This is a genomic window from Paraburkholderia sp. JHI869, assembly GCF_038900775.1.
Taxonomy (GTDB): domain Bacteria; phylum Pseudomonadota; class Gammaproteobacteria; order Burkholderiales; family Burkholderiaceae; genus Paraburkholderia.
On sequence record NZ_JAYMSC010000006.1, the window covers coordinates 57,672 to 287,657 of the forward strand.

At 64.7% G+C, this 229,986-nt stretch carries 200 protein-coding genes, 3 tRNA genes and 1 riboswitch (2 of these 204 running past the window's edge); of the genes, 82 read left to right on the forward strand and 121 right to left on the reverse strand.

Annotated features, from left to right (window positions below):
• Positions 1-406: the 3' portion of a peptidylprolyl isomerase gene (locus VSR72_RS13080; protein WP_342952777.1), read on the forward strand. The gene continues 89 nt to the left of window position 1, outside the view; only the last 406 of its 495 coding nucleotides appear in the window; the start codon falls outside the window, past its left edge; its stop codon occupies positions 404-406.
• 33 nt (positions 407-439) lie between these two features.
• A complete protein-coding gene (locus VSR72_RS13085; RefSeq protein ID WP_342952778.1) occupies positions 440-1,237 on the forward strand; it encodes a UDP-2,3-diacylglucosamine diphosphatase in 798 nt (265 codons plus the stop codon).
• 50 nt (positions 1,238-1,287) lie between these two features.
• Here the strand turns inward: VSR72_RS13085 and cysE are convergent, their stop codons facing one another.
• Positions 1,288-2,115: a serine O-acetyltransferase gene (gene cysE, locus VSR72_RS13090; RefSeq protein ID WP_342952779.1), complete on the reverse strand. Its 828-nt coding sequence runs from the start codon at positions 2,113-2,115 to the stop codon at positions 1,288-1,290.
• Between the two features lie 207 nt (positions 2,116-2,322).
• Positions 2,323-3,129: an RNA methyltransferase gene (locus tag VSR72_RS13095; protein WP_342952973.1), complete on the reverse strand. Its 807-nt coding sequence runs from the start codon at positions 3,127-3,129 to the stop codon at positions 2,323-2,325.
• 537 nt (positions 3,130-3,666) lie between these two features.
• Here VSR72_RS13095 and VSR72_RS13100 point away from each other — a divergent pair.
• The 4 genes from VSR72_RS13100 (at position 3,667) to VSR72_RS13115 (ending at position 10,116) form a co-directional block, all read left to right on the forward strand.
• Positions 3,667-4,467 (forward strand): inositol monophosphatase family protein, encoded by an 801-nt coding sequence (locus tag VSR72_RS13100; RefSeq protein WP_342952780.1) that lies wholly within the window; start codon positions 3,667-3,669, stop codon positions 4,465-4,467.
• Between the two features lie 110 nt (positions 4,468-4,577).
• On the forward strand, positions 4,578-5,876 hold the full coding sequence (gene lplT / locus VSR72_RS13105) for a lysophospholipid transporter LplT (RefSeq protein ID WP_342952781.1): 1,299 nt from the start codon (positions 4,578-4,580) through the stop codon (positions 5,874-5,876).
• A gap of 96 nt (positions 5,877-5,972) precedes the next feature.
• Entirely contained in the window at positions 5,973-8,660 is a 2,688-nt protein-coding gene (mutS, locus tag VSR72_RS13110; RefSeq protein ID WP_342952782.1) for a DNA mismatch repair protein MutS, read from the forward strand.
• A gap of 100 nt (positions 8,661-8,760) precedes the next feature.
• Positions 8,761-10,116: a hypothetical protein gene (locus VSR72_RS13115; protein WP_342952783.1), complete on the forward strand. Its 1,356-nt coding sequence runs from the start codon at positions 8,761-8,763 to the stop codon at positions 10,114-10,116.
• 7 nt (positions 10,117-10,123) lie between these two features.
• On the opposite strand, the gene VSR72_RS13120 is transcribed toward VSR72_RS13115, so the two are convergent.
• Positions 10,124-10,669, reverse strand: coding sequence for a peptidylprolyl isomerase (locus tag VSR72_RS13120; protein WP_342952784.1), 546 nt, complete (start codon positions 10,667-10,669; stop codon positions 10,124-10,126).
• A gap of 32 nt (positions 10,670-10,701) precedes the next feature.
• Here VSR72_RS13120 and VSR72_RS13125 point away from each other — a divergent pair, with 32 nt between their 5' ends.
• A complete protein-coding gene (locus VSR72_RS13125) occupies positions 10,702-11,934 on the forward strand; it encodes a cupin domain-containing protein (protein ID WP_342952785.1) in 1,233 nt (410 codons plus the stop codon).
• A gap of 232 nt (positions 11,935-12,166) precedes the next feature.
• On the forward strand, positions 12,167-12,442 hold the full coding sequence (locus tag VSR72_RS13130; RefSeq protein WP_112172866.1) for a hypothetical protein: 276 nt from the start codon (positions 12,167-12,169) through the stop codon (positions 12,440-12,442).
• Between the two features lie 167 nt (positions 12,443-12,609).
• On the opposite strand, the gene VSR72_RS13135 is transcribed toward VSR72_RS13130, so the two are convergent.
• From VSR72_RS13135 to VSR72_RS13145, 3 genes are all read right to left on the reverse strand, one after another.
• Complete coding sequence (locus VSR72_RS13135) at positions 12,610-14,886, reverse strand: ATP-dependent DNA helicase (protein ID WP_342952786.1); 2,277 nt, start codon at positions 14,884-14,886, stop codon at positions 12,610-12,612.
• Positions 14,887-14,962: 76 nt separating this feature from the next.
• Positions 14,963-15,196, reverse strand: coding sequence for a DUF465 domain-containing protein (locus VSR72_RS13140; protein ID WP_028204122.1), 234 nt, complete (start codon positions 15,194-15,196; stop codon positions 14,963-14,965).
• Positions 15,197-15,283: 87 nt separating this feature from the next.
• On the reverse strand, positions 15,284-16,243 hold the full coding sequence (locus tag VSR72_RS13145) for a colicin transporter (RefSeq protein ID WP_342952974.1): 960 nt from the start codon (positions 16,241-16,243) through the stop codon (positions 15,284-15,286).
• Between the two features lie 243 nt (positions 16,244-16,486).
• On the opposite strand from VSR72_RS13145, the gene VSR72_RS13150 reads away from it, so the two are divergent.
• On the forward strand, positions 16,487-18,838 hold the full coding sequence (locus VSR72_RS13150; protein ID WP_342952787.1) for a Tex family protein: 2,352 nt from the start codon (positions 16,487-16,489) through the stop codon (positions 18,836-18,838).
• A gap of 106 nt (positions 18,839-18,944) precedes the next feature.
• On the opposite strand, the gene VSR72_RS13155 is transcribed toward VSR72_RS13150, so the two are convergent.
• The 17 genes from VSR72_RS13155 to ndk all read right to left on the reverse strand — a co-directional run bounded on the left by VSR72_RS13155 (position 18,945) and on the right by ndk (position 38,552).
• Positions 18,945-20,831: a potassium transporter Kup gene (locus VSR72_RS13155; protein ID WP_342952788.1), complete on the reverse strand. Its 1,887-nt coding sequence runs from the start codon at positions 20,829-20,831 to the stop codon at positions 18,945-18,947.
• 262 nt (positions 20,832-21,093) lie between these two features.
• Positions 21,094-21,663 carry a phosphoribosyltransferase gene (locus VSR72_RS13160; RefSeq protein ID WP_201697216.1) on the reverse strand — a complete coding sequence of 190 codons (570 nt, stop codon included), beginning with the start codon at positions 21,661-21,663 and terminating at the stop codon, positions 21,094-21,096.
• Positions 21,664-21,686: 23 nt separating this feature from the next.
• A complete protein-coding gene (locus VSR72_RS13165) occupies positions 21,687-23,033 on the reverse strand; it encodes an adenylosuccinate synthase (protein WP_342952789.1) in 1,347 nt (448 codons plus the stop codon).
• Between the two features lie 168 nt (positions 23,034-23,201).
• Entirely contained in the window at positions 23,202-24,353 is a 1,152-nt protein-coding gene (locus tag VSR72_RS13170; RefSeq protein WP_342952790.1) for an ATP phosphoribosyltransferase regulatory subunit, read from the reverse strand.
• A 122-nt stretch (positions 24,354-24,475) separates the two neighbouring features.
• Positions 24,476-24,667 (reverse strand): DUF2065 domain-containing protein, encoded by a 192-nt coding sequence (locus tag VSR72_RS13175; protein ID WP_028210024.1) that lies wholly within the window; start codon positions 24,665-24,667, stop codon positions 24,476-24,478.
• 47 nt (positions 24,668-24,714) lie between these two features.
• The gene (locus VSR72_RS13180; RefSeq protein WP_342952791.1) at positions 24,715-25,629 is read right to left on the reverse strand and encodes a protease modulator HflC; all 915 of its coding nucleotides are present in this window, start codon (positions 25,627-25,629) and stop codon (positions 24,715-24,717) included.
• 12 nt (positions 25,630-25,641) lie between these two features.
• Positions 25,642-27,120 (reverse strand): FtsH protease activity modulator HflK, encoded by a 1,479-nt coding sequence (gene hflK / locus VSR72_RS13185; protein WP_342952792.1) that lies wholly within the window; start codon positions 27,118-27,120, stop codon positions 25,642-25,644.
• A gap of 98 nt (positions 27,121-27,218) precedes the next feature.
• Entirely contained in the window at positions 27,219-28,403 is a 1,185-nt protein-coding gene (gene hflX / locus VSR72_RS13190) for a GTPase HflX (protein ID WP_342952793.1), read from the reverse strand.
• A gap of 59 nt (positions 28,404-28,462) precedes the next feature.
• The gene (gene hfq / locus VSR72_RS13195) at positions 28,463-28,699 is read right to left on the reverse strand and encodes an RNA chaperone Hfq (RefSeq protein ID WP_027793540.1); all 237 of its coding nucleotides are present in this window, start codon (positions 28,697-28,699) and stop codon (positions 28,463-28,465) included.
• A 162-nt stretch (positions 28,700-28,861) separates the two neighbouring features.
• Positions 28,862-30,199, reverse strand: a complete 1,338-nt coding sequence (der, locus tag VSR72_RS13200) for a ribosome biogenesis GTPase Der (protein WP_342952794.1) — start codon at positions 30,197-30,199, stop codon at positions 28,862-28,864.
• Between the two features lie 433 nt (positions 30,200-30,632).
• Positions 30,633-31,778, reverse strand: coding sequence for an outer membrane protein assembly factor BamB (gene bamB / locus VSR72_RS13205; protein WP_342952795.1), 1,146 nt, complete (start codon positions 31,776-31,778; stop codon positions 30,633-30,635).
• Between the two features lie 96 nt (positions 31,779-31,874).
• Positions 31,875-32,504 (reverse strand): tetratricopeptide repeat protein, encoded by a 630-nt coding sequence (locus VSR72_RS13210; protein ID WP_342952796.1) that lies wholly within the window; start codon positions 32,502-32,504, stop codon positions 31,875-31,877.
• A 79-nt stretch (positions 32,505-32,583) separates the two neighbouring features.
• Positions 32,584-33,921, reverse strand: coding sequence for a histidine--tRNA ligase (hisS, locus tag VSR72_RS13215; RefSeq protein WP_342952797.1), 1,338 nt, complete (start codon positions 33,919-33,921; stop codon positions 32,584-32,586).
• Positions 33,922-33,995: 74 nt separating this feature from the next.
• The gene (gene ispG / locus VSR72_RS13220) at positions 33,996-35,303 is read right to left on the reverse strand and encodes a flavodoxin-dependent (E)-4-hydroxy-3-methylbut-2-enyl-diphosphate synthase (RefSeq protein WP_342952975.1); all 1,308 of its coding nucleotides are present in this window, start codon (positions 35,301-35,303) and stop codon (positions 33,996-33,998) included.
• Positions 35,304-35,438: 135 nt separating this feature from the next.
• Positions 35,439-36,614, reverse strand: coding sequence for a RodZ domain-containing protein (locus VSR72_RS13225; protein WP_342952798.1), 1,176 nt, complete (start codon positions 36,612-36,614; stop codon positions 35,439-35,441).
• Between the two features lie 201 nt (positions 36,615-36,815).
• Complete coding sequence (rlmN, locus tag VSR72_RS13230) at positions 36,816-37,979, reverse strand: 23S rRNA (adenine(2503)-C(2))-methyltransferase RlmN (protein ID WP_342952799.1); 1,164 nt, start codon at positions 37,977-37,979, stop codon at positions 36,816-36,818.
• A gap of 147 nt (positions 37,980-38,126) precedes the next feature.
• Positions 38,127-38,552, reverse strand: coding sequence for a nucleoside-diphosphate kinase (ndk, locus tag VSR72_RS13235; protein WP_133181406.1), 426 nt, complete (start codon positions 38,550-38,552; stop codon positions 38,127-38,129).
• A 292-nt stretch (positions 38,553-38,844) separates the two neighbouring features.
• Between ndk and VSR72_RS13240 the strand changes: the two genes are divergently transcribed.
• On the forward strand, positions 38,845-39,543 hold the full coding sequence (locus VSR72_RS13240; RefSeq protein ID WP_342952800.1) for a Bax inhibitor-1/YccA family protein: 699 nt from the start codon (positions 38,845-38,847) through the stop codon (positions 39,541-39,543).
• Between the two features lie 93 nt (positions 39,544-39,636).
• Here VSR72_RS13240 and VSR72_RS13245 read toward each other — a convergent pair whose 3' ends face one another.
• The 10 genes from VSR72_RS13245 to VSR72_RS13290 all read right to left on the reverse strand — a co-directional run bounded on the left by VSR72_RS13245 (position 39,637) and on the right by VSR72_RS13290 (position 48,808).
• Positions 39,637-40,413, reverse strand: coding sequence for an MBL fold metallo-hydrolase (locus tag VSR72_RS13245; RefSeq protein WP_342952801.1), 777 nt, complete (start codon positions 40,411-40,413; stop codon positions 39,637-39,639).
• Between the two features lie 11 nt (positions 40,414-40,424).
• Positions 40,425-41,564 carry an outer membrane protein assembly factor BamC gene (bamC, locus tag VSR72_RS13250; protein ID WP_342952802.1) on the reverse strand — a complete coding sequence of 380 codons (1,140 nt, stop codon included), beginning with the start codon at positions 41,562-41,564 and terminating at the stop codon, positions 40,425-40,427.
• A 136-nt stretch (positions 41,565-41,700) separates the two neighbouring features.
• Positions 41,701-42,606 carry a 4-hydroxy-tetrahydrodipicolinate synthase gene (gene dapA / locus VSR72_RS13255; protein ID WP_342952803.1) on the reverse strand — a complete coding sequence of 302 codons (906 nt, stop codon included), beginning with the start codon at positions 42,604-42,606 and terminating at the stop codon, positions 41,701-41,703.
• Positions 42,607-42,650: 44 nt separating this feature from the next.
• Positions 42,651-43,283 carry a methyltransferase domain-containing protein gene (locus VSR72_RS13260; protein ID WP_342952804.1) on the reverse strand — a complete coding sequence of 211 codons (633 nt, stop codon included), beginning with the start codon at positions 43,281-43,283 and terminating at the stop codon, positions 42,651-42,653.
• Between the two features lie 8 nt (positions 43,284-43,291).
• Complete coding sequence (locus tag VSR72_RS13265; RefSeq protein WP_254315177.1) at positions 43,292-44,494, reverse strand: tryptophan--tRNA ligase; 1,203 nt, start codon at positions 44,492-44,494, stop codon at positions 43,292-43,294.
• 4 nt (positions 44,495-44,498) lie between these two features.
• Complete coding sequence (locus tag VSR72_RS13270; RefSeq protein ID WP_342952805.1) at positions 44,499-45,164, reverse strand: site-2 protease family protein; 666 nt, start codon at positions 45,162-45,164, stop codon at positions 44,499-44,501.
• Between the two features lie 72 nt (positions 45,165-45,236).
• Entirely contained in the window at positions 45,237-45,875 is a 639-nt protein-coding gene (locus VSR72_RS13275; protein ID WP_254352833.1) for an L-threonylcarbamoyladenylate synthase, read from the reverse strand.
• Positions 45,876-46,039: 164 nt separating this feature from the next.
• Positions 46,040-46,870: a 3',5'-nucleoside bisphosphate phosphatase gene (locus tag VSR72_RS13280; protein WP_342952806.1), complete on the reverse strand. Its 831-nt coding sequence runs from the start codon at positions 46,868-46,870 to the stop codon at positions 46,040-46,042.
• A gap of 108 nt (positions 46,871-46,978) precedes the next feature.
• Positions 46,979-47,872, reverse strand: a complete 894-nt coding sequence (locus VSR72_RS13285) for an alpha/beta hydrolase (protein WP_342952807.1) — start codon at positions 47,870-47,872, stop codon at positions 46,979-46,981.
• A 60-nt stretch (positions 47,873-47,932) separates the two neighbouring features.
• A complete protein-coding gene (locus VSR72_RS13290; protein WP_342952808.1) occupies positions 47,933-48,808 on the reverse strand; it encodes a ferritin-like domain-containing protein in 876 nt (291 codons plus the stop codon).
• A 222-nt stretch (positions 48,809-49,030) separates the two neighbouring features.
• On the opposite strand from VSR72_RS13290, the gene VSR72_RS13295 reads away from it, so the two are divergent.
• From VSR72_RS13295 to VSR72_RS13305, 3 genes are all read left to right on the forward strand, one after another.
• Positions 49,031-49,555 carry a gamma carbonic anhydrase family protein gene (locus VSR72_RS13295; RefSeq protein ID WP_342952809.1) on the forward strand — a complete coding sequence of 175 codons (525 nt, stop codon included), beginning with the start codon at positions 49,031-49,033 and terminating at the stop codon, positions 49,553-49,555.
• A gap of 66 nt (positions 49,556-49,621) precedes the next feature.
• On the forward strand, positions 49,622-50,584 hold the full coding sequence (hslO, locus tag VSR72_RS13300; protein WP_342952810.1) for an Hsp33 family molecular chaperone HslO: 963 nt from the start codon (positions 49,622-49,624) through the stop codon (positions 50,582-50,584).
• 211 nt (positions 50,585-50,795) lie between these two features.
• Positions 50,796-51,161, forward strand: a complete 366-nt coding sequence (locus VSR72_RS13305; protein WP_342952976.1) for a hypothetical protein — start codon at positions 50,796-50,798, stop codon at positions 51,159-51,161.
• A gap of 99 nt (positions 51,162-51,260) precedes the next feature.
• On the opposite strand, the gene ftsB is transcribed toward VSR72_RS13305, so the two are convergent.
• The 9 genes from ftsB to VSR72_RS13350 form a co-directional block, all read right to left on the reverse strand.
• Positions 51,261-51,683, reverse strand: coding sequence for a cell division protein FtsB (ftsB, locus tag VSR72_RS13310; protein WP_342952811.1), 423 nt, complete (start codon positions 51,681-51,683; stop codon positions 51,261-51,263).
• Between the two features lie 101 nt (positions 51,684-51,784).
• Complete coding sequence (gene eno, locus VSR72_RS13315) at positions 51,785-53,068, reverse strand: phosphopyruvate hydratase (protein WP_064268981.1); 1,284 nt, start codon at positions 53,066-53,068, stop codon at positions 51,785-51,787.
• 332 nt (positions 53,069-53,400) lie between these two features.
• On the reverse strand, positions 53,401-54,255 hold the full coding sequence (kdsA, locus tag VSR72_RS13320; protein ID WP_201697241.1) for a 3-deoxy-8-phosphooctulonate synthase: 855 nt from the start codon (positions 54,253-54,255) through the stop codon (positions 53,401-53,403).
• Positions 54,252-55,913, reverse strand: a complete 1,662-nt coding sequence (locus tag VSR72_RS13325) for a CTP synthase (protein WP_069265538.1) — start codon at positions 55,911-55,913, stop codon at positions 54,252-54,254. Before VSR72_RS13325 ends, kdsA begins: the two co-directional genes overlap by 4 nt.
• A gap of 139 nt (positions 55,914-56,052) precedes the next feature.
• Positions 56,053-56,856 (reverse strand): alpha/beta hydrolase, encoded by an 804-nt coding sequence (locus VSR72_RS13330; protein ID WP_342952812.1) that lies wholly within the window; start codon positions 56,854-56,856, stop codon positions 56,053-56,055.
• Between the two features lie 76 nt (positions 56,857-56,932).
• Positions 56,933-59,569: a ComEC/Rec2 family competence protein gene (locus VSR72_RS13335; RefSeq protein WP_342952813.1), complete on the reverse strand. Its 2,637-nt coding sequence runs from the start codon at positions 59,567-59,569 to the stop codon at positions 56,933-56,935.
• A gap of 90 nt (positions 59,570-59,659) precedes the next feature.
• A complete protein-coding gene (locus tag VSR72_RS13340; RefSeq protein WP_342952814.1) occupies positions 59,660-60,448 on the reverse strand; it encodes a TatD family hydrolase in 789 nt (262 codons plus the stop codon).
• Positions 60,449-60,469: 21 nt separating this feature from the next.
• Positions 60,470-61,201: a lipoprotein-releasing ABC transporter ATP-binding protein LolD gene (gene lolD / locus VSR72_RS13345; protein WP_342952815.1), complete on the reverse strand. Its 732-nt coding sequence runs from the start codon at positions 61,199-61,201 to the stop codon at positions 60,470-60,472.
• Complete coding sequence (locus VSR72_RS13350; protein WP_342952816.1) at positions 61,194-62,447, reverse strand: lipoprotein-releasing ABC transporter permease subunit; 1,254 nt, start codon at positions 62,445-62,447, stop codon at positions 61,194-61,196. Before VSR72_RS13350 ends, lolD begins: the two co-directional genes overlap by 8 nt.
• A gap of 261 nt (positions 62,448-62,708) precedes the next feature.
• On the opposite strand from VSR72_RS13350, the gene VSR72_RS13355 reads away from it, so the two are divergent.
• From VSR72_RS13355 to VSR72_RS13375, 5 genes are all read left to right on the forward strand, one after another.
• Positions 62,709-63,836 (forward strand): regulator, encoded by a 1,128-nt coding sequence (locus VSR72_RS13355; RefSeq protein ID WP_342952817.1) that lies wholly within the window; start codon positions 62,709-62,711, stop codon positions 63,834-63,836.
• A gap of 33 nt (positions 63,837-63,869) precedes the next feature.
• Positions 63,870-65,576 carry a single-stranded-DNA-specific exonuclease RecJ gene (gene recJ / locus VSR72_RS13360; protein ID WP_342952818.1) on the forward strand — a complete coding sequence of 569 codons (1,707 nt, stop codon included), beginning with the start codon at positions 63,870-63,872 and terminating at the stop codon, positions 65,574-65,576.
• A gap of 107 nt (positions 65,577-65,683) precedes the next feature.
• Positions 65,684-66,788, forward strand: a protein-coding gene (gene prfB, locus VSR72_RS13365) for a peptide chain release factor 2 (protein ID WP_201697250.1) whose coding sequence is annotated in 2 segments (ribosomal slippage) — positions 65,684-65,764 and positions 65,766-66,788 — 1,104 coding nt in all. Because the reading frame shifts where the segments join, the coding sequence is not laid out codon by codon here.
• Positions 66,789-66,993: 205 nt separating this feature from the next.
• The gene (gene lysS / locus VSR72_RS13370; RefSeq protein ID WP_342952819.1) at positions 66,994-68,529 is read left to right on the forward strand and encodes a lysine--tRNA ligase; all 1,536 of its coding nucleotides are present in this window, start codon (positions 66,994-66,996) and stop codon (positions 68,527-68,529) included.
• Positions 68,530-68,836: 307 nt separating this feature from the next.
• Complete coding sequence (locus VSR72_RS13375) at positions 68,837-69,574, forward strand: glycine zipper 2TM domain-containing protein (RefSeq protein WP_342952820.1); 738 nt, start codon at positions 68,837-68,839, stop codon at positions 69,572-69,574.
• A gap of 90 nt (positions 69,575-69,664) precedes the next feature.
• Here VSR72_RS13375 and iscX read toward each other — a convergent pair whose 3' ends face one another.
• The 12 genes from iscX to VSR72_RS13435 all read right to left on the reverse strand — a co-directional run bounded on the left by iscX (position 69,665) and on the right by VSR72_RS13435 (position 79,194).
• Positions 69,665-69,862, reverse strand: coding sequence for a Fe-S cluster assembly protein IscX (gene iscX, locus VSR72_RS13380; protein ID WP_342952821.1), 198 nt, complete (start codon positions 69,860-69,862; stop codon positions 69,665-69,667).
• A 30-nt stretch (positions 69,863-69,892) separates the two neighbouring features.
• Positions 69,893-70,234, reverse strand: a complete 342-nt coding sequence (gene fdx / locus VSR72_RS13385; RefSeq protein WP_028204169.1) for an ISC system 2Fe-2S type ferredoxin — start codon at positions 70,232-70,234, stop codon at positions 69,893-69,895.
• Between the two features lie 172 nt (positions 70,235-70,406).
• Positions 70,407-72,278: a Fe-S protein assembly chaperone HscA gene (hscA, locus tag VSR72_RS13390; protein WP_342952822.1), complete on the reverse strand. Its 1,872-nt coding sequence runs from the start codon at positions 72,276-72,278 to the stop codon at positions 70,407-70,409.
• 50 nt (positions 72,279-72,328) lie between these two features.
• The gene (gene hscB / locus VSR72_RS13395) at positions 72,329-72,877 is read right to left on the reverse strand and encodes a Fe-S protein assembly co-chaperone HscB (protein WP_342952823.1); all 549 of its coding nucleotides are present in this window, start codon (positions 72,875-72,877) and stop codon (positions 72,329-72,331) included.
• A 104-nt stretch (positions 72,878-72,981) separates the two neighbouring features.
• Positions 72,982-73,305 (reverse strand): iron-sulfur cluster assembly protein IscA, encoded by a 324-nt coding sequence (iscA, locus tag VSR72_RS13400; protein WP_342952824.1) that lies wholly within the window; start codon positions 73,303-73,305, stop codon positions 72,982-72,984.
• A gap of 149 nt (positions 73,306-73,454) precedes the next feature.
• The gene (gene iscU, locus VSR72_RS13405; protein WP_324140424.1) at positions 73,455-73,859 is read right to left on the reverse strand and encodes a Fe-S cluster assembly scaffold IscU; all 405 of its coding nucleotides are present in this window, start codon (positions 73,857-73,859) and stop codon (positions 73,455-73,457) included.
• 113 nt (positions 73,860-73,972) lie between these two features.
• A complete protein-coding gene (locus tag VSR72_RS13410; protein WP_342952825.1) occupies positions 73,973-75,196 on the reverse strand; it encodes an IscS subfamily cysteine desulfurase in 1,224 nt (407 codons plus the stop codon).
• Between the two features lie 80 nt (positions 75,197-75,276).
• Positions 75,277-75,810 (reverse strand): Fe-S cluster assembly transcriptional regulator IscR, encoded by a 534-nt coding sequence (gene iscR, locus VSR72_RS13415; RefSeq protein WP_342952826.1) that lies wholly within the window; start codon positions 75,808-75,810, stop codon positions 75,277-75,279.
• 154 nt (positions 75,811-75,964) lie between these two features.
• Complete coding sequence (locus VSR72_RS13420; RefSeq protein ID WP_342952827.1) at positions 75,965-76,447, reverse strand: low molecular weight protein-tyrosine-phosphatase; 483 nt, start codon at positions 76,445-76,447, stop codon at positions 75,965-75,967.
• Between the two features lie 108 nt (positions 76,448-76,555).
• The gene (locus VSR72_RS13425) at positions 76,556-76,786 is read right to left on the reverse strand and encodes a hypothetical protein (RefSeq protein ID WP_201697257.1); all 231 of its coding nucleotides are present in this window, start codon (positions 76,784-76,786) and stop codon (positions 76,556-76,558) included.
• Positions 76,787-76,945: 159 nt separating this feature from the next.
• Positions 76,946-78,382: a lactate utilization protein B gene (locus tag VSR72_RS13430; protein ID WP_342952828.1), complete on the reverse strand. Its 1,437-nt coding sequence runs from the start codon at positions 78,380-78,382 to the stop codon at positions 76,946-76,948.
• Between the two features lie 89 nt (positions 78,383-78,471).
• Positions 78,472-79,194 (reverse strand): (Fe-S)-binding protein, encoded by a 723-nt coding sequence (locus VSR72_RS13435; RefSeq protein WP_342952829.1) that lies wholly within the window; start codon positions 79,192-79,194, stop codon positions 78,472-78,474.
• A gap of 190 nt (positions 79,195-79,384) precedes the next feature.
• Here VSR72_RS13435 and VSR72_RS13440 point away from each other — a divergent pair, with 190 nt between their 5' ends.
• Positions 79,385-80,185 (forward strand): IclR family transcriptional regulator, encoded by an 801-nt coding sequence (locus VSR72_RS13440; RefSeq protein WP_342952830.1) that lies wholly within the window; start codon positions 79,385-79,387, stop codon positions 80,183-80,185.
• Positions 80,186-80,253: 68 nt separating this feature from the next.
• On the opposite strand, the gene VSR72_RS13445 is transcribed toward VSR72_RS13440, so the two are convergent.
• From VSR72_RS13445 to pbpG, 3 genes are all read right to left on the reverse strand, one after another.
• Positions 80,254-80,778: a DNA-binding protein gene (locus VSR72_RS13445; protein WP_342952831.1), complete on the reverse strand. Its 525-nt coding sequence runs from the start codon at positions 80,776-80,778 to the stop codon at positions 80,254-80,256.
• A 3-nt stretch (positions 80,779-80,781) separates the two neighbouring features.
• Complete coding sequence (locus VSR72_RS13450) at positions 80,782-81,069, reverse strand: hypothetical protein (RefSeq protein WP_342952832.1); 288 nt, start codon at positions 81,067-81,069, stop codon at positions 80,782-80,784.
• 241 nt (positions 81,070-81,310) lie between these two features.
• Positions 81,311-82,492 carry a D-alanyl-D-alanine endopeptidase gene (gene pbpG / locus VSR72_RS13455; protein ID WP_342952833.1) on the reverse strand — a complete coding sequence of 394 codons (1,182 nt, stop codon included), beginning with the start codon at positions 82,490-82,492 and terminating at the stop codon, positions 81,311-81,313.
• A 714-nt stretch (positions 82,493-83,206) separates the two neighbouring features.
• Between pbpG and VSR72_RS13460 the strand changes: the two genes are divergently transcribed.
• Positions 83,207-83,779 (forward strand): phasin family protein, encoded by a 573-nt coding sequence (locus VSR72_RS13460; RefSeq protein WP_158757564.1) that lies wholly within the window; start codon positions 83,207-83,209, stop codon positions 83,777-83,779.
• A 241-nt stretch (positions 83,780-84,020) separates the two neighbouring features.
• On the opposite strand, the gene lpdA is transcribed toward VSR72_RS13460, so the two are convergent.
• The 3 genes from lpdA to aceE all read right to left on the reverse strand — a co-directional run bounded on the left by lpdA (position 84,021) and on the right by aceE (position 90,341).
• The gene (lpdA, locus tag VSR72_RS13465; protein WP_342952834.1) at positions 84,021-85,790 is read right to left on the reverse strand and encodes a dihydrolipoyl dehydrogenase; all 1,770 of its coding nucleotides are present in this window, start codon (positions 85,788-85,790) and stop codon (positions 84,021-84,023) included.
• A gap of 99 nt (positions 85,791-85,889) precedes the next feature.
• The gene (gene aceF / locus VSR72_RS13470; RefSeq protein ID WP_342952835.1) at positions 85,890-87,566 is read right to left on the reverse strand and encodes a dihydrolipoyllysine-residue acetyltransferase; all 1,677 of its coding nucleotides are present in this window, start codon (positions 87,564-87,566) and stop codon (positions 85,890-85,892) included.
• A gap of 78 nt (positions 87,567-87,644) precedes the next feature.
• A complete protein-coding gene (gene aceE / locus VSR72_RS13475) occupies positions 87,645-90,341 on the reverse strand; it encodes a pyruvate dehydrogenase (acetyl-transferring), homodimeric type (protein WP_342952836.1) in 2,697 nt (898 codons plus the stop codon).
• A 295-nt stretch (positions 90,342-90,636) separates the two neighbouring features.
• Between aceE and fixL the strand changes: the two genes are divergently transcribed.
• From fixL to VSR72_RS13495, 4 genes are all read left to right on the forward strand, one after another.
• On the forward strand, positions 90,637-93,147 hold the full coding sequence (fixL, locus tag VSR72_RS13480; RefSeq protein WP_342952837.1) for an oxygen sensor histidine kinase FixL: 2,511 nt from the start codon (positions 90,637-90,639) through the stop codon (positions 93,145-93,147).
• Positions 93,144-93,791, forward strand: a complete 648-nt coding sequence (gene fixJ, locus VSR72_RS13485) for an oxygen response regulator transcription factor FixJ (RefSeq protein WP_112176807.1) — start codon at positions 93,144-93,146, stop codon at positions 93,789-93,791. The genes fixL and fixJ overlap by 4 nt, the downstream gene beginning before the upstream one ends.
• A 246-nt stretch (positions 93,792-94,037) precedes the next feature.
• A complete protein-coding gene (gene folD / locus VSR72_RS13490; protein ID WP_342952838.1) occupies positions 94,038-94,892 on the forward strand; it encodes a bifunctional methylenetetrahydrofolate dehydrogenase/methenyltetrahydrofolate cyclohydrolase FolD in 855 nt (284 codons plus the stop codon).
• 250 nt (positions 94,893-95,142) lie between these two features.
• Positions 95,143-97,242 (forward strand): M3 family metallopeptidase, encoded by a 2,100-nt coding sequence (locus VSR72_RS13495; RefSeq protein ID WP_342952839.1) that lies wholly within the window; start codon positions 95,143-95,145, stop codon positions 97,240-97,242.
• An 83-nt stretch (positions 97,243-97,325) separates the two neighbouring features.
• Here the strand turns inward: VSR72_RS13495 and VSR72_RS13500 are convergent, their stop codons facing one another.
• Entirely contained in the window at positions 97,326-98,612 is a 1,287-nt protein-coding gene (locus tag VSR72_RS13500) for an amidohydrolase family protein (RefSeq protein WP_342952840.1), read from the reverse strand.
• Positions 98,613-98,888: 276 nt separating this feature from the next.
• Between VSR72_RS13500 and VSR72_RS13505 the strand changes: the two genes are divergently transcribed.
• On the forward strand, positions 98,889-99,596 hold the full coding sequence (locus tag VSR72_RS13505; protein ID WP_342952841.1) for an aspartate/glutamate racemase family protein: 708 nt from the start codon (positions 98,889-98,891) through the stop codon (positions 99,594-99,596).
• On the opposite strand, the gene VSR72_RS13510 is transcribed toward VSR72_RS13505, so the two are convergent.
• Positions 99,593-99,853 carry a hypothetical protein gene (locus tag VSR72_RS13510; protein WP_342952842.1) on the reverse strand — a complete coding sequence of 87 codons (261 nt, stop codon included), beginning with the start codon at positions 99,851-99,853 and terminating at the stop codon, positions 99,593-99,595. The genes VSR72_RS13505 and VSR72_RS13510 overlap by 4 nt on opposite strands.
• Before the next feature lie 580 nt (positions 99,854-100,433).
• Here VSR72_RS13510 and VSR72_RS13515 point away from each other — a divergent pair.
• The 10 genes from VSR72_RS13515 to VSR72_RS13560 all read left to right on the forward strand — a co-directional run bounded on the left by VSR72_RS13515 (position 100,434) and on the right by VSR72_RS13560 (position 107,719).
• On the forward strand, positions 100,434-101,741 hold the full coding sequence (locus tag VSR72_RS13515; protein WP_342952843.1) for a site-specific integrase: 1,308 nt from the start codon (positions 100,434-100,436) through the stop codon (positions 101,739-101,741).
• 131 nt (positions 101,742-101,872) lie between these two features.
• Entirely contained in the window at positions 101,873-102,397 is a 525-nt protein-coding gene (locus VSR72_RS13520; protein ID WP_342952844.1) for a hypothetical protein, read from the forward strand.
• A 124-nt stretch (positions 102,398-102,521) separates the two neighbouring features.
• Positions 102,522-102,776 carry a hypothetical protein gene (locus tag VSR72_RS13525; RefSeq protein ID WP_342952845.1) on the forward strand — a complete coding sequence of 85 codons (255 nt, stop codon included), beginning with the start codon at positions 102,522-102,524 and terminating at the stop codon, positions 102,774-102,776.
• Positions 102,733-103,050, forward strand: coding sequence for a hypothetical protein (locus VSR72_RS13530; protein WP_342952846.1), 318 nt, complete (start codon positions 102,733-102,735; stop codon positions 103,048-103,050). The genes VSR72_RS13525 and VSR72_RS13530 overlap by 44 nt, the downstream gene beginning before the upstream one ends.
• The gene (locus VSR72_RS13535; protein ID WP_342952847.1) at positions 103,047-104,168 is read left to right on the forward strand and encodes an AAA family ATPase; all 1,122 of its coding nucleotides are present in this window, start codon (positions 103,047-103,049) and stop codon (positions 104,166-104,168) included. The genes VSR72_RS13530 and VSR72_RS13535 overlap by 4 nt, the downstream gene beginning before the upstream one ends.
• 228 nt (positions 104,169-104,396) lie before the next feature.
• Positions 104,397-104,990, forward strand: coding sequence for a hypothetical protein (locus VSR72_RS13540; protein WP_342952848.1), 594 nt, complete (start codon positions 104,397-104,399; stop codon positions 104,988-104,990).
• A 12-nt stretch (positions 104,991-105,002) separates the two neighbouring features.
• Positions 105,003-105,380 (forward strand): hypothetical protein, encoded by a 378-nt coding sequence (locus tag VSR72_RS13545; RefSeq protein WP_342952849.1) that lies wholly within the window; start codon positions 105,003-105,005, stop codon positions 105,378-105,380.
• Between the two features lie 69 nt (positions 105,381-105,449).
• Complete coding sequence (locus VSR72_RS13550; RefSeq protein ID WP_342952850.1) at positions 105,450-105,761, forward strand: hypothetical protein; 312 nt, start codon at positions 105,450-105,452, stop codon at positions 105,759-105,761.
• Between the two features lie 117 nt (positions 105,762-105,878).
• Positions 105,879-107,021: a phage major capsid protein gene (locus tag VSR72_RS13555; protein ID WP_342952851.1), complete on the forward strand. Its 1,143-nt coding sequence runs from the start codon at positions 105,879-105,881 to the stop codon at positions 107,019-107,021.
• Between the two features lie 176 nt (positions 107,022-107,197).
• A complete protein-coding gene (locus VSR72_RS13560) occupies positions 107,198-107,719 on the forward strand; it encodes a P27 family phage terminase small subunit (protein WP_342952852.1) in 522 nt (173 codons plus the stop codon).
• 226 nt (positions 107,720-107,945) lie between these two features.
• Here VSR72_RS13560 and VSR72_RS13565 read toward each other — a convergent pair.
• Positions 107,946-108,022, reverse strand: a tRNA-Met gene (locus tag VSR72_RS13565).
• A 138-nt stretch (positions 108,023-108,160) separates the two neighbouring features.
• Positions 108,161-108,703 (reverse strand): PadR family transcriptional regulator, encoded by a 543-nt coding sequence (locus VSR72_RS13570; RefSeq protein WP_342952853.1) that lies wholly within the window; start codon positions 108,701-108,703, stop codon positions 108,161-108,163.
• Positions 108,704-108,903: 200 nt separating this feature from the next.
• Here VSR72_RS13570 and VSR72_RS13575 point away from each other — a divergent pair, with 200 nt between their 5' ends.
• Positions 108,904-109,893 carry a nitronate monooxygenase family protein gene (locus VSR72_RS13575; RefSeq protein WP_342952854.1) on the forward strand — a complete coding sequence of 330 codons (990 nt, stop codon included), beginning with the start codon at positions 108,904-108,906 and terminating at the stop codon, positions 109,891-109,893.
• A gap of 64 nt (positions 109,894-109,957) precedes the next feature.
• Here the strand turns inward: VSR72_RS13575 and VSR72_RS13580 are convergent, their stop codons facing one another.
• Complete coding sequence (locus VSR72_RS13580; protein ID WP_342952855.1) at positions 109,958-110,578, reverse strand: 2-hydroxychromene-2-carboxylate isomerase; 621 nt, start codon at positions 110,576-110,578, stop codon at positions 109,958-109,960.
• A 100-nt stretch (positions 110,579-110,678) separates the two neighbouring features.
• Here VSR72_RS13580 and VSR72_RS13585 point away from each other — a divergent pair, with 100 nt between their 5' ends.
• Both VSR72_RS13585 and xth read left to right on the forward strand, forming a co-directional pair.
• Positions 110,679-111,407 carry an SDR family oxidoreductase gene (locus tag VSR72_RS13585; protein ID WP_342952856.1) on the forward strand — a complete coding sequence of 243 codons (729 nt, stop codon included), beginning with the start codon at positions 110,679-110,681 and terminating at the stop codon, positions 111,405-111,407.
• Between the two features lie 83 nt (positions 111,408-111,490).
• A complete protein-coding gene (gene xth, locus VSR72_RS13590) occupies positions 111,491-112,276 on the forward strand; it encodes an exodeoxyribonuclease III (protein ID WP_342952857.1) in 786 nt (261 codons plus the stop codon).
• 5 nt (positions 112,277-112,281) lie between these two features.
• Here xth and VSR72_RS13595 read toward each other — a convergent pair whose 3' ends face one another.
• From VSR72_RS13595 to glnA, 4 genes are all read right to left on the reverse strand, one after another.
• Positions 112,282-114,375: a prolyl oligopeptidase family serine peptidase gene (locus VSR72_RS13595; protein ID WP_342952858.1), complete on the reverse strand. Its 2,094-nt coding sequence runs from the start codon at positions 114,373-114,375 to the stop codon at positions 112,282-112,284.
• A gap of 116 nt (positions 114,376-114,491) precedes the next feature.
• Entirely contained in the window at positions 114,492-116,069 is a 1,578-nt protein-coding gene (gene ntrC, locus VSR72_RS13600) for a nitrogen regulation protein NR(I) (protein ID WP_342952859.1), read from the reverse strand.
• 78 nt (positions 116,070-116,147) lie between these two features.
• The gene (gene glnL, locus VSR72_RS13605) at positions 116,148-117,290 is read right to left on the reverse strand and encodes a nitrogen regulation protein NR(II) (RefSeq protein ID WP_342952860.1); all 1,143 of its coding nucleotides are present in this window, start codon (positions 117,288-117,290) and stop codon (positions 116,148-116,150) included.
• A 192-nt stretch (positions 117,291-117,482) separates the two neighbouring features.
• Positions 117,483-118,898, reverse strand: coding sequence for a type I glutamate--ammonia ligase (glnA, locus tag VSR72_RS13610; RefSeq protein ID WP_342952861.1), 1,416 nt, complete (start codon positions 118,896-118,898; stop codon positions 117,483-117,485).
• A gap of 475 nt (positions 118,899-119,373) precedes the next feature.
• On the opposite strand from glnA, the gene VSR72_RS13615 reads away from it, so the two are divergent.
• Positions 119,374-119,838: a rhodanese-like domain-containing protein gene (locus VSR72_RS13615; protein ID WP_133181498.1), complete on the forward strand. Its 465-nt coding sequence runs from the start codon at positions 119,374-119,376 to the stop codon at positions 119,836-119,838.
• Between the two features lie 115 nt (positions 119,839-119,953).
• On the opposite strand, the gene VSR72_RS13620 is transcribed toward VSR72_RS13615, so the two are convergent.
• From VSR72_RS13620 to hrpA, 5 genes are all read right to left on the reverse strand, one after another.
• A complete protein-coding gene (locus VSR72_RS13620; RefSeq protein WP_342952862.1) occupies positions 119,954-120,811 on the reverse strand; it encodes a molybdopterin-binding protein in 858 nt (285 codons plus the stop codon).
• A 32-nt stretch (positions 120,812-120,843) separates the two neighbouring features.
• Positions 120,844-121,677 (reverse strand): EI24 domain-containing protein, encoded by an 834-nt coding sequence (locus VSR72_RS13625; RefSeq protein WP_342952863.1) that lies wholly within the window; start codon positions 121,675-121,677, stop codon positions 120,844-120,846.
• 138 nt (positions 121,678-121,815) lie between these two features.
• Positions 121,816-122,874, reverse strand: coding sequence for a sterol desaturase family protein (locus VSR72_RS13630; protein WP_342952864.1), 1,059 nt, complete (start codon positions 122,872-122,874; stop codon positions 121,816-121,818).
• A gap of 17 nt (positions 122,875-122,891) precedes the next feature.
• Positions 122,892-123,905 carry a beta-propeller fold lactonase family protein gene (locus tag VSR72_RS13635; protein ID WP_342952865.1) on the reverse strand — a complete coding sequence of 338 codons (1,014 nt, stop codon included), beginning with the start codon at positions 123,903-123,905 and terminating at the stop codon, positions 122,892-122,894.
• A gap of 156 nt (positions 123,906-124,061) precedes the next feature.
• A complete protein-coding gene (gene hrpA / locus VSR72_RS13640; RefSeq protein ID WP_342952866.1) occupies positions 124,062-128,717 on the reverse strand; it encodes an ATP-dependent RNA helicase HrpA in 4,656 nt (1,551 codons plus the stop codon).
• A 23-nt stretch (positions 128,718-128,740) separates the two neighbouring features.
• On the opposite strand from hrpA, the gene argA reads away from it, so the two are divergent.
• The 3 genes from argA to proP all read left to right on the forward strand — a co-directional run bounded on the left by argA (position 128,741) and on the right by proP (position 132,552).
• A complete protein-coding gene (gene argA, locus VSR72_RS13645) occupies positions 128,741-130,132 on the forward strand; it encodes an amino-acid N-acetyltransferase (RefSeq protein WP_342952867.1) in 1,392 nt (463 codons plus the stop codon).
• Between the two features lie 42 nt (positions 130,133-130,174).
• Positions 130,175-130,450, forward strand: coding sequence for an oxidative damage protection protein (locus tag VSR72_RS13650; protein WP_342952868.1), 276 nt, complete (start codon positions 130,175-130,177; stop codon positions 130,448-130,450).
• A gap of 635 nt (positions 130,451-131,085) precedes the next feature.
• Positions 131,086-132,552 (forward strand): glycine betaine/L-proline transporter ProP, encoded by a 1,467-nt coding sequence (gene proP / locus VSR72_RS13655; RefSeq protein WP_342952869.1) that lies wholly within the window; start codon positions 131,086-131,088, stop codon positions 132,550-132,552.
• A gap of 74 nt (positions 132,553-132,626) precedes the next feature.
• Here the strand turns inward: proP and VSR72_RS13660 are convergent, their stop codons facing one another.
• From VSR72_RS13660 to VSR72_RS13680, 5 genes are all read right to left on the reverse strand, one after another.
• Positions 132,627-133,106, reverse strand: a complete 480-nt coding sequence (locus VSR72_RS13660; RefSeq protein WP_342952870.1) for a metallophosphoesterase family protein — start codon at positions 133,104-133,106, stop codon at positions 132,627-132,629.
• 42 nt (positions 133,107-133,148) lie between these two features.
• On the reverse strand, positions 133,149-133,523 hold the full coding sequence (locus VSR72_RS13665) for a cupin domain-containing protein (protein ID WP_342952871.1): 375 nt from the start codon (positions 133,521-133,523) through the stop codon (positions 133,149-133,151).
• Positions 133,524-133,533: 10 nt separating this feature from the next.
• On the reverse strand, positions 133,534-134,931 hold the full coding sequence (locus VSR72_RS13670) for an FAD-containing oxidoreductase (RefSeq protein ID WP_342952872.1): 1,398 nt from the start codon (positions 134,929-134,931) through the stop codon (positions 133,534-133,536).
• A gap of 368 nt (positions 134,932-135,299) precedes the next feature.
• Positions 135,300-135,509, reverse strand: a complete 210-nt coding sequence (locus tag VSR72_RS13675; protein WP_342952873.1) for a hypothetical protein — start codon at positions 135,507-135,509, stop codon at positions 135,300-135,302.
• 216 nt (positions 135,510-135,725) lie between these two features.
• On the reverse strand, positions 135,726-136,340 hold the full coding sequence (locus VSR72_RS13680) for a glutathione S-transferase (protein WP_342952874.1): 615 nt from the start codon (positions 136,338-136,340) through the stop codon (positions 135,726-135,728).
• Between the two features lie 481 nt (positions 136,341-136,821).
• Between VSR72_RS13680 and VSR72_RS13685 the strand changes: the two genes are divergently transcribed.
• The 10 genes from VSR72_RS13685 (at position 136,822) to VSR72_RS13730 (ending at position 146,713) form a co-directional block, all read left to right on the forward strand.
• A complete protein-coding gene (locus VSR72_RS13685) occupies positions 136,822-137,070 on the forward strand; it encodes a hypothetical protein (protein WP_233881256.1) in 249 nt (82 codons plus the stop codon).
• Between the two features lie 113 nt (positions 137,071-137,183).
• Positions 137,184-137,969 (forward strand): methyltransferase domain-containing protein, encoded by a 786-nt coding sequence (locus VSR72_RS13690; protein WP_342952875.1) that lies wholly within the window; start codon positions 137,184-137,186, stop codon positions 137,967-137,969.
• A gap of 86 nt (positions 137,970-138,055) precedes the next feature.
• Positions 138,056-138,328, forward strand: a complete 273-nt coding sequence (locus VSR72_RS13695; RefSeq protein WP_342952876.1) for a hypothetical protein — start codon at positions 138,056-138,058, stop codon at positions 138,326-138,328.
• A 995-nt stretch (positions 138,329-139,323) separates the two neighbouring features.
• Complete coding sequence (locus VSR72_RS13700; RefSeq protein WP_342952877.1) at positions 139,324-140,391, forward strand: LacI family DNA-binding transcriptional regulator; 1,068 nt, start codon at positions 139,324-139,326, stop codon at positions 140,389-140,391.
• A gap of 262 nt (positions 140,392-140,653) precedes the next feature.
• Positions 140,654-141,658 (forward strand): ABC transporter substrate-binding protein, encoded by a 1,005-nt coding sequence (locus tag VSR72_RS13705; RefSeq protein ID WP_342952977.1) that lies wholly within the window; start codon positions 140,654-140,656, stop codon positions 141,656-141,658.
• Between the two features lie 20 nt (positions 141,659-141,678).
• The gene (locus tag VSR72_RS13710) at positions 141,679-142,503 is read left to right on the forward strand and encodes an ABC transporter permease (RefSeq protein ID WP_342952878.1); all 825 of its coding nucleotides are present in this window, start codon (positions 141,679-141,681) and stop codon (positions 142,501-142,503) included.
• Between the two features lie 70 nt (positions 142,504-142,573).
• On the forward strand, positions 142,574-143,476 hold the full coding sequence (locus VSR72_RS13715; protein ID WP_342952978.1) for an ABC transporter permease: 903 nt from the start codon (positions 142,574-142,576) through the stop codon (positions 143,474-143,476).
• Positions 143,473-144,513, forward strand: coding sequence for an ABC transporter ATP-binding protein (locus VSR72_RS13720; RefSeq protein WP_342952879.1), 1,041 nt, complete (start codon positions 143,473-143,475; stop codon positions 144,511-144,513). Before VSR72_RS13715 ends, VSR72_RS13720 begins: the two co-directional genes overlap by 4 nt.
• A gap of 22 nt (positions 144,514-144,535) precedes the next feature.
• Positions 144,536-145,363 carry a phosphodiesterase gene (locus VSR72_RS13725; RefSeq protein WP_342952880.1) on the forward strand — a complete coding sequence of 276 codons (828 nt, stop codon included), beginning with the start codon at positions 144,536-144,538 and terminating at the stop codon, positions 145,361-145,363.
• Between the two features lie 135 nt (positions 145,364-145,498).
• Complete coding sequence (locus VSR72_RS13730) at positions 145,499-146,713, forward strand: MFS transporter (RefSeq protein WP_342952881.1); 1,215 nt, start codon at positions 145,499-145,501, stop codon at positions 146,711-146,713.
• 32 nt (positions 146,714-146,745) lie between these two features.
• Here VSR72_RS13730 and VSR72_RS13735 read toward each other — a convergent pair whose 3' ends face one another.
• Together VSR72_RS13735 and VSR72_RS13740 are read right to left on the reverse strand one after the other, a co-directional pair.
• On the reverse strand, positions 146,746-147,288 hold the full coding sequence (locus VSR72_RS13735) for a DUF892 family protein (RefSeq protein ID WP_342952882.1): 543 nt from the start codon (positions 147,286-147,288) through the stop codon (positions 146,746-146,748).
• A gap of 49 nt (positions 147,289-147,337) precedes the next feature.
• Entirely contained in the window at positions 147,338-147,499 is a 162-nt protein-coding gene (locus tag VSR72_RS13740; RefSeq protein WP_322029689.1) for a DUF1328 family protein, read from the reverse strand.
• Between the two features lie 171 nt (positions 147,500-147,670).
• Here VSR72_RS13740 and VSR72_RS13745 point away from each other — a divergent pair, with 171 nt between their 5' ends.
• On the forward strand, positions 147,671-147,808 hold the full coding sequence (locus VSR72_RS13745; RefSeq protein WP_322029688.1) for an entericidin A/B family lipoprotein: 138 nt from the start codon (positions 147,671-147,673) through the stop codon (positions 147,806-147,808).
• A 124-nt stretch (positions 147,809-147,932) separates the two neighbouring features.
• Here VSR72_RS13745 and VSR72_RS13750 read toward each other — a convergent pair whose 3' ends face one another.
• Positions 147,933-148,886, reverse strand: coding sequence for an EamA family transporter (locus tag VSR72_RS13750; RefSeq protein WP_342952883.1), 954 nt, complete (start codon positions 148,884-148,886; stop codon positions 147,933-147,935).
• A 741-nt stretch (positions 148,887-149,627) separates the two neighbouring features.
• On the opposite strand from VSR72_RS13750, the gene VSR72_RS13755 reads away from it, so the two are divergent.
• The 5 genes from VSR72_RS13755 (at position 149,628) to VSR72_RS13775 (ending at position 155,239) form a co-directional block, all read left to right on the forward strand.
• Positions 149,628-150,035, forward strand: coding sequence for a GreA/GreB family elongation factor (locus VSR72_RS13755; protein ID WP_342952884.1), 408 nt, complete (start codon positions 149,628-149,630; stop codon positions 150,033-150,035).
• Between the two features lie 84 nt (positions 150,036-150,119).
• Positions 150,120-150,249: riboswitch (TPP riboswitch) on the forward strand.
• Positions 150,250-150,352: 103 nt separating this feature from the next.
• Entirely contained in the window at positions 150,353-152,284 is a 1,932-nt protein-coding gene (gene thiC, locus VSR72_RS13760) for a phosphomethylpyrimidine synthase ThiC (protein ID WP_342952885.1), read from the forward strand.
• Between the two features lie 193 nt (positions 152,285-152,477).
• Positions 152,478-152,699: a glycine zipper 2TM domain-containing protein gene (locus VSR72_RS13765; protein ID WP_342952886.1), complete on the forward strand. Its 222-nt coding sequence runs from the start codon at positions 152,478-152,480 to the stop codon at positions 152,697-152,699.
• Between the two features lie 329 nt (positions 152,700-153,028).
• On the forward strand, positions 153,029-153,409 hold the full coding sequence (locus tag VSR72_RS13770; RefSeq protein ID WP_342952887.1) for a hypothetical protein: 381 nt from the start codon (positions 153,029-153,031) through the stop codon (positions 153,407-153,409).
• Positions 153,410-153,640: 231 nt separating this feature from the next.
• On the forward strand, positions 153,641-155,239 hold the full coding sequence (locus VSR72_RS13775; protein WP_342952888.1) for an L-lactate permease: 1,599 nt from the start codon (positions 153,641-153,643) through the stop codon (positions 155,237-155,239).
• 114 nt (positions 155,240-155,353) lie between these two features.
• Here the strand turns inward: VSR72_RS13775 and bamC (VSR72_RS13780) are convergent, their stop codons facing one another.
• Complete coding sequence (gene bamC / locus VSR72_RS13780) at positions 155,354-156,589, reverse strand: outer membrane protein assembly factor BamC (RefSeq protein WP_342952889.1); 1,236 nt, start codon at positions 156,587-156,589, stop codon at positions 155,354-155,356.
• Between the two features lie 388 nt (positions 156,590-156,977).
• On the opposite strand from bamC (VSR72_RS13780), the gene VSR72_RS13785 reads away from it, so the two are divergent.
• The gene (locus VSR72_RS13785; RefSeq protein ID WP_342952890.1) at positions 156,978-157,451 is read left to right on the forward strand and encodes a DUF2844 domain-containing protein; all 474 of its coding nucleotides are present in this window, start codon (positions 156,978-156,980) and stop codon (positions 157,449-157,451) included.
• Positions 157,448-158,743, forward strand: a complete 1,296-nt coding sequence (locus VSR72_RS13790; RefSeq protein ID WP_342952891.1) for a DUF3443 domain-containing protein — start codon at positions 157,448-157,450, stop codon at positions 158,741-158,743. The genes VSR72_RS13785 and VSR72_RS13790 overlap by 4 nt, the downstream gene beginning before the upstream one ends.
• A gap of 101 nt (positions 158,744-158,844) precedes the next feature.
• Here the strand turns inward: VSR72_RS13790 and VSR72_RS13795 are convergent, their stop codons facing one another.
• Positions 158,845-159,414: a hypothetical protein gene (locus VSR72_RS13795; protein WP_342952892.1), complete on the reverse strand. Its 570-nt coding sequence runs from the start codon at positions 159,412-159,414 to the stop codon at positions 158,845-158,847.
• Between the two features lie 120 nt (positions 159,415-159,534).
• Between VSR72_RS13795 and VSR72_RS13800 the strand changes: the two genes are divergently transcribed.
• Entirely contained in the window at positions 159,535-161,283 is a 1,749-nt protein-coding gene (locus tag VSR72_RS13800) for a VRR-NUC domain-containing protein (protein WP_342952893.1), read from the forward strand.
• Complete coding sequence (locus VSR72_RS13805; RefSeq protein WP_342952894.1) at positions 161,280-163,568, forward strand: ATP-dependent DNA helicase; 2,289 nt, start codon at positions 161,280-161,282, stop codon at positions 163,566-163,568. Before VSR72_RS13800 ends, VSR72_RS13805 begins: the two co-directional genes overlap by 4 nt.
• Positions 163,569-163,641: 73 nt before the next feature.
• Here VSR72_RS13805 and VSR72_RS13810 read toward each other — a convergent pair whose 3' ends face one another.
• From VSR72_RS13810 to xylA, 6 genes are all read right to left on the reverse strand, one after another.
• The gene (locus tag VSR72_RS13810; RefSeq protein WP_342952895.1) at positions 163,642-166,494 is read right to left on the reverse strand and encodes an AAA family ATPase; all 2,853 of its coding nucleotides are present in this window, start codon (positions 166,492-166,494) and stop codon (positions 163,642-163,644) included.
• A gap of 525 nt (positions 166,495-167,019) precedes the next feature.
• The gene (locus VSR72_RS13815; protein ID WP_342952896.1) at positions 167,020-168,219 is read right to left on the reverse strand and encodes a sugar ABC transporter permease; all 1,200 of its coding nucleotides are present in this window, start codon (positions 168,217-168,219) and stop codon (positions 167,020-167,022) included.
• Entirely contained in the window at positions 168,216-169,769 is a 1,554-nt protein-coding gene (gene xylG / locus VSR72_RS13820) for a D-xylose ABC transporter ATP-binding protein (RefSeq protein WP_342952897.1), read from the reverse strand. The genes VSR72_RS13815 and xylG overlap by 4 nt, the downstream gene beginning before the upstream one ends.
• Before the next feature lie 67 nt (positions 169,770-169,836).
• The gene (gene xylF, locus VSR72_RS13825; RefSeq protein ID WP_342952898.1) at positions 169,837-170,865 is read right to left on the reverse strand and encodes a D-xylose ABC transporter substrate-binding protein; all 1,029 of its coding nucleotides are present in this window, start codon (positions 170,863-170,865) and stop codon (positions 169,837-169,839) included.
• Positions 170,866-171,061: 196 nt separating this feature from the next.
• Positions 171,062-172,552, reverse strand: a complete 1,491-nt coding sequence (xylB, locus tag VSR72_RS13830) for a xylulokinase (protein ID WP_342952899.1) — start codon at positions 172,550-172,552, stop codon at positions 171,062-171,064.
• A gap of 113 nt (positions 172,553-172,665) precedes the next feature.
• Positions 172,666-173,988: a xylose isomerase gene (gene xylA, locus VSR72_RS13835; RefSeq protein WP_342952900.1), complete on the reverse strand. Its 1,323-nt coding sequence runs from the start codon at positions 173,986-173,988 to the stop codon at positions 172,666-172,668.
• Between the two features lie 309 nt (positions 173,989-174,297).
• Between xylA and VSR72_RS13840 the strand changes: the two genes are divergently transcribed.
• Together VSR72_RS13840 and VSR72_RS13845 are read left to right on the forward strand one after the other, a co-directional pair.
• Entirely contained in the window at positions 174,298-175,509 is a 1,212-nt protein-coding gene (locus VSR72_RS13840; RefSeq protein WP_342952901.1) for a DNA-binding transcriptional regulator, read from the forward strand.
• 58 nt (positions 175,510-175,567) lie between these two features.
• The gene (locus tag VSR72_RS13845) at positions 175,568-176,668 is read left to right on the forward strand and encodes an aldose epimerase family protein (protein ID WP_342952902.1); all 1,101 of its coding nucleotides are present in this window, start codon (positions 175,568-175,570) and stop codon (positions 176,666-176,668) included.
• 16 nt (positions 176,669-176,684) lie between these two features.
• Here VSR72_RS13845 and VSR72_RS13850 read toward each other — a convergent pair whose 3' ends face one another.
• From VSR72_RS13850 to VSR72_RS13860, 3 genes are all read right to left on the reverse strand, one after another.
• Positions 176,685-177,545 (reverse strand): 3-hydroxybutyryl-CoA dehydrogenase, encoded by an 861-nt coding sequence (locus VSR72_RS13850; RefSeq protein WP_342952903.1) that lies wholly within the window; start codon positions 177,543-177,545, stop codon positions 176,685-176,687.
• Positions 177,546-177,732: 187 nt separating this feature from the next.
• Positions 177,733-178,053, reverse strand: a complete 321-nt coding sequence (locus VSR72_RS13855; RefSeq protein ID WP_342952904.1) for a DUF190 domain-containing protein — start codon at positions 178,051-178,053, stop codon at positions 177,733-177,735.
• Between the two features lie 116 nt (positions 178,054-178,169).
• Entirely contained in the window at positions 178,170-178,739 is a 570-nt protein-coding gene (locus VSR72_RS13860; RefSeq protein ID WP_342952905.1) for an acyloxyacyl hydrolase, read from the reverse strand.
• Between the two features lie 638 nt (positions 178,740-179,377).
• Between VSR72_RS13860 and VSR72_RS13865 the strand changes: the two genes are divergently transcribed.
• Entirely contained in the window at positions 179,378-180,772 is a 1,395-nt protein-coding gene (locus VSR72_RS13865) for an MFS transporter (protein ID WP_342952906.1), read from the forward strand.
• 103 nt (positions 180,773-180,875) lie between these two features.
• Here VSR72_RS13865 and VSR72_RS13870 read toward each other — a convergent pair whose 3' ends face one another.
• From VSR72_RS13870 to VSR72_RS13945, 16 genes are all read right to left on the reverse strand, one after another.
• Positions 180,876-181,814, reverse strand: coding sequence for a DMT family transporter (locus tag VSR72_RS13870; protein ID WP_342952907.1), 939 nt, complete (start codon positions 181,812-181,814; stop codon positions 180,876-180,878).
• Between the two features lie 232 nt (positions 181,815-182,046).
• Positions 182,047-182,123, reverse strand: a tRNA-Pro gene (locus VSR72_RS13875).
• A 92-nt stretch (positions 182,124-182,215) separates the two neighbouring features.
• Positions 182,216-182,614 carry a MerR family transcriptional regulator gene (locus VSR72_RS13880; protein ID WP_342952908.1) on the reverse strand — a complete coding sequence of 133 codons (399 nt, stop codon included), beginning with the start codon at positions 182,612-182,614 and terminating at the stop codon, positions 182,216-182,218.
• Between the two features lie 125 nt (positions 182,615-182,739).
• Positions 182,740-183,150 carry an integration host factor subunit alpha gene (locus VSR72_RS13885; RefSeq protein ID WP_028216809.1) on the reverse strand — a complete coding sequence of 137 codons (411 nt, stop codon included), beginning with the start codon at positions 183,148-183,150 and terminating at the stop codon, positions 182,740-182,742.
• 91 nt (positions 183,151-183,241) lie between these two features.
• Positions 183,242-185,698 (reverse strand): phenylalanine--tRNA ligase subunit beta, encoded by a 2,457-nt coding sequence (pheT, locus tag VSR72_RS13890; protein WP_342952909.1) that lies wholly within the window; start codon positions 185,696-185,698, stop codon positions 183,242-183,244.
• Positions 185,699-185,807: 109 nt separating this feature from the next.
• Positions 185,808-186,821: a phenylalanine--tRNA ligase subunit alpha gene (gene pheS / locus VSR72_RS13895; protein ID WP_342952910.1), complete on the reverse strand. Its 1,014-nt coding sequence runs from the start codon at positions 186,819-186,821 to the stop codon at positions 185,808-185,810.
• 233 nt (positions 186,822-187,054) lie between these two features.
• Positions 187,055-187,414, reverse strand: a complete 360-nt coding sequence (gene rplT, locus VSR72_RS13900; protein WP_004192938.1) for a 50S ribosomal protein L20 — start codon at positions 187,412-187,414, stop codon at positions 187,055-187,057.
• A 30-nt stretch (positions 187,415-187,444) separates the two neighbouring features.
• Positions 187,445-187,642: a 50S ribosomal protein L35 gene (gene rpmI, locus VSR72_RS13905; RefSeq protein ID WP_004191477.1), complete on the reverse strand. Its 198-nt coding sequence runs from the start codon at positions 187,640-187,642 to the stop codon at positions 187,445-187,447.
• Between the two features lie 293 nt (positions 187,643-187,935).
• Positions 187,936-188,457: a translation initiation factor IF-3 gene (gene infC / locus VSR72_RS13910; RefSeq protein ID WP_084068824.1), complete on the reverse strand. Its 522-nt coding sequence runs from the start codon at positions 188,455-188,457 to the stop codon at positions 187,936-187,938.
• A gap of 50 nt (positions 188,458-188,507) precedes the next feature.
• Positions 188,508-190,415: a threonine--tRNA ligase gene (gene thrS, locus VSR72_RS13915; RefSeq protein ID WP_342952911.1), complete on the reverse strand. Its 1,908-nt coding sequence runs from the start codon at positions 190,413-190,415 to the stop codon at positions 188,508-188,510.
• 279 nt (positions 190,416-190,694) lie between these two features.
• Positions 190,695-190,771, reverse strand: a tRNA-Val gene (locus VSR72_RS13920).
• Between the two features lie 74 nt (positions 190,772-190,845).
• Positions 190,846-193,095, reverse strand: coding sequence for a bifunctional (p)ppGpp synthetase/guanosine-3',5'-bis(diphosphate) 3'-pyrophosphohydrolase (locus VSR72_RS13925; RefSeq protein WP_342952912.1), 2,250 nt, complete (start codon positions 193,093-193,095; stop codon positions 190,846-190,848).
• Between the two features lie 88 nt (positions 193,096-193,183).
• The gene (locus VSR72_RS13930; protein WP_321925124.1) at positions 193,184-193,537 is read right to left on the reverse strand and encodes a RidA family protein; all 354 of its coding nucleotides are present in this window, start codon (positions 193,535-193,537) and stop codon (positions 193,184-193,186) included.
• Positions 193,538-193,633: 96 nt separating this feature from the next.
• Positions 193,634-194,527 (reverse strand): alpha/beta hydrolase, encoded by an 894-nt coding sequence (locus tag VSR72_RS13935; protein ID WP_342952913.1) that lies wholly within the window; start codon positions 194,525-194,527, stop codon positions 193,634-193,636.
• A 289-nt stretch (positions 194,528-194,816) separates the two neighbouring features.
• Complete coding sequence (locus VSR72_RS13940; RefSeq protein ID WP_324141618.1) at positions 194,817-195,458, reverse strand: CoA transferase subunit B; 642 nt, start codon at positions 195,456-195,458, stop codon at positions 194,817-194,819.
• Positions 195,459-195,473: 15 nt separating this feature from the next.
• Entirely contained in the window at positions 195,474-196,178 is a 705-nt protein-coding gene (locus VSR72_RS13945; protein ID WP_342952914.1) for a CoA transferase subunit A, read from the reverse strand.
• A gap of 257 nt (positions 196,179-196,435) precedes the next feature.
• Between VSR72_RS13945 and VSR72_RS13950 the strand changes: the two genes are divergently transcribed.
• The gene (locus VSR72_RS13950; protein WP_342952915.1) at positions 196,436-197,008 is read left to right on the forward strand and encodes a LuxR C-terminal-related transcriptional regulator; all 573 of its coding nucleotides are present in this window, start codon (positions 196,436-196,438) and stop codon (positions 197,006-197,008) included.
• Positions 197,009-197,014: 6 nt separating this feature from the next.
• Here VSR72_RS13950 and VSR72_RS13955 read toward each other — a convergent pair whose 3' ends face one another.
• Positions 197,015-197,455 carry a thioesterase family protein gene (locus VSR72_RS13955; protein ID WP_028204259.1) on the reverse strand — a complete coding sequence of 147 codons (441 nt, stop codon included), beginning with the start codon at positions 197,453-197,455 and terminating at the stop codon, positions 197,015-197,017.
• A 64-nt stretch (positions 197,456-197,519) separates the two neighbouring features.
• A complete protein-coding gene (locus VSR72_RS13960) occupies positions 197,520-198,299 on the reverse strand; it encodes an SDR family oxidoreductase (RefSeq protein WP_342952916.1) in 780 nt (259 codons plus the stop codon).
• Positions 198,300-198,475: 176 nt separating this feature from the next.
• On the opposite strand from VSR72_RS13960, the gene VSR72_RS13965 reads away from it, so the two are divergent.
• Positions 198,476-200,149, forward strand: coding sequence for an electron transfer flavoprotein-ubiquinone oxidoreductase (locus VSR72_RS13965; protein ID WP_342952917.1), 1,674 nt, complete (start codon positions 198,476-198,478; stop codon positions 200,147-200,149).
• Positions 200,150-200,244: 95 nt separating this feature from the next.
• On the opposite strand, the gene aroC is transcribed toward VSR72_RS13965, so the two are convergent.
• From aroC to VSR72_RS13980, 3 genes are all read right to left on the reverse strand, one after another.
• Positions 200,245-201,345 carry a chorismate synthase gene (gene aroC / locus VSR72_RS13970; RefSeq protein ID WP_342952918.1) on the reverse strand — a complete coding sequence of 367 codons (1,101 nt, stop codon included), beginning with the start codon at positions 201,343-201,345 and terminating at the stop codon, positions 200,245-200,247.
• A 137-nt stretch (positions 201,346-201,482) separates the two neighbouring features.
• Positions 201,483-203,462, reverse strand: coding sequence for an MFS transporter (locus tag VSR72_RS13975; protein ID WP_342952919.1), 1,980 nt, complete (start codon positions 203,460-203,462; stop codon positions 201,483-201,485).
• Between the two features lie 104 nt (positions 203,463-203,566).
• On the reverse strand, positions 203,567-204,022 hold the full coding sequence (locus VSR72_RS13980; RefSeq protein ID WP_342952920.1) for a CBS domain-containing protein: 456 nt from the start codon (positions 204,020-204,022) through the stop codon (positions 203,567-203,569).
• A gap of 295 nt (positions 204,023-204,317) precedes the next feature.
• Between VSR72_RS13980 and VSR72_RS13985 the strand changes: the two genes are divergently transcribed.
• The 3 genes from VSR72_RS13985 (at position 204,318) to VSR72_RS13995 (ending at position 206,935) form a co-directional block, all read left to right on the forward strand.
• Positions 204,318-205,652: an O-acetylhomoserine aminocarboxypropyltransferase gene (locus VSR72_RS13985; protein WP_342952979.1), complete on the forward strand. Its 1,335-nt coding sequence runs from the start codon at positions 204,318-204,320 to the stop codon at positions 205,650-205,652.
• A complete protein-coding gene (locus VSR72_RS13990; RefSeq protein WP_342952921.1) occupies positions 205,649-206,488 on the forward strand; it encodes an alpha/beta hydrolase in 840 nt (279 codons plus the stop codon). The genes VSR72_RS13985 and VSR72_RS13990 overlap by 4 nt, the downstream gene beginning before the upstream one ends.
• A gap of 126 nt (positions 206,489-206,614) precedes the next feature.
• Positions 206,615-206,935: a DUF962 domain-containing protein gene (locus VSR72_RS13995; RefSeq protein ID WP_342952922.1), complete on the forward strand. Its 321-nt coding sequence runs from the start codon at positions 206,615-206,617 to the stop codon at positions 206,933-206,935.
• Positions 206,936-206,981: 46 nt separating this feature from the next.
• Here VSR72_RS13995 and VSR72_RS14000 read toward each other — a convergent pair whose 3' ends face one another.
• Positions 206,982-208,283: a YihY family inner membrane protein gene (locus VSR72_RS14000; protein WP_342952923.1), complete on the reverse strand. Its 1,302-nt coding sequence runs from the start codon at positions 208,281-208,283 to the stop codon at positions 206,982-206,984.
• Between the two features lie 194 nt (positions 208,284-208,477).
• Between VSR72_RS14000 and wrbA the strand changes: the two genes are divergently transcribed.
• The 4 genes from wrbA to VSR72_RS14020 all read left to right on the forward strand — a co-directional run bounded on the left by wrbA (position 208,478) and on the right by VSR72_RS14020 (position 211,944).
• A complete protein-coding gene (gene wrbA / locus VSR72_RS14005; RefSeq protein WP_342952924.1) occupies positions 208,478-209,095 on the forward strand; it encodes an NAD(P)H:quinone oxidoreductase in 618 nt (205 codons plus the stop codon).
• Between the two features lie 68 nt (positions 209,096-209,163).
• The gene (locus VSR72_RS14010; RefSeq protein ID WP_342952980.1) at positions 209,164-209,508 is read left to right on the forward strand and encodes a DUF2069 domain-containing protein; all 345 of its coding nucleotides are present in this window, start codon (positions 209,164-209,166) and stop codon (positions 209,506-209,508) included.
• Between the two features lie 162 nt (positions 209,509-209,670).
• On the forward strand, positions 209,671-211,107 hold the full coding sequence (locus VSR72_RS14015; protein ID WP_342952925.1) for an FAD-binding oxidoreductase: 1,437 nt from the start codon (positions 209,671-209,673) through the stop codon (positions 211,105-211,107).
• 27 nt (positions 211,108-211,134) lie between these two features.
• A complete protein-coding gene (locus VSR72_RS14020) occupies positions 211,135-211,944 on the forward strand; it encodes a metallophosphoesterase (protein ID WP_342952926.1) in 810 nt (269 codons plus the stop codon).
• Positions 211,945-211,965: 21 nt separating this feature from the next.
• Here the strand turns inward: VSR72_RS14020 and VSR72_RS14025 are convergent, their stop codons facing one another.
• Both VSR72_RS14025 and VSR72_RS14030 read right to left on the reverse strand, forming a co-directional pair.
• Positions 211,966-212,109: a hypothetical protein gene (locus VSR72_RS14025; protein ID WP_199272076.1), complete on the reverse strand. Its 144-nt coding sequence runs from the start codon at positions 212,107-212,109 to the stop codon at positions 211,966-211,968.
• A gap of 162 nt (positions 212,110-212,271) precedes the next feature.
• Positions 212,272-213,210 carry a LysR family transcriptional regulator gene (locus VSR72_RS14030; protein ID WP_342952927.1) on the reverse strand — a complete coding sequence of 313 codons (939 nt, stop codon included), beginning with the start codon at positions 213,208-213,210 and terminating at the stop codon, positions 212,272-212,274.
• A gap of 156 nt (positions 213,211-213,366) precedes the next feature.
• Here VSR72_RS14030 and VSR72_RS14035 point away from each other — a divergent pair, with 156 nt between their 5' ends.
• The 6 genes from VSR72_RS14035 to VSR72_RS14060 all read left to right on the forward strand — a co-directional run bounded on the left by VSR72_RS14035 (position 213,367) and on the right by VSR72_RS14060 (position 221,339).
• A complete protein-coding gene (locus VSR72_RS14035; RefSeq protein ID WP_342952928.1) occupies positions 213,367-214,995 on the forward strand; it encodes an efflux transporter outer membrane subunit in 1,629 nt (542 codons plus the stop codon).
• 11 nt (positions 214,996-215,006) lie between these two features.
• Positions 215,007-217,253, forward strand: coding sequence for an FUSC family protein (locus VSR72_RS14040; RefSeq protein WP_342952929.1), 2,247 nt, complete (start codon positions 215,007-215,009; stop codon positions 217,251-217,253).
• Positions 217,243-217,443 (forward strand): DUF1656 domain-containing protein, encoded by a 201-nt coding sequence (locus VSR72_RS14045; RefSeq protein ID WP_028208049.1) that lies wholly within the window; start codon positions 217,243-217,245, stop codon positions 217,441-217,443. The genes VSR72_RS14040 and VSR72_RS14045 overlap by 11 nt, the downstream gene beginning before the upstream one ends.
• Before the next feature lie 40 nt (positions 217,444-217,483).
• On the forward strand, positions 217,484-218,347 hold the full coding sequence (locus VSR72_RS14050) for an HlyD family secretion protein (protein WP_028208048.1): 864 nt from the start codon (positions 217,484-217,486) through the stop codon (positions 218,345-218,347).
• 271 nt (positions 218,348-218,618) lie between these two features.
• Positions 218,619-219,257 (forward strand): hydrogenase maturation protease, encoded by a 639-nt coding sequence (locus VSR72_RS14055; protein WP_342952930.1) that lies wholly within the window; start codon positions 218,619-218,621, stop codon positions 219,255-219,257.
• A gap of 189 nt (positions 219,258-219,446) precedes the next feature.
• On the forward strand, positions 219,447-221,339 hold the full coding sequence (locus tag VSR72_RS14060) for a propionate--CoA ligase (RefSeq protein ID WP_342952931.1): 1,893 nt from the start codon (positions 219,447-219,449) through the stop codon (positions 221,337-221,339).
• A gap of 22 nt (positions 221,340-221,361) precedes the next feature.
• Here VSR72_RS14060 and VSR72_RS14065 read toward each other — a convergent pair whose 3' ends face one another.
• Together VSR72_RS14065 and VSR72_RS14070 are read right to left on the reverse strand one after the other, a co-directional pair.
• Positions 221,362-222,180, reverse strand: coding sequence for a 5'-methylthioadenosine/adenosylhomocysteine nucleosidase (locus VSR72_RS14065; protein ID WP_342952932.1), 819 nt, complete (start codon positions 222,178-222,180; stop codon positions 221,362-221,364).
• 52 nt (positions 222,181-222,232) lie between these two features.
• Positions 222,233-224,614 (reverse strand): UvrD-helicase domain-containing protein, encoded by a 2,382-nt coding sequence (locus tag VSR72_RS14070; protein WP_342952933.1) that lies wholly within the window; start codon positions 224,612-224,614, stop codon positions 222,233-222,235.
• A 248-nt stretch (positions 224,615-224,862) separates the two neighbouring features.
• On the opposite strand from VSR72_RS14070, the gene VSR72_RS14075 reads away from it, so the two are divergent.
• A complete protein-coding gene (locus tag VSR72_RS14075; RefSeq protein WP_342952934.1) occupies positions 224,863-227,730 on the forward strand; it encodes a valine--tRNA ligase in 2,868 nt (955 codons plus the stop codon).
• A gap of 78 nt (positions 227,731-227,808) precedes the next feature.
• A complete protein-coding gene (gene galU, locus VSR72_RS14080) occupies positions 227,809-228,690 on the forward strand; it encodes a UTP--glucose-1-phosphate uridylyltransferase GalU (protein WP_028208043.1) in 882 nt (293 codons plus the stop codon).
• A 70-nt stretch (positions 228,691-228,760) separates the two neighbouring features.
• Here the strand turns inward: galU and VSR72_RS14085 are convergent, their stop codons facing one another.
• Together VSR72_RS14085 and VSR72_RS14090 are read right to left on the reverse strand one after the other, a co-directional pair.
• Positions 228,761-228,994, reverse strand: coding sequence for a sulfurtransferase TusA family protein (locus tag VSR72_RS14085; RefSeq protein WP_233881129.1), 234 nt, complete (start codon positions 228,992-228,994; stop codon positions 228,761-228,763).
• A gap of 112 nt (positions 228,995-229,106) precedes the next feature.
• On the reverse strand, positions 229,107-229,986 hold the 3' portion of the coding sequence (locus tag VSR72_RS14090) for a Gfo/Idh/MocA family oxidoreductase (protein ID WP_342952935.1). It continues 176 nt past the right edge of the window; only the last 880 of its 1,056 coding nucleotides appear in the window; its start codon lies off the right edge, out of view; the stop codon is at positions 229,107-229,109.

Consider the following 229,986-nt stretch of genomic DNA (forward strand, 5'->3'; position numbering starts at 1 on the left):
TGTGAAGAACGGCCACTATGACGGCACGGTGTTCCACCGCGTCATCGACGGATTCATGATCCAGGGCGGCGGCTTCGACGCCAGCATGAAGCAAAAGCCGACCGAAGCACCGGTCGAAAACGAAGCGAACAACGGCCTGAAGAACGAGCGCGGCTCGATCGCCATGGCGCGTACCAACGACCCGCATTCGGCATCGGCACAGTTCTTCATCAACGTGGCCGACAACGACTTCCTGAACCACTCGTCGCCGACGCCGCAAGGCTGGGGCTACGCCGTGTTCGGCAAGGTCGTGGAAGGTCTCGAAGTGGTCGACAAGATCAAGAAGGTCAAGACCGGCTCGAAGGGCTTCCATCAGGACGTGCCGGTTGACGACGTCGTGATCGAGAAGGCCGTCGTCGTCGAATAAGTTTCATACCACTCTCACGCACACCCTTCATCGATGCTGCAGGAAAAGGCTTTACGACACGCTGCCGCGGGCGTGCCCGGCGAGGGCAAGCGCCCGCACGCGGCTCGCCCGTTCCTGTTCATTTCCGATGTGCATCTGAATGAAGGAATTCCGCGTACGGTCGCCGCGTTCGAGCGCTTCATCCGGGTCACGGCCGATCAGGCCGACTCGGTGTTCATACTCGGCGACCTCTTCGAATACTGGATCGGTGACGACATGCTCACCGATCCGTTCCCCGCGCGCATGGCGGCGCTCATGCATACGCTCTCCGAGCGCGGCATCGCGCTCTACATCATGCACGGCAACCGCGACTTTCTGATGGGCAAGCGCTTCATGAAAGCCGCAGGTGCGATCTGGCTGCCCGACCCCATCGCGATCACCGCGTTCGGCACGCGCCTCGCCCTCTCGCATGGCGACGCGTTGTGCACCGACGATCACGGTTATCAGGTCTTTCGCAAGCTCGCGCGCAACCGGCTCGTGCAATTGCTGTTTCTCGCGTGGCCGTTTCGCTGGCGGCGCTCGATCGCCGAGCGCGCGCGCCACGCGAGCGAAAACAAGCGCAGCGGGCCGCGCCTGCCGAAGTACGACGTCACGGCAAAAGGTGTGGCGGCGCTCTTCAAGCGCGCGCGGGCGAACACCATCGTGCATGGTCACACGCACCGGCCGGCGCGCCACCAGGAGCCCGGCGGCACGCGTTGGGTCTTGCCCGACTGGGATCTCGATCACGGCAAGCCACGCGGCGGTTATCTGCGCGTGGACGCCGAAGGGTTCAGGGTCTTGCCGCTGGACTGAAGTGCAGCGCTTTTAGCGCCTCGCCTTGAGTACCTTCCTCGCGCCACGCCTCAAACGCGTGCGGGCGCCTTGTCTTCTTCTTCGCGGCTCGCCGCTTCGGCTTGCGGGCCGCCGCATTCCAGCCCTTCCGACAAACGCCGCAGTTCGGCAAGCGCCGCATCGGCGCCGTGCAGCGCCTCGAGACGCGCACCGAGCCGCTCGAGTGCGACGACGATGGCGTCGACGCGCTGCGTCTGCGTGGCTGCGTGGTCGATCAGACCGTGAATCGCGAGCGAGACCGGATCGTCGGCGTTGGGCGTGATGCCGTATGCGCAAAAGCCCTCGCGCGCCGAAGCCGGCCTGGTCTGAACCGGCGCGGTCTTCGCGGGCGCGACGACGCGCGCGGGGTTGCCCACCGCCGTCGCACCTTCCGGTACCGGCTTCACAACCACGGCGTTCGAGCCGATCTTCGCCCCGGCGCCCACGGTGAAGCCGCCGAGCACCTTCGCGCCCGCGCCGACGATCACGCCCGCGCCCAGCGTCGGGTGGCGCTTGGCGCCACGCGTGAGCGACGTGCCGCCGAGCGTCACGCCCTGGTAGATCGTGCAGTCGTCGCCGACCTCGGCCGTCTCGCCGATCACGACGCCCATGCCGTGATCGATAAACACGCGCCGGCCGATCGTGGCACCCGGATGGATCTCGATGCCCGTCAGGAATCGCGCGATCTGCGAAACGTAGCGCGCGAGCCAGCGGCGCTTCGCGCGCCAGCACGCGTGCGCGAAGCGATGCAGCACGAGCGCATGCAGACCCGGATAACAGGTCAGGACCTCCCACGCGCTGCGGGCGGCGGGATCGCGCTCGCGGATCGTGGCAATGTCTTCGCGAAGTCTCTTGAACATGGCAGTCACGCTAAAAACGTGTGAAACATGGGGAATGGCGGCCGCACGACGCCGCAGCGTGCGCGCAAGCGGCGCAGCGGCTATTGCAGCCGCGCGCATTTGCTTATGAATTTTTCGCCGGTTTTCAGCCGATTGTAGGCGCAAAGCCGATTTGAGGTCGGAAGTCCCCGTCGGCGGCAAGGTCGGACGCAGCGCCGGCGCAGAGGATCAGCGCTTCTCGCCCCGGCCTTCGCCTTTTCCCTTGAGCATGAGGATGTGCTTGGCGATGCCGCGCACGATATTGACCTCCTCGCGCTCGAGCCCTGAGCGGGCGAAGAGGCGCCGCAAGCGCGACATCAGCTTCTTCGGATTGGCGGGATCGAGGAACTCGAGCGAGATGAGCGCGTTCTCGAGGTGCACGTACATGCGCTCGATGTCGTCGCTCGTCGCGAGCGGCGAGCCGGCCGCAGGCTGCGACGCGCCGGGCGCACCGCCGGCCGCCGGCAATGCCGCAGCGGGCGCGCTCTCGCCGAGGTACGCGAGGCGCAGCTCATAGGAGAGCACCTGAACCGCCTGGGCAAGATTGAGCGAGCTATAAGCGGGATTGGCCGGAATGTGCGCAAGCGCGCTGCAGCGCTCGACGTCGTCGTTCGAGAGGCCCGTGCGCTCGTTGCCGAACACGAGCGCGATGTCGCCGCCGTGCGCCACCTGACGGCAGGCGTCCTGCACCGCCTGGCGCGGCGCAGCGGGCGGCGGCCCGTACTCGCGCGTGCGCGCCGTGAGCGCGAGCGACCATTGCACGCCCGTCAGCGCGTCGGCGAGCGTCGGCACGATGTGGGCGGCCGCGAGCACGTCGTCGGCGCCGCTCGCCATGGCCACGGCTTCCGGGTCGCAGTGGACCTGCGGCACGCGCGGCGCCACGAGCACGAGGCGCGAGAATCCCATGGTCTTCAGCGCGCGCGCCGCCGCGCCGACATTGCCGGGGTGGCTAGGCTCGACGAGCACGAAGCGGGTGGAAGTGAAACCGCCGCGCAGCGGCTCGTGAGCGTCGCCGGAAACCGGCGCCGGCGCGTGGGAAGCAGGTGAATCGGGGTGCGCCAAGATGGTTCTCTAACCGCGAAAAGGAGATTGAAAACGCTATGTTAGCGCGCCTCGCGCCGAGGCGATGGCCGCTCACGCGGTTCTCTGGCGCCTGGCGCGCAAGGCCGCCGCGTGCCGCGGTTGCACAGGCGGGCACGCTGGCCGAACGCCATATCCATAGAAATCCCGATATCCTGCCCGGGAGAAACCGTAGAACTGCCGATACTCGGGTAAAATGGCGGTTTCGCGCGCGTCGGGCGAATCGTGCAGCCGTGTTGCTGCCCGCCTGGCGCCCGGCAAGTTGCTGGCACGTTGTTGGCAAGCAGCGACGCCGCGCCCCGCTCTTATCCAATTCGTCTCCGTTGACGGGACAGGTTCCGCAGGTCCGTTTCGAGGCCCGCGCCCTGTCCAATCGTTAGACGCTTTTATCTTTTGCACCACCGGCGCGCATCACGCTTTCGCGCGAGCGCCGGACAACAAGGATCCTGGCTCATGCATCCCATGCTCAACATCGCTGTCAAGGCCGCGCGCCGCGCCGGACAGATCATCAACCGCGCGTCGCTCGACCTCGACCTCGTGCAGGTCGCGAAGAAGCAGCACAACGATTTCGTCACGGAAGTCGACAAGGCGGCCGAAGCCGCCATCATCGAAACGCTCAAGACCGCTTATCCCGACCACGCCATCCTCGCCGAGGAATCGGGCCAGTCGGAGAACGAATCCGAGTACCAGTGGATCATCGATCCGCTCGACGGCACGACCAACTTCATCCACGGCTTCCAGTACTACTGCGTCTCGATCGCGCTCGCGCACAAGGGCATCGTCACGCAGGCCGTGGTGTACGACCCGACGCGTAACGATCTCTTCACCGCCTCGCGCGGCCGCGGCGCGTTCCTGAACGACCGCCGCATCCGCGTGGGCCGCCGCGACCGTCTCGCCGACGGCCTGATCGGCACCGGCTTTCCGTTCCGCGAAAAGGACGGCCTCGACAGCTACTGCGAACTGTTCGCCGCAATGACCAACGCGTGCGCGGGCCTGCGCCGTCCGGGCGCCGCCGCGCTCGATCTGGCCAACGTCGCCGCCGGCCGCATGGACGGCTTCTTCGAGCAGGGCCTCAATCCGTGGGACGTTGCCGCAGGCGGCCTGCTCGTGACGGAAGCCGGCGGTCTCATCGGCAACTACACGGGCGATTCGGACTTCCTGCACGTGGGCGAAGTCGTCGCGGGCAACCCGAAGATCTACGCGCAGATGGTGCCGATCCTCTCGAAGTACACGCGCGTCACGAAGGCGGCGTAAGCGCCCATGCGCGTCAGGTCGAACCTGGCCCACGCATGCGCATCGAGCGGCTTCGGCCGCTTTTTTGTTTTATCTGCCGCCCCGCCGCACGAGGACCACGCACGCATCCGATGAAAAAAGGCTTCTACACGATCATCGCCGCGCAGTTCGTGTCGTCGCTCGCCGACAATGCGCTCCTCATCGCGGCGATTGCGCTGCTCACGGTAATTGCCTCGCCCGCCTGGGTGACGCCGCTGCTGCAGATCTTCTTCACGATCTCCTACGTGCTGCTCGCGCCTTTCGTGGGCGCGTTCGCCGACGCCCTGCAAAAGCGCCACGTCATGTTCGTCTCGAACGCGCTCAAGGCGGGCGGCTGTCTGCTGATGATCGCGGGCGTGCATCCGATGCTCGCGTACGGCGTGGTCGGTTTCGGCGCGGCGGCGTACTCGCCAGCAAAGTACGGAATCCTGACGGAATTGCTGCCGGCCGAAAAACTCATTGCCGCCAATGCCTGGCTCGAATCGGCCACCGTGCTCTCCACCATCGTCGGTACGATGATGGGCGGCGCGCTCGTTTCGACATACGCCGACCGTTTCGTCACGCGCCATCCGCTGCCGCTCATCCATTCGGCCGCCGACCTTGCGATGCTCGCCGTGATGAGCACGTATGTGTTCGCCGCGATCATCAACATCGGCATTCCCGACACGGGCGCACGCTACGAAAACCGGCTCAGGGAGCCGGCCCGGCTCATGGGCGATTTCACGCATAGTTTCAACGTGCTCTGGACCGACAAGCTCGCGCAGATCGCGCTCTGGGTCACGACCCTGATGTGGGGCGCCGCGGTCACGCTGCAACTGCTCGTACTCAAGTGGGCCGACGCGAATCTCGGACTCTCACTCTCGAAAGCCGCCGTGATGCAGGGCGTGACGGGACTCGGCATCGCGCTCGGCGCAGCCGCGGCAGCCGCATGGGTGTCGCTGCGCGCCTCGTTGCGTGTGCTGCCCGTGGGCGTGCTGTGCGGCGCGGTGGCGATCGGGATGGCGTTCTACAGCAAGGGCCTCTTTCCGCAGGGCGTTGGCGTGCGCTTCGGCACGTTCATCGTGCCCTTCTATCTGCTGTTCGCGTATCCGCTGATGGTGCTGCTCGGCGCGCTCGCCGGTTTTTTCATCGTGCCGATGAACGCGCTGCTCCAGCATCGCGGCGCGACGCTGCTTTCGGCGGGCCACTCGATCGCGGTGCAGAACTTCAATCAGAATCTCGCAGTGCTGCTCATGCTCGGCGCCTACGCGCTGCTGCTCATTGCGAAGATGCCGGCGCAGTGGATCATCGTCGTGTTCGGCGTGTTCGTTTCCACGATGATCTGGCTCGCCATGCGCCACAGTGCGGCAAACGCGCGCACCGTGGACATGCAGGCGCTGGTGGACGAATGATGGCAGCACCTGTGGCGGCGTTGGCCGAAAGGCTGGCTTTACATGCAATCGGCGCGCGTTAAACTCACGCCCTGAACCCCTAGCAAGACACCGAGGATGGCTACACATACCGCAGGCGCAGCCGACATCGCGCAACACACTCCCATGATGCAGCAGTATCTGCGCATCAAGGCCGACCACCCGGGCACGCTCGTGTTCTACCGGATGGGCGACTTCTACGAGCTCTTCTTCGAAGACGCCGAGAAGGCCGCGCGCCTGCTCGACCTCACGCTCACGCAGCGCGGCGCGTCGGCGGGCAATCCGATCAAGATGGCGGGCGTGCCGCATCACGCGATCGAGCAATATCTCGCGAAGCTCGTGAAGCTGGGCGAGTCGGTCGCGATCTGCGAGCAGATTGGCGATCCGGCCACGTCCAAGGGCCCGGTCGAGCGCAAGGTCGTGCGCGTGGTGACGCCCGGCACGCTGACAGACGCCGCCCTGCTCTCCGACAAGAACGACGTCTACCTGATGGCCGTCTGCCCTGGCCACAACCGCCGCGGCGTGACCGTCAACGTGGGCCTCGCGTGGCTCAATCTCGCCAGCGGCGCGCTGCGCCTCGCGGAAGTCGCGCCGGAACAGGTCGCCACGACGTTCGAGCGCATTCGGCCCGCGGAAATTCTCGTCGCGGAAATGCCGGCGGAGACCGCCGCCTGGGCGCCGCCCGCAGGATCGGGCGCGCTCACCCGCGTGCCCGCCTGGCACTTCGACGTCAGCTCGGGCAAACAACGACTGTGCGACCAGCTCGACGTGGCGAGCCTTGACGGCTTCGGCGCGCAAACGCTCGCGAGCGCGTGCGGCGCGGCGGGCGCGCTGCTGCTCTACGCGGCGGCCACGCAGGGCCAGCAGCTACGCCACGTGCGCAGCCTGAAGGTCGAAGCCGAATCGGAATACATCGGACTCGATCCGGCCACGCGCCGCAATCTCGAACTCACGGAAACGCTGCGCGGCACCGAATCGCCCACGCTCTGCTCACTGCTCGACACGTGCAGCACGGCCATGGGCAGCCGCTTGCTGCGGCACTGGCTCCATCACCCGCCGCGCGAGGCCGCGATTGCGCAAATGCGTCAGCAGGCCATCGGCGCGCTGCTCGAGGCGCCGCCGCAAGCAAGCGTCGATACGCTGCGTGGCGTCTTGCGCCAGATCGCCGACGTCGAGCGCATCACCGGGCGGCTCGCGCTGCTTTCCGCGCGCCCCCGCGATCTTTCGAGCCTGCGCGACACGTTCGCGGCCCTGCCCGCGCTGCGCGAACAGGTCGCAGCCGCTAGCGGCGCGGCCACGTCGCTCGCGCACATCGCCGAGGCGCTCGAACCGCCCGCCGAGTGCGCAGCGCTGCTGCAACGCGCGGTCGCGCCGGAACCCGCCGCCATGGTGCGAGACGGCGGCGTGATCGCACGCGGCTACGACGCAGATCTCGACGAACTGCGCGACATCTCCGAGAACTGCGGCCAGTTCCTGCTCGACCTCGAAACGCGCGAGCGCACGCGCACCGGCATCGGCAATCTGCGCGTCGAGTACAACAAGGTGCATGGCTTCTATATCGAAGTCACGCGCGGCCAGACCGACAAGGTCCCCGACGACTATCGCCGCCGTCAAACGCTCAAGAACGCCGAGCGCTATATCACGCCGGAACTCAAGACGTTCGAAGATAAGGCGCTCTCGGCGCAGGAACGCGCGCTTTCGCGCGAAAAGGCGCTCTACGACGCGCTGCTGCAATCGCTGCTGCCGTTCATACCCGACTGCCAGCGCGTGGCCGCTGCGCTCGCGGAACTCGACCTGCTGGCCGCGTTCGCGGAGCGCGCCCGCGCACTCGACTGGAACGCGCCCACGTTCACGGAAGCACCCGGCATCGAGATCGAGCAGGGCCGACATCCGGTGGTCGAAGCGCAGGTCGAGCAGTTCATCGCCAACGACTGTCTGCTTTCTGCCGAGCGCAAGCTGCTGCTCATCACCGGCCCCAACATGGGCGGTAAATCGACCTTCATGCGGCAGACCGCGCTCATCGCCCTGCTCGCTTACGTGGGCAGCTACGTGCCGGCAAAGCGCGCAAGCTTCGGGCCAATCGACCGCATCTTCACGCGCATCGGCGCCGCCGACGACCTGGCGGGCGGCCGCTCGACCTTCATGGTCGAGATGACCGAAGCCGCGGCCATTCTCAACGACGCGACGCCGCAAAGCCTCGTGCTGATGGACGAAATCGGTCGCGGTACGTCGACGTTCGACGGCCTCGCGCTCGCTTGGGCCATCGCGCGACATCTGCTCGCGCACAACGGTTGCCACACGCTCTTCGCCACGCACTACTTCGAGCTCACGCAACTGCCGGCCGAATTCGCACAGGCGGCGAACGTGCATCTTTCGGCCGTCGAGCACGGTCATGGCATCGTCTTCCTGCATGCGGTGCAGGAAGGCCCGGCGAATCAGAGCTACGGCCTGCAGGTCGCCCAGCTCGCGGGTGTGCCGGCCGCCGTGATCCGCGCCGCACGCAAGCATCTCGTGCATCTGGAGCAGCAATCGGCGGGGCAACCCACGCCGCAACTCGACCTGTTCGCCGCACCCGCCGCCGACTACGAGGACGAAGCACCGTTCGTGGAAGATCGCGCAGCGCCCGCCGTGGAGGAGGATCTTGGCGCGTCGCTCGTCGCACAGCGGCTGCGCGAACTCGATCCGAACGAATTGCGCCCGCGCGACGCGCTCGACCTGTTGTACGAACTGCATGAGCTGGCGACTGCGCCGGACGCGAAACGCTGAGCGTCGCCTCGCGACGCCGCCGCGGCCACCGCATCCGGCGGGCCGCGGCAGTCGCCGCTCGCGCTATCTGAAATTTATGCGCGGCGTGTCATGCGCGTTGATGCTGGCGTCGTCGCTGGCTTCACCGCTCGTGGCGCACGCACAGGCGCCACGCTATACCTTCGCGGTCGTCGCAAACGCGCTCACCTCCCAGTCCGAGGAAGCGTCGGCGCAGCGGCTCCTCGACGCCATCGGGCGCGATCCGCAAATTGCCTTCACCGTATACGACGGCAATCTCAAAGGTGCGCGCGAAACCTGTGCCGATCATTTATACGAGGGGCGGCACGACATCCTCGACGCGTCGCGTCCGCCACTCGTGTTCGTGCCCGGCGAACGCGACTGGGTCACTTGCGGCATGAACGGCACGGGCGCCTACGATCCCGCCGAGCGACTCGACTTCCTGCGTCAGAATTTTTTCTCCGAGTCCAACGCGCTCGGCCAAACCCCCTTGATGCTCACGCGCGAGAGCGAAGTCTCGCGCTTCCGGCCGTATCGTGAAAATGTGCGCTGGCAGCTCGGCGACACCGTGTTCATCGGACTGAACGTGCCGGACGGGAACAATCACTATCTCAATGCGGGTGGCCGCAATGGCGAGTTCGAAGACCGCGTGATCGCCAACGGCTTCTGGCTCGAACATGCGGCCGAGTATGCGAAGCGCCGCAACGCGCGTGCGATCGTCATCTTCATGCAGGGCAACGCGATGCCCGAGCATTACGAGCGCCCCGACCGCTTCGCCTGGCTGCGCTTTCGCCGCGCGCCGCGAGACGGCTATCTCGAGTTGCGCCGCAGCCTCGTGAAGCTCGCCGAGATTTTCCGTGGCCAGATCATCGTGGTGAACGCGGACGACTCGAAGCTCGCACACGGCTTTACGATCGACCAGCCGCTGCGCAACGATAAGGGCGTGAGGATGGAAAACGTCACGCGCATTGCGTTCTCCCTGCGCGATCCCATGACGCAATGGCTGCAGGTGGACGCCGACATGGCGCGCCGCACGCCGCTGCGCGTGAGCGTGCGCGATGTACCGAAACATCTGCCGCTATTGCCCACGCAGCCGTCGTCGAACCTGACAGGCGCAGGACCGTCGCCCGCGATGCCGGAAATGCCCGAAGTGTCGTCGATGCCGGACGTGACCGAGATTCCCGGCATGCCCCAATCGCCCGGCGTCGCGCCGGCGGCGCCAGGTGCACCGGGAACCGCCGTGCCCCCGGGCTTCCCGCCGGCCGGAAACGGCGCGCTGATGCCGACGTGGCCGACGCAGGGTGGCCAGAATGGACTAAATGGCAGGAATGATGCGAATGGCCAGAACGGCCTGAATGGCAACGGTGGGGGAAACAGCGGTGAAAGCAGCGGCGGTACGGGCCAGCTGCCCCAGTCGCAACCGCCCGGCGCTCCGGCGTCGGGCGGCTTCACGCATTGATCAGCGATTAGTGCAGGGTGGGTTTCGAGGCGCCTTCTTCGCCGTCGTCTTCTTCGTCTTCGTCCACGATTTCGAGGCCGTCCGCGCCATGCGCGTGCTCATGTTCGATTTCATCTTCGGTGGCTACGCGCACTTCCTTGACCGTGAGCGCGAAACGCAGCGCCATGCCTGCAAGCGGATGATTGCCGTCGAGCACGACCTTGTCTTCCGCCACGTCAGTGACCGTATAGATGAGCGTGTCGAGATCTTCGTCGCCTTCTTCTGGCGTGCCTTCGAACTGCATGCCGACTTCGAGCGGCTCGGGAAAGCGGTTGCGCGGTTCGATCTTCACGAGATCGGGATCGTATTCCCCGAAAGCGTCCTGCGGCTCAAGCTGGATCTGGGTCTCGAAGCCCGGCTCGTGGCCGTCCAGCACTTCCTCGATCTTGGGGAACGTGCCATCATAGCCGCCGTGCAGATAGACCATCGGCTCGTCGCTTTCTTCAATCAGATTGCCCTGCGCATCCGATAGCTTGTAAGCGACCGACACGACGGTGTCCTTTGCAATTTTCATTCGTTCCTCCAGATTACAGACCACATTATACGATGCCGAAGCGGTCCCCAGACCACCCGGTGGACGCGCGCAAGCAGCGCGCCTCCCTCCCCCTGGCATGCCCCGCGCCCGATGTTGCCACGCCGCTTCTGGGCGGCCTGACCCCGGCGCAGTTCATGCGCAAATACTGGCAGAAAAAGCCCCTCCTGATCCGCCAGGCGATTCCCGACATCGAAGCCCCGCTCTCGCGTGACGAGCTCTTCGCGCTCGCGGACAGCGACGATGTCGAGTCGCGCCTCATCACCCATTTTCGCCGCCGCTGGGCGCTCGAACAGGGTCCGTTCTCGCCCGACGAACTGCCCACGCCGAAGACCCGCCAGTGGACGCTCCTCGTGCAAGGCGCCGACCTGCACGACGACCGCGCGCGCGCGCTGCTCGAGCGCTTTCGTTTCGCGCCCGACGCACGGCTCGACGACCTCATGATCTCGTACGCATCGGACGGCGGCGGCGTCGGCCCGCACTTCGATTCGTATGATGTCTTCCTGTTGCAGGTTCACGGCAAGCGCCGCTGGCGCATTGGCGCCCAGCGCGACCTGTCGCTGCAGGAAGGCTTGCCGCTCAAGATTCTCGCGAACTTCGAACCTGAAGAAGAGTGGGTGCTGGAGCCCGGCGACATGCTATACCTGCCGCCGCATATCGCGCACGACGGCATCGCCGAGGGCGAATGCATGACGTGCTCGATCGGCTTTCGTTCTCCTTCCACGAATGAATTGACGAGCCAGTTTCTTTACTGGCTCGCCGAGCGCGGCGCCCACGACGACGACAGCAAGCCCACGCTTTATCGCGACCCCGATCAGCCGGCTGTTGCACATCCCGCACAACTGCCTCCGGCACTCGTAGAGCGTGTTGGCGGCGTGCTTGCTAAAGTGCGCTGGAGCGACGCCGACGTCTCCTCTTTCGTAGGCTCGTGGCTGTCTGAACCGAAAGCCAATGTTGTGTTCGACGCCCCCGAAAAACCGCTCGACGAAGCCCGTTTCGTTGCGCAAGCGGCAAAAAATGGGATAACACTCGACCGCAGGACAATCCTGCTTTACGATTCGCGGTCGTATTACCTGAATGGGGAACAGTACTTGCTCAAAGAGGCAAGAAAGTGGCTGCCGGCACTGGCCGACAGGCGCTCTATGGACGGGAAACGCTTTGTAACACTCTCACACGATTCGTGTGTGACAGCGTTGCTACACGAGTGGTATCGTGCGGGCTGGATTCGGACCGGGGTGCTTGCCTAAGCGCTTCGGACTGTTATACCGTACTAAAATAGTGCTTGTATGAGAAAGACAACGTATTGTCCCCGGATTTGTCGACGGTCGATACGAAAGTGCCTATAATTTCCGGCCAGGCCGTAGGGAAGATTCACGCTCTTGCAGTGCGTCTCCACCAGCGGCTCAGGTCGGTGTTGGGGCACATTTACCGGTATTATTTTGCGCTGTTGCTTACCTTTAACCATAAAAGGACGTGATCATGAAGAAATCCCTCCTCGTAGCATCCCTGCTGGCAGCTGTTGCACTCGCTGCGTGCAACAAGAGCAGCGACCAAGCTGCTGCGCCGGCTAGCGATGCTGCTGCCGCTTCGGCACCGGCTGCTGCTGCTTCGGATGCGGCTGCTGCTGCTTCGGGCGCTGCTGCTGCTGCGAGCGACGCTGCTGCTTCGGCTACCGCCGCTGCTTCGGACGCTGGCGCTGCTGCTTCGGACGCAGGCGCTTCGGCTCCGGCTGCTGCTTCGGGCGCAAGCCAGTAAGTTGCGTTCGTGCGACGCTCGCGCGGGACTTCGGTCCCGGTGGGCATCGCAGCGAACTGTCGTACGGTCTGCTGCTTGCGTCAAACGCGCTTCGGACATACGGCGGGCAAGCAAAAAAGCCACGAACTCACGTTCGTGGCTTTTTTGTTATGCGATGCGCATGAGGCTTAATCTGCCTCGCCCCGCTCCCCCGCCTCCTCGTTCTTCTCTTCGAAGAACGCCTGCACCACTTCGATCTCCCGGGTCCGCTTGAACGGCGGCAGGCTTTGCCAGATGCGGCGGCCATACGGCTTGTCGACGAGACGGGTGTCGCAAATCATCAACACGCCACGGTCAGTTTCCGCACGGATCAATCGGCCCGCCCCCTGCTTGAGCGTGATCACCGCCTGCGGGAGCTGGTGGACCGCGAACGGGCTCAGGCCTTTCTTTGCCAGCGCGTCGAGGCGCGCCGCCAGTACCGGATCGTCGGGCGGCGCGAACGGCAGCTTGTCGATGACCACGAGCGAGAGAGCGTCGCCGCGCACGTCCACGCCTTCCCAGAAGCTCTGGCTGCCCACGAGAATCGCATTGCCATAGGCGCGGAAGCGCTCTAGCAGTTCCGTACGGCTCGCGTCGCCCTGCACGAGCAGCGGCGTACTCCAGCCTCGTGCCTCGATCGTGTCGCGCAGCTTCTGGGCGATGCGGTCGACGGCGCGCAACGTCGTGCACAGCATGAAGACACCGCCGCCCGAAGCCTCGATCGCCGGCAGCGCCGCATCGAACACGGCGTCGGTGAACTGCGGCGACGACGGCTGCGGCATGTTGCGCGGCACGTAAAGCAGGCCTTGCGTGGGATAGTCGAACGGGCTCGGCAGCGTCATCGAGCGGCGCGAACTCAGGCCCATCTGCGCTGCGTAGTGCGTGAAGTCGCCGCGTACCGAAAGCGTGGCCGACGTGAAGACCCACGTGCGCGGCACGCCGGCGCGCTGCTTCGCAAAGATCGGCGCCACGGATAGCGGAGTTTCGTGCAGCTGCACCGTATGCGAGAACACCTCGACCCAGCGGACTTTCTCGTCCGCGTCGTCCGCCGCGTGGGCGCTTTCGTCCTGCCCATCGGCGTCGGCCTTGCGTGTGTCGCGCGCCGGCGCGGCGCCCTGCGGCACGGTCCAGCCCGCGAGGATACCCTGCAGCTCGCGCGCGCGGCGCAGGCAAGCTCCAATCGATTCGGCGCGCTCGGCCTGACCTGCGAGCGCCGTGGCAAGCGCGCCCAATTCGGTCTGCAGCGCATCGAGCGCATCGAAGAGCGGGTGATCTTCAGGCAACTGCGTGATCGACAGCCGCAGCGAATCTTCCTTGAACGCGAGGCGCACGTCGCGCGCGGCGCGCTCAAGCGCCGCACCGAGCTTGACCCACTCCACCGCATCGCGCGCGTGGCTCAGGCCTTCGGCCACGCAATCGCGCGCGAGTTCGAGGAACTGCGCAGTCGAGAGCGTTTCGCCGAAAAAGAGCGTAGCCGTTTCGGGCAGCTGATGCGCTTCGTCAAAGATGATCGTGTTCGCGCTCGGCAGCAGTTCGGCCATGCCGGTGTCGCGCAGCATGATGTCGGCGAAGAACAGGTGGTGATTCACCACCACGATATCGGCCTGCTGCGCCTCGCGGCGCGCCTGCATCACGAAGCAGTCCTTATAATGCGGACACTCCTGGCCAAGACAGTTATCGCGCGTCGATGTGACCATCGACCACACGGCCGCGGTCTCAGGCACGCTCGCAAGCTCGGCCTTGTCGCCCGAGCGCGTGATCTTCGCGAAGCGCACGATTTCCTGCAGATACGCGGTTTCCTGGCGCGACGGCAGCCGGCCATTATCGGCGGTGCGCTGCAGGTAGTAGTGACACAGATAGTTCGCGCGGCCCTTGAGCATCGCGACGCTCACAGGCACCGCGAGGGCGTCGCGCACCGTGGGTATATCGCGCGCGAAAAGCTGGTCCTGCAAGTGCTTCGTGCCCGTCGAGACGACCACCTTGCCACCCCACAGCATCGCTGGCACGAGGTACGCGTAGGTCTTGCCGGTGCCCGTGCCCGCCTCGACGATCAGCGTGTTGTCGCCGTTCTCGGCTGCGGCGCGCGCCGCTTCCTCCGCGCCAGACTGCGCCGGCGCCGGCGCGCCGCGCTCGACCCGCCGCGCCGGGCGCGACTGGAGTTCGAACATCGCCGGGTCGGGCTGGGATTGCGCGGCGGCTTCCATCGCGGCCGCGACCGCGCGCGCCATTTCGATCTGCGCTGCGCGCGGGCGATAGCCGTCGATCTCGCGGGCGAGCAAGCCGTCGGCCGCGAAGAGCTCTTCGAGCTCGGCGACGCGGCGGGCGCTCAACATGGGTGCTGCGGCAGTTTGCGCCGCACGCGCGTCGGCCTCCGGCGCGCCGCCTTCGCGCGCGGGCCGGGAACGGGAAACGGTCGTTGAATTCAAGGCAAGCGGTTCCTGCTCGGTCCGGAACGGCGCAACGCGCCGACTGCCGCGCCCCGGCGCCTGCCAGGACCCGGGATCAGGCGTGCCCGTCCGAAGTCTTCGTTGAATCGGGGTCCAGCTGCAGTTGCAACAGGAGGATGTTGTCCTTGACCTTGAGCTTGCGCTTCTTCAGCCTCTGCAGTTCGAGATCGTCATAGTCCGGGGTGTCGGACATCCTGTCTATCAGGCGGTCCAGATCGCCATGTTCCGATTCCAGCTGCAGAATGCGGTCACGAAGGACCTCGGTCTTGACTTCACGATGCTCGCGCATGCTCGCCTCCTCGACATATGCGGCGCGCGCTTGCGAAGGACGACGCGCCTGAGGTTGCAGTCCGGCTGAAAAAGCGTGCTACTCGTGCTACTGGTCCTGCTGTTCTTCCTGCTGCTGCTTTTGCTGTTGCTGCTGCTGTTGTTCTTGTTGCTGCTTTTGCTGCGCCTTCTCGGCCGCCTGTTTCTGACGCTCTTCGACGTCGGCCTTATGCTTCGCCGCGTCTTCCTGCTTCTGCGTGTAGCGCTGGGCCTTGTCGGCGCGTTCCTGAGCCTTTTGCTCGCCCTGGCGGCGCGCTTCGTCCAGCTGGTTCTGGTAGTTCGCCTGCTTCTGGTCGTACGCCGCCTGGTTCGCGTTGCGCTGCGATTGCTCGCCCTGACGCTGTGCCTCTGCCAGCGCATGCTGCCGCTGCTTGTCCTGATACGCCTGCTCGTTCGCCGCACGCTGCGGCGCCTCGGCCTGGCGCTGCGCCTGATCGAGCGCGTGTTGCTGCTGCTTCTGCTCAAACGCCTGTGCGCTAGCCGCTTCGTTGGCGGCGCGCTGCGGCGCATTGGCTTCGTCCTGCGCACGCTGCAATGCGGCCTGCTGGTCACGCTGCTGCGCGTGCGCGGCACGTTTTTCGTCGTCGAGCGCCAGTTGCTCGCGGCGGATATCGGCCTGCACGACACGCATCTTGTCGCGCGCCTTGCCGATGCAATGATTCACGAAGAACGTGCTGTAGCAGTTGTGCTGCGCGACTGCATACTGATAGTCGTTCTCCGCGCTACGACGGTCCAGCACCTGTTGCCGCGCGTCGAAATCGCTCTGCTGCGACGCCGGCGCGCCGGCCTCCCCCACCACACCAGACGCTGCAAGCGGCGCGTTGCCCAAAGCCGCTGGCTGCACCGGCGCACTTGCCGCGCCTTGCTGCTGCAGCGGCCCGGACACCCCGACCGCCTGCGCGAGGGCCGGAACGCTCGCCCCCAGACTCAACGCGATGGCACAAATTGCCCCAAGAGCGGGGAACCGCCGAGTGACGCCAACAGGCGTGCGAAACTGGGCAAGGGGCAAATCGGGGGAGAAGCGGGAGGTCGTCAACGTCTTCTATGGTCAGCGGAACATGGCTGAAATTCTAACACCCCCCGGGTTGAGCGCTCGGCCATTTATGGCAAAATGCCCCGCTCCACCGGCCGGCGGACGCACCCGGCAACGTGCCTTTCTGCACACCGGGCGCCCCGGGCGTTCGAGCCCGCACCGGCCGCCGGACCGCAAACCCGGACCGCAATCCGATCCTCGCAGGAATATCCAGACCCTATGACGGAAACCGTAGCACTCAAGATCGTCCAGCGTATCGCCACTGAACTGAGCGTGCAGCCGCGCCAGGTCGCAGCCGCCGTGCAGCTTCTCGACGAAGGCTCGACCGTTCCGTTCATCGCCCGCTACCGCAAGGAAGTCACGGGCAATCTCGACGATACGCAACTGCGTACGCTCGAAGAACGCCTGCTCTATCTGCGCGAACTCGAAGACCGCCGCGCGACGATCCTCGCGAGCATCGAGGAACAAGGCAAGCTCACCGATGAATTGCGCAGCGCCATCGAAGCCGCCGACAGCAAGCAGGTCCTGGAAGACCTCTATCTGCCGTACAAGCCCAAGCGCCGCACGCGCGCGCAGATCGCACGCGAAGCCGGCCTGCAGCCGCTCGCCGACGCGCTGCTCGCGAACCCGCTGCTCGACCCGCAAACGGAAGCGGCACAGTACGTGGACGCCGAGAAGGGCGTCGCCGACGTGAAGGCCGCGCTCGACGGCGCGCGCGACATCCTCTCCGAGCAGTTCGGCGAAACGGCCGAGCTGCTGGGCAAGCTGCGCGACTGGCTGTTCAACCAGGGCGTGGTGATGTCGAGCGTGGTCGAAGGCAAGGAAAACGAGGAAGGCGAGAAGTTCCGCGACTACTACGACTATTCCGAGACCATCAAGACCGTGCCGTCGCACCGCGCGCTCGCGCTGTTCCGCGGCCGCAACGCCGGCGTGCTGATGGTCAAGCTCGGTCTGGGCGGCGAGCTGGACGCGCAGGTGCCGCATCCGGGCGAAGCGATGATCGCGCGCCACTTCGGCATTGCGAACCAGAACCGCCCGGCCGACAAATGGCTCTCCGACGTGTGCCGCTGGTGCTGGCGCGTGAAGGTGCAGCCGCATATCGAAAACGAGCTGCTCACGAACCTGCGCGAACAGGCCGAAAACGAAGCGATCCGCGTGTTCGCGCGCAATCTCAAGGATCTGCTGCTTGCCGCGCCGGCTGGCCCGAAGGCCGTGATCGGCCTCGATCCGGGCCTGCGCACAGGCGTGAAGGTCGCCGTGGTCGACCGCACGGGCAAGCTGCTCGCCACCGACACGATCTACCCGCACGAACCGCGTCGCGACTGGGACGGCTCGCTTGCGAAGCTCGCGCGCATCGCCGCGCAGACGCAAGCGGAACTCATCAGCATCGGCAACGGCACGGCCTCGCGTGAAACCGACAAGCTCGCGAGCGAACTGATCTCGAAGCACCCGGAGCTTAAGCTGCAGAAGATCGTGGTTTCCGAAGCCGGGGCATCGGTTTATTCGGCGTCCGAACTGGCCGCGAAGGAATTCCCCGAGCTCGACGTTTCGCTGCGCGGCGCCGTATCGATTGCCCGCCGTCTGCAAGACCCGCTCGCCGAACTCGTGAAGATCGAGCCGAAGGCGATTGGCGTGGGTCAGTATCAGCACGACGTGAACCAGCGCGAACTCGCACGTTCGCTCGACGCCGTGGTCGAAGATTGCGTGAACGCCGTGGGCGTCGATGCGAACACGGCCTCCGTTGCGCTGCTCGCGCGCGTGTCGGGTCTGAACTCGACACTCGCGCGCAATATCGTCGATTTCCGCGACGCGAACGGCCCCTTCCCTTCGCGCGAGCATCTGAAGAAGGTGCCGCGTCTGGGCGACAAGACCTTCGAGCAAGCCGCCGGCTTCCTGCGCATCAACGGCGGCGACAATCCGCTCGATCGTTCGTCGGTGCACCCGGAAGCGTACCCCGTCGTCGAGCGCATGCTTGCGAAGATCAAGCGCACGATCGGCGACGTGCTCGGCAGCCGCGAAGCGCTTTCGGGCCTCGCGCCCACCGAGTTTGTGGATGAACGTTTCGGTCTGCCGACGGTGCGCGACATCCTGAGCGAGCTGGAAAAGCCGGGCCGCGATCCGCGCCCCGAGTTCAAGACGGCAACGTTCCGCGATGGCGTCGAGAAGGTGTCCGACCTCGTGCCGGGCATGCTGCTCGAAGGCGTCGTAACGAACGTCGCCGCGTTCGGCGCGTTCATCGACGTGGGCGTGCATCAGGACGGGCTCGTACACGTCTCCGCCCTGTCGACGAAGTTCATCAAGGACCCGCACGAAGTCGTGAAGGCCGGCCAGGTCGTGAAGGTGAAGGTGCTAGACGTCGACGTGAAGCGTCAGCGCATCGCACTCACGATGCGCCTGGACGACGACCCCGCGAGCGCCGGCGCGCCGCGCAGCGGCGGCAGCGCGGGACAGTCCGGCAACCGCGACAATCGCGGCGGTGGCAATCGCGATAACCGCGGCGGCCAGCGTTCGCGCGATGCGGAACCGGCAGGCGCAATGGCGGCGGCATTCGCGAAGCTCAAGCAACGCTGATGTCCGCATGACTTAACGTGGGCCGCCGCGGCTCACGTTGCATGCGCAACAAAAAAGGCACCCTCGGGTGCCTTTTTTGTTGCCGACGGAAAACGAAGCGAAGCGATCAGATCTCGATCTTCGTCCCGAGTTCGACCACGCGGTTTGCAGGAATGCTGAAGAAGTCGGTGGGCTTCGCGGCGTTCTGATGCATCCACGCAAACACGCGTTCGCGGAAGATCGACATACCCGGCAGCTGAGTGGGCACGACCGTCTCGCGCGCGAGGAAGAACGACGTGTCCATCATCTCGAACGTCATGTTGTGCGTGCGCGAAATGTCGTCGAGCACCGCCTGCACATCGGGCGTTTCGTTGAAGCCGTAGTCGGCCTTCACGAGAAAGAGGCCGCCGCCGACATCCTTCACCGTCACGCGCTCCGAGTCCGCCACATACGGAATGTCGCGAATCACGAACGTGAGGAAAATCGTGCGCTCGTGCAGCACCTTGTTGTGCTTGAGGTTGTGCAGGAGGCTCACCGGCACGAGTTCTTCGCTGCCCGTGAGGTAGATCGCCGTGCCCGAAACGCGATGCGGCGGGTGCGCGAGCAGCCCCTGCAGGAAGGGCATGAGCGGAATACCGTCGGCGGCCGTGCGGTCCTTCACGATCATGCGGCCCTTGAACCAGGTCATCAGCAGGAAGAACAGCAGCGCGCCGATGCCGAGCGGCAGCCAGCCGCCCTCCTCGACCTTCAGCAGATTCGCGCCGAAAAACCCCAGATCGACGGCCAGCAGCACGGCGATGATGCAGGCGACGAGCGCCTTGTTCCACTTCCACACCTTCGTCATGACGACGGCGACGAGCACCGTGGTGATCACCATCGTCGCGGTCACGGCGATACCGTATGCGGCGGCCAGATTGTCCGAACTCTTGAAGGCAACGACGATGCACAGAATGATGAAGAGCAGCATCCAGTTCACGACCGGCACGTAGATCTGGCCGATGGCGAGATCCGACGTATGCAGCACCTTCATGCGCGGCACGTAGCCGAGCAGAATGGCCTGGCTCGTGAGGGAGTACGCGCCCGATATCACGGCCTGCGAGGCGATCACGGTCGCCACCGTGGAGAGCACGACGAGCGGCAGCAAGGCCCAATCGGGCGCGAGCAGGAAGAACGGGTTTTCGATCGCGCGATGATCCTGCATCAAGAGCGCGCCCTGCCCGAAATAGTTGAGCACGAGCGAGGGCATCACGAGCGTGTACCAGGCGCAGCGAATCGGCTTGGCGCCGAAGTGGCCCATGTCGGCGTAGAGCGCTTCGGCGCCGGTCAGCACCAGCACGACCGAGCCGAGCACCACGTAGGCTTGCAGCATGTGCGCGCCCATGAAACTGACCGCGTAATACGGGCTGAACGCGGCGAGCACGCCGGGCGCCTGCACGATGCGCGACACGCCGAGCACGGCGATCGTGACGAACCAGAGCACCATGATCGGGCCGAACAGGCGGCCGACGAGCGCGGTGCCGTGCCGCTGGATCCAGAACAGCAGGACCAGGATCACCATGGTGAGCGGCAACACCAGATGCGAGAGCTTGGGCGCGGCGATCTCGAGACCTTCCACCGCCGACATGACCGAGATGGCCGGCGTGATGACGGCATCGCCGTAGAACATGCACGCGCCGAAGATGCCGAGCGCCGTGAGCAGCGCCGCCGACTTGCTCTTGCGGCTGAACGAGCGCATGGCGAGCGCCATGAGCGCGAGCACACCGCCCTCGCCGTTATTGTCGGCACGCATCACAAAAAGGACATATTTGACGCTCACAACGATCACGATCGCCCAGAACAGCAGCGAAATGACGCCGAGAATGGAGGTCTCGTTGAGCGGAATGCCGTGTGACGGGCTAAACGCCTCTTTCAGCGAATACAGCGGGCTCGTGCCGATGTCGCCAAACACCACGCCGATGGCCGCTACGGCGAGAGTAGGTAGCGGCTGCTTGGCCACGTGTGTGCTAGTTGTCATATACGCGGTAATCCGTTGCGAGGCGGAAAAAACGAGCGCTATTCTAAACCGGGCTGCGGCGGAAACCGAGCGGTCGTCGCGGCACTGCGACACCCCCCTTGCCCCCGCGCAGTTTAGCACCGGCCCCAGATGACGTCTGCCCGCCTGCGCCGCCGCTGGCGAATGGCGGGCGATGCGCATAAAAAAAACGGAGCCATGAAGGCTCCGTCTCTGGATCTGGCCGTCGCGGATTCGAGAACCTTTGCGGCGGCGCAATCCTGCATTACTTCTGCGCGTCCTGCGCTTGCTGCAGACCACGCTTGATCCACGCACCGAGATTGTGCGGGCGCACCGTGTCCCATTCCTCGAACGGCTGGTGAATCCACGGATTGGTCGGCAGATGCTGGACGAAATAGTCAGGCGTCACCTTCGAGCAGCCCTTGTACCAGAGCACCGCCGAGCGCACGCCGGTCACGGCCGGATAACGCTCCTTGAGGTGCTCCTGCACGCGAGCGAGCGTGACGCCCGAATCGACGAGATCGTCGACGAGCAGCACGTTGCCTTCCAGGTGACCGCGCGTCATCGTGATGTACTGCGCGATGTCGAGCTCGCCCTGCTCCGTGCCCGCAGCTTCGCGGTACGAGCTCGTTGCGAGGATAGCCAAAGGCAGATCGTAGATGCGCGAGAGCTGGTCGCCCACGCGCAAACCGCCGCGTGCGAGACACAGGATCTGGTCGAACTTCCAGCGCGACTCGTGCACCTTGAGCGCGAGCAGTTCGATCAGCCGGTGATACTCGTCCCAGCCGACCCACAGGTTCTTTTCGTCGTTGCGCGGGTCCATCATTTGAATCATTTTTGCTTCTGCCTTCTTGCTACTTAGACCTTGAACGGATGACGCAGCAGGATCGTTTCATCGCGATCCGGGCCGGTCGAAACCATGTCGATCGGCACACCGGCGACTTCCTGCACGCGCGTGAGATACGCCTGCGCGCTCTTCGGCAGCGCGTCGAACTGCGTGATGCCGATGGTGCTTTCGTTCCAGCCTTCGAACGTCTCGTAGACCGGCTCGCACGCGGCCACTTGCGAGGCGCCGCGCGGCAGAATATCCACGTCCTTGCCATCGACCTTGTAGCCGACGCAGAGCTTCACTTCGTCGAGACCGTCGAGCACGTCGAGCTTGGTGATGCACAGACCCGTCACGCCGTTGATCTGGATCGAGCGGCGCAGCGCGGCGGCGTCGAGCCAGCCGGTGCGGCGCGGGCGGCCCGTGACCGAACCGAATTCCTTGCCGACCTTCGCGAGCGTGAGGCCCACTTCTTCCTGGCGATCGGCGTTATCGGCGTCGTACAGTTCGCTCGGGAACGGGCCCGAACCGACGCGCGTGCAATACGCCTTGGTGATGCCGAGCACGTAGTTGAGCTTTTGCGGACCGACGCCCGCACCTGCCGAAGCCGCACCCGCAACGCAGTTGCTCGACGTGACGAACGGATAGGTACCGTGGTCGATGTCGAGCAGCGTGCCTTGCGCGCCTTCGAACAGGAGGTTGCCGCCTTCGTTGTTCACGTCATACAGACGACGCGAAACGTCCGTCACCATCGGCTTCAGACGATCGGCGTACGAGAGCATCGTGTCGAGCGTTTGCTGATAGTCGACGGCCGGCGCACCCAGGTACTGCGTGAGCACGAAGTTGTGGTAGTCGAGGTTCTCGCGCAGGCGCGCGGCGAAATTCTCCGGCTCGAACAGGTCCTGCACGCGCAGGCCGCGGCGTGCCACCTTGTCTTCGTAGGCCGGACCGATGCCGCGACCCGTCGTACCGATCTTCGCGGCGCCGCGCTTGGCTTCGCGCGCCTGGTCGATGGCGATGTGGTACGGCAGGATGAGGGTGGTGGCTTCGGAGATGAAGAGGCGCTTCTGGACGTCGATGCCCGCTTCTTCGAGCTCGCCGATTTCCTTGAAGAGCGCTTCGGGCGAAAGCACCACGCCGTTGCCGATGTAGCAGGCGACGCCGGCGCGCATGATGCCCGACGGGATCAGTCGGAGAATGGTCTTCTTGCCGCCGATGATGAGCGTATGGCCGGCGTTGTGACCGCCCTGGAAACGCACCACGCCTTGCGCGTGGTCCGTCAGCCAGTCGACGATCTTGCCCTTGCCCTCATCGCCCCATTGGGTGCCCACGACGACGACATTGCGCCCCGGGGTTACATTCACTGCGCTGGCAGACATGGTGTTTCGTTAGCTGGTTAAAAACGTATTCTACCTGGGTTCAGCGGCAAGGCCGCCTTTTTTTCCCGAAATTCGCGGAATTTCCTTTTGCACTCAACGGCATGCGCGATGCGAAGCGTGCTTTGGAGAGCTTGCGCGGGCGGTGCGAATGACCGCCCGGGTGCCGTATCAGGCGTGCTTTTCGACGACCCAGACGCCGTCGCGCTCGATGAGAACGCGGTCGCAGGCGAACTCGTCCATGTCGTGTTCGTGACCCGGCAGCGCCTGGATCACGACCTCGCCAGCATCGCGCAGCGCGGCGACCGCGGTGCGCAGGGCTTCGTCATGGCGCCACGGCGCGAGGATCGCGCTGCTGCGCGCTTCGACCGGTGAAATACGCGCCACTTCGCGCAAATCGAGCGAGAAGCCCGTGGCCGCGCGAGCGCGGCCGTAGACCTCGCCCACCTTGTCGTAACGGCCGCCACGGGCCACGGCGTTCGGCACGCCGTCCACGTAGGCGGAGAACATCACGCCGCTGTGGTACGCGTAGCCGCCGAGATCCGCGAGGTCGATCATCAGTTCCGCACCCTCGATCTCGCGCACGAGGAATGCGAGGTCATCGAGCGCGCGGGCAATGCCCGGCAGCGCCGGCAGACGCGCGCGCGCCTCGTCGATCACGCTCGCGTCGCCGTAGAGCGACGGCAGCGCGCGCAGGGCGTCGCGCGTGGCGGCTGCGAGGTTCTGCGTAAGCTCGGCGAGACGCGGCACGTCCTTGCCAGCGAGCGCTTCATACAAAGCATCGCCCAATGCAGCCGCAGCCGGGTCCGCTTCGAAAATCGCCGCGAGCACGCCGGCGTGCGAGAGGTCGAGGCGCACCTTCGCGAGGCCCGCGAGACGCAGCGCATCGAGCATCAGCTGCTGGATTTCGAGGTCGGCTTCGAGGCCAGCGTGGCCGTAGATTTCCGCGCCGGTCTGGATCTGCTCGCGCGTCGCGTGCAGACCGCGCGGCAGCGTGTGCAGCACGTTGCCCGCATAGCACAGGCGCGTCACGCCCTGGCGGTTCAAGAGATGCGCATCGATGCGCGCGACCTGCGGCGTCATGTCGGCGCGCAGCCCGAGCGTGCGGCCGGACAGCTGATCGACGAGTTTGAACGTGCGCAGGTTCAGATCGCGCCCGCTGCCCACGAGCAGCGATTCGAGATACTCGAGCAACGGCGGCATGACCATTTCGTAGCCATAGGTGCGAAAACGGTCCAGCAGGCGGCGGCGCAGCTCTTCGATCTTGCGTGCCTCGGACGGCAGCACGTCCGCAATATTCTCGGGGAGTAACCAGGTCGACATCGGTTGAGTCCTACCACAATGAGGGCCGCGCGCGGCGAAACGCCACGCGGCCCGATAATTCGGAATCCGTCAAAAAACGCCAGGCGCGCACCGCATCTCAAGTCAGCTGCGGCACGAGGCCGTCAGGTCGCCAGCATCAGCAGTACGAGGCCGAGCCCCATCACGATGAGCCCGCCGATCCTGATGTGATGCGGCGGTCTTTCCGCGATTTTACGGAATGTGTCACGCCACGCCGTCGGAAAGACGAACGGGAACATGCCCTCGATAATCAGCATCAGCGCGATCGCGAGCAAGAGGGAGCCAGCTATGTCCATGCGAAGAAAGACGCCGCGCAGTGCGCGGCGCATGTGTCTCGTTTTGTCTAGTGTTTGCGCGGGGTGGCGGAAGCCGCAGCGTTATCTCCGCCATTCGCGCCGCCGTTAGGACCACGCATGAAACGGAAGAAGTCGCTCGACGAATCGACCACGATGACGTCACCCGGCCGGAAGCTCTCGCGGTACGCGAGCATGCTCTGATAGAACCGGTAGAAGTCCGGGTCGCGCCCGAACGCCTCGGCGGCTATCGCGGCGGCCTTGCCGTCACCCTCGCCCTTGATCGCTTGCGCCTGGGCATAGGCGTCGGCCAGCACGCCTTGCTGTTTGCGCTCTGCGTCGTCCTTGATCTGCTGCGCCTCGGCCGCGCCCTTCTCGCGAATCTCGGCAGCGGCCTGCTCGCGCGCGGCGCTCATGCGCTTGAAGACCGTCTGCGCCAGCTCCGGCGGGTAGTCGACGCGCGTGAGTTCGATCGCGATCACGTCGATGCCGAGCGGCGCCGCGGTTTGCCTGAGCGCGTCGCGCGCGCCGTTGGCGATGGCTTCCTGCTGTGCGAGCGCTTCGGTGAGCGAGACTTTCGAGATCGCGTCGCCGAGCGCGTCTCGCGACAGCGAGGCGAGACGGTCGGACAGCGTCTGCGCGTCGCCCTTGGTGGCCGCGAAGAGCTTGAGCGGATCGGAAATGCGATAACGCACGACCGGGTTCACGAGCAGTTCGGTCTTGTCCGAGGTCGTGTAGCGGTCGGCATCGGGCGCATCGAACGCCTGAATGCGCGTGTCGATGAACGTGACGGTCTGGAACGGCGGCGGCAGCTTCACGTGCAGCCCGGGACCGGCGAGTGTGGCGTTGCCCCCGCCCGACGACGAAATGATGGCGACGTGACGCGGATCGACCATGAAGACAGCCGACGACGCAACCAGCACGACAACCACGACGGCAACGACGAGCGCAATGATCTTGTTCATAGTGGCGCTCCCTTATTGCACGTCGCTTTCGCGGCCGCGCGAGCGGAACGCATCGCGCGAACGGAAGGCGTCGCTCGCGGCGGCTGCCGCGTCGCTTGCCGTGGTTGCGGGAGCCGCGCCAGGCTGTTGGGCGCCTTGTTGCTGTGCGCCCGGACCTGGTTGTACGCTCGGCTGCGCCTCGCTGCCGGCGGCCGGAGCGGAAGCCGCATTGGCGTCCGAAGCCGCGCCGGCCGTTGCGGCCGCACCAGCACCAGCACCAGAGGCCGCAGCCGCGCCCGTTGCGCCCGCCGCGACGGCGGCGCGCTGCCGTGTCGTGTCGACAAGCTTGTCGAGCGGCAGATAAATCACGTTGTTACCCGACTTGCTGTCGACGAACACCTTCGTCGCATTCGAATAGATGTGCTGCATCGTCTCGAGATACATGCGCTCGCGAATCACAGCCGGCGCCTTCGCATATTGTTCGTAGACCTGCGTGAAGCGCTGCGCGTCGCCTTGCGCCTGCGAAACCACGCGCTCGCTGTACGCCTTGGCTTCGTCGACGAGACGTGCGGCGTCGGTCTGCGCGCGCGGCAGCAGTTGATCGGCATAGGCCTGTGCGTCGCGCTTCGCGCGGTCGCGGTCCTGGCGCGCCTTGGCTTCGTCGTCGAGCGCGGCCTGCACCTGATCGGGTGCCGAGACGCTCTGGATCGCCACGCCGGTCACGCCGAGGCCCGTCTTGTACTCGTCGAGCGCATGCTGAATCGTGTCGGCAAGCTGGGCGCGAAGCGGCTCGCGGTCTGCGTAAAGCAGGTCGCTCGTGCTGCGCGCACCGACCACGGTACGCACCGCCGACTGCGCGGCCTGCGTGACAGTGAGATCGGGATCGACGCTGCGGAACAGATAGTCGGTTGGCTGCTTGACCTGGTACTGCACGGTAAAGCGCACGTTGAGAATGTCGCCGTCGTGCGTGATGACCGCGGCATCCTTCACGTTTGCCGGGCGCACGAGGTTGCTGCGGCCGATCTCGACGGTGCGGATCTGACCGACGTTGACGATTTCGTGAGTCTGGAACGGATACGGCATGCGCCAGTGCACGCCCTGGCCCACCGTGTGGCGATACTGGCCGAACTGCAGCACGACGCCGGCCTGCCCTTCCTGAACGACGAACACGCCGCTGCCCACGTAGATCGCAATGAGCACGCCGAGCACGATGCCCACGCCGATGCGCGCGCCATGGCCATTGTCCGGGCGCGGCCCGAAGCCGCCCGGACCCTTGCCCTTGCGGCCGAAGAAAGCGGACACGCGGCGGTTGAAGTCGCGCCACATTTCGTCGAGATCCGGCGGACCGTCGCCCTTGTCGCCGTTGCCACCCTTGTTGCCGTTATTGCCCGGCGGGCGGCGCCCGTCGTCAGAACGCTGGCCATTGCCGTCGCCTCGACCCCAACGCGGGTCGTTCAGCGAGAAAATGGCGCGCGCGCGCTGCCAGCCAGTCCGCTTGTTGTAATCGTTCACCTGTGTTCGTTCACCAGAGTAGACAGCGGGTCAATTGCGTGCGGATTCCATCGGAGCCGCGAAGCCGGCCTTGCGTGCAAGACAATGCCGGGCGCGCTTCAGCGCTCGTGCTCGGGTTCCCAGCGAGGTTCTTCCTGCACCGCGCTCCAGTCTGCGGCCAGGGACTGCGACGCATCGGCAAGCGGCTCGGCAGTCGCGATTTCGGCGATGGCGGAGCGCAGCGCGTCAAGCCCAACGCCCGTGCGCGCGCTCAAAAAGACGCGCGAAATATTACCATATTCATCACGCTCGACCGTTCCGCCGCGGGCCGCCAGTTCCGGCACGGCGTCGATCTTGTTGAAGACGAGCACCTGGCGAATCGTGTCCGCGCCGATATCGCGCAGCACCTCGTTCACCTGGTCGATCTGGTCGAGACGCACGGCGCTCGACGCATCAACCACGTGCAGCAGCAAATCGGCCTGCACGGTTTCCTGCAGCGTCGCGCGAAACGCGGCGACGAGCTGGTGAGGCAACTCGCGGATGAACCCCACCGTATCGGACAGCACGATCTGCCCCACTTCGTCACCGAGCCAGACGCGCCGCGAAGTCGTGTCGAGCGTCGCGAACAGCTGGTCGGCGGCGTAGGCCTGCGCCTTCGTGAGCGCATTGAAGAGCGTGGACTTGCCGGCGTTCGTATAGCCCACCAGCGACACTGACATCGTGCGATTGCGCTCGCGCTGACGCCGTTGCGTGCCGTGCTGGCGACGCAGCTTCGCGAGCTTGCCTTGCAGCATCTTGATGCGCTCGCCGATCAACCGGCGGTCGGTTTCGAGCTGCGTTTCACCGGGACCGCGCAGGCCGATACCGCCCTTCTGGCGCTCAAGGTGAGTCCAGGCGCGCACGAGGCGCGTGGCGAGGTATTGCAGCTGCGCGAGCTCGACCTGCAGCTTGCCTTCGTGGCTGCGGGCGCGCTGGGCGAAGATGTCGAGAATGAGGCTCGTGCGATCGACCACGCGGCGACTGAGCGCGCGCTCCAGATTACGCTGCTGGGCGGGCGACAACGCGTGATTGAAGATGACGATTTCAATGTCGTTCGCTTCACAGGCGAGACGCAGTTCCTCGGCCTTGCCGCTGCCGATGAACATGGCGGCGTCGGGGCTGGAGCGTCGCCCGGTGAGCGTGACAGCAGGAGTGGCGCCCGCGCTTTTGGCGAGCAGGCTGAGTTCTTCGAGACTGGCTTCGAAGTCGGTCTTGCCGAAGTCGATGCCGACGAGTGCGGCGTTGATCAAATTAGAGGATGTCAAAATGAAAGCGGCCGGACCAGAGCTGCCTGCGAGGCGCCCCGGGCCGGCCGCGTCATGGGTCAGGACGCTTCCGTATCCGGGTGGAAGTTCACCGGACGGGCCGGAACCACCGTGGAGATGGCATGCTTGTAAACCATTTGCGTAACCGTATTACGGAGCAACACGACGTACTGGTCGAACGATTCGATGTTCCCTTGAAGCTTGATGCCGTTGACCAGATAGATCGAAACAGGCACGTGCTCCTTGCGCAGCGCGTTCAGAAACGGGTCTTGTAACAATTGCCCTTTGTTGCTCATAGCAAACTCCGTATTTTTTTGCAGGTTTAACTTATATTGGGATGAAGAAAAAGAAATCCACCACCAATCGCTACACTATAGCCGATTCTCGTTCCCCCGCGCGGTTCCTGGCGGTTCGGCCAGGCGGCCTTTGCGGGGTAGCGAACGCTATTCAGCAACAGCCTAGTTTTTCTCTGTATAGGGATTCGTCGAGGAGCGAAACTCTATGCGCAATGGAGTGCCGGTGAGCGAGAAAGTTTCCCGGAAACGGTTCTCCAGATAGCGCTTGTAAGTCTCTGTCACGGCGTCGAGTGCGTTGCCGTGAATGACGATAATGGGCGGGTTCTGTCCCCCCTGGTGCGCGTAGCGCAGCTTCGGACGCACCGGGCCGCGGCGGCGCGGCTGCTGGAACTCCACGGCTTCGATGAGCGCGCGCGTGAGCTTCGGCGTGGGCAGTTTCGCCATGGCGGCGGCATAGGCGTCGTCCACGGAGCGCATCAGCGGGCCGATGCCGAACTTTTCCGTCGCCGAGATGAAGCGCATTTCCGCGAAGTCGAGGAACTTCAGCTTGCGCTGCAGGTGGTGCTTGGTGCGATCGCGCGCGTGGTCGTCCATGCCGTCCCACTTGTTCACGCCCACCACGAGCGCGCGGCCCTGCTCCACCACGAAGCCTGCGATATGCGCGTCCTGGTCCGAGATTTCCTGCTGCGCATCGAGCAGCAGAATCACCACGTTGGCGTCGGCGATCGACTGCAGCGTCTTCACCACCGAGAACTTCTCGATCGCTTCGAACACCTTGCCGCGGCGACGCAAGCCGGCCGTGTCGATCAGCGTGTACTTTTTGCCGTTGCGCTCGAAATCCACATAGATCGAATCGCGCGTCGTGCCCGGCATGTCGAACGCGATCACGCGGTCTTCGCCGATCAGCGTATTGACGAGCGTCGACTTGCCCACGTTCGGGCGCCCGACGATCGCGATCTTGATGCCGTGCTTCGCGGCGTCTTCTTCGCTTTCCTCGGGCTGGTCGGCATACGCTTGCTCAAGCGCCTCGTTGATCATTTCCGTCACGCCGTCGCCGTGCGCCGCGGAAATCGCGCGCGGGTCGCCGAGACCGAGTTCGTAGAAGTCGGCGGCCACGGCGCTGTACTTCATTCCCTCTGCCTTGTTCACGACGAGGAAGATCGGCCGGCCCGTCTTGCGCAGGTAGTCGGCGATGTGCTTGTCCTGGGGCGCGAGTCCATTGCGGCCGTCGCAAATGAACACGACGATATCGGCCTCTTCCACGGCCTGGCGCGTCTGGCGCGCCATCTCGTGCAGGATGCCGTCCTTCGCGACCGGCTCGAAGCCGCCGGTGTCGACCACGAGATACGCGCGTTCGCCCACGCGCCCTTCACCGTAGTGACGGTCGCGCGTGAGGCCAGGCAAGTCGGCCACCAGCGCATCGCGCGAACGCGTGAGCCGGTTGAACAGCGTGGATTTCCCCACATTGGGGCGCCCGACGAGGGCGATTACGGGTTTCATCTGATCTTTTCTACAGTAAGGCGCAGCGCCGGAGAGTCCGGCGCGCTGCGCGGCAAGCCCCGCGCCTGCGGGGCTGCATCAGTTGCAAATTATCACGAAATTCACGAGCGAGGCCGCGGCCCCGAGCCGAAAGTGCGAAGCGACCGGAGCTGGACGCCGCACAACCGCCAGGTGGCGGCGACGGTGAACGGCGGGCTCGTGCGCGCCGCCGTCCCAAAATGCGCATGGCCGGCTTGAGCCGGCCAGCGGTTGAAACGTCGGAACCTGCCGGTTCCAAAGCCTCGCGCATCTGCATCATCGGAGCGCCGCTCGTGAGACGCTACCAACCACTTGTACCTGCAGTGCGAGTGTCTTGCCTTGTACACCGGCCACAGGGGCCGGCGCGATGCGCATCTGCGGCGCGCCCCGAGGGAGCCGCCGCCGCAGACAACGCTTAATGCGGACGCAGACCGTACAGGTCGCCGTCCTTCGTCTGCACGACCAGCGTGTTGCCTGCGAGCACCGGCGCGGCCGTGATCGGGCTGCCGTCGGTCTTCACGCGCGAGACGAAGCTGCCGTCGTCGAGCGAGAGGAAATGCACGTAGCCTTGAAAGTCGCCGAGCACGACTGCGTGGCCCAGCAACGCGGGCACGCTTACGTCGCGGCTCTTGAGCTTCTCGTTCGTCCAGGTCGGCTCGCCCGTCGAAACGCTGAAGGCTCGCACGACCGACCAGTCGTCGCCGCCCACCACCGTGCTTTCATCCTGAGCGATGCCGCTCGTGCTCGAGAAAGCCTTTTGCCACATCGGACGACCCGAATTGGCGTCGAAGCAGCCAAGCTGTCCCTGGAACGTGACCGCGCAGGTCGTAGCGGCCACCAGCGTGGGCGGACCGCTCACGTCGTTGATACGTTCGACTTCCGTCACGCCCTTCGGGTACGAAACCGGCGTTTCCCAGAATGCGTCGCCGCTTTGCAGGTTGATCGCCGCAAACGAGCCGCCCGGGAAGCCGGCCAGCACGGCCTGGTCGCCCGCGAACGTCATACCCGCCGAAACGCGCAGGTTCAGCGGCACGGCGCGGTTGCGGTAGATCCACTTCTGTTCGCCCGTCTGACCGTTGAAGGCGACGATCTGGCCGTCGATCGTGCGCACGATCACGAGGCCGTTGCCGACGAGCGGCGGCGAGATGATCTCGCCCGGCGCCTTGGCCTGCCACGAGAGTTTGCCGTTCGCGTCGAGCACGTAGACGTCGCCCTTCAGGCCGCCGACGGCCGTGAGATTACCGTCACTGCCGACGCCCGCCGAAAGGTCGTCCTTGAGCTTGGTCCGCCAGACGTCCTTGCCCGAAGCGGCGTCGATCTTCGCGACCGAACCGTTCTCGCCTGCCGCGTAGACGGCGTCGCCCACGGCGACCGGCGCGAACAGATAGCGGCCAGCCTTGCCGACACTCGACTTCCACACCTGCTGGACATCCAGCGCCGGCTTGAATTCGGTCAGCGGCACCGGCACGCGGCGCACGTCTTTCGTCGATGAGCAGGCTGCGAGAGCCAGGACGGTCATCGCGAGAGCGACGGGCACAACGGTTCGTTTCAGCAGATTCATCGGTGAACGACGCATGAATGAAGTTGGTTTGAATGGTTTCGCAATGCCGTACGTACGCGGGGCACGCTCGGCACGCTTCGCAATTTAGCCGGCCACTTAGCCGCCGAGCGCATCCAGCTTGAACTGGATCAGCTGACGCTCGGAAGCGTCGCTCTTCGGCAGGCTGTCGAGGGCCAGCTTGTAGGCCGCGCGCGCGTCGTCGCGCTTGCCGGCCGCTGCCAGCAGATCGCCGCGGCCGTCGGCCACGACCCCCTTGAACGGACCCGAATCGGGCTGCGGAATCAGCGCCAGGCCCTGATCGTAGGCCTTTTCGTCGAGCAGAAGCGAAGCGAGACGCAGCTTTGCGACCTGACGGAATTCGTCGTCCTTCGCGTGGTCGGCGGCCCATTGCAGCTGCGCCTTCGCGCCCGCCGTGTCGCCCGCCATATAGAGCGCCTTGGCCACGCCAAGCGCCGTCATCTGCGCGTACGCCGTGCCGCCGAAGCGGTCTTCCATGTCGGACGCCACGCGCGTGAGCATGGCCTTGTCGCTGCTATTCGCGGCCTGCTGCACCTGGTCGTACAGCACGGCGGCTTCGGCCGCCTGGCGGCGCTGCCAGAAGTTCCAGCCGTTCCACGCTGCGAGCGCGAGCAGAACGATCAGCACGACCCACGTAGCGGCGTTACCCCACTGCCCCCACCATGCCTTGAAGCTCTCGATCGATTCCTGTTCGTCGTGGTAACTCATCGCGTAGCGATTCCTCGTTTATTCTGAAGCCTGTTTTCGAATGCGCAGCGAACCGGGCAGCCCCATCTGGGTGGCCCTTTTAGTCGTCGCCGTCTTCGGCGGATGCAACCATCGCATTGATCAGATATTCGGTCAAGTCCTCAAGCGCTACCGTTTGTTGCTCGCTGCGGGCCTCCGCAGCCGTGCCGCGCAGCGCCTTCACACCCGCCTCGCCCTTGGCCACTTCGTCCTCGCCGAGCACCACGGCAAAGGCCGCGCCGCTTGCATCCGCGCGCTTCATCTGCGACTTGAAGCTCGCGCTCTGACCGTCGGCGCTGCAATGCAAGATAACGTCGAGGCCCGTGTCGCGCAGACGCTCCGCCACGATGAACGCCTTCTCGCGCGCAGCTTCGCCCTGATGGACAACGTAGACGTCGCAACCATCTTCTTCCGGCACGAGGTCTTCTTCCTTGAGCAGTTCGAGAATGCGCTCGATGCCCATGGCCCAGCCGCACGCCGCCGTCGCCTTGCCGCCCAGCTGCTCGATCAGCGGATCGTAACGGCCGCCCGCCGCGACGGTACCCTGCGCGCCGAGCTTGTCGGTCACCCATTCGAACACGGTCAGATTGTAGTAATCGAGACCGCGCACGAGACGCGGGTTGATCTTGAACGGAATGTTGTTCGACTTGAGGATGCGTTGCAGCCCTTCGAAGTGCGCGAGCGAGGCCTCACCGAGGAAGTCGATCAGCTTCGGCGCCTTGTCCGCGATCTCCTGCAGCGCAGGATTCTTCGTGTCGAGCACGCGCAGCGGGTTCGTGTACAGGCGGCGCTTGCCGTCTTCGTCGAGCAGATCGACGTGCTGCTCAAGATACTTGATGAGCTCGACGCGATGCGCCGCACGCTCTTCGGCCACGCCGAGCGAGTTGATCTCGAGCTTGATGCCGGCAAGGCCGAGATCGTCCCAGAGGCGCTGGCACATCAGAATGATTTCGGCGTCCGCATCGGGGCCCGCGAAACCGAGCGCCTCGACGCCCACCTGATGGAACTGGCGATAGCGGCCGCGCTGCGGACGCTCGTGGCGGAACATCGGGCCGATGTACCACAGGCGCTTCGGACCGTCGTAGAGCATGTTGTGCTCGATCGACGCCCGCACGGCCGCAGCCGTGCCTTCCGGGCGCAGCGTGAGGTTCTCGCCGTTGAGCGCGTCGGTGAAGCTGTACATCTCCTTCTCGACGATGTCGGTCACTTCGCCGATGCCGCGCGTGAAGAGCTGCGTATGCTCGACGATCGGCGTGCGGATATTTTGATAGCCGTACGAACGAAGCATGGACTTCACCGTGGTTTCGAAGAATTCCCACAGCCCTGCCTCCTGCGGCAGGATGTCGTTCATGCCCTTCACGCCCGAGAGCTTTTCGAGCTTGCGTTTTTGTTCAGTCATTGCGTTGCGTATTGGCTTTATGCGGTTGTGCGTGTCGAGCTACGAGCGAGCGACCCGCGGATCGACCGGCCTGCTCAGTTCGTCGCTTCGGCCTTGCCGTATTTGCGCGCGACGTAGTCGCTCACGATCTGCTGGAATTCTTCGGCGATGCGCTCGCCGCGCAGCGTCTTCACCTTCTCGCCGTCGATGAAGACCGGCGCGGCCGGGTTCTCGCCCGAGCCCGGCAGGCTGATGCCGATGTTCGCGTGCTTCGACTCGCCCGGACCGTTCACGATGCAGCCCATCACGGCGACGTTCATCGTCTCGACGCCCGGATACTCGTCGCGCCACAGCGGCATCTGCGCGCGCAGATAGCTCTGGATCTGCGAAGCCAGTTCCTGGAACAGCGTGCTGGTCGTGCGGCCGCAGCCGGGGCACGCGATGACCATCGGCGTGAACGAGCGCAGGCCCATGGTCTGCAGGATTTCCTGACCGACCACCACTTCGCCCGTGCGCGCGCCACCGGGTTCCGGCGTGAGCGAGATGCGGATCGTGTCGCCGATGCCCTGCTGGAGCAGCACGGAAAGCGCAGCCGTCGAAGCGACGATGCCCTTCGAGCCCATGCCCGCTTCAGTGAGGCCCAGGTGCAGCGCGAAATCGCAGCGCTTCGCGAGTTCCTGATAGACGGCGATCAGGTCCTGCACGCCGCTCACCTTGCACGACAGGATGATCTTGTCGCGGCCGAGGCCGAGTTCGACCGCGCGTTCCGCCGAGCCGATCGCCGACTGAATGAGCGCTTCGTACATCACGCTTTGCGCTTCCCACGGCTCCTTGCGCGCGCCGTTCTCGTCCATCATGCGTGCGAGCAGGTCCTGGTCGAGGCTGCCCCAGTTCACGCCGATACGCACCGGCTTGTCGTACTTGATGGCCGCTTCGATCATCTGCGCGTACTGCGTGTCGCGCTTCGCACCCTGACCCACGTTGCCCGGGTTGATGCGGTACTTCGAGAGCGACTCCGCGCAAGCGGGATAGTCGCGCAGCAGCAAGTGGCCGTTGTAGTGGAAGTCGCCGACGAGCGGCACCATCACGCCCATGCGGTCGAGCTGCTCGCGGATATGCGGCACGGCCGCCGCTGCTTCCGGCGTGTTGACCGTGATACGCACGAGCTCCGAGCCCGCCTGCGCGAGTTCCTTGATCTGGATCGCGGTACCGATGGGATCCGCGGTGTCGGTGTTGGTCATCGACTGCACGCGCACCGGCGCGTCGCCGCCGATCGTCACCAGCTGGCCGCCCCAGCGCACATGCACGGCATGCGACTTGCGGCGCGGCGCGTGGCCGCCGAGGACCGGCTCGGTCGAGCAGATCTGACTGTTGCTGGTCGAGGATTGCGTTTCGCTTTGCATCGAAAAACCCATTTACGCCTCACGCGCGCTGTTGCCAACTAGCCGGCGACGGCACTGCGTGAATTGAAAAAGCGTTGAAAAAGCATCGCGGCCGGCAATGAGACTTGCCAGGCCGCGACGCATACCATGTCTTGATCAGGGCAGCACGAAGCGCGCGACATTACCGCGCGCCGACGCGTACTTCGACGTGTCGACCGGCTGACCGTCGATGGTCATCGACTCGATGCCGGCCTTGTTGCCCACGGTGACCTTGAGCGGCTCGGTGCCGGTGATCTCACGCGCGTCGCTGCCGTGGATCAGGCCCGAGAAAACTTCCTTGCCATCCTTCTGGCGCACGTTGACCCACGTGTCCTGCGTCACGCGGATCGCGAACGTCGAGGTGTCAGCGCCGTTGTCGGCAGTCGCATTCTGTGCCGCCGCTGCGGCCGGTGCGCTCGCCGCCTGGGCGCGCGCAGCACTTGCCGCGTTGGCAACGGCCGCAGCCGGCACTGCACTGGCAGGCTTCGCGGCCTGGGGCGCCGGCTGCGTCGCCGGCTGAGCCGCTTGAGGCGCCGGTTGGGCGGCCTGCGGCGCCGCTTGCGATGCGCCTTGATCGGGCGCGGAGTTGGCGTTGTCACCCGCATCGTTTGCGTCAGCGGCTGCCGGCGCAGCGGATTGATCCGCGCCATCGGCGGCGGACGCACCTGCACTATCGGTCGCCGTACCCTGCGTCACCGTTGGCGACGACGCGCCCGGCTGCACGCTAGCACCATTGGCCATCGCCTTCAGGCGCGCAAACCAAGCCGACGATTCACCACTGTTCGTATGCCACATGGAAAGCGCAAGCACCGCGACCACGATGATCGCCACGCCCCACAGCCACGAGGCGCGCCGACGCGGCGCGCGTGCGCCACCGCCGCCGAGCGAGAGCGACACACGCCCGCGCGGCAGATCGGAGCCGGCCGAAGCCGGCATCGACAGATCCGGCTGCGCAATGCCGCGCTCGCGGCGCAGCGCCTGCGTGAACGGCGTGGAATCGGTGCCGAGCAGCTTCGCGTAGGCGCGCACCACGCCGAGCGCGAACGTCGTGTCCGGCAGATGGCTGATATCGCCCGCTTCGAGTTCGCGCAGCTTCGACACCGACACCTTCAGGCGCGCCGAGACATCTTCGATCGCCCAGCCCTTGGCCTCGCGCAGCTGCGCAAGGCGCGCGCCAGCCGCGACCAGCGTGTCGGGCACTGCCTGCACCGGCGAAGGCGTCGCGCCCTGCGCCGAACGGCCTGCGTTGCTGTCAGTTCCGTCTGTCCCGAAAGGGTGCTGCGGCTCGCTCATCCCAAAGTCCTTGCGTCGATTCTTTTCAATACTGGAACCGGTTGGGCGCGTCCCGCCCCGCCTCTACCCGATTCGCAGACCGTTTATAACAAATTGCGCGGCCAGTGTGCCGCTTCCGATCGCTTCTGCAAACGTTTCTTTTATTACTACCTACGGCCGCGCGTTTCCCCGCACGCCGCCGTGGGCCCTCCTTATACCGGCTCAGTGCTGAACCGGTCGTACTTCGATGACCTTACCCGCGCCCCGGCTCGTGCGTTCAGCAAGGCGCGTGCGGTCCTTCACCTCGCCGGCGAGCTGACCGCAGGCCGCGTCGATGTCGTCGCCGCGCGTCTTACGCACGGTCGTGACAACGCCCGCATCCATCAGAATCTGCGCGAAGCGCTTGATCTGATCCGATTTCGAGCGCAGCAAGCCCGACTCGGGGAATGGATTGAACGGAATCAAATTGAACTTGCACGGTACGTCGCGCGTAACCGCGAGCAATTCTCGTGCGTGCTTTTCGGTGTCGTTGACGCCGTCGAGCATGCAGTACTCGAACGTGATGAAGTCGCGCGGCGCGACTTCCAGATAACGCTGACACGCCGCCATCAACTCGCGCAGCGGGTACTTGCGGTTGAGCGGCACGAGTTCGTCGCGCAGTGCGTCGTTCGGCGCATGCAGCGAAACGGCCAGCGCCACAGGCAATTCTGCGCCGAGGCGGTCCATCATCGGCACGACGCCCGAAGTGGACAGCGTAACGCGCCGGCGCGACAGGCCGTAGGCGTTGTCGTCGAGCATCAGGCGCATGGCGGGCACGACCGCGTCGTAGTTCAGGAGCGGCTCGCCCATACCCATCATCACGACGTTCGTGATGACGCGTTCGCCCTTGCCGTCACCGCCGGTCGCACGGCCGCCCGCCTCTCCAAGAAGCGAGGCGCGCAAGGCGAATTCCGCCATGCGCAGCTGGCCGATGATCTCGGCGGTGGTGAGATTGCGTGAAAAACCTTGCTTCCCGGTGGAGCAAAACCGGCAGTTGACCGCACATCCCGCCTGCGACGACACGCACAGCGTGCCGCGGTTGTCTTCGGGGATGAACACGGTTTCGACCGCGTTGCCGTTGCCGACGTCCACGAGCCATTTGCGCGTGCCGTCGGAGGAAACGTTGTCGCTGATGATCCCGGGCATGCCGATGGTGGCGCGCCCTTTGAGCTTCTCGCGCAGCGATTTGGCGAGATCCGTCATGCCGTCGAAGTCGGCGGCGTTGTACTGATGGATCCAGCGCTGAAGCTGTTTGGCGCGAAACGGCTTCTCGCCCAGGCTTTCGCAATAGGCGACGAGCCCTTGGGCGTCGAGATCGAGAAGGTTGACGGTGGAACTGCTCGTCATGTCGAATCCTGCCATTTCAGTGCGAGAGCGCGCCCACTGCCCGCGTTGCCCAACTGACCGCGCTGTTGCGCGACATCGGGAACTGGACAGTGGGCGTCATCGCCGTTCGCGACCCTATGCTACTACTGCAGTCTGCTCGCGCCTTGCTTAGCGCGAGTAGACGTTGACTTGCGGGAAGAAGAACGCGACTTCCACGGCAGCCGTTTCAGCGGCGTCCGAGCCGTGCACGGCGTTCGCGTCGATGCTGTCGGCGAAGTCGGCGCGGATCGTGCCCTTCTCAGCCTTCTTCGGATCGGTTGCGCCCATCAGATCGCGGTGCTTCAGGATAGCGTTCTCGCCTTCCAGAACCTGGATCACGACCGGACCCGAGATCATGAAATCGACGAGGTCCTTGAAGAACGGGCGCGCTGCGTGAACAGCATAGAACTTCTCAGCGTCGGCGCGCGAGAGGTGAACCATGCGCGAGGCAATGATCTTCAGGCCAGCGTTTTCGAAGCGGCTGTAGATCTGGCCGATCACGTTCTTCGCCACTGCGTCCGGCTTGATAATCGACAGGGTGCGTTCGATCGCCATAAAAACTCCAGAAAATTAAGAGGTTACAGATTCAAATGAATCCGCAATTGTAGCATGTTCCCATGTATGATTGCGATTGAACCCTCATAGCCCGGCAAACCGGGGCAAATGAGCGCAAACGCCGCGCTGCCGTACCTTTCAGAGAGGCTTAAGATAGGCGGCATACGCTGTGCAAACATAACGGAAACTGTGTGGCAACCCGTTGAAACTCTGGGTCGGCGCACTTATCTTATGGGGGAGCGGACCGCGCACGTGCGCGCCCTCACCTACGCGTCTCACGCAAGGAGAAAGCATGAACGAGTATCCCTATAACTTCGGCCGCGGCGGCACCGTCACCTCGGCGGAGACCCGCAACCGCGTACTGCGCAACACCTATTGGCTGCTCGCGCTGTCGATGGTGCCGACGGTGCTCGGCGCGTGGGTGGGCGTCGCGACCGGCTTCTCGCTTTTTGCCGCAACCAGCCCGGCCATGAGCCTGCTCGCGTTCTTCGCGATCGCCTTTGGCTTCATGTTCGCCATCGAGCGCACCAAGGAGAGCTCGGTTGGCGTGTTCGTGCTGCTCGGCTTCACGTTCTTCATGGGCCTGATGCTCTCGCGCCTGCTGTCGTTCATCCTCGGCTTCTCGAACGGCCCGCAGCTCATCATGCTCGCATTCGGCGGCACGGGCATCATCTTCACCGCCATGGCCACCATCGCCACGGTCAGCAAGCGCGACTTCTCGGGCCTCGGCAAGTGGCTCTTCATGGGCGTGATCGTGATCCTGCTGGCCGGCGTCGCGAACATGTTCCTGCAACTGCCCGCGCTGATGCTCACGGTTTCGGTGCTCGCCATCGCGATCTTCTCGGCCTACATGCTGTTCGACGTGCAGCGCGTCGTGAACGGCGGCGAGACGAACTACATCTCCGCCACGCTCGCGATCTATCTGGACCTGTATAACGTGTTCACGAACCTGCTCGCCATCCTCGGCATCTTCGGCGGCAACCGCAACTAAACCCTGGCGGGGCCGGATCGGCAGATTCTGGCCTCATCAAGCAAAAAGCCCATGACTTGCGTCGTGGGCTTTTTTTCGTCTATTCGATTGGACTCAAAGCGAAATCCAGTCGAATCCCTCAACTTGCGAAGCGACCCCGATTTCCGTTGCAGCGTTGCCGAGAACCGCAGCCATCGCAGCACGCGCGAGCTCCGGCGTGTTGTTCTGCTGGCTCAGATGCGCAGCGATCAAATGCCGCAGCTTCGTGCGATCGAGCCCCGCGAGGATGCCGCCAGCCGCCTCGTTGTTCAGGTGACCATGCGACCCGCCGATACGCGCCTTGAGCGAAGCCGGATAGCGGCTCGTCGAGAGCATCTCAAGGTCGTGGTTGCATTCGAGCACGAGCGCGTCGCAACCGCTCAGCACGCTGCTGATATGCGACGTCGACTCGCCGACGTCGGTCAGCACGCCAAGCCGGCTCGCGCCGTTGCTGAACACGAACTGCAGCGGCTCGCGCGCATCGTGCGGCACCGTATAGGGCAGCACACCGAGTTCGCCGATTTCGACCGTCTCGTCGCCCCACAGCACGTTGAGCTCGACGCCTGCGGCATCGTCGGCGCCCACTGCCTGCGCCGTGCCCCAGCTCATGTAAAGCGGAATCGACCAGCGGCGCGCCAGCGTGAGCGCGCTGCCGATGTGGTCGCTATGTTCGTGGGTGATGAGAATCGCGGTGAGCGAGTCGGCGGCCAGCCCCGCGCGGGCGAGGCGCCGCTCGACTTCCTTCGCTGAGAATCCGCAGTCGAGCAGCACGCGCGTGGGCGTCATGCCGCTGCCTGCTTCTACAACCAGTGCGTTGCCCTCGCTGCCGCTGCCGAGGCTCGCAAATCGCATATCAGCGCACGTCAGTTCAGCTGCGCGTGGAGCGCGGAGACGATACGTTGCGCGTCCGACGAGGTGTCGATGCGGCCGCTCTGGTCGACCACGGCAACCTGGGTCGAATTACCCGTCGAGCGCACCGCCACGAGGTATTCCGGACCCTGATCCTTCGTCGCCTTCTTCGGATTGTAGAAAAGCTTGCCGAACAGGCCGTCGCCCTTCAGTTCCTGCATCGAATCGGCGTAGCGCACGTAGTAGAGGCCCTTCTCGCGGTCGCGGTTGTCGACCGTGAAGTTCGTGCGGTCGAGCGCGAGGCCGACACGCAGCCATGCAGTGTCGAACGCTTCGGGCAGATCGAGCGTCGTGCCGTCAGGACCGGCGGCGACCTTGACGCCAGCCGTCGACGGGCGTGCGTCGGTCAGCAGTTGCTTGGACTGCGCGTCGGTCAAGCCGAACTTCTGCATGATCTTCGCGAGGAACGCGGCTTCCAGCGCCGGATCGCGCGGGCGCTCCACCCACTTCGAGCCCGTCTTGTCCTGTCCCGTCAGCACTTCTTCCATCGCGTTGTGCGTAACGGAAATATCAGTCTGACCGTCCGGACCGCGCGAAACCAGCACGCGGAAGCGGTCGCGCGTGCCCGACGAGTACGCGAAGTCGATCACCTTGCCGATGGTGCGGCGGAACCAGTCGTCCGGAATATTGGCGCGGTTCTCGGCCCAGTCGGTCGTCATGATGCCGGTGGTCGGCGAGTCGGTCGTCAGCGTGAAGCCGTTCTCCGTCCAGAATTCCTGCAGCTGCGGCCAGACGTCGTCTGGCGAGCGGCCGTCGACCACGAGCCAGCGGCGGTCGCCGTCGCGCTCCACGTGCATGCCGAACGGATCCTGCGAACTCGGCACGCCGAGCGTCGCGTTGCCGGCCGGCGTGACCGTGCGCTGCGCGGCGCCGCCAAGCGTGACCGTGGGCGGCGGCGCGACGTACTTCTGGTCGTTCGGCGCCGACGACAGATCCTGCGGCACGTTCAGCGGCGGCGCGGTCGGCGTGTCCTTGTAGTTGACGCGATCGGACGCGAACATGTCGTTCAGCGACTCGCAGCCTGCGAGCGAGCCGAGTGCAAGCGCCAGCACCGCCATGCGGGTTGCGTGGAGGGAAAAAGCGGAACGTTTCATGTGGGCCTTCGTGATACGGGAACGCTAAGCCTTGCTCTGCGAGACGGTGGGTCCGGGTTCGGTCCGAGGTCTTTCAGTGAATGGGCGGTTGGGCCGTGGCGGCGTCGGTTGAAAAATCGGCGGCAGACTGATCGGATCAGCCAGCCAGGCCGGCTTCGCGCAGCGCGGCGCGCACCACGTCGTGGTAGCGCGCGTCGAGCGGCGTGAGCGGCAGTCGGATGCCGCCTTCCATGCGGCCGAGTTCCTGCAGCGCCCACTTCACCGGAATCGGATTCGATTCGATGAACAGGTTCTTGTGAAGCGACAACAGCTTCATATGGATCGCGCGAGCCGTTTTCACATCGCCGGCGAGCGCGGCCTTGCACAGGTCGCTCATCTGGCGCGGCGCAACGTTCGCGGTCACCGAAATATTGCCGTGGCCGCCAAGCAGCATCAGCGCGATCGCCGTGGGATCGTCGCCGCTGAAAATCTTGAAGCCGTTCGGCGCATGCTTGATGAGGTGCGCGGCGCGGTCGATGTTACCCGTCGCTTCCTTCACTGCGATGATGCCCGGCACTTCGGCCAGACGCAGGATGGTCTCGTTCGCCATGTCCGCGACCGTACGGCCCGGCACGTTGTAGAGGACGACCGGCAGGTCCACGTCTTCCGCGATCTTCGCGAAGTGACGGTACATGCCTTCCTGGGTCGGCTTGTTGTAATAAGGCACGACCTGGAGCGACGCCTGTGCGCCGACTTCCTTCGCGTGCTTCGTGAGTTCGATGGCCTCGGCGGTGGAATTGCCGCCGGCGCCCGCGATGATCGGCATACGGCCGGCAGCGTGCTCGACCGCCGTCTTGATCATCAGGATGTGTTCTTCGACGTCAAGCGTGGCGGACTCCCCGCTCGTACCGACGACGACGAGGGCATCCGTCCCCTCTTCTACGTGCCAGTCGATCAGTTTGCGGAATGCCGGCAGATCGAGACTGCCGTCCTCGTGCATGGGGGTGACGATCGCGGGAATGCTGCCTTGCAGCGTAATGCCGTCCTGAGTGCCGTTAGCCATGAAACGCCAGAAAAATGAGTCGGTTAAACCGCGATTGTAGCGGATTAGCCGGTCAGATCGTAACGCGCTACGGGTAGGACCTGGTTCTCCGGTAGATTACCGGCTCTTTCGAGGGCCACTGAGGTCGTTTTTTCCCGTATTGCGCAGATGCGCTGAATATACGCTTCACGCGGCTGGGAAAGAAATCCGTCCTGATAGGCGATGACCCGCAGCGCGGGCGTGCAGACGGCCAGCAATTCGCCGGGAGCGAGCAGGAAAGCGGGGTTGGATGGCTTTCCGACGGTCTCGTTGCCCTGCGCGAAGGTCTCGTAGATGAGGACGCCGCCCGGCGCCAGCGAATCGATGAGACGGGGCATGAGCGGGCGGTGCAGATAATTTGTGACGACCACGGCCGCAAAACGCGCGTCGTCGACGAGCGGCCAGGGGGCACCTTCGAGGTCGCACTCTAATGTCGCGACACCTGCCACGTCATGCAACGTTGCGAGCGCGGCGGCGTCGCGATCGAGCGCCGTGACCGGATGGCCCTGGCCCGCCAGCCAGCGCGTGTGCCGGCCCGCGCCCGAAGCCACATCGAGCACGGTGCCGCCGGGTGCGATGAGGTGCGCCCAGCGGCGCACCCAGCGCGAAGGCTCGGAAAGCCCGTGGGCCAACGAACCGGCGGCAGGTGTCGACGTCATGAGGCGGATCAGCTGTACGAGAGGCCCATCGCCTCGCGCACGTCGCGCATCGTCTCGTTGGCAAACTTGCGCGCCTTGTCGCAGCCATCCGCGACGATTGCACGCAGTAGTGACGGGTCGTCCATGTACTTCTGCGCGCGCTCGAGCATCGGCTGCTGCTCGCGCAGGATGCCTTCGATGACCGGCTGCTTGCATTCCAGACAGCCGATGCCCGCCGAACGGCAGCCCTTCTGCACCCAGTCGTGCGTCTGCTCGTCGGTGTAGACCTGATGGAGTTGCCACACCGGGCACTTGTCCGGATCGCCCGGATCGGTACGGCGCACGCGCGCGGGGTCGGTCGGCATCGTGCGGACCTTCTTCGTGATCGACTCGGCGTCTTCGCGCAGGCCGATGGTGTTGCCGTACGACTTCGACATCTTCTGGCCGTCGAGGCCCGGCATGCGCGACGCTTCCGTGAGCAGCACCTGCGGCTCCGGCAGGATGATCTTGCGCGAGCCTTCGAGGTAGCCGAACAGGCGCTCGCGATCGCTCATCGAAAGGCTTTGCGACTCCGAGAGCATCGCCCGGGCCTGTTCGAGCGCCTCGTCGTTGCCTTCCTGCTGATAGGCGTTGCGCAGTTCGTGATAGAGCTTCGAGCGCTTGCCGCCCAGCTTCTTCGCCGCGTCGTTGGCCTTCTCTTCGAAGCCCGGCTCGCGGCCATACATGTAGTTGAAGCGACGCGCCATTTCGCGCGCCATTTCGACGTGCGGCACCTGGTCCTCGCCCACCGGCACGAGCGACGCGCGGTACAGCAGGATGTCGGCAGCCATCAGCACCGGGTAGCCGAGGAAGCCGTACGTGCCGAGGTCCTTGTCACGCAGCTTCTCGATCTGCTCCTTGTACGTCGGCACGCGCTCGAGCCACGAAAGCGGCGTGCTCATGCCGAGCAGGAGCGCGAGTTCGGCGTGCTCGGGCACGCGGCTCTGGATGAAGAGCGTGGCCTGGTTCGGGTCGATGCCAGAGGCGAGCCAGTCGATCAGCACGTCCCAGACGTTTTTCTCGATGACATCCGGCGTTTCGTAGTGCGTGGTGAGCGCATGCCAGTCGACCACGCAGAAGAAGCACGGATACTCGGACTGCAGGCGCACCCAGTTTTTCAGCACGCCGTGATAGTGGCCGAGGTGCAGCGACCCGGTGGGCCGCATGCCGGAGAAGATACGGTCTGGGAACATGATGTTATGAAAAGAGCGACACAAGTGGGGTAAGGATGGCGGTGACCGCGTCGTAACCTAGACTCACGAGCGGGCGCAGCCAGAATCGCGTGAAGATGCCACTGATGAGCAACCCCATCACGATGATGAAACCATAGGGTTCGATACGGGCGAGCGCAATGCTCGCGCGCGTGGGCAGCAGCGCCCCGAGCACGCGGCCGCCGTCGAGCGGCGGCAGCGGAAAGAGATTCAGCACGCCGAGCACGAGATTCACACCCACGCCCGCGGCGGCCATACGCGTGAAGAATGGCTCGTTCACGCCGAGCACCGCGAGCCCCACGCCGAACACGCCCCAAACGATAGCCTGCACGAAGTTGCATAGCGGCCCGGCTGCGGCGACCCACAGCGTGCCCCAGCGCGGATTGCGCAGATTGCTGAAGGCGATCGGCACCGGCTTCGCGTAACCGAACACGAACGCGCCGTTCGTCAGGAAATACAGCACGAGCGGCATGGCGATCGTGCCGATCGGATCGATGTGGCGCATCGGGTTGAACGAGACACGGCCGAGCACGTACGCGGTGTTGTCGCCGAGCATGCGCGCGACGTAGCCGTGCGCGGCTTCATGCAGCGTGATCGCGAAGATGACCGGCAAGGCGTAGACGACGATCGTCTGAATCAGATTGGCTTCCATGGCGGCCTATTGTATCAATGCGTCAATGCGCTCAGGCCGCGCGCATGCCACGTTCGCGTCGCGCATGCTTGTTCACGCCTCTTCTTCTTCGATGCCGAACGGCGCGAGCGCGCCCCGCCCCGGCCGCACGAGCACCGGTTCTTCACCCGTGAGATCGATCACGGTGGACGGCTCGCACGGGCACGCCCCGCCGTCGATCACGAGATCGACCTGTTTCTCGAGACGCTCGCGAATCTCCTCGGGGTCGTTGAGCGGCTCGGTGTCGGGCGGCAGGATCAGCGTGGAGGCCAGCAGCGGCTCGCCCAGCTCTTCGAGAATGGCAAGCGGAATCGGATGCCCAGGCACACGCAGACCGATCGTCTTGCGCGACGGATGCGAGAGACGCCGCGGCACTTCCTTCGTCGCCACCAGCACGAACACGTACGGCCCCGGCGTCACCGACTTGATCAGCCGGTACTGGCGGTTGTCCACCATGGCGAAGTTCGCAAGCTCGGACAGATCCCGCACCATCAGCGAAAGCAGCGCCTTTTCGTCGAGCCCGCGGATGCGGCGCAAACGCTCGGCCGCGTGCTTGTCGTCGATGCGGGCGGCGAGCGCGTAGCTCGAATCGGTCGGCAAGGCGATCACGCCGCCATCGCGGATGATTTCGACCGCCTGCTTGACCAGGCGCGGCTGCGGGTTTTCTGGGTGAAGCCGAAAGAACTGGGACATGGCAGTAATCAGCTGACGAATGGCGATAGAAACGAGCGGGATGGTGCGCGAAAACGGCAGGCGACTGCACGTAGTACCACAAAGCGACGACAAAGCTGGGTGGACCTGCGCGAAACGCCTTGCAGTAAAGGTGTGGAGTCAGACGGCCGCGCGGCGTGCGCGGCCTACAGCCAGCGTTCCCAAACAGGCTTGAGATCGGAAGGCAGCGGCGGCAGCGTGCCCGGCTCGATCGCGTCGGGACCAGGCGCATGGAAGTCCGAACCGCGCGACGCCTCGAAGCCAAAGCGCCTCGCGACGGCGGCGTACTCGGCGTACTGGTCGGGTGTATGACTGCCGGTGACGACTTCAATGGCCTTGCCGCCCAGATCGATGAATTCGCCGAAGAACGCGTCGAATTCGAGCTGGGTGTAAGCATAGCGCCCCGGATGCGCGACGATCGCCTCGCCGCCGGCCGCCTTGATCCACGATACGGCGTCGGCAAGCTTCGCCCAGCGGTGCGCGATGTAACCGGGCTTGCCCTCGCCGAGCCAGCGCGAAAACGCATCCTGCGTGTTCTGCGCACGGCCGCTTTCCACGAGAAAGCGCGCGAAGTGGGTACGCGAGATCAAGTCGGGGTTCGAAACGTACTGAAGCGCGCCGTCGTACGCGTTGGGAATGCCGAGTTCGCCGAGCCGCTCGCCAATGGCTTCGGCGCGCGCCGCGCGGCCGTCACGCGTGCGTGCGAGCCCGTCGACGAGCGCGGTGCACTCCGTATCGACATGCAAACCGACGATATGCACCGTGCGCGACGCCCAGGTCACCGAAATCTCGACGCCGCTCAAATAGCGCATGCCGAGCGCTTCGGCCGCCTCGCGCGCTTCGCGCTGACCGTCGAGCACGTCATGATCGGTGAGCGCCCACAAGCCCACGCCACCCGCTTTCGCCAACTGCGCGACGGCAGCGGGGGCCAGTTGGCCATCGGAGACAGTGGAGTGACAGTGGAGATCGGCGTTCATTGGATGCGGGAAAAGGATGAACGTCCATTTTACTGCAACGCAGTGAAATCGTCGGGCGCCGCCTCGCGTGCGGCGGCCGCCCAAATGCGCACCCGATAGGCGTGGCGCTCAGGCGCAGAAGGCTTCGATCAGGCGCGCGACCTCTTCGGGCTGGTCGTGGTGCACCATGTGCCCCGCCCCGTCGACGATCCGTTCGCGCCAATCCGGAAACGCCTCGAAACGCTTCTTGAACTCGTCGATGGGCACCGCCCCCGCGATTCGCGCGAGCGTTTCGGAACCGGCCGCTTCGACATGCAACACCCGCGCGCTCACCTGCGACCAGATCGCCATCACTTCGTCTAGCTGGTACAGCAGCGGCCCACGCATCTTGTGTGCCGGATCGCCGAGCAGCACATAGCCGCCCTCGCCGTCCGGCTTCGACCAGTGTTCCGCGAGAAAGCGCGCGCGCGGTGCGATCAGGCGCGGATTCGTTTTCACGAGCCGCGCGGCTACCTCGTCGAGCGACGCGTAAGTGCGCAGTTGCGGCGGCGTGCGCACCTCGTCGAGCCACTCGCGCATGCGGCCCGGCGCCTGTCTGGGTGACGGTGCCGGCAGGCCGAAGCCCTCCAGATCGACCACGCGCCGGACGCGCTCCGGCCGCACGCCCGCGTAGAGGCACACGATGTTCGCGCCGAGACTATGCCCGACCAGATCCACCTGGCCCTCGGGCGCGTAGTGCGCGAGCAGCGCATCGAGATCGGCAAGGTAGTCGGGGAACCAGTAGTTGCTGCCCTGCCCCTGCGCAACAGGCCAGTCGGAGAGGCCAAAGCCGCGCAGGTCCGGCGCGATGACCTGCCAGTCACCGCCGCGTGCATCGAGCGCATCGACGACGAACTGGAACGACGCCGCCACGTCCATCCAGCCGTGCAGCATGAAGAGCACGGGCGCGCCCTCCGCGCCCCAGCGGCGCACATGGAAGCGGATGCCATTGACGTCGACATATTCGGAACGGGATTGATTCATTTGCGCCGCCGAAAAAAGAATGATCGTTCGATTATATAGGCGCAAAGCTTCTGCGGCAGGTCATTCGTTCGAGTGTCGCTGCGTTGACTTCTTCGCGACGGTCTGTTCTGCCGCGTCCTGGGCCGCCAGCGTGTCCAGTTCGGCTTCGTCGAAGCCAGCCGAGCGGCGCGCCTCGAAGTTGAACGGCCCGCGCATGCGCGGCGCGTGGTACTGCTCGGCGAGCGCGAGCCATGCCGCGTGCGGGTCGAGAGCGCGCGCCTCGCACAGGTGGCGGAACCAATGGTTGCCGATGCGAACGTGCCCCACTTCGTCGCGCAGGATGATGTCGAGGATCGCGGCCGATTCGTCGTCGCCAGCCTGCTTCAGGCGCGCGCGAATGGGCGGCGACGCGTCGAGCCCGCGTGCCTCCAGCACCCGCGGCACGAGCGCCATGCGTGCGAGCACGTCGCCGCTCGTGCGCTCGCACATCTCCCACAGGCCGTTATGCGCCGGGAAATCGCCGTAGGCGTGACCATAGTCGGCGAGCCGAGCGCGCAGCAGCGAGAAGTGATAGGCCTCCTCCGCCGCGACCTTGAGCCAGTCGGCGTAGAAGGCGTCGGGCATGGCGGGGAAACGCCAGACCGCGTCGAGCGCGAGATTGATCGCGTTGAATTCGATGTGGGCCAGCGCGTGCAGCAGCACCACGCGGCCCTGCGGTGTGCTCATGCTGCGGCGCTGCAGTTCGCGCGGCTCGACGAGGCGTGGTTCTGCGGGGCGGCCTGGCAAGCCGTCCGGCGTCCTGATGGCGCGAAGCGGTTCCCAGCGAGGAGCCGCGGCCTGAGCCTCGGTTTGCGCGTGCAGCGCGCGCACCGCATCGGCCTTGGCGATCGGGTCGCATTCGCACAGCGCGTCGAGCGCGGCGAGGCGCCAGCAGGCGGACGCGGCTTCCGAAGGCATTGGAACATCAGCGCTCGTGCTGGCAGCGGAGAGAACAGAATTCATCGGCAGAAGAAACAGGGACCGAAAAGCGGGTATATGGAACGGCTGCACGAAGCCGCCCCAAGCGGACCGCGCACGCAACCGTTTACAATACGCGATTCACCTGCCTCGCGTCGTCCGCAGCCAATGCCCGGCGCCAGCAGACCGGCAGCAGCCCCCAATATCAGGAGACTCGAAACCGTGGCCATCTACAAGCTTGGCGAAGCCGCACCGACCATTCACGAAAGCGTGTTCGTCGCGGACAACGCGACCATCATCGGCAAGGTCGAACTGGCCGAAGACGCAAGCGTCTGGTTTGGCGCGACGCTGCGCGGCGACAACGAGCCGATCACCGTCGGCCCGCGCAGCAACGTTCAGGAAGGCGCGGTGCTCCACACGGACCCCGGCTATCCGCTCACGCTCGAGGCGAACGTGACGGTGGGCCATCAGGCCATGCTGCACGGCTGTACCGTGAAGGAAGGCGCGCTGATCGGCATTCAGGCCGTGGTCTTGAATGGCGCGGTAATCGGCCGCAACTGTCTGGTTGGCGCGGGTGCGGTGGTCACGGAAGGCAAGGTGTTCCCCGACAACTCGCTGATTCTCGGCGCGCCGGCCAAAGTCGTGCGTGAACTGACCGAGGCCGACATCGCCGGCCTCAAGCGCAACGCGGATGTCTACGCGCAGCGCCGCGAATATTTCAAGGCGCAGCTCGTGCGCATCGGCTGAGAGCGGCACGCTTTCGCCGGATGCGGCGCGGGCCGCGCCGCTACGATTCAAACGAAGGAAAAGATTGTGAACGACCAGTTGCAAAAATTCATGTTCAGCGCCGCGCCGGTGCGCGGCGAGATCGTCTCGCTGAGCAACACGTGGCAGGAAGTGCTCAAACGCCGCCAATATCCGACGCCCGTGCGCACCGTCCTCGGCGAGATGATGGCGGCGTGCGCGCTGCTCTCGGCGAATCTCAAGTTCGACGGCACGCTGATCATGCAGATCTTCGGCGACGGCCCCGTGAAGATGCTGGTCGTGCAGTGCGGCTCGGATCTGACGATGCGCGCCACCGCGCGCCTCGGCGAAGACTTCACGGGCGAAAACGCCCTGCCGCTCGGCGAAGAACTCACGTTCGCCGACCTCGTGAATCCGGACGGCCAGGGCCGTTGCGTGATCACGCTCGATCCCGCGAAAAAGCAGCCGGGCCAGCAGCCCTACCAGGGCATCGTGCCGCTGAACGGCGAAGACGGCCCGCTCAAGTCGATCGCCGCCGTGCTCGAGCATTACATGCATCACTCGGAACAGCTCGATTCGCGCCTTTGGCTCGCGGCGAACGACGACCGCGCAGTCGGCATGCTGCTTCAGAAGCTGCCGGGCGACGGCGGCATCGTGCCGCATCAGGGCGAGCACGACCTCGATACCTGGGAGCGTGTCTGCACGCTCGGTAGCACGCTCACGCGCGACGAAATGCTCAAGGAAGACGGCGAGACATTGTTCCGCCGGCTCTTCTGGCAGGAGAACGTGCGCCACTTCGAGCCGCTTGCACCGCGCTTCCAGTGCTCGTGCTCGCGCGAAAAAGTGGGCGCAATGCTCAAGATGCTGGGCCGCGAGGAAGTCGACGGCGTGATCGAAGAACGCGGTCATGTCGAGATTCATTGCGACTACTGCAATCAGCGCTATGAGTTCGATCCTGTCGATGTCGCGCAACTTTTTGCCGTGACGGGGCTCTCAGAGAGCGTGAGTCCTGCTGCGGAACGTCGTCACTGAGGCAAAACGGAGCACACTGAGGCACACTGAGAAGGTCACGCCAATGCGGCGCAACGCATGTTGCGCCGCTGCCCTCTACAGCGGCGGGTAGACGGGCCTTGGGATCGAATTGAAATGCGGACCTGGCGTCATCTCAAATTACTTAGGCGTCCGACAGATGGAGAGAAGCATGATCAAGAACAAACGCTTCACACTTCCGTTGCGCGACCGCATGCCGCGCGTGAGCGCGCTGCTCGTACTCGCGACGCTCGGAGCGGCCATTGGGATGACGAGCGGCTGCACGCTGGACCCGCCTGGGCCTTCGCCGATCTACAGCCGGCTGCCCGCGGCGCAGTCGGACCTTTCAGCCAACGCGCCCGTGCTCACGCCCGACGAAATGGCGCGCTACGACGCCATTGACCGCCAGGCGCTCGCCGAATCTGACAGCGCAGCGGCGGCCGATGCCGCCGCACGTGCGTGGTCGCGCGCCTACGCGCCGCCCGTGAACGTCTACGGCAGCTACTCCACCGGCGGCTGGGGAAGCGGCTGGGGCGCGGGCGTTGGCTACGGCTACCCCGGCTGGGGATGGGGCTGGTAAGCCCGCCTTGCATCACGCGAAGCGCGGGCACAATGAAAAAAGGCGCAGCTTGATGCCGCGCCTTTTTGTTTGGCCGCCTGCTCACCGCGAGCAGCGCACTCAACCCGCCTTCTTCACTTCCTTCCCGTGCCCGTGCTTCTTCTCAGGCACACGCGAAACGGGGTTCGGCACCACCCTCACCGGCGCTGCCGACATCTCGCCGCGCGTCGAAGTATTCGACGAGCCGCTCGGCGTAGCAGGCGGCGTCTGGTTCGGCGAGACGAACTGCACGAACACCTCGCTGTCCTTCACCATGCCCATCTCGTAGCGCGCACGCTCTTCGACTGCAGCCGTGCCGTTCTGCAGATCCTGCACTTCGCCCGCAATGCGTTCATTGCGCAGTTTCTCGTCGTCGTTCTGCTTTTGCTGTTGCGCGAGCTGCTGCTGCAGTTCGTGCACACGCAGCCAACCACCATGGCCCCACCAGAGCGGATACTGGATCAGCACAAGCAGGATGATCAGAACGACAGTAACAAGCCGCATGAAAGGTGCCGGATAAATACACGCCGCCCTGCGCTATACGCAGGGCGGCGGAAAGAGATGACGAAGGGTGACAGCAAGGCTGCTGCCGGCGCTGGGTCCGCTTAGCGGAGGTTATAGAACGCCGACTTGCCCGGGTAGCTGGCGATATCACCGAGATCTTCCTCGATGCGCAGCAGCTGGTTGTACTTCGAGATGCGGTCGCTGCGCGAGAGCGAACCGGTCTTGATCTGACCCGCGTTCAGACCGACAGCGATATCAGCGATCGTCGAGTCTTCGGTTTCGCCCGAGCGGTGCGAGATCACGGCCGTGTAGCCAGCGCGCTTGGCCATTTCGATGGCTGCGAAGGTTTCCGTCAGCGTGCCGATCTGGTTGATCTTGATGAGGATCGAGTTGGCGATGCCCTTCTCGATGCCTTCCTTCAGGATGCGCGTGTTGGTGACGAACAGGTCGTCGCCCACGAGCTGGACCTTCTTGCCGAGCTTGTCGGTCAGCGTCTTCCAGCCTGCCCAGTCGCTTTCGTGCATGCCGTCTTCGATCGACACGATCGGGAACTTGTCGGCGAGGTTCGCCAGGTAGTCGGCGAATTCCGTCGACGACAGTTGCAGGCCTTCGCCGGCGAGCTGGTACTTGCCGTCGTGGTAGAACTCGCTGGCTGCGCAGTCGAGCGCGAGCAGCACGTCTTCACCCGCGCGGTAGCCAGCCTTTTCGATGGCTTGCAGGATGGTCGAGAGGCATTCGTCGTTGCTGCCGAAGTTCGGTGCGAAGCCGCCTTCGTCGCCCACTGCCGTGCTCATGCCGCGATCCGAGAGGATCTTCTTGAGCGCGTGGAACACTTCCGCGCCGCAACGCAGCGCTTCACGGAAGGTCGGCTGGCTCACCGGCACGATCATGAATTCTTGAATGTCGAGGCTGTTGTTCGCGTGTGCGCCGCCGTTGACGATGTTCATCATCGGAACCGGCAGTTGCATCGCGCCCGAGCCGCCGAAATAGCGGTACAGCGGCAGGCCGGCTTCTTCAGCGGCAGCCTTCGCGACGGCCATCGACACGGCCAGCATGGCATTGGCGCCGAGGCGCGACTTGTTGTCGGTGCCGTCGAGCTCGAGCAGGGTCTTGTCGAGGAAGGCTTGTTCCGACGCGTCGAGGCCCATGATCGCCTCGGAGATTTCGGTGTTGATGTGCTCGACGGCCTTGAGCACGCCCTTGCCGTTGTAGCGGCCGGCTTCGCCGTCGCGCAGTTCGATCGCTTCACGCGAGCCCGTGGATGCGCCCGACGGCACTGCCGCGCGGCCCATCGTGCCCGATTCGAGCAGCACGTCGCATTCGACGGTGGGATTGCCGCGCGAATCCAGAATCTCGCGACCGATGATATCTACGATTGCACTCATGGTTTCCTCAGGAAATGACAGTAATTCTTGCGCGAGCTACGCCGCCTGCATGAGCCCGCGAGGCACAGTTTCTATGCTCGTTCGGGGCACACCGTCACATGGGACAGGCTGCGTGCTCGCCAGGTTCAACTTGCCGCAGCGCGACGGTCACGCTCCAGTGACCGATGCGCTGCCACGCTGCCTTGTACATCGAGCGCGGTGCGTTGGCTCCGCTGCGCCCAGCATGATGTCGTTGCATGACACTGCTGTTCGCGCGGTCCTGTGCGCCGCGCTGCTCCTCCATCGCACCGCTCATGCAATCGAAGCGGCGCGCAGTACTACTAGTTCCCTGCTCAGCTAAAGTCGTTCTCGAGGAACGGCGTGCGCTTGACCGCCTGGTCGAGCGTCACGAGGGTTTCGAGCAGGTCGGCCATGCGGTTCAGCGGCACGGCGTTCGGGCCGTCGGACTTCGCCTCGGCGGGGTTCGGGTGGGTCTCCATGAAGAGACCCGCCACGCCCGTGGCCACGGCCGCGCGCGCAAGCACCGGCACGAATTCGCGCTGACCGCCCGAGCTCGTGCCCTGCCCGCCCGGCAACTGCACCGAGTGGGTCACATCCATCACGACCGGCGCACCCGTCTCGCGCATGATAGCGAGCGAGCGCATGTCCGAGACGAGGTTGTTGTAACCGAACGAAACACCACGCTCGCACGCGAAGAAGCGGTCTTCGGAAAGACCCGCCTCACGCGCGGCTTCGCGAGCCTTGTCGATCACGTTTTTCATGTCGTGCGGCGCGAGGAACTGGCCTTTCTTGATGTTGACAGGCTTGCCCGAGCGCGCACACGCGTGGATGAAGTCGGTCTGGCGGCACAGGAACGCGGGCGTTTGCAGCACGTCCACGACCGAAGCCACGGGCCCGATCTCCTCTTCCGAATGCACATCGGTCAGCACGGGCAGGCCGAGCTGGCGCTTCACTTCGGAAAGGATGCGCAGGCCCTCGTCCATCCCGAGGCCGCGAAACGACTTGCCGCTCGAACGATTGGCCTTGTCGTAGGACGACTTGTAGATGAACGGAATGCCCAGCTTCGACGTGATTTCCTTCAGGCGGCCCGCCGTGTCGATCGTCATCTGTTCAGATTCGACGACACAGGTGCCTGCGATCAGGAAGAACGGCTTGTCGAGACCTACCTCGAAACCGCACAGATTCATGCTTTCTCCTCAGCGCGCGCCTCATGGTGCGCGACTGCCGCTTCGACATACGCCTTGAAGAGCGGATGGCCGTCACGCGGCGTGGACGTGAATTCCGGGTGGAACTGGACCCCGACGAACCACGGGTGCATGTCGCGCGGCAGTTCCATCATTTCCGGCAGATCTTCAGTCGGCGTACGGGCGCTGATGATAAGGCCGCCGGCTTCGAGCTTGGGCACGTATCCGTTATTGACTTCATAACGGTGACGGTGACGCTCGTTCACGTCCTTGCCATAGATCTCTGCCGCGAGCGTGCCGGGCTTGATCGGGCAGCGCTGCGAACCGAGGCGCATCGTGCCGCCGAGGTCCGAGTCTTCGGTGCGCTTCTCGACCTTGCCTTCGCGGTCGGCCCATTCGGTGATGAGCGCGACGACGCGGTCGGGCGTGTCCGGATCGAATTCCGTGCTGTTTGCGTGCTTCAGGCCCACCACGTCGCGTGCGAATTCGATCACCGCGAGCTGCATGCCGAGGCAGATCCCGAGGTACGGCACCTTCGCTTCGCGAGCGTACTGGATGGCCTTGATCTTCCCTTCGGTGCCGCGACGGCCGAAACCGCCCGGCACGAGGATCGCGTCGAGATGCTTGAGGCTCTCGACACCCTCTTCGTCGATCTGCTCGGAGTCGATGTACTCGATGTTCACCTTCGCCGAGGTCTTGATCGACGCGTGGCGCAGCGCCTCGATGAGCGACTTGTACGACTCGGTCAGATCGACGTACTTGCCGACCATGCCGATCGTGACTTCGTGCTTCGGATGCTCGAGCTTTTCGACCATTTCCGCCCAGATCGACAGATCGGCAGGCTTGGCCGAGAGCTTCAGCTCGTCGCAGACGATCGAGTCGAGGCCCTGGTCGTGCAGCATCTGCGGAATCTTGTAGATGCTGTCGGCGTCCCACACCGAGATCACGGCGTCTTCGGGCACGTTCGAGAACATCGAGATCTTCGAGCGTTCGTCGTCGGGAATGCGGCGGTCGGCGCGGCACAGCAGCACGTTCGGATAGATACCGATTTCGCGCAGCTTCTGCACGCTGTGCTGCGTGGGCTTGGTCTTGAGTTCACCCGCCGTGGCGATGAACGGCACGAGCGTGAGGTGCACGAAGCACGCGCTGTTGCGGCCAAGGCGCAGGCTCATCTGACGCGCGGCTTCGAGGAACGGCAGCGACTCGATGTCGCCCACCGTGCCGCCCACTTCGACGATCGCGACATCGGGCTCGCCACACGTCGCCGATGCGGCGCCGCGTTCGATGAATGCCTGGATCTCGTTCGTGATGTGCGGAATGACCTGCACGGTCTTGCCCAGATAGTCGCCGCGGCGTTCCTTGCGGATCACCGATTCGTAGATCTGGCCCGTGGTGAAGTTGTTGGCCTTGCGCATCTTCGTGGTGATGAAGCGCTCATAGTGGCCGAGGTCGAGGTCGGTTTCCGCTCCGTCTTCCGTCACGAACACTTCGCCGTGCTGAAACGGGCTCATCGTGCCGGGGTCGACGTTGATGTAGGGATCGAGCTTGAGGAGGGTGACTTTCAGACCGCGCGATTCGAGGATCGCGGCGAGGGAGGCGGCGGCAATACCCTTGCCAAGGGAGGAAACTACGCCGCCGGTGACGAAAACATATTTGGTCATCGCTGGATGCTCGCGGGAAAAACGGATTATACCTGAAAGCAAGGGCTAACCCTGAATTTTGAGCGAGCAGAAATGATGCGCGATGCGTGGCCCTCGGCTCTCCCCCGCCCCGCAAGCGAGCGCGCCGGGAAGCGGCCGCTCAGGCTCCGTTTTCCATGGCGTACAGCATGCGCTGGACCGCGCGCGCGGTCTCGATTGGATGCTCCATGGGATACAGATGACTGCCCTCGATCCACTCGAAGCGCTCGCCCGCAATGCGCCTCGTTGCCGCAAGCCCGACCTGGCGCACTTCACGCGACTGCGTGCCCGCAACGAAACTCACCGGCACGGGCGAGCCGTGCACGAGCCGCGCGCCGAGCGTGTGCGGCAGCGTGCGGTAGATCATGTATTCGGTGTGGCGGTCGAAGGCGAGCGTGCGGCCGCCGTCGACCGAGGTCTGAGGAATGCCGAAGTCGACATAGTCGGACAACACGCGCTCGTCCCAGCGCGCGAACGCCGCTTTCGAATGGAAGTGCCGCCAGGCCTCGTCGCGGCTCGCCCAGTTGGTGCGGCGATTACGCGTGGCGGCGGCTGGTGAGATGCGCTCGTCGAGGCCGGTCCACTGCGAAACCCGCAGCATGCTGCTGCGCCAGCCCGCGATCACCGGCGAATCGAGCATCACGACGCCCTTGACCCACTGCGGCCTTTTCAGCGCGGCCATCAGCGAGAGATAGCCGCCGAGCGAATGGCCGACGAGCCACACAGGCTCCTCGTAGGTGCGGCCAATGTCGTCGAGCAGCTGCTCGACGAGATGCGGCCAGTCGCGCGTGACAGGAAAGCGCGCGTCGTGCCCGATGCGCTCGATGTAGCGCAGTTCGTAGTTGTCGCCCAGTTCGGCGAAGAACGTGCGATACGTCGAGGCCGGAAAGCCGTTCGCATGCGAGAAATGGATGACGTTTTTCAAAGGCGGCGTGTCTCTCTATTTTGTTGATCTCTTTCGTCGTTCGCGCTTTCATTCACGCTTCGATCGGCCCGGCGCGTCAGTCCTGCGTTGGCGGGTCCATCCAGTAGCGCCGCTGCGTATCGCGAAAGCGTTCGACGGCGAGTGCGCCGGGCCGTGCCTCGACGCGCGCCGCGCCGTCCGCGTCGCTGCGCGCGAGCACGATGTGGCGGGCCATGTAGCGCGAGTAGACCCCCGGATGCGGGTGATGAAAGCGGTTCAGATAGCCTACCTGAAATATCGCGACGAGCGGCCAGACAGAATCGAGGAACGGCTCAGTCGACGAGGTGCGGCTGCCGTGGTGCGGCACGACCAGCACCTGCGCGCGCAGCCGCCCGGGGTCGCGTGCGACCAGCGTGCGCTCGACGCCCGCTTCGATGTCGGCGGCGATCAGCACGGAAACCGGGCCGCCATGCACCTCGGGCGCCTCGCTTGCCGAAGTTGTCACCCGCAGGACGCAGCAATGCGCATTGGGTTTGCCCGCGAGCGGCCCGGGGTCGGGCCAGAGCACCTCGAAGTCGACGCCGTCCCACCGCCAGCGCTGGCCGGCGGCGCACTGTACGGTCTGCGCGCCCTTTGTGCGCGCGCTCGCCCACAGCGGATGCGCGGGCAGGATGCCTGCCACGAACTGCCCTACGTCAACGGCATCGAGCACGGCTTGTGCCCCACCCGAATGATCGGAATCGTCGTGGCTGATCATCAGCGCGTCGAGACGCCCTATGCCGTGCGCCTGTAGATATGGCACGACGATGCGCTCGCCCGCCTGCGTCGATTCGGGGCCCGGTCCCGCGTCGAAAAGCAGGCGATGCCGGGCGGTTTCGACCAGCACCGATGTGCCCTGCCCGATATCGAGCGCCGTGAGCCGAAAAGCGCCCGGCGGCGGCCCCGTGGGTGCAGGCACCAGCAACGGTAGCCACGTGAACGGCGCGAGCCAGCGCAGCGGCCAACCGCGCGGCGCGAGACACCAGGCGACGCCCACGGCAGCACAGGCGAGCGGCCACGCTCCGGGTTGCGGCAGGCGCAAAACCGCCCATGGCAGGCCTTCGAGAGCACCCAGCGCCATGGCGAGCCAGTCGAGGCAGGTATGCGCCGCGCGCAGTGCAAGCGCATCGAACGGCGCGGGCAGCGCTGCGCTCCCGATCACCAGCGGCGTGACGAGCATGCTCACCCAGGGAATCGCAAACGCATTGGCAAACGGTCCGATCAGCGGTATTTGCGCGAACCAGTAGGCCGTGAGCGGAGCGAGCCCCAGCGTCACGGCCCATTGCACGCGAGCGCTATCGCCAAGGCGCAGGGCGATACGTCGTACCCCCTCACGCCAGCCGCCGGGCGGAAAAAGCATGGCAGCGAAACGCCGAAACCAGCCAGCGCTCGCCGTTGGATCCGCGGCTTGCTCAGTCCTGTCACGCATCAGATCGGCATAGTCCGCGGGCAAATCCTGCGGCGCGAGCCTGTGCAAGCGCGGCACGCCGGTGGCCGCAAAAAGGATCGCCCCGACCGCGCAAAACGAGAGCCAGAAACCGGCGGCCGTCACCGCCCATGGATCGCGCAGCAGCACAAGCCCGAGCGCCCACGCCAGCACGTGCGAGCGCGCGACCTCGCGCCCGGCGAATAGCGCGAGCGCAACGACCGCCAGCATCCAGAGCGCGCGCTGAACCGGCACATTGAAGCCGGCGAGCGCGGCATAGATTCCCGCCGCGAACAGCGCACCCGCAACGGCGATCTTCTGCGCGGGCACGATGAGCGGCGCCTCGACACCACGCCAGCGCGCGCGCCGCCACAGCGCACCCTCGACCCACCCGGCGAGCCCCGCGACGAACGCGAGATGCAGCCCGGAAATCGCCACCAGATGGCTCGTGCCCGTATTGCGCATGAGCCGCCAGTCTGCGTCGCTGACCGCGTCCTGCGCGCCGGTTGCGAGCGCGATGACGATGCCGCGATGCGGCGCATCGCCGAGCACCGCGTCGATGCGCGCGCGCAGCGCGGCGCGAGCCCGCTCGATGCGCACGCCGATGCCAGTGGCGTCAACGGGTAGACGCACAGCACGCTCTGGTTCGCTGACATATCCCGTGGCGCGCACGCCGCGCGCGAGCAACGCGGCTTCCGTGTCGCGCAGCGCGAAGTTGCCATTGCCGTGCGGGCGTTTGAGCCGCACGGCAAGGCGCCAGCGCGCGCCGGGCTCGAGTGGCGGCAGCGGCGCATCGCGCGCCACCCAGGACAACTGGATCAAATGCGGCAGCGCAGTGGCGGCTTCGTGCGTCCCCCAGGATTCGACACGAAAGAGGAAGCTCGCGCCATTTGCGCCGTATGAAGGCAAGCTGGAGATATAGCCGGCGATGTTGATATCGCGCGTCTGCCAGCTAGCGGGAAGCGACTCTGCAAGCCGCGTTTCGGCGCGCCACGCCGCGTAGCCAAACCCTGCGCATCCGGCTGCAAGCCATACCGCCGCCCAGCCGCTCGCAGTGCGCAAGCGTCGCCCGTAAAAGAAGCGGAATACCCGGCGACCCGCTTCGTGCGATTCACCCGCCTGTGCGGTGGCGCCCAACGCCCATGCCGCCCACCCGGCTGAAAGCACGATTGCCAGAACGAGTCCGAACCACGCACCCCACCCCGGTAACGCAGCCTGCCGCTGCAAGGCCATCACGCCCAGCGCAAACCCGCACCAAATCGCCCGCATCCCGCCTCCTCGCAACGAGGGGGCCGAATGCACGAACCGCGTCAATCGTGCCGCGCCGAACGCACGCCGCGCACGCCACCCTGGAAACGATTATGCAGATGAAAGCGCGAGCCGAGGCAGCGCAGCCGCAGCGTTAGCCGTCGTGCCAAGGGCGAGTTCGTCGGGACTCAAGCCACGCAAGCCCGCGAGCACGGCGCCAATGCGCGGCACCTGGTCGGGCGTGTTGCGCTCGCGATAAAGCCAGGCGGGTGAGATATCGGGCGCATCGGTTTCCATGACGATTGCCTCGAGCGGTAACTGCTGCGCGAGCCTTCGGATCTGCAAGGCGCGCTCGAACGTCACGTTGCCGCCAAAGCCCAGATGCATGCCTTGATCGATGAACGCGCGCGCCTGCTGGAAGCTGCCGTTGAACGCATGCGCGATACCGCTTTTCACGCCGTTGCGGCGCAGCCCCTTGAGCACCTGATCCTGCGACTTGCGCACATGGCAGATCGCGGGCAAGCCGAACTCGCGCGCGAGGCGCAACTGGGCGTCGTAGAAATGCTGCTGACGCGCCTCGTCGAGGCCCGGCACGAAGTAATCGAGCCCGATCTCACCGATGCCAACGAAGCGCGGATCGTCGAGACTCGCCTCGATCTCGCGGCGCAGTACTTCGAGGTCTTCGTCGCGCGCCTGCGGCGTATAGAGCGGATGGATGCCGAGCGCGTAGACCGCGCCCTCAGTGCGGTGCGCGAGCGCGCGCACCACGGCGAAGTTCTCGCGCGCCACCGCCGGGATCACGATTCGCTTGACCCCGGCCGCGTGCGCCGCCGACGCGACCGCGTCGCGGTCAGCGTCGAACTCGGCGGCGTCGAGATGGCAGTGCGTGTCGATCCACATGGCGCTCGCTCGCGGGAAGGTTCAGACCGGCACGACCGGTTCCTCGTGCAGCATGCCGTCACGCAAGCGCACGATGCGGTCGCAGCGCGCCGCGAGGTCGGGGTCATGCGTCACGATCACGAAGCTCGTATCGAACTGGTCGGAGAGTTCGAGCATCAAGTTGAAGACGTTATCCGCCGTCGCGCCGTCGAGATTGCCCGTGGGCTCGTCGGCAAGCACGCAGGCGGGCTTCGTCACGAGCGCGCGCGCGATCGCCACGCGCTGACGCTCGCCGCCCGACAGTTCGCCCGGCCGGTTGCGCGCGCGATGCGAGAGGCCCACGCGCTCCAGGATCTGCATCGCCTCGGCGCGAGCCGCTTCCTGCGTCATGCGGCGAATGCGCAGCGGCATCGCCACGTTGTCGAGCGCCGAAAACTCGGGCAGCAGATGGTGGAACTGATAGACAAACCCAAGCGCACGATTGCGCAACTCATTGCGCTCGCGCTCGGATAGTTCTGTGAACGGCTTGCCGAGCACCGAAACCTTGCCTGCGCCCGGCTCGTCGAGTCCGCCCAGCACGTGCAGCAGCGTGCTCTTACCCGAGCCCGACGCGCCCACCACGGCGAGCTTTTCGCCGCGTTTCACTTTCAGATCGGTGTCGTGCAGCACCTGCACGGCAAGCGGACCCTGGCCGAACACCTTCGAGACGCCATGCGCTTCGAGCACATACGGATAGTCGCCAGCCGCGGCGATCAGCGATTGACGGTCATTCATAGCGCAGCGCCTCCGCGGGACGAACCTTGGCCGCGCGCCAGCTCGGATAGAGCGTGGCGAGCGCGGACAGCACGAACGCGATCAGTCCGATGCGGATCACATCCGATGCCACGAGTTCCGAAGGCAGCTCGCTGATGAAATACACCGAAGGCGGCAGGAACTGGATGCCGAGCAGATGCTCGATCGCCGGCACGCTCCATGGAATGCTCCACGCGATCAGGCAGCCGAGCGCAATGCCGAGGCCCGTGCCCACGAAGCCGATCGTCACGCCCTGCACGACGAAGATCTTCATGATCGAGCCCGGCTGCGCGCCGAGCGTGCGCAGGATCGCGATATCCGCCTGCTTGTTGGTGACGGTCATGACGAGAGACGAAACGAGATTGAACGCCGCGACCGCGATGATGAGCGTGAGAATGATGAACATCATGCGTTTTTCGATTTGCACGGCCGAGAACCAGGTTTTGTTCTGCTGCGTCCAGTCGCGGATATAGAGGTCGCCCGAAAGCGTATGTACGAGCTGGCGCGCAACCGTCGGCGCGCGCTGCATGTCCTTCAGGCGCAGGCGCACGCCGCTTGGCGCGCCCAGGCGATAAAGCACTTCGGCGTCGCGGATATTCGTAAGCGCGAGCGTGCTGTCGTACTCGTAGTGGCCCGACTCGAACACGCCCATCACGGTGAACTGCTTCAGCCGCGGCAGCATGCCGGCCGGCGTGATCGAGCCCTCGGGCGCGACGAGCGTGACCTTGTCGCCCACATTCACGCCAAGGCTCACGGCGAGATCCGCGCCGAGCACGATGCCGAAGCTGCCAGGCGTGAGGTCGTTCAGGCTACCGGCCTTCATCTCCTTGCCGATGTCCGACACCTGCGGCTCTTCGGAAGGCTCGATGCCGCGCAGCGCGACGCCGTTCACGCTGTCGCCGCGCGTGAGCAGCGCCTGGGCGTCCACGTAGGGCGCAGCGCCAATGACTTCGGGATTGGTCTTCGCTTCCTTCGCCGTGAGCTGCCAGTCGGGCATCGTGCCCGTGGGCGAGAAGATCTCGATGTGCGCGAGCACGGAGAGCATGCGGTCGCGCACGTCGCGCTGGAAGCCGTTCATCACCGAGAGCACGACGATCAGCGCCGCGACGCCGAGCGCGATGCCCGACATCGAAATGAGCGCGATGAACGAGATGAACCCGTTGCCGGTCGTGCGTTTGCCGGCGCGGGTGTAGCGCCAGCCTATCTGCCATTCGTAGGGAAGTTTCAAGCGAATCCTTTTTGCGTCTTCGTTGCGCTCCGGCGCCGTATTGACCCTGAGGCCAGTCCGCCGGACGTCCGGAGAATATCGTGCCGGGTCGGGCGACGATCAACCGCGAAGTTTGCCACACTGGCGACCCTCCACGGACATTCGACGGAGTTCCCGCCCTCTCCTTCGAGCCACATTTCGCCCACAAGTGCCGTAATGAGCCGTTGCGGAAGGTACGAGGAAGGTCCGAGGGCCGCCCGGCGCGCGGGGCGCCGAAGTACAATGCGCACCATCATGCCCGCCGACCGACTCCATCTCCTAGTCCCCTTTGCCTTGCCGTCCGCGGCGGCCGCCTCCACCGCGCTAGCGGGCCTCGAATACCCGGCGCTCGCGAAACTGGTGGCGCGCGGGACACTCGGCGAGCAGGTGATCGGCGAGGACTTCCAGCGCACGCTGCCGCACGAGCGCTGGGTCGCGCGCCAGTTCGGCGCGCTCGGTCCCGCGAGCGCGAACCACGCAAAGCCCGCGCCGGCCGCCGACGACGAAGCACCGCTTGCGCCCTACATGCTGCTCGCCGATGGCGGCACGCCTGGCGACGCCACGTGGGCATGCGTGCAGCCCGTGCACGTGCGCATTGCGCACGACCATCTGGTCCTGATCGACCCCGCCTCGCTGGAACTCGCCGACGCCGACGCCGCCACGCTTTACACCGTCGCCCGCCCGCTGATCGAGGAACTCGGCGTGCGCGTCGAGGCCCCCACGCCGCAGCGCTGGTATCTCTCGTCGGATGGGTTCGGCACGCTAGCGGGCGCGTCGCCATTGCGCGCGAGCGGCCGCAACATTGAGATCTGGCTGCCGCACGAGGCCCATTCGGGCCAGCGTTCGCGCGCCTGGATGAAGGTGCAGAACGAAGTCCAGATGGCGTGGTTCGAGCATCCCGTGAACGAGGCGCGCGAGGCGCGCGGACTGCCCGCCGTCAATTCGATCTGGTTCCACGCGCAAGGCGTGCTGCGCTCCGTCACGAGCCCGTATGCGCGCGTACGCTCCGATGCAGCCGCCACGCGCGGCCTGGCACTCGCCGCGAAGGCGGAAGTCGGCGCCGCGCCCTCGACCTTCGCGGCGCTCACGGCGTTGCTGAATAACGGCTCGGGCAAAGGCGCTACGCTCGTCGAACTCGATCCATTCTCGGCTGCATTCATCCAGCAGGACTGGGGCCGCTGGAACGCCGCGTTCGCGCAACTGGAGCGCGACTGGTTCGCGCCCGCGCTCACGGCGCTGCAAACGGGCGCGCTCGCCGCGCTCGACCTCACGCTGTGCGGCGACACCGGCTCGGTGACGCTCTCCATCACGCGCGGCGATCTGCGCAAGTTCTGGCGACGCCGCCTGTTCGCGTCGCTCTTTATCGAATGATCCCCGAATGACTTCTTTTTTCCGCGCTCACGCATGACCCGAATCGTCACCCGCGCCTGCTCGCCCGCCGACACCGAAGCGCTCGTGCGCCACGGCCTGCATCCGGTGCTCGCGCGCCTCTACGCCTCGCGCGGCATTTGCCAGCCCGACGAGATCGAAACCGGCCTCGCGCGCCTCATTCCGCCCACGGGCATGAAGGGCCTCGACGAGGCTGCCACGCTGCTCGCCGACGCGCTCGAAGCGGACTGCCGCATGCTCGTGGTCGCCGACTACGACTGTGACGGCGCGACCGCCTGCGCCGTGGCCGTGCGCGGCCTGCGCATGTTCGGCGCGCAGATCGACTATCTCGTGCCAAACCGCTTCGAGTATGGCTACGGCCTCACGCCCGAGATCGTCGCACTCGCCGCGCAACGCAAGGGCGGGCCACCCGACGTTCTGATCACGGTGGACAACGGCATCGCCAGCGTGGAAGGCGTGGAAGCCGCCAACGAGCTCGGCATCGAGGTGCTCGTGACCGACCACCACCTGCCCGGCGACACGCTTCCTGACGCGCGCGCGATCGTCAATCCGAACCAGCCGGGCTGCGAGTTTCCGAGCAAGTGCATCGCGGGCGTGGGCGTGATGTTCTACACGCTGCTCGCGCTGCGCGCCGAGTTGCGCAAGCGCGGCGCGTTCAGCGACGGGAAGCCCGAGCCGCGCCTCGACGGCCTGCTCGATCTCGTCGCGCTCGGCACTGTTGCCGACGTCGTCAAGCTCGACTGCAACAACCGCGTACTCGTCGCGCAAGGCTTGCAGCGCGTGCGCAACGGCCGCATGCAGCCGGGCATCGCCGCGCTCTTTCGCGCTGCAGGCCGCGACGCGAAAAGTGCATCGGGCTTCGATTTCGGCTTTGCGCTCGGCCCGCGCCTGAACGCAGCGGGCCGGCTCTCGGACATGTCGCTCGGCATCGAGTGCCTGACCACCGACGACGTGGGCCGCGCGTGGGAACTCGCCCAGCAGCTCGACTCGATGAACCGCGAGCGCCGCGAGATCGAAGCCGGCATGCAGCAGCAGGCGCTCGCCGATCTCGCCGATGTCGATCCGCAAGGCAAGGCTACGCTCACGCTATTCAACGAAGGCTGGCACCAGGGCGTGATCGGCATCGTCGCGGGGCGGCTCAAGGAGCGCTTCCATCGCCCCTCGTTCACCTTCGCGCCCGCGGATGACGATGGCGAACTCGTGAAAGGCTCGGGTCGTTCGATCCCCGGTTTCCATCTGCGCGACGCCGTCGATCTCATCAGCAAGCGCGAGCCGGGCCTCATCCAGAAGTTCGGCGGCCACGCCATGGCCGCGGGCATGACGATCGCCGCCGCCGACGTGCCGCGCTTTGCCGCCGCGTTCGAACGCGTGGGCCGCGAATGGCTCACGGAAGAAGCGCTCGCACGCACCGTCGAAACCGACGGCGATCTCGAAGACGCCTACTTCACGCCCGATTTCGTCGAGATGCTCGACGCCGCCGTGTGGGGCCAGGGCTTCCCGGCGCCGGTGTTTTCGGGCGAATTCGAGGTGGCCTCGCAAGCGCTCGTAAAGGACAAGCACCTCAAGCTGCAACTGCTGCGCGGGCGCCAGCGCTTCAACGCGATCTGGTTCAACCACACGGAGTCGCTGCCGCAACACACCACGGTCGCGTACCGGCTCGTGCGCGACACCTGGAACGGCGTCTCGCGCGTGCAACTCGTCGTGGAGCACGCGGCGCTTTAAGCGCGGTTTGAGTTCACAGGCGCGGGCCGCCCGATCAGCCCGCGCCGCCCTTGATCCGGGTCCAATCAGCTATAATTCAATGTTTTACACGCCGGATCACGACACAAATGGAAGCGGAACGTCTCAACGCGATCGAAGCCCTTTTGGCGGACCTGCGCACGCGCGCGGGCGAGCTACGGGGGTATCTTTGACTACGACGTAAAAGCCCGAAGGCTCGTCGAAGTCAATAGCGAACTCGAAGACCCCAACGTCTGGAACGACTCCAAGCACGCCCAGGGTCTCGGCAAGGAAAAGAAGCTGCTCGAAGGCGTGGTGCACGTGCTCGACGGCATCGAGAACGACACGCGCGACACGCAGGATCTCTTCGAGATGGCCCGCGAGGAAGGCGACGAAGACACGCTCGTCGCCATCGAAACGGACGCTCAAGCGATCGAAGCGCGCGTAGCCGACGTCGAGTTCCGCCGCATGTTCGCGAATCCGGCCGACCCGAACAACGCATTCATCGACATCCAGGCGGGTGCAGGCGGCACGGAAGCCTGCGACTGGGCTTCGATGCTGCTGCGCCAGTACGTGCGCTACTGCGAGCGCAAGGGCTTCAAGACGGAAGTGCTCGAAGAATCCGAAGGCGACGTGGCCGGCATCAAGAGCGCGACCATCAAGGTCGAAGGCGAATACGCCTACGGCTTTTTGCGCACCGAAACCGGCATTCACCGCCTCGTGCGCAAGTCGCCGTTCGACTCGTCGGGCGGGCGTCATACGTCGTTCTCGTCGGTGTTCGTGTATCCGGAAATCGACGACTCGTTCGAGATCGAAGTCAACCCGGCCGATCTGCGTATCGACACGTACCGCGCTTCGGGCGCGGGCGGTCAGCACATCAACAAGACCGACTCCGCCGTGCGTATCACGCACGTTCCGTCGGGCATCGTCGTGCAGTGCCAGAACGACCGCTCGCAGCACCGCAACCGCGCCGAAGCCATGGCCATGCTGAAGTCGCGCCTGTACGAAGCCGAAATGCGCAAGCGCCAGTCGGAACAGGACAAGCTCGAAGCGGGCAAGTCGGACGTGGGCTGGGGCCACCAGATCCGCTCCTACGTGCTCGACAACAGCCGTATCAAGGATCTGCGCACCAACGTCGAAATCAGCAACACCAAGGCCGTGCTCGACGGCGATCTCGACGCCTTCATCAGCGCGAGCCTGAAACAGGGCGTGTAAGCTTCTTGCGCGCCACGGGCGCTGCATTGCATCGCATGCCGCCCTCTCCTGCTGTGCCGCCCGTCTTGACTGTGAGGCGCGCACAGCGGGAACCGAAGTCCGCTTTTTGCGCGTATTGCGCGCCGCGTCCCGCGAAGGATCACGCCGGGGCCGCAGCCCCGAAAACTCGCCGAAACACCTGCGAATCAAAGAACTCCGAGCCATCATGACCGAACCGACCCAGCAGAACGCGCCCAGCGCCGCGCCCGAACTCGACGACAACCAGATCATCGCCGAGCGCCGCGAGAAACTGCGCGCGCTGCGCGAGGCAGGCGTCGCCTATCCGAACGACTTCCGCCCGACCCACCACGCCGCCGACCTGCAACGCGACTACGCCGACACCGACAAAGACGCGCTCGAAGCGAAGCCGCTCGAAGTGGCGATCGCCGGCCGCATGATGCTCAAGCGCGTGATGGGCAAGGCAAGCTTTGCCACGGTGCGCGACGGCTCGGGCCAGATCCAGTTCTTCATCACGCCCGCCGACGTGGGCGAGACGACCTACGACGCGTTCAAGAAGTGGGACCTGGGCGACATCGTCGCGGCCAAGGGCGTGCTGTTCCGCACGAACAAGGGTGAGCTTTCGGTGCGCGTCACCGAACTGCGTCTGCTCTCGAAGGCGCTGCGCCCGCTGCCGGACAAGTTCCACGGCCTCGCCGACCAGGAAATGCGCTATCGCCAGCGCTATGTCGACCTGATCGTCACGCCCGAAGCGCGCCAGACGTTCCAGGCGCGCACCAAGGCGATTTCCTCGGTGCGCCGCTTCATGGCCGACTCGGGCTTCATGGAAGTCGAAACGCCGATGCTGCACCCGATCCCGGGCGGCGCGGCCGCGAAGCCGTTCGTCACGCACCACAACGCGCTCGACATGCAGATGTTCATGCGCATCGCGCCTGAGCTGTATCTCAAGCGCCTGGTCGTGGGCGGTTTCGAGCGCGTGTTCGAAATCAACCGGAATTTCCGTAACGAAGGCGTTTCGCCGCGTCACAATCCGGAATTCACGATGATGGAGTTCTACGCCGCGTACACGGATTACTCGTGGCTCATGGACTTCACCGAGCAACTGATCCGCCAGGCCGCCATCGACGCGAGCGGCACCGCGGTACTGACGTATCAGGGCCGTGAACTCGATCTTTCGAAGCCGTTCCATCGCCTGACGATCGTGCAGGCGATCCAGAAGTACGCGCCGCAGTACACGAACGAGCAGCTCGCCGACGCAGCCTTCCTGCGCGCGGAACTCAAGAAGTTCGGCGTGGACGCAAACCAGCCGCAGTTCCTCAACGCCGGCGTGGGCTCGCTGCAACTGGCGCTGTTCGAAGAGACCGCCGAGTCGCAGCTGTGGGAACCGACGTACATCATCGACTACCCCATCGAAGTCTCGCCGCTCGCGCGCGCTTCGGACACGCTGCCGGGCATCACCGAGCGCTTCGAGCTGTTCATCACGGGCCGCGAGATCGCCAACGGCTTCTCGGAACTGAACGATCCGGAAGACCAGGCCGCCCGCTTCAAGAAGCAGGTCGAGCAGAAGGACGCCGGCGACGAAGAAGCAATGTTCTACGACGCCGACTACATCCGCGCGCTCGAATACGGCATGCCTCCGACGGGTGGCTGCGGCATCGGCATTGACCGCCTGATCATGCTGCTCACGGACAGCGCAAGCATCCGCGACGTGATCCTCTTCCCGCACCTGCGCCGCGAAGACTAAGCGCAGCACCGCCTGACATGACGGGGCGCATGCGGTTCACACCGCATGCGCCCCGTTTCCTTGTGGCGTCTGAAGCGCACATGTTTGTAACCATCGGTAAAATCTGCCGGCTAGCGCAGCGACTGCGACGGGTACGTGAATTGCGCCCACGTGGAAAACCGCGCTGTGCAACGCTGCGCGACGACCACGCCCTCAGCGTCTGCCGCGTACCCACTGCGCGGGGTTACAAATTGAAACGCCCACAGACCTGGATTGGCTCAAACTGGGTCTCACAAGAGAGCCAACTCTGCCAAAGACGGAGCCTGTCATGAACACAACCGATCCGACCACACCGAAACGCCGCCTCCATCCGCTGATCGCAACGGCGGCGGCGGCCGTCATCGTCGCGAGCCTTGCGGCCACCGCGGCGATCACCGGCGTCTTCCCGAAAGCTTCCAGCACCGCCGAGCAGAGCGCCCAGGTTCAGACGGGCCAGACGGCCATGACGGCTTCACAGCCGCCAGTCGTCGACTCGACGAAGCCGGTGCAGGCCTCGCAATACGCGCAGAACGAACAGAATGCGCCCGCCGAGCCGCAGCCGGCTCCGGCGCAAGCTCAAGAGCAAGCGCCCATGCCCGTGGCCCCGGCGCAGCAATATGGTCAACAGCCTGCCCAACAGCCGCAGCCTTCGCAGCAGCAGTATGCGCAGGAAGCGCCGCCCGCCCAGCCCGCGTGCTCGACGTGCGGCACGGTCGTTGCGATTTCCGCGGTCAAGCAAGAAGGCCACGGCACCGGTATTGGCGCGGTAGGCGGCGCGGTGGCCGGCGGCGTGGTCGGCAACCAGTTCGGCTCGGGTAACGGCCGCACGGCCATGACGCTGCTTGGCGCACTGGGTGGGGGCTTCGCCGGCAACTCGGTCGAAAAGCACCTGCGCAGCACGACGACCTATTCAGTGCGCGTGCGCATGGAGAACGGTAAGTTGCGCTACTTCACGTATCACGACGCGCCGCCGTTCCAGCAAGGTGAGCGCGTGCGTGTGGAAAACGGCACGCTGGTCGCGGGCTGATCGCTCTTAAGCTGACCGCGCAATAAAAAAGGCGATTTGCCGTATGGGCAAATCGCCTTTTTCTCGTCTGCTTCGCGGGTGTGCCGCGAATCAGTAGTCCGCGTCTTCGATCCACGCGGCCTGGATCGCTTCGAGAATCTTCTCGTTCGAGCGCTCGGGGTCGTCGTCGAAACCGTCGAGTTGAGTGATCCAGCGATGCAGATCGGTGAAGCGCACGTACTGCGGATCCACTTCGGGATGGGTGTCCGTCAAGGCCACCGCGATGTCCTGCGTATCGGTCCATTTCATGGCTGCGCGCTCCTCCTGGTGTTCAGTGGCTCAGTGGTTTTCCTTCGCGTGGTTGATCGAGTAACGCGGAATCTCGACCACCAGGTCGTCGTTCTCGGGCACGAGTGCCTGGCACGACAGCCGCGACGTCGGCTCGAGTCCCCACGCCTTGTCGAGGAGATCGTCTTCGTCTTCCTCGGACGGCACGAGCGCATCGAAACCTTCGCGCACGATCACGTGACAGGTCGTGCAGGCGCACGACTTCTCGCATGCGTGCTCGATTTCGATGCCGTGTTCGAGCAGCGCGTCGCACACGCTCTCGCCTGGCTTGGCGTCGATGACAGCGCCCTCAGGGCACAGTTCGACATGGGGCAGCACCACGATTTGAGGCATTGTGATTTCCGTATCCAATAACTTTCATATCGGGCGCATGCCCCGCCTCCGACGGCGGCATGTGCCCATTCTACTGTCGGTGCGCGCTCGACCACATCGGGAAAGCACGCACGCGCGCGCCGTTTGCTAACGACGCGTTCGCCTCTAAGCTGTTGAGGTTTCAGCCGCGCTTTTAGCCAATCTCGTCGAGCTTCTTGCCCGCCAGCGCGCGCTTGATGCCCTTGTCCATCCGGCGCGCGGCGAACTCGTCGGTGCCTTCGGAAAGTGACTTCGTAGCCGCTTCGATCGCGCCGGCGTCGTCGCCCTGCGCGACTTGCGCAAGCGTGGCGATGAGCGTGTTGACCTGTGCGCGCTCGGATTCGTCGAGCAGTTCGCCATCGGCGCCCAAAGCGGCGTTCGTCGCTTCGATGATGCGCTGCGCCTCGACCTGCGCCTCGCGCAGCGCGCGGGCGCGCATGTCGACTTCGGCGGTCTTGAAGCTGTCTTCGAGCATGCGGGCCACTTCGTCGTCGGCGAGACCGTAGGACGGCTTCACCACCACCGACGCTTCCACGCCCGAGAGCTGCTCGCGCGCGAACACGGACAAGAGCCCGTCCGCATCCACCTGGTAAGTCACGCGAATGCGCGCCGCACCCGCCGCCATCGGCGGAATGCCGCGCAATTCGAAACGCGCGAGCGAACGGCAGTCGGCGACGAGCTCGCGCTCGCCCTGCACCACGTGAATCGCCATGGCCGTCTGGCCGTCCTTGAAGGTCGTGAAGTCCTGCGCGCGCGCGACCGGAATGGTCGAGTTGCGCGGGATGATCTTCTCGACGAGGCCACCCATCGTCTCCACACCGAGCGAAAGCGGAATGACGTCGAGCAACAGCCAGTCGTCCTCGCCACCGCGGTTGCCCGCAAGCAGGTCGGCCTGAATCGCCGCGCCGAGCGCGACGACCTGATCGGGGTCCAGATTCGTGAGCGGCGCCTGGCCGAAGTGCTGCTCCACGGCGCGGCGGATCACGGGCATGCGCGTCGCGCCGCCAACCAGCACCACGCCCTTCACTTCCTTGGCGGCCACCTTCGCGTCGCGCAGCGCCTTCTTCGTCGGCGTGAGCGTGCGCTGAACGAGCGCTTGCGTGAGCGCTTCGAAGCGCGGCTCGTCGATCGTCAGCGCGATCTGCTTGCCGTTCGAGAGTGCCACCTCGATGCGCGCCTCGGGTGCGGACGAGAGCGCTTCCTTCGCATCGCGCACGCGGTCGAGCAAGAGGCGCACGTCCTCGGGCGCGAGCGTCGCGCGCTCGATGCCGGACTGCTCCAGCGCATAAGCAAAAAGCGCGTGGTCGAAATCGTCGCCGCCGAGCGCCGAATCGCCGCCGGCCGCCAGCACTTCGAACACGCCCTTCGTGAGCTTGAGAATCGACAGGTCGAAGGTGCCGCCGCCGAGGTCGTAGACCGCGTAGAGGCCTTCGGCGCCGTTATCGAGTCCGTAGGCGATCGCCGCCGCGGTCGGCTCGTTGAGCAGACGCAGCACGTTCAGGCCCGCGAGACGCGCGGCGTCCTTGGTCGCCTGGCGCTGCGCTTCGTCGAAGTACGCGGGCACCGTGATGACGGCGCCGACGAGCTCATCGCCGAGCGTGTCTTCGGCACGCTGGCGCAGCGTCGCGAGAATTTCCGCCGAGACTTCGACGGGGCTCTTCACGCCGTCCACGGTCTGGATCTGCACCATGCCCGGCGCATCGACGAAATCGTACGGCGCGTTCGCCGCACCTTCGACTTCCGACTTACCGCGGCCCATGAAGCGCTTGACCGAAACGATCGTGTTGCGCGGATCGGTGGCGGCTTCCGCCTTTGCCTTGCGGCCGATGCGACGGCCGCCATTCGCGAGATATCGCACGACCGAGGGCAGCAGCATGTGGCCGTCTTCGTCGGGCAGCACGTCGGGCACGCCGCTGCGCACCGCTGCGACCAGCGAGTTCGTCGTGCCGAGGTCGATGCCGACGGCGAGTCGCCGCTGATGCGGCGCCGGCGCCATGCCGGGTTCGGAGATTTGCAGTAAGGCCATCTGTGTGATCTGCTTTTTTACCTGGTGGGCGCGAGCGCCCGATATCCGTATCAGCCTTCGAGGCGCTCGATCTGCGAGTCGATCTCGCCCGCCACGCGCTCGATGAACATGAGCTGGCGCACCGCTTCTGCCGCGGGCTGGTTCGAGCCGCTGTCGAGCAGCGCCGCGAGCTTCGTGAAGCGCACGCGTTCGTCGTCGCGCAGTTCGGCGGCGAGTGAGTCGAGCGCGTCGATGTTCTTCGCCCCGACCGCATCTTCGATCGCCTCGCGCCACTCCATCTGCTGCATGAGGAACGCGGGCTCCATCGCGGTGTTGTTCTCCGCCCCCACGTCGATGCCGCGCAGGTGCAGCAGATATTTCGCACGCTTGAGCGGATCGCGCAGCGTCTGATACGCCTCGTTCGTGCGTGTGGCCCATTGCATGGCGATGCGCTTTTGCGCCTCGCCGGCCGCGGCGAAGCGGTCGGGATGCACCTGCGCCTGGACCGTGCGGTAAGCGTGGTCGAGCGCGTTGGCGTCGATCGCGAACTGCTCGGGCAGCCCGAACAGCACGAAATGGCTGTCGGAGAGCGACCGGGAGGGCGTGGAAGGCGTGCTCATCGGCTGAAACGTTCTTGTGGGGCTATGAAGGGCTGTAAGGGACGTCGGCGACCATCAAAATCAAAAAGGCGGCACAGGCCGCCTTTTCACCGCTCGACGCGGGCTCAAACGCGGAAGGACTCGCCGCAGCCGCACTCGTCCTTCACATTCGGGTTGTTGAACCGGAAGCCTTCGTTCAAACCTTCGCGCACGAAGTCCAGCTGCGTGCCGTCGATATAGGCGAGGCTCTTCGGGTCGACGATGACCTTCACGCCGTGGCTCTCGAAGACGTTGTCCTCGGGCGCGAGATCGTCGACGTACTCGAGCTTGTACGCGAGGCCCGAGCAGCCCGTCGTGCGCACGCCAAGACGCAGGCCCACGCCCTTGCCGCGACGGGTCAGGTACTTTTGCACGTGCTGTGCCGCTTTTTCAGTCAACGTAATAGCCATAGCATCTTCGCCGCGCCTCGCGCCGCACGGTTTGGCTTTCGCCTTCCCTTGCGTCGCGACGCAACCCTGCTGCATCCAAAATCGTTAGTCCCAAAGCGCCGCACCCGTGGGTCCGGCACCGTCCTGCATCTGCGCTGCGCTACGCTGCTTTACGCCGCGTCGGCCTTCGCTTCGGTCGTGTGACGCTGGCGATAGTCCGCAACCGCTGCCTTGATCGCGTCTTCCGCGAGAATCGAGCAGTGGATCTTCACCGGCGGCAGCGCCAGTTCTTCAGCGATCTGCGTGTTCTTGATGTCGAGCGCCTGGTCGAGCGTCTTGCCCTTCACCCACTCGGTGACGAGCGAGCTCGAAGCGATGGCCGAACCGCAGCCGTAGGTCTTGAACTTCGCGTCTTCGATCACGCCGTCCGCGCCCACGCGGATCTGCAGCTTCATCACGTCGCCGCAAGCCGGTGCGCCGACCATGCCGGTGCCGACCGTGTCGTCGTCTTTCGCGAACGAGCCGACGTTGCGCGGGTTTTCGTAGTGGTCCAGAACCTTGTCGCTATATGCCATGATCACACTCCTTCAATTCGTTGGCCGCGCTGCATGCAGTTGTCTGCTCGTTGCGCTGCGGCCGGTTCGTTGTTCGTTGCTGACTGCGCGATGCTGACTGCGCCGATAAAGCCTTAGTGCGCTGCCCACTGAATGGTCGACAGGTCGATGCCGTCCTGGTGCATTTCCCACAGCGGCGAGAGTTCGCGCAGCTTGGCGATCTTCGTCTTCAGCAGGTTGATCACGTAGTCGACGTCCTGTTCCGTCGTGAAACGGCCCACCGTGAAGCGGATCGAGCTGTGCGCCAGCTCGTCGTTGCGGCCGAGCGCGCGCAGCACGTACGACGGCTCGAGCGATGCGGACGTACAAGCCGAACCCGACGACACCGCCACGTCCTTCACCGCCATGATCAGCGACTCGCCTTCGACGAAGTTGAAGCTGATGTTCAGGTTGTGCGGGACACGCTGCTCCATGTCGCCGTTCACGTAGGTTTCTTCGATTTCCTTCAGGCCGCGCAGGAGCTTGTCGCGCAGCATGCGCACGCGCTCGTTTTCCGTAGCCATCTCTTCACGCGCGATGCGGAACGCTTCGCCCATGCCGACGATCTGGTGCGTGGCCAGCGTGCCCGAGCGCATGCCGCGCTCGTGACCGCCGCCGTGCATCTGCGCTTCGATGCGCACGCGCGGCTTGCGGCGCACGTACAGCGCGCCGATGCCCTTCGGGCCATAGGTCTTGTGCGCCGAGAACGACATCAGGTCGACCTTGAGCTTTTGCAGGTCGATGGGTGCCTTGCCCGTGGATTGCGCAGCGTCGACGTGGAAAATGATGCCCTTCTCGCGGCAGATCTCGCCAATCGTCTCGATGTCCTGGATCACGCCGATCTCGTTGTTCACGTGCATGACGGAGACGAGGATCGTGTCGGGGCGCAGCGCAGCCTTGAACGCTTCGAGGTCGATCAGACCATCGTCCTTCACGTCCAGATACGTCACTTCGTAGCCTTCGCGCTCGAGTTCGCGGCAGGTGTCGAGCACGGCCTTGTGCTCGGTCTTCACCGTGATGATGTGCTTGCCCTTGCTCTTGTAGAAGTGCGCAGCGCCCTTGATCGCGAGGTTGTCCGATTCGGTCGCGCCGGAGGTCCAGATGATTTCGCGCGGGTCGGCGTTGACGAGTGCGGCGACCTGCTCGCGCGCTTCTTCGACGGCACGCTCCGCATCCCAGCCATAAGCGTGGCTGCGCGACGCCGGATTGCCGAACTGCTCGCGCAAATACGGAATCATCTTGTCCACCACGCGCGGGTCGACGGGGGTCGTCGCGCTGTAGTCCATGTAAATGGGCAGGTGGGGAATGTCGTTATTCATCTATCGCTCCGGGGAATCTTATGTGCTGCGCTGTACTGTCTGTTTTGCCAACTGCGGCGTTCTGGCGGCGCTCGAAGGACTTACGAACTCGCCATGTTGAAAATCGAGTTCGGTCCCAGCGGCACCGCCCTGACCGGCTCCACCGCCGGCGCCTCGGCGCGGCGGTCGCGCAGGACGGCGGGCGCGGCGCCTTCGCGGGCGCGCTGCTTGTCCACCAGATCCTTGAGCGAAACCGAATCGAGGTACTCGACCATCTTCTGGTTCAGCGTCGACCAGAGTTCGTGCGTCATGCAGTGGCCGTCGTGCTGCTTGGTGCCTTCGCACGCGCCCTTACCGCCGCACTGGGTGGCGTCGAGCGGCTCGTCCACGGCAATGATGATGTCCGCGACCGTGACGTCCTCCGCGCGGCGCGCGAGGTTGTACCCGCCGCCCGGCCCGCGGACCGATTCGACGATTTCATGACGGCGCAGCTTGCCGAACAGCTGTTCGAGGTAAGACAGCGAGATGTGCTGCCGCTGGCTGATACCCGCAAGCGTCACCGGGCCCTGCTCCTGGCGCAGCGCCAGGTCAATCATCGCCGTGACGGCGAAACGGCCTTTAGTGGTGAGTCTCATGATGTATGGGAACCGCAATTCTCGACAATTTTCGTCAAGTATAAATACATGACTAGTTTAGTCAAGTATCAACGTCGCGATTTGGGTTATTAGGTGCGCGGCGAATCGCAAAAATGGCGCGCTTTCTGCGTTCGGCAGATCCGCGCCGCCCATCTCAGTCCGCCAGTTGCGGACGCAATGCGGCGAGCAGACCCGCGCAGGCCGTTTCGCACTGATCGAGCACCATTTCGAAGCCTGCTTCGCCGCCGAAATAGGGATCGACTACCACGCGCGCTTCGGCCTGAGGCGCGAACTCCATCAACAGGCGAATCTTGTCGCGCTCGCTCACCGGGCAGACATCCTGAAGCGCGGTGACGTTGGTGTCGTCCATCGCCACGATCAAATCGAAGCGGCGGAAATCTTCGACCGCAATCTGCCGCGCGCGCAACGGCGCGAGGTCGTAACCGCGCTGGCCACCCGCTCGCTGTGCGCGCTCGTCGGGCGCTTCACCGATGTGCCAGTCACCCGTCCCGGCCGAATCGACCTCGACGCGCCCCGCCAACCCCGCCTCGTCGACGAGACGCAGCATCACGGCCTCAGCCGTGGGCGAGCGGCAGATATTGCCAAGGCAAACGAAGCAGACGGAAACCTTTTTCATTCGTGGGGGCGGGAGCGACGGTCAGCGTTCAGCGCACGGCGGCGAATCTCAAATTATACAAAGCGCGCGAAGTACGCGCTGTGCGGCGCGTTGGCGCCAAAGCGACCGTCAGATCGCGTTCGAACGCGGCAGCGGCGCGATACCGTTCATCGCCTTCACCGGCGTTTTGCCTTCGCTACCCACGAGGCCGTACGACACGGCGCGCGCGAGCTCCGCCGTGACCTGATCGGCTGCGAGCGGCATTTGCTGCTCGGCGGTTTTCCATGCATGGACCCATGCGATCACCGCGAGCGGCACGATCAGCGCCAGCGGCCAGTACACCGTTATTTTCTTTCTCATGATGCAACTCTCTATCGACTGTGAAGCGACAGGTGCGGACGCACTATCGCCAGTCGAGATGATATAGAGAGTCGCAATCAGGAAAAACCCGGTCCGGACGAACACACTGTTGCGCCAGCTTAAATAGTCGGCGATCTGGACGCGACCGATGGCCGCGCGTCAGGCCTGTTCGGTGCGCTTCGTCGTGTCCAGATGCGTGTGCCGCGCCGCGTACAGCTCGCGGAACGTGCGGCCGACCGGCGCGGGCATATCGCGCCCGTTGGTCCAGCCGCGCGCAAATGGCAACTTGCGGATGAGCTGGGCCTGGCCGCCCATGCGCTCGAGCAGCCGCACACCGAGCTTGGTGAGCAGCGCGTAGGCCGTGGGATGCAGCGCAAGCCAGCCCCACGCCGCGAGCGCCGCGCGCTCGCGCCACGGCCGCAAATGCCGCTCCGTCTGCTTTTCGCGTAGTTTGCGCAGCAAATCCGAAAGCGGAATGCCCACCGGGCAGACGCTATTGCACTCGCCACAGAGCGTAGCGGCCTGCGGAAGATCCAGCGTCTTTTCGAGACCGACGTAGCTCGGCGTGAGCACGGAGCCCATGGGCCCCGGGTAGACCCAGCCGTACGCATGGCCGCCCACCTTCTGATAAACCGGGCAGTGGTTCATGCATGCGCCGCACCGGATACAGCGCAGCATCTCCTGGAATTCCCCCCCAATGAGGCCCGTGCGGCCGCCGTCCACGAGTACGACGTACATGTGCTCGGGACCGTCCAGCTCCTCCGCTGCGCGCGGGCCCGTAAGAACCGAGAAGTAGTTCGACGTGGCCTGCCCTGTTGCCGAGCGCGGCAACAGGCGCATGGCCGTGGCCAGGTCTTCGAGCGTAGGCAGCACCTTCTCGATGCCTGTCACCGCCACGTGCACGCGCGGCATCACGGTGCACATCCCTTCGTTGCCTTCGTTGGTCACCAGCACGACCGAGCCCGTTTCCGCGACGAGGAAGTTGCCGCCTGTCACACCCATGTCTGCCGACAGAAAATGCGGACGCAAAACTTCGCGCGCCTCGCGCGTCATGTCGGGGATTTCGGTCAGACGCGGCTTGTCATGCGTCTTCGCGAAGAGATCGGCGATCTCGTCCTTATCCTTGTGGACGACGGGTGCAATGATGTGACTGGGCGGCTCGTTGTCGTTGATCTGCAGGATGTACTCGCCCAGATCGGTCTCGATCGACTGCACGCCCATTTCCGCGAGCACGGTATTGAGGCGCATTTCCTCCGAAACCATCGACTTAGTCTTGATGACCTTGCGCACGTCGTGGCGCCGCGCGATGTCTGCAACCAGCTTCGCCGCATCTTGCGCCGTTTCCGCGTACAGCACGGTCACGCCGCGGCGCGTTGCCTCGGTTTCGAACTGCTCGAGCCAGACATCGAGATTCTCCAGCGCACGATTGCGGCGCGCTTTGAGCGCCGCGCGCGTGACGGGGAAATCGATCGCGGTGATCGCCTCGGTGCGCGCCGAGACGAACTTGGTCGAGAGCTTCTTGAGGTTCTGCTGGAGACGCTGATCGGCCAGCTTCTGGCCGGCGCGCGCCTTGAACTGCATCGATTGGACTTGCATGGCGTGAGGGCGATGTTTGAGCGGTTATCGGCGAGTTCGGGGCTATTCGTGCATTCCGCGCGAAAGGGGCGACGGCAATCGTCGGCGCATCACACGTCGCCGGCTAGCACCTGCGCGATATGTAGCACTCGCGTGGTGGTATCGCCGGTGCGGCGCAGGCGGCCTTCGATATTGAGCATGCAGCCAAGGTCGCCAAGCACCACCGCGCCCGTCCCGCTCGCCTGAACATTCGCGCATTTTTCGTCGGCGATCGCCGTGGAGATATCGCCGTACTTCACCGCAAAGGTGCCGCCGAAACCGCAGCAGTGCTCGCAGTCCTTCATCTCGCGCACTTCCACGCCGCGCTGGGCTAACAATGCGCGCGGCTGCACCTTCACGCCAAGCTCACGCAGGCCTGAACACGAGTCGTGATAGGTCACCGGCCCGCTGAACTCCCGCTGGGGCAGCGTGACCTTGGCGACATTCACGAGGAAATCCGTGAGTTCGTAGACGCGCTCGCGCAACTTTCCGTAACGCGCCATCAATTCAGGATCGTCGCGAAACAAATCGCCATAGCGCACGCGGATCATGCCGCCGCAAGAACCCGAAGGAACGACGAGATAGTCGAATTGCTCGAATTCGCGCAGCGTCTTTTCCGCGAGGTCACGCGCGATCGCACGCTCGCCTGAGTTGTAGGCCGGCTGGCCGCAGCAGGTTTGCGCAGGCGGCACGACGACTTCATAACCCGCGTCTTCGAGCAATTTCAGCGTCGAAAAGCCAATCTCCGGACGCATCGTGTCGATGAGGCACGTGACGAACAAACCGACTCGCATGGGGACTCCTCGTTAAAACCGTCCCCGATTATCCGCTGTTTCGCCGCCATGACCAACGCGGGTCTGCATCACCCTCACCGGCAGAGCGAGATGCCGCAGCGCAGCGCAAACCTCCGTCCTACCGCTTACTTTTTTCACAATACGAGATACAATGGATTTTCCGCCTCAAGTGTCAAACGAATCTGAACTCATGAGCGACACCCATCCAGATCCGAAGACCTCGATTCAGGTGATCGAGCGCATGATGCGCCTGCTGGACGCACTGGCCGCGCACAGCGACCCTGTCAGCCTGAAGGAACTTGCGCAACGCACCGAACTGCATCCTTCAACTGCGCACCGTATCCTGAACGATATGGTGAGTTGCCGTCTCGTCGACCGCTCCGATCCCGGCACCTACCGGCTTGGCATGCGGCTGCTCGAACTCGGCAACCTGGTGAAGGCACGGCTTTCAGTGCGCGACGCAGCGCTCACGCCGATGCGTGAACTGCACCGCCTCACCGGCCAGACCGTCAATCTGTCGGTGCGCCAGGGCGACGAAATCGTCTATATCGAGCGCGCCTATTCGGAGCGCTCGGGCATGCAGGTGGTACGCGCCATTGGCGGACGGGCCCCGTTGCACCTGACTTCGGTCGGCAAGCTCTTTCTCGCCGCCGACGAAGCCAACCGCGTGCGCGCCTACGCTACGCGCACCGGCCTTTCCGGCCACACGCGCAACAGCATTACCGACCTCGGACGCCTCGAGCGCGAACTCGCTCACGTACGCCAGCAATTCTGCGCACGTGACAACGAGGAACTCGAACTGGGCGTACGCTGCATCGCCGCCGGTATCTACGACGACACCGGCAAACTGGTGGCGGGCCTCTCACTCTCCGCGCCTGCGGACCGCCTGCAAGATTCGTGGCTCGGTCAGTTGAGCAAGACGGCGCTCACGATTTCGGAGTCGCTGGGCTATCACCAGGAGCCCGCTGAAGGCAACGTGCAGCCCGCCTGAAATCAGTGCGAGGGAGAATCAGGAAGAGCGGAGGCGTGCCCTCCGCTTTTTTTTGCTCTCCGCCAGCCTCACGCAACCAGTTCATCGAGCTTTCGGTTCAGCCTGGTGTCAAGGTGGCGCGCTTCTTTTGCCAGGTTCACCTGCTTCGCCGTTCGCGCCGTTTCCAGCAGCGCCGAGTCGATGCTATATCCGTCACGCCCCATCAGCCAGGCCAGGATGTCGCTGAGATGCCAGAGCGAAGGATTGCCCTCGTGCACGGGCTGCGGAAATTCGGCCGCATGCCCGAGCATTAGCTTGCGCATGTTCTGGCGCGACATGCCGGTCAGGTCGGCGGCATCGGTCAAGCCGACAAAATCTGGTGCGGCTTCCACGAGCCGCGCGGTCGGCACCGCCTGCTTCACGTCCTGCAGCGCCGAGTAGATTGCCGACCATGCATTCGCACTGTCGCGCGTGAACGTCAGCGCGATTCGGCCAGGCAAACCCACACCGATTGTCGCGTCGTCGCAGCCGGCAGCGGCCAGGCGTTCCACGAGCGCTTCGTGATCGCTGTCTTCCGCGGCCAGTTGGTACTTGAGTGTGAACAGATAATTCATGAGTTACTCCGGCGCTACGGCTGCCGCACACGCAGCTGCCGCATTGATACGATGTGTCGTGCAATTGTCGACCACACGTTTGAGCACATAGGCGTGATTGTCCACGTTACGCGGCGTGCTCCAGATGCTCGTGATGCAGAATTCCCCGCAACGACAGGCAGCATCGTTGTATGGGCAGTACATTCGTCCCCACGCATGCCCATGGCCTTTACCTGGTTCAACTAACCAACCCTGATTCTCGGCATAAGCAAGCGCGGCTTCGATCTCCTTCTTTGGGTGCGATCGTCTCATCGACAAACTCAGTGTATGCATCGTCAGATTAGTTGTCAATTGACAACCATCAAGACCCAAGATCATCGCGCGTTAAAGGCAGGCGAGATCGGGCGCCAGGTCACCACTCATTGAGCCATGTTGCCGACGAACGAAACGACGAGACAGTCGGTCGAACGTCATAGGACGAGCAGCACGCACCAGAAAGCAAAACGCCCCGCAGTTGCGGGGCGTTTGTCGGGTAAATCCGAAAAGGTCGAGATCAGGTACCTGGGCCGCCTGCATCGGCACTCGTAATGCGCGGCTGCTGGTCGGCGCCGCCATTGTCGAGCCACGTGCGCACGCGCGTTGCATCCGCGAAGCGCGAGTACTTGCCGCTCGAATCGAGCAGCACCATGATCACCGGACGATTGTGAATCGTCGTCTGCATGACGAGGCACTCACCGGCTTCGTTGATGAAGCCGGTCTTCTGCAGGCCGATATCCCACGACGCATTGCGAACCAACGCATTCGTGCTGTTGTAGGCGAGATTGCGCTTGCCCGTGAACACGTCGTAGCTGCGGTCGGTCGAGAACTGACGAATCATCGGGTACTGGTAAGCCGCGTTCACCATCTTGACCAGGTCACGCGCGGTCGAGACGTTGTGGCTCGTGAGTCCCGTGGAATTCTCGAAGTGCGTATCGGTCATGCCGAGCTGCTTGGCCTTCGCATTCATCGCCGCGATGAACGCCGGACGGCCGCCCGGGTAATAGCGCGAGAGCGCCGCCGCCGCGCGGTTTTCCGACGCCATCAACGCGATGTGCAGCATATCCTCGCGCGAAAGCACCGAGCCCACCGACAGACGCGAACCGGTGTTCTTCTCGTAGTCGCGGTCTTCGTCCGTGACTTCGATTTGCTCCGAGAGCGACTCCTTCGAGTCGAGCACGACCATCGCGGTCATGAGCTTCGAGATCGAGGCGATCGGCACGACGGCGTGCGAGTTCTTGTCGAAGAGCGGCTCGAGCGTGTTCTGGTCGACCACGTAGCCGACGCCCGAGCGCAGCATCAGCGAGTCGGGCGTCTCGTGCAGACCGAACGCCTGACCGACGGTCGGCTGGCGCGGTTCGAACGCGACACGGCGCACCGCCGAATGATGGCGGCCGTTCATCGTATAAGCGACGCGGCGTTTTTTGGCCACCGGTCGCGCATCGTCGTCCTTGGCGGCGACGGTGCGGGTTGCGCCCGCCTTGGCGGCCTTTGCCGTTGCCGGCTCAGCCTTCGCAACCTTCTTGGTGGCCTTTTTTGCCTTGGCCGTTTTGGCCGGTGCGGCGTCTTGCGACGCAGCAAAGGCGCCCTCAGGCGCCACGAGCGTCGCACTGATCGCGACGGAAACAGCAACCGACAACGCGGTGCTGATAATCGACGACGGCATCAGTGAGAACGACAGGAGCTTGTCGGATTTCATTGGTGTTCTTGATGGAGCGGCGGGATCGTTCGCCAAGTGTAGTAAAACCACGAAAAATTCGCAAATTGAAGCACTTATCGGCGCTCATTAAACCGAAGTATGACCTCCGATTGAGCTGGCCAATGTACTTCCCGCATTCGATGGAGTCAGACAATTGCCAAGCCGCTCCTCTCTCCGCGACGCCACTTGCTGACAACGTTTGCGGCACACGCAAAGTGTGCTTGCTGCGTTAACGGCGTTCGTCGTACGGAACTTGAACTGAGGAAAATACGGGTGAGAGTGTCTGACCACCAGTGCCGCCGTGCCGCGCGACGCGCGTTCGACCGCAATGGATCATTAACGTTCCATGTAGGAATTCGGTGGACGGACCAGGTGAAATCCCATAGACACATTCATGCGATCCATGGCGCATCTTGCTAGAAGCGGGGTTTCCGCGCTTGCCGCGCCCTTGTCGCAGCCTCCTTCGGGCAGCCGGAAGCCCCGCACATCGGGGCATTGGCGCAGTTGTCGCGGCGGCTCCATGCGCGTGGCATAAGTGATTGTTTAATAATAAATTATCGACATTGTGCGACGCACCAAAAAGCCTTGACTTTCTTCGCGAGCATCCTAAAATCGAGTCAATGTTGCGACGCACAAAGCGAGCGACAGAGCACCAGCGCCGTGCCACTTACTTCAGGCGACCCACGAAGGCCGCCGACATCCAGGAGCGTAAACATGAGTCTGCTGACCCCTGAGCAATTCGCCGCTGCCCAGAAAGCCAACCTCGAAACCCTGTTCGGCCTTACCGGCAAGGCATTCGAAGGCGTGGAAAAGCTGGTCGAATTGAATCTTCAGGCCGTCCGCTCGAATCTGGCGGAATCGCAGGAACACGCCCAGCGCGCACTGTCGGTGAAGGACGCGCAGGAATTCCTGGCCCTGCAAACGAGCTATGCCCAGCCGCTGACCGAAAAGCTGCTGTCGTATGGCCGTCATGTGTATGAAATCGCCTCGGCTACCCAGGCTGAGTTTGCGAAGGTCGCCGAAGCCCACTACGAAGAGCAGAACCGCAAGGTTCAATCGCTCGTCGACAACGTCGCGAAGAACGCACCGGCCGGCTCGGAAACCGCAGTCGCCGTGATCAAGTCGGCGATCAACGCCGCGAACACGACCTACGAAACGGTCCACAAGGCCACGAAGCAAGCTGTCGAAATGGCGGAAAGCAACTTCAACGCCGCCACCGCTGCTGCGAGCAAGGCTGCCGCTCAGGCATCGCGCTCGGCTGCCGCTTCGGCCAAGAAGCCGGTCTAAGAGTTGTAGATTGAACCGGTGCGCGCGCTGAAGCAGCCGCGCGCCGGGCGCCGGTCCTGAACGCTCCGGCATGCCGCCCGGCATGTCACTTGCCCGGTCGCCGACCGGGAATCTTTTTTACGCTCCGGCGCCTCTCGCAGTACTTCGCAGCACGCAGCGTTACCCCAAAATGCAAACGGCGCACTCCTCACGGAGTGCGCCGTTTCTTCATGCGCGCCGCAACGAGCGGCGCGGCACGAATTTACTTCTTCTTCTGCGGCGGCAGATCGGTACAGACGCCTTCGTACAGCTCGGCGGCCATGCCGATCGACTCGCCCAGCGTCGGGTGCGGGTGAATCGTCTTGCCGATGTCGGTCGCATCCGCGCCCATTTCCACGGCGAGGCACACTTCGCTGATGAGGTCGCCTGCGTTCAAGCCGACGATGCCGCCGCCGATCACACGATGCGTCTCTTCGTCGAAGATCAGCTTCGTGAAGCCTTCGTCGCGGCCGTTGGCGATCGCGCGACCCGATGCGGCCCACGGGAACACCGCCTTGCCGTACTTGATGCCTTCGGCCTTGCACTGGTCTTCGGTCTTGCCGGCCCACGCCACTTCCGGATCGGTGTAAGCCACCGACGGAATCTGCAGCGCGTCGAAGTACGCCTTCTCGCCGTGCGCTGCTTCCGCCGCCACGTGGCCTTCATGCACGGCCTTGTGTGCGAGCATCGGCTGGCCGACCACGTCGCCGATCGCGAAGATGTGCGGCACGTTGGTGCGCATCTGCTTGTCGACGTCGATGAAGCCGCGATCCGTCACGGCCACGCCGGCCTTGTCCGCGCCAATCTTCTTGCCGTTGGGCGAGCGGCCCACGGCGACCAGCACGAGGTCGTAGCGTTGCGCCTCGGCCGGCGCCTTCTCGCCCTCGAACGACACGTAGATGCCGTCGTCCTTCGCCTCGGCCTTCGTGGTCTTGGTCTTGAGCATGACATTCGCGAAGCGCTTCGCGTTGTACTTCTCCCAGACCTTCACGAGATCGCGGTCCGCGCCGGCCATCAGGCCGTCGAGCATTTCCACGACATCGATCTGCGCGCCGAGCGTCGCGTACACAGTGGCCATTTCCAGGCCGATGATGCCGCCGCCGATCACGAGCATCTTCTGCGGAATCTGGCGCAGCTCCAGCGCCCCGGTCGAATCGACCACGCGCGGATCTTCCGGCATGAACGGGAGCTTCACGGCCTGCGAGCCAGCCGCGATGATCGCCTGCTTGAACTTGACGATCTTCTTGCCGTTCTCGCCCACCACTTCCATATGGTTCGGATCGAGGAACGAGCCCAGGCCCGTCACGACTTCGACCTTGCGCGCCTTCGCCATGCCGGCGAGACCGCCCGTGAGCTTCTTGACGACGCCCGACTTGAAGTCGCGCAGGCGGTCGAGATCGATCTGCGGCTTGCCGAACGTGATGCCGTGCGAGCCGAGCGCTTCGGCTTCGTCGATCACGAGCGCCGTGTGCAGCAGCGCCTTCGACGGAATGCAGCCCACATTCAAGCACACGCCGCCGAGCGTCGAATAACGCTCGACCAGCACGGTCTTCATGCCGAGGTCGGCGGAGCGGAACGCCGCCGAGTAGCCGCCGGGGCCCGCGCCGAGCACGAGCATGTCGCATTCGACGTCGGCGCTGCCGCTGAAGCTGCCGGCTTGCGGTGCCGGTGCTGCGGCCTTGGGCGCTTCGGCTGCCTTCGGTGCTTCAGCAGCCTTGGGCGCTTCAGCCTTCGCAGCCGGAGCCGCCGCGCCTTCCGACGCTTCGACCAGCGCGATCACCGTGCCTTGCGAAGCCTTGTCGCCGGCCTTGATCTTCACTTCCTTGACGGTGCCCGCGACGTCGCTGGGCACTTCCATCGTGGCCTTGTCCGACTCGAGCGAGAGCAGCGTCTGCTCTTTCTCGATCACGTCACCGGCCTTGATGTTGACTTCGATGACGTCGATGTCCTTGAAGTCGCCGATATCCGGCACTTTCACTTCGACGAGACTCATGGTGTCCCCTACCCCTAAAGGATGACCGGCCGCGCCTGCCGCGGCGCGCACGTCGGGGACGACGTGCGGCGCGGCGAGCGCGAGCCGGTCAAATCGGTTTTACAGAATCACGCGGCGGAAATCGCCGAGGATCGAAGCGAGGTACGCGTTGAAGCGCGCGGCAGCTGCACCGTCGATCACGCGGTGATCGTACGAAAGCGACAGCGGCAGCGTGAGGCGCGGCACGAACTGCTTGCCGTCCCACACCGGCTTCATCGCGCCCTTCGACAGACCGAGGATCGCCACTTCCGGTGCGTTGATGATCGGCGTGAAATGCGTGCCGCCGATACCGCCGAGCGACGAGATCGAGAAGCAGCCGCCTTGCATCTGGTCCGGCTTGAGCTTGCCTTCGCGGGCGAGCTTCGAGAGCTCGGCCATTTCCTTCGCGATGTCGACGAGACCCTTCTTGTCCGCGTCGCGGATCACCGGGACGACAAGACCGTTCGGCGTGTCGGCGGCAAAACCGATGTGGTAGTACTGCTTGAAGACGAGGTTGTCGCCGTCGAGGCTCGCGTTGAACGTCGGGAACTTCTTCAGCGCGGCGACGCAGGCCTTGATGACGAACGCGAGCATCGTGAACTTCACGCCCGCCTTCTCGTTTTCCTTGTTCAGCTGCACGCGCAGCGCTTCGAGGTCGGTGATGTCCGCTTCGTCGTTGTTCGTGACGTGTGGGATCATGACCCAGTTGCGGTGCAGGTTCGCGCCCGAGATCTTCTTGATGCGCGACAGCGGCTGCGTGTCGATCGGGCCGAACTTCGTGAAGTCGACCTTCGGCCACGGCAGCAGGTTCAGGCCTGCGCCGCCAGCGGCCGGTGCGGCGGCGGCAGCCGGAGCCGCGAGCGCGCCCGTCATCACGCCCTTCACGAACGCGGTGACGTCGTCTTGCGTGATGCGGCCCTTCGGACCCGTACCCGTGACGCGGCCAACGTCCACGCCGAGTTCGCGCGCGAACTTGCGCACGGACGGCGAAGCATGGCTCGGACGGCGCGCGCCGCCTTCGCCTGCCGGAATGATCGGCGCCTGCGCAAGTGCCGACGGTGCGGCGGGCGCGGGCTTGCCCGCTGCGGGCGCAGGCGCGTCCGACGGCTCTTCGACGTGCTTCGCAGCGGGTGCGGCGGCAGCGGAGGTGGCAGATGCGGCGGCGCCTTCCGCTTCGACGACGACGATCTCGGTGCCTTCCGACACGTTATCGCCGACCTTGACCAAGATTGCCTTGACGACGCCGGCCACCGGGCTCGGCACGTCCATGGTCGCCTTGTCCGATTCGAGCGTGACGAGCGACTGCTCCTTCTCGACGCGGTCGCCAACCTTCACGCCGATCTCGATGACCGGTACGTCCTTGTAGTCGCCGATGTCGGGGACCTTGACCGACTGCACGCCGCCGCTCGCGGCAGCAGCAGGTGCAGCAGCCGGCGCGGGCGCAGCGGCAGGCGCCGGCGCGGCTGCAGCCGGTGCGGGAGCCGCAGCAGGCGCGGCGGCCGGAGCCGCAGCGGCGCCCGCGCCGTCCAGCACCAGCACGAGCGAGCCTTCCGACACGTTGTCGCCGACCTTGACCTTCACTTCCTTGACCGTGCCCGACGCCGGGCTCGGCACGTCCATGGTCGCCTTGTCCGACTCGAGCGTGATGAGGGACTGCTCTTTTTCGACGGTATCGCCCGCCTTCACCAGCACCTCGATTACAGGAATGTCCTTGTAATCGCCGATGTCCGGCACCTTGACTTCGATCGCTTGACTCATTGTTAGTGTCTCCGGGGCCGCATACAACACGCCTCCCCGCTTCGGGGAGGCGCACATGCCATGCACAGGGGTGATGGGTTAGACGGTCATCGGGTTGGGTTTGGAGGGATCGAGGTTGTACTTGGCGATCGCCTCGCCAACCACCTTGCGCTCGATCTTGCCTTCGTCCGCGAGCGCGTTGAGCGCCGCAACCGTGGTCCAGTAACGATCGACTTCGAAGAAGTGACGCAGCTTTTCACGCGTGTCCGAGCGGCCGAAGCCGTCGGTGCCGAGCACCACGAACTTGCGCGGCACGAGACCGCGGATCTGGTCGACCAGCGCGCGCACGTAGTCGGTCGAAGCGATGACCGGACCTTGCGTGTCCTTGAGCAGCTTCTCGACGTGCGATTCGCGGCGCGGCTCGCTCGGGTGCAGCAGGTTCCAGCGCTCGACTTCGTGACCTTCACGCGCGAGTTCGGTGAAGCTCGGCACGCTCCAGAGGTCGGCTTCGACGCCCCAGTCGTTCTTCAGCAGGTCGGCGGCAGCGATCACTTCGTTGAAGATCGTGCCCGCGCCCATGAGCTGAACGCGCGGCGCCTTGGCGTTCGCGTCGGCCTTGCGGAACGAGTACATGCCCTTGATGATGTCGGCCGCCACGTGCTCGCCCTGCGGAATCGCCGGGTGCTCGTAGTTCTCGTTCATCACGGTGATGTAATAGAACACGTCTTCCTGGTTCTGCACCATGCGGCGCAGACCGTCCTGCATGATCACGGCGAGTTCGTAGCCGAACGTCGGGTCGTAGTTCACGCAGTTCGGCACCGAAGCGGCCCACAGGAGCGAGTGGCCGTCTTCGTGCTGCAGGCCTTCGCCGTTCAGCGTCGTGCGGCCAGCGGTGCCGCCCAGCAGGAAGCCGCGCGAGCGCATGTCGCCCGCGGCCCACACCAGGTCGCCGATGCGCTGGAGGCCGAACATCGAGTAGAAGATATAGAACGGGATCATGATCTCGCCGTGCGTCGAGTACGACGTCGCGGCCGCGATCCAGTCCGACATGCCGCCGGCTTCGTTGATGCCTTCCTGCAGAATCTGGCCGGTCTGCGATTCCTTGTAGAACATCAGCTGATCGGAATCTTCCGGCACGTACTTCTGGCCGTCCTGATTCCAGATGCCGATCTGGCGGAACAGACCTTCCATACCGAAGGTACGCGACTCGTCCGGCACGATCGGCACGACGCGCTTGCCGAGCGCCTTGTCCTTCAACAGGATGTTGAGGATACGCACGAACGCCATCGTCGTGGAGATCTCGCGGCCTTCGCCCGTGCCCTTGAGCAGCGGCTCGAACGCGTCGAGCGCCGGCACCGGCAGCGACTCGGCCTTCTGGCGGCGAGCCGGCAGGTAACCGCCGAGGTCCATGCGCTTCTGGCGCATGTACTCGAGTTCCTTCGAACCTTCCTCGAACGTGAGGTACGGCACGTCGACGATCTGCTCGTCGGTGATCGGCAGGCGGAACTGGTCGCGGAACTTCTTGAGCTGATCCACCTGCATCTTCTTCTGCTGGTGGGTGATGTTCATGGCCTGGCCGGCTTCGCCCATGCCATAGCCCTTGATCGTCTTGGCGAGGATCAGGGTCGGCTGGCCCTTCGCGTGCTGGGCCTGATGGAACGCCGCGTAGATCTTGTGCGGGTCGTGGCCGCCGCGGTTCAGGTTCCAGATGTCGTCGTCGGACCAGTCGGCGACCAGCGCCTTCAGTTCAGGCGTGTTGAAGAAGTGCTCGCGAACATACGCGCCCGACTCCGACTTGTACGTCTGGTACTCGCCGTCGACCACTTCCATCATGCGGCGCATCAGCGCGCCCGACTTGTCGCGCGCAAAGAGCGCGTCCCAGCGGCTGCCCCAGATGACCTTGATGACGTTCCAGCCGGCGCCGCGGAACTCGCTTTCGAGTTCCTGGATGATCTTGCCGTTGCCGCGCACCGGACCGTCGAGACGCTGCAGATTGCAGTTGATGACGAACACGAGGTTGTCCAGGCGCTCACGGCCGGCCATGCCGATCGCGCCGAGCGATTCCGGCTCGTCCGTTTCGCCGTCGCCGAGGAAGGCCCAGACCTTGCGGCCCTCGGTCTTCGTGATGCCGCGCGCCTGCATGTACTTCATGAAGCGTGCCTGGTAGATCGCCATGATCGGGCCGAGGCCCATCGAGACGGTCGGGAACTGCCAGAAGTCCGGCATCAGCCACGGGTGCGGATACGACGAAATGCCGCCGCCGTCCACTTCCTGGCGGAAGTTGTCGAGCTGGTTCTCCGACAGACGGCCGAGCAGGAACGCGCGCGAGTAGACGCCCGGCGACGAGTGGCCCTGCACGAAGATCAGGTCGCCGCCGTGTTCCGGCGACGGAGCATGCCAGAAGTGGTTGTAGCCGACGTCATAAAGCGTGGCCGCCGATGCGAACGAAGCGATGTGGCCGCCCACGTTCGTGTGCTTGCCCGCGCGCAGCACCATGGCCATGGCGTTCCAGCGCGTGTACGAGCGGATGCGGTGTTCGATGTCCTGGTCACCCGGATTCTTGGCCTGGTTGGCGACGGGGATCGTGTTGATGTACGGCGTGTTCGCCGAGAACGGCAGATGTTCGCCGTGCACACGGGCGAATTCGATCTGCTTTTCGATCAGGTGGTGGGCGCGATCAGGACCGACAGTCGAAATGACGCCGTCGAGCGCTTCGAGCCATTCGGCGGTTTCCTGGGGATCCTCGTCCTTGTCGGCGGCAACGTACTTGAGGACTTCGTCGGGTACAGCGGACATGCTCGTCTCCTGGATGTAGGGGAACGCTGTTGATCGGACCATGCGGCCGGCGACGCTTAAGACGTGACCGGGCCAACCGCAGCAGCTTCGGGGCGATTGTAATGACCCCCCTGACCATCGCGCAACAAAATTTTCGAATTGCGAGATGCGATTTTATAATGCGAAAAATTGTTGCAGCGCACGCTTAATCGTTCGCGCCCTTGAGCCGATAACGGCCAGTTTGCACCCGTTTATCGGCGATTTACGCCTTTTTTCGCGGCATTTCCGTGTCTTACGCTGAGCTACAATCCTTGCCATGTTGACCGAACGGCTTTTCGCACGCTCGGCGCGGCCGCCCGGAACGCCCGGCGAGTCGTCGCCATCTCGCTGGCACCACGGACCCTGGTGGTCGAATTCCTATTTGCTGACGCCGCTCCTGTCGATCCTCGTGTTTCTGATCGTCATGAGCCTGATCTTGTGGAGCCTGAACCGCCGCGAGCAACAGCAGCAGGAAGACACGCTCTACCGCAACGTGGCTTGGGCCCAGCAGCAAATCCGGCTTTCCATGACAGGCGCTCAGGAGCAGCTGCAGGCGCTCGCACGCGACCTGGCCGCGGGGCATAGCGACCCGCAGTATTTCCAGACGTCCACCACGGACATCATGCAGGGCCATCCTGAGATCCTCTATCTCAACTGGTACACGAGCCAGGAGGAACCGCGCTGGCCCAACACGGCGATGCCGGTATTCGGCCAGCGGCTTGCCAAGCCCAACGATTCACAAATGGACGAGGCCGTGAAGGCCGCGTTCGCCGAGGCGCGCGCCACGCGCCGCCAGGTGTACTCGCCGCTTATTTACGACGACGTCGGCAACGGCTACATCACGCTGCAAACGCCGGTATACCGCGATCGGGAATTTCTTGGTTCGATCGCGGCCGTGTTCTCGGTCGAAGGCATCCTGAAGCACGACATCCCGCCCGAGCTGTCGGCCAAGTACAAGATCTCGATTCTCGACGCGAACAACCGCGAGCTCGCCACGACCTCGACGCGTCCGCGGCTGCCGCGCGACGTCTATTACGACCTGCCGCTCGACCCGCCGGGCCAGGGGGTTTCGGTACGCGTGTACTCGTACCCGCAGATGACCAACTTCACGAACAACACGCTCGTGTGGCTGGTCGCGGGACTGTCGTGCTTCGTGCTGTGGAGCCTCTGGAGCCTGTGGAAGCACACACGCCAGCGCTTCGAGGCACAGCAGGCGCTATACGCTGAGGCGTTCTTCCGCCGCGCGATGGAAAATTCGGTGCTGATCGGTATGCGCGTGCTCGATATGCACGGCCGCATCACACACGTGAACCCGGCGTTCTGCCGCATGACCGGCTGGGACGAAAGCGACCTCGTCGGCAAGAACGCGCCGTTCCCTTACTGGCCGCGCGACGCCTACCCGGAAATGCAGCGCCAGCTCGACATGACGCTGCGCGGCAAGGCGCCCTCCTCGGGGTTCGAACTGCGCGTGCGCCGCAAGGACGGCTCGCAGTTCCACGCACGCCTGTATGTCTCGCCGCTCATCGACAGCTCGGGCCGCCAGACCGGCTGGATGTCGTCGATGACCGACATCACGGAGCCCAAGCGCGCGCGCGAAGAACTCGCCGCCGCGCACGAGCGCTTCACCACGGTGCTGGAAAGCCTCGACGCCGCCGTCTCGGTGCTCGCTGCCGACGAAGCCGAACTGCTGTTCGCGAACCGCTACTACCGCCACCTCTTCGGCATCCGCCCGGATGGTCATCTTGAACTCGCAGGCGGCGGCGGCTTCGATTCGGCGAGCGCTTCCTCCGACTCGATCGACATGGTCGACGCCTTCGCAGGGCTGCCCGCCACCGCGCTCACCGAGAGCACGGCGGACGCCCAGGAGGTGTACGTCGAGAGCATCCAGAAGTGGTTCGAAGTGCGCCGCCAGTACATCCAGTGGGTGGACGGCCACCTCGCGCAAATGCAGATCGCGACCGACATCACCACGCGCAAGCAGGCGCAGGAACTGGCCCGCCAGCAAGACGAAAAGCTCCAGTTCACGAGCCGCCTGATGACGATGGGCGAAATGGCCTCGTCACTCGCGCACGAACTGAACCAGCCGCTCGCCGCGATCAACAATTACGCTTCGGGCACCGTCGCGCTCGTGAAGTCGGGCCGGGCCGCGCCCGACAACCTGCTGCCCGTGCTCGAGAAAACGGCGCAGCAAGCCGTGCGCGCGGGCATGATCATCAAGCGCATCCGCGAATTCGTGAAGCGCAGCGAACCCAAGCGCCAGGCCACGCGCGTGGCCGACATCGTCGCCGACGCCGTGGGTCTCGCCGAGATCGAGGCGCGCAAGCGCCGCATCCGCATCGTGACCGACATGCGCTCGCGCATGCCCGTGATCTACGTCGATCCGGTCCTGATCGAACAGGTGCTCGTCAATCTGCTGAAGAACGCCGCAGAAGCCATGGCCGAGGCGCGCCCGAACGCGATCGACCCGGTGATCCGCGTGATCGTGAAGCGCGAAGGCGGCAACGTGTGCATCAGCGTGGTCGACCAGGGCCCGGGCGTTGACGAAGCCACGGCCGAGCGCCTCTTCGAGCCCTTCTACAGCACCAAGTCGGACGGCATGGGCATGGGCCTGAACATCTGCCGCTCCATCATCGAATCGCACCGCGGGCGCCTCTGGGTGGTCAACAACGTCGAATCCGACGGCCACATCAGCGGCGCTACGTTCCATTGCAGTCTGCCCATCGGCGAATCGGACACCTCGCGTAGCTCCGACGAACCGACTCCACAAACCGTTACGGGAGAGCCATGAACAGCCCAGTCACCACCCAGGAAACCGTCTTTGTTGTCGATGACGACGAGGCAGTACGAGACTCCCTGCGTTGGCTCCTCGAAGCGAACGGCTACCGCGTCCAGTGTTTCAATAGCGCGGAGGAGTTCCTCGAGGCTTACCAGCCGGCGCAACAGGCCGGCCAGATCGCCTGCCTGATTCTCGACGTGCGTATGTCGGGCATGAGCGGCCTCGAACTGCAGGAACGTCTGATCGCAGAAAACGCTTCGCTGCCGATCATCTTCGTGACGGGCCACGGCGACGTGCCGATGGCCGTTTCGACCATGAAGAAGGGCGCGATGGACTTCATCGAGAAGCCCTTCGACGAAGCCGAACTGCGCAAGCTCGTGGAGCGCATGCTCGACAAGGCGCGCAACGAAAGCACCAACGTGCAGCAGCAGCGCGCGGCCGCCGAGCGCCTCGGCAAGCTCACGGCACGCGAGCATCAGGTGCTCGAGCGCATCATCGCGGGCCGCCTGAACAAGCAGATCGCCGACGACCTCGGCATCAGCATCAAGACGGTGGAGGCGCACCGCGCCAACATCATGGAGAAGCTCAACGTCAACACGGTCGCCGACCTGCTGCGTCTCGCGCTCTCCAACAAGCCGCAACAAGCGCAGCAGTAAGCGTCCTTCTCCGGCTGCATTCGCGCGCGCCACGGCGCGCGCGAATGCAACTCGTGGCGTCTCGCCGCAACTGCCTCCCTCACCCATCGTCCGCTCAGGCCAGAGCATGGCCGCCGCGCGGGTATAATGTCGGCCTTCGAATGGCGCCCGCTCTTTGCCGCTCGCCCGCGCCCCGCGCGCGCCAGCGCTCGCGCCATTAAGTGCCCATACGTGCCCCGCATCGCCCACTCTCGACCCCGACCGACCATGACTGCCACCCTCATCGACGGCAACGCCCTTTCCAAGAAGCTGCGCGCCGAAGTCGCCACGCGCGCCGCCGCCCTCACCGCCCGCGGCCATCAGCCGGGACTCGCCGTCGTGCTGGTCGGCGACAATCCGGCGAGCGAAGTCTACGTGCGCAACAAGATCAAGGCCTGCGAAGACAACGGCCTCTACTCGTCGTACGACCGCTATCCCGAGTCGCTTTCCGAAGCCGACCTGCTCAAGCGCATCGACGAGCTGAACCGCGACCCGAAGATCAACGGCATTCTCGTGCAGTTGCCGCTGCCGAGGCACATCGACAGCCACAAGGTGATCGAGGCGATCGCGCCGGAGAAGGACGTGGACGGCTTTCACGTGGCCAACGCGGGCGCGCTCATGACGGGCCAGCCGCTCTTTCGCCCGTGCACGCCCTACGGCGTGATGAAGATGTTCGAGGAATACAAGATCCCGCTCGAAGGCGCGAACGCCGTGGTGATCGGCCGCTCGAACATCGTCGGCAAACCGATGGCGCTCCTGCTGCTCGAAAAGGGCGCGACGGTCACGATCTGCCACAGCAAGACGCGTGACCTCGCGAAGCACACGCGCGACGCCGACGTCGTGGTCGCTGCGGTGGGCAAGCGCAACGTGCTGACCGCCGACATGATCAAGCCGGGTGCGACCGTGATCGACGTGGGCATGAACCGCGACGACAACGGCAAGCTCTGCGGCGACGTCGATTTCGCGGGCCTGAAGGATGTCGCCGGCTTCATCACGCCGGTGCCGGGCGGCGTCGGCCCGATGACCATCACGATGCTGCTCGTGAATACGATCGAAGCGGCGGAGCGCGCGGCAGGCGCGTAAGCAGCGCGCGACCTCGCGTCGCAGTATGACGTTCGAGAAGCGGCCCATCACGGGCCGCTTTCTTTTTGCGGCGCCACCCGCGCGCGCGAGGCAGGCCGGGATTTCGCCGCCACCGCGCCACATCTGTTAATTTGCTCGGATGACCCGGTTGGAAAGCGCACTTGGCGCCCCAATAACCGAAATATCGGGCGCGCACGCGCATGCCGCGCCCCGGTCCCCTAACCCGCGACAGACAGGAACAGGAAGCATCATGGCAACTACCCCCTCCGACAATCCGCTCCTCGATTTCACCGGCCTGCCGCGCTTTGGCGAAATCCGCCCCGAGCACGTGACGCCCGCGCTCGACGTCCTGCTCGCGAACGCGAAGGCCGCCGTCGAGCGCGCCGCGCAACCCATGACGCCCGCGCAGTGGAGCGACGTGGTCGAGCCGGTCGAGCGCGCCAGCGAGCCGCTTTCGCGCGCCTGGGGCGTGGTCGGCCACCTGAACGCCGTCGCCGACACGCCGGAACTGCGCGCCGCCCACGGCGAGAACCTGCCGCGCGTGACCGAATTCTGGTCGAGCGTCGGCCAGAATCTCGAGCTGTTCAAGAAATACAAGGCCATCACGAATCACAACTCGTTCGAGCTGCTCTCGGGCGAGCGCAAGAAGATCCTCGACAACTCGCTGCGCGACTTCCGCCTCTCGGGCGCGGAGTTGCCCGAAGACCAGAAGCCGCGCTTCGCCGAATTGCAGGAGCGCCAGGCCGCACTCGCCAAAGCGTTCTCCGACCACGTGCTCGACGCGACCAACGGCTACGCGTTCTACGCCACGAGCGAAGCTGACCTCGTGGGCCTGCCCGACGACGTAGTCGCCGGCGCGCGCGAAGCCGCCGAGCGCGAGGACAAGGAAGGCTGGAAGTTCACGCTGCACTTCCCCTCGTACTTCCCGGTGCTGCAGTACTCGGAAAACCGCGCGATGCGCGAGACGATGTACCGCGCCTACGTCACGCGCGCCTCCGAACTCGGCCCCGTCTACGGCGGCGGCAAGGCCGAATGGGACAACACGGCAATCATCGAAGAGCAACTGAAGCTGCGTGCCGAGGAAGCGAAGATGCTCGGCTACAACAACTTCGCCGAAGTCTCGCTCACGCCGAAGATGGCCGAAACGCCGGCCCAGGTGATGAGCTTCCTCGAAGACCTCGCGACGCGCGCGCGCCCGCACGCCGAAAAGGACTGGGAAGAGCTGCGCGAATTCGCCGCGAGCGAACTGGGCATCACGCAGATCGAGCCGTGGGACATGGCGTTCGCCGCCGAGCGCCTGCGCCAGAAGCGCTACTCGTTCTCGGAGAACGAGGTGAAGCAGTACTTCCCGGAAGACTTCGTGCTGCAAGGCCTCTTCAAGGTCACGGAAACGCTGTTCGGCGTGCGCATCCGCCCGGACAGCGCGGCGGTGTGGAATCCGGACGTGCGCTTCTTCCGCGTGGAAAACGCGGACGGTACGCTCGTCGCGCAGTTCTATCTCGACCTCTATGCGCGTGAAGGCAAGCGCGGCGGCGCATGGATGGACGACGCGCGCTCGCGCCGCAAGCTCGAAGGCAACGGCGTGCAAACGCCCGTCGCGTATCTCACGTGCAACTTCTCCGCGCCGGTGGGCGGGCGCCCCGCGTGCTTCACGCACGACGAAGTCATCACGCTCTTCCACGAGTTCGGCCACGGTTTGCACCACATGCTCACGCGTGTGGACGAACTGGGCGTGTCGGGCATCAACGGCGTGGAGTGGGACGCCGTCGAACTGCCCTCGCAGTTCATGGAAAACTTCTGCTGGGAATGGGACGTGGTGCGCGAAATGAGCTCACATGTCGAGACCGCCAAGCCGCTGCCGCGCGAACTCTTCGACAAGATGCTCGCCGCGAAGAACTTCCAGAGCGGTCTCGGCACGCTGCGCCAGATCGTGTTCTCGATGTTCGACATGGCGCTGCACGTCGACTTCGACGCCTCGAAGGGCAAGAGCGCAAACGACCTCGCGCGCGAGATCAACGAGCGCTATCACGTCATTCCGCAGGCTGCGTTCTCGCGCTGGCCGAACACGTTCAGCCACATCTTCGCGGGCGGCTACGCGGCCGGCTACTACAGCTACAAGTGGGCCGAAGTGCTTTCCGCCGACGCCTACGCCGCCTTCGAAGAAGCCGCGCAAGCCGCGAAGTCGAGCGTGCTCGACGAAGCGACCGGCACGCGCTACCGCAAGGAAATTCTCGAAGTGGGCGGCAGCCGCCCGGCGATGGAGTCGTTCAAGGCCTTCCGCGGCCGCGAACCGAACATCGATGCGTTGCTGCGTCACAACGGCATGGAGCAGCCGCCGGCACAGCAATGACCAGGTGAGTCGCTAGTAAACGATCCAAACTAAAACCGCGCATGGGTGTGCAGCCCATGCGCGGTTTTTTATTGCCTTGCGTGTTATCGATGCAACTTGAAATCGACGCTTTCCGGCCGTCCCTCGAGCGAAAGCGCCGCGCGCTGCGCGGGTTGCCGGCTCACCACCCTGCCCCGGCTCACAACTGCGAGCCGCGCTGCGCGCATCCGGATCGCCTCGATGGGATCGCGCGCGTCGAGCACCACGAGGTTCGCCGCGCAACCTGGCGCCACACCGTAGCCGTCGAGGCCGAGGATCGTCGCCGCATTCACGGTCACCGCGTCGAAGCAGGCGCGCGAGGCTTCAGTGCCCGTCATCTGCGCAACATGCAGGCCCATGTGCGCAACTTCGAGCATGTCGCCTGAACCGAAGCTGTACCACGGGTCCATCACGCAATCGTGGCCGAACGCGACGGTCACGCCTGCCGCCATCAACTCGGGCACGCGCGTCATGCCGCGGCGCTTCGGGTACGTATCGGAGCGCCCTTGCAGCGTGATGTTGATGAGCGGGTTCGCAATCGCCGCGACCCCCGACTCGCGCATGAGCGGAATCAGCTTGCTCACGTAGTAGTTGTCCATCGAGTGCATCGACGTGAGATGCGAGCCGGCCACGCGCCCATGCATGCCTAGCCGATGCGTTTGCGCCGCGAGCGTTTCGATGTGACGCGAAAGCGGGTCGTCGGATTCGTCGCAATGCATGTCGACGCGCAAGCCCTTTTCGGCGGCGAACTCGCAGAGCAGGCGCACCGACTCGGCACCGTCCGCCATCGTGCGCTCGAAGTGAGGGATGCCGCCCACCACGTCCACGCCCATCGCGATCGCGCGCTTGAGATTGTCGAACGCCCCTTCGCTGCGCAACACGCCGTCCTGCGGGAACGCTACGAGCTGGAGATCGAGATACGGCCCAACGCGGCGCTTCACTTCGAGCAGCGCTTCGACCGCGAGCAGTCGCGCGTCGCACACGTCGACGTGCGAGCGGATCGCGAGCAGTCCGCGCGCGACGGCCCAGTCGCAGTACTGAAGCGCGCGCTCGACGAGCGCCTCCTGCGTGAGATGCGGCTTGAGCTCGCCCCACAGCGCGATGCCCTCGAGCAGCGTACCCGACGCATTCACGCGCGGCAGGCCATACGAGAGCGTGGCGTCCATGTGGAAATGCGCATCGACGAACGGCGCGCTCACGAGCGCACCCGCGGCATCGATCTCCTCTTGCGCCGTCGCCGCCAGACGAGGTTCGACGGCGGCGATACGCCCCGCCTCGATGCCGATATCCACCGTGGGATACCCAGCGGGATGCGCATGTGAGAGCACCGCGCGGCGAATGATCAGGTCCATCTGCGGCTCCTTGTTCTGGCGTGGCGGCGTGGCGCCTTCGATTTGACTCGCGTCGATTCTATCGGCGCCAGAATAGCGCCGCCAGCGGCGTGGCCTGCGTTCGCGTGAAGACGTCATACGAACACGGTCGGTGCTTCGTCCTCGCTGCACGCGTGTGTCCATGCCCTTTATCTGGTCCCGTACCGTTTCGGATCGCCTTTACCGTCTCTGGACTCCTCGCTGCACCGGCCTATACTCGTGCGGACCGAACAGTCCAAGAGAATGAGGAACGAATCGATGAAAACGATCGGCGTGATTGGGGGAATGAGTTGGGAATCGTCGGCCGAGTATTACCGGCTGCTGAACCGCCACGCGAAGGCGCGCCTGGGCGGTCATCACAACGCGCGCAGTCTGATGGTCACGGTGGACTTCGCGCAGGTTGAAGCACTCCAGCGCGCGGGCGACTGGGACGCGCTAGGCGTGCAGATGGCCGAGGCCGCGCAACAGCTCGAGCGCGGTGGCGCCGACATCGTGCTGCTCGCGACGAACACGATGCACCGCGTGCGCGCGGCGATCGAGGCGACGATCTCGATCCCCTTCCTGCATATCGCGGACCCGACCGGTCAGGCGTTGCGCGCCGCGGGCTTCACGCGCGCGGGTCTGCTTGGCACGCGCTACACGATGGAGCAGGACTTCTACGTCGGGCGATTGCGCGAGGCGCATGGGATCGAAGCGATCGTGCCGAACGAACATGACCGCGCGGACGTGCATCGCATCATTTACGACGAACTGTGTCACGGCAAGGTGGATGCAGAGTCGCGGCGCACTTATCAGCGCGTGATCGAAGACCTCGCGGCGCGTGGCGCGCAGGCGGTCATTCTCGGTTGCACGGAGATCACGCTGCTGATTGGGCAGAACGACTCAGCACTCCCGGTGTTCGACACCACCGCGTTGCATGCACAGGCCGCGGTGGATTGGGCGATTCGAAGCGATGCGGGCGCTTAGCGATGGCGTTCGTTGTAGACGGCCGCCTCGCGCAGTTCGTCCTTGGCTTGTTGCAGCAGTTGTAACGCGCGCTCTGCGTGGCCGCCAAACTGGGCGCGGTGATCCTTACGCGCAGCCTCGATATGCGAGCTGCTCTGATCGATCAGCTGTTGCGCCGTTTCGAGATTCGGATACTGGGAAGGCGGTGCGGCAAATGCCGTTGTGGCGCAGCACACTGCAAGACTTGCCGACGCGGCGATGAGTGGAAAACGCTTCATGTGTTTGCTCCGGAAAAAGCGGGACGCACTCGCGTCCCAGAACGTTGGCCAGCAACGACGACCGTGCCGATATGGGGAAGGCAGACCGTCTGCTGAACTAACGTCCTCGGTTTCCGGCTGTTGACACGTCTGACAATGCTTGACGTTGCCGCTGATTACGCGATTAGCCGGGGGACGATGCAAAGCTCGCATGGCTTCAGAAAGGCATGAATATTGGATAAGTACCTGATACTCGTCCTCATACCACTCGAGCTGCTCTGCCAGGATTCGAAACTTTTGGGGGATTGAAGGACTGCTGCCATCGAGGGTCGCGATGCCCAGGGCAGACGCCGAAAACAAAAAACCCGCTCGGAGCGGGTTCGTTGATTGGCACAAGGCCACACAGCTTAAGACGTTTGGTTGCGGGGGTAGGATTTGAACCTACGACCTTCGGGTTATGAGCCCGATTTACCATGTTTCTTCACGTTGCCCGATGTTGCTGAGTGCTTGAAAATCAATAGCTTAGGTATATATTGGAAGCCTGTTGTTGCCCGTTGTTGCTGGCGGGCAGTGTCCAAAGATTGTCCAACACAGGCCATCCATGTCCAAAGCCCTTATCAGCCGCGACCTGCTGCGCGGCATCGAACCGAACGGAAAGATTCAGGAAATCGCCGATACCGCCCTTGTCGGGTTTGTCGCGCGCATCATGCCGCGCGGCACAATCCAGTTTGGCATCCGCTACCGCGACGCCGAAGGCAAATCGATTCGCCGCAAGATCGGGACGTATCCGACCATGCAACCGTCAGCGGCGCGGGAAGCCGCGAAAAAAGAACTCGAACAGACGCCGCAAAAAAATGATACGCCCGCTGTCGTTGAAGACAAGAAACGCCGCCGCGTGGAATCCGTGCGGCGCGCACACGGTTGCCCGACCGTGCGAACCTTTCTTGACGGCGACTACTGCACTTATCTGCAAGCCAACGAAATCAGCACGGCGAACGCCGCCCTGATCCGCTCATCATTCGCTGACTTGCTCGACCGCTCGCTTGACGAAATCACGCCCTGGCTGCTCGAAAGCTGGAAAGCCCGTGCGGCGAAATCGGGCATCAAGCCGAAAACGATTGCCAACAAGATTCACGCGTTGCAAGGGTTGCTGCGCGTGGCCACCGACGCCGGGCACATTGCCGACAATCCGGCCCGCAAGGTGAAGCGCAACGGCAAGGCCGATATTGTGGTGCGCTACTTGAGCACCGACGAACGCGAGCGCCTGTACGCGGCGATGGAAGCACGCGAGGAAGCGAACCGCGATGCGCGGCAACGGACCATTGCTCACCGCCGCATGCGCAAGCAGACACCGCCGCCATCGCTGCGCGGTGTGCGCTATACCGATCACCTGCAACCGTTCGTTGTGTGCGCACTTAATAGCGGAATGCGCAAGGGCGAACTGCTTGCGCTCGAATGGGATGACGTGGATTTCGAGCGCCGCACGATCCACGTGCGCCGTGCAGTTGCCAAGAGCGACAAGCGCCGCGACATTCCGATCAGCGACGAACTGTTCGAATGCTTCACCGCATGGAAGCCGCTCGCACATCGAACCTTTGTATTTGGTAACCTGGAAACCGACGCGCCGCTGACGGACATCGGCAACGCATGGGATGCGCTGCTCGATGCGGCGCAAATCACGAGCTACCGATTTCACGATACGCGACACACATTCGCGACCGAACTCGTTTCACGCGGTGTCGATCTCTACCGGCTGAAAACGCTGCTCGGTCATTCGAGCTATGCGATGGTTGAACGTTATGCACACATTCAACCTTCTCACTTGCACAGTGCGATCGATCAGGGGCTCAACGCGCCGCGCCGCGAAGCGAAGAAGCGCACCGCACGCACGGCGACAGGTGCCGCATGAGTGCGCCAGACGATATGGAGCACGCTGCGCCGCCGTGCTTCGACAGGGCCACTGCCGAACGGCTGCGCGCACAGTACATGACGCAAAGCACGGCGCACCCAGGCGTTGCTGACGAACTTGGCGAAAATTTCGTGAGCGAGCTTGAAGGCTATGCGCGATTTCTGCCCGATCTCGCGAAGTCCGCTTTGCCACCGCAGCGCGAGCGCCAGCGCGCGATGAGCACCGTTGCACTCGCGCTCAGGCACGCGACGGACAGCCTCGCAGGGCTTGACGAAGCGGCGCGCGGCTGGCTGCTCGCTCACATCTACCAGGAGTTGGGGGGGAGCAAAGCCGAGAGCGTCAATGCGGCGCGCGCTCAAATCGCCGCGCAAATCCTGCAGCCGGATTTGATCGACCTGCTCAACCGTGCCGCGCGTGCGGCCCGGGATGCAGCCGATACCCTGCCTGAACCGGCACCACGTATCCGGGCGGAACTGTATGGCGCACGCGCCGTGCTCGGTCTCTTCGCTGCGCACGAACTGCCGTTCTCACAGGGCGAAAATGGCTTTGCCGCCGAAGCCCTGCGGGCATTGCTGGCGCTGTGTGGCCTGCCTGACGTGGATCGCGTCGGCTACTGGCTCAGGCAAGCGATCGACAATCCTGCCAATCTCCCCTAGCACTGATCGAGCCGCCTACCCGACAAAAAAGCCCGCCACTTTTCTGGCGGGCTTTTTGTTTGTAATCGAGCGTTGCTATCTTCTACGATGCACTCCAGACACTTGTATAACCTGGAGTAATCGAATGGAATCCACCATCATTGACACGTCGCCGACTGATGAGCACGGCGCGTTCACGCTCGCGGAATTTTGCCAACGATATCGCCTCAACCGCGTCACGCTGTTTCGACTTCGCCGCGCTGGGCTCGGCCCCGAAGAGATTCACGCCGGACGAAAAGTGTTGATCTCACGCCGCAGTGCGCTCGCTTGGGAAGCGATGATGCAGGCGCGCGCGCGTGAAGCTCGATCGCTCAATAAGCAAACCGAAACACCAATGTGAGGCGGCCATGTACGCCTCTGGAAAAAGAAGCGCCCGCTTGAGGGCGGGCGGTGGAGTGGACACGAGCGAAAAGCACTCACAGCCTACTCCCCGCTTTGCCACGCCGCAAGCTCTGGCGCATTGGTTCGAGGATCGCATTGCGCGTGAGCTTGAGCGTGCCCGTGCATGCATGACCGATGCCGAATGGACCGAGCATTGCACATGGATCGAGGCGAATGCGCGCGCTTCGCTGCTCGATGCGCTGCGCGCACACGCCGATCGAGGTGCATTGTGAAACCCGCCGAGCGTGCCGTGCCGGGTAATGTCGATGCAACGACATATGCTGACCTGATCGAACGCAGCGGCAACCGTCGCGAGCAGATCGCGCACGCCGAAGAGCGCGCCGCGAAGGCGCGCGTTGAGAAAGCGAACGGCACGAAGGCAATCGAGATTTGGACGCCCGTGCCCGTGGAAATCGAGGATTTGATGAAAGCGCCACCGCCTAAGCCGGACTTCATCATTGGCGATTTGTTGCCTCCTGGGCTCACATTCATCGCGGGCCGTCCGAAGCAAGGCAAGTCCTTGCTATGCCTGGGCATGGCGCTATCTATCGCAAGCGGCGTGCCCTTCTGGGGGCGTGATGTGCGGCAAGGGCGGGTGTTGTATCTCGACCTTGAATCAGCCAACTGGCGCGTGTATGAGCGGGTGAAGAAGACAGGAATGGAAGTGCCGAGCGGTATGACGTTTTTCTTCGACTGGCGGCGCGGCAATCGCCAGGCGCTTTTCGATGTGCTTGATGCACGCTCCGATGTGCGGCTCATCGTGATCGACGTATGGCGCAAATTCGCGCTACCGCAACCACGGCACGTCGATGCCTACGAGCATGAGCAAGAGGAGTTGCAGTGGCTCTCGAAGCTTGGCACCGAGCGAGGCATCTCATTGCTCGCGGTCGGCCATACCGTCAAGAATCCATCGGTCGATAACGATGTTTTCGCAGGTGTCGGCGGCTCTTCTGCGATCACGGGTAACAGTGATGCCGTGATGCTTTTGCGCCGCGAAGGCGAAGATGGACGTGTGCTCTATATGCAGGGCCGTGATCTTGGCGAGGCAGCGTATCGGCTTCGTCTTGACGATCACCTGTGCTTTCACTGCCTGGGCGATGCATCGCTCTATGCGTCGGACGCTGAATTGCGCTACCTGCTTGCGATCAACAACGGGGCAATCACGCCATCGCGCATTGCTTTTGAACTGAATGTGTCGCGCGCCGCAGTATCGCAGATGCTGCGCAGCCTGCACGACAAGGCGCTGATCGACAAACGCAATGGAGCGTTGACGATCACACACATCGCAACCCAGTTGATCGAAGGGCAATCGGCCTATGAGCAGGCATACAGGGAGGCGTCGGGCCGTTAAGACCGTCTCTCCATCTATAGAAGAGAGAGAACTTATCTTTCTTAATACTACTTATGGATATTCATTGTCTTACCTTGCTTTACTTGATTAGCAAGACTTACGGATGTGCAAGATTTGTATAGCTCGTGTTAAGTACCCCAACTTAACAGCCAGAGCCTTGTTGCGTAAGCCTTTGCGGGTGATTTTGATTGGTTGTTAAGCAGTTAAGCTCGTTTAGTGGAGATGATGATGGCAAGCGAAAAAGACATGAGCGCGAAGGAACGTAACACCCTGATCGAGATCGCAAAGACGCGCGCGCGCGTCGCCAAGGGTGAGATCGACCGGCGCGCCGCACATTTGCGCGCAGAGTGTGAGCGCGAGCTATGTGCCGTCTCTGCGGAGGATGAGGCGTGGCGCGATATCGTGGACGAAGCGAAGGCCGCCGCTAAGCACGCCGACGAAGAACTCGCGCGCCGCTGCAAGGCGCGTGGCATCCGCGCGAGTTTCCGCCCGACGATCTATTCGAATTTTTATGGACGTGGAGAGAACGCCACGCGCGAGCGCCGCGCCGAACTGCGCAAGCTGGCAGAGACGCTCATCGCCGCCGACGCGAAAGAAGCCAAACACGAGATTGAAAAATGGACCGCCGAAGTGATGATGCTACTCATGGCGGGCCTGCTCGAAAGCGCCGCCGCGCGCGCCAGTCTCGACACCCTGCCAAGCATCGAAGCATTGCTTCCCGCTCCAACGCTGGTCGCGCTCGACGCGCTTACCACGCGCCCCGGCCTGCGCATTCTGCCCGGCGAGTGCGACACTTCAACTGCCAATATCGATGGCGAATAACCGGAGGCATCCGTGAACCATCTCTCAAAATTCGACGCGCGCCAACTCGAAGCACTGAATGTGCTCTCAGATTTTTTCCGCAAGCATTGGAGCATGCCGCTTGAGCAAATCCATGTAGCCGACCCTGCGCGCGTCGCACTCGATCTTTACAGCGCAGCGTGCCTTGTGATCGACCTCGAAGCTACGCGCCTTGAACTGGCACGCCGGACATATCTTTCACTCATGAGCGCAGGCGTGCCGAAGTCAGGGAGTGCCGATGAAGTCACCATGAGGAAGGCCTATCACGATCGCAATGCGCAATTGCGATGGAGTCAGGAAGTGCTTCGATGGTGTGGTGATTGCCTGGGTCATCTGCAGGACGAAGCAACGCAGTCCGGCGCGATGCATTGACGTTGCATTGCATGCGGCGCGATCATTCATCCAGTCGCGCGGTGTGCGCAAACCTGGCGGAGCGACGCAATGGACGAAGGCATGCGGTTTTACTCAAACGTGCTGCGCGTGAATCGTGAGGCGATGCAATTCGTGTGTGAAGCGCTCGACGATGCAACGGCATCGGTCGTTGCGCGCGCAATTGAATGCGGCCAACATCTCGTCCTGGTCAGCGACCAACAGAGCGGCTTGCTGGTTGCACTATGCGACTGGCGCACAGGAGAGGCCGCGGTGCTCGGCTCGGTGAGTGCGCGCGACGGCAGGGAGCGAATCTATCAGTTAAGGCATGCAGACGATTCAACAGACAACGGTGATAACCAACCGTGCCGCGCTCGCGCGTGATGCGATGAGTCGGTGTGAGAGTCCCGCGCTCAAGGCTTGCGCGGGCGCTGCGAGCGTGATGCCCGACCGAGCGAACGACCGAAACGAGCCTGCATATGCACACTCCAGGAGTCCGTTATGGACACAATGGCTCAAGTCAAGGCCGCGCTCGATGAGACGTTCGGCAAGATTCACAACGATATTGAAGGCTTTCGCGCCGAGCTTATCGACGTGCAACAACGCATGGCGGGCATGAGCGAAGGCGGTTGGCATCGCGGCGGCGGCTCGGCAAGCAAGGGCATGCTGGGCGAACTCATCACGAAAAGCACTCTGATTGAGTCGTTTCGCGCGAACGGGCAAAGCGCCCAGGTCACCCTTGAGACGGGTAATCTCACCAAGGCAATCGCGCCGATGGTGAGCACGCTCGCGGACCCAGACGGCACGCCAGTGCCGCCACAACTTCGCATCGCGGCGGCCTTGCAACTGCCGACCCTGTGGCGCGCGTTGCAAAGCACGCCAGTCACTGGCACGAATGCGATCCAGGTCGTTCAATATGACCTGACAACGGGCGCAGCGGTGCAGGTTGAGGCGCAACCGAAAGTTGAGGCGGGCAACACACCGACCGTGCGCACCTGCCCGATTCCAACCGTCGCAATCGTAAAAAAATGCTCGGAGCAATTGCTTGCCGACGTGGAGCAGTTGAATCAATTCCTCAATTCGGAATTGTCCAATGCCGTTGATGTGGCAATCGACGCTGAAGTATTGCACGGCGATGGAAGCACGGGGCATGCGCTCGGACTCGATCAGACCGCCACACCATTCGCGCCGAGCGCCGATGCCACGAACATGCTTGATGCACTCCTGCAAGCGATCGGGCAATTGATGGCATCGGGCGGTGCTCGGATTGTCGTTGGCCTCGCACCAACAGATGCGGTGAGTCTCGCCACGCTGAAAGGCGATGATGGACACTACCTGATCGATCCGTTGTCACCGCAACGATCATTGTGGGGTGCCACACTCGCCGCATCGCCTGCCGTGCTCCCTGGTACGTTCTACGCGTGCGCGAGTCCGCTCGGTGCATGGTGCGCGATGCGCTCCGATATTCAGGTGCGTCTCGGTTGGGCCGATGATGACTTTGTTCGAAACCTGCTCTCGTTCCGAGCCGAAGCGCGCGTGGGGCCAGTGACCGAGCACTCATCGCTCGTACTCAAGGGTGGCTACACTACAAGCGGCACCGCAGCATCGAAGGCGGCAACACCGAAGCCTGCATCGAAAGCATAAAGAGTCCGAAGTAAATCCGCCGCGCTCTTCGCTCGCGATCGAGCGCGGCTTTTTTTCGGTGAAGGCGGATGGCAGGGGCGGATCAAAAGTCTAAAAGTTTTTTCGCGAGACACCTTCAGCCCACTTCTGCCCTTCGCAAAGTCCAGAATCGCCGTTTTTGTCAGGGAGCCGACGCCATGCCCACGCACCATGAAACCCGTGATCAGGATGGCCGTCTCGCGCCGCCTCCCGGCCTCTCAGACGCTGCGCGCAAGCTCTGGAGTGCCACGGTCGGCAGTTATGCGCCGGACCGCTTCTCCGACGCGCACCGACCGATGCTGGCCGCGCTCGTGCGTGCATATGCATTGGTGGATGAGTGCGCACGCGACATCGAAAAGCGTGGCGCGCTCGTGGCGGGCCGTGACGGGCTTCGGGAGAATCCGGCATGCCGGGCGATGCGCCGTGCCACCGCTAGCGCCACAGGGCTCTCCACCAAGCTCGGATTAGGCGTTGGCCGTCGCCTGAAAGAACAGCGGCGGGAGAAGAGCGCGCTCGATGTGATGTTTGAGGCGGGCATCGATGTGGCCCGATTGCCGCGCGATGCAGGGGGAGCCATTGCCTACGACGCGCCGCTCTTCAAGCGCTTCACCGGGCTCTACTTTGTCGATGGCCGGGAGGTCGATGCATGGCTGAACCGCTATCCAGCCCCTGCCGCCTGAGATCCGGCCCGCCATGCCGCTCGCGTGCGTTCGTGCGTGTGTTGGGGCAGGGCCGCGTGCCGAAGCCGCCACAGGCCCGGAAAAGCAAAAAGCCCGCAGAAGCGGGCTTTTGTTTGCGCGACGGGTTTGGCGGGATTCTGGCGGGTTTTGTCCAAATAGTGTCCAAAACCGGGAAAGAAAAACGTTCCCTAAAAGGCCTGAAATCGTGCAAAGCCTTACTGGGCTTTGGTTGCGGGGGTAGGATTTGAACCTACGACCTTCGGGTTATGAGCCCGACGAGCTGCCAGACTGCTCCACCCCGCGTCCGTCAGAGAAAAGAAGTATAAGGCACCAGGACCATTCCGTCAAACATCTTTTTCATACGATTGAAACACCACGCGTTCGGGCATCGTCGAGCGAGCAACCTGCAACCCAAACTTACTTCGGACAACCTGGTAAATTTCACTGCGCCTGCGCGGGTTCCACCAGCGGCCGCACCTCTTGCGCCCAGGCGAGCCACATCTCCTGCGTATGAATGCCCGCCTTGAGGATCGCGTACTGCAACTGCTGTCCGCGCGTGAGTGAAGCCGCGCCAAAATCGCGCTGTTCGATCTCCCGATACGTCGCGAGCCGCGCGCGATTTTCCTCGATGAGCCTCGCGAGCTCCTCAGCGAGTCCGAGCGGCCCGATCACGGCATCGGCGCGCAGCTTGAGCAGGAACACGTTGCGTGAGTCGAGGTCGAGCGGCGTCTCGCGCGCCCAGCGCGCGACCTCGTCGCGCCCTACCGGCAACACGCAATACACCTTCTTGCGCGAGGCAGCGGCCGTTTCGTCCTCGATGACCGACACCCACCCCGCCTCGACCATGCGGCCCAGTTCGCGATAGATCTGCTGATGCGTGGCGTGCCAGAAGTAGCCGATCGCGCGATCGAAGCGGCGCGCGAGGTCGTAGCCCGACGAAGGCTTTTCCAGCAAGGCGATGAGGATGGCGTGCGGCGTCGACATGCGGCGATTCTAAACCACGGCTTATCCGATGCCGGCTCTGTTACGGATCGAATTTTTCCACTATGCAACTGGTTGCATAGTGTCGACGCCTTTGCTATGTTTAAGCCTGCCAGCCGATTCCAGAGTCGGCGCTACGAACCTGGCAACAAATCACGCGACGGCAGCCTCACCCGGCCGCCGCGCCAGTCAAGGAGATATGGATGTCCCTGCCCGCCGTGCTGCGCCGCGGCCTGTCGATTCCGGTCGTCGGCTCGCCCCTCTTCATCATTTCGAATCCCGATCTCGTGATCGCCCAGTGCAAGGCGGGCGTCGTCGGCTCGTTCCCCGCGCTCAATGCACGGCCCGAGCATTTGCTGGGTGAATGGCTGGACCGCATTACCACCGAACTCGCCGAGTACAACGCGAAGCACCCGGACGCTCCGGCGGCGCCGTTCGCCGTGAACCAGATCGTGCACAAGTCGAACGACCGCCTCGAGCACGATCTGGGCGTGTGTGCGCAATACAAGGTGCCGATCGTCATCACCTCGCTCGGCGCGCGCGAAGAGGTCAACCATGCGATCCACGCATGGGGCGGCATCGTCCTGCACGACGTCATCAACAATACGTTCGCGAAGAAGGCGATCGAGAAAGGTGCGGACGGCCTGATCGCCGTTGCCGCCGGTGCGGGCGGCCATGCGGGCACGCTCTCGCCGTTCGCGCTCATCCACGAGATTCGCGAATGGTTCGACGGTCCGCTGCTGCTTTCGGGCGCGATCGGCAACGGCAACGCGATTCTCGCGGCGCAGGCGGCGGGCGCGGACCTCGCCTATATCGGCTCGGCGTTCATCGCCACGCACGAAGCGAATGCCATCGACGCGTACAAGCAGATGATTGTCGAAGGCAGCGCGGGCGATATCGTCTACTCGAATCTCTTCACGGGCGTGCACGGCAACTATCTGCGCCAGAGCATCGTCGCGAGCGGCCTCGATCCGGAAGCGCTGCCGCAATCGGATCCGTCGGCGATGAATTTCGGCTCGACGCGCGTGAAGCCGTGGAAGGATATCTGGGGCTCGGGCCAGGGCATCGGCGCGGTGAAGAGCGTCGTGCCGGCCGCCGAACTCATCGCGCGTTTGAAGCGCGAATATGAAGCGGCGCGAGCGCGTCTGGGCGTGGTTGCCGCACAGCAAGCCGAGGAACAGGCCGCGCTTTGATGCGCGGCGCGAGGCGGGAGCGATCATGCTGCGCCCGCCTCGCCTCGTTATGAATCGGCGCGCCTTATGCGTGCGATTTCACGCGCGCGATTTCCTCTTCGACATCGCGCAACTGATCCTTGCCGAAGTACATCTCGTCGCCCACGAAGAACGTCGGCGAACCAAATGCGCCGCGCTCGAACGCCGACTGCGTGTTCGCAAGCAACGCGGCTTTCACATCGGCGTCCTGAATCGCCGTTTCGAACGCCGCGGCGTCGAGGCCGTCCGCCTCCAGCGCCGCGCGGATCACAGCGGCGTCGTCCATCTTGAGTCCCTCTTCCCACATGTGCGCGAACATGCGGTCCACGTAGCGCTCGAATGTGCCGTTGCGTTGCGCCGCAATCGCGCCGCGCATGATCTGCAACGTATTCACCGGGAAGTTCGGATTGTGCCGATAAGCCGTGAGCCCGTGCCGCTCGATGAAGCGGCGCATCTCCAGCATCATGAACTTGCGCTTGTTCTCGATGCCCGCGTACGCCTCGCCCGGCGAGCGATTGCCGCTCAGCTTGAAAAGACCGCCAAGCAGGATCGGCACATACTCGAAACGCACCTGCTGGCGCGCCTCGATGCCGCCGATCACCTTATGGCACAGGTAGGCGTTAGGACTGCCAAAGTCGAACAGAAACTGCACCTTGATGTCACCCATTGTGTCTCCGCTATGTAAATTCGCGCGCCTTTGCCCCGGCGCGGCGACATCCTAAGATACCTGAAACCGGGCTGCCATTAACGACCGTGAGACAAGCACCATGACACAAAAGAAAGCCGTACTGGTAATCGGCGCAGGCGACGCCACCGGGGGCGCCATCGCGCGCCGCTTCGCACGCGAAGGCTACATTGCATGCGTGACGCGCCGCAATGCCGACAAGCTCGCGCCGCTCGTCGCGCAGATCGAAGCCGAGGGCGGCGAGGCGCACGCGTTCGGCTCGGACGCGCGCAAGGAAGAGGACATGATCGCGCTCTTCGCGGACATCGAAGCGCGCATCGCACCCATCGAGGTGGCGATCTTCAATATCGGCGCGAACGTGCGATTCGGCATTACCGAAACCACGGCGCGCGTCTATCACAAGGTCTGGGAAATGGCCTGCTTCGCCGGCTTTCTGATGGGACGCGAAGCCGCAAAAGTGATGCTGCCGCGCGAGCGCGGCTCGATCTTCTTCACGGGCGCGACCGCGAGCCTGCGCGGGCGCGAAGGTTTCGCCGCATTCGCGGGCGCGAAGCACGCGCTGCGCGCGCTTGCTCAGTCGATGGCGCGCGAACTCGGGCCGCAAGGCATTCACGTCGCGCAGATCATCGTCGATGGCGCGATCGACACTGAGTTCATCCGCGAGAATTTTCCGGAGCGCTACAAGCTCAAGGAACGCGACGGCATTCTGAACCCCGAGCACATCGCCGACGCCTACTGGACACTGCACCAGCAGCCGCGCGATGCCTGGACGCACGAACTCGACTTGCGGCCGTGGCTGGAGCAATGGTGAGGCCATTGCCGCGCGTTTCGCGAAGCAGGCGATAATGGCGCCGAAGTGCACTGAAAGCACACCGTCACCCTATCGAGCCTCACATGAAAATCGCCACCTGGAACGTCAACTCCCTGAAGGTCCGTCTGCAGCACGTCATTGACTGGCTCAACGAGAGCAAGACCGACGTGCTCTGCCTCCAGGAACTCAAGCTCACCGACGACAAGTTCCCGCGCGCCGACCTCGAAGCGCACGGCTATCGCAGCTGGTTCGCGGGCCAGAAGACCTATAACGGCGTGGGCATCCTCGTGCGCGAAGGGCTCTTCGTCGACGAAGCGACGGTCGTGCGCAACATTCCGGGCTTCGAAGATCCGCAGCAGCGCGTGATCGCCACGACCATCGGCGATGTGCGCGTAGTGAGCGCGTATTTCCCCAATGGCCAGGCGCCCGGCACCGAGAAGTTCGCGTACAAGCTGCAATGGCTCGACGCGATGCACGACTGGCTCGCGCAGGAGATGCAGCGCTACCCGAAGCTCGCGCTGCTCGGCGACTACAACATCGCGCCCGAAGACCGCGACGTGCACGATCCGAAGGCCTGGGAAGGCCAGAACCTCGTCTCGCCGGAAGAGCGCGAGCAGTTCCGGCGGCTGATCGAACTGGGTTTCGTCGATGCGTTCCGCCAATTCGAGCAGCCGGAAAAACTCTTCACCTGGTGGGACTATCGCATGTTCGCGTTCCGCCGCAACGCGGGCTTGCGCATCGACCATATCCTGCTCTCTCCCGCGCTGGCCGGGCACCTCACCGCGTGCGAAGTGGACAAGGTGCCGCGCAAGTGGGAACAGCCTTCCGATCACACGCCGGTGATCGCCACGCTCGATATACCGGGCTGAACGCCTTACCAGTTCCCCGCGAGCGTGGTCCACAGAAAGCGAAAAACGAGCGCGTCATACTCCGCGCGCTCGAGCGAATCGCTGCCGGGGCCATGACCGCCTTCGGTGTTCTCCAGATACCAGACATTCGCGTGCCCCTGCTTCTCCATGCGCGCGACCATCTTGCGCGCGTGCGAGGGGTGCACGCGGTCGTCGCTCGTCGACGTGGTGAAAAGCGACGCTGGATACGCTACGCCGGGCTTCACATGATGGTAAGGCGAGTAGGCGGCAAGCGCAGGAGATTCTTCGGCATCCTCAGGATCGCCGTATTCGTCGATCCATGAGGCGCCCGCATGCAACAGCGGGTAACGCTGCATGTCGAGCAGGGGCACCTCGCACACCACTGCGCCGAACAGCTCGGGACGCTGCACCATGCATGCCCCCACGAGCAGCCCGCCGTTGCTGCCGCCCTTGATGCCCAGTTGACTGGCGCTCGTATAGCCATCGGCAATCAGTTGTTCGGCGACCGCGATGAAGTCGTCGAACGAACGCTGGCGATGTTCGCGCTGCGCCTCGACGTGCCAGGCGGTGCCGTACTCGCCGCCGCCGCGAATGTGCGCGATCGCCACCACGCCGCCCTGCTCCAGCCAGCCGATGCCCGAGCCCACGAGATATTGCGGCGTGAGCGCGATGGCGAAGCCGCCGTAGCCCGTGAGCAGGCACGGCGACGCCTTGCGCGACCCGCCTTCGAGTACGGCCTTCGGGCCGATCACGGTGAACGGCACGCTCGTACCGTCCGCCGAGCGCGCATGCGAGCGGATGACCGTGAGCGGTCCGGATTCGAACTGCGTGGGCCAGCGGTCGAGCAGCTCCCATTGCTGAAGATCGGTTTGCGCGAGATCGGCGAGCCAGTATTCGGGCGGCAGCAGATAATCGTCGACGTCCACGAACACTTCGTCGTTGAGCGTGTCTTCGATGGGCGAGACATCCACCTGCGAACTCGCACGCGCGGGAAACACGCGCGAGTCCCAGTGCCACGCGCCCTCTTCCTGCTGCGGCTGCCAGAGCATCGTGCGGCTTTCGACGTCGTCGAGCCAGGACACGATCAAGACGTTTTTCGTATTGGTCCAATCGCACGCCGACGTAACGGGCGTGGGCGTGAAGAGCGCCGTGAACGCGCGATCGCCCGCGAGGAACGCGTCCTCGCGAATCACGAGCAATGCACCGCCCTTGTACGTCGCGCCCGAAACGCTCCAGTCGAGGCGCGGTTCGAGCAGCAGCCAGCCATGCCATGCGCCCACCGAGACATGCGTCGGCACGTCGTACACCTGCCAGGCACCGCGCTCATCCAGACGATACGTATATGAATCGAAGAAGTCGACGCTGCGCACCACATCGTGGCGCTTCTCGACCGGATCGTAGTCGCCCTCGACGCTGATGTCGTCGAACTCGCCGCTGAACACCACGGGCGCGTCGGCGAGTGCGGTGCCGCGCGTCCAGCGGCGCACCTCGCGCGGATAGCCCGAGCGCGTGAGCATTTTCTTGCCGCTCTTGCCGCCCGCGTCCCACCCCAAATACACGGTATCGCGGTCGATCCACGAAATGATGTGCTTGCCTTCCTTCGCAATGGCAAAACCATCGACGACGAATTCGCGCTTGACGATGTCGAACTCGCGCACGATGACCGCGTCGGAGCCGCCATCGGAAAGCTGGATCAGCGCGCGGTCGCCGTCCGGGTAGACGATGTCGATGCCCGCGCACACCCACGGCATGCCCTCTTTCGCGCCGAGTGCGTCGAAGTCGATGAGCGTTTGCCACTGCGGCTTGTGGGCGCGCCAGTCGCCCCACAGCGCGCGGCGCCACAACCCCTTGGGGTTGTCCTCGTCCTCCCAGAGGTCATAGGCCCACTCCTGCCAGCGGCTCGGGATCACGGGCCGCTCGCGCGGCAAGTAAGCCTGCGCGAGGCGTTTTTCGAGCGCCTCGAAGCGAGCGCCGCCCTGCCACGCGGCGCGCGTGCGCGCGTTCTGCGACTCGACCCAGGCCATGACGGCGGGGTCGTCGAGCGATTCGAGCGAAAGGAACGGGTCGGCCTCGGTGGGCCAGGGGGAAGTCACGGGCATGATCGGTCGTCGACAGGAAAACAGCGTCGATTATGCCCTGTGTGCGCGCGGCGCACTGCGCATCGGGCCGGTTCGCTTTGCACGACGCCGGCCCGATGCACTTCGCTCTCAAACGCTCATTCCAGATTGAGTTCCTGGATCTTGCGCGTGATGGTGTTGCGGCCAATGCCGAGACGCTCGGCCGCCTCGACCTTGCGCCCGCGCGTGAAGTCGAGCGCCTCGCGGATCACGGCAGCTTCGAAGCGCCGCGAGAGTTCATCCATCACGTCGGCGCTGTTCTCGCGCAGGAGACGCGCGACTTCGGTGCGCAGACCGCTCTCCCACACGCTCATTGCCGACACCGCGGCAGCGGCGCCGTTGGGCGCGCCGAACACCGGCGTCGCGAACACCACACCGCCCGACACACCGCCAACCGCGCCGGGCAAGCCTGCTACAGCACCCGCAACAGGCGAGACGCCGCCTGCGCCATTGGTCACAGCGCCCGCTTCGGCAGCGGCCGAAGCATCGACGAGATGCACCGCCGCACCCGCCGGGCCGTGCGCAGGGACGAGGTCAGGCGGCAGATCCTTGATCTCGATGGTCTGCGCGGGCGCCATCACGGTGAGCCAGTTCGCGAGATTCTCGAGCTGACGCACGTTGCCCGGAAACGGCAGCGCGGACATCCAGGCCAGCGCCTCGTCCGACACGCGCTTGGGCTCGACGCCCAACTCGCGCGCGCTCTTCTGGAGGAAGTGGCGCGTGAGCAGCGGAATGTCCTCGCTGCGCTCGCGCAGCGCCGGCAGGCGCAGTCGAATCACGTTGAGCCGGTGATACAAGTCCTCGCGAAACAGCCCCTGGCGCACGCGCGTTTCGAGGTTCTGGTGCGTCGCGGCGATCACGCGCACATTCGCACGCAGCGGGTTGTGTCCACCTACGCGATAGAACTGCCCGTCCGAAAGCACACGCAAGAGACGCGTTTGCAGATCGAACGGCATGTCGCCGATTTCGTCGAGAAACAGCGTGCCGTTCTCGGCCTGTTCGAAGCGCCCCTGGCGCATGGCCTGCGCGCCCGTGAACGCACCACGCTCATGACCAAACAGTTCGGATTCCAGAAGATCCTTCGGAATCGCCGCGGTGTTCAGCGCAATGAACGGACCGTTCGCGCGTGGGCTATGTCGGTGCAAGGCGCGCGCGACAAGCTCCTTTCCGGTGCCAGACTCGCCCGTGATGAGCACGGTCGCCGCCGAATGTGAAAGCCGCCCGATGGCGCGGAACATGTCCTGCATGGCCGGCGCCTGGCCGAGCATTTCGGGCGCTTCGGCGGGGCGCTCGTCCCACTGCTGCTCGCCACGCATGCTTTCGTCCACGGCGCGGCGAATCAGCTCGACGGCCTTGTCGACGTCGAAGGGCTTGGCGAGATACTCGAACGCGCCGCCCTGAAACGCGGCAACCGCGCTGTCGAGGTCCGAGAACGCCGTCATGATGATGACGGGCAACCCGGGCACGCGCTCGCGCACGGTTTGCAGCAGTTCGAGCCCCGAGCCGCCCGGCATGCGGATGTCGGAGACGAGCACCTGCGGGCTGTCGTGCTCGAGCGCGTTCGCGGCTTCGCGCACGTTCGAGAAACTGCGGGTGGCGAAATTCTCGCGGGCAAGGGCCTTTTCTAGCACCCAGCGTATCGATTGGTCGTCGTCTACTATCCAGATCGGCTTCATAAGATCGGTCAGAAGTCCTGGTGGCGTGCGGTATCAGTGAATCTATAAACAGCTTCAGTTGTCTGCCTGGTTATCCGCCTAGTTATCAAGCGGCAGCAAAATCTGAAACTCGGTGTGGCCCGGCCGGCTGTCCACTTCGATGAGTCCGTCGTGCTGCTGCACGAACGTCTGCGCGAGCGTGAGGCCGAGACCGCTGCCATCCTCGCGTCCGGAGACGAGCGGATAGAAAATGCGATCGCGAATATCCTCGGGAATGCCGGGTCCGTTGTCAGTGATATGCAAGTCCAGTGCCAGCTTGCACAGGCGTTTGGAAATCGTGACCTTGCGCGCAATACGCGTGCGCAATTCGATGCGCGCGTCGCCCTGCGAAATGCGCTCGCGCAGCGCCTGCGCCGCGTTGCGCACGATGTTCAGCAGTGCCTGGATCAACTGCTCCTTGTCGCCGCGCAGGTCGGGCACGCTCACATCGTAATCGCGCTCGATGTTGAGGCCGCGCGGGAATTCCGCGAGGATCACGGCGCGCACGCGCTCGCACACCTCGTGAATATTCACGTCGCCGACGATGTGCGGATGCCGGTGCGGCTCCAGCAGCCGGTCGACGAGCGTCTGCAGGCGGTCCGACTCCTTGATGATCACCTGCGTGTATTCGCGCAGCTCGTCGCGCTCCAGCGCGCCGAGTTCGAATTCGAGCAATTGCGCCGCGCCGCGAATACCGCCGAGCGGGTTCTTGATCTCGTGCGCGAGATTGCGGATCAAATGCTTGTTCACGGCCGTGAGGTCGTGAATACGCTCCTCGCGATCGCTGCGCAGATGCCGCTCGTTCTCGAAGAGTTCGAGCAACACGTACTCGGGTGCGCTCTCGAGAAAACCCACGACGACATGCACGTTCAGCGGCTCGCGCCCGGGGCGCTCCAGCGAAGCGTCGAGTCGAGTCGCGTGAAAGCGATGCTCGGCGATCGATGCGATCGTCGAAAGCAGCTCGTCCGCATTCGAGAAGAGATCGGACCACGCCATCTGCGCGAGTTGACGGCGCGACAGATCGAGCATCGCCTCCGCCGACGGATTCGCGAAGGCGACACGCAGTGTGCGCTTGTCGAGCACGAGCACGACAGTGGGCAGCGCCTCGAAGCCAGGCAACAGGCCCGACTCGACGAGCGGCGCGTCGTCGGAGAGCGGTTCGGCGTGGCCCTTTCTTGCCTTGATCAGATTCTTGAGCACCATGTTTCAGGCCGGCCGCCATGCGGCGCGCCAGCAACGGTCCTGGTCAATACGGCAGGTCAACAAGCGACTAGCGGCCCAACGAAAAAGGGACGGCACCGCCGTCCCTTGGAGACCTTTTCGCAAGCGTCGTGCGAGTCGGGGGAACTGAACCGGCGCTTCGCTGAATGGAGTCCAGCGAAGCGCCATCGCCAATTACAGCGAGTAGTACAGTTCGAACTCGACCGGGTGCGTGGTCATACGCACGCGTTGCAGTTCGCTTTCCTTCAGCGCGAGGTACGCGTCGATCATGCCGTCGGTGAACACACCACCGCGCGTCAGGAACTCGCGATCCTTGTCGAGCGCGTCCAGAGCCTGGTCGAGGCCGGCGCAAACGGTCGGGATCTTTGCATCCTCTTCCGGCGGCAGGTCGTACAGGTTCTTGTCAGCGGCTTCGCCCGGGTGGATCTTGTTCTGCACGCCGTCCAGACCTGCCATCATCAGTGCCGAGAAGCACAGGTACGGGTTGGCGAGCGGATCCGGGAAGCGCGTTTCGATACGGCGGCCCTTCGGGTTCGACACGTGCGGAATACGGATCGATGCCGAACGGTTGCGTGCCGAGTAAGCGAGCTTGACCGGTGCTTCGAAGTGCGGAACGAGACGCTTGTACGAGTTCGTGCCCGGGTTCGTGATGGCGTTCAGCGCGCGAGCGTGCTTGATGATGCCGCCGATGTAGAACAGCGCGAATTCCGAGAGACCTGCGTAGCCGTTACCCGCGAACAGGTTCTGGCCGTCCTTCCAGATCGACTGGTGAACGTGCATGCCCGAACCGTTGTCGCCCACGACCGGCTTCGGCATGAACGTCGCCGTCTTGCCGTACGTGTGCGCCACGTTGTGGACGATGTACTTCAGTTGCTGCGTCCAGTCCGCGCGCTGAACCAGCGTCGAGAACTTCGTGCCGATTTCGTTCTGGCCCTGGCCCGCCACTTCGTGGTGGTGCACTTCGACCGGAATGCCGATCTGCTCGAGCAGCAGACACATTTCCGAGCGGATGTCCTGGAACGTGTCGACCGGCGCGACCGGGAAGTAGCCGCCCTTCGTACCCGGACGGTGACCCGTGTTGCCGCCTTCGATTTCACGGCCCGACGACCACGGTGCTTCATCCGAACCGATCTTCACGAAGCAGCCCGACTGATCCGTGTTCCACTGGATCGAATCGAAAATGAAGAATTCCGGCTCCGGACCGAAGAAGGCGGTGTCGCCGAGGCCCGTGCTCTTCAGGTAGGCTTCAGCGCGCTTGGCGAGCGAGCGCGGGTCGCGCTCGTAGCCCTTGCCGTCGGCCGGTTCGACCACGTCGCAGGTCAGCACGAGCGTCGACTCTTCGTAGAACGGGTCGATGAAGGCCGTATTCGCGTCCGGCACGAGCAGCATGTCCGAGGCTTCGATGCCCTTCCAGCCGGCGATCGACGAACCGTCAAACGCATGACCCGACTCGAACTTGTCTTCGTCGAATGCCGACAGCGGAACCGAAACGTGCTGCTCCTTGCCGCGCGTGTCCGTGAAGCGGAAGTCGACAAACTTGACGTCTTCGTCCTTGACGAGTTGCATGACGTCGGCCACGGATTTACTCATAACCTATTCTCCTGATTAACGATTTCGGCGAACGCTGCCGCCGTCCCAATCTTGTTGATCCCCGCCGGCCGCCTCCTTCCCAGGTCTGTCCTGCTGACCTCGGTGGCCGGCTGCGAATCGATCGAGACATATAAAGCAGCTTCCGTGCCATGCATGCGCCAACGTGGCGCAAATCCCTTTCGCGACACACACTTGGAGTCAAAAATCGTGCGCCGCGCTTTTGTGGAGCCACCAGCATGGCGGCTCATCGGCACCAAATTCGTGCAATCCCGAATTTGGCGCGCGAATCTCTCTTCATTATGGTGCAAAACGCCTCGCATGCACCACTACGATGCATCCCACCCTTTTGTGCCGCTTCGTTCCGGCTACAGCACCGCACTCTCTCGGCTTCACGTTGTCCGGACCGTCGTACCCGCTCCGTCCCCACGCGCTAGAATGATTTTTTGGTCCAACGCGAAACAGGAGATCCGTTGTCATGAGTACGCTCGAACAGTTGTACGCCCAGGCCGAGAAGCGCCGCGTCGAGAACCAGCTGCCCTACGCGGGCGCGGTATCGCCCGCAGAGGCATTCGAGCTTCTGCAGCTCGATCCGCGCGCGCGTCTCGTCGACGTGCGCACGCGCGCCGAACTCGACTGGGTCGGCCGTCCCGTCGTGGGCGACGGCCAGTATTCGCACGTCGAATGGACCCGCTATCCGGGCGGCGTGCCCAACGCCGAGTTCCTTACCCAGCTCAAAAGCGCCGTGGAAGCCGACGCGCCAGTGCTGTTCCTGTGCCGCAGCGCCGCGCGCTCCAAGCTCGCCGCCATCGAAGCCGCAAAAGCGGGCTTCACGAAAGCCTATGACCTGCTCGAAGGCTTCGAAGGCGACAAGGACGGCCAGGGACACCGCAAGACCGTCACCGGCTGGTGCTTCCGCGGCCTGCCGTGGATCGGCGCCTGAAGCCCCAATCAAGGCCCCGCTTCAACCCAACGGGCCACTCTGAGCGCCCCGTGTGACATACAGATGATGCGCCGCCTGCCCTCCAACCGCATGCGGCGCACCTTCACTCACTGACTCAAAAACCCGCGCGCGGCCCGCTGCGGCGCTCGCGATCGGGCGCGCCCTCACCCGGCGCCGCCGGCTCGACCACATCGCCGCCCAGCTCGTGCACGCCTTCGCGCAGCTTCACGAAAGCGGCCGCCACGGCTTCGGGCTCACCCTTCACGCCCAGATCGATGTGCCGGCGCGCGTAAATGCCGCCGCGCTCCGTATCGCCCACGCTCGGCAGGCTGAACACCCGCACGCCCGGAAAATCGCGCTCGATGCGCTCCATCAGCGGCGTGAGCGTCGATTCCGGCAGCTCGAACACAAGCAGCGACTTTTCGGCGTGCGGCGTCTGATGATGCAGGTGTGCGTACTTCGTGTCGAGCACCCACTCGATCATCGGCCAGGCCATCACGGGGAAACCGGGCACGAAGTGATGATCGCGAATCGAAAAGCCCGGAATCTTGTTGTAGCCGTTCGGGATGATCTCGCAGCCCTGCGGGAACGTGCCCATCTGGAAACGGTGCAGATTCTCGGGCGACTGATAGTTCACGGGATCGGCGCCCGTGTGCATGTCGCGAATGCGCTCGCTGATCGCCGTCTCGGCGTCCGGATGCAGCGCGAGCGGCACGCCCAGCGCCGCGGCCGCGCACTGGCGCGTGTGGTCGTCCGGCGTCGCGCCGATGCCGCCCGTCGAGAACACGATGTCGCCCGAAGCAAACGAGCGCCGCAGCGTTTCGGTGATGCGCTCGGGGTCGTCGCCCACGTACTGGGCCCACTCGAGCGAGAGGCCGCGCGCGCCGAGCAGTTCGATGACCTTCGGCAGATGTTTGTCGGAGCGGCGCCCCGAAAGGATCTCGTCGCCGATGATGATGACGCCAAATGCCATGTGTCGCCTCGTTGAAATGTCTTGATGGAGCGTCAGTGCACGATCGTCACGTCGCCGGACGACTGCTGCACTTCGTGCGCGCGCATGCGCTGAAGCGCGCGCAGGCAGTAGTGCCCGAACCAGAGCGCCGTGAACACGAGAATGAACGCATAGATCCAGATGGTGACCGCCGCCAGCACCGGGAAAAACAGTATCAGCCACGCCGACACGGCCCAGATCGCCGTGGGCAGCGACCCGAGCAGCCCACTGACCACGCCGATCACGAGCAGCGGCAGCCGGTGGCTGCGTACCAGCGCGCGGCGCTCCTCGACGGTTGCGTGCAGCGCGAGCGCGTCGTAGGTCATGACACGATACGTGAGCCAGCCCCACAACAGCGGCGGAATGAGCGCGAAGAACGGCGGAATGAGCCAAAGCGGCAGCGTCACGATCATCACGATCAGGCAGACGATGGTCGTGACGAGCGAATAGAACAGGCTGCCATACCAGCTTCCGCCGCGCCGCAGCTCGAGCATCGGGTACTGGCGCTTCGAAAGATGACTGATCACGCGCGGCATCGAGATCGCGACGATCAGCAGCAGCACGGAGATGACGATGAGGGGAATCGTCAGGATGATGACGAGGAACGGCGCGATCGTCGCTCGCAGCCAGCCGAAGCCGAGCGCGTCGAACAGGTGATACACGTAGGCGGTGGACGACGAGTTCGCGAGCACCCCTCGCACGATGTCGAGCAGCGGCTGCCAGAACACATAGAGCACGCCGCCCCACACCGCCGCAGCCACGAGAAATGGCACGAACGTGAGGAGCAGCATGGCGGGATGGAACACGCTCGCGAGCGCGCGTCCGAACGAGCGCAACAGGTCATTCATGCGAGCGGAATACGGCGAAAAGGACGGGTGGAGAACACGGTGTCGGCGAAATCGGGGCGACCAAGCCGACAGCATAAACCACCGCGCGCACGGCGGGTAAGACGGGTGAGAGGAAGGGGGAAGACGCCGCGCCGGCGCTCAGGTCACGGTGGCGTCGTCGCGCGCCTCGGCCTGCGCGGCAGTCGCGGCCTGGGAGCGCGAACGCAGGCGCCGCGCGATGCGCCTGAACGCATAACCCTGCTGCGCCCAGAAGCCGTCGCCATAGCGTGCGCCTTCGAGCTGGTCGCGAATGCCCGTGGGCTCGATCTCGCGATTGAACGACGCGCTGCCGAACATCATGTCCCACCAGGGGAACAGCACGCCGAAGTTGCAGCCGTAGTGCGTGCCTTCGTGGCCATAGCCGATGGCGTGATGGCGGCGGTGAAAGCGCGGGCTCACCACGAGCCGCTCGCCCAGCCAGCCGAAATGCACGCGGATGTTGGCGTGCTGCACGCTTTGCACGAAGTTCGTGAGCGCAACGAGTACCACGAATTGCGCGGGCGGCACGCCGATCACGAGTGCGACGGCGGCGAACATGCACGACTGCCCGATCACGTCGAGCAGATGGTTGCGGTCATCGCACCAGAGCGACATCTTGCGCTGGCTGTGATGCACGGCGTGCAGCTCCCACCAGATGCCGTAGCGATGCGATAGCCGGTGATACCAGTAGCTGCAGAAGTCGAGCACCACGAGGTAGATCGCGAACGCGACGAGCGGCTGCGTGGTCACGCCCGGCCAGAGGTTGTCGAGGTCCACCGTCTTCACGCCCATGAGCCGCAGCGCGCCCTGCGCACGGTCGAAGAACGGCTGCATCGTGAAGAAGAACAGCAGGTTCAGAATGCCGAGGCGCGTGACCCAGGTATAGAGCGCGTCGACGCCCACGCCCTTGCGGTCGCGCCATTTCTCCGCGGGCACGAGCGCTTCGAGCGGGCGCAGCAGCGCGTACATCAGGCCCACCTCGAGCACACCGACGATCACCCAGTAGAGCGCGTCGTAGGTGTCCTCGTCCACGTCCATCATGCCGACGTGGAAGAGCATCGGCTGGATCGCGTTGACGTAGAGGAGCGTCTGGAGCCACGACAAGAGGTCGTCCGCACTCGAAACTACGCCCTGCCCCGCATGCGCGATAAAGGCCAGCACCGACGCCACGATGTCCACGCGCGCCCCCTGCCCCTTTACGCCCCGTTCGGCGCCGTGACAGGCGCGCGATCGTAGAAGTAGATACCGTGCGGCGAGCGGCCCACGGCGATGGTCTTGACGAGCTTCTTCGTCTGCATGTCGATGAGGCCGATGTGCTTCGCGAAGCGGAACGTCACCCACAGGTAGCGCTTGTCGGCGGTCAGTTCCATGTCGTCGGGACCGGGCATCAGACCGCTGATCTCACCGGTCTTTTCGAGCGTTTCCTCGTCGATGACGCTGATGACGTTCGCCACACGGCTCGACACCAGCACGTGGCGGCCGTCGACGAGCGAGCGGAAGTTGTGCGCGGCCTTGCCGACCTGGATCGTCTTGACGATCTTCTGGTTGCGCCAGTCCAGCACCGCGACGTAGTCGGCGCCAGTCATGCCGACGAGCAAGTACTTGTCGCCGGGCGTGAGCCACAGGCCGGCCGGTGCGGGGCCGACCTTCATCTTCCAGAGCACCTTTTGCGTGGGCAGATCGACGGCGGCGATTTCGCCCGAAACCTGCAGCGAAACGAACACGGTGCGGCTGTCGTTGGTGAACGCCAGGTGGCTCGGCATGGCCGAGAGCGGCAGCCGCTTGGCGAGCGTGATGTTGCTGCCGCCCGCGTAGTTGTAGATGTCGAGGCGGTCGAGGCGCAAGCCCGTGGTCACGAACCACTTGCGGTCGGGCGAGAAGCCGAGTTGATACGGGTCTTCGACGTTCTCGACCCAGCGCTGCGGCTTGCCGGTTTTCGGATCGACGAACAGGAGGTTGTTCGACACCGAGTTCGCGACGATCAGCGAGGTGTTGTCCGGCGTGGGAAAGAGGTGATGCGGTTCCTTGCCCGTGGGCACGGTGCCGACGACTTCGTGCGTCTTGTCGTCGATGAGGCTCAGTGTGGCTTCGCCCGAATTGAGGACGATGATGTTGTTCGCGTGAGCGGCCGTTGAGACGAGCGCGGCGCAGGCGAGCGCGACGGCAGCGGCTTTGCTGGCGACGCGGCTAAAGGTGTTGTTGTTCGGCATGAAGAATCGTTCCCGGGCAGATTCGTGATTGTAGAACGTCTACCTGCACGCAAGGTTGACGTAAAGCCCTTGAAATATGCAAGGGGCGCAATTAAGCGCCCCTTTTCGAACGAGTGTTATGGCCCGTAATGTCCCGGTTGCCACGGCAGTTGCGGCTTATCGCTGCATCGATTCCCAAACCTTGTGGAGGCGCTTGACAGAGACCGGCATCGGCGTGCGCAACTCCTGCGCGAAGAGCGAGATGCGCAGCTCTTCGAGCAGCCAGCGGAACTCCGAGAGCCGCGGGTCGAACACGCCGCCTCGCTGCGAAAGCGCGCGCTGATATTGCTGTGCGAGCGGCTGGAATTCGGCTGCCTGGCGCGCGTCGCGAGCGGGGTCGGCGCGCAGCTTGTCGATGCGCAGCGCGACGCCCTTCAGGTAGCGCGGGAAGTGCACGAGCTGCGCATAGGGCGTCTCCAGAATGAAGCGCTTGCTGATAAGCGCATCGACCTGTGCCTGCATGTCTGCCGCGGGCGCGCCGAACGCCTTGGCCTGCACGAGCTTCTTCGCCAGCGAGGCGTATTCCGCGAGGATCTGCCCCACCAGGCGCGCGATTTCCTGCGCGAGCAGCGAGAGACGTCCGCGGCCTTCGTCCTTGCGCGCGTGGAAGCTCGCGTCGTCGTCGGGCAGCGGGTCTTGCAGGCAGGCGCGGTCGAGCGCGAGTTCGACCAGCTGGTCGCGCAGCTCCTCTTGCGTGGCGCGCGCCATGAACTGCATGGCCATCTCGCGCAAACCCGGCAGGTTCTTCTCCAGGTAGCGGATCGGCTCGCGCAACTGCAGCGCGAACAAGCGACGCAGCCCCGCGCGGTGAATGCGCGCAGCCTCCTCCGGCGAATCGAACACTTCGACGTCGCAATGCGTGCCGCGATCGACGAGCGCCGGATAGCCGAACAGGGTCTGTCCGCCGCGACGGATTTCCAGCAGCTCGGGCAGCTTGCCGAAATTCCACGTCGTGAGGTTTTCGTAGAGCGCGGTGGCAGGCGTTGCGTCGCCCGGCGTTGGCGTTTGCGGCGCGTTGCTCTTTTGCGCGGCCTTGCCGCTTGCCTCGCGCTCGACCTGGGCGCTCTGCGGTACCTCTGCGCCCTGCGCATGCGTTTCCAAAGCCGCCAGCGCCGTCGCGCTCGCAAGCTTCTGGAATTGCTGTTGTGCCTGAGCGCCGAGTTCGGCGCGCAATTGCGCAAGGTTGCGGCCCATCGCGAGCTGGCGACCGTGCTCGTCGATCACCTTGAAGTTCATGAAGAGGTGAGCGGGCAGCGTCTCGAGCTTGAAGTCGGCGGACTTCAGGGCGATCTGCTTTTGCTCGCGCACGTCGGCGATCAGCGCCTCCAGTAAACCGCCCGCGCCGAAACGCTCGCCGCCCACGCGCTCCGCGAAGCCGGCCGCATACTCGGGCAGCGGCACGCAGTGGCGACGCAGCTTCTGCGGCAGCGACTTCAGCAGCAGTTGCGCCTTCTCCTTGAGCATGCCCGGCACGAGCCATTCACAGCGGCGCGCGTCGACCTGGTTGAGCGCGTAGAGCGGCACCGCGAGCGTCACGCCATCGCGCGGCGAGCCCGGCTCGAAGTGATACGTGAGCGCCATCGCCACGCCCGACATCGTCATGCGCTTCGGGAACAGGTCGGTCGTGACGCCCGCCGCTTCGTGGCGCATCAGGTCGTCGCGCGAGAGGTACAAGAGACGCTGCTTGTCCTCGGGCTGTCCGATCTTTTTCACCTCGTCGCGATACCAGCGCTCGAACGACGCGCCCGAGTAGATGCCTTCGGGAATCGCCTGATCGTAGAAGCCGTAGATCAGTTCGTCGTCGACCAGCACGTCCTGGCGGCGCGACTTGTGTTCGAGCTGCTCGATATCGGCGAGCAGCTTGCGGTTGTGCGCGAAGAACGCGAGCTTCGTGTCGAACTCGCCTTCCACGAGCGCGCCGCGAATGAAGAGTTCGCGCGCTCGCGCCGGGTCCTGCTTGCCGAACGCCACGCGCCGGCGCTGGTACACCGGCAAGCCATAAAGCACGCCGCGCTCGAACGCGCTCACCTGCGCCGCGCGTTTTTCCCAATGCGGCTCAGAAACGGATTTCTTCAGCAAATGCGCGCCCACCTTCTCCAGCCACTCGGGCTCGATCTTCGCGATGCAGCGCGCGTAAAGGCGGCTCGTTTCGACGAGTTCCGCCGCCACGACCCAGCGCCCCGCTTTCTTCACAAGCGCCGAGCCCGGCCACAAGTGGAACTTGATGCCGCGTGCGCCGAGGTAATACGGCTCGTCGTCGGCTTTGAGGCCGATGTTGCCGAGCAGGCCCGTGAGCAGCGCGTGATGGATCTGCTCGTATGTCGCGTCGGATTCGTTGATGCGCCAGCCATGCTCGCGCACCACCGTCAGCAATTGCGAATGCACGTCGCGCCATTCGCGCAGGCGCAAGTGCGAAAGGAAATTCGCGCGACACGCATCCAGCAGTTGCCGGTTGGACTTCTTGTGCGCAACGGCGTCTTCGAACCAGGCCCAGATCTTGAGCCACTGAAGGAACTCGGAGCGCTCGTCCGCAAAACGGCGATGCGCCTGGTCCGCCTGCTCCTGGGCCTCGATAGGCCGGTCGCGCGGGTCCTGCACCGAAAGCGCGCTCGCGATGATGAGCACTTCGCGCAGCGCCTGCTCGTCGCGCGCACCGAGAATCATGCGGCCCACGCGCGGATCGAGCGGCAGGCGCGCGAGTTCGCGGCCGAGCGGCGTGAGCGCGTTGTCGTCGTCGACCGCGCCGAGTTCGTTGAGCAACTGATAGCCGTCGGCGATCGCGCGGCCCGGCGGCGGCTCGATGAACGGGAACGTCTCGATTGCCGTGAGATGCAGCGACTTCATGCGCAGAATCACGGCGGCGAGCGACGAGCGCAGGATTTCCGGATCGGAGAAGCGCGCCCGCGCGACGAAATCCGACTCTTCGTAGAGCCGGATGCAGATGCCGTCCGCAACACGCCCGCATCGGCCCGCGCGCTGGTTCGCGGCAGCCTGCGCAATCGACTCGATCTGCAACTGCTCGACCTTGTTGCGGTACGAATAGCGCTTCACGCGCGCCAAGCCCGTGTCGACCACGTAGCGGATGCCCGGCACCGTGAGCGAGGTCTCGGCCACGTTGGTCGCGAGCACGATGCGTCGCGCGTTCGACGACTTGAACACACGCTCCTGCTCCTGCGCGGAAAGCCGCGCGAAAAGCGGCAGGATTTCCGTGTGCGGCGGATGGTGCTTGCGCAGCGCTTCCGCTGCGTCGCGAATCTCGCGCTCGCCGGGCAGGAACACCAGCACGTCGCCTGAACCTTCGCGGCAGAGTTCGTCGACGGCATCGACGATGGCTTCCATCAGGTCGCGATCCGTATCGCGTTGCGACTTCTTGCTCTCGCGGGGCGCCGTGCCCTGCGCGTTCTTCACCGCCGGACTGTCTTCCTGCACCGGGCGATAGCGCACTTCCACCGGGTACAAACGCCCGCTCACCTCGATCACCGGCGCGGGCTTTTCCTCGCTGCCGAAGTGACGCGCGAAGCGATCGGCGTCGATGGTCGCCGAGGTCACGATCAGCTTGAGGTCGGGCCGGCGCGGCAAAATCTCTTTCAGATAGCCGAGCAGGAAGTCGATGTTCAGACTGCGCTCGTGCGCCTCGTCGATGATGATCGTGTCGTAGGCCTTGAGCAGCGGATCGGTTTGCGTCTCCGCGAGCAAGATGCCGTCGGTCATGAGCTTGACCGAGGCGCCCGGCGAGAGGTTGTCGGTGAAGCGCACCTTGTAGCCGACCACTTCGCCGAACGGCGTATTGAGTTCGTCGGCAATGCGGCGCGCCGTGGCCGAAGCCGCGATCCGCCGCGGCTGCGTATGTCCGATCAGGCCCGTGCCGCCCGCGCCGAGGCCACGGCCCAGCGCGAGCGCGATTTTCGGCAACTGCGTGGTCTTGCCCGAGCCCGTTTCGCCGCTCACGATCACGACCTGATTCTGCGCAATCGCACGCGCGATTTCCTCGCGGCGGCCGGAGACCGGCAGCGCTTCGGGGAAGGTGATCGGCGGGACCTTGTTCGGCTCGACGTTCGCGCGCGGGGCACGCGGCGGGCGTTCGCCGCGCGGCTTGCGTTCGGTCGATTCGCCGGCTTCGCTGCGTTCGTTGCCGGAGCGAACGGCGCGCTGCGCGGACTGATCGCGTTCGCGCACCGCTTCGGGTCGCGCCGCACGTTGCGCGTTTTGCTGTTGCGGTTTTTGCTGCGCAGAGGGATTGCGCCGCTCTTTCTGCGGCGCGTTTCCCGAAGCATCGCGCGGCGCGCGTTGCGTTTGAGCGCGCGCGGCTTCGCCGGACGCAGCGTGCGGCGCGGACCTTGACTCTTGCGCATGCGTGTCGCGCTGCGCTTGCGGCTTGCGCGGCGCACGCGCTTCACCCTGCTCTGCGCGTTGCCTGCTTTGAGGCGCGCGACTTGCCTCGCCGCGCGCCGGTTGCCCAGCGGCTGGCTGAGTCGCACTACGCGGTTCGCGCGGTCGCTCAGGCTTGCGTTCTTCACCACGCGCGCCATGCGTGTCCTGTGGCTTGACGGCCTGTGCCGGCGCAGCCTCCGTTGCGCGCTTGTCCTGCACACGCGCGCCGCCCAGCGCACCGCCGCCCATGAGCGCGGCAAGCTTGTCCGACGACGCGAGCTTTTGCCCGTCGCCATACTTCTGCGACGCGCTTTTCGCTTTCGCGCCGTCCTGCGCCGATTCCTGCCCGGCAGGGATGTTGCTGCCCTGCTCCGAGGCAGGTCTTTTGGGTACATTCGACATGGGGGCGCATTATAATCCCGGGCATGAATTCCCAAACCGACCTCGTCCCAGCCACCGCCAGCGCGCCGGCCTCCGCCGCCGCTGCGGATTCCGACTCGCAGATCATGGCGCAGCACGCGCAATTCGTGGATTGGATGCGATCGGTCGCGCCCTACATCCACGCGTTCCAGGGCAAGACATTCGTCGTCGGTTTCGGCGGCGAGGTCGTGCACCAGAACCTGCTCAACGCGCTCGTCGCCGACATCGCGCTCCTGCAGGCCATGGGCATCCAGATCGTGCTGGTCCACGGTTCGCGCCCGCAGGTCGAGGAGCAGATGAGCCTGCACGGCGTCGAGTCCGAGTTCTCGCACGGCATGCGCATCACGAATGCCCGCGCGCTCGAATCGGCAAAGGAAGCGGCCGGTGAAGTGCGTCTCGACATCGAGGCCGCGATCAGCCAGGGTCTGCCGAACACGCCCATGGCGCACGCGCACATCAGCGTGGTGTCGGGCAACTTCGTGACGGCGCGTCCAGTCGGCATTCTCGACGGCGTGGACTTCCAGCACACGGGCGTCGTGCGCAAGATCGACGCCGATTCGATCCGCCATTCGCTCGCGAGCCGCAAGCTCGTGCTGCTCTCGCCGCTCGGTTTTTCGCCCACGGGCGAGGCGTTCAATCTGTCGATGGAAGACGTTGCCTCGGCGGCGGCCATCGCGCTGCGCGCCGACAAGATCGTTTTCCTCACGGAAACGCAGGGCCTGATCGACGAGGAAGGCGAGCTGATCCGCGAAATGTCGCTCGACGACGCCTACAAGCTGCAAGAAGGCGGCACGGTGCTCGGCGACGAGGGCTTCTATCTGAAGCACTCCATTCGCGCCTGCCGCGGCGGCGTGGGCCGCGCGCACATCATTCCCTACGTGCTCGACGGCGGCTTGCTGCTAGAACTGTTCCTGCACGACGGCGTGGGCACCATGATCTCGTACGAGAACCTGGAAAGCCTGCGTGAAGCGACCCCCGACGACGTCGGCGGCATTCTCACGCTGATCGAGCCGCTCGAAAGCGACGGCACGCTCGTGCGGCGCGGCCGTCACCAGATCGAGCGCGACATCGACCATTTCTCGGTGATCGAGCACGATGGCGTGCTCTTTGGCTGCGCGGCGCTTTACGCTTATTCGCAGGAACGTATCGGCGAAATGGCGTGCCTCACGGTCTCGCCCGAAGCGCAAGGCTCCGGCGACGGTGAACGCCTCTTGCGCCGCATCGAGCAGCGCGCGCGGGCGCGCGGCCTCACGCGCATTTTCGTGCTCACCACGCGCACCGAGCACTGGTTCCTGAAGCGCGGCTTCGTCAAGGCAACGGTCGACGACCTGCCCGAAGACCGCCGCCGCCTCTATAACTGGCAGCGCAAATCGCTCGTGCTGATGAAACAGCTCTGAGCAGCGCCGCCCACCCACATACGACTACAGGAGAAGCACAGCATGTCCCGTATGATCCAATGCGCGAAGCTCGGCAAGGAAGCCGAGGGACTCGACTTTCCGCCGCTGCCGGGCGAACTCGGCAAGCGAATTTATGAGAGCGTTTCGAAGGAAGCGTGGCAGGGCTGGCTCAAGCAGCAGACCATGCTGATCAACGAAAACCGCCTGAACATGGCCGATCCGCGCGCGCGTCAGTACCTGATGAAGCAGACGGAAAAGTACTTTTTCGGCGAAGGCGCCGACCAGGCGTCGGGCTTTGTGCCGCCGACCGAAGGCTAAGGCCCTCTGGGGCGCGCCGGGATCTGTCCCCGAGCTGCCAAAACGCAGCAGATCGCTCTGCAAAAACCGCGCCCCTGGCGCGGTTTTTTATGCGCTTCATGCGCTTTCGGGGCTTCGGAAACGGTTCCATCGAATCGGCGCAATCCCCCGCCACATGGGGCTTCCCGCCCGCTCCCCGAATCCCCGCAGATGCCGAGGTTTGCGCGATCTTCCGTTATCGTGCTATCATGTGGCCTCGTTCAACAGGCATTAGCCATCAATTGCGTTCAGGTAGGCACCCCCAAATGCCGTCAACCCGAATGCGCATATGACAAAAGGAACGCTCCGCCACGCGGGCTTCTTTTTCGTTTCAGCGGCGCTTCACTCGTGCACCCCGTGCCGGTCCAGCGTCCTCATGCGTCCTGCCCCCCTTCCACGGCCACGCAGGCGCAACGTTAAACACAATTTGTCCGAGTGTCGTTTCGCGACACTTCAGCATTGCTTTCGTGCGCCACTCGCCTTGTGCGATGCACCATCGGCCCGCCCTCGTCCCTGACGTAACGTGGCGTGCCGTGCGCGAAATGTCGCCGCTATCGCGAAACGACACTCTCCGGCAACCGTGGCGGACCCTCGTGGGTTCGTCGCAGTCATTGGAGATGCAGACCTTGACCGCTTCCACTTCCGGCTCGTCGGCCCAGTCCGACCTTACCCTCGACGACATCACCATCGTCGACAAAAGCCTCCTCAAACGCGCCGTCGGCGCCATGGCCCTTGGCAACGCCATGGAATGGTTCGACTTCGGCGTGTACAGCTACATCGCCGTCACGCTCGGCCAGGTGTTCTTCCCGTCGAGCAGCCCTTCGGCGCAGCTCATCGCCACGTTCGGCACATTCGCGGCCGCGTTCGTCGTGCGCCCGATCGGCGGCATGGTGTTCGGGCCGCTCGGCGACCGCATCGGCCGCCAGCGCGTGCTCGCGATGACGATGATCCTGATGGCCTGCGGCACCTTCGCCATCGGCCTGATCCCCTCGTACAAGTCGATCGGCATCGCCGCGCCTGCGCTGCTGCTCGTGGCGCGCCTCGTTCAGGGCTTCTCGACGGGCGGCGAATATGGCGGCGCCGCGACCTTCATCGCCGAGTTCGCCACCGACAAGCGCCGCGGCTTCATGGGCAGCTTCCTCGAATTCGGCACGCTGATCGGCTATGTGTTCGGCGCGGGCACGGTTGCCGTGCTGACCGCCGTGCTCTCGCACCAGCAATTGCTCGACTGGGGCTGGCGCGTGCCGTTCATGATCGCGGGCCCGCTCGGCCTCGTGGGTCTTTACATCCGCACGAAGCTCGAGGAAACGCCCGCGTTCAAGCGCGAAGCGGAACTGCGTGAAGCCGATGAGCAAGCGCGCCCGAAGCTCACGCTGCATTCGCTGCTCACGCAGCACCTGCGCCCCTTCCTGCTGTGCGTGGGTCTCGTGCTGATCTTCAACGTGACCGACTACATGGCGCTGTCGTACCTGCCGAGCTACCTTTCAGCGACGCTGCACTTCAACGAGACGCACGGCCTCTTCCTCGTGCTGATCGTGATGGTGCTCATGATGCCGATGACGCTCGCGTTCGGACGCCTCTCGGACGCCGTCGGCCGCAAGCCGGTGATGCTCGCGGGCTGCGTGGGGCTGATCCTGCTGTCGATCCCGTCGCTCACGCTGATCCAGACGGGCGAGCTCGTGCCGGTGTTTTTCGGTCTGCTGATCCTCGGCGCGCTGCTCTCGTGCTTCACGGGCGTGATGCCCTCGGCACTGCCGGCGCTGTTTCCGACCGCGATCCGCTATGGCGCGCTCGCCATCGGCTTCAACGTGTCGGTGTCGCTGTTCGGCGGTACGACGCCGCTCGTGGCGGCATGGCTCGTCGAACACACGCAGAACCTCATGATGCCCGCGTACTACCTGATGGGCGCGGCGGCGATCGGCATCGTCTCGGTGCTGGCGCTGCATGAAACGGCGCGCCGTCCGCTGCCGGGCTCGGCGCCGAGCGTGAGCACCAAGGCGGAAGCGCATGCGGTGCTGCGCGGCGTGCGTCTCGCGCGCGAACTCGATGAAGAGTACGCCGTCGCAAACGCAGTGCGCGCCTGATACAGCAGGTACCACTGAAACGCAAAAAGGCCAGCTTCGTGCTGGCCTTTTTTCTTGCGCGCTCGCTTATGGGGCTATTCGAGGAGGTTGACGTGTTCAACTTGCAACGCGCCGTTGCTTCCGATCGTCAGCATCGCGGCTGAGATGGGCAACTTGAAGCGGCGCGGCCCAGCGCTGCCAGGGTTCACATACAGCACGCCTTCGCGCGTTTCGAGCGAGGGTTTGTGTGAATGCCCGCTCACGACCACGGCGATGCCATCGGCTGCAGGATCGCCCTGCAGGTCAGGCAGTTCGTGGACCACAGCTAACCGAACTCCACCCAGCGCGACGGTGGTCTGCACCGGCAACGCCTCGGCCCACGCGCCATGATCGTTGTTGCCGCGCACGGCGGTGAGCGGCGCGATGGCCGCAAGTGTGTCGAGCACGCGCTGATCGCAGATGTCGCCCGCATGCACGATCGCGCCCACGCCGTCGACAAAGGCGAGCAGTTCGGGACGCAGCAGATTGTGCGTGTCGGAAACCAGGGCGACGCGCAGAGGATATTTCGCGGACATGGCGCTTCGTATTCGCTTGAATACTGCCGATTATCGCTGCGTTCACGCCTGCCCGTCGCCCTCCTCTTGCGCTGCGCCGACGTACACGGCGAGCCACACGCTCGGCACGGTCGGATCGGTCCACGACACGCGATGACGGCAGTGCGCGGGAATCTGCACGTAGTCGCCGGGCAGCAGGCGCCGCGGCGGCTGTGCCGTGTCTTCGAACTCCAGCGTCGCCGCGCCGGCAAGGAGCGCCACCCACTCCTCGCGCGCGTCGTCATACCAGAAGCCCGGCGGGCTCGCCTGGCCCGTAGACACGATACGCTCGATGAGCACCCCGTCGCGCGAAACGAGCGTATCGAAGCGCTCTTCCGTGGCGTCGTGATGGATGCCTGCAAAGAGATTGCCGAATGCGGCGGTGTTCGGTTCGTTCATGCGAAAGCACTCATTCAAGCGGTTTCAGACCGTCGAGCAGGGTCGGCACCAGTTCGCTCACGGTCGGGTGCACGTGCATCGCGTATTGCAGCGTCGTATAGGGCGCGTCAGCCGTCATCGTGTCGATGAACGTGTGGATCGCCTCGTCGCCCTCGATGCCGAATATCGCCGCGCCGAGAATGCGTTGCGTCTGCGGGTCCACCAGCGCCTTCATGAAACCGTCCGTCTCGCCGCGTTCGCGCGCGCGGCCCACGCGCGACATCGGCATCGTGGCGATGAGCGCGGGTTTGCCGCGCTCGCGCACTTCGCGCTCGCTCATGCCGACGCGCGCAAGCGGCGGATCGACGTACACCGCGTAGGCAGGAATGCGTGTGTCAGCGCTGCGCGCTTTGCCGTCCAGCAGATTCGCTGCGACGATCTGGAAGTCGTCGTACGAAGTGTGCGTGAACGCGCCGCGCCCGTTCACGTCGCCGAGCGCCCAGATGCCCTGAACGCGCGTGCGCAACTGGCCATCGACGGCGATGAGCCCGTGGGCGTCGCGCTCGATGCCCGCGGCGTCCAGTCCCAGATCGTCCGTGTTCGGCAAGCGGCCGGTCGCGAAGAGCAGATGCGAAACGTCGAGCGGACCATCGTCGAGCGCGATGCGCACGCCAGCCTGGCCATCGAGCGGCGCGAGGCTGCGCGGCTCCGCGCCAAAGCGAAATTGCACGCCTTCGCGTGCGAGCACGTCCTGTACCGCACGCGAATAATCGTCGTCCTCACGTGCGAGTATGCGCTGCCCACGCACGAGCACCGTCACGAGGCTGCCGAAGCGGCGGAACATCTGCGCGAATTCGAGCGCGACATAGCTGCCGCCGCAGATCGCGAGATGCTCGGGCAACTGCTCCAGTGCAAGCAGTGTCGAATTGGTTTCGTAGCGGATCGTATCGAGGCCGGGAATCGCGGGAATCTGCGCGCGCGTGCCCGTGTTGATGAAGATCTCGGGCGCTTCAAGATCGATTTGCGCACCGTCGTGCGCGGCGACTCGCACCGCGTGCGCGCCCGAGAAGCGCGCGTGCCCCTTGAACACGGCGACGTTCGGCGTATCGCGCAACCAGCTCTCGACGCCGTCACGCGACGCCCCGATGATGCGGTCCTTGCGCGCTTTCACGAACGCGAGATCGACGCGAACGTCGCCTGTGCCGCTTCCGATCTTCACGCCGAACTCCGCCGCATGGCGCGCCACGTGCGCGGCACGTGCGCAGGCGACGTACGCCTTGGTCGGCGTGCAGCCCACGTTCACGCAGGTGCCGCCGAACGACGCGCGCTCGATGATCGCGGTCTTGCGGCCGCTCTTCGCAAGCCGCACCGCGAGAGGCGGGCCGCTCTGGCCCGTGCCGATCACGATCGCATCGAAACGTTGTGTCATGCCGCTCTCCTTTGCCGTTGACGGGAGTTGAACCGCGGGTTGAACCGCGCATCCTCGCGAGTCGCGAAAGGCAGTCGATCGCGCCATCTTACGCGCGACATATGGCCATCGCTCACAGGGTGATCTCGCGAAACGGGTACGCATCGGCGTGCGTCGAGAAGCGGAACGAGCGCGCAAAAAAAGAGCCGCCTCGCACGTCGAGGCGGCTCACAGGGTGACGTCACAACAGCAAACGGGCGAAGCCGCTGCGCGTCAGGGGGATCGGCGAACGCGCTGCGCGCTTGCGTCAGGCGTTCGGTGAATAGGTGACTGGAGACTCAGTCCTGAAAACCGGGAGAAAATTCGGTGCGAGCGCAATCAGTACACAATCAGTGCACGCAATCCGTTGGCGCACATTCTCCATGGCCCGCGCTCCAGAGTTCGCGCGAGCGCTGGAATGCGGCGCGCGCGCCGCGCGTCGCCATCATCAGCCCGACTTGCCCCATGTTGAAGTCGACCGACACCATCAGCTGCAACAGGTCCACCATCGGCAGAACCAATGCTGGCTGATACAACTGTCGTTCGATAAAGGATTTCATGACCGCTCCCGCTGCATGCCCCGTGTCCTCCTGACGCAGGGTCATTCGATGGTTGTTATTCTAGGAATGCAGCGGGCGCTGATAAATGGGCCGCCAGCGAAGTCACTTGTCGAAAATCGCAAACAATCGAAACGCGCGCGGAGACACGGGGTCCGGCGCCGCGTGCGGTCCCGCCACACGGGGTTTTGCGCGCGTCCCGCCCCGTGCGAGCGCGCTTCAGTCGAGCGGTGTGGCGACGAATTCCGGCAGCGTCTCGGCGCGCGCGGAAAGCGCGGCGATCGCCGGATATCGGGCGGGATCAGCGCATCCGGGCAGCATGAACTGGTTGAAACGCCACGCAACGGCCGCGGTGATGTCGGCTTGCGTGATGCGGCCCGCACACAGCCAGCCGTCGCGGCCCGCCACGAGCTGGTCGAGCACGGCCCAGGCGGCATGCATCTGGGCGTTCACGCGCTCGAACCAGGGCTCGTGCTGGCGCTCGGCGGGGCGCAATTCGCGCTCATAGACCTGCTGCACCGTCTTTTCCATGGCCGCGAGCGCGAAACCGTTCACGCGCAGCGCAAAAGTCCGCTCCTGCGTCTCCTCCGGCATGAGCCGCTGCGCGGCGGGCACCTTGCGGTCCAGATAGTCGAGGATCAGCGTCGAATCGATCAGCTGGGTGCCGTCGTCGTCGATGAAGGTAGGCGCCTTCACCACAGGATTGATCTGAGCAAATTCGTCGTACTGGCGAAACACCGAAATACTGCGGTGCTCGAACGACAGCCCGAGCACATGCAGCGAAATCGCGACGCGGCGCACATAGGGAGAGTCCATCATGCCGATCAACTGCATGGGTTCACCTCGCACAGAAAAAGGGGATCGGGCGTCGATCTTGCAGGAAGCCCCGGTGCATTTCAAGACGGGCGATCGCCGCCAGAGTCGCAGTCCGACAGCACATAGCGTTTGTAGGCAGCGAAAAACGGTGCCAAATGACCGTTTCGCGACGGTGCATTGTGCAAAAACGCACCGTGTCGATGTGCCGCGTTCTGATTGCCGCGCAACAGGGCTACATTTGTTAGCAGACGTCGAATCTGACGCGTCGCGGCATTGTTGCGACGCAGCGCCCCGCCACGCACAGGCGCCCTTTTTCCCCGTGCCGCACTGCTGAAGGCGCAGCGGCGCGCGTGGGCCAAGCGAAGGATGCCGAAGCATTACGCAGACCGCATGAAAGCGCGTTTTTGCGCGCCGCATGTGCTGCAGTGCATCGCCGGGAAACTCCTGGATTCGGACGCCGAACGACTGAGATAGTCTGAATGCACAAGGAGACGAAATCATGAGACAAGCATTCAATGTTGGTGTGGTCATCGTCCTCGCCCTCCTCCTCGCGAATCGTGCCATGACACGTGTGCAGGCTCACGAGGCTGGTTCGCTTACCTGCGCCCAGGGCTCAGCACTCGTCAAGGCCGAAGCGCTCGTGCGCGGATTCGGCGAACGCGGCGCGAGCAGCCAGAGCGAAAACTTCCTCTCTTCCTGCCTCGTTTCCGGCCAGGGTCAAGTCGGCGACCTGATCGCCCACGACTGAGCGCCCTGCGCGCCGCGACTGCTCGCTCGGGGGCGTTTCGCGGCGCGGGCACCGCTCTTAGGCGCGGTGCGCGGTGCTATGCTCGCTCGCGGATCCACCGCCGGAGCGCGCTCATGCCCCCCCCGTCCAACGCCGTACACCACTCGGCTGAAGAGGGCTACACGCCCGCCGCCGCGGACCACTATGTCCGCGGCCGCCCCGATTACCCGCCCGAAGTCAACGCCTGGCTGCGCGAAACGCTCGGTCTGGGCCCCGGTGCGACCGTCGTTGATCTGGGCGCGGGCACCGGCAAATTCACGCGCCGCCTGGTGGAAACTGGCTCACACGTGATCGCCGTCGAGCCCGTGGCCGCCATGCGCGCGAAGCTCGCCGCCGCGCTACCCGAGGTCGATACCCGCGCAGGGACGGCGGAATCGCTTCCGCTCGACGACGCCAGCGTCGACGCGGTCGTTTGCGCGCAGGCTTTTCACTGGTTCGCCAACGCGGCCTCGCTCGCCGACATTCTGCGTGTGCTCAAGCCCGGTGGCCGCCTCGGCCTGATCTGGAATCTGCGCGACGCGAGCGTCGAGTGGGTCGCGCGGCTCGACGCCATTGTCAACCGCGCCGAAGGCGACACGCCGCGCTACTACACGGGCCAATGGCGCAGCGTCTTCCCGTTTGCGGGATTCGGGCCTCTGCACGAGCAGCGTTTCGTGCAAGGCCACACCGGCTCGCCAGAGGACGTGATCGTCGCGCGTGTGAAGTCCACAAGCTTCATTGCTGCCCTGCCACCCGAGGAGCAGGCCCGCATCGAGGCCGAGCTGCGCGCACTCATCGATTCGGAGCCCGCGCTGCGCGGACAGCCGGTCGTGACAGTGCCTTACGGCACGGCAGCGTTCCACTGCGTCAAGCAACCCTAGCGCGCCGGAGCAAGCCGGAGCACGCCGCAATGGGTTGCCAATCTCCCGGGTTGGCGGCGAGAATGCTCGCGGACCACGGAGAATCTATGAAAGGTTACGTCCTGTTGTTTGGAGTCAGCATGCTGACGGCGTGCACATCGGTGACTGCCGTCAATTCGAGACAGGATGGCCATCTCACCGTCACGAGCCGCGCGCGCTGGGATCTCGTTTCGTGGAACCACGTGCGCGCAGTCGGGGTCAGCGAAGCCGAGGACTACTGCGAAAAGCAAAAGAAGCAGCTGCACACGGTGGAGATCCACAGCGAGGGCCTGCGCGGCGTGACGTCCCAGACAGTAGAGGTAATATTCGACTGCATTTGATGCGCTCCGCACCGTCTTTCCGCTTAGCCGCGCCAAACGGGCGTTGCAGCCCGTTACCCCGCCGTTGCAGCCCAAATTGCTTGCGATCGCGCAATAGTTTGTTGTCGTTCACCCTGATACTCAATCCGCATGACCGAGCTAAACTGACGATACATTTTGTTACGTTCAGAGCCGAGTCATGTTGACCGCATTCTTCATCGCCTGCCCCTTTGGCATCGCGGCATTGTTCGGATTCGCAAGGCTGATCAATCCCCTGACCGGGAAGATCGGTCATCGTTGAGTACGCAAGCGCCTGGTTGGGGCGCTGCGCTCGCTGATCTTCGCGCCGCCATTGTGCGCGGCCGCCCCTGGTTTCTTCTTTTTCCCCTTCGCAGCCCCGCCGCTTCGTGCGCTCGCACGGATTTCGCCGCGCCAATAAAAAACCCGCGAAGCCTTAAGCCATCGCGGGTTTCTGGAATCCAGCGGAAGCCACTGGAACAACATCTGGTGCCGGGGACCGGACTCGAACCGGCAAGCCGTTAGGCGGCGGATTTTCGTCACACCACGTCTTTCGACGCCACGCGTCCTGCTCTGGACGCGCGTTCGTGCGCTGGACTATGCCTTCGCCGTCGCTTAAGCGCCGCGTTTATCACGCCGCGCGCCGCCTTAGGCGCCCCCCGTCTAGTCTCTACACCTTCCTGACCGCCGCTTTGCGCGGCAGCCGGCTTGGCTCGGCGTTGCCTCGGCGCCTCGCGCGCAACGCGCTTCAAGGCCCAGGGGGTTCGCCGAATTTGAGGGGTTCTGCACCGGCCGTTTCCGGTCGGGCACTCAATCGTTTCTTAAGTCCGCTATGTTTACCAATTTCATCACCCCGGCAGGGCGGACGCGATTCTACCATTGCGCGGCGCGCGTCCCAAAGGCGCGCCGGGGCAGCGCATCCGTCATCTGCCGGTCATACGCGTTTTTCATAATCGGCCCCATCGAAAACGTTTACAAACGACGCCGGGGCCGCTCGCATGACGCCAACTATCAAGGATGTCGCCGCACACGCCGGATTCTCGATCGCCACGGTGTCGCGCGCAATCAATGCGCCTCACACCGTCAACCCCATCACGCTCGCGCGGGTGCGCGAAGCGATCGACGCGCTGAAGTTCCGCCCGAACCCGCTCGGCCGCCAGTTGCGGGGCGAGCGCACGCGTCTGATCGGCGTGGTGCTGCCCACGCTCGCCAATCCGGTGTTCGCGGAGTGCCTGCAGGGCATCGATGAGCTAGCCGCCGCGCAGGGCTTTCGCCTCATGCTGATGACCACGCAGTACGACGCCGATCGCGAGCGTCATGCGATCGAGACGTTGCGCGCGCAACGTGTCGAGGGCCTGATCCTGACCGTCGCCGACGCCGACACGCACCCCCTGCTCGACGAACTCGACGCGGACGGCCCGCTCTACGTGCTGATGCACAACGACACGAAGCGCCGCCCTTCGGTATCCGTGGACAACCACCAGGCCGCCTGCGACGGCGTGCGCATGCTCATCGCCCACGGCCATCGCCGCATCCTCATGCTCGCTGGCACGCTCGCTGCCTCCGACCGCGCGCGCCAGCGCCATGCCGGGTACGCCCTCGCGATGCAACAAGCCGGCCTCACGCCCGCGCCGGCCCTCGAAATCGATTTCAACGCGCAAGAGCTCGCGCCTTCGGTGCTCGCGCATCTGACGACAGGGCCCGCGCGCCCCACGGCCCTCTTCTGCAGTAACGACCTGCTGGCCATGGTCGTAATGCGCGGGCTGCGCCGCGCCCGCCTGCGCGTGCCGCAGGACATGTCGATTCTCGGCTTCGACGGCCTCGCCATGGGCGAACTGCTCGCGCCACCGCTCGCGAGCATCGGCACGCCGAACGGCGATATCGGCCGCGAAGCGTGGCAATGCCTGATGGCGCGCATCGGCGGCCAGTCCGCGGGGCCGCTCGCCAACACCCTGCCACACACGGTGCGCGCAGGCGGCACCATCGCGGCGATCGCACACGCACCGCTCGGCGCGCGTGGGAGCGCGAGCGATCGCAACCTCGAACTCGGCGGCGCGCTTTCGTGAGGCCGCTGATGTGAGCCGCTTTCGTGTGCCATTAGTCCATCTGAATAACAAACCGAACTGCCGAAACAATCCGGGCCGTGCATGTACACGGCCCTCATCCACCAGAACGCTCTCGCAACCGACCTGGAGACCAGCCGTGACCCGCCGACTCGCCTTTGCCGGCCCGCTTTCGCTTGTGCCCGTGCGCGCCGCCCTGCGCACGCTCGCGGCGCCCGTGCGGTGCTTAACCCGCTTAACCCGCTTAACCCGCTTAACCCGCGCGCTGCCGCTCGCGGCGACCGCCGCCGCACTCGCAGCCGGTCTTGCCGCGCCGCTCACGGCACAGGCCGATCAAACCGCGATCTGCTACAACTGCCCGCCCGAATGGGCCGACTGGGCGAGCCAGATCCAGGCGATCCAGAAAGAGACCGGCATTCGCGTGCCGTTCGACAACAAGAACTCCGGCCAATCGATCGCACAACTGATGGCCGAGCAGAAGAGCCCGGTCGCCGACGTTGTGTACCTCGGCGTTTCGTCGGCGTTCCAGGCGAAGGACAAGGGCGTCATCACGCCGTACAAGCCCGCACACTGGAACGACATTCCCGCCGATCTCAAGGACCCGCAAGGCTACTGGTTCGCCATCCATTCGGGCACGCTCGGCTTCTTCGTCAACAAGGACGCGCTCGAAGGCAAGCCGGTGCCGCGTTCGTGGGCCGATCTCCTCAAGCCCGAGTACAAGGGCATGGTCGGCTACCTCGATCCGTCGAGCGCGTTCGTGGGCTATGCGGGCGCGGTGGCCGTGAATCTCGCGCTGGGCGGCACGCTCGACAACTTCCAGCCGGCCTTCGAATGGTTCGGCAAGCTCAAGGCCAACCAGCCGATCGTGCCGAAACAGACCGCCTATGCGCGCGTGCTCTCGGGTGAGATCCCCATCCTGCTCGACTACGACTTCGACGCCTACCGCGCCAAGTACAAGGACCACGCGAACGTCGAATTCGTGATCCCGAAGGAAGGTACGATTTCGGTGCCCTACGTGATGAGCCTCGTGAAGAACGGCCCCCACGAAGCGAACGGCAAGAAGGTGCTGGATTTCGTGCTCTCCGACGAAGGTCAGAAGCTCTGGGCCAATGCCTACCTGCGTCCGGTGCGCGCGAGCGCGCTTTCGCCTGAAGCGGCTGCGAAGTTCCTGCCCGCGAGCGACTATGCACGAGCAAAACCCGTGGACTTCGCGAAGATGGCGGCGCAGCAGCAAGCCTTCGGCGAGCGCTATCTGCAGATCATGCACTGATACCCTGGTCGATCACTTCCATGCATGACCTCACTTTTCCGCTGCGCTGGCGCGTGGCGCTCATCGCGCCCGCGCTCGCGGTGTTCCTCGCGTTCTGGCTGCTGCCGATGATCGCGCTCGTGCAGGTGAGCGCCGACGGCCACGTCATCGAAACTTATCGCGCACTGCTAACGAATGGCCGCTACATGAGGAGCCTTGGCGCGACCATCGCGCTCTCGGCCGCCGTGACTGCGGCAACGCTTGTGATCTCCACGGTCTGCGGCCTCCTGCTCGCACGGCGCACGTTCGCGGGACGCCGCGCGCTCGTCGCGTTGCTCACGTTTCCGCTGGCGTTTCCGGGCGTGGTGGTCGGCTTCATGGTCATCATGCTCGCCGGGCGCCAGGGGCTCATCGGCGCGCTCTCGCTGCGGCTCACGGGCGAGCGCTGGGTGTTCGCTTACTCGATGGCGGGCCTCTTCCTGGGCTACCTGTACTTCTCGATCCCGCGCGTGATCGTGACCGTGATGGCCTGCGCAGGCCAGCTTGACGGCTCGCTCGAAGAGGCCGCGCGTTCGCTCGGGGCGTCGTCGTGGCGCGTGCTCTGCGACGTGATCCTGCCCGCGCTCGCGCCCGGCCTCGTCGCCGCAGGGGCGATCTGCTTCGCGACCGCGATGGGTGCGTTCGGCACGGCGTTCACGCTCGCCACCGACATTGACGTCCTGCCGATGACCATCTACACCGAGTTCACGCTCAACGCCAACATGGTGACGGCCGCGGGCCTTTCGATCGTGCTCGGTCTCGTCACGTGGGCGGTGCTCACGCTGGCGCGCAGCGTGACGGGCGCGGCCGTCGCGGCCACGGCATGAGTGCGCTGTGGTTTTCGAGGACTCCAGAATGAATTCGGTCGCCAATCCCGCCGCAACGGCGGCGCAAGAGATGCACGAAGCGCCCGACCAGCCGCCCGCCGCGCGGCGGCGCTTCGCGCTGCCCTCGGCGCGCACGTGGATCGCGTGCGCGCAATGGCTCGTCATGCTCGCCACCTGTGCGTTTCTCATCGTGCCCGTGGCGATGTCGATCGTCGCGGGGCTCACCGTCAACTACTTTCGCGGTGTGGCGAGCGGCCTCACGCTGCGCTGGCTCGACCAGGTCTGGACGCAGTATCACGCGAGCGTCTTCCTCTCGCTCGAGGTGGCGGCCGCCACGCTCGCCATCACGCTCGTAACCGGCGTACCCGCGGGCTATGCGCTTGCGCGCAGCCGCACGCGCCTTTCGCGTCTCATCGAAGAACTGCTCGTGATGCCCGTGGCCCTGCCCGGCCTCGCATCGGCGCTCGCGCTGCTCGTGGTCTACGGCGGCTTCAGCGCATTCCGCATGAGCGCGGCATTCATCGTGGTCGGCCACGTGGTGTTCACATTGCCGTTCATGGTACGGCCCGTGGCGGCCGTGTGTGCGTCGGCGGATCTGCGCACGCTCGAAGAAGGCGCGGCGAGCCTCGGCGCGAGCTTCTGGCAGCGCTTCACGACCATCGTGCTGCCCAATGCGCGGGCCGGCATCGTGGCGGGTGCACTCGCGGTGCTCACGCTCTCCATCGGCGAATTCAACCTCACGTGGATGCTGCACACGCCCGACACCAAAACGCTGCCAGTGGGCCTTGCCGACACCTACGCATCGCTGCGCATCGAAGTGGGCAGCGCCTACACGATCCTCTTCTTCCTCATGACGATGCCGCTGCTCGTGGCGATGCAATGGCTCGGCGTAGACGTACCTGGCTCCTCAGGAAGGCCATCTGGCAAGCAGCGCCTTCCGGGCCAGCAAAATAACAACAAGGATTCCGAATGAAACTCGAACCGATCCCGATTACGCTCACGCGCTGCGCGAAGACGTTTCGCGGCACGCGCGTGCTCGAACCGCTCGACCTCGCGATCGGCGCGGGCGAAACGCTCGTCCTGCTCGGCCCTTCAGGCTGCGGCAAGACCACCACACTGCGCATGATCGCGGGTTTGGAAACGCCCGATACGGGCGGCCGCGTGGCCTTCGGCGACGAGGACGTGACCGCGCAGCCCATCGAGCGGCGCAAGGTCGGCATGGTGTTCCAGAACTATGCGCTCTTTCCGAACCTCGACGTGCGCGGCAACATCGGCTATGGCCTGAAGATCCAGCGCGTTGCCGCCGCCGACGCGCGCGCGCGCGTAGACGAACTGCTCGCGATGATGCGTCTCGAAGCGCACGCGGCCAAGCCCATCAACCAGCTTTCGGGCGGCCAGCGCCAGCGCGTGGCACTCGCACGCGCGCTCGCGCCGCGCCCGCGTGTGTTGCTGCTCGATGAGCCGCTCACCGCGCTCGATGCGCGCCTGCGCGACACCCTGCGCAGCGAGATGAACGCGCTCTTGCGCGAGCTGGGCGTGACGACGGTCTACGTCACGCACGATCAGGCCGAGGCGATGGAACTGGGCGACCGCATCGTCGTGATGAGCGCGGGCCGCATCGAGCAGATCGGCACGCCGCGCGAGATCTATTTCCAGCCGGCGAGCCGTGCGGTCGCGCAGTTCGTCGGCACGCTCAACCGGATCGCCGGAGAATGGCAAGGCGGTATGCTGCGTACGAGCGGCGGCGCCGTGCCGGCCAGCGCGTCGCAGGCCAGCGGAGCCGCCGAACTGTATTTCCGCCCCGAAGACGCCACGCTCGCCGACCCGGTTGGCGCACAGCTGCGCGGCGTGATCGAACAGGCGACCTTTCTTGGCGAGCGCACACGCCTCACCATTGGCGGCGCCGCGCCCGACGCCCTGCTCGTCGACGTGGCGGGCCGGGTCGAGCTGGCACGCGGCACGCCGGTCGGCATTTCGATCGCCCCGGAAGCGCTCATTGCGCTTGCGTAAATCTTACAAAACGAGGACTACCATGCTGCTCGCCCAGATCAGCGACCTGCACATCAAGCCACCGGGCGCCCTCGCCTATCGCCGCGTCGATACGGCCGCGAGCCTCGCACGCACCATCGCGCGCTTGAACGCGCTCACGCCGCGCCCCGATGCGGTTCTCATGACCGGCGATCTCGTCGACCACGGCTCGGTCGAGGAATACCGGCACCTCAAAACGCTGCTCGACACGCTCGAGATTCCGTACTGGCTCTTGATCGGCAACCACGACGCGCGCGAGCCGCTGCGCGAAGTGTTCGCCGATCGGCCTGAACTGCACGAAGGCGGCGAGTTCATCCAGTACGCCGTGGACCTCGGCCCGTTGCGCGTGATCGCGCTCGACTCGATGCAGCCGGGCCAAAGCGCAGGCACGCTCTGCGAAGCGCGCCTTGCCTGGCTCGCGCAGCAGCTCGACGCGGCGCGCGGCAAGCCCGTGATCGTCGCGCTCCATCACCCGCCGTTCGACTGCGGCATCGGCCACATGGATGCGATTCGTCTCGACGACAACGCTGCGCGCGCGCTCGAAGCGCTCGTGGCGCAGCATCCCAACGTCGAGCGCGTGCTGTGCGGTCACGTGCACCGGCCCATGTTCGTGCGCTTCGGCGGCACGATCGCCTCGGCCGTGCCCGCGCCCGCTCACCAGGTCACGCTCGACCTCGCGCCCGATGCGCCCTCCACCTTTACGCTCGAGCCGCCCGCTTTCGCGCTGCATCGCTTCGAGCCACAGGGCGGGATCGTGACGCACCATGGCTACGTCGAGACGTTCGACGGCCCGTATCCGTTCTACGAGCCCTCGGGCGAGTTGATCGGCTGAATGCACGGCTAAAGGCGCAACTGGCGGCGCGGGCTCGGGCCGCCAGCGCCGCCAGCGCGTTTGCGCGCGCTCCGGTATGATCGGCACGCTCGAAGCCTGCCTTTCGTATCGCCGGGCGCCGCCCGCATTTCGCACATGTCCACACCCGATTCCGCAACCGCTGGCAATGACCAGTCGCTGCGCGGCCTGCTGCTCCTGCTCGCGACCATCGCGGGCGTCACGGTCGCGAACATCTATTTCAACCAGCCGCTGCTCGACGACTTCCGCCAGAGCTTCCCGGCAGGCGCCGCGTGGATCGGCGCCGTGCCGGCCGGCACCCAGCTCGGCTACGCGGCCGGCATGCTCCTGCTCGCGCCGCTCGGCGACCGCTACGACCGCCGCCGCATCATCCTGCTGCAAACGGCCGGCCTGTGCGTCGCCCTGCTCGTCGCAGCCACGGCGCCATCGCTGTGGGTGCTGGTCGGCGCGAGCCTCGCGATCGGCATCCTCGCCACCATCGCGCAGCAGGCCGTGCCGTTTTCCGCCGAACTGGCGCCGCCCGAGGCGCGCGGCCACGCAGTGGGCACGGTCATGAGCGGCCTCTTGCTCGGCATCCTGCTCGCGCGTACGGCGGCCGGGTTTGTGGGCCAGTACTTCGGTTGGCGCGCGGTGTTCGGGGCGTCGATCGTCGCGCTGCTGGTGCTCGCGGTCGTGATCGTGAAGAAGCTGCCGAAGAGCCAGCCGACCTCGTCGCTCGGCTACGGCAAGCTGCTCGGCTCCATGTGGCATCTCGTGCTGGAGCTGCCCGGGTTGCGCGAAGCTTCAGCGACGGGCGCTTGCCTCTTCGCCGCGTTCAGCCTCTTCTGGCCCGTGCTCACGCTGCTGCTCGCGGGCGAGCCCTTCCATCTCGGGCCGCAGGCGGCAGGGCTTTTCGGCATCGTTGGCGCAGCGGGTGCACTGGCCGCGCCGATGGCGGGCCGATCCGCCGACAAGCGCGGGCCGCGCGCGGTCATCACGATGTCGATCGTGCTGATGGCGCTCGCGTTCGTCATCTTCGCGTTCTCGGGCAAGAGTCTGATCGGCCTCGTGATCGGCGTGATCGTGCTCGACGTGGGCGTGCAGGCCGCGCAGATCTCGAATCAGTCGCGCATCTACGCGCTGCGCCCCGAGGCGCGCAGCCGCGTGAATACGGTGTTCATGGTGTGCTACTTCATTGGCGGCGCAACCGGTTCTGCCGTGGGCGTGACCGCCTGGCATGCATTCGGCTGGATCGGCGTGTGCGTGGCCGGCATCGCGTTCACGGCCCTCGCGGGCTGGATTCACCATGCAACGCGCCCGCGCGTGGGCACGGGCGCACAAGCGTCTTCCTGAGGGCGCTAACGGTTAGCGATTAGCGGGAAGCGCTATTTACGCGCATAGAGCAAGTCCGTCATATCGTCGGCATGCTCTTCCTCCGTCGCGAGGATTTGCTCGAAGATGCGCCGCGTGGTGGTGTCGTCGTGGCCGAGATAATTGATGATCGCGCGATAGCTCTCGATTGCGATGCGCTCCGCGATCAGATTCTCGCGGATCATGTCCTTCAGGTCGGCCCCTTCCTTGTACTCCGAGTGCGAGCGCTCGACGAGCGTGGCCGGCGAGAAGTCGGGCTCGCCGCCTAGCTGCACGATGCGCGCCGCGAGCATGTCGGCGTGCTGCTGTTCCTCGTTCGCGTGCTGAAGGAACTCGGCCGCCACCGACTCGGACTCGATGCCCTTCGCCATGAAATGGTGCCGCTTGTAGCGCAACACGCATACGAGTTCCGTGGCGAGCGAATCGTTGAGCAACTTGAGCACCGTGTGGCGATTCGCGGGGTAGTCCGGCGTGACCGACCCCTGGTCGAGATTGTGGCGCGCTTCATCGCGCACGCGCTTGAGGTCGAACTCAAACGAAGCGTGTGTCTTCGACATCTGACTTCTCCTTCGAACATGGCATGGGTCTGGTTTGGCATTGCGTGCGTCATCCACGCATCACGCCTAGCAGCAGCGTGACCACGAAGACCACGAGGAAGATGTAGAACAGGATTTTGGCGATTTCGGCCGCGCCCGCGGCGATGCCCGTAAAGCCGAACACGGCGGCGATGATCGCGATGATGAAAAACACGATGGCGTAGTGAAGCATGGCGTAATCCTCCTTTTGGGCGGATGTGCTGCGCTATGTCGCGCCTGCATCGGCGCTAGCGCAAGCAGCGGACCCGCCGCGTGCGCACACGGCATGGACATGGCGGCACATATGACCGGGCACGCGACATGCTGGAGAGTCGTCTCCTTTGACACCGTGGAGGACTTCCTCATGAAACGCCTGATTGCCCTCTTTCTCGTTACTGCATCGCTGGCAGGACTCTCCGCCTGCAACACGATGGCGGGTGCCGGCGAGGACGTTTCCGCAGGCGGCCACGCCCTCACGAACTCCGCGGAAAAAGCGAAGTAGTGTCTGGCAGACGGTAAAGGCGCCGGGCTGAATGACCGGTGAACGATGAAGCCGCGGCCGCCTCGCACGTCAAATGCGGGGCGGCCGCGCGCGCAGCGAGGCGCGTCGCGAAGTCAGGAAGATTTCAGGAAGTGCGACGGCGGTCGTCGAAGATGAACGACAGCCCCACGCTGCCGAGAATCAGCACGGTCGCGACGACAGTGCTGCTCGTGACCGGCTCGCCGAGCAGCAGCGCGCCGAGCGCGACGGCGACAACGGGATTGACGTACATGCAACTGCTCGCGACGAGCGGGCTGGTATGGCGGATCAGATAGCCATACGCGACATAGGCCGCCATCGTGCCGATGAAAAGCAGGTAGAGGAACGCTACGAGCGGCAGGAAATGCAGCTCGCCCATGCGTTCGCCGCTGATCCACGCGACCGTCGTCGAAATCGCGCCGCCGAGGCCGATCTGCAGCGACGTCGCGATGAAGAGATCGGCAGGTAGCGAGAGCTTGCCCGCCAGATGCGCGCCGATCGCCCAGAAGAGCGCGCCGCACAGAATGGCCAGGCTGCCGCCCGCCGAACCCGAAGCGCCGCCGCCATGACTCAGGATCGCAATCCCGACGAGGCCGAGCGCGACCGCGGCCCATTCGGCCCTGGCGACGCGACGCCCGGTCACCGACGAGATCACGGTGGCGAAGAGCGGCACCGTGGCGACCATCACAGCCGCCGTGCCGGTGCCCACGGTACGCATGCCGTAGGCGAGCATGCCGCTCGATAGGCCCACGAGCAGCGTGCCCACCACGCCTGCGTTGCGCACTTCGAGGAGCGTTGGCATGACAGGCCGCCGGCGCAGCGCGAACACGAAGAGGCCAATCCCGGCGAGCAGATTACGCAAGCCGGAAAGCAGGAGCGGCGGGAACGAATCGAGCGCGATCTTCACGCCGAGATACGTCGAGCCCCAGACGAAGTAGACGACGCCGAGCGAGAGCGCGACGCGCCCGGCGCGCGACTGCGGCAGCCGCACGGCGCGCACGAAACGCCAAAGCGCGGCTGCGGCCTGCTGGGCGCCTGCGATAAAAGATTGAGTGCTCACGCGGGAAGGCAAACGGGGAGGCATCGTCATTTCGCCGCGGTGCGCGAGGTGCTTGAGGAGCGTGACGGGCAGGACCGCGGGCGCCCCGGCGGCAAGACGGCGGGACGGGTGAAGCTCGACGGCATGGTGCAGGTGCGCAAGAACGCGAAAAGGACGGAGTACGAAGGACACCCGGGACGGGCGAACCGCATTATGCAACAACGCCGGACGTTGCGGATGCTTTCAGGATGCTTTATGCGCGGTGCTTCGTTGCGTGCGCGTCACAGTGCGAGGAGCAAGCCAGGATGGGCGATCGCGCACCATATAAACGCGCGTCACGCCCAGTTTGTGAGATCGTGCTAGCATGGTCGAATCTTTCGATTAACTTTCATTTACTTGATTTCAGGCACGCCGTTCACCATGCATTCACTCGTTTCGCGTCTCGTCCTCGCCTCGCCGCCGCGCAGTTTGCGCAGCGCGCGGGTGCGTGCACGCGCGGGCCGCGAGCGAACGGCGGCGTGGCCTCTCGACAACCGGGCGCGCGCCCTGCCCTCATTGTCCACCCCGCTGTCCGCCCCGCTCTGCGCCGCCCGGCGCCCGCACTGAACCCGCCTCCCCAAGCCATCGGAGCCGTTCAGTCGGGCTCCGGGCTGATCCGTTGCGCCCTGCTGCGGCCCGCGCGCTTTTGCGTCCTTGTTGCGTAATTTCGCCCGCCAGCCCTCGCCCTCATCTCGACTTTTCTGGATCGCAAGGAGAACTGCCATGTCGAAGAAAATCCGCTATCTCACCGAACTCGATGTCGCCCGCCTCGAGAAATGCGCCGCTGAACCGGGCGCCGCGCCCGCTCGCCAGGCCATGCTCGACGACCTGCTCGAACACGCGGTGATCGTGGAGCCGCGCGACGTGGCCGCCAATGTCGTGACGATGAATTCGCAGGTAACGCTCATGGACGAGCGCAACGGCGAAGCCCTCACCTACACCGTCGTCTATCCGCACGAGGCGAACGTCGACGCGGGGCGCCTGAACGTGTTCTCCCCCGCGGGTCTCGCGCTCCTCGGAGCAAAGCGCGGCAACGCCGTGCGCTTCACGACGCCGGGCGGCGCGGTCGAAACACTGAAGATCGAACGCATCCTGTTTCAGCCCGAGGCCTCGAAGCATTTCACGCTGTAAGTTCCGCGCGCCGCTATACGTCGTACTACACCGCACGCGCGAAGGCACTTGCCAGATCGTCGCAGCGCGGTGTATCGTTTGGCCTTGCTTACGCGGGGGTCCTGCGTCATGCGCCGCATCGAACGAAAGTCGTGCAGCGTATTTCGCGGGTGAGAAATACCCTTTGAACCTGATCTGGATAATGCCAGCGCAGGGAAGCGTCCGGACTTCGCAACATCGCTCAAGCCTCACCCCATCACAGCGAAGTCCGTCCACGTTCCGTCTCGTCTCCTGCTAAGCCGCTGTTCCCACTTTGCTTTGCATGGAGAGAGAGACGCATGAACGCGAATCCGAAGTTCATTTCCGCCAACGCGCACGTCGACGAAGCCGCGATCGCGCCGCTGCCCAATTCCCGCAAGATCTACGTGACCGGATCGCAGCCCGATATCCGCGTGCCGATGCGCGAAATCACGCAGGCGGATACGCCCACGGGCTTCGGCGGCGAGAAGAATCCGCCGATCTACGTCTACGACACGTCGGGTCCGTACACCGACCCTGATGCGAAGATCGACATTCGCGCTGGCCTGCCCGCGCTGCGCCAGAGCTGGATCGAAAAGCGCGGCGACACCGAAGCGCTGCCGGGCCTCTCGTCCGAATACGGCCGCGAACGCGCCGCCGACGCCGCGACGGCCGAACTGCGCTTCCCCGGCCTGCACCGCACGCCGCGCCGCGCGAAGGCCGGCAAGAACGTCACGCAGATGCACTACGCGCGTCAAGGCATCATCACGCCAGAGATGGAATACATCGCGATTCGCGAGAACCAGCGCCGCGCCGAGTATCTGGAAAGCCTCAAGGCGAGCGGCCCGAACGGCGCGAAGCTCGCCGCGATGATGGGCCGCCAGCATCCGGGCCAGGCGTTCGGCGCAGCCGCCTTCGGCGAGAACGCGCTCAAGGAGATCACGCCCGAGTTCGTGCGCGAGGAAATTGCGCGCGGCCGCGCGATCATCCCCGCGAACATCAACCACCCGGAAAGCGAGCCGATGATCATCGGCCGCAACTTCCTCGTGAAGATCAACGCGAACATCGGCAACTCGGCGGTCACCTCGTCGATCGGCGAGGAAGTCGACAAGATGACGTGGGCGATTCGCTGGGGCGGCGACACGGTCATGGACCTCTCGACCGGCAAGCACATTCACGAAACGCGCGAGTGGATCATCCGCAACTCGCCGGTGCCGATCGGCACGGTGCCGATTTACCAGGCGCTCGAAAAGGTCAACGGCAAGGCCGAAGACCTCACGTGGGAAATGTTCCGCGACACGCTCATCGAGCAAGCTGAGCAAGGCGTGGACTACTTCACGATCCACGCGGGCGTGCGTCTCCAGTACGTGCCGCTCACCGCTAACCGCATGACGGGCATCGTCTCGCGCGGCGGGTCGATCATGGCCAAGTGGTGTCTCGCGCATCACAAGGAGTCCTTCATTTATGAGCATTTCGAAGAGATCTGCGAAATCATGAAGGAATACGACGTGAGCTTCTCGCTCGGCGACGGCCTGCGCCCTGGCTCGATCTACGACGCCAACGACGAAGCGCAGCTCGGCGAACTGAAGACGCTCGGCGAACTCACGCAGATCGCGTGGAAGCACGACGTGCAGGTGATGATCGAAGGCCCGGGCCACGTTCCGATGCAGCTCATCAAGGAGAACATGGACTTGCAGCTCGACTGGTGCGACGAAGCGCCGTTCTACACGCTCGGGCCGCTCACCACCGACATCGCGCCGGGCTACGACCACATCACCTCGGGCATTGGCGCCGCGATGATCGGCTGGTTCGGCACGGCCATGCTCTGCTACGTCACGCCGAAGGAACACTTGGGCCTGCCGAACAAGGACGACGTGAAGGAAGGCATCATCACGTACAAGCTCGCGGCGCACGCGGCCGACCTCGCGAAGGGCCATCCGGGCGCTCAGGTACGCGACAACGCTTTGTCGAAGGCGCGCTTCGAGTTCCGCTGGGAAGACCAGTTCAACATCGGCCTCGATCCGGACAAGGCGCGCGAGTTCCACGACGAGACGCTGCCGAAGGACTCGGCCAAGGTCGCGCACTTCTGTTCGATGTGCGGCCCGCACTTCTGCTCGATGAAGATCACCCAGGACGTGCGCGACTTCGCCGCGAAACAAGGCGTGAGCGACGACGAAGCCCTCAAGAAAGGCATGGAAGTGAAGGCGGTCGAGTTCATCAAGCAGGGCGCAGAGATTTATCAGCGTCAGTAAGCACTCACCCTGGTTCTGGCGGGCCCTTGCGGCCCGCCGAAACATTTTCTAACGACTCCCACAACTCTCTGACAAGCGCATACACCCGGATACGGGTCGCCTGGCTAGGATGAGGGCATTGGAGGTGCGGTGTGCGCGCCAGCGCATGTCGCACCGCACACTCGAACGCACTTTGCGTGGGGGAGTCGAAAAAATGAAAACGCTCAAACGTGCACGCACTCTAGTCACGGTGACGACACTCGTCGCCGTGCTGGGCAGTCTTTCCGCTTGTGACAACATGTCGAGACGCGACCGCGATACGGTCATTGGCGCGGGCGTAGGCGGCGTGGCCGGCGCGGCAATTGGCGGCAATGCGCTCTCCACGGTGGGCGGCGCGGCAGTGGGCGGCATCATCGGCAATCAGGTTGGCAAGTAAGTTGGCAAGTAAGCATTAAGGCCGGACGCGTCGACGATGCGGCTGCACGAATAGCGGCACGATCGATGCGACGGCACAGAACAGAAACGACACGACAGGCAACACGCCATTCAAGGCGTGCATCAGGGAAGGATGCGCGGCGCAGACCCTCACGGGCTGCGCCGCGTTTGCTTTGGGCGTTAGCCATCGCAGCCGTGGTACCAGGCGAAATATTCCGTTAACGAGGCACAACGCAAAACGCACGCGTCCGGCGTAAGCTCAAAAGATCAAACGGCCCGAGCCTTAAGGCGATAACCCCGCGCGGCCGTTCGCCACTCGCGGAGCCCGCCATGAAACGACCGTCTGTGTTTGTGATCGCTACCGCGAGCACGGTCTTCAGCCTTTCCGGCTGCTACTACTATTCCCCCTACGGCTACGGCCCTTACTACTACGGCACCGTGCCCGTTGCGGCCACACAGCAGGAGGCCGCGGTCATGCAAACGGCGCCGAACCCCGCGCCAGCGGCCGTGCCCGACGCCCAGTATCCGGGGCCGCTCTATCCCTCGCCGCCGGTTGCGATCGCCGTGCCTGCGTGGCCAGCTTATCCGGCCTACCCCGCGGCCTACCCCGCGTACTACCCTTACCCCGCGTACGGCTGGGGCTGGGGCGCGCCCGCTGTCTCGTTTGGCTTCGGCTACTGGAGCGGCGGCGGCGGACACTGGCATCGCTAACGCTCGCGCGCCCCACCACGCCGCAAAATGCACCGCAAAACGGTGCCGGACCGTACTTTCCCTCCTTGACGCTCCCGTTTCGTTCTCTATCCTCCAAGTGGGCTAGCGGGGATTGAAGCACCGCCTTAACTCGGCCGCCTGGCCGGGCACAGAACTCCACAGCCAACGACGCGCCCCGGCGCACGCTGCCGCACTGCTGCGCCGATAACGAACCAGCATAAAGGAGACGTGATGTTCCACCAGCTGTTGACCCCTATCGGCAATTCGCTGCTGTTCTCGTTTCTCATTGCCGTGCTGCCCATCATCACTGTGCTCGCCCTGCTCGGCTGGGCGCGGCGGCCCGCCTGGCAGGCCTCGCTCGCGGGGCTCGTGGTCGGTCTGATCGTCGCCATCGCCGGCTGGCAGTTTCCGGTCAATCTCGCGATTAGCTCGGTGCTCGCGGGCGTGGTGTTCGCACTCTGGCCGGTGATGTGGATCGTCGTCACGGCGATCCTGCTCTACAACATCGCACTGCGCTCGGGGCGCTTCGCGGCGTTTCGCATGTGGCTGCTCGATAATCTGCCCAACGACCGGCGCATCATCCTCGTCGTGGTCGGCTTTTCGTTCGGCGCGCTGTTCGAAGGGATTTCCGGCTTCGGCACGCCTATCGCCATCACGAGTTCGCTGCTCATCATGCTCGGCTTCCCGACGCTCGAAGCCCTGACCTTCACGCTCATCTTCAACACAGCGCCCGTCGCCTTCGGCGCGCTCGGCGTGCCGATCACCGTGCTCGGCGCGGTCACGCACCTGCCCTCGGATCTGCTGGGACAGATGGTCGGCCGCCAGTTGCCGTTCTTCGCACTGCTGCTGCCGTTCTATGTGATCGCAATCTACGCGGGCGTGGGCGGCATGCTGCGCATCTGGCCGGTGCTGCTCGTCTCCGGCGGCAGCTTCGCCATCACGCAGTTCGTCACCGCCAACTTCATCAACTACAGCCTCACCGACGTGCTCTCTTCGCTCGTCTCGCTGATCCTCACGATCCTGTTCCTGCGCGTATGGAAGCCCGAGGCGGATCCGCGCTTCACGATCAAGGTCGATCGCGCCAAGGAAACGCGCGGCGCCGTGACGGGCACGCAGGGCTGGTATCCGTGGATCATCGTCGCGGCCGTCGTGATCATCTGGACCATCGCGAAGGTCTTCACGATCGGCGAGGTCAAAGTGCCGTGGCCGGGCCTCGACAAGGCCGTCTACATCACGCTGTACAACTCGCCCTATGGCGCGATCTGGGACTTCCAGCCGCTCGCCACCGGAACGGCGATTCTCGTCGCAGCGATCATCACCGCGTTCGTCGTGCGCCTGAAGCCCGCCGATTTCGGCACCGCGATCGTCGATACCTGGGTGCAGACGCGCATCGCCATCCTCACGGTCGCAACCATCGTCGGCCTTGCGTTCCTCATGAACTACTCGGGGCTCACCTATACCCTGGGTCTTGCCGTGGCATCGGTTGGCGCGTTCTTCCCGCTCGTTTCGGCGTTCCTCGGCTGGGTCGCGGTGTTCCTCTCGGGCAGCGACACCTCGGGCAATGCGCTGTTCGGCAACCTGCAGGTGGTGGCCGCGAAACAGCTCAACCTCAACCCCATCCTGATGGCGGCGACCAACTCGTCGGGCGGTGTGATGGGCAAGATGATCTCGCCGCAAAACATCGCGACGGGTGTCGCCACCACGGACCTCAAGGGCCAGGAAGGCATTGTGTTCGCGAAGACGTTCAAGCACTCGATCCTGCTGACGGTGCTGCTCGGCATTCTCGTGTGGCTGCAGCAGAACGTGCTCACGTGGATGATTCCGCACTGAGTACGGACTGCTGAGTGCACATGCATGAAAAAACCCGCCTGCGCGGCGAAGCGCAGGCGGGTTTTTCTTTTGCGGCATTCAGTGAGCCAGCGGGTGCTGGCTCGAGCGCAAGGCTTAGTGCAGTTCGCCGACCACGAGGCCCATGATCTCCTGCGCCGGGCGCGACGCGTCGATCTGGCCGTTGTCGTCCACGATCGCGATGCGCGTCTGGTTGTCGGTCACGGCGCGCACATTGAGCTTGTACTGCTTCGCGACCTTTTCCTTGCGGCCGTGGAAGATCTGGTTCCAGAAGCCCTGCTCGTCCGAGCTCAGATCCTTCGGATCGACGTAGCGTACGTAGTAGATGCCCTTCGTGCGGTCGCGGTCGTCCACCGTGAAGTTGGCGCGATCGAGCGCGATGCCCACGCGCACCCAGGCGCGGTCGTACGGCTCGCCGAGCGTGAGCTCCGTTGAGCTGTACTGGCCCGAGGTGCCTGCATTCGACGAACCGCTGCCCGATTGCTGGCCGACGGCCGCGACGTTCTGCGCGGCCATGGCGGCCGCTGCGGCGTCCGGAGCCTTCGACTTCGCGTCGGTACCCTTGCTGTTGGCCTTGGCGTCGGCATCGGCCGCGACCTGCGCGTCGGGCACGCCCGGCTTCGCGTTCGCGAGCGTCATCATGAGGCGCTTGAGGTACTCGGCTTCGAGCGCGGGATCGTTGGGCTTCGGCACCCACTTGGTGTTGTCGTTATTGGTGCCCGAGAGCTGTTCGCTCAGGCCCTTCTGGCTGATGAACACATAAGTGCCGCCGGTGGGCGACGTTTCGAGGCGCGTGCGGTACTTGTTGCGCTCGGCGGTCACGTACGAGTTGCCCGTGGCCCACGAGAGCGTGTTGCGGATGAGGCCGTCGCTGATCTTCGGATGGGTTTCGTTCCAGTCCGTTTCCATCACACCCTTGTCGCGCTGGTCGACCACGAGCAGGAAGCCTTGCTCCTGCCAGAAGCGGCGCACCTGCGCCCACACCTGGTCGGGCGTGCGGCTGTCGATGACGAGCCAGCTTTCCGTGCCGTCACGCTGGATATGCATGCCCGGCACCTGCGGCACCACCTGGCTCTCGTCGGACTGCGGCGCGGCAGCCTGGGTCTGCTTGAGCGAGGACAGCGAGGTTTCGCCGCCCTGCGGCGCGAGCGAGCGCTGGTCGGACGCTTCGTCGAGCATGTTCGGCGGCACAGCGAGCGAGGACTGCTTCGCCTTGGCGTCACTGCGGTAATCGATCTTGCCTGGCGTCGGCGAGCTGCAGCCGGCGACCAGCCCGCCCGCCATCAGAAGCGCGAGCGCGCGTGCGGCAAGACGTTGATGAAAATCACTCATGTTCGGGTAATCCCTTCGGCTACGCCACGGCCAGTTTCCGTGGATCAACCAAACATTTTACCGGTCCAGCGGCCCGCTGTGCAAAAACCACGAGGTGGCACTCAACCCAGGCCCCGTATCCGCCGTAGCGACGCGCGCTGGACTGTGCCTGCGCCTCCCTAACCTGCCCCGCCCGTAACATTCATCTACATTCGATTCGACGCGGCAGCCCTGCCGAATCTTTATCAATTCCCTTTTGGATCAATGCACTAGATCCGGCCTGCGCCAAAACACCGCTTTGCGCTTCGCCGCCCTGCCTGCCTGGCGCGCTTGCGAGAACGACCCCGGTGCTAATTTCACTCGAAATCTCAAAAAAAGAGATTCGTGAAAAGCAGGACCGGAGAGCGTCATGAAAACTTGCAGCCTCACCCAGGCGGGCCGCGCCGCGGCCCTCGCCTGCGCGCTCAGTTGCCTGGGCTTCGCCGCCGTGCCGGCTCGCGCCGCGCTCGGCGACAACGCAGCGCCGCCTGCGGACGCCGCCCCGCGAGCCGTCGGCGGCGGCGCGGGCCGCGTCGTCAGCTACGTCGACGATGGCGGCACGACCATCAACGAATATGTGGGCAGCGCGACCGGCACGGTCTTCGCGTACACGTGGCAGGGGCCTGCTCAGCCCAACGTGGAAACGCTGCTGGGACGCTACGCAGCCGACTGGCGCAATGCAGCCGCGGCGCTTCACGCCGCAGGCGGCGACGGCCTGCACGCTGCGCGCGTAGACGGCGCTCAGGTCGTCGTCGAGACGGCCGGCCACATGCGTGCCTACGCGGGACGCGTATGGCTGCCCGCCGCGCTGCCCGCGGGCGTGAGGGTTGGAGACCTGCAATGAAGCGCCGCGCACGCGCGCCCGGCATCGCGCAGCGCGTCACCCTCTTCGTGCTTTGCGCCTCGCTGACTGCTTGTGGCGGCGGCGGTGGAAGCCCCCCCGCGAGCACAGGCGCCACGGCGCCCGCGAGCGCCCCAGCCACCGCAAGCGCACCAAGCCCCGTGAGCGCGCCGTCGACCACCAGCACCAGCGGCACAGTGCCGCAATCGACCACACCCAACGTCGTAGCCGTCACGGTCGGCCCAACGCCCACCTCGACGCGCAACATGCTGATGACGAGCGTCACGGTCTGCGTGCCGGGCACCGCGAACTGCGCGAGCGTCGACAACGTTCAGGTCGATACCGGCTCGCAGGGTCTGCGCCTGCTGGCTTCCGCGCTGCCGGCGGGCTTCGCGCTGCCCGCCGTGCCAGCCGGCGCGGGAGCCAGTATCGCGGGGGAATGCGCCGTGTTCGGCACGGGCTATACGTGGGGCGCGGTGCGCAGCGCCGACGTGAAACTCGCGGGCGAAGTGGCCGCAGCGCTGCCGATCCAGCTGATCGCCGACCCGGCGGTGCCCGCCTCCGCGCCGACCGGCTGCGCCGGCAGCGGTCTCGCAATGAACAGCGCCGCCACGCTGCGTTCGAACGGCATCCTCGGCGTGGGGCCGTTCAGCGCCGATTGCGGCGTGTCCTGCGTCAGGGCGGCCGTCACGCCGTGGTATTACGCGTGTCCGCCAAGCGGCTGCACCGCGAGCGCGCAACCGCTTGCGCAGCAGGTCAGCAACCCGGTGGCGGCCTTTGCCACCGACAACAACGGCGTCGTCATCGACCTGCCAGCCGTAGCAGACAGCGGCGCGTCCGAGGTGAGCGGGTCGTTGATCTTCGGCATCGGCTCGCAGGCGAACAACGCGCTCGGCAGCGCGACCGTGCTGCGCGCGAACTCGGGCACCGGCTATGTGAAGACGACGACATCGGACGGCACCGTCTACTCGCTGAGCTACCTCGACACCGGCTCAAACGCGCTCTACTTCAACAGCTCGACGATGACGCGCTGCGGATTCTGGTATTGCCCGGGTTCGCCCGTCAGCCTCGGCGCGACGATAGCGGGCATCGACGGCGTGGGCGCGTCCGTCACTTTCGCGATCGCGAGTTCAACGACGCTCCTCGCCAGCGGCAACTGGGCCTTCAGCAATCTGGCTGGCTACAACGCCAACGCGTTCGGCTGGGGGCTGCCATTCTTCTTCGGGCGGCGCGTATTCACCGCGATCGCCTCGCAGGTCACGCCTGCCGGCAGCGGGCCGTTCTTTGCGTTCTAAGCGCGCCAGCCGCCGCCAGAAACGATAAAGGCCTCTTGCGAGGCCTTGATGAGTGGCGATTGCGCACGACGGAACGCAACGGCGAACCGCTCGAGTCCTCCTTAGTCGTTCGCGGCGTTCGGGTCGGGCGTGGTCTTCGCGAGCGGCGCCGGCGCGAGCCAGCGGAACGTTGCGAGGCCAGACTCGTTAAAGGTGCACTCCGCGGCCGCGGGCGTCACGACGGCCTTCTTGATGCCGAGCTTCGCAGCCAGCACCGCGGCCGGCGTGGTCGGCTTGCCTTCTGGGGCACCGCTCTGGGCGACGGGAGCGACAGGAACCGAAATCGTGCCGGGCAGCACGCCCGCCTGCACCGTGGGCGCCATGACGTTCGGCGCCGCCTGGGCGCTCTGCGCCGTGGCGGCCGACGCTGCAGACGCAGACGCCGCAGACGGCGCCGACGCAGCTGCGGCGGCCGACGCCGGGGCGTTTTCGAGTTGACCTTCGATCACCACGCGCGCGCCACGATACGTCGTCGCGCTATGCGTGACTTTCAGGTCGCCGAGTCTCGTCTCGGCCAGGCGGTTACGCATCTCCTCTTCGCAGGTGCTGGTGTTGCGGTACTGCGCCGCGCATCCCGCGAGCAGGGTGACGGCGGCCGCGAGGCCGGCGAAGCAGGCGTTACGTTTGTTCATCGCTCATCCGTTTTTCAGGCTGCGGCAATTGTAGCGTACGGGGCGGGCATTCCCTTACGGCGCTCGCGCCCCTGCGCGACCCTGCTATCATCGCTGCTGTATATCCATACAGTGCCGCGCGTGCTTCCCGATTCTCCCGATCCGTTCTATTACCTCGCGAACTTCGAGCGTGCGCTAGCGTGGCTCGACGCGCGCTGCGCCGACCTCTTCGACGACGTCGAGCGCCGCTTCGCGGTCGATTTCGCGGGCATGCCGCAAGCCTCGCGCGCGCTCTTCGTGCGCATGCTGATGCGCAAGGGGCCCCATTTCCGCGCGAGCCGTCTGACATACGACGAGATCGGCTGCCCGCGTGCGGCGGCGGCTCCGCTCGTCGCAGCGGGATGGCTCGACGGCGCGCCAGCGCTCGACTTCGACGCGCTCGCCGCGCTCGTGACGAAGGCCGAGCTGCAGGCGCTCGCCGCGCGTCTTGGCGTCGCGCTGGAACCGCGCGCCACGCGCGCGGCAACGCTCGAAGCACTCGGGGCGCACTACGATCCACGCTGCGACGCCCACTACGCCGCCGCGCCCGAGCCGCGCGACTGGCATGCGTGGTTCCCGGCCTCGCCCGACACCGTGCTGCTGTTCGCCGCCGCCCCGCTCTGCGAGCGCCTGCGGCTCATGTTCTTCGGCAACCTGCATCAGGACTGGTCGGAGTTCGTGCTCGCCGACCTCGGCGTCTATCGCTACGAGAGCGTGGCCTTCGATCGCGCGTCGCGCGCGTTCCAGCGGCGCGAGGACATCGACGCGTATCTGGCGCTGCGCGATTGCCGCGACGGTCTCGACAGCGCCGCGCAGTCCACGGACTTCGACGCGGCCACCGCCATCGCCACGACCCTCGAAACGCTCGACGCGCTGGCCCCGCACACGCAAGCTAACGCGTGGCTGCGCGCCAGGCACGACAAACTGCGTCACGCAACAGGGCTCGCCGCCGAGCGCGCGGGCGAACCCGAACTCGCTTGGCGAGCCTATCTCGACTGCGGTCATCCCGAATCGCGCTATCGCCGCGTGCGCGTGCTCGAACAATTGAGCCGCCACGAGGAAGCGCTGGCGCTCGCGCAAACCATTGCCGACGCGCCTCAAAACGAAGAGGAAGCGCAGCGCGCGGCGCGCACGCTCGGGCGTCTCGCACGCACGCGCGCGAAAGCGAAGACGAACGCCGAGCGGGGCTTCGCGCAGCTCGAACTCACGCTGCCCGCCGCACCGGGGGCACTACGCGTCGAGGAAGCCGCTCGCCTCGCACTCGCCACGGCGCAGGCGCCGGTGTTTTATGTCGAGAACACGCTGATCAACGCACTCTTCGGCCTGCTCTGCTGGCCCGCGCTGTTCGCGCCGCTGCCCGGCGCATTCTTCCACCCGTTCCAGCGCGGCCCCGCCGACCTGCACGCCGCCGACTTCGTCGCGCGCCGTACCTCGCAGTTCGAAGCATGCCTCGCGGAACTCGAAACGCACGCGTACCGCGACTCGATCCTGCGGCGCTACGCAGATAAAGCCGGCACCCAGTCGCCTTTCGTCGCATGGCCCGCACTGAGCGACGAACTGCTCGCGCTGGCCCTCGACTGCTTCCCCGCCGCGCATCTGCGCCTGTGGTTCGAGCGGCTGCTGCGCGAGCCCGTCGCCAACCGTTCGGGCCTGCCCGATCTCGTGCGCTTCTGGCCGCACGAGCGGCGCTACGAACTGATCGAGGTAAAAGGCCCCGGCGACCGCCTGCAGGACAACCAGCGCCGCTGGCTCGCCTACTGCGTGCAGCACGGCATGCCGGTTTCCGTGTTGCAGGTGCGCTGGCCGGACCTCGCCGACGAAACCACCGCACAGCCGTTGCGCGCGCCATGAGTTACACCGTCGCCGTACGCACGCTGTGCGAGTTCACCGCGAAACGCGGCGACCTCGACTTGCGCTTCACGCCCTCGCCAGACGCAAGCGATGGCCGCGCCGGCCATGCAGCCATCGCCGCGCGGCGCCCACCTGGTTACGAAACCGAAATCGCGCTTTCCGGCACGTTCGAATCGCTGACGGTGCGCGGCCGCGCCGACGGCTACGATCCCGCTCGCCGCAGGCTCGAAGAGTTCAAGACCTATCGCGGCGACCTCGAAGCGATGCGCGAGAATCAGCGCGCACTGCACTGGGCGCAGTTGCGCGTCTACGGCGCGCTCCTGTGCGACAAGCTTGGCCTCGATGCGCTCGAACTCGCTTTGGTGTACTACGAGATCGGTTCGGGCAGCGAAACGGCGCTCGTCGAGCATGCAAGCGCTGCGCAACTGCGCGCCGAGTTCGAAACGCAATGCCGCCGCTTCGTTGCATGGGCCGAGCAGGAAAGCGCACACCGCGCCGCGCGCGACGCCGCGCTCGCCGCACTGTGCCTGCCGCATCCACAGTTTCGACACGGCCAGCGCGATCTCGCCGAAGCTGTCTGGCGCACGGCCACGCAAGGGCGCTGTCTGCTGGCGCAGGCGCCTACCGGCATCGGCAAGACGATCGGCACGCTCTTTCCGCAATTGAAGGCTTGCCCGCGCGCCGCAATCGACAAGGTCGTGTTTCTGAGCGCGAAAAGCTCCGGGCGCCAGTTGGCGCTCGACGCGCTCGCCACGCTGACAAACGCGCAAGACGCAGCAACCGCCGGTGCGCAACGAACGAACATTCCCTTGCGCGTGCTCGAACTCGTTGCGCGCGAGAAGGCTTGCGAGCATCCCGAAGCGGCGTGTCATGGCGAATCGTGCCCGCTCGCGCGCGGCTTTTACGACCGTCTGCCGGCCGCACGCGCGGCGGCGCTCGAACGCGCGCGGCTCGATCGCGCGGCACTGCGCGAAGTGGCGAGCGAGCATGCCGTCTGCCCTTACTACCTGGGCCAGGAGCTGGCGCGCTGGAGCGACGTGATCGTCGGCGACTACAACTACTGGTTCGACGTGAGCGCCATGCTGTTCATGCTCGCCGCGCACAACCAGTGGCGCGCGAGCGTGCTCGTGGACGAAGCGCACAACCTCCCCGAGCGCGCCCGCGCGATGTACTCGGCGGAACTCGTGCAAACGCGTATCGACACCGTGCGCCGTGCCGCGAACGCACCGCTCAAGCGCGCGCTCGCGCGTCTGCAGAAGCACTGGAACGCGCAAAACGCGGTTCAGCCCGGCGCCTGGCGTGCGAGTGACACCTTGCCCGAAGGCCTCGTCGCGGCGCTTGGCGACGTGATCGGTGCGATCGGCGACCAGCTCGCCGAACCGTCACTTATGCGAGACCCCGAACTCGAACGCTTCTATTTCGACGCCCTGCACTTCACCCGCATTGCCGAGCGCTTCGATACGCATTCGCTCTTCGACGTCACGCCATTGGCTCATCAAAACGCGCGCCCGCGTTCGACGATCGCGATCCGCAACATCGTGCCGGCGGATGCCCTGCGCCCGCGCATCGCCATGGCGCACAGCATCACGCTCTTTTCGGCAACGCTCTCGCCCACGCATTACTACAGCGACATGCTCGGCCTGCCCGCCAACACGGTGAGCATCGACATCGACACGCCGTTTCGCGCCGAGCAGCTCGACGTGCACATCGCCCGCCATATCTCGACGCGCTATAAGGACCGCGAGCGTTCGCTCGAGGCGCTGGTCGAGCGCGTGGCCGCGCAATACGCCGAGCGCCCCGGCAACTATCTGTGTTTTTTCAGCAGCTACGACTATCTGCAGCAAGCCGCCGATGCTTTCATGGCTCGCCATCCACAGGTGGATGTGTGGCTTCAGTCGCGCACCATGGACGAAGCGGGCCAGCAGGCCTTTGTCGCGCGCTTCGTGGAAGGCGGCTGCGGCATTGGTTTCGCCGTGCTGGGCGGCGCGTTCGGCGAAGGCATCGATCTGCCGGGCACGCGCCTGATCGGCACCTTCATCGCCACACTCGGCATGCCGCAGGTGAACGCCGTGAACGAGGCGATGCGCGCGCGCATGGACACGCTCTACGGCGAGGGCTTCGACTACACGTACCTGATACCGGGCTTGCGCAAGGTGGTGCAGGCAGCGGGCCGCGTGATCCGCACCGAGCACGATCGCGGGGTCGTGCACCTGCTCGACGACCGCTTCGCGCAGCCCGGCGTACGCGCGCTGCTGCCCGCGTGGTGGCATATCGCCTCCCGTTGATCTGGATTCCGAAACATTGAACATCTGAAGCAGCCGGCGCACTTTTCGGTGCGCCGGCGCTTTTACGAATCGATCAAGCCGGCTTCGCCTTGCCCCCGCCCTTGCCGCTCTTCTTCGGAGGCGGAGGCGGTGGATCGCCTTCCATGTCGTCGGCGGCAATCTCGTACGCAACTTCATCGACGGGCGCAGATGCGGCTTGCTTCGCCTTCTTCGCCGGCTTTTTCTCCTTCACGTCGGGCGGCACGGCGACCTTGCTGATCGTGACTTCGTCGTTCGTCTTGTCGTAGCCGATCTCGACGGTATCGCCCGACTGCAGCGCGTCGCCAAGTATCTCCTTGGCGAGGCGCGTTTCCACTTCCTGACGAATCTGCCGCTTGAGTTCGCGCGCGCCGAACTCCGGCTGATACCCGGCCTCCACGAGATGATCGACGAGCGTCTGGCCCATGATGAGGGTGATGTCCTGCGCAGCGGCCGTGCGCGTGACGCGTTCGAGCTGGATCTGCACGATCGCGCGAATGTTGTCGCGCGAGAGCGCATGAAACACGATGATCTCGTCGATGCGATTGAGGAACTCGGGCCGGAAATGGCCCTTGAGCACCTTCATGAGTTCAGCACGGACCGTCTTCTCGTCGAGGCGCGACTTCTCGGGGCGCTCGAGGTTGTCCATGATGATCGACGCGCCCAGGTTGCTCGTGGCGATCAGAATAGTGTTGCTGAAGTCGACCACGCGGCCTTTGCCATCGGTTAAGCGCCCGTCGTCGAACACTTGCAGCAGCACGTTGTAGACGTCGGGGTGCGCCTTCTCGATTTCATCGAGCAGAATCACGCTGTACGGGCGGCGCCGCACGCGCTCGGTGAGTTGGCCGCCCTCGTCGTAGCCCACGTAGCCCGGCGGCGCGCCAATGAGCCGCGCCACCGCATGACGCTCCATATACTCGCTCATGTCGATGCGGATGATGGCCTGCTCGTCGCCGAACACGGTTTCCGCCAGCGCCTTCGCAAGCTCGGTCTTTCCCACGCCGGTCGGCCCGAGGAAGAGGAAGGTGGCGATCGGCCGGTTCGACTGACCGAGGCCCGCGCGCGAGAGACGCACGGCGTCGCTCACGGCGACCACGGCATCTTCCTGGCCCACCACGCGCTCGCGCAGCGTTTCTTCCATCTTGAGCAGCTTCTGGCGCTCTTCCTGCGTGAGGTCGGCAACCGGAATGCCCGTGAGCCGCGACACGACTTCGGCAATCGACGCCACCGTGACTTCAAGCGTTTCCGAGCCCGTTTTGCGCTGCCACGCTTCAGTCAGTTCGTCGAGCTTCTCCTGCTTCTCGTTGATGCGCTCCTCGAAACCCTTGGCCTCGTCGAAGCGCTTGCGCGAAGCCGCGTAATCCTGCTCGCGCTTGAGCTGCGCGATCTCCGCTTCGAGCTCCTGCATGTCGGCGGGCCGCGAGGTCGAGCCGATGCGCACGCGCGCCGCTGCCTGGTCGATGAGGTCGATCGCCTTGTCCGGCAAGAAGCGTGACGTGATATAGCGGTCCGACAACTCGGCCGCGGCCACGAAGGCGTCGTCGGCGAAGGTCACCTGGTGGTGCGCTTCGAGCTTGTCGCGCAGGCCGCGCAGGATCACGATGGTTTGCTCGACAGTGGGCTCCGGCACGAGCACGGGCTGAAAGCGCCGTTCGAGCGCCGCGTCCTTCTCGATGTACTTCTGGTACTCGTTGAGCGTCGTAGCACCAATGAGACTCAACTCGCCGCGCGCCAAAGCGGGCTTCAGCACGTTGGCAATGTCGAGCCCGCCCTCGCCGCCGCCCTGCCCCGCGCCGACGATCGTGTGCAATTCGTCGATGAAGAGAATCAGTTCGTCATGCTTATCGGTCACTTCGTCGATCAGTTGCTTGGCGCGCTCCTCGAATTCGCCGCGGTACTTCGCACCCGCGACCATCGAATTGATGTTGACCTCCACGAGCCGCTTACCGCGCAGCACCTCCGGCACGTCGCCGTTGACGATGCGCTGCGCGAGCCCTTCCACGATGGCGGTCTTGCCCACGCCCGGCTCGCCGATCAGAACAGGGTTGTTTTTCTTGCGCCGCGCGAGCACCTCGATCGTGTTCTCGATTTCCTGCGCGCGGCCCAGCACCGGATCGAGCTTGCCTTGCCGCGCCATGGCGGTAAGGTCGCGGCCGAACTTGTCGAGCGTGGGCGTGCCCGTTGGTGCATCCACACGGCCGTCTTCCGCGCCCTTGCCCACCACCTTCACGACCTTCTGGCGCAGCGCCTCGGGCGTGACGCCGTATTTCTTGAGCAACGTGCCCGCAATGCTGTCCGGCACCGCAGCGAGACCGATCAGCAGATGCTCGGGGCCGACGTACGAATGGCCGAGATCGCGCGAAGCCTGAAACGCGAACTGAAACGCTTTCTTCAGGCGCGGCGAAATCGTCATCTTGTCGATGGCCGCGTCGGGAGAAGCCGTGCCCTTTTGTGCGTGCTGATCGATATAGCCTTTGATGTCTTGCGGCGAGAGTTTCAACTCCTTCAGGAGTGCTGCGCAAACATCGGTGTCCGCTAGCACGTACAGCAGATGTTCCGTGTCGAGTTCGGTGCGCTGCAATTCGTGGGCTTTTTCCGCGGCGCGCTGCAGGATTTCGAGCGTCTGCTCGCTGAACGCATCGGTCGCGTCGACGGATTCGCGCGGCACCTCGGCGGCGAGATCGTGCCCGTCGTCGTCATGCTCTTCCTCGCCGCCCTGTCCGCCGAAAAAGCGCGACAGGCCGCTGCCGCCCAGCAGCGAATCGAACGGATTGAGCATGCTTTGGTGACGCATCAGTTGGCGGTAGTCGTAGTCGCAGATCGACATGGACTTGCGCTGCCCGTTTTGCACGACAGTCACGCGCGCGACGGCGGGCCGGGTATTGCAGATTTCGCAAAGTGTGGGCATGGTCGGCTTGTCTCCGGAAGATCGGAATCGCACCGCCAAGGTTGGCAAACCCCTGGCACAACCTCGCAGCGTGATTCGGTGCAACGCGACAGCGCATGCAGCGGTTGCACCAGCAAAGCGACAAATCGGCGAGCACGCGCCTGAACACCATTGCGGCGCAGTGCTGTGGCTGACGATGACCTTGCGGACGGAATGAAGCGCGCGCAGCGCGTTCGCGTGGTGTGCAAACACCGCCCGACACAGGTGCGAACGATTGTGGCAGGAAACGATTGCCAACGCGTCGAACATGCGCCGCTCAGTACGTCGTTTATCGCGCGCGTCTTGATCCAGCACGGCAAAGAAAAAGGGCGGGACATTCGTCCCGCCCTGAGAGCGCGCTCGGGGCGCGCGAGGAGAGCAACTGCACGTGACAGTCATCCGCGACGAATGCGTTGCGGTATCACGCGCGATGCAAGAACACGGTCATCCATTTCACTACGCCAGCAGGTTCGCAATCGTGTTTGCTACGCGATTCACAGCGGCGAATCAGCGGCGGTTCGAGCCCGACACGACATCGATCCACACGGCGAGCACGAGAATGCCGCCCTTCACAATCATCTGCCAATACGCGTCCACGTCGAGCATCGACATGCCGTTATCGAGGCTCGCCATCACGAGCGCGCCGATCAGCGCGCCATACACGGTGCCCGAACCGCCGCGCATCGACGTGCCGCCGATAAAGCAAGCCGCGATCGCATCGAGTTCGCCCATCGTGCCCGCCGAGGGCGAACCGGCCGCGAGACGCGCCGTGTTGACGATGCCCGCGAACGCGCACATGAGCCCCATGAGCGCGAAGATCGCGAGTTTCACGCGATTCGTGTTGACGCCCGAAAGGCGCGTGGCTTCGAGGTTCGACCCCACCGCGTAGATGCGCCGTCCGAACACGGTTTGCGTGGCGATCCATGTGAAGATACCGAGCAGCGCGAGCAGCAGCAGCACGGGCACCGGAATGCCGCCGTAGCTGTCGAGCATCAGCACGAACGCCAGCAGGATCGCGCCCGCGCCGACGATCTTCACGCCGTCCTGCCAGAGCGGCACGACGCTCAGCTGATAGCGCCTGCGGTTCGCACGCTGGCGCACCGTGAGCACGGCGAGCAGCACGAAGAGCGCGAGCGCCAGCACGTCGCCCGCTACGCGCGGCAGATAGCCCTGGCCGAGAAACACGAAGTGATCGGACACCGGCGCAATGGTCGAGCCGCCTGTGATGCCGAGCAGTACGCCGCGAAACGCGAGCATGCCGCCAAGACCCACGATGAACGACGGCACGCGTCGATACGTCGACCACCAGCCGTTGAAGAGGCCCACCAGCACGCCGAGCACGAGCACCACCGGCACGGTCACGCCGATCGGCCAGCCGCGATTGACATCGAGAATCGCGGCCACGCCGCCGAGCAGGCCCAGGAGCGAGCCCACCGAGAGATCGATCTCGCCCGCGATGATGACGAACACCATGCCGCATGCGAGCATGCCCGTGATCGACATCTGCCGCAGCAGGTTCGACACGTTGCGCGGCGTGACGAACGCGCCATGCGTGAGCAGCGAAAAAAACAGCCAGATCACCGCCACTGCAAGCAGCAGCGCGAGGATCTTGTAGCGCGCGAAAAGTTGCTGAAAGCGCATGGCGAAGCCGTTACCGCCATGCGGTAGTTCTTCGCGTGCGCCTTGGGTCGTGACGTCGGGGGTCATGCTGCACTCGCTGTATCGGGTTGGGCGCGCACGCTCTGGATCGCCGCGCCAAGAATGTCTTCCTGCGTGAGGTCGTCGTTGACGAAGTCGCCGCGCAACTCGCCCTCGCCGATCACGAGCACGCGGTCGCTGATGCCGAGCACCTCGGGCAACTCTGACGACACCATCACGATCGCCACGCCGCGCTTGGCCAGCTGGAAGATCAACTTGTAGATCTCGTACTTCGCGCCGACGTCCACGCCGCGCGTCGGCTCGTCGAGGATCAGCACCTTCGGGTCGGTGAGCAGCATCTTGGTGAGCACCGCCTTCTGCTGATTGCCGCCCGAGAGACTTGCAATCGACAGCATGGGGTTCGCTGCCCGCACCGAAAGGCGCTGCATCTCCGTACGGATCGTGTCGAGTTCGGCGGCGGTGTCGATGCGTCCATGCTTCGAGAAGCGCTGCAGCACCGAGAGCGTGATGTTGTGCCCTACGCCCAGTTGCGGCACGATGCCGTGGCGCTTGCGGTCCTCCGGCACCATCGCGATGCCTGCGTTGATCGCATCGAGCGGCGAACGGATTTTCAGCGGCTTGCCTTCGAGCAGGACCGTTGCCGAGCAAGCGCCCGCATACGCGCCGAAAATCGCCTGCATCGTTTCCGTGCGGCCCGCGCCGACGAGGCCGGCCACCCCGAGGATCTCGCCACTACGCACCGAGAATGAGACGTCGTCCACGCGCTTGCGCCGCGGATTCGTCACGTCGTAGCAGGTCACGTTGCGTGCCTCGAACACGACCTCGCCAATGTCATGCGGTTCGCGCGGAAAGAGATTGCGAATCTCGCGCCCCACCATCATCGCGATGATGCGGTCGGTGGTGAGCGACGCCATCGGTTCGGTGGCGACGTGACGGCCGTCGCGGATCACGCTCACGGTATCGCACACGGCTTCGACCTCGTCGAGCTTGTGCGAGATGTAGACGCAAGCCACGCCGCGGCGCTTCAGGTCGCGCACGATGTCGAGCAGGATCTTCGTTTCCGCCGCCGTGAGCGAAGACGAAGGCTCGTCGAGAATCAGCAACTTCGCGCGCTTGTTCAGCGCCTTGGCGATCTCGATGAGCTGTTGATGGCCGCCGCCATAGTTCATCACCGGCTGCGCCACGTTGATGGCGTCGATATTCAGCTCGCGCAGCAGTTCGTCGGCGCGCTGGTACATCGCCGCGTAATTCATGCGGCCGCCGGGCAGCGTGATTTCGTTGCCGAGGAAGATGTTCTCGGCCACCGAAAGCTCCGGCACGAGCATCAGTTCCTGATGGATGATGACGATGCCCGCGCGTTCAGTGTCGCGCACGTTTTGCGCTTCGAGCGGCGCGCCTTCCCAACGGATCTCGCCGCTCCAGGTGCCATGCGGGTACACGCCCGAGAGCACTTTCATGAGCGTGGATTTGCCGGCGCCGTTCTCGCCGCACAGGCCCACGCATTCGCCGGGCCGCACCGTGAGATCGATGCCGTCGAGCGCTTTCACGCCCGCAAAGGACTTGACGATGCCGCGCATCGTCAGCAAAGGTTCGGTCATACGCTGGTTACTCGCTGCGATGGCCCGCGCTCCCCGATGGGACACGCGGGCCGTCAGGCCATAAGCGTTACTGGCTTGCCAGTTGCGCCTGCGTATAGAAGCCGTCCTTCACGACGACGTCCACGTTGCTCTTCGTGAGCAGCGTCGGCTGCAGCAGCACCGTATCGACCTTCTTCTTGCCGTTGTCGTATTGCGCGTTGTATGCCGGCTTCTGGCCCTTCGCGAGATCGACAGCGAGCTTCGCGGCTTCGCCCGCAATGAGCTTCAGCGGCTTGTAGACCGTCATCGTCTGCGTGCCGGCCACCACGCGCTTGACCGCCGCGAGGTCCGCGTCCTGACCCGACACCGGCACCTTGCCCGCGAGATGCTGTGCGGCGAGCGCCTGGATTGCGCCGCCCGCCGTGCCGTCGTTCGACGCGACGACTGCGTCGATCTTGTTGTTGTTCGCCGTGAGCGCGTCTTCCATGATGCGCAGCGCCGTCGAAGCGCTCCATTCCGGCACCCACTGCTGGCCGACCACCTTGATGTCGCCGCGGTCGATGGCGGGCTTCAGGACCTTCAGTTGTCCTTCACGCAGCATCTTCGCGTTGTTATCGGTGGGCGCGCCGCCCAGCAGGAAGTAATTGCCCTTGGGCTGAGCGTCGAAGACACCCTTCGCCTGAAGCTCACCCACCTTCTCGTTGTCGAACGAGATGTACGCGTCGATATCGGCGTCGAGAATCAGGCGGTCGTACGACACGACCTTGATGCCCGCCTTCTTCGCTTCGGCGACGACGTTGCCGAGCGTCTTCGAGTTGAACGGCACGATCACGATGACGTCGACGCCGCGCGAAATGAGGTTTTCGATCTGCGAGATCTGGCGTTCTTCGCTAGCGTCGGCCGACTGCACCGACACCTTCGCACCGAGCTTTTCTGCGGCAGCGACGAAATAGTCGCGATCGCGCGACCAGCGCTCGACACGCAGGTCATCGATACAGAAGCCGATCTCCGGACGATCCTTGCTTGCGTGCGCGAGCGGCGCGGCAAGCGACAGGCTCGCGAGCACGGCCCCGCATACGAGCGAACTCAGAACCGAACGACGTTTGGCGAAATTCATGTCTCCATACTCCACTTTAAGCCGATTCAAGCGGCATGCGCGAACGCGTCGCCACCGCGGCGATGGTTATCAGGTTGTTGCCGATGTAATTGCGTAACACACGCGAAACGGCAAGGCGTGCGGTATAACCGTAGGACTACCAATCGACTGCACGACTACACTGGCCGTGCAGCTTTTTCTGCGCCGGCGCCTCGCTTCAGGCGCCGGTTGCGAAAACCGGTTCGAGCGCGCGATACAGCGTGCTAAAGGTTGGACGGCGCGCTTCGCGATACCAGGCGTGGCGCGCAGCATCGGGTTCGCGAATCGCCATCACGGGCGGCTGCGGGCACACCTCGTTGAGCGTCGCGCCCGGTTCGAGCGCGAGATGTGCGAGGCGTGCCGCGCCCAGCGCCGGACCCACCTCGCCGCCCGCGCGCAGCGTGAGCGCGCGGCCGCTGATATCGGCAAGCATCTGTGTCCACCAGGCGCTACGTGAGCCGCCGCCAATCACAGTGATCGTCTCCGGCACGAGTCCCGCCGCGTGCAGCGCGTCCATACCGTCGAGCAGCGCGAAGCCCACGCCTTCAAGTGTCGCGTTGGCCAGATCGGCGCGCGAGGTCTGCGGCGTCATGCCATAGAACACGCCCTTGGCATTGACGTTGTTGTGCGGCGTACGCTCGCCGCTCAGGTACGGCAGGAACCACGGCCGGCGCGCATCGCGCTCGGCGTTCGAGTTCGCTTGCGCGTCGGCGAGCAATTCGGCAACGCTTGCGTAACCCGTAAGCTGCGCCGTGAAGTCGAGGCAACTGGCAGCGTTCAGCATCACGGACATCAGGTGCCATGTGTGCGGCAGCGCATGGCAAAAGCTGTGCACAGCGGAATCGGGATTGGCGAGAAAGCCGTCCGAGACCGCGAAATAAACGCCCGAGGTGCCAAGCGAAAGCATGGCGTCGCCGGGCCGCACGATGCCTACGCCCACGGCGCCCGCCGCGTTGTCGCCACCGCCCGCTATGACCGGAATTTCGCGCAGGCCGAATTGCCGCGCGAGTTCGGGCCGCAGCGTGCCGGTCACCTGGTTGCCTTCGAACACGTCCGGCATTTGTGCGCGCGTGAGGCCGCACGCCGCCAGCAAGGTCTCGCTATAGTCGCGCTTCGCAATGTCGAGCCAGAGCGTGCCGGCGGCGTCGGACGGGTCGGTGGCGAACACGCCCGTAAGCAGCCAGCGCAAATAGTCCTTAGGCAACAGTACGTGTGCGATGCGCGCGAAGATCTCCGGCTCGTGCTTGCGCACCCATAGCAGCTTCGGCGCCGTGAAACCCGGCATCGCGAGATTGCCCGCAATGGCATGCAACTGCGCAACCGCGCGCTCAAGCTCGATACATTCGGTGTCCGAACGACCATCGTTCCACAGGATAGCGGGACGCAGCACCTCGCCCTGCGCATCGAGCAGCGTCGCGCCGTGCATCTGGCCAGTCAGGCCGAGCGCCTCGATGCGCGCGGGGTCAATGCCGCGCCCACGCGCCTCGTCGATGAGCGCGCGCAATGCGCTCTGCGTGGCGAGCCACCAGTCTTGCGGCGCCTGCTCGGACCAGCGCGGCTGCGGCCGGCTCACGGTGAGCGGCGCGCTCGCGCTGCCGAGCACGTCGCCCGCGCGGTCGAGCAGCACGGCCTTCACGCCCGACGTGCCGAGGTCGATACCGATGAACATGTCTCCGTCCTTCTTTTTGCGCCAGTTTGCCTTCTATGCGAACTGGCGCAATTGCGAATTTGACGACGCGCGCTAATGTTTTTTCAGGCGGTTTTTCGCGCGCCGTAATACGGCTAGCGCTGGCCGTAGATGGCCTGGTTCACGACATTCTCGAGCCGCTCCTGCTGCCCGCTCGCATGCTGCGGATTCATGCCGTGCGCGAGCGCGTCGGCCGCGAGCGACGAAAGCGAATAGCCGCCCGCCAGAATCTTGCGGCCGAACTCGCTGTCCCAGCCCGCGTAACGCTGGCTGCGGAATTGCTCGAGCCGGTCGTTCTCCACGAGTGCGGCGCCGCGCTCGAGCGCCAGCGCGAGCACGTCGATCGCGCCCACATGACCGTAGAACATGTCTTCCGGATCGGCGCTCGCGCGGCGCACCTTCGCGTCGAAGTTCATACCGCCCGTCGTAAAGCCGCCGTGGCGCAGGATCTCGTAGAACGCGAGCGTGAGCTCTTCGACGCTGTTCGGGAACTGGTCCGTATCCCAGCCGTTTTGCGGATCGCCGCGATTCGCGTCGACACTGCCGAACACACCCAGCGCGAACGCCGTTGCGATTTCGTGATGGAACGAGTGGCCCGCGAGCGTCGCGTGATTCGCCTCGATATTCACGCGGATTTCGTTTTGCAAACCGTACTGCGTAAGGAAGCCGTGCACCGTGGCGACGTCGTAGTCGTACTGGTGCTTGGTCGGCTCCTGCGGCTTCGGCTCGATCAGCAGCGTGCCGGTGAAGCCGGTGCGGTGCTTGTGCTCGACCACCATGGAAAGGAAACGGGCGAACTGCTCGCGCTCGCGCTTGAGGTCGGTATTGAGCAGCGTGTCGTAGCCTTCACGGCCGCCCCACAGCACATAGTTTTCGCCGCCCAGCTTGCGCGTCGCATCGAGCGCGTGACAAACCTGGGTGGCTGCATAGGCGAAGACTTCGGGGTTCGGATTCGTGGCGGCGCCGCCTGCGTAGCGCGGATTCGAAAACAGGTTGGCGGTGCCCCACAGCAGTTTCACGCCGCTTGCCTGCTGGCGCTCGCCGAGGTAGTCGACCATGCGCTTGAAGTTTTCCGTGTAGTCCTTCAGGTCACGGCCTTCCGGCGCCACGTCGGTATCGTGGAACGTATAATAAGGTGTGCCGAGCTTCGAGAAAAATTCGAACGCCGCATCGGCCTTCTGGCGCGCGCGCTCCATGGCGTCGCCGGGCTGCTGCCACGGCCGGTGGAACGCCCCCTGCCCGAAAATATCGTTGCCGGGCCAGACGAACGAATGCCAGTAGCACACCGCGATACGCAGATGCTCTTCGAGCGTCTTGCCGAGCACCTTCTTCGTACGGTCGTAGTGATGGTACGCAAGCGGGTTGTCCGACTGCGGGCCTTCGTATCGAATAGCGGGGATATGTTCGAAATACGACATGATGTCTCCAATGTTGTTGCAGCGCAGCGGCGCAGCGTGCATCCCTCTGTGTGACGCCATACTGCCCGCGACGCGCAAACCGCGGCAATTGCGAAATTGCGTGAGACCTTTAATGTTTCCTGCCGACCGGCGCAGGCGGCGCGCCCGCGAACATGAATGTGCGCCTAAAATAACCGGACGCTTAAAATGACACGCCACAGGCGTGAGAGACATCGTAGCGCGGTGCCCATTTACGCGCACCGCGCCCGAACTGGAGACATGGCGGCTTTCCGCCCGCGCACACGCCGGGCGAACAGACGCCGACACGACATGACCCGTGCCCCCGCATCCCAGACGCCCCACCGCATCGCATTGCTCTTCAACGCGAACAAGGTGTACGACCGCGAGATCATCGCGGGGATAGGCCACTATCTGCGCTCAACCCGCGTAGCGTGGGACCTCTTTCTCGAAGAAGATTTCCGCTGCCGCCTCGCGGGCATCGAACGCTTCGATGGGGACGGCATCATCGCCGACTTCGACGACCCCGCCGTAGCCGACGCCCTGCGCGGCAGCCCGCTGCCGGTGGTCGCAGTGGGCTCGTCATTCGAAGACGCCGGCCAGTACCCCGCCGACGTGCCCTATATCGCGACGGACAACCGCAAACTGGTCTCGCTCGCGTGGACGCACCTGATCGGCGCGGGCCTGCCGAATCTCGCGATGTACAGCCTGCCCGTCGCGCAGGAAAACCGCTGGGCGCAGGAGCGCGAACTGGCGTTCCAGGCGCTCGCCGGCGAAGAGGGCTTGCAGGCGCCGATCTACCGCGGCCAGGCCACCAGCGCCAGCGCCTGGAACCAGTCCATCGAGCAGTTGAGCGTGTGGCTGCACAGCCTGCCCAAGCCCGTCGGTGTGATCGCCGTGACCGACGCGCGGGCGCGGCATTTGCTCCAGGCATGTCTGATTCACGGCATCGCCGTGCCCGAGCAGGTGGCGATCATCGGGATCGACAACGATCCGCTCACCCGCACGCTCACGCGCATTCCGCTCTCGTCGGTCATCCAGGGCACTGAAGAAATGGGCAAGACGGCCGCCCACCTGTTGCACCAGATGCTGCGTGGCGCACGTTTTCCGGGCCAACGCATTCTCGTTCCGCCCGTCGGCATCAACGTGCTCGAATCGACCCGGCATGAACCGCTGTCGAGCCCGCATGTCATGCGTGCGCGCCACTTCATCCGCCAGTACGCGTGCCAGGGCATCAAGACCGAGCAGGTGGCCGACTACGTGGGCGTATCGCGTTCCTCGCTCGAAGAATATTTCCGGCGCGAACTCCAGTGCACCGTCCACCAGGAAATCCTGCGCCACAAGCTCGATGCCGCGAAGGCGATGCTCGCGAGCCGCGACGCTTCCAGCGCCGAGGTGGCAATCCGCTGCGGATTCACGTCGCTGCAGTACATGTACGCTGTATTTAGGCGGGAACTGGGATGCACGCCGCGCGAATATCAGGACAGTGTGGCGAACGCTTCCGGCCCACGCCTGTCCACTTGATGAAGCGGCATAGGCTACCTCGGACAATCACGCTTTCTTCATACGTTCTCTTCACCTCATGAACACTCTTGCTGCCCATCTGACTTCCGAACCGTGGGGCGCCCTGCCCGGCGGCGACGCCGTGCGGCTTTATACACTGCGCAATGCGCAGGGCATGAAGGTGACGGTCAGCGACCTCGGCGCGACGCTGGTTTCATGGTTCGCGCCCGACCGCTCCGGCCGCCTCGACGACATCATGCTCGGCCACGACACGCCTGCGGACTATCTCGCCGCCACCACGTACATGGGCGCGCTGGTCGGGCGCTGGGCCAACCGCATCGCGGGTGCGCACTTCACGCTGGACGGTATCGACTATCCGCTCGATCGCAACGAAAACGGCAATCTGCTGCATGGCGGCGCGAACGGCTTTCACCGGCAAATGTGGCAGGTGGAAGAGGACCGGGGGTCGCTCGTGCTGCGGCTCGACTCGCCCGAAGGCGACGGCGGCTTTCCGGGCAACGTGAGCGTGCAGGTGCGCTATACGCTCGACGATGAGGGCACGCTCACAATCGAATACGAGGGCGTGACCGACGCGCCTACGCCGCTCAATCTCACGAGCCACGGCTACTTCAACCTCTCCGGCGAAACGAGCCCGGACATTCGCGGCCACGTGCTGACGATCGACGCCGACGCCTTCCTCGAAGTCGATCCCCACCTGGTTCCGGTACGTATCACCGACGTTTCGGGCAGTGCTTTCGATTTCCGGCACGGCGCGCCGCTCGGCGCACGGCTCGACTGGCCGAACCCGCAACTCGAACGCGCACGCGGTTTCGACCACTGCTACGTGCTGCGCGCGCCCGAGAGTACGGCGGGCACGCTGCACGCCGCGCCGGGCCGCTGGCCCGTGCGGCCGGTGGCGCGCGTGTACGAGCCGGGCAGCGGGCGCGAGTTGGCCGTCTCGACCGACCAGCGCGGCCTGCAGCTTTATACGGGGAATTATCTGGAGGGACAGCCGGGACGCCGGGGCGCAACGTGTGCGCCCTATGCGGGACTGTGTCTCGAAGCGGGCGGCTTCCCGAACCAGATCAACATGGACGCGCCCGCCCGCGACGAAGTGGTGCTGCAGCCCGGCAAGACATATCAGCAGGTCACGCAATACCGCGTGAGCGTGCTCGCCTGATGCCGGGCGTCTTGCGTCACGACACCTTGTCGTACTGATACACGCCGCGGCCGGTCTTGCGGCCGAGCTGGCCTGCGGCGACCTTCTCGCGCAGCAACGGACACGCGCGATACTTCGAGTCGCCGAAGTCCTTCAGGAACACGTCCATCACCGAAAGACACACGTCGAGGCCGATCAGGTCCGCCAGCGCGAGCGGGCCGATCGGATGATTGGCGCCGAGCTTCATGCCGGCGTCGATTTCCTCGGCGCTCGCAATGCCTTCCGCGAGCACGAAGAACGCTTCGTTGATCATCGGCACCAGAATACGGTTCACCACGAAGCCCGGCGCATTCTTCACGGCGATCGGCGTCTTCTCGAGGCGCAGCGCCATTTCGCGCACCGACTCGACCACGTCCGGGCGCGTCTGCAGGCCGCGGATCACTTCGACGAGCGGCATCATCGGGACCGGGTTGAAAAAGTGCATGCCGATGAAGCGCGACGGATCGGCGAGCGTGGTCGCGAGCGCCGTGATCGAGATCGACGAGGTGTTCGACGCGATGATCGCGTCGGGGCGGGCTGCGGCTTCGATCTGCTTGAGAATGCGCGTCTTGAGCTCGGCGTTCTCGGTCGCCGCCTCGATCACGAGGTCGACGCTCGCGAGGCGCGGGTAGTCGGTGGTCGTTTCGATGCGCGCGAGCGCGGCGTCACGCGCGCCGGCCTCGAGCTTGCCCTTCGAGACGAGCCGCTCGAGGCTGTGAGTGAGCGTGGCGACGCCTTTGGCGAGCGCCGCGTCGGTGACGTCGATCATCACCGCCTTGAGCCCCGCCACCGCCACTGCCTGGGCGATGCCGTTGCCCATCGTGCCTGCGCCCACGATCCCTACCGATTCGATTGCCATCCTCGTCCTCACTCCTTGTCTGCGACCCCGGCGTGTCGCTATGGAAAATGCCGGTCATGCGGCGCAACCCGTGGTGCACCGCACCAATACCCACAGTGTAACGGGTTGAGCAAATCGACCGGAACTCACGTGACGGGGGGGCTACCGCCGAGTGCCTGCGTGCCGGCGTGAGGACGGACGCGACCCGTCAAGTGCCGCCGATCCGGCCGTAGTCGATTGCAGTGCGCGTATAGAAGAGTTCGACGCCGCCTTGCTCCAGCGTGACGAGGAGCGCGTCGATGGAGGGCTCGTCGGCGACGATCAGCACCACGGCGGGCTCGTCGGCCAGGTCGAAGAAGTGGGCGGCGTGCATCTTCCCGTGGGCGTCGAGGCCTTCGTAGCCTTCCAGCACGGTGATGCCGAAGACGCCTTGCGCACGCGCGGCGTCGATGATCCACGAGACCGCGGACTTGTGGCCCTTCTTGTGCTTGCGGCTCGTGTAGATCGTGAGTTGACTGCCTGCGGGCATGGGAACCTCCATGCAGCCAGGGAAGCGGTAAATAAGCGCCGCGCGACGGGCGCCATGCAAAAAATTCTAGCACGCGTCCTTTCTCGTGCCCGTACGCCGGCGCGCTCGCCGCCGCCCTAGAAGTTGTACTGGAAGTAGATCTGACTGAAGTTCGTACCCGGATTCGGTTCCTTGATATCCGCGTTCGAAATGTGCTGGAAACGGAACCCGGCCTGGTAGTTGCCGTGCTCGCCGAACTGCGCGCCAACGCCGATCACGTCCACGAACTGGAACGACGTCGACGTCGCGCGGTCGGGCGTTTCCCGTACATGCGAGAGAAAGTGAAAGCCCACGCCCGCCTCGATGAACGGCTTGAACCAGCCGCTATCCTTGATGAAGCGAAAAACGGGCGTCACGCCGTATTCCCAGATGTGCGAATAGACGGCGTCGGGCGCGTTCAGCTTCCAGTAGGCAACGTGCGCCTCGCCCACCAGCGTGAAGTGATATCCGCCGATATGCCACCACTGCAGGCCTGGGTCCCACACGAGACCGAGGTCGAGTTTTTTCACGTCGTGGTCCGCGACGCCCGCTCCGAGCTGAATGCCGAATGTGTTGTCCGCTTGTGCACTGGCCGCGCCGAACGCACAAAGCGCGATGAGCGCCCCACGTACCGCATGAGCCGGCCAGACGAATCTTCTTACTTTCATATAATTCACCGATTCGATCGATTCATCATGGCACCATGCGTCGGGCACATCCACATTTACGCAGTTTCGACGTACGCGTAAATTCCATACAAAATTCACCACGCACTTGTCATTTGAAAAGAACAAATCCCGTCACACTCCAAAACTCAATAATGACCCATGCGGATATGAGAGCGAAGTGTAGCGTCGAAGAAACGAACGCGCCCGTTCGCGCGCTAGCAGAGCGCATCCCGTATGGCGCTGCGGCTTGATAAAGACTGACTGAAGGCTTTCAGTTTTCGATTATTGAATCCAGCCAGAATTGCAGACCAGTTATTTACGGAAGGATTTACGCAATACACGCTCGACTTGATCACGAATCCATCTAAATTACTGATCTTCGATTTATAGAGCGTTCAAATTCGCAAATAGCGATTTTCCGATTCGCGTGATGGCGGGATATTCTACTGATTAAAACCCTTGCTTCATTTGGACTCGGGTATTCCCGAACAGCGCCAAATGCGCTGCGTAGTTGTACCCAAATTGAGGACAGACAGCGCACGTGCCCCTCGCATAATCCGCGTGAATTGTGATCCGCGGCAAACAACAACGCCATAACTCTTGCCACGCTCACGTCCCGGTGCTTTTGGAGGAGACACATGAGCCCAACCCCGCAAGGGCATGCTTCGCGCGTGCCGCAAACGTCCGCGCAAGCGCAGTCAGACTGCGCATCCGCCACCGAACAAGTCACGCGCAAGGTCTCGCGCCATCTGCTCGGCTTCCTGTTCCTGCTGTTCGTCGTCTCGTTCCTCGACCGGATCAACATCGGCTTCGCGGGACTGACGATGATGAAGGACCTCGGCCTGTCGAGCACGCAGTTCGGCTTCGCCACCACCCTCTTCTACGTCGCCTATATCGCGTGCGGCATTCCGGGCAATCTCATGCTCGCGCGCGTGGGTGCGCGCCGCTGGATCAGCTTCATCATGATTGCGTGGGGCCTCGCCTCCACCGCGACAATGTTCGCCACCAACGCCACCACGCTCTACTGGCTGCGCATGCTGGTTGGCGTGACCGAGGCAGGCTTCCTGCCCGGCATGCTGCTCTATCTCACCTGCTGGTTCCCGAGCGCATGGCGCGCACGGGCGAATGCCCTCTTCATGATCGCCATGCCCGTGACCGCCGCGCTCGGCTCCGCGGTCTCGGGTTTCATCCTCAAGCTCGACGGCCATGCGGGACTTGCCGGCTGGCAATGGCTCTTCGTGCTCGAAGGCATGCCCGCGGCGCTGCTCGGCTGCGTGGCGTTCTTTTATCTCGACGACACGCCGCGCGCCGCACGCTGGCTCAGCGCGGATGAAAAACGCACGCTCGAAGCCGCGCTAGCCGAGCCCACCCATACGCTCGCTTCGCCCACAGCGCACGCCGCGAGCGAGCGCGGCCTCTGGCAGCAACTGCGCTCGCCGGTGGTCCTGCGCTTCGCGGCGGCGTACTTCTGCCTCGTCAATACGCTCGCGATGGTCGCAGTGTGGGCGCCGCTGATCGTGAAGGGCTTCAGCGCCGGGGCAAGCAACGTCACCGTGGGCCTCATCGCGACGATTCCGCAGCTCGTCACCATCGTCGCAATGATCGCGTGGGGCCGCCGCTCGGACCGGCAGCAGGAACGCAAATGGCACCTCGCCGCGCCCATGCTGCTCTCGGGCTTTGGCTGCGTGTTGACTGCGCAAGGCGGCGCGCCGCTCGTTCAGCTGCTTGGCGTGTGCCTCGCGTCGGCGGGCTCGTACACGGCGATGTCGATCTTCTGGACCACGCCCGATCAGGCGTTCACGCCGCAGGCGCGCGCGGTGGGTATCGCCGTGATCAATGCGATCGGCAATATCAGTTCGGCGGCGAATCCGCTCGTGGTGGGCTGGCTCAAGGATGCGACGCACAGCTATGCCGCGGGGCTCATCTATTCCGCGGTGCTGCTCGTGCTGGGGGCGGTGATTGTCGCGACGTTGCCGATTGGGCGCAGGGATCGCGAGAAGGAAGTCAAAGCTGTTCCGCGCGCGGCGGCTTGAGCGAGCTTGAGCGTGCGAAACGCGCGACGGCAATCGCCGCGCGATTTCGCTGATCCCGCTCGCAATGCATCCGCTTCGCCCGCGCCGTGCGGGCGTTAGCCTGCTAGCGTTCTGCGCCTGCCCCGCTGCGGCGCGCGGTGAATCCCGGCAAACGCTTCACGAAGCCAGTCGCGAGCGCGGTGCCTACGAGAATCGCCGCGCACGCCTCGACCATGCCCATCGACACGCGCTCGCCGAGAAAGAGCGCGCCCCACAGAATGCCGAAGATCGGGATCACGAACGTCACGGTGATCGCGCGCGCCGGCCCCACGGCTGCGATCAGCCGGAAGAACAACAGGTAAGCGACACCCGTGCACGCCACGCCCAGGCCAAGCACCGCGCCCCACGCATGCAGCGAGACGGGCGCGGCAGGCCAGGTGACCAAGGCGATCGGCGCGAGCACGAGCGTCGCGCCGGTCATCGTGCCGGCCGCCACCGTGAGCGGATCGACGCCCGTGAGATGGCGCTTCGTGTAGCTCGCGGCGACGCCGTACAACGCCGCTGCGACGAGCGCTGCGAGAGCGGCGAGCGCGGCGCTTGTCGAAGACGCGCCGTCGCCTGCGTGCGTCACGACTTGATCCCACACGAGCGCGAGCACACCCAGAAAGCCGATCACGAGCCCGACCACGCGCGGTCCGCTCAAACGGTCCTTGAGCCAGACATACGCGACGACTGCGCCCCACAGCGGCGTGGTCGCGTTGATCACGGACGTGACGCCCGCGGAGAGCGTGAGTTCGGCCCACGCGAAAAGACAGAATGGCGCGGCGGAATTGAGGATACCGACGACGAAGAGCGGCCACGCGCGTTCGCGCAGCGTGCCGAGTGCTTCGCGCGCGGGGCGGCGTGAGAACAGTACGAGCAGAAGGAACAACGCGCCGATGCCGACGCGCAGCGCCATCAGCGGCGCGACGCCGAAATCGGTCACGCCGACGCGGATGAACAGAAACGACCCACCCCATAGGGCGGCCAGGAAGACCAGTTGCGCAAGTTCGATCGGGTTCATGTGAGGTAGCGCTGTATGAGCACGGGGTTGCGCGCCGGCGCTTGACTATAGGAATCGCGGGCGCGAAGTACGCGTATCGTAAGGCGACCGGCACGCGCCGTATAACGAAGGATTCTCACCGATATGTGAGAAAAATTGACAGCCGGATCTTGCGGTGTCATTGCGCCACGCGTTTTGCAGCGCGCAAAAGACAAAGCCCGCGTAATCTTTCGATTACGCGGGCTCTATTTTTTGGTCGGGGCGAGAGGATTTGAACCTCCGACCACCTGCACCCCATGCAGGTACGCTACCAGGCTGCGCTACGCCCCGAGAGCTAGAAAGTATAACAGAGAGTTTCTCTAATTAGAACCGCTTCGCGCGTAATTCGTGAACGACTCACATGCATGCATTCAGAGCGGTGTTCAGCGCCCAAGCGCATCGAGCACATGCAGCAATTCCTTGCGCAATTGATCGACGTCCACGAGCGCGGTCGTGCCTTCCGCTACCGGCGCGCCCGCGGCTTCAGACTGCGCCGCTTCGTCGGCCGCCGCTCCATGCGAGTCGAGCCGATTGCGCGCGCCGTTGATCGTGAAGCCCTGCTCGTAGAGCAGTTCGCGAATGCGACGGATCAGCAAGACCTCGTGATGCTGGTAATAGCGACGATTGCCGCGCCGCTTCACCGGCTTCAACTGCGTGAACTCCTGCTCCCAATACCGCAGTACGTGAGGCTTCACGCCGCACAGTTCGCTCACCTCGCCAATGGTGAAGTAACGCTTGGCGGGTATGGGAGGCAAGACGACCTTTTCGCTTGTCGATGTCATCGCCGGTTTGCCGTCGTGGTGGTTGCGCAATGAGGCGTCGCCGCCTGGGTCCTTGAAGTCCGCTTTTCTTCGCTTGATTCACGCCCGCCATATTGCCACCGCCGCGGGCATACAAGCTCAACGCATCAACGCGTGAAGCTCGCCTCGGCGCCGCTCTCAACAAGCGCCTTGAGCTTCTGGCTCGCATGGAACGTCACCACGCGACGCGCCGCGATGGGTATCGCCTCGCCTGTTTTCGGATTGCGTCCAGGGCGTTGCGGCTTGTCGCGCAACTGAAAATTGCCGAAGCCGGACAGCTTCACGCTGTCGCCGCTTTCCAGCGCGTCGCGAATCACTTCGAAGAAGGCTTCGACCATGTCTTTCGCTTCGCGCTTGTTGAGACCGACGTTGTCGAACAGCAGCTCTGCGAGTTCGGCTTTCGTCAGCGTGGGCGTATCGTTCGTGGCGCTTGCCGACGAGGCAGGGATGTCGCGAATCATGGCGCTACGCTGTGCCGCAAGAAGGGCTTCGAAATCACTCGAGTTCATTTCGTTCATCTATCTATGAAATGGCGCGCTTCTGGTTGCGAGGTTCACTTTCAACCTCGCAAACCGGAAGCCGATGTCGGTACGTGATGAGCCGAGGAGCTTATCCACGCAACCGGGCGCCATACACTCGAGCCAGGCGATCCACCAGGGACTTGATGGCCGCATCGACCGTTTCGTCCTGAAGGGTTCCGCCAGTATCTTGCAGGGTCACCCGGAAGGCAAGGCTTTTCTCGTCCGCGCCAAGTCCGGAAGTATTTGATTTTGCACGAAATTCATCGAAAAGCGCAACCCTCTGCACAATCCGGCAAGCCTCGTCTTGCATGCCCTTCTGGAACTCGTCGAGCAGCGCTTGCACCTCGATCTTTTGATCGACAACAAGAGCGATGTCGCGACGGGCCGGCGGGAATTTCGAGACTTCAGTAGGCGTGGGCAGGTCGCGCGCCATCAGTGCGTCGGACTCGACCTCGAAGAGCATCGGTGCGTGCGGCAGGTCGTACTTCTGCATCCAGCGCGGATGCAGCTCGCCAATCCAGCCCACGGCACGGCCATCGACTTCGATGCGCGCGCTACGTCCCGGGTGCAGCGCGGGGTGCTCGGCCTTCACGAAGCGCGGCGTCTTCGCAGCGCCGAGCGATGCGAACAGCGCTTCGAGATCGCCCTTCACGTCGAAGAAGTCCACGCCGCGCGTTTGTGCGCCCCACTGCTCTTCGAGCGCAGGACCGTAGGCGAGCGCACCGATCATCTTCGGTTGTGCGAAACCTTCCACCGCCATCTCGCCCGCCTTGATCGACGGATCGTTCAGGAACACGCGGCCTGCCTCGAACACGCGCACGCGGTCGGCGCGGCGGTTGAGGTTATGACGCAGCACGTTGATGAGGCTGCCGAACAGCGTCGTGCGCATGACCGAGAGCTGGCTCGCGATCGGGTTCAGCAGCTTCACGGGATTCGCGTTGCCCGCGAGGTCCTGCTCCCACTCGGCGTCGACGAAGCTGAAGTTGATCGTCTCAGCGTAGTCGCGCGCGGCGAGCGCGTGACGAATGGCGTGGATCGAGCGGCGCGTTTCGTTGGTCGCGCGCATTTCGCTGCGCGCAACCGGCGGCAGCGCCGGAATCTTTTCGACGCCGTAGATACGCGCGACTTCTTCGATCAGGTCTTCTTCGATCTCGATGTCGAAGCGGTACGCCGGCGGCGTGACGCTGAAGCTCTCGTCACCCTCATTGTCAACGCCGCGGGTGAACGTGAGGCCGAGGCGCGTGAAAATCTGCGCGATCTCATCTGCACCGATCTTCACGCCGATGATGCGGTTCGCGCGCGCCACGCGCATCTTCACCGCTTCGCGCTTGGGCACGTTCACGGTTTGATCGTCGATCGGGCCGGCTGCGCCGCCGCAGATATCGAGGATCAATTGCGTGATGCGCTCGATGTGCTCGACAGTCGTCGACCAGTCCACGCCGCGCTCGAAGCGATGGCCTGCATCGGTCGAGAAGTTGTAGCGGCGCGAGCGGCCACGAATGCTGTCCGGCCACCAGAACGCAGCTTCGAGATAGATGTTCGTGGTGTCGAGCGTCACGGCCGTGCTGTCGCCGCCCATGATGCCCGCGAGGCTTTCGATCTCGCGGTCGTCGGCGATCACGCCCACCGTTTCATCGACTTCGACGGTGTTGCCGTTGAGCAGCTTGAGCGTCTCGCCCTTCTTGCCCCAGCGCACGTCCATCGAGCCGTGGATCTTGTCGAGATCGAACACGTGCGACGGGCGGCCCAGTTCGAGCATCACGTAGTTCGAGATATCGACGAGCGCCGAGATGCTGCGCTGGCCCGAGCGCTCGAGGCGCTCGACCATCCACGCAGGCGTCCTCGCGTGCGCGTTCACGCCGCGGATCACGCGGCCCGAGAAGCGGCCGCACAGGTCGGGCGCCGAGATCTTCACGGGCAGCTTTTCATCGAGCTTGACTTCGACCTTCGGATACACGGGCGCTTGCAGCGGCGCACCGGTGATCGCGGCCGTTTCGCGCGCGATGCCGTACACCGAAAGGCAATCGGCCTTGTTCGGCGTGAGCTTGATTTCGAAGATGGTGTCGTCGAGATTCAGCGCTTCGCGGATGTCCTGGCCGATCGGCGTGTCTTCCGGCAGGATCATCAGACCGCTGTGGTCTTCCGAGAGCTTGAGTTCGCGCGCCGAGCACAGCATGCCCTGGCTTTCCACGCCGCGCAGCTTCGAGAGCTTGATCGCGAAAGGCTTGCCGCCTTCTTCCGCGGGCGGCAGTTCAGCGCCCACGAGCGCCACGGGCACCTTGATGCCGGGCGCGACATTGGGCGCGCCGCACACGATCTGCAGCGTCTCGCCGGTGCCGGCGTCGACCTGCGTGACGTTGAGCTTGTCCGCGTCCGGGTGCTTCACGACTTCGAGCACGCGGCCCACGACGATCTTCGTGGTGGCCGGCGCGGCCGGGCTCAGGCCTTCGACTTCGAGGCCGGCCATCGTGAGCGCGTGGGCCAGTTCATCGGTCGTGAGCTTCGGATCGACAAAGCTTCTCAGCCAGGATTCGGGGAATAGCATTTGGTTTTACGTTCCAGACAGATTGTGACCGTCGCGAAGGCGGGTTCTCGCGCACCTTGTTCAAGTGCTGCGTCCGCCTCGCGCTCTCCTAACGAGTGCGTCGCCTCGATTACGCGAACTGGCGCAGAAAGCGCAGATCGCCTTCGAAGAACAGGCGCAGATCCTGCACGCCATAACGCAGCATCGTCAGGCGTTCGAGGCCGCTGCCGAACGCAAAGCCGATGTAGCGCTCCGGGTCGAAGCCCATGTTGCGGATCACGGTCGGATGCACCTGGCCCGAACCTGAAATCTCGAGCCACTTACCGGCGTTCTTGCCTTGCTCGAACATCATGTCGATTTCGGCCGAAGGCTCCGTGAACGGGAAGTACGACGGACGGAAGCGTACCTGGATGTCGTCACGTTCGAAGAACTTCTTGAGGAAGTCGGTGTAGACACCCTTCAGGTCTGCGAAGCTGATGTTCTCTTCGATCCACAGGCCTTCGACCTGGTTGAACATCGGCGAGTGCGTGGCGTCGCTGTCCACGCGATACGTGCGGCCCGGCACGATCACCTTGATGGGCGGCGTGTGCGTGCGCGCATAGCGCACCTGCATCGGACTCGTGTGCGTGCGCAACAAAAGCTGACGGCCATCGGCGTCCTTGCCGTCCACGTAGAACGTGTCCTGCATGGAGCGCGCCGGATGGTTTTCCGGGCTGTTGAGCGAGGTGAAGTTGTACCAGTCGGTTTCGATCTCGGGACCGTCGGCCACGTCGAAACCGATCGAGCCAAAGATGCGCTCGACGCGTTCCCACGTCTGCATCACGGGGTGCAGGCTGCCCGTGCCCGTGCCGCGGCCCGGCAGCGTGACGTCGATCGCCTCGGCGGCGAGGCGCTGGTTCAGGAGCGCGTCCGCGAGCGCCTGGCGGCGCGCGTTGAGCGCAGCTTCCACCTGCTGCTTGACGGCGTTGATGCGTGCGCCTTCGGTCTTGCGCGTTTCCGCGTCGAGCTTGCCGAGACCCTTGAGCAGTTCGGTCAGCGCGCCGGACTTGCCGAGAAAGCGAGCCTTTTCGTTTTCAAGCGTGTTGACGTCGGGGGCGGAAGCGAACGCGCCTTGCGCGTCGGCGACAATCTGGTCCAGATCCATTGATCCCATCTTTTCAGCGTCAGAGTTTGAGACTTGAAGCATCTTCGCGGTCACGGCACGCCAGACACAAGCCTGACCATGACGGCGCGAAGACACTACATGATGCGGCGCAAGAAGCGTTACTACCAACAAAAACGGGGCTCGGTGAGGAGCCCCGTTTTTGTTGCAGCATCACCGAGACGACCGGAATGTCTGCTGCAACGAACCTGCGCAATACCTATGCTTACCAGCGCTTAGGCAGCGACGGCGGCCTTCACCTGCTTGACGATCGCAGCAAAAGCAGCCTTGTCGAACACAGCCATGTCAGCCAGGACCTTACGGTCGAGTTCGATCGAAGCCTTCTTCAGGCCGTTGATGAACACGCTGTAGGTCATGTCGTGCTGACGCACCGCCGCGTTGATACGCGTGATCCACAGTGCGCGGAACACACGCTTCTTGTTGCGGCGATCGCGGTAGGCGTATTGGCCTGCGCGCATGACCGCCTGCTTGGCGATGCGATAGACGTTATTGCGACGGCCGCGGTAACCCTTGGCCAGGTTGATGATCTTCTTGTGGCGGGCCCGTGCGGTAACCCCACGTTTGACTCGAGGCATGTTTCGCTCCTATGAGTTATCGGTTGAGGATTACGCGAACGGCAGCATTGCGCGCACGGAGTTCAGATCGGAATCATGAACGGCCGTTGCACCACGCAGATGACGCTTGTTCTTGGTGGTCTTCTTCGTCAGGATGTGACGCTTGAAGGCTTGACCGCGCTTGACGGTACCGCCCGGACGAACCACGAAGCGCTTTGCAGCGCTCTTCTTGGTCTTCATCTTCGGCATGACAGACAACTCCATTATTTGATGGACATGGGTGTGCGGTTGGCGCGGTGTTCACACACCTTGCCGGGACTCCGCCCTTCGAAACCCACTCCACTTGTTTTGGCGACTGGCTGGCTTTTGAAAAACAAGCTTGCCGCCGCTTTCAGGAAAAACGCCCGTTTGCCGCACTTCACGTGCAGCGCGCGGGCGCCGTTCCGGAACCTGCTTCCCGTCTTCCCCATGCACTCACGGAAAAGACGCCATTCAAAACTTCATTCAGCCGCCGCGCAGATCGAACCGCGCGGCACGCCAGATTACTTCTTCTTCTTCGGGGAGAGCACCATGATCATCTGGCGCCCTTCCATCTTCGGCATCTGCTCGACCTGACCGACTTCTTCGAGGTCGGTGCGCAGGCGCTCGAGCATGCGCATGCCGATTTCCTGGTGGGCCATTTCGCGGCCGCGGAAACGCAACGTGATCTTCGTCTTGTCGCCTTCATCGAGGAAGCGGATGAGATTGCGCAGCTTGACGTTGTAATCGCCGTCGTCGGTACCCGGGCGGAACTTGACTTCCTTGACCTGGATGACCTTCTGCTTGAGCTTGGCCTCGTGCTGCTTCTTCGATTCCTGGTACTTGAACTTGCCGTAATCCATCAAGCGGCATACGGGAGGCACCGCCTGAGGAGCAATTTCAACCAGATCGACGTCCTGCTGTTCCGACATGCGGAACGCATCGGCCAGCTTTACGATGCCGAGCGGCTCGTTCTCGATTCCGACGAGACGCACCTCGGGTGCAGTGATTTCACCGTTGATGCGATGCGACTTATCCGTAGCGATGTTACGTTTCCTCTAAAAATTAAAAAAACGAGCCGCGCTGCCGCAGTGGCTTACTTGAACGTCTTGACGTCTTCCGCAAGACGCGCGGTAAAGGCTTCGACCGGCATTACGCCCAGATCGACGCCGCCACGGGCACGCACGGCTACCGTTTGTGCTTCACGCTCCTTGTCGCCTACGACAAGCAGGTACGGGACCTTCTCAAGCGTGTGCTCGCGTATTTTATAGCTAATTTTCTCGTTGCGCAAATCGCCCACCACTCTAAGCCCTTGTTTTTGCAACGATTGGACCAGATTCGCGGCATATTCGGCCTGACTTTCCGCGATATTCATCACAACGGCCTGCACCGGAGCGAGCCACGGCGGCATCGCGCCGGCATGGTGCTCGATCAGAATTCCGAGGAAACGCTCCATCGAACCGAGAATGGCGCGGTGCAGCATGATCGGGCGGCGGCGGCTGTTGTCTTCGGCCACGTACTCGGCGCCAAGGCGCTCCGGCAGGACCATGTCGAGCTGCAGCGTGCCGCACTGCCACGAGCGGCCCAGCGCGTCCTTGATGTGGTACTCGACCTTCGGACCGTAGAACGCGCCCTCGCCCGGCAGCTCTTCCCACTGCAGGCCGCAGGCCGTGAGCGCCTCGCGCAGACCCTGTTCGGCACGATCCCACGTTTCATCCGTCCCCGCGCGCGAATCCGGGCGCAGCGAGAGCTTGATGTCGATGTGATCGAACCCGAAATCCTTGTAGATGCTCATCGCCAGCGTGTTGAAGGCAATCGACTCGCTGATGATCTGGTCTTCCGTACAGAAGATGTGCGCATCGTCCTGGACGAAGCCACGCACGCGCATAAGGCCGTGCAGCGCGCCGGACGCCTCATTGCGGTGGCACGAGCCGAACTCCGCATAACGCAGGGGCAGATCGCGATACGAGCGCAGACCGTGGTTGAACACCTGGACGTGGCCCGGGCAGTTCATCGGCTTGATCGCGTAATCGCGCTTTTCCGACTCCGTCGTGAACATGTTTTCACGATAGTTCTGCCAGTGACCCGACGCTTCCCACAGCGAGCGGTCCATGATCATCGGCGTCTTGATTTCGTCGTAGCCGGCCACGCGCAGGCGGCCGCGCATGTACTGCTCGACCTGCTGCCAGAGCGTCCAGCCCTTCGGGTGCCAGAACACCATGCCCGGCGACTCGTCCTGCATGTGGAACAGGTCGAGCTGCTTGCCGAGCTTGCGGTGGTCGCGCTTTTCGGCCTCTTCGAGCATGTGAAGGTACTGGTCCTGGTCTTCCTTCTTCGTCCAGGCCGTGCCGTAGATGCGCTGCAACTGCTCGTTCTTCGAGTCGCCGCGCCAGTACGCGCCCGCAACCTTCATGAGCTTGAAGACCTTGAGCTTGCCCGTGGACGGCACGTGCGGGCCGCGGCACAGGTCCGTGAAGCCGCCGTGCGAGTACAGCTTGATCTCTTCCGCACCCGGAATCGACTCGATGATCTCGGCCTTGTACTTCTCGCCAATACTCTTGAAGTAGTCCACGGCTTCGCCGCGCGTGACGACGCGGCGCGACACCGGCTCGTCCTTCTTCGAGAGTTCCTGCATGCGCTTTTCGATCTTCTCGAGATCTTCCGGCGTGAAGGGACGGTTGTAGGCGAAGTCGTAGTAGAAGCCGTTGTCGATGACCGGACCGATCGTGACCTGCGCTTCCGGATACAGCTCCTTCACCGCGTAGGCCAGCAAGTGCGCCGTGGAGTGACGGATGATGTCGAGGCCGTCGGCGTCCTTGTCCGTGACGATGGCGAGCGATGCGTCGCGATCGATCAGCGTCGACGTATCGACCAGTTCGCCGTCGAGCTTGCCGCCGAGCGCCGCCTTGGCGAGGCCGGGGCCAATCGAAGCCGCCACCTCGGCGACCGTGACGGGATGATCGTACTGTCGAACCGAACCGTCGGGCAGACGTATCGCAACCATGTTTTTCTCCAGAAGTGCCGCGAAGGCACATCGTATTGTTCGTGGGAACAGACTGCGGAAAACTTCACAGCGAAAAAAAATGCGGCCCCGCTTTCGAGGGGCCGCATTCACTTTTCAAACCAGACTGCAGAGGCGAAAGAGGTCCTCGACTAGCGTCGCTCCGAAGTAGTTTCGGTAAACGTTCGCGGTGTCATAACCGTATTCGCCTTATGGCGCTTCCTTTGTCAGTACAGCGCTTACTGCATTGAGCCCCTGGCAAAGCCAGAATCTCGATTTCGTTGGTAGGCTCGATTGGACTCGAACCAACGACCCCCACCATGTCAAGGTGGTGCTCTAACCAGCTGAGCTACGAGCCTGAAGAAGAAAGATTATATAAAGTGCCTACAGACTTGGCAAGTGCTTTTTTGCAGCGCGGCAATCCTATGCCGCCTCAGCCCCTTCGCGACGCCCGCTGGACCCCGCCCACCTCGCCCAGCAGCACGCAGGCGCGCTGGATCTGTGCGGAATTCGATACTTCCACCGTGAACTGCATGTACGCCGCATTGCGGCGCGACTGCGTCTTTACGCCGATCACGTTCATCTTCTCGCGCGCGAACACTTCGGAGATGTCGCGCAGCAAACCCTGGCGGTCGGTCGCCTCGATCGAAATATCGACCGGGTAGACCGACTGGCCGCGCCCGCCCATCACGTCGGCGGACCACGTGGTATGCAACACGCGCTCGGGCGCACGGTCGGCCATGCGCATGAAGGTCGGGCAGTCGCTGCGATGGATCGACATGCCCTTGCCGCGCGTGACGAAACCGCTGATCGCATCGGGCGGCGCGGGCCGGCAGCAACGCGCGAGCTGGGTAAGCAGCGCGTCCACCCCGACCACCAGCACGCCAGACGCTCCACCATGCGTGACGTTCGCGCCGCTCGCGCGCTTGGTGAGCTGCTCGGGCGTCTCCTCATCGGGCTCGGCCACGGGCGCGTCGTGCAGGGCGTGCTCTACGTTGCGCAGACTGAACTCTTCCTTGCCGACCACGCTGAAGAGGTCGTCGGGCGACTTGAAGCCGAGCTTCGCCGCGAGCTGATCGAGACTGACCGACGTGCGGCCCTCGCGCTGCAGCGTCTTTTCCACCATCGCGCGGCCGGTGGCGATGTTCTCCTGCGACTCGATTGCATTGAACCACGCGCGCACCTTCTGACGCGCGCGCGGGCTATGCAGATAACCGAGCTGCGGATTGAGCCAGTCGCGCGACGGCCCACCCTCCTTCACCGAGACGATTTCCACCGTCTGGCCGTTGCGAAGCTGGGTGTTGAGCGGCACCATCGCGCCGTCCACGCGCGCGCCGCGGCAGCGATGGCCCAGTTCGCTGTGCAGGTGATAAGCGAAGTCGAGCGGCGTCGCGCCCTGCGGCAGCGCAATCACGCGCGCCTGGGGCGTGAGCACGTAGATGTGGTCGTCGTCGAGTGTGGCCTGGCGCAACTGCTCCCACGGCTGGCGCCCATCCGAAACATCGTCTTTCCAGGCGAGCAGTTGGCGCAACCAAGCGATCTTCTCGTCATAGCTGCTGCTCGCGCTGAACTGCCCGCCGTAACCCTTCGCACCGGCTTCCTTGTAGCGCCAGTGCGCGGCCACGCCGTATTCGGCGAACTGATGCATCTCCTGCGTGCGGATCTGCACCTCGAACGCGCGGCCGTCGTCGCCGATCACGACCGTGTGCAGCGAGCGATAACCGTTGGGCTTGGGCCGCGAGATGTAGTCGTCGAACTCCTTCGGCACCGGCTGCCAGAGGTTGTGCACGATGCCGAGCACCGTGTAGCAATCCTTGATATCGGGCACGATCACGCGAAACGCGCGCACGTCGTAAAGCTCGGAGAAGTCGATCTCCTTGCCGCGCATCTTTTTCCAGATGCTGTAGATGTGCTTGGGCCGCCCGCTCACCTCGGCCTGGATATGCGCCGCGGCAAGCTCGCTTTGCAACCGCGCGATCGCCTCGGACACGTAGCTCTCGCGCTCCACGCGTTTTTCGTCGAGCAGCTTCGCGATGCGCTTGTAGGTGTCGGGCTCCTGGAAGCGGAACGCGAGGTCCTCGAGTTCCCACTTCAGTTGCCAGATGCCAAGCCGGTTGGCGAGCGGCGCGTAGATCTCGAGCGTTTCGTGCGCGATCCCGGGCGCCGGCGTGATCTTCGCCGCCGCGTAAAAGCGCAACGACTGCAGGCGCGACGCGAGCCGGATCAGCACGACGCGAATGTCCTGTGCGAACGCGAGCAGCATCTTGCGCAACGACTCGACCTGCGCGCGCCGCGCCGCCTGGGCATCGCGCCCTTCGCGGCCCGTTTCGGGCATGGCCTGCTGCGCCGCGCGCAGACTCACCGTGCCGAGCCGCAACAGCTTGCGCACGTCGAACACGAGCTTCGCGACCTCCGCGCCGAAGCGCGCTTCGAGCGTGGCTTCCGGATCGTCGAGGTGCGGCGCGAGATTGAAGAGCGCCGCGGCAAGCACCGCAGGCGGATCGACGTTGAGCCGGCTCATGATGGACGCCGTGCCCTGTGCATGCTCGATAAGCGGTTCGCCCGTGGAAAGACGAGCGTCACCGGCGTGCTCGCGCACGAACGCAAGCGCGTCGTCGAGCGACGGCAACGCGCCGGTATCGGCGGAAATCGCGGGGGCGGGAGGAACGGTGTCGCTACTCATGAGGCGATGCCCGCCGGCATGCCGGACGGGCGACAACGGAAAGGATCAAAAAAACTCGAGGTAACTACGCTGACTGAACGACTCGCGCTCAATCGCGCTGCGCAGCCACCACGACAATCTCGACGAGGCATTCCGGATTCGCGAGCTTCGCTTCGACCGTTGCGCGCGGCGGCGTTGCGCCTTGCGCGACCCACTTGTCCCACTCGGCGTTCATGCCGGGGAAGTCCTTCATGTCGGCGATATAGATCTGCACCGAGAGGAGCAGCGACTTGTCGCTGTTCGCCTCGCCCAGCAGGCGGTCGATGTGGCCGAGCACTTCGCGCATCTGGCCGGCGATGTCCTGCTTCGTGTCCTCGGCGATCTGGCCTGCCAGGTAGACAGTGCCATTGTGGATTGCGGTTTCCGAGAGGCGCGGGCCAACGTGGTGACGAATGACTGCCATGAAAATTCCTGTTGAGAAGTGAAAAACGGTCGACTTCCGGGCCTGCGCCATCCGGCGCGCATGAACGCGCGCCGGAATATGCCGGCGAATCTCATATTATGACGCGCGAAGGGCCTCGCCGTCGAAGAAACGGCGCGCGATTGCGATCTGGTCGGCCGAGAGGAACGCGGGCGCATGCCCTACGCCCTCGATTTCGACGCTCGACACATTGCGCCCGGTCTCGACCATTTTCGCGACCGTTTCGCGCGAAAGCAGGTCCGAAAGCGCTCCGCGCACGACGAGCATCGGTCCTTCGAACGCCGCCACCGAGCGCCACAAGAACTTCTCGCCCTCTTCGTTCTGCTCCGGCGTGGTCGACTTGAAGGGCTCCGCAATGCGCGGGTCGTACCGATAGCGCCACTGTCCGTCCACTTCGTGAAGCAACGGCGTATTGATCTCGCGCCATTCCTCGGCGCTCAACGGGCCGAATGAGGCCGCGAGAAGCGCGGCATTGTCGATGCCCTCCTGGAGCGTGGCGAAAGACCCGCCAAGCCCCACGTACTCGCCGATGCGTGCAAGCGACGCGGGTTCGATATGCGGCCCGATGTCGTTGAGCAGCATGCGGCCAATGGGCGTGCCCGGCAGCCCCGCGAGCGCCATACCGATCAGGCCGCCCATCGAGGTGCCGAACCAGTCCACCTTCTCGACGCCGGTACGCGCGATCAACGTGACCATGTCCGCCACGTATTGCGCGACGCCGTAGCCGCGCGGATCGAGCAGCCACGACGACAGCCCGCGCCCAGCCACATCCGGGCACACGACACGGTATTCGTCGGCCATCGCGGCAGCGAAGCGGTCGAAGTCGCGCCCCGAGCGCGTGAGTCCATGTACGCAAACGAGCACGCGCGGATTGGCGGGGTCGCCCCACTCGGTGTAGGCGATGCGGTGCAGGCCCGCGGGACTCAGACACTGGACGTATTGCTGGCGCGGCACGGCGGTCGATTCGGTCATCGCGGGATCCTCGCTCGAAGGCGCATCAAAGCTTTCGGACGATTGTAAACGGCTTTGCCGCGCGGCATCGGCGGCAAAGGCGCACGCAAACCGTAGCCCAAAGCGCTTCCAGCCGGGCCTCCCGCCGCGCAGGACAACGCCCCGAGCAATGCGCCCCTCTCCCATCCTGCCTATGCCGTTCGGCCGACGTGTCAACGCGCCGCCAACGCGCAACAATGCAAGCACCGCAAAAACGAAACGGGCGAGACCGAAGTCTCGCCCGCCGCAAATCATGGTGATGCTACGACGTTCAACCAACAGCGCTCACATCGAGCGGCGCGCCAGTCTTCGCCTTGATCTCGTCCACCGTCACGCCCGGGGCGAGTTCGGTCACCTTCAGGCCCGCGTCGCTCACTTCCATCACGCCGAGATCGGTGATGATGAGGTCGACCACGCCCACGCCCGTCAGCGGCAGCGTGCAGGCTTCAAGAATCTTGTGCTGGTCGCCCTTCGCCACGTGCTCCATCAGCACGACCACGCGGCCAACGCCCGCCACGAGGTCCATCGCGCCGCCCATGCCCTTGATCATCTTGCCGGGGATCATCCAGTTGGCCAGGTCGCCCTTCTCGCTCACCTGCATCGCACCGAGGATCGCCAGGTTGATGTGGCCGCCGCGAATCATCGCGAACGAGTCTGCCGACGAGAAAATCGACGAACCCGCCAGCGTCGTCACGGTCTGCTTGCCGGCGTTGATCATGTCGGCGTCCACTTCGTCCTCGGTCGGGAACGGGCCAATGCCGAGCAAGCCGTTTTCCGACTGCAACCACACTTCCATGCCCGCAGGCACGTGATTGGCCACGAGCGTCGGCAGGCCGATACCGAGGTTCACGTAGAAGCCGTCCTGCAGTTCCTTCGCCGCGCGCGCGGCCATTTCATCACGATTCCATGCCATGGTCGGTCTCCTTCCTCAGTTGGCGGCGGCGCGCACGGTGCGTTGTTCGATGCGCTTTTCCGGGTGCGCGTTGAGCACGATGCGCTGCACGAAGATGCCCGGCGTATGAATGGCGTCCGGATCGAGTGCGCCGTTCTCGACGATTTCCTCGACTTCCACCACAGTGATCTTGCCCGCCATCGCGCACATCGGGTTGAAGTTGCGCGCCGTGCGGCGGAAAACCAGGTTGCCCGACTTGTCGGCCTTCCACGCCTTCACGAGCGCGACATCTGCCGTGAGGGAATGCTCGAGCACGTAGTGCTTGTCGCCGAACTGGCGCGTTTCCTTGCCTTCGGCGATCAGCGTGCCGAAGCCGGTGTTCGTGAAGAACGCCGGAATGCCGGCGCCGCCCGCGCGCAGCTTTTCAGCCAGCGTGCCTTGCGGCGTGAATTCGAGTTCGAGTTCGCCCGACAGATACTGGCGCTCGAATTCCTTGTTCTCGCCCACGTAGGACGAGATCATTTTCTTGATCTGGCGCGTCTCCAGCAGGAGGCCGAGGCCAAAGCCGTCCACACCCGCGTTGTTGCTGATGCAGGTGATGCCTTTCACGCCCGTATCGCGCAGTGCGCCAATCAGCGCTTCGGGAATGCCGCAGAGGCCGAAGCCGCCCACCGCGAATGTCTGCCCGTCCTTGACGATGCCCTCGAGCGCGGCAGCCGCGCTTTTATAGACCTTGTTCATCAGTGTGTCCCTTCCTCGAATGGAAATCCGCCAATCCGGTTTATCGCGCGGACGTCGAGCGCGTCCGGATGCTCAATTCTAGTCATGCCCCGGTGGCGTTGCCGTGAAGCCGGCAGCCCGGCTGGGCTGCGCGCACGGGCCCAAACGAGCCGCGCGAGCTTTGAAAACCGCTCCTCCGATGGATGCAAAGCGTACGCTGGCCCCCTGTTGCGGCACAATACGCAAAACTACATAAAGCAATACCCGCACCGTCCGCCATGGCCGCTCCAACGCAAAGCGTCGAACGCTCCGCTCTCGACTACCAGACCGCCTTCCATCTCGCGCCCATCGGCCTTGTGCTGGCGCGCGAGCGCACCATCGTCGATTGCAACGACGAGGTCGCCGCCATCTTCGGCTGCGCCCGCGAGGCGCTGATCGGCCAGTCGTTCCAGGTCCTCTACCCCTCCGCGGACGAGTTCGAGCGCATTGGCGCACGCATCCCGCCGATCATGACGGCGCAAGGCAGCTACGCCGACGACCGCATCATGAAACGCGCTAACGGCGAACTCTTCTGGTGTCACGTCACGGGGCGCTCGCTCGACCGCGCCGAGCCGCACGCGGCGGGCGTCTGGACGTTTGAAGACCTGAGCGCGACGCGGCGCGTCGCGATCGAGCTCACGCCGCGCGAGCGCGAAATCGCCGCGCAGCTCGTGACCGGAAAGACCAGCAAGCAGATCGGACGAATTCTCGACATCAGCCCGCGCACCGTGGATGTCTATCGCGCGCGCCTCATGCGCAAGTACGACACGGGCAATGCGACCGAGCTGCTGCAGCGGCTGCTCGGCCAGTAAGCGCACTCAGCCTACACGGTCCGACTTCACCAGCCCCGCATGCTCGATGGTCGCGCGCAGCATGTCGGGAATCGGCACCGATTTGCCTGCCGCGTAGTCGATCCACACACAGCGCGCGTTACCGCGTGCGTAGAGCGTATCCGGCTCGTCGGCGCGGCGCAGTTCGAAACCGGTGTCGAAGCTGCTGCGCCCTGGCTGGCCGACCGTCATCGTGCAAACGATATCGCCGGGGTAATGCAGTTGCTTGAGGAATTCCATCGAGGCATTGACGATCACGGGCCCCTGACCGTCGCCGCTCTCCGCGGCCACGCCCAGATGCTCGAACCAGGAAATCCGCACCTGCTCCATGTAGCGGAAATAGACCGTGTTGTTCACATGGCCGAACGCATCCATGTCGCCCCAGCGGATCGGCATGGTCATTTCAAATACGGGGTGATAGTCACTCATTGCACTTCAACTTCTGGTTGTTGCGAAAAACGGAATGCCGTCCGGCGGCCGGACTCGCCTGCACTCAGGTGAGCCCGAAGCCGTCGTCGGCGGTGATGATCGAGCCGTTGATGAACGATGACTCGTCGGCGGCGAGCAGCAGCAGCAGGCCGTCCAGATCTTCGGGTTTGCCGACGCGGTGGCGCGGCAACATCGAAACGAGCTTTTGCCCCTGCTCCGTCGACCAGTGGTGATGGTTGATCTCCGTGTCGATGTAGCCCGGGCAGATCGCGTTCACGTTGATCCCGTGGCGGCCCCATTCGAGCGCCATCGCCTTCGTCATATGGACGACGGCGGCCTTGCTGATCGCGTACAGGCCGATTTGCGGCAGCACGCGCAGGCCCGCCACGGAAGCGATATTGATAATGCGGTAGACCGGCTTCGAGCCGCCGCCGTTGCCGCGCATGATCATGCGTTTGGCAACTTCCTGAGCCACGAAAAAGGCGCCGCGCGTGTTGGTGTCGAACACGTATTCGAAGTCGGCGGGCGTGACGTCCGCGAGCTTTTGCGTCGTGGAGACGCCCGAGTTGTTGACGAGGATGTCGATGGTCCCCGCCTCGGTTTCCGCGTGCGCCACCGCCGAGCGAATGCTCTGGTAGTCGGTCACATCGAGCGAAACGACGTGCGCAGCGCCCCCGCTCGCCTCGATTTCAGCGCGCAGCTCTTTCAGGCGCTCCACGCGGCGGCTTGCCAGCACGACTTTGGCGCCCGCCTGCGAGAGCACCTGGGCGAAGCGCTTGCCGAGCCCGCTGGAGGCCCCCGTGATCATCGCGACCTTGCCTTCCAGATTGATCGAACGGCCCATTTCCGGTTCCTGTTCAGAGGTAAATAAGCGCCAGAACGCGGCGGGGTCGACCCGCCAAATCTGGCGCCATAGAATAGAACGGTCGTGCTAATGTTAGCCTGTTGGGTTGCGGCACGGGGAACGTTACCCGACAATACGAACCCGAAAAAAGCATTCTAATGGCAAGAGGAGCATTGATGACCCCCGCAAGTCTTTTGGAGCAATACGGCCCACGCGAGTCGATGGAATACGACGTGGTGATCGTCGGCGGCGGCCCCGCCGGGTTGTCCGCCGCGATCCGCCTGAAGCAGCTGGCCGCGGAAAAAGGCGCTGAAATCGGCGTCTGCGTGCTGGAGAAAGGCTCGGAGATCGGGGCGCATATCCTCTCGGGCGCGGTCATGGATCCGCGTGCCTTGAACGAGCTGATTCCGGACTGGAAAGAGCAAGGCGCACCGCTGAACGTGCCCGTGACCGAGGACAAGTTCCTTTTTCTTTCCGAAACGGGGGCTAAGTCTGTGCCGAACTGGGCACTGCCCGACAACTTCAAGAACCACGGCAACTATGTGATCAGCCTCGCGAACGTCACGCGCTGGCTGGGTCAGCAGGCCGAGGCGCTGGGCGTCGAAATCTTCCCCGGCTTTCCGGCTGCCGAAGTGCTCTACAACGACGATGGCTCGGTCAAGGGCGTTGCCACCGGCAACATGGGTGTCGGCAAGGACGGCGAGCCCACCGAGAACTTCCAGCTCGGCATGGAGCTGCACGCCAAGTACACGCTGTTCTGCGAAGGCTGCCGTGGCCATCTGGGCCGTCAACTGAACGAGAAGTTCAAGCTCGGCAAGGACTCGGACCCGCAGGTCTACGGTATCGGCATCAAGGAACTCTGGGAAATCGATCCCTCGAAGCATCAGCCGGGCCTCGTGATCCACACCGCCGGCTGGCCGCTCGAGTCGGATACCTACGGCGGCTCGTTCCTGTACCACATCGACAACAACCAGGTGATGGTGGGCTTTGTCGTCGGGCTTGCGTACCAGAATCCGTATCTCTCGCCGTTCGAGGAATTCCAGCGCTACAAGACGCACCCGGAAATCCGCAAGTACCTGGAAGGCGGCAAGCGCGTGTCGTATGGCGCACGCGCGATCACCGCAGGCGGCCTGATGTCGCTGCCGAAGCTCGTGTTCCCGGGCGGCGCGCTCGTGGGCGACGATGCGGGCTTCCTGAACGCCTCGCGCATCAAGGGCAGCCACGCGGCCATCAAGACCGGCATGCTGGCAGCGGATGCGGCGTTCGAAGCGGTCCAGGCCGGCCGCCAGAGCGATGAACTCGCGGCCTACCCGGAAGCATTCAAGCAGTCGTGGCTCCACACGGAGCTGTACAAGGCGCGCAACTTCAAGCAGTGGATGAGCAAGGGCCTGTACCTGGGCACGCTGATGGTGGGCATCGAGCAGAAGCTCATGGGCGGCAATGTGCCCTGGACGCTGCATCATCAGCATCGAGATCACGAGATGCTGAAACCCGCTTCGCAGTGCAAGCCGATCGAGTATCCGAAGCCTGACGGCAAGCTCACGTTCGACCGGCTCTCCTCGGTGTTCATCTCGAACACGAATCACGAAGAGAATCAGCCCGCGCACCTCACGTTGAAGGACGCAAGCGTGCCCGTGAACGTGAACCTGCGCACCTACGCGGGCCCCGAAGCGCGCTTCTGCCCGGCCGCGGTGTACGAGTTCATGAAGAACGACGACGGCAGCGACCGTCTGCAGATCAACGCGCAGAACTGCGTGCACTGCAAGACCTGCGACATCAAGGACCCGACGCAGAACATCGTGTGGGTCACGCCGGAAGGTGGCGGCGGCCCGAACTATCCGAACATGTAAGTTCGGCAAATGAAAAAAGCCGCTTCAGGTTCACACCTGAAGCGGCTTTTTTGTTGTCCACGCAACGAGTGCGGCTCACGCCGCACCGATTGAGATCACTCGTCGCTGGCCGCGATCTTCGGCGTCGTCACGACGACATCGGCATTCTGCGCGCGGTGGCGCAGGGCGTGATCGATCAGCACGAGCGCGAGCATGGCTTCGGCGATCGGCGTCGCGCGAATGCCCACACACGGGTCGTGGCGGCCGAAGGTCTCGACCGTCGCGGGGTCGCCCGCCTTGTCGATCGAGCGGCGCGGCGTGCGGATGCTCGAGGTCGGCTTGATGGCGATCGAGACGGTGATGTCCTGTCCAGTCGATATGCCGCCGAGCACGCCGCCAGCATGATTGCCGTGGAATCCGTTGGGCGTGAGTTCGTCGCCGTGCACCGAGCCGCGCTGCGCGACGCTCGCGAAGCCCGCGCCGATCTCCACGCCCTTCACCGCGTTGATGCCCATCATGGCATGCGCGATGTCGGCGTCGAGGCGGTCGAATAGCGGTTCGCCCCAACCCACCGGCACGCCGCTCGCCACCACGTTCACGCGCGCGCCGATCGAGTCGCCGTCCTTGCGCAGCGCGTCCATGTAGTCCTCGAGCTGCGGCACGACGTCGGCGTTGGGCACGAAGAACGGGTTCTCGTGCACGTGCTCCCAGCTTACGAACGGCACGTCGACCTCGCCGAGCGCACGCATGTAGCCGCGCACTTCCACGCCGAAGCGCTCGCGCAGCCACTTCTTCGCAACGGCACCCGCGGCGACCGTGGGCGCCGTGAGGCGCGCCGACGAGCGGCCGCCGCCGCGATAGTCGCGAATGCCGTACTTCTGCCAGTAGGTGTAATCGGCGTGACCGGGGCGAAAGGTCTCGACGATGTTGCCGTAGTCCTTGCTGCGCTGATCGGTATTGCGGATCAGGAGCGCGATGGGCGTACCCGTGGTTCGCCCTTCGAACACGCCCGAGAGAATCTCGACCTTGTCCTCTTCCTGGCGCTGTGTCACGTGACGCGACGTGCCGGGGCGGCGGCGGTCCAGGTCGATCTGGATGTCGGCTTCGGTGAGCGCCATGCCGGGCGGGCAGCCGTCGATGACGCAGCCAATGGCCGGACCGTGGGATTCGCCGAAGGTGGTGACGGTGAAAAGCGTACCGAGCGTGTTGCCGGACATGGCGGTCATCCAAAGTGAATCGGGGGAATCCAATATTATGCCAGCCCGCGCGCGTCGACGCCCGACCGGGCGGTCGGGTGAACGGCGGAGCGACGCCGGTTTGGGCGGCGCGTCCGCCCTGCCCGCAAGGCCCGCCGTCAGCGCCGCGCGCCGCGCAGTTCGGCCACCGTCGCCTGCAAGCGTTCGAGCGTGGCGTCCGCTGCCGCGATCGGCTCGCCCACCGCCAGCGTCAAACGGCTGGTCAGCCCGCGCCGCAGCGGCCGCTCCTGGCCAGACCCCTCAAAGCGCGAGAACGCGCTGCCCCACAACCCGCGCAACGCCATCGGCACGACGGGAACCGGGGATCGTTTCAGGATTTCGCTCACGCCGTGGCGAAACGGGTTCATGTCGCCCGTGCGCGTGAGCTTGCCCTCGGGAAAGATGCAGACGAGATCGCCCTCGGCCAGCGCGGCCGCGCACGCGTCATAGGCAGCGACGAGCGCAGCCGGGTCCTCGTGCGCGGGCGCAATCGGAATGGCCTTGGCGTGGCGGAACACCCAGCCGAGGAACGGCGAGCGGAAAATCTGCTGATCCATCACGAAGCGGATCGGCCGCGGGCTCTCGGCCATGATGACGATCGCATCGACATAGCTCACGTGATTGCAGACGAGCACTGCCGCGCCCTCTGGCGGTATGCGTTCGGTGTGCACGAGCCGCACGCGGTAGACCGTATGCACGAGCACCCACGCCACGAAACGCAGCAGGAACTCGGGCACGAGCGTGTAGATATAGGCCGCCACGACGATATTGAGCAGCGCCGTGGTGAGAAAGATGCCGGGAATGCCGACGCCCGCCGACGTGAGCGCCATCGCCATGAGCGCCGAGACGATCATGAAGAGCGAATTGAGGATGTTGTTCGCGGCGATGATGCGCGCGCGGTGACTGGGCGCGCTGCGGCTCTGGATCAGCGCGTAGAGCGGCACGCTGTAGAAACCGCCGAACATGGCGAGCAGAAACAGGTCGGCGAGCACGCGCCAGTGTGCAGCGGTGCGCAGGAATTCGCCCACCGATAGCAGATGGGGGGCGGCCGGCAACGCGTGACTCGCAAAGAAGAGATCGATGCCGAACACGCTCATGCCGATGGAGCCGAGCGGCACGAGGCCCACCTCGATGCGCCGCCGCGAGAGCCGCTCGCACAGCAGCGACCCCGAGCCGATGCCCAGCGAAAACATGGCGAGTAGCACCGTCACGACGTCGGGATCGGCCGACATCACGTCCTTGGCGAAATTGAAGAACGAGGCGAGAAACGTCGCGCCGACGAACCAGAGCCACGAAATGCCGAGCAGGCTCAGGAACACGGTGCGATTGCCGTGCGCGAGGCGCAGATTGCGCCAGGTTTCGGAGACCGGATTCCAGTTGATGCGCAGGTCCGGCTGTGACGGCTCGCACGGCGGCACGAAAGCCGAAGCCACGCGCCCCACGAGCGCGATGACGATACACATGCCGCCGAGCCACCATGCGCCGAGCGGCGGACCTTGAACTGCGGTCGAGGCATCCATCGCTCCAATACCCGCCGCCACGCCCCCGACGATCGTGCCAAGCAGAATCGCGACGAACGTGCCCATCTCGACGAGCCCGTTGCCGCCAACCAGTTCTTCAGGCGCGAGCCGCTGCGGCAGGTACGCATATTTGACCGGCCCGAACACGGTGGAATGCACGCCCATCAGGAAGGTGCACACATACAGCAGCGGTGCGCTGTGCATCCAGAAGCCCGCCGCGCCGATCAGCATGACCGCGATTTCGAAAGTCTTGACCCAGCGTGTGAGCATTGCCTTGTCGTACTTGTCGGCGACCTGGCCCGAAGTCGCGGAAAACAGCACGAACGGCAAGATGAAAATGGCCGAAATGAGGAACGCGACCGTCTTCGGATCGACGCCCGAAAACCGCGCGGCCTGATACGTGACGAGCGAGGTGAAGCCGATCTTGAAGACGTTGTCGTTCATCGCCCCGAGAAACTGCGTCCAGAAAAACGGGGCGAAACGTCGCTGGCGCAGCAGCGCGAATTGCGAAGCGTGGTCATCTTCATGGTGCACTTTGCGCTTGTCGCGCTGCGCCGCGGGCATCGGTCTATCGTTCATCGAATAGGAATCGTACTGACGGAATTCAAAGGGCCCAGACGCGAAAAAGCGCGCCTGACGCGCGCTTTTTCATGCTGACCAACCTGGCGTTAGACGGGCTACGCTCAGCGCGCCGGCTGCCGCTCCTCTTCCGGCCAGTCGCGAATATAGGCCTTCAGCAACTTGTTCTCGAAGCCCTGCGCTTCCACCACGGCTTTCGCCACGTCGTAGAACGAAATCACGCCCATGAGCGAGCGGCTTTCCATGACCGGCAGATAGCGCACGTGATGTTCGAGCATCATGCGGCGCACTTCGTCGACTTCGGTTTCCGGCGTGCAGGTGATGGGATGATCGTCCATGACCTTGCGGATCGTCGTGGTGCCGACGGCGCCGCCATTGGCGCGCAGCGTGAGGATGATCTCGCGGAACGTGAGCATGCCGACCAGATCGCCGTACTCCATGACGACGAGCGAACCGATGTCGTGCTCGGCCATGGTGTTGACTGCCTCGTTCAGCGCAGTGTCGGGCGTGACGGTGTAGAGGGTGTTGCCCTTCACCTTGAGGATGTCGCTGACACGCATGATGTGTCTCCAGGAATGCCGCTAGTAATGGGGGAAATGCTGAAAAGATGCCTACCTGATTCGATCCTAGCGGAAAGATTGTTAAAAGGAAAGCCGCGCGGCGGGCGCTCCACGGCGTCCCGAAATGTCTGCCGAAAGCCTTGGCGCGGGGATTTTCGGCACAAATCTGGCCGCACCGGACGCCCTTCATCAGGCCCGAAAAACGCCCGGCCCGGCGCCCCTGCGCCCCGCCGCCGGTGTTACGATGCCCCTCACCCTCGACACCAGGCCGGTTCGCGCCGGCCGCGCCGCCACGATGTCTTCGACGCCAGATACCCGCTTCGACACGCTCGCGCTGCATGCCGGCGCGGCGCCCGACCCTGCCACAGGCGCCCGCGCAACGCCGATCTACCTGACCACCTCGTTCTCGTTTCGCGACACCGACCACGCCGCCGCGCTCTTCAACATGGAGCGCGCGGGCCACGTGTACTCGCGCATCTCGAACCCGACAGTCGCTGTGTTCGAAGAGCGCGTGGCCGCGCTCGAAGGCGGCGCGGGCGCGATCGGCACGGCGAGCGGCCAGGCGGCGCTGCATCTCGCGATTGCCACGCTGATGGGCGCGGGCTCGCACATCGTCGCTTCGGCGGCGCTTTATGGCGGCTCGCACAACTTGCTGCACTACACGCTCAAGCGCTTCGGCATCGAAACGACCTTCGTGAAGCCCGGCGACCTCGACGCCTGGCGCGCCGCGCTGCGGCCCAACACGCGCCTGCTGTTCGGCGAGACGCTCGGCAATCCGGGCCTCGACGTGCTCGACATCGAAGCCGTTTCGCAGATTGCGCATGCACACGGTGTGCCGCTCCTCGTCGACTCGACGTTCACTACGCCCTTCCTGCTGCGCCCTTTCGAGCACGGCGCGGATCTCGTCTATCACTCGGCCACCAAGTTCCTCGGCGGCCATGGCACGACGATCGGCGGCGTGCTGGTGGACGGCGGCACCTTCGACTTCGAAGCGTCGGGCCGCTTTCCCGAGCTCACCGAGCCCTATGCAGGCTTTCACGACATGGTGTTCAGCGAGGAGAGCACGGTCGCGCCCTTCCTCTTGCGCGCGCGCCGCGAGGGCCTGCGTGACTTTGGCGCGTGCCTGCATCCGCAGGCCGCGTGGCAGTTGCTGCAGGGCATCGAAACGCTGCCGCTGCGCATGGAGCGGCACGTGTCGAACACGCGGTGCATCGTCGAGTTCCTCGCCGCGCACGAGGCGGTCGAATCGGTCGCGTGGCCCGAGCTGCCAAGCCATCCCGATTACGCACTTGCCAAACGTCTGTTGCCGCGCGGCGCGGGCGCCGTGTTCAGCTTCAACCTGCGCGGTGGACGTGCGGCGGGCAAGCGCTTCATCGAATCGCTTACGCTGTTCTCGCATCTGGCCAACGTCGGCGACGCGCGCTCGCTCGTGATCCATCCGGCCTCGACCACGCATTTCCGCATGGACGCCGCAGCGCTCGCCGCCGCCGGCATTGCGGAGGGCACGATCCGCCTTTCGATCGGACTCGAAGACCCCGCCGATCTGGTCGACGACCTCAAACGCGCGCTGAAGGCGTCGCAAAAAACGGAAGCTGCGAAGGCCAAGCCGGCAGGCAAGGAGGCGTCATGATCGTCGATGTCGCCGGCAAGCCGGTCTATGCCTACACGGCCTCGCGCCCCATCGACCCCGCGCTGCCGTTCGCGGTGTTCGTCCACGGCGCGCAGCACGACCACAGCGTCTGGGCGCTGCAATCGCGCTATTTCGCGAACCACGGCTTCAACGCGCTGGCCGTCGATCTGCCCGGCCACCTGCGCAGCGCGGGCCCGGCGCTCACGAGCATAGGCGCGCTCGCCGACTGGCTCGCCGCGCTGCTCGACGCGCTGAACGCCCCGCAGGCCTTCATCGCCGGCCACAGCATGGGCTCGCTCATCGCGCTCGAATTCGCAGCTCGCCATCCCGAGCGCGCGCAGCGCATCGCCCTGCTCGCCACCGCGTTCCCGATGACGGTCGCGCCGACCTTGCTCGAAGCCGCGCGCGAGCGCGAGCCGGAGGCGATCGCGCTCGTCAACGCGTGGTCGCACTCGACGCTGGCCGCCAAGCCGTCGAGCCCCGGGCCCGGTTTCTGGCTGCGCGGCATGAACCGGCGCCTCATGGAGCGCGTCTCCGCGCGAGGCGAGCCGCAGCTTTTTCATACCGATTTCGCGGCGTGCAATGCCTACGCGGAAGGCCTCGCCAGTGCTGCGAAAGTCCGCTGCCCGGTGCGCCTGATCGTCGGCAAGCGCGACGCGATGACGCCCCCGCGCGCGGCGCGCGCCCTCGCCGACGCGTTTGCGAAAGCGGGCACGCCCGTGGACACGGTCACGCTCGATGCGGGCCACGCGCTGATGACCGAGCAGCCCGACGCGACGCTCGACGCGCTCTATGCTTTTGCAACGCAGCAAGCACCGCGCGTGGGTAACGGCTAAGGGCTGCTTGACGCCTGGTTGACGCCTGGTTGACGGCTGAAAAGCCCTGGTTGCACGGTCGTTCGCAACGCCGCAGAATGGCTGAATCAACCATCCCCTGCGTGTCCGCGCAGAAAGGAGGAGACGATGCAACCCACCACGCATACCGAGCATTTTTCGAGCTTCGCGCAGTTCTATCCGTTCTACCTCAGCGAGCACAGCAATCTCGTGAATCGCCGGCTGCATTTCATCGGCTCGCTTGGCGTGATCGGATTCGTCTGCATGGCGATCGCCACCGGCAACTGGCTGTGGCTGCCGCTTGCCGTCGTCTGCGGTTATGGCTTCGCGTGGGTCGGCCATTTCAAGTTCGAGAAGAACCGCCCGGCCACCTTCCGCCACCCCATCTACAGCCTGATGGGCGACTGGGTCATGTTCGCGGATATCTGCCGCGGCAAGATTTCACTCTGATTCAACGATGATGCGACGGCGCGCCTCTCACGGGCGCGCTGCATCGTCACGCCGCCGGATGCGGGAGCACCGGCGGATGCTCCTCCGTCAGCGCCGGCAGACGCCGCGTCGCGAGCAGCGAGGCGAGCGAAATGGCGAGCTTGTCGTTGTCGAGCGCACCCAGCAGCATGTGCGCGTCGATACTGCTCGACTTGAGCTGATACGCCAGTTCCTTGCGATCGATCGCGAAGCGGTCGAAGATGCGCGCCACCGAAATGCGCCCGGGATTGCCGATCAGCAGGAACAGCGTTTTCGCGCGTTCCTCCTGTTCGAGACGCCCCACGAGTTCATCTTCTTCGAGACCGTCGATCAGCCGTGTGACCGTGGCCAGGTCGCGCCGCAGCAGCTGCGCGAGTTGCTCGGTCGTGCGGCCGGGCTCGCCCGCTTCCCGCGCATCGGCAAGACCCGCGAGCAGTTCGAGCGCGTCGAGCAGATCGCTGCCCGGAAAGCGCGGCCGGTTAAAGCGCCCGGTGCGGATTTCGGGCAACGCCGAGGTGATCATCGCGCCCACGAGCGTGATGAACCAGCTCAGGTACATCCACAGCAGGAACATGGGCGCGGCCGCGAATGCGCCGTACACAGCCGTGTAGGTCGGAATGCGCCGCACGTAGTAGCCAAAGCCGCGCTTGGCTGCCTCGAACGCGATCGCTGCGGCGATGCCGCCCACCAGCGCGTCGCGCCACTGCACGCGGCAGTTCGGCAGATACACGTAGAGCATCGTGAAAGCGAGCGCCGTAAGCGGCAGCGAAGCGCCGAAGAGCATCCAGTCGAGGATGCCCGAAACGTGCTGCTCGGTCGCGATCACGGCCGAACGCGTGAACACATACGAGGAGATCGACAGGCTCACGCCGATCAGGATCGGGCCGAGCGTGAGAATGGCCCAATAGACGAGCACACGCTGCGCGAAAGGCCGCGCCTTGCGCACGCGCCAGATCAGGTTGAAGGCCGACTCCACGGTCATCATGGTCATGACCGAGGTGACGAAGAGCACGATCATGCCCATCGTCGTCAGCCCCTTGGCCTTCGAGGCGAACTGGTTGAGGTACTTGAAGATCTGGCTGTTGATCTGCGCCGGCATGAGGTGGTCGGCGAGAAAGGCCTGTAGCGAGTTCTGGAACGAAGCGAAGATCGGGAATGCGGTGAAGAGCGCGAACGCGACCGTGGCGAGCGGCACGAGCGAGAGCAGCGTGGTGAACGTGAGGCTGCCCGCAACCTGTGGAATGCGATCTTCGCGGCTGCGCCGCGCCGCGAAGCGCGCGAGCCGCTTCACGATGTCCAGATCGATCTTCACCCTCGACAGCACATCCATTGGCCCGCTTTCCTCGCCACCGTGAACACGTTGATTGCTGCGCTTTCTTCCCGCCGCAAGTTGGCGGCATTTTTCGCGCGCACGCAGTTTACCCATTTGCCCATGATTTGCACGTGACACGCGCCTCGCTCGCTGGCGCGCCGCTGCGGCGGCAAACCCAACCCCTATAATATCCCGTCCACCGACGAGGCCCGATGAAACCGATTCTTGTGCTCTATTACAGTCGACATGGTGCAACCCGCGAGCTCGCGCGCGCCATCGCCCAGGGTGTCGACAGTGTTCCCGGCGCTGAAGCGCGTGTGCGCACGGTGCCGCCCGTCTCGGCGGTCTGCGAGGCCACCGCGCCCGATATTCCCTCCGACGGCCCGCCCTACGTCGAGTTGCGCGATCTCGAAGAATGCGCAGGTCTCGCGCTCGGCTCGCCCACCCGCTTCGGCAACATGGCCGCACCGCTCAAGTACTTCCTCGACGGCACGACGCCGCAATGGCTTTCGGGCGCGCTCGCGGGCAAGCCCGCTTGCGTGTTCACGTCGACGGGCAGCCTGCACGGCGGCCAGGAAAGCACGCTGCTCTCGATGATGCTGCCGCTGCTCCACCACGGCATGCTGCTCGTGGGCATCCCCTATACGGAAAGCGCGCTCACGACCACGCAGGGCGGCGGCACGCCCTACGGCGCCTCGCATCACGCGCGCCAGGACGCGCGCGGCCACGGCTTGAGCGCCGACGAAAAGACGCTCGCGAGTGCGCTGGGCGTGCGGCTTGCGCGCGCGGCGCTCGCGCTCGCCAACACGGAACAAGGCCAGCGGCTGTGAACGCCAGCGTCGACGGCGTCACTGAACCCATCGCCCAGCGTCGCGGCGCCGCGCTCGGCGCCTTTGCGATGCTCGCCGCGCTAACGCTGCTGTGCATCGCGTGGGAATGGCGGCTCGCGCCGCTGCGCCCCGGCGGCAGCGCGCTCGTGCTCAAGGCGGTGCCGCTCGCCATCGCGCTACCAGGCGTCCTGCGACGCAGGCTTTACACGCTGCAATGGGCGGCGATGCTGGTGCTGCTCTACTTCGCGGAAGGCATCATGCGCGGCATGACCGACCCCGCGCCGGGCAACCGGCTTGGCTGGGTGGAAGTTGCGCTTTCGCTCGGCTTCTTCGTGTGTGCGCTTGCGTATGTCGCGCCGTTCAAACGTGCCGCGAAACGTGCCGCAAAGCTTGCAAAGCGCGAGTCGGCCTGAGCGACTCCCTACCCGCGCGCATCGCTCGGTGCGCGCCGCCCGCGCTGCCCGCGAGCGCTGCATGAACGCTATCGCCGTGTCACACTAACCGCTTGAGCCTTGCGCCCCCACGATAGTCGCGCCGCGCGCCAGCCCCGCGCAGACGCGAAACTCCGAGACACCATGACCGACTCCACCCCGACCGCCAGCCAAGCCTTTCTCGACGCCTGCGCCGCCGCCATCGGCGCGCAATACGTGCTGACCGACGCCCACGACACCGCGCCCTACCTCACCGACTGGCGCCGCCGCTACCAGGGCACGGCCATCGCCGTGCTCTGCCCGGCCAATACGCGGGAAGTCGCCGCGGTCGTGAAGCTCGCGCACGAGCATCGTGTGGCGCTCGTGCCGCAAGGCGGCAACACGGGCCTCGCGGGCGGCGCGACGCCGGACGCGAGCGGCAACGAGGCCGTGCTGAGCCTGCGCCGCCTGAACCGCGTGCGCGAAATCGATCCGCACAACAACACGATCACCGTCGAGGCCGGCGTGATCCTCGCCGAAGTCCAGGCGCGCGCCAGGGATGCGGGCCGCCTCTTCCCGCTTTCGCTCGCGGCCGAAGGCAGCTGCACGATCGGCGGCAATCTCTCGACCAACGCGGGCGGCACCGGCGTGCTGCGCTACGGCAACACGCGCGAGCTGTGCCTCGGCCTCGAAGTCGTCACGCCGCAAGGCGAGATCTGGGACGGCTTGCGCGGGCTGCGCAAGGACAACACCGGCTACGATCTGCGAGACCTGTTCATTGGCGCTGAGGGCACGCTCGGCATCATCACCGCCGCCGTGATGAAGCTGCATCCGCTGCCCGCTGCGCGCGTCACCGCGCTCGCCGCGCTCGGCTCGGCGCATGCGGCGCTCGACTTCCTCGCGCTCGCGCAGCGCTATGCCGGGCCGCTGCTCACAGGCTTCGAACTGATGTCGGACTTCTGCATGGAACTCGTGAACCGTCATTTCCCGCAAATGCGCTATCCGTTCGCGGAACATCACGCACAGGTCGTGCTGCTCGAACTGTCGGATAACGAAAGCGAAGAACACGCGCGCGCGCTCTTCGAGCGGCTCATGGAAGATGCGCTCGAACAAGGTCTCGTGGAAGATGCCGTGGTCGCAGAAAGCCTCGCTCAGTCGCAGGCGTTCTGGAACATCCGCGAGCACATTCCGCTCGCACAGGCGCAGGAAGGGTTGAACATCAAGCACGATATCGGCGTGCCGATTTCGCGCATCGGCCATTTCATCGAGGAAACCGATGCGCAGATCGCCCGCGCGGTGCCCGGCGCGCGCATGGTCACCTTCGGCCATCTCGGCGACGGCAATCTGCACTACAACGTGCAGGCGCCCGAAGGCGGCGACCCCAAAAGCTTCCTGGCCGAAAACGAGAAGACGCTGAACCGCATCGTCTACGACAGCGTGGATCGCCATCGCGGCACGATCAGTGCGGAACACGGCCTCGGGCAATTGAAGATCGACGAGAACATGCACTACAAGAGCGAGGTCGAACTCGCGCTGATGCGTGCGATCAAGACCGCGCTCGATCCGCTGAATCTGATGAATCCGGGGAAAGTGCTGCGCTAAACGCGCAGGACGCAAGGAGCCGACATTGTGCTAAAGATTCGCGTGCTGTCCGACCTTCATCTGGAAAACGACGAGCCCGACACGATCCCGCATGCGCAGGCCGATCTCGTCGTGCTTGCGGGCGATATCCACAATCACGGGCTTGGTCTGCGCTGGGCGGCGGAAACGTTCGATCCGCAGGTGCCGGTGGTGTACGTGCCCGGCAATCACGAGTACTACGACGGCGATCTCGGCGCGCTGGAAACGGCGATGCGCGACGCCGCCTCCACGCTCGACAACGTGCACTTTCTCAACGACGACGTGTACGTCGATCCGGCAGGCCGCTTTCGCGTGCTCGGCACGACGCTGTGGGCGGACTTCGCACTTTTTGGCGCCGACGATGCCGCACGCGAAGCCGCCGTTGCGGCCGCCATGCGCGTGATGCTCGACTTTCGCGGATTGATTCAGGTGTCGTGGCCAGACAGCCCGCAAGCGCTTGCGCGCGACTTCACGCCGGCGGACTCGCTCGCGCTCCATGTGCGTTCGCGAGCGTGGCTTGAGGCGGAACTGGCGAAGCCCTTCGCGGGCGGGACGATCGTCGTCACGCACCACGCGCCGCACAAGCAGAGTCTCGCGCCGCGCTACGCGGAAGACCTGGCGTCGGCGGGATTCGTAAACGATCTGGACGTGCTGGTGCGCGCGCCTGTCGCGCTATGGATACATGGCCACACGCATACGTGCTTCGACTACACGGTCAACGGCACGCGCGTGGTGTGCAATCCGCGCGGCTATCGCGACCGCCGCACGGGGCAGCCGGAGAATCCGGCCTTTGCATGGGACAAGGTGGTGGAGATCTAGCGGGGCAAAGACGCCCGCTGTTTAGTGCATGCGCGCGTCGTCGCGGCGAACGCGCAGCGTCACGGGCTGGAGCTGCGCGCGGCGCATGCGCAGCAGATCGCGCGATGCCGCGATGCCGATCAGGCCCATCATCACGGCGATGCCGATCATCAGATGCGTATCCATGTAAGTCCTTGGTGCTGGCAAGAAGTAGGTTGCGTGAAACAGTCCCGCTACCTTACCAAGCCGCCGCGCCACCGGGCGTAAGGAAGTGTTGCCATCTGCGCAAGCTGTAACAGGCTGTCACAGCCCACTTGCGCCTATTGATTGGGCGCAAGTGTTACAGGCTCAGGTGCGCGCGAACTTGCGCAGCTCGTTCTGATCGCGCGCAAGCGTCGATGGCAAGTTCTCGCGCAGCAGTTCCACCCATGTGCGGATCTTCGCGTCGAGATACTGGCGCGACGGGTACACCGCAAAGACGTTCATCTCCTGCGACTTGTACTCCGGCAGGATCCACTGCAATTCGCCGCTGCGCAGACCGCTGATCGCCGAATAGATCGGTAGCAGGCCCACGCCCATGCCTTCGCGCACGGCCACCGCCATCGCCTCGGCCACGTTCACCTGGAACGTCGCCGGGCCGAGATCGATTTTCGTCTCGCCTTCCGGGCCCGAGAACTGCCACTGCGAGGTGGGAAATACAGGCGTCACCATCTGCAGACAGGTGTGGTGCGCGAGATCGGCGGGCGTCTGCGGCACGCCGCGCTTCTCCAGATACGCAGGCGATGCGCACGCAATGCTGAACGCGCTCGCGATGCGCTGCGACACGAAACCGGAATCGGGCAGATCGGTCGCGACCACGAGGGCCACGTCATAACCCTCGTCGAGCAGGTCCGGCATGCGCTGCGCGAGCGTGAGCTCCACGTGCACGTCGGGATAGCGCTGCTGATACTGCCCCACCGCCGGCACCACATAGTGCTGGCCGAAGCTCGTCATCGCGTGGACCTTGAGCTTGCCCGAGGGGCGCGCATGCGCGTCGCCGGCTTCCGCTTCCGCCTGATCGACGTAAGCCAGGATCTGCTCGCAGCGCTGCAGGTAGCGCTCGCCCGCCTCGGTGAGCGCGATGCGGCGCGTCGTGCGATTCAAAAGACGCGTGCGCAGGTGCGCCTCCAGATCGGAGACCGCGCGCGACGCGTAAGCCGTGGTCGTGTTCAGGTACTGCGCCGCGCCCGTGAAGCTGCCCGCTTCCACCACCCGGACGAATACACGCATGTTTTGAAGCGTATCCATACCAATCCTCTATCTGACACACGAATTGTTTCATATTTCGTAAGATCGATTGTCTCACGTTTCGTAAAAATGCCTTGCATCCTTACCGGTTATTCATCAATCGCGCAAAAAATATAATGGCGCACAGTGATTCATAGTCAAGATAAGGAGTAAATCGTGCAGTCTCCGGTACCGAAAGGACTAGCCGCACTCACGGTTCTTACGTTCTCGTTGATAATCGCGGGCTGCGCCAGTACCGGGGGCATCGCACCGCAAGCGAAGCAGGCCGAAGCCGCGCAACTCGACGCCGGATCGGCGATCCGCGCGGCCAATACCGACGCCGGCTGGCCCGCCAGCGACTGGTGGCGCGGCTATAACGACCCTCAACTGAACGCCTGGATCGAAGCCTCCGTGGCCGGCAACCCCTCGCTTGCCGCCGCCCAGGCGCGCGTGCGCGAAGCGCGCTCGATGGTGGGCGTGGCCCAGGCCGGGCTCCTGCCGCAAATCAACGGCAGCATGTCCATCCAGCGCCAGCAATGGTCCGACAACATCTACTACGGACCGGGTTCGCTCGCGGGCACGAACACGTGGAACAACACGGCCACGCTCGGCCTCTCGTATCACCTCGACCTCTGGGGCCAGGACAAGAACAACGCCGAGCGCGCGCTCGACGTGGCGCACGCCACCGCCGCCGACGCGCGCGCGGCGCAGCTCGAGCTCGAAGTCAATGTCACGCGCACCTACATCGAGATGTCGATGAACTACGCGCTGCTCGACATTGCGAAGCAAACGCTCGGTCAGCAGCAGCGCATTCTCGCGCTCGCGCAAAAGCGCCTGGCGGGCGGCATCGGCACCCAGCTCGAAGTGAGCCAGGCGCAAACGCCGCTGCCCGAGTACGAGCGCCAGATCGACGCGCTCGAAGAATCCATCGCGCTCGGCAAGAACCAGCTCGCGGCGCTCGCGGGCAAGGGTCCAGGCGCCGGGGAATCGATCCAGCGCCCCGCCCTTGCGCTCGCCGCACCGGCGGGCCTGCCCTCGGCGCTGCCCGCCCAGCTGATCGGCTACCGCCCCGACGTGGTCGCGGCGCGCTGGCTCGTGGCCGCGCAGGCGCGCGGCATCGATGTCGCGAAGGCCGACTTCTATCCGAACGTGAACCTGCTCGTTTCGATGGGCGGCTACGCGGCGGCCGGTCCGCTGTTCCAGTTCCTCAAGTCGATGAGCGGCAGCTATGCGGCCGGCCCCGCGTTCTCGCTGCCGATCTTCGACGGCGGACGCCTGCGCGCGCAGCTCGGCGCCCAGTCTGCCGCGTACGACATCGCCGTCGATCAGTACAACCAGACGATCGTCACCGCGCTCAAGGAAATCGCCGATCAGGTCGTGCGCATGCGCTCGCTCGCGACGCAGGAAGACGACGCGCACCGCTCGGTCGCGGCTGCGCAACGCAATTACGATCTCGCGCAGGAAGGCTTCCGCCGCGGTCTGACCGACTATGTGAACGTGCTGATCGCGCAAACGCAGTTGCTGCGCGCGCAGGAAGGCGTCGCGCACATCCAGGCCGAGCGCCTCGCCGCACACGCCACGCTCGTCGCGGCATTGGGCGGCGGCATGATCGACGCATCGAGCGACGATGCAGCAAAGGGGCCGACCGAAGCCGAGCAACTGCCCGCGCACGGCAAGAAAACGCGCGCAGTGCCGCTGATGCCCGCAGCATTCCTCGCGCCACACGGCTCACATGCTTCGTCCGGACCTGACGCCGCCGATGCCAGCGCATCGGGCAACGCCAGCGCAACCGGCGCGGCGCACTGAGGCAGCCGACGATGCAAGCGTCCACCTCCTCACCCTCGCAGCCGGGCGGCCAAAGCCTTTACGCCGCGCTCGCCGACTGGGCGCGCACCGACGGCCTCGTCTGGATCTATCTACTCAAGGCGATTGCCGCCGCGCTGCTCGCGCTCGGCGTCGCCATGAAGCTCGATCTGCCGCAGCCCCGCACGGCCATGACCACCGTGTTCATCGTGATGCAGCCGCAAAGCGGCCCCGTGTTCGCGAAGAGTTTCTACCGGATCTGCGGCACGCTCGTCGGCCTCGTCGTGATGCTCGCGCTGATCGGCCTCTTCGCGCAGCAGCCGGAACTCTTCATCGTCTCGACGGCGCTGTGGGTTGGCCTGTGCACTGCGGGCGCCGCGCGCAACCGCAACTTCCGCTCGTATGGATTCGTGCTCGCGGGCTATACGGCGGCGCTCATCGGCATTCCGGCTTCGCAGCATCCCGACGGCGCGTTCATGTCGGCCATGACGCGCGTGGGCGAAATCTCGATCGGCATTCTGTGTTCGGGCTTCGTCAGCGCCGTGGTGTTTCCGCAGTTTACGGGCGAGCTGCTGCGCTCGAGCGTGCGGCGCCGTTTCTCGTCGTTCGTCGAATACGTTTCGGCGGCGCTGGCCGGCCGTATCGACCGTTCGCACATCGAAGCGAGCAACGCACGCTTCGTCGCCGACGTCGTGGGCCTCGAGGCGAACCGCAGCATGGCCGTGTTCGAATCGCCCGACGCGCGCATGCGCTCGGGGCGCCTTGCGCGCCTGAACACCGAGTTCATGACGGTCTCCACGCGCTTTCATGCGCTGCATCAGCTGATGAACCGTCTGCGCGCGGATGGCTCATCAGCCACCGTCGATGCGCTCGAACCGTACTTCCGCGAGATCGCGCCGCTGTTCGCGAAAGCGGGCGAGCCGGTGCTCACGGCCGCCGATGCGACGCATGTCTCGAAGCAGCTCGACGACTACCGCTCGGCGCTGCCCAGGCGCGTGCGCGCCACGCGCGCCGAACTCGAAGCGCAAGGCAATGCACGCCTGCTCGACTTCGACACCGCCACGGAACTGCTCTACCGCTTCGTGCACGAGATGACCGAGTACACGGCCACCTATGCCTCGCTCGCCGTCGATACGCATTCGCGCGAAAAATGGATTGCGCGCTACGTGCCGAAGACGAACCTGATCGCGGCGGGCGTCGCGGGCCTGCGCGCCGCCATCGTGATGACGCTGCTCGGCGCGTTCTGGATCGCCACCGCGTGGCCGAGCGGCACGAACCTCGTGCTGAATGCCGCAGCGACCTGCGCGCTCGCATCGTCCTCGCCGCAGCCTTCGCGCATGGCGACGCAAATGGCGCTCGGCACCGTGCTCGCATCGCTCGTCGGCATGGTGCTCACGTTCGGCGTGTTTCCGCATATCGACGGTTTCGTCATGCTGTGCGTCGCGCTTGCGCCCGCGCTCGCGCTGGGCGTGTTCCTCACGACGCGCCCGAAGTACGCGGGCTGCGGCGTGGGCTACTGCATCTTCCTGTGCTTTCTCGCGGGACCGGACAACGTCGTGCAGTACAACCCGAGCAGCTATATGAACGATGCGCTCGCGCTCATCGCGTCGATGGCGGTCTCGGCGCTCGCGTTCGCCGTGCTCTTGCCGCCCTCCACGCCGTGGCTGCGCCGACGGCTGCTGACCGACCTGCGCGGCGGCGCCGTGCAGGCTTGCCGTGCGCGCCTGAAGGGACTGCGCAACCGCTTCGAGAGCGGCGCGCGGGACCTCATGTTCCAGCTCTCGGCAATCGCCGGCAACGACGATGCGCAGCGCCGCGACACGATGCGCTGGCTCTTCTCGACGCTCGAAGTGGGCAACGCCGCGCTCGATCTGCGCCACGAACTGGCCGCGCTGCCCGCGCATCCGCAGTACGCGCAGGCAACGGCGTGGCGCGTGACGATCGACGCGACGCTCAAGGCCGTGAGCGCGCTCTTCGATCGCCCGAGCGAAGCGCGCTACCGCGACGCGCTCGCAGCAACCGCACGCGCCATCGACGCAAGCCAGACCGTGCTGCAAGGCATGTGGAAGCCCGACGCGGCGAGCGCAGCCGAACGTGGCGACACGCCGCCTCGCGAAGAGCGCCACCAGTTGCAGCGCATCCAGAGCCATCTGCATTTCATCCGCACCGCGCTCATCGACCCGCAGTCGCCGCTCGCGGCCTATGCGGGCAGCGAGGGCGCGAATGCGAGCCAACATCGTGGAGCCAACCATGCCTCGTGACGTCGCGTTTCTCGACGCCTATATCCCGGCGATCGTGCTGCTCTTCATCCTGGGCGCGGCGATCACCTGGGTGCTCGATTCCGTTCTGGCCAGAACCGGCCTCTACCGGGTCGTGTGGCACCCCTCCCTCTTTCGCGTGAGCCTGCTCGTGGTCGTGTGCTGCGTGCTCGGTCTCGCGGTTTATCACTGAATGCGTCGCTGAATGCATCGCTGAACGAATCAACCGAATCATGACAATCCGCAACCTCATTGGCTTTATCGCGACGGCCATCATCTTCGTCGTCGCCATTCTGGTCGGGCGTGTGCTCTGGGTTCACTACATGGACGAACCGTGGACCCGCGACGGCCGCGTGCGCGCCGAAGTGGTGAACATCGCCCCCGACGTCTCGGGCGCCGTGGTCGAGCTGCCCGTGAAGGACAACCAGTTCGTGCACAAGGGCGACCTGCTCATGCAGATCGACCCATCGCACTATCAGATCGCCGTGGAGCAGGCCGAGGCCGCCGTGGCCGCGCGCAAGGCCGAGCTGACCATGCGCCAGGACGACGCGCGCCGCCGCGCCGACATGGACAGCGAAGTCGTTTCGGCGGAAAACCGCGAAAACGCCTCGCACACGGCGAACTCGGCACAGGCGCAGTATCAGCAAGCCATCGCCGCGCTCGACGCCGCCAAGCTCAACCTCGAACGCACGCGGGTAGTCTCGCCGGTGGACGGCTACATCACGAACCTGCAGGTGTTCCAGGGCGACTACGCGATCTCGGGCCAGGCCAAGCTCGCCGTGGTGGACAGCCATTCGTTCTGGGTCTACGGCTACTTCGAGGAAACCAAGCTGCCGCATGTGAAGGTGGGCAACAAGGCCGACATCAAGCTGATGAGCGGCGGCACGCTCGAGGGTCACGTGGAGAGCATCTCGCGCGGCATTTACGACCGCGACAATCCGCAAAGCCGCGAACTGCTCGCCGACGTGAACCCGACCTTCAACTGGGTGCGCCTCGCGCAGCGCGTGCCGGTGCGCATCCACATCGACAAGGTGCCGGACGACATGGTGCTCGCCGCCGGCACAACCTGCACGGTGGTCGTGAAGCCGGGGACGTGATGGCGCATGCCGGCTGCGCACGTGCCGCCAGCCGGGCTGTGCAAAAGCGCACTCGAAAGGGGAACGCCAGTCTGGCGCTCCCCTTTTTTGTTGCTATCCGCCAACAGAGTGTTAGCGCCTGCCGCACATTCATCTGACAGCGCATCGATGAGTATTGCAAAACATCGTCTTTAGCACGCTAAAGCCAATCGCGATTGATACACATCAACGGAGGTTTGTCGAATTACTCGGATTATTCCTATTTCTTCGACTCTCCCTACCGACAATCAAAGTGATCCCTCGCCTACATCGATCTCACGAAATCGGCGACACACCGCAGAAAACCCGTACCGAAGGCGCGGTACGCGCCCTCGCGCGCCGCGCTCTCGCCGGGCTAGCAAAGCGCCCCGCCCTCGCGCCGCAACGCGTGGTCGTGCTCGGCCTCGGCGACGTTCAATGGGGCGATGCCGGCGTGGGCGTTCTCGCGCTGGAGCAGTTGAAGGCAAACTGGCAATGCCCCGCCCAGGTCGAACTCGTGGAAGGCGGCACGCGCGGCCGCGCGCTCTTGCCCGTCGTCGAATCCACGCAGCGTTTGATCGTGCTCACCGCGCTCGACTTCGGGCTCGCGCCGGGCGCGCTTCGCGTGCTCACCGGCGACGCGGCGGCCGAACGCCTCTACATGCTGCGCCGTTCGAGCCGCCCCGGCATGGGTTTCGCCGACGCGCTCGCCTGCGCGCAGTTGAGCGGCCGCTCGCCGCGCGAGCTCGTGCTGATCGGGGTCCAGCCGCATGGCAGCGACTGTTACGGCGCGTCCTTGTCGAGCACGGTCCGCGCCCAACTCGATGCGACTGTCGAAACCGTGCGGGGCTGGCTGCGCCGCTGGCGCGCCGCCCCGCTGCCGCGCCTCGCACATCAAGAGATAAGCGGCTGAACGGGCGCGCCGCATGCGGCCTGCCGTAATGGCCAATCCGCGGGGGAATCTGCGTGGGAACCCACGGGAGAACCCGCGTTGCCCGCACGCATTGCACTGCACTATCCTGAAAAACTGCGCCAGATCCGGCACGCTGTGCAGGTCAACTGCGCGGGCCGCCTGCACCATCAGCACGGGAGGAAGGTAGTCATGCGTTACCGCGATTTTCACCGCGAGTCGGTCGCGATCCCCGACGACTTCTGGCGCCGCGAGGCCGAGCGCATCCATTGGGAGACGCCGTTCGACCAGGTGCTCGACCGCTCGAACCCGCCGTTCGCCCGCTGGTTCTGCGGCGGCCGCACGAACCTGTGTTTCAACGCCGTGGACCGCCACCTCTCGGCACGCGCGCACCAGAACGCGCTCGTCTACGTGTCGACCGAAACCGGCATCGAGCGCCGCTACACCTACGCCGACCTGCACGCCGAAGTGAACCGCATGGCCGCCGTGATGCGCTCGCTCGGCGTGCGGCGCGGCGAGCGCGTGCTGATCTATCTGCCGATGATTCCCGAGGCCGTGTTCGCCATGCTCGCCTGCGCGCGCCTGGGCGCGATCCACTCGGTGGTGTTCGGCGGATTCGCCGCGCCGAGCCTCGCCGCGCGCATCGACGACGCGAAGCCTGTGCTGCTCGTGACCGCCGACGCCGGCGCACGCGGCGGCAAGGTGATCGACTACACGCCGCTCGTGGACGAAGCGATGGCGCGCGCCGAATTCGCGCCGCCCAAGGTGCTGCTGATCGACCGCCAGCTCGCGCCCGAGCGGCTGAACGCGCCTTATCTCGTGGACTACGAGCCGCTGCGCGAGCAGCACTACGACGTGCAGATTCCCTGCGAATGGCTCGAATCGAACGAGCCTTCGTACATCCTCTATACCTCGGGCACCACGGGCAAACCCAAGGGCGTGCAGCGCGACGTAGGCGGCTACGCGGTGGCGCTCGCGGCGTCGATGGAATACATCTTTGAAGGACGTGCCGGCGACACCATGTTCACGGCGTCGGATATCGGCTGGGTGGTGGGTCATAGCTACATCATCTATGCGCCGCTGCTCGCGGGCATGACCACGGTGATGTACGAAGGCACGCCGGTGCGGCCCGACGGCGGCATCTGGTGGCGTCTCGTCGAGCAGCACCGCATCAACCTGATGTTTACCGCGCCCACGGCCATTCGCGTGCTCAAGAAACAGGACCCGGCGCTCCTGCACTCAGCCGATCTGTCGAGCCTGCGCACGCTCTTTCTCGCGGGCGAGCCGCTCGACGAACCCACCGCGCAATGGATCTCCGACGCGCTCGGCAAGCCCGTCGTCGACAACTACTGGCAGACCGAGACCGGCTGGCCGATGCTGGCGATCCAGCGCGGCGTCGATCCGCTGCCGCAAAAGCTCGGCTCGCCGGGCGTGCCCTGCTACGGCTACGACCTCGTGCTGCGCAACGAGCATACGGGCGAGCCCTGCGAGCAAGGCGAGAAAGGCGTGATCACGCTCGGCTACCCGTTGCCGCCCGGCTGCATGCAGACCGTGTGGGGCGACGACGCGCGCTTCGTGAAAACGTACTGGGAAAGCGTGCCCGGCCAGCAGGTGTATTCGACGTTCGATTGGGGCGTGCAGGACAGCGACGGTTACGTCACGATCCTCGGCCGCACCGACGACGTGATCAACGTGGCGGGCCATCGCCTGGGCACCCGCGAGATCGAAGAGGCGATCTCGTCGCACGCGGCGGTCGCGGAAGTGGCCGTGGTGGGCGTCAACGACGCGGTGAAGGGTCAGGCGGCGCTGGCTTTCGTCGTGCTGCGCGACGCGAATGCGGCAGCCAGTCCCGCCGACGCGGAAAAGCTCGCTGCGTCGCTCGCCGCGACGGTGGACCGCCAGCTCGGCGCGATCGGCCGTCCCGCGCGCGTGCACTTCGTGCCGATGCTGCCCAAGACGCGCTCGGGCAAGCTACTGCGCCGCGCGATCGCGGCGCTGGCCGAAGGGCGCGAGCCAGGCGACCTGCCGACCATCGAGGATGCCTCGGCGCTGCAGTCGATTCGCGAGGCGGTCAGCGGCGGATAACACTGCAGATGCGCGCGCCCGCTCAGCGCGCGAGCGGCCGGTACGCGGCGAGAAAGCGCTTGAGAATGCCTGTCGAATACGTGCCCGCGATATCGGCAAGGAAGCTCGAGAACGAGGTGCTCGCGTGCTCGTCGGCGGTATCGGAGATCGTGCGGACCACCGCGCAAGGCACGTCGTACTCGTAGCAGACCTGGGCGATCGCCGCGCCCTCCATTTCAACGGCGAGCGCATCGGGCAACTGCGCGCGCAGCGCGTCGACTGCAGCCGCGCTCGCCACGAACTGGTCGCCACTGATCACGAGCCCGCGGTGCACCTGCGGCAACGCCGTTTCGAAGCGCGGCAACGCGGCCTTGAAGCGCGCGACAAGCTCCCCGCCCTCCTCCGCGATGAAACGCTCGCACGCGGCGGCCAGCGCATCGGCCAGCGCGCGATCGGCGTCGAAGCGCGAGCGCGCAAGCAGCGGAATCTCGTGACGCGGGAACAGCGGCTCAGCGTTCATGTCGTGCTGCAGGAGCGTCTCGCCCACCACTACGTCGCCCACGTGGATATCCCGGCCCACGCCGCCTGCCACGCCCGTAAAGACGATCGCGTCCACATCGAACGCATGGATCAGCGCGCTCGCGGTGGCGGCGGCGGCCACCTTGCCGACGCGCGCGAGCGTCACCACGCAGGGCGCACCATGCACGGTGCCGAGGTGGTAGTCCCGCCGGCCAAACGTACGCGTGACGACGCCCGATTCGGCCTGCATCGCCGCAATCAGGTCGCCGAGTTCCTGGGGCAGCGCGGCGAGCACGCCGAGCGGGCGGGCGGCGGTGCCGCTCGCTTGAGTCGGGAGGTTCATCTTCGAATAGTTTCCGTCTGGGTCGTTTGAGGCTTTTCAGGCTTGAGCGCGCTCACTCCACCGGCTGCAGCTTCGCCACTGCCAGCGCAAGCCACTTCTCGCCGTGCCGCTTGAAACGCACCTGCGCCTTGGCGTCGGTGCCGCTGCCTTCGAGCGCCGTGATCGTGCCTTCGCCAAACTTCGTGTGGAACACGCCCTGGCCTACGCGAAAGCCCGTTTCGGCCGCGCGCTGCTCGTTGGCGAATGCGGGCGCCGGGCTCTTGTCGGCGATATAGGCGTCGCGCTCGCGACGGCCGCCGCCGTTGCTACTACCCTCGCCGCCGCCGGGACGCGCAAACCAGTCGCGGCCCCAGCCTGCGTTGTCGGAGCGCCCGCCCCAGCGCGCGCCCGCCTCGACCTTGGGCGTGAGCCACTTGAGCGATTCCTGCGGCAACTCGTCGAAGAAGCGCGAGCGCACGTTGTAACGCGTCTGACCGTGCAGCAAACGGCTCTGCGCGAACGAGATATACAACCTCTCCTTCGCACGCGTAATCGCCACATACATCAGGCGGCGCTCTTCTTCGAGGCCGTCCGCTTCCATCGCGCTGTTCTCGTGCGGGAACAAGCCCTCTTCGAGGCCGGTGATGAAGACCGACGTGAATTCAAGGCCTTTCGCGGCATGCACCGTCATCAGCTGCACGGCGTCCTGGCCTGCCTGTGCCTGGTTGTCGCCGGCTTCGAGCGACGCGTGCGAGAGGAAGCCCGCGAGCGGCGTCATGACGTCGGGGTTCTGCGCGGGGTCCGTGATCGTGGGTGCGTCGAGCACTTCAATCTCGCCGTCCTGCGAGACGATCTCGGGCAGCGCGCTCGCGCCCGGGCGCAGCGGAATCGAGCGCGCGGGCGTATCGAGCCCGTAGCCCGCTTCGCTCACGAACGCCGTAGCCGCGGTCACGAGTTCCTGCAAGTTCTCCAGACGATCCTGACCTTCGCGCTCGGTCTGATAGAACTCGGCGAGACCGCTCATGCGCACCGTGTATTCGACGGTTTCCGGCAGGCTCATCTGCGCGGTCTCGGCGCGCATCTTCGCGACCAGATTGGCGAACGAGCCGAGGCTCGTGCCCGCCTTGCCCGTGACGTAGGGAATGGCCGCGGCCATCGAGCAGTTGTAGAGACGTGCGGCATCCGCCAGTTGCTCGATCGAGCGCGCGCCAATGCCGCGCGTGGGGAAGTTCACCACGCGCGCGAACGCCGTGTCGTCGTTCGGATTGTCGATGAGACGCAGATACGCGAGCGCATGCTTCACTTCCTGACGCTCGAAGAAGCGCAGACCGCCATACACCTTGTACGGCACACCCGCGTTCACGAGCGTGTGCTCGATCGTGCGCGACTGCGCGTTGCTGCGGTAAAGAATGGCGATCTCGTGGCGCGCGAGCCCCTGGTTGATGAGCGCGCGAATCTCCTCGACGATCCAGCCCGCTTCCTGCGAGTCGGTCGCCGCTTCGTACACGCGCACCGGCTCGCCGTGGCCCGCGTCGGTGCGCAGGTTCTTGCCCAGACGCCGCGAGTTATGCGCGATCAGATAATTGGCCGCATCGAGAATATGGCCGTGCGAACGGTAGTTCTGCTCCAGCTTGATCATGTGCTTCACGCGGAACTCGTTCTCGAAGTCGCGCATGTTGCCCACGTTCGCGCCGCGGAACGCGTAGATCGACTGGTCGTCGTCGCCCACTGCGAAGATCGCATTGCCCGGCCCCGCGAGCAGCTTGAGCCACGCGTACTGGAGCTTGTTGGTGTCCTGGAACTCGTCCACCAGAATGTCGCGGAAGCGGCCCTGATAGTGCGCGCGCAGCGGCGCGTTGTACGCAAGCAGTTCGTAGCAGCGCAGCAGCAGTTCGGCGAAATCGACCACGCCCTCGCGCTGGCACTGCTGGTCGTAGGCTTCGTAGAGTTCGACGAACTTGCGGTTGAAGTCGTCGCTCACGTCGACGTCTTTCGGACGCAGGCCCTGCTCCTTCGCGTTGTTGATGAAATACTGCAGGTTCTTGGGCGGGTACTTCTCGTCGTCGATGTTCAGGCCCTTCATCAGACGCTTGATGGCCGAAAGCTGGTCGGCCGTATCGAGAATCTGGAAGGTCTGCGGCAGGCCGGCGTCGCGGAAATGCGCGCGCAACATGCGGTTGCACAGGCCGTGGAACGTGCCGATCCACATGCCGCGCGTGTCGATAGGCATCATCGCCTGAAGGCGGCTCATCATTTCGCGCGCGGCCTTGTTCGTGAAGGTCACGGCCAGAATGGTGGACGGCGAAGCCATGCCCTGCTGGATCAGCCACGCAATGCGCGTGATCAGGACGCGCGTCTTGCCGCTGCCGGCCCCGGCCAGAATGAGCGCCGGTTCGTTGGGCAACGTGACGGCAGCGAGTTGTTCGGGGTTCAGGTTCGCGAGCAGTTCGGGCATGGGCTGAAAAGGAGCGTGCCCCCGAGGGCGAGACCCCGGGGACGTGGCGCGCGGCAAAGGCGCGCCGTTGAATGGCAGAGCGCCATTATAAGTGCGCGCACGCGCAGCGGCTTGGGCGACCCGGACGCGGCGCAAAGCACCAGCGCCACGCCTCGCGCAGCGCCCCACCTCGGCTGGCGCGTCGGCTCCGAGAGGACTTCCCCTTATAATCGAACGTTTCCGCATCCTTTTTTCGGCAGATTCCACCCATGAGCGACAGCACGCTAGCGAAAAGCTTCGAGCCCCAGACAATCGAGGCCCAGTGGGGCCCCGAATGGGAGCGTCGAGGCTACGCCGCCGCGACCTTCGAGCCCGGCCGCAACAACTTCTCGATCCAGTTGCCGCCGCCCAACGTCACCGGCACGCTGCACATGGGGCACGCGTTCAACCAGACGATCATGGACGGCCTCGCGCGCTACCACCGCATGCTCGGCGAGAACACACTGTGGGTGCCGGGCACCGACCACGCAGGTATCGCCACGCAGATCGTGGTCGAGCGCCAGCTCGACGCGCAGAAGATCTCGCGCCACGACCTGGGCCGTGAAAAGTTCATCGAGCGCGTGTGGGAATGGAAACAGCAGTCGGGCTCGACCATCACGGGCCAGGTGCGGCGTCTGGGCGCCTCGATCGACTGGTCGCGCGAGTACTTCACGATGGACGACAAGATGTCGGCCGCCGTGCGCGACGTGTTCGTGCGCCTCTATGAACAGGGCCTGATCTACCGCGGCAAGCGCCTCGTGAACTGGGACCCGGTGCTGGGCACCGCCGTTTCGGACCTCGAGGTGGTGAGCGAAGAGGAAAACGGCAACCTGTGGCACCTGCGCTATCCGCTCACGGACGGCTCGGGCCACCTCACGGTCGCGACCACGCGCCCGGAAACCATGCTCGGCGACACGGCCGTGATGGTCCACCCGGAAGACGAGCGCTACGCGCACCTGATCGGCAAGACCGTGAAGCTGCCGCTGGCCGACCGCGAAATCCCCATCATCGCCGACGAGTACGTGGACCGCGAGTTCGGCACGGGCGTCGTGAAGGTCACGCCCGCGCACGACTTCAACGACTACCAGGTGGGCCTGCGCCATGGCCTGCCGATGATCGAGATCCTCACGCTCGACGCGAAGATCAACGACAACGCGCCTGAGAAGTATCGCGGCCTCGATCGCTTCGAGGCGCGCAAGCAGGTCGTGGCCGATTTCGAAGCACTCGGTCTGCTCGACTCGGTCCAGCCGCACAAGCTCATGGTGCCGCGCGGCGACCGCACGGGTGTGGTGATCGAGCCGATGCTTACGGACCAGTGGTTCGTCGCGATGACGAAGCCCGCGCCCGAGGGCACCTTCAACCCCGGCAAGTCGATCACCGAAACCTCGCTCGACGTAGTGCGCAGCGGCCAGATCAAGTTCGTGCCGGAAAACTGGACGACCACCTACTACCAGTGGCTCGAAAACATCCAGGACTGGTGCATCTCGCGACAGCTCTGGTGGGGCCACCAGATCCCGGCGTGGTACGGCGAGAACGGCGAAATCTTCGTTGCGAAGAACGAGGAAGAAGCGCGCGCGCAGGCCGATGCCAAGGGCTACAAGGGCGCATTGAAGCGCGACGAAGACGTGCTCGACACGTGGTTCTCGTCGGCGCTCGTACCGTTCTCGTCGCTCGGCTGGCCGCAGGAGACGCCTGAGCTGAAGGCCTTCCTGCCCTCCTCCGTGCTGGTCACGGGCTTCGACATCATCTTCTTCTGGGTGGCGCGCATGGTCATGATGACCACGCACTTCACCGGCAAGGTGCCGTTCGACACGGTGTACGTGCACGGCCTCGTGCGCGACGCCGAAGGCCAGAAGATGTCGAAGAGCAAGGGCAACACGCTCGATCCGATCGATATCGTCGATGGTATCGACCTCGAAGCGCTGGTCGCCAAGCGCACCACCGGCCTCATGAACCCGAAGCAAGCCGCGACCATCGAAAAGAAGACGCGCAAGGAATTCCCGGAAGGCATCCCGGCTTTCGGCACCGACGCGCTGCGCTTCACGATGGCTTCCATGGCCACGCTCGGCCGCAACGTGAACTTCGACCTCGCGCGCTGCGAAGGCTATCGCAACTTCTGCAACAAGCTCTGGAACGCCACGCGCTTCGTGCTGATGAACTGCGAAGGCCACGACTGCGGTTTCAGCAAGCCGGGCGCATGCCAGCCGGGCGATTGCGGCCCCGGCGGCTACACGGACTTCTCGCAGGCCGACCGCTGGATCGTCTCGCTCCTGCAACGCGTGGAAGCCGAAGTCGCGAAGGGCTTCGCCGACTATCGCTTCGACAACGTGGCCAACGCCATATACAAGTTCGTCTGGGACGAATACTGTGACTGGTATCTGGAACTGGCGAAGGTGCAGATCCAGACGGGTACGCCCGAGCAGCAGCGCGCCACGCGCCGCACGCTGCTGCGCGTGCTGGAAACGGTGTTGCGCCTCGCGCACCCGGTGATTCCGTTCATCACCGAAGCGCTGTGGCAAAAAGTGGCGCCGCTTACCGACGCGTATCCGGAAGGTGCCGCTGAAGGTGCCGCATCGATCATGGTGCAGCGCTACCCGGTGGCGGAAGCGAAGAAGATCGACGAAGCCGCGGAACAGTGGGCCGCCGACCTGAAGGCCGTGATCGACGCGTGCCGCAACCTGCGTGGCGAGATGGGCCTCTCGCCCGCCACCAAGGTGCCGCTGCTCGCCACGGGCAACGCCGAACGCCTCGCGACGTTCGCGCCCTACGCGCAGGCGCTTGCGAGGCTTTCGGAGGTCCAGATCATCGCCGACGAAGCGGCGCTCGATGCAGCCTCGGCAGGCGCGCCAGTTGCTATCGTAGGGACGGACAAGCTGGTGCTGAAGGTGGAAATCGATGTCGCCGCCGAACGCGAACGCCTGTCGAAGGAAATCGCCCGACTCACCAATGAGGTGACGAAGTGCAAAGCCAAGCTAGGAAATGACAGTTTTGTAGCAAAAGCACCGCCGGCAGTCGTTGAGCAGGAGCAGAAAAGACTGGCAGAATACCAGGCAACGCTGGACAAACTGACCGCGCAACTCGCGCGGTTGCCGGCCTGAGCGCCTATCGGCCAAAGGCTGTAACGCGTGACGCCGCACCCGCGGCGTCACACGAGCACCAGGACAGGGACTAAAGACATGCTGAAAGTGACAAAAGCGGTATTCCCGGTAGCCGGCCTAGGCACGCGCTTCCTTCCGGCCACGAAAGCCAGCCCGAAGGAAATGCTGCCCGTGGTCGACAAACCGCTCATTCAATACGCGGTCGAAGAAGCAGTGGCTGCGGGCATCACGGAAATGATCTTCGTGACCGGGCGCAGCAAGCGCGCGATCGAGGACCATTTCGACAAGTCGTACGAGATCGAGGCCGAACTCGAAGCACGCGGCAAGGCCAAGCTGCTCGAACTGGTTCGCAACATCAAGCCGAACAACGTCGACTGCTTCTACGTGCGTCAGCCCGAGGCGCTCGGCCTTGGCCACGCCGTGCTGTGCGCGGAAAAGCTCGTGGGTGACAACCCGTTCGCCGTGATTCTCGCGGACGACTTGCTCTACGGCACGCCGCCCGTCATGCAGCAGATGGTCGAGGTGTTCGACCACTACCATAGCTCGGTGCTCGGCGTGGAAGAGATCCCGCCCTCGGAAACGCGCTCGTACGGTATCGTCGACGGCAAAGAGTGGGAAGACTCGATCGTCAAGCTCTCGGGCATCGTCGAGAAGCCGGCGCCCGAAGTCGCACCGTCGAACCTCGGCGTGGTCGGCCGCTACGTGCTCAAGCCGCGCATTTTCGAGCACCTGAAGTCGATCAAGCCGGGTGCGGGCGGCGAGCTGCAGCTCACCGACGCGATCCAGTCGCTGCTCGCCGACGAGCAAGTGCTCGCGTACAAGTACCACGGCACGCGCTTCGACTGCGGCAGCAAGCTCGGCTACCTGAAGGCGACCGTGGAATTCGCGCTGCGCCACCCGGAAGTCGGCGCCGATTTCGACGAGTATCTGCGTACGCGCAAGCCGGTGCTGGAAGGTTAAAGCTTCCCTGCTTCGCAAATAAAAATGGCCCGCATTCTCATGCGGGCCATTTTTTTATCTGCCGATGCGTTTAGCGCCGGCGCATCAGGAACACGAACGTCTTGTCCTGCTGTGAGCTTTCCACGATCTCGTTGCCGGTTTGTTTCGCGAACGCGGCGAAATCGCGCTGCGAGCCGGGATCGGTCGCGAGGACCTTGAGAATCTGGCCGCTTTCCATGTCGGCGAGCGCCTTCTTGGCGCGCAGGATCGGCAGCGGGCAGTTCAGCCCGCGCGCATCCACTTCCTTGTGAACCTGAACTTGCATCGGGGTTGGATCCTTCGGTGGCGCACCGTCGCGGCGTGAGACGGCGCTGGCAATAGCGTCGATTTTACCGCAGCTACGCCAGCCGCCGCTTGGCCTCCGATCACGGCACCGCCTACAGCGTGACCGCCGCCCCCGTATGCAGCGATTCACGCAGCGCCTGGCCGATGCGGGTGGCCTCCAGCGCGTCTTCAAGCGTCGCGCCAAGGCTCCCCTCCTGCGCTGCACCCGCCTTGCGCGCCGCGACCTCGGCGACGAACGCCTGTGCCTCGATCAGGAACGCCTCTTCGAAGCGGTCGAAGAACGTGGGCGTACATTCGCTGCGCACGCCCGTCGCGTCATAGACATCGACGCGATTCGCGCGCGGGATGCGCCCGATCGCCAGCGCCCCCGCCGTACCGATCACCTCGCTCGACGTGTCGTTGCCGTGCGCCATCGTGCGCGAGGCGTAGAACATCGCGAGACGCCCGCCCTCGAACTCGCAGATCGCCACGCCGTTGTCCACGTCGCCGGAATCGCGCAGTCCCTCGTGCAGCGCGATCGCGCCCGCGGCATAGACACGCGTGGCGCGCGGCTTGCCGAGCAGCCAGCGCGCGACGTCGATGTCGTGCACGGTGCAGTCGAGGAAAATGCCGCCCGAGGTGGGCGCGAAGCGCACGAAAAATCCTTCGGGATCGTTGAGATCGCAGGTCTGCGAGCGCACGAGAAACGGCTTGCCGATCGTGCCCGCCTGCACTTTTGCGTAGGCATCCTGATAACTCGGATCGAAGCGGCGCATGAAGCCGATGGTCACCTGCCGGTCGGGATGACGACGCGATACGTTCACCACTCGCTCGCATTCGGCCACGTCGAGCGAGAGCGGCTTCTCGCAGAACACGTGCTTGCCCGCTTCAAGCGCCTGCACGATCTGCTCGGCGTGCAAGGCCGATGGCGTGACGAGCCACACCGCATCGACCGATTGATCCGCCAGCAGGTCGGCGTACTCGCCATACAGG

What these genes read in the sequence shown, in the direction of transcription:
- VSR72_RS13290 (WP_342952808.1), bottom strand. Translation starts at nt 48,808, where the DNA reads ATGCCTTCGGAAGCCGCGTCCGCCTGCTGGCGCCTCGCCGCGCTCGAC.
- VSR72_RS14050 (WP_028208048.1), top strand. Translation starts at nt 217,484, where the DNA reads ATGACAATCCGCAACCTCATTGGCTTTATCGCGACGGCCATCATCTTC.
- VSR72_RS13445 (WP_342952831.1), bottom strand. Translation starts at nt 80,778, where the DNA reads ATGAATTATCTGTTCACACTCAAGTACCAACTGGCCGCGGAAGACAGC.
- VSR72_RS13500 (WP_342952840.1), bottom strand. Translation starts at nt 98,612, where the DNA reads ATGGACCTGATCATTCGCCGCGCGGTGCTCTCACATGCGCATCCCGCT.
- VSR72_RS13160 (WP_201697216.1), bottom strand. Translation starts at nt 21,663, where the DNA reads ATGATTCAAATGATGGACCCGCGCAACGACGAAAAGAACCTGTGGGTC.
- VSR72_RS13285 (WP_342952807.1), bottom strand. Translation starts at nt 47,872, where the DNA reads ATGAATCAATCCCGTTCCGAATATGTCGACGTCAATGGCATCCGCTTC.
- VSR72_RS13795 (WP_342952892.1), bottom strand. Translation starts at nt 159,414, where the DNA reads ATGAACAAACGTAACGCCTGCTTCGCCGGCCTCGCGGCCGCCGTCACC.
- VSR72_RS13115 (WP_342952783.1), top strand. Translation starts at nt 8,761, where the DNA reads ATGCTGGCGTCGTCGCTGGCTTCACCGCTCGTGGCGCACGCACAGGCG.
- VSR72_RS13725 (WP_342952880.1), top strand. Translation starts at nt 144,536, where the DNA reads ATGCTGCTCGCCCAGATCAGCGACCTGCACATCAAGCCACCGGGCGCC.
- VSR72_RS13440 (WP_342952830.1), top strand. Translation starts at nt 79,385, where the DNA reads ATGAGCGACACCCATCCAGATCCGAAGACCTCGATTCAGGTGATCGAG.
- VSR72_RS13275 (WP_254352833.1), bottom strand. Translation starts at nt 45,875, where the DNA reads ATGTCCCAGTTCTTTCGGCTTCACCCAGAAAACCCGCAGCCGCGCCTG.
- VSR72_RS13670 (WP_342952872.1), bottom strand. Translation starts at nt 134,931, where the DNA reads ATGACACAACGTTTCGATGCGATCGTGATCGGCACGGGCCAGAGCGGC.
- xth (WP_342952857.1), top strand. Translation starts at nt 111,491, where the DNA reads ATGAAAATCGCCACCTGGAACGTCAACTCCCTGAAGGTCCGTCTGCAG.
- VSR72_RS13700 (WP_342952877.1), top strand. Translation starts at nt 139,324, where the DNA reads ATGACGCCAACTATCAAGGATGTCGCCGCACACGCCGGATTCTCGATC.
- VSR72_RS13335 (WP_342952813.1), bottom strand. Translation starts at nt 59,569, where the DNA reads ATGCGGGCGATTTGGTGCGGGTTTGCGCTGGGCGTGATGGCCTTGCAG.
- xylG (WP_342952897.1), bottom strand. Translation starts at nt 169,769, where the DNA reads ATGACCGAACCTTTGCTGACGATGCGCGGCATCGTCAAGTCCTTTGCG.
- VSR72_RS14045 (WP_028208049.1), top strand. Translation starts at nt 217,243, where the DNA reads ATGCCTCGTGACGTCGCGTTTCTCGACGCCTATATCCCGGCGATCGTG.
- VSR72_RS13990 (WP_342952921.1), top strand. Translation starts at nt 205,649, where the DNA reads ATGATCGTCGATGTCGCCGGCAAGCCGGTCTATGCCTACACGGCCTCG.
- fdx (WP_028204169.1), bottom strand. Translation starts at nt 70,234, where the DNA reads ATGCCTCAAATCGTGGTGCTGCCCCATGTCGAACTGTGCCCTGAGGGC.
- VSR72_RS13550 (WP_342952850.1), top strand. Translation starts at nt 105,450, where the DNA reads ATGGACGAAGGCATGCGGTTTTACTCAAACGTGCTGCGCGTGAATCGT.
- VSR72_RS13585 (WP_342952856.1), top strand. Translation starts at nt 110,679, where the DNA reads ATGACACAAAAGAAAGCCGTACTGGTAATCGGCGCAGGCGACGCCACC.
- VSR72_RS13735 (WP_342952882.1), bottom strand. Translation starts at nt 147,288, where the DNA reads ATGTCGAAGACACACGCTTCGTTTGAGTTCGACCTCAAGCGCGTGCGC.
- VSR72_RS14070 (WP_342952933.1), bottom strand. Translation starts at nt 224,614, where the DNA reads ATGCCCGAACTGCTCGCGAACCTGAACCCCGAACAACTCGCTGCCGTC.
- hscB (WP_342952823.1), bottom strand. Translation starts at nt 72,877, where the DNA reads ATGAGCACGCCTTCCACGCCCTCCCGGTCGCTCTCCGACAGCCATTTC.
- VSR72_RS13965 (WP_342952917.1), top strand. Translation starts at nt 198,476, where the DNA reads ATGACCCCCGCAAGTCTTTTGGAGCAATACGGCCCACGCGAGTCGATG.
- VSR72_RS14040 (WP_342952929.1), top strand. Translation starts at nt 215,007, where the DNA reads ATGCAAGCGTCCACCTCCTCACCCTCGCAGCCGGGCGGCCAAAGCCTT.
- VSR72_RS14065 (WP_342952932.1), bottom strand. Translation starts at nt 222,180, where the DNA reads ATGAACCTCCCGACTCAAGCGAGCGGCACCGCCGCCCGCCCGCTCGGC.
- VSR72_RS13270 (WP_342952805.1), bottom strand. Translation starts at nt 45,164, where the DNA reads ATGGAAGCCAATCTGATTCAGACGATCGTCGTCTACGCCTTGCCGGTC.
- der (WP_342952794.1), bottom strand. Translation starts at nt 30,199, where the DNA reads ATGAAACCCGTAATCGCCCTCGTCGGGCGCCCCAATGTGGGGAAATCC.
- ndk (WP_133181406.1), bottom strand. Translation starts at nt 38,552, where the DNA reads ATGGCGATCGAACGCACCCTGTCGATTATCAAGCCGGACGCAGTGGCG.
- iscA (WP_342952824.1), bottom strand. Translation starts at nt 73,305, where the DNA reads ATGGCTATTACGTTGACTGAAAAAGCGGCACAGCACGTGCAAAAGTAC.
- VSR72_RS13620 (WP_342952862.1), bottom strand. Translation starts at nt 120,811, where the DNA reads ATGGCATTTGGCGTCATCATCATCGGCGACGAGATCCTTTCGGGGCGC.
- VSR72_RS13125 (WP_342952785.1), top strand. Translation starts at nt 10,702, where the DNA reads ATGCCGAAGCGGTCCCCAGACCACCCGGTGGACGCGCGCAAGCAGCGC.
- lpdA (WP_342952834.1), bottom strand. Translation starts at nt 85,790, where the DNA reads ATGAGTCTCGTCGAAGTGAAAGTGCCGGATATCGGCGACTTCAAGGAC.
- VSR72_RS13745 (WP_322029688.1), top strand. Translation starts at nt 147,671, where the DNA reads ATGAAACGCCTGATTGCCCTCTTTCTCGTTACTGCATCGCTGGCAGGA.
- VSR72_RS13870 (WP_342952907.1), bottom strand. Translation starts at nt 181,814, where the DNA reads ATGAACCCGATCGAACTTGCGCAACTGGTCTTCCTGGCCGCCCTATGG.
- lplT (WP_342952781.1), top strand. Translation starts at nt 4,578, where the DNA reads ATGAAAAAAGGCTTCTACACGATCATCGCCGCGCAGTTCGTGTCGTCG.
- galU (WP_028208043.1), top strand. Translation starts at nt 227,809, where the DNA reads ATGCTGAAAGTGACAAAAGCGGTATTCCCGGTAGCCGGCCTAGGCACG.
- VSR72_RS13355 (WP_342952817.1), top strand. Translation starts at nt 62,709, where the DNA reads ATGCGCACCATCATGCCCGCCGACCGACTCCATCTCCTAGTCCCCTTT.
- VSR72_RS13715 (WP_342952978.1), top strand. Translation starts at nt 142,574, where the DNA reads ATGCACGAAGCGCCCGACCAGCCGCCCGCCGCGCGGCGGCGCTTCGCG.
- VSR72_RS14010 (WP_342952980.1), top strand. Translation starts at nt 209,164, where the DNA reads ATGCTCGCCGCGCTAACGCTGCTGTGCATCGCGTGGGAATGGCGGCTC.
- ftsB (WP_342952811.1), bottom strand. Translation starts at nt 51,683, where the DNA reads ATGCGGCTTGTTACTGTCGTTCTGATCATCCTGCTTGTGCTGATCCAG.
- bamB (WP_342952795.1), bottom strand. Translation starts at nt 31,778, where the DNA reads ATGAATCTGCTGAAACGAACCGTTGTGCCCGTCGCTCTCGCGATGACC.
- hisS (WP_342952797.1), bottom strand. Translation starts at nt 33,921, where the DNA reads ATGACTGAACAAAAACGCAAGCTCGAAAAGCTCTCGGGCGTGAAGGGC.
- xylF (WP_342952898.1), bottom strand. Translation starts at nt 170,865, where the DNA reads ATGAATTTCGCCAAACGTCGTTCGGTTCTGAGTTCGCTCGTATGCGGG.
- VSR72_RS13420 (WP_342952827.1), bottom strand. Translation starts at nt 76,447, where the DNA reads ATGAAAAAGGTTTCCGTCTGCTTCGTTTGCCTTGGCAATATCTGCCGC.
- VSR72_RS13580 (WP_342952855.1), bottom strand. Translation starts at nt 110,578, where the DNA reads ATGGGTGACATCAAGGTGCAGTTTCTGTTCGACTTTGGCAGTCCTAAC.
- VSR72_RS13855 (WP_342952904.1), bottom strand. Translation starts at nt 178,053, where the DNA reads ATGCCCGCAGGCAGTCAACTCACGATCTACACGAGCCGCAAGCACAAG.
- VSR72_RS13720 (WP_342952879.1), top strand. Translation starts at nt 143,473, where the DNA reads ATGAAACTCGAACCGATCCCGATTACGCTCACGCGCTGCGCGAAGACG.
- VSR72_RS14030 (WP_342952927.1), bottom strand. Translation starts at nt 213,210, where the DNA reads ATGGATACGCTTCAAAACATGCGTGTATTCGTCCGGGTGGTGGAAGCG.
- VSR72_RS13850 (WP_342952903.1), bottom strand. Translation starts at nt 177,545, where the DNA reads ATGGCAATCGAATCGGTAGGGATCGTGGGCGCAGGCACGATGGGCAAC.
- pheS (WP_342952910.1), bottom strand. Translation starts at nt 186,821, where the DNA reads ATGGATCTGGACCAGATTGTCGCCGACGCGCAAGGCGCGTTCGCTTCC.
- VSR72_RS14000 (WP_342952923.1), bottom strand. Translation starts at nt 208,283, where the DNA reads ATGGATGTGCTGTCGAGGGTGAAGATCGATCTGGACATCGTGAAGCGG.
- VSR72_RS13815 (WP_342952896.1), bottom strand. Translation starts at nt 168,219, where the DNA reads ATGACCCCCGACGTCACGACCCAAGGCGCACGCGAAGAACTACCGCAT.
- VSR72_RS13240 (WP_342952800.1), top strand. Translation starts at nt 38,845, where the DNA reads ATGAACGAGTATCCCTATAACTTCGGCCGCGGCGGCACCGTCACCTCG.
- VSR72_RS13810 (WP_342952895.1), bottom strand. Translation starts at nt 166,494, where the DNA reads ATGCCCACACTTTGCGAAATCTGCAATACCCGGCCCGCCGTCGCGCGC.
- VSR72_RS13430 (WP_342952828.1), bottom strand. Translation starts at nt 78,382, where the DNA reads ATGCAAGTCCAATCGATGCAGTTCAAGGCGCGCGCCGGCCAGAAGCTG.
- VSR72_RS13595 (WP_342952858.1), bottom strand. Translation starts at nt 114,375, where the DNA reads ATGCCCGTGACTTCCCCCTGGCCCACCGAGGCCGACCCGTTCCTTTCG.
- pheT (WP_342952909.1), bottom strand. Translation starts at nt 185,698, where the DNA reads ATGCTATTCCCCGAATCCTGGCTGAGAAGCTTTGTCGATCCGAAGCTC.
- VSR72_RS13170 (WP_342952790.1), bottom strand. Translation starts at nt 24,353, where the DNA reads ATGTCGACCTGGTTACTCCCCGAGAATATTGCGGACGTGCTGCCGTCC.
- VSR72_RS13210 (WP_342952796.1), bottom strand. Translation starts at nt 32,504, where the DNA reads ATGAGTTACCACGACGAACAGGAATCGATCGAGAGCTTCAAGGCATGG.
- VSR72_RS13945 (WP_342952914.1), bottom strand. Translation starts at nt 196,178, where the DNA reads ATGAACAAGGTCTATAAAAGCGCGGCTGCCGCGCTCGAGGGCATCGTC.
- VSR72_RS13985 (WP_342952979.1), top strand. Translation starts at nt 204,318, where the DNA reads ATGTCTTCGACGCCAGATACCCGCTTCGACACGCTCGCGCTGCATGCC.
- VSR72_RS13765 (WP_342952886.1), top strand. Translation starts at nt 152,478, where the DNA reads ATGAAAACGCTCAAACGTGCACGCACTCTAGTCACGGTGACGACACTC.
- lolD (WP_342952815.1), bottom strand. Translation starts at nt 61,201, where the DNA reads ATGAATGACCGTCAATCGCTGATCGCCGCGGCTGGCGACTATCCGTAT.
- proP (WP_342952869.1), top strand. Translation starts at nt 131,086, where the DNA reads ATGCAGACCTTGACCGCTTCCACTTCCGGCTCGTCGGCCCAGTCCGAC.
- wrbA (WP_342952924.1), top strand. Translation starts at nt 208,478, where the DNA reads ATGAAACCGATTCTTGTGCTCTATTACAGTCGACATGGTGCAACCCGC.
- VSR72_RS13140 (WP_028204122.1), bottom strand. Translation starts at nt 15,196, where the DNA reads ATGCGCGAGCATCGTGAAGTCAAGACCGAGGTCCTTCGTGACCGCATT.
- thrS (WP_342952911.1), bottom strand. Translation starts at nt 190,415, where the DNA reads ATGGTTGCGATACGTCTGCCCGACGGTTCGGTTCGACAGTACGATCAT.
- VSR72_RS13885 (WP_028216809.1), bottom strand. Translation starts at nt 183,150, where the DNA reads ATGAACGAAATGAACTCGAGTGATTTCGAAGCCCTTCTTGCGGCACAG.
- VSR72_RS13935 (WP_342952913.1), bottom strand. Translation starts at nt 194,527, where the DNA reads ATGACCGAATCGACCGCCGTGCCGCGCCAGCAATACGTCCAGTGTCTG.
- VSR72_RS13995 (WP_342952922.1), top strand. Translation starts at nt 206,615, where the DNA reads ATGCAACCCACCACGCATACCGAGCATTTTTCGAGCTTCGCGCAGTTC.
- VSR72_RS13085 (WP_342952778.1), top strand. Translation starts at nt 440, where the DNA reads ATGCTGCAGGAAAAGGCTTTACGACACGCTGCCGCGGGCGTGCCCGGC.
- iscX (WP_342952821.1), bottom strand. Translation starts at nt 69,862, where the DNA reads ATGAAATGGACCGATACGCAGGACATCGCGGTGGCCTTGACGGACACC.
- VSR72_RS13435 (WP_342952829.1), bottom strand. Translation starts at nt 79,194, where the DNA reads ATGCGAGTCGGTTTGTTCGTCACGTGCCTCATCGACACGATGCGTCCG.
- VSR72_RS13180 (WP_342952791.1), bottom strand. Translation starts at nt 25,629, where the DNA reads ATGAACAAGATCATTGCGCTCGTCGTTGCCGTCGTGGTTGTCGTGCTG.
- hfq (WP_027793540.1), bottom strand. Translation starts at nt 28,699, where the DNA reads ATGAGCAACAAAGGGCAATTGTTACAAGACCCGTTTCTGAACGCGCTG.
- VSR72_RS13505 (WP_342952841.1), top strand. Translation starts at nt 98,889, where the DNA reads ATGAAAACGATCGGCGTGATTGGGGGAATGAGTTGGGAATCGTCGGCC.
- fixJ (WP_112176807.1), top strand. Translation starts at nt 93,144, where the DNA reads ATGAACAGCCCAGTCACCACCCAGGAAACCGTCTTTGTTGTCGATGAC.
- VSR72_RS14060 (WP_342952931.1), top strand. Translation starts at nt 219,447, where the DNA reads ATGCGTTACCGCGATTTTCACCGCGAGTCGGTCGCGATCCCCGACGAC.
- xylB (WP_342952899.1), bottom strand. Translation starts at nt 172,552, where the DNA reads ATGTTCATCGGTATCGACCTCGGCACGTCGGGCGTGAAGGCCGTGCTG.
- VSR72_RS13940 (WP_324141618.1), bottom strand. Translation starts at nt 195,458, where the DNA reads ATGGCATGGAATCGTGATGAAATGGCCGCGCGCGCGGCGAAGGAACTG.
- VSR72_RS13120 (WP_342952784.1), bottom strand. Translation starts at nt 10,669, where the DNA reads ATGAAAATTGCAAAGGACACCGTCGTGTCGGTCGCTTACAAGCTATCG.
- cysE (WP_342952779.1), bottom strand. Translation starts at nt 2,115, where the DNA reads ATGTTCAAGAGACTTCGCGAAGACATTGCCACGATCCGCGAGCGCGAT.
- eno (WP_064268981.1), bottom strand. Translation starts at nt 53,068, where the DNA reads ATGAGTGCAATCGTAGATATCATCGGTCGCGAGATTCTGGATTCGCGC.
- VSR72_RS13685 (WP_233881256.1), top strand. Translation starts at nt 136,822, where the DNA reads ATGAGACAAGCATTCAATGTTGGTGTGGTCATCGTCCTCGCCCTCCTC.
- rplT (WP_004192938.1), bottom strand. Translation starts at nt 187,414, where the DNA reads ATGCCTCGAGTCAAACGTGGGGTTACCGCACGGGCCCGCCACAAGAAG.
- VSR72_RS13860 (WP_342952905.1), bottom strand. Translation starts at nt 178,739, where the DNA reads ATGAAAGTAAGAAGATTCGTCTGGCCGGCTCATGCGGTACGTGGGGCG.
- dapA (WP_342952803.1), bottom strand. Translation starts at nt 42,606, where the DNA reads ATGGCTAACGGCACTCAGGACGGCATTACGCTGCAAGGCAGCATTCCC.
- VSR72_RS13555 (WP_342952851.1), top strand. Translation starts at nt 105,879, where the DNA reads ATGGACACAATGGCTCAAGTCAAGGCCGCGCTCGATGAGACGTTCGGC.
- VSR72_RS13805 (WP_342952894.1), top strand. Translation starts at nt 161,280, where the DNA reads ATGAGTTACACCGTCGCCGTACGCACGCTGTGCGAGTTCACCGCGAAA.
- VSR72_RS13865 (WP_342952906.1), top strand. Translation starts at nt 179,378, where the DNA reads ATGAGCCCAACCCCGCAAGGGCATGCTTCGCGCGTGCCGCAAACGTCC.
- VSR72_RS13690 (WP_342952875.1), top strand. Translation starts at nt 137,184, where the DNA reads ATGCCCCCCCCGTCCAACGCCGTACACCACTCGGCTGAAGAGGGCTAC.
- VSR72_RS13100 (WP_342952780.1), top strand. Translation starts at nt 3,667, where the DNA reads ATGCATCCCATGCTCAACATCGCTGTCAAGGCCGCGCGCCGCGCCGGA.
- VSR72_RS13515 (WP_342952843.1), top strand. Translation starts at nt 100,434, where the DNA reads ATGTCCAAAGCCCTTATCAGCCGCGACCTGCTGCGCGGCATCGAACCG.
- VSR72_RS13150 (WP_342952787.1), top strand. Translation starts at nt 16,487, where the DNA reads ATGACGGAAACCGTAGCACTCAAGATCGTCCAGCGTATCGCCACTGAA.
- bamC (WP_342952802.1), bottom strand. Translation starts at nt 41,564, where the DNA reads ATGAAACGTTCCGCTTTTTCCCTCCACGCAACCCGCATGGCGGTGCTG.
- VSR72_RS13660 (WP_342952870.1), bottom strand. Translation starts at nt 133,106, where the DNA reads ATGTCCGCGAAATATCCTCTGCGCGTCGCCCTGGTTTCCGACACGCAC.
- lysS (WP_342952819.1), top strand. Translation starts at nt 66,994, where the DNA reads ATGACCGAACCGACCCAGCAGAACGCGCCCAGCGCCGCGCCCGAACTC.
- VSR72_RS13570 (WP_342952853.1), bottom strand. Translation starts at nt 108,703, where the DNA reads ATGTCGACGCCGCACGCCATCCTCATCGCCTTGCTGGAAAAGCCTTCG.
- VSR72_RS13755 (WP_342952884.1), top strand. Translation starts at nt 149,628, where the DNA reads ATGTCGAAGAAAATCCGCTATCTCACCGAACTCGATGTCGCCCGCCTC.
- folD (WP_342952838.1), top strand. Translation starts at nt 94,038, where the DNA reads ATGACTGCCACCCTCATCGACGGCAACGCCCTTTCCAAGAAGCTGCGC.
- VSR72_RS13675 (WP_342952873.1), bottom strand. Translation starts at nt 135,509, where the DNA reads ATGAAATCCTTTATCGAACGACAGTTGTATCAGCCAGCATTGGTTCTG.
- VSR72_RS13615 (WP_133181498.1), top strand. Translation starts at nt 119,374, where the DNA reads ATGAGTACGCTCGAACAGTTGTACGCCCAGGCCGAGAAGCGCCGCGTC.
- VSR72_RS13665 (WP_342952871.1), bottom strand. Translation starts at nt 133,523, where the DNA reads ATGAACGAACCGAACACCGCCGCATTCGGCAATCTCTTTGCAGGCATC.
- mutS (WP_342952782.1), top strand. Translation starts at nt 5,973, where the DNA reads ATGGCTACACATACCGCAGGCGCAGCCGACATCGCGCAACACACTCCC.
- VSR72_RS13410 (WP_342952825.1), bottom strand. Translation starts at nt 75,196, where the DNA reads ATGAATAACGACATTCCCCACCTGCCCATTTACATGGACTACAGCGCG.
- ntrC (WP_342952859.1), bottom strand. Translation starts at nt 116,069, where the DNA reads ATGAAGCCGATCTGGATAGTAGACGACGACCAATCGATACGCTGGGTG.
- VSR72_RS13625 (WP_342952863.1), bottom strand. Translation starts at nt 121,677, where the DNA reads ATGAATGACCTGTTGCGCTCGTTCGGACGCGCGCTCGCGAGCGTGTTC.
- argA (WP_342952867.1), top strand. Translation starts at nt 128,741, where the DNA reads ATGAATTCCCAAACCGACCTCGTCCCAGCCACCGCCAGCGCGCCGGCC.
- recJ (WP_342952818.1), top strand. Translation starts at nt 63,870, where the DNA reads ATGACCCGAATCGTCACCCGCGCCTGCTCGCCCGCCGACACCGAAGCG.
- VSR72_RS13510 (WP_342952842.1), bottom strand. Translation starts at nt 99,853, where the DNA reads ATGAAGCGTTTTCCACTCATCGCCGCGTCGGCAAGTCTTGCAGTGTGC.
- VSR72_RS13955 (WP_028204259.1), bottom strand. Translation starts at nt 197,455, where the DNA reads ATGAGTGACTATCACCCCGTATTTGAAATGACCATGCCGATCCGCTGG.
- VSR72_RS13540 (WP_342952848.1), top strand. Translation starts at nt 104,397, where the DNA reads ATGGCAAGCGAAAAAGACATGAGCGCGAAGGAACGTAACACCCTGATC.
- VSR72_RS13165 (WP_342952789.1), bottom strand. Translation starts at nt 23,033, where the DNA reads ATGTCTGCCAGCGCAGTGAATGTAACCCCGGGGCGCAATGTCGTCGTC.
- VSR72_RS13785 (WP_342952890.1), top strand. Translation starts at nt 156,978, where the DNA reads ATGAAAACTTGCAGCCTCACCCAGGCGGGCCGCGCCGCGGCCCTCGCC.
- VSR72_RS13280 (WP_342952806.1), bottom strand. Translation starts at nt 46,870, where the DNA reads ATGAACGCCGATCTCCACTGTCACTCCACTGTCTCCGATGGCCAACTG.
- rpmI (WP_004191477.1), bottom strand. Translation starts at nt 187,642, where the DNA reads ATGCCGAAGATGAAGACCAAGAAGAGCGCTGCAAAGCGCTTCGTGGTT.
- VSR72_RS13375 (WP_342952820.1), top strand. Translation starts at nt 68,837, where the DNA reads ATGAACACAACCGATCCGACCACACCGAAACGCCGCCTCCATCCGCTG.
- VSR72_RS13260 (WP_342952804.1), bottom strand. Translation starts at nt 43,283, where the DNA reads ATGACGTCGACACCTGCCGCCGGTTCGTTGGCCCACGGGCTTTCCGAG.
- VSR72_RS13960 (WP_342952916.1), bottom strand. Translation starts at nt 198,299, where the DNA reads ATGGGCCGTTCGATCAATCTGGAAGGCAAGGTCGCGATGATCACGGGG.
- VSR72_RS13265 (WP_254315177.1), bottom strand. Translation starts at nt 44,494, where the DNA reads ATGTTCCCAGACCGTATCTTCTCCGGCATGCGGCCCACCGGGTCGCTG.
- aceF (WP_342952835.1), bottom strand. Translation starts at nt 87,566, where the DNA reads ATGAGTCAAGCGATCGAAGTCAAGGTGCCGGACATCGGCGATTACAAG.
- VSR72_RS13880 (WP_342952908.1), bottom strand. Translation starts at nt 182,614, where the DNA reads ATGACATCGACAAGCGAAAAGGTCGTCTTGCCTCCCATACCCGCCAAG.
- VSR72_RS13840 (WP_342952901.1), top strand. Translation starts at nt 174,298, where the DNA reads ATGACCCGTGCCCCCGCATCCCAGACGCCCCACCGCATCGCATTGCTC.
- rlmN (WP_342952799.1), bottom strand. Translation starts at nt 37,979, where the DNA reads ATGACGAGCAGTTCCACCGTCAACCTTCTCGATCTCGACGCCCAAGGG.
- VSR72_RS13305 (WP_342952976.1), top strand. Translation starts at nt 50,796, where the DNA reads ATGCCGCGCGTGAGCGCGCTGCTCGTACTCGCGACGCTCGGAGCGGCC.
- VSR72_RS13460 (WP_158757564.1), top strand. Translation starts at nt 83,207, where the DNA reads ATGAGTCTGCTGACCCCTGAGCAATTCGCCGCTGCCCAGAAAGCCAAC.
- VSR72_RS13925 (WP_342952912.1), bottom strand. Translation starts at nt 193,095, where the DNA reads ATGAGTAGCGACACCGTTCCTCCCGCCCCCGCGATTTCCGCCGATACC.
- VSR72_RS13155 (WP_342952788.1), bottom strand. Translation starts at nt 20,831, where the DNA reads ATGACAACTAGCACACACGTGGCCAAGCAGCCGCTACCTACTCTCGCC.
- VSR72_RS13175 (WP_028210024.1), bottom strand. Translation starts at nt 24,667, where the DNA reads ATGGACATAGCTGGCTCCCTCTTGCTCGCGATCGCGCTGATGCTGATT.
- VSR72_RS13930 (WP_321925124.1), bottom strand. Translation starts at nt 193,537, where the DNA reads ATGGCAGTCATTCGTCACCACGTTGGCCCGCGCCTCTCGGAAACCGCA.
- ispG (WP_342952975.1), bottom strand. Translation starts at nt 35,303, where the DNA reads ATGCAAAGCGAAACGCAATCCTCGACCAGCAACAGTCAGATCTGCTCG.
- VSR72_RS13680 (WP_342952874.1), bottom strand. Translation starts at nt 136,340, where the DNA reads ATGCAGTTGATCGGCATGATGGACTCTCCCTATGTGCGCCGCGTCGCG.
- VSR72_RS13425 (WP_201697257.1), bottom strand. Translation starts at nt 76,786, where the DNA reads ATGAGAAAGAAAATAACGGTGTACTGGCCGCTGGCGCTGATCGTGCCG.
- VSR72_RS13975 (WP_342952919.1), bottom strand. Translation starts at nt 203,462, where the DNA reads ATGAACGATAGACCGATGCCCGCGGCGCAGCGCGACAAGCGCAAAGTG.
- VSR72_RS13525 (WP_342952845.1), top strand. Translation starts at nt 102,522, where the DNA reads ATGGAATCCACCATCATTGACACGTCGCCGACTGATGAGCACGGCGCG.
- hrpA (WP_342952866.1), bottom strand. Translation starts at nt 128,717, where the DNA reads ATGTCGAATGTACCCAAAAGACCTGCCTCGGAGCAGGGCAGCAACATC.
- VSR72_RS13245 (WP_342952801.1), bottom strand. Translation starts at nt 40,413, where the DNA reads ATGCGATTTGCGAGCCTCGGCAGCGGCAGCGAGGGCAACGCACTGGTT.
- VSR72_RS13775 (WP_342952888.1), top strand. Translation starts at nt 153,641, where the DNA reads ATGTTCCACCAGCTGTTGACCCCTATCGGCAATTCGCTGCTGTTCTCG.
- VSR72_RS13790 (WP_342952891.1), top strand. Translation starts at nt 157,448, where the DNA reads ATGAAGCGCCGCGCACGCGCGCCCGGCATCGCGCAGCGCGTCACCCTC.
- pbpG (WP_342952833.1), bottom strand. Translation starts at nt 82,492, where the DNA reads ATGAAATCCGACAAGCTCCTGTCGTTCTCACTGATGCCGTCGTCGATT.
- glnA (WP_342952861.1), bottom strand. Translation starts at nt 118,898, where the DNA reads ATGAGTAAATCCGTGGCCGACGTCATGCAACTCGTCAAGGACGAAGAC.
- VSR72_RS14025 (WP_199272076.1), bottom strand. Translation starts at nt 212,109, where the DNA reads ATGGATACGCATCTGATGATCGGCATCGCCGTGATGATGGGCCTGATC.
- aceE (WP_342952836.1), bottom strand. Translation starts at nt 90,341, where the DNA reads ATGTCCGCTGTACCCGACGAAGTCCTCAAGTACGTTGCCGCCGACAAG.
- aroC (WP_342952918.1), bottom strand. Translation starts at nt 201,345, where the DNA reads ATGTCCGGCAACACGCTCGGTACGCTTTTCACCGTCACCACCTTCGGC.
- VSR72_RS13710 (WP_342952878.1), top strand. Translation starts at nt 141,679, where the DNA reads ATGCATGACCTCACTTTTCCGCTGCGCTGGCGCGTGGCGCTCATCGCG.
- VSR72_RS14075 (WP_342952934.1), top strand. Translation starts at nt 224,863, where the DNA reads ATGAGCGACAGCACGCTAGCGAAAAGCTTCGAGCCCCAGACAATCGAG.
- iscR (WP_342952826.1), bottom strand. Translation starts at nt 75,810, where the DNA reads ATGAGACTCACCACTAAAGGCCGTTTCGCCGTCACGGCGATGATTGAC.
- VSR72_RS13950 (WP_342952915.1), top strand. Translation starts at nt 196,436, where the DNA reads ATGGCCGCTCCAACGCAAAGCGTCGAACGCTCCGCTCTCGACTACCAG.
- VSR72_RS14015 (WP_342952925.1), top strand. Translation starts at nt 209,671, where the DNA reads ATGACCGACTCCACCCCGACCGCCAGCCAAGCCTTTCTCGACGCCTGC.
- bamC (WP_342952889.1), bottom strand. Translation starts at nt 156,589, where the DNA reads ATGAGTGATTTTCATCAACGTCTTGCCGCACGCGCGCTCGCGCTTCTG.
- VSR72_RS13225 (WP_342952798.1), bottom strand. Translation starts at nt 36,614, where the DNA reads ATGAGCGAGCCGCAGCACCCTTTCGGGACAGACGGAACTGACAGCAAC.
- VSR72_RS13740 (WP_322029689.1), bottom strand. Translation starts at nt 147,499, where the DNA reads ATGCTTCACTACGCCATCGTGTTTTTCATCATCGCGATCATCGCCGCC.
- VSR72_RS13450 (WP_342952832.1), bottom strand. Translation starts at nt 81,069, where the DNA reads ATGAGACGATCGCACCCAAAGAAGGAGATCGAAGCCGCGCTTGCTTAT.
- VSR72_RS13770 (WP_342952887.1), top strand. Translation starts at nt 153,029, where the DNA reads ATGAAACGACCGTCTGTGTTTGTGATCGCTACCGCGAGCACGGTCTTC.
- xylA (WP_342952900.1), bottom strand. Translation starts at nt 173,988, where the DNA reads ATGTCGTATTTCGAACATATCCCCGCTATTCGATACGAAGGCCCGCAG.
- thiC (WP_342952885.1), top strand. Translation starts at nt 150,353, where the DNA reads ATGAACGCGAATCCGAAGTTCATTTCCGCCAACGCGCACGTCGACGAA.
- VSR72_RS13560 (WP_342952852.1), top strand. Translation starts at nt 107,198, where the DNA reads ATGCCCACGCACCATGAAACCCGTGATCAGGATGGCCGTCTCGCGCCG.
- glnL (WP_342952860.1), bottom strand. Translation starts at nt 117,290, where the DNA reads ATGGTGCTCAAGAATCTGATCAAGGCAAGAAAGGGCCACGCCGAACCG.
- VSR72_RS13730 (WP_342952881.1), top strand. Translation starts at nt 145,499, where the DNA reads ATGTCCACACCCGATTCCGCAACCGCTGGCAATGACCAGTCGCTGCGC.
- VSR72_RS13650 (WP_342952868.1), top strand. Translation starts at nt 130,175, where the DNA reads ATGTCCCGTATGATCCAATGCGCGAAGCTCGGCAAGGAAGCCGAGGGA.
- VSR72_RS13695 (WP_342952876.1), top strand. Translation starts at nt 138,056, where the DNA reads ATGAAAGGTTACGTCCTGTTGTTTGGAGTCAGCATGCTGACGGCGTGC.
- VSR72_RS14085 (WP_233881129.1), bottom strand. Translation starts at nt 228,994, where the DNA reads ATGCAAGTTCAGGTTCACAAGGAAGTGGATGCGCGCGGGCTGAACTGC.
- VSR72_RS13635 (WP_342952865.1), bottom strand. Translation starts at nt 123,905, where the DNA reads ATGCCGAACAACAACACCTTTAGCCGCGTCGCCAGCAAAGCCGCTGCC.
- kdsA (WP_201697241.1), bottom strand. Translation starts at nt 54,255, where the DNA reads ATGAATCTGTGCGGTTTCGAGGTAGGTCTCGACAAGCCGTTCTTCCTG.
- VSR72_RS13340 (WP_342952814.1), bottom strand. Translation starts at nt 60,448, where the DNA reads ATGTGGATCGACACGCACTGCCATCTCGACGCCGCCGAGTTCGACGCT.
- VSR72_RS13130 (WP_112172866.1), top strand. Translation starts at nt 12,167, where the DNA reads ATGAAGAAATCCCTCCTCGTAGCATCCCTGCTGGCAGCTGTTGCACTC.
- VSR72_RS13495 (WP_342952839.1), top strand. Translation starts at nt 95,143, where the DNA reads ATGGCAACTACCCCCTCCGACAATCCGCTCCTCGATTTCACCGGCCTG.
- hscA (WP_342952822.1), bottom strand. Translation starts at nt 72,278, where the DNA reads ATGGCCTTACTGCAAATCTCCGAACCCGGCATGGCGCCGGCGCCGCAT.
- VSR72_RS13325 (WP_069265538.1), bottom strand. Translation starts at nt 55,913, where the DNA reads ATGACCAAATATGTTTTCGTCACCGGCGGCGTAGTTTCCTCCCTTGGC.
- VSR72_RS13845 (WP_342952902.1), top strand. Translation starts at nt 175,568, where the DNA reads ATGAACACTCTTGCTGCCCATCTGACTTCCGAACCGTGGGGCGCCCTG.
- iscU (WP_324140424.1), bottom strand. Translation starts at nt 73,859, where the DNA reads ATGGCATATAGCGACAAGGTTCTGGACCACTACGAAAACCCGCGCAAC.
- VSR72_RS13575 (WP_342952854.1), top strand. Translation starts at nt 108,904, where the DNA reads ATGTCCCTGCCCGCCGTGCTGCGCCGCGGCCTGTCGATTCCGGTCGTC.
- fixL (WP_342952837.1), top strand. Translation starts at nt 90,637, where the DNA reads ATGTTGACCGAACGGCTTTTCGCACGCTCGGCGCGGCCGCCCGGAACG.
- VSR72_RS13980 (WP_342952920.1), bottom strand. Translation starts at nt 204,022, where the DNA reads ATGCGTGTCAGCGACATCCTCAAGGTGAAGGGCAACACCCTCTACACC.